The sequence below is a fragment of the Pseudomonas sp. p50(2008) genome, assembly GCF_015351605.1.
Lineage (GTDB): Bacteria > Pseudomonadota > Gammaproteobacteria > Pseudomonadales > Pseudomonadaceae > Aquipseudomonas.
The window spans coordinates 229508-460193 of sequence record NZ_JACMYF010000004.1 but is presented as its reverse complement, the minus strand read 5'-3'; the positions used below and the strand labels follow the sequence as shown (position 1 = coordinate 460193).

Here is a 230686-nt window from a genome sequence, read left to right as displayed (position 1 = left end):
AGGCTGACCAAAAGCGGAAAAGCTAGGCATGTCCCCATCAGTGATGACTGTCTGACGCTCCTGGCTCGGCGGGTCGAGATGACGGCCGACTGCTCATGGGGTTGGCTGTTTCCGTCGTCACGTGGCAATTCGCACATGACAAGGCCAGTTCGACCCTGGAAGCAAGCGTGCCAGGCGGTGGGGCTTCCGCTGTCGTTACGCTTTCATGACCTGCGTCATATATTTGCGTCGGTATGTGTGAAAGAGGGGATCCCGCTCTACACGGTACAAGGGTTGCTAGGCCACTCATCAATCAGGATGACTGAGCGGTACTCCGCGCTCGCCTCCGAGGACTTACTAAGAGCCAGCTGTCGTCTGTCCAGTACCCTTGGCTTCTGGATGGAGGGGGCGTAATGAAACGATTTTACTCAAGCCATATTTTATCACCGGATGTTATCGATGCAGCAGTACGGGCTGGTGCGACGGCAGTCGACGGAGACAGGGACTCCCTGTCGGGTGTCAAGAGTTTACAGTTTGATGAGAAGACGGTGATCTTCTCGATAGCGAACATTCATTCAGAGTACAGCAATATCCGGCAAATTTTGTTGAAGCACTTTCTGGTTTTTCAAACGAGTAAAGAGCTGTTCGTGCCGCTGTCCAAAAACTATATCCAAGACGATAAATTGCAGGTTTTTTTACAGAAGTCCTTGGCCGGTATCAGGTTACATCTAGACGTGGGTGTCGACCAGCAACCAGCGGCGCATGGCCAGTGGTTGATTCCTGCAAATGGAGAGATGCCCAAGTCGCATCCGTTCGATTTTTTGGACGTGATTGCAGCGCGTGAGATAGGCTTGATTGAAGAGATGTATGGATTCAGTACCCTTGGAAACTTTGAGTTTTCACTGGATAAGGTACGCCGCCGCAAGAAAGATAATGTTGAAGAAGTTGCACCGGCTCTCTGGATTGATAAGATCCTGCAGGATCCGCAGACCGGGCACATATCGACCCGCATTAATATTCTGAGCCGTACGGGAATGAAGTGGCGGGTGACATCGCAAGTCATTGCCAATGGCACCATGCAGGACACCAACAAACTCACGGAGTGGGTGGTTTCAATGGTGCCCTGTGTGGTCGATCGTAAAGGCTTAGGGGAGTTGGTAAAAGAGCTGCTCCGACATGCCTTTGATACAATTGACAGCCAGATTTGGATAAGAAGTGAAGGATGGATTCGAAGTATTGATTCCAACATCGAGGGCTGCGTTTGCAGTCAGGAATTGTTACTCGCCCCAGGTGCCGACGCGCAGCAATTTTACGTTGATATCGCCGCACCGAGGCTTGCGCAATCGGGCACGCTTGAGCGCTGGAATCAAGAGGTCCTCGTCCCGGTAAGTAAGAGCCATATTCTTACTGGCGCGCTACAGATTGGCTTAGCGGCAACCATGCTCGATCTGGTACCTGGCGTTTCTTCTTGCACGTTCAACTTCTTCGGAGGTGCGGGCCGTGGCAAAACATTACTGCTATCGACGGTGGCCAGTCTGTTCGGAAACACGACCGCGCCTGGGCATGGCAGTGCCGGTCGCAATGGGCGATCAATCATTGAGACCTTCGCCTCTACCGAACTCGCGCTTCAAGCCAAGGGACAGGCAACCTCGTTAGGCCCCATGCTGATCGATGAAATCGGCAGTAACAATTACGGTGCACTAGACAAGTTCATTTATGTGACCGGTAATGGCAACAGCCGTACTCGACTAAGCAGTAACGGAGATGTCCAAGAGTCGCCGCCGAAGGCCTTGTTCTCTATGACCACAGGCGAAGTTCCGATTGGCTTGCTGTTGAGCCGTAACGCGCAACAGGGCGTGTTGGATCGGGGGGTGGACATCAATATCGGCAGTGGGAGGATAGGCTTTAACGGTCAAGTCGCTGAAGAGCACGCCTTTCTGTCTGAAGGGGTAAAAAAAGCCGTCTCTGCGGCGATCCCGCATCAGTACGGTACTGTGGCTCCAGCCTACATCAAAGCCATTTTGTCTGAGATGGACGGTCAAAACTGGAAAGCGGAACTTGACGAAATAAGGCAACAGCTTGTCGATGCTTGCCCAGGCTACGTGAGCAATGATGGACCGGTCCGAGTTTTAACTCGGTTTGCTTTAGCGGTGTTGGCGGGCAGGATTGCCCTGAGAAACAAGGTGTTTAGCGAGGATTTTGTCGACGAGATTACTTTGTTCAATGGTGTGGCCGCCTGTGCTGAACGCTGGATCAATACACGTTGGCATTACCTGGAACGTTTGTCTGCGGCCTTAATTGAGCAGAAACGGATACCTGAAAGTGCGCCGAGGTTTGGCTTACCGCTCTACCGTCATCATGAAGACAGTGGTGATATGCCCACGCTCATGATCACCAAAGAGTTCCTTCAGAAGGTCTTTGCGGGGGCGGAGGAAGTGGAAGTTATCGGCAAGCGATTTAAAGATGATGGGTTGCTTGTTCGGGCCGACGCGGGTCGCAATACAGTTGGGAAAACCCCTCACTATCACCTGCGGACGGAGTGGGTGAAAGATCATGGCATTGAATGGTCAGAGGATTTGGAGCGCTTCGTAGAGGTGGCGTCGGATGACGACTGAAACGCCAAAAGTGCACAGGTCATGGGAGCTACTCTGACGGTCGAGCTGGACCGTACAGATGGGCCAAAAAAAACCCACCGGTGGCTGGGTTTTTAAGTTGTCGCAACACGTGCTAGCCAATTATTTTACTCTGTTGTCACACTACTTTAATTTTTCATTAGTTGGTTAGTGCGCTTCTTTAAAAAGAGGTATGTCGCTGGCGAAGTGTTGGATGATGCAGTTCAGTCAGTTGGTACAACAAGCGCGCCAACCCGTGCCGACGCCTTTCTCAGGTTATCAGATGCCAAGTGAGCGTATCGTTGGGTCGTCGTATTACTTGCATGCCCTAACAAATGCTGCACCTCATACAGGGTTGCACCGTTATTGATTGCCAACGAGGCAAACGTGTGACGTAAATCATGGATCCGAAGATGAGCAAGGCCAGCCGCTTTTAGTGCTCGCTGGAAGCATTTTCGAGCGTTATTCAGCGGCTTGCCTGGCTTACTCCCAGGGAAGAGATAACTAGCGCCTCCTTTATTTGGTAGTTCGCTTAGTAATGATAGCGCCGTTTCGCTGAGCATGACGAAGCGCTGGCGACCACTTTTAGTCATAGGCAGACTCCAAAGTAGTCTTTCGTGATCAATATCCTCCCAGCGCGCTTGTAACGCTTCTTCGCGACGGACCCCGGTTAGTAGCATTAATTTGATAGCGGTTGCTGCTATTTGGTTTTGCTCAGTGCTCAGCACCTTCCATAGTCGCTTAGCTTCATCAATGCTTAAGAAGCGCTGGGATTGGTTGTTCTCCGTGTGCATACGAATGCCGGTCGCCGGGTTGCTATCCATGTAGCCCCATAAGATGGCGAGGTTGAAACACCGCTTCAGAAGGGCGAGATGTCGGTTAGCAGTTGCAGGAGCCCGCCTGCTGATTAATTCGTCATGGTAGCGCTGGATCTCTTGTCTGGTGATAGAGGCTAAAAGTCGTATGCCAAACATATCAAATAGGTGAGTTTTGAATTTTGAATCATCGCTGTTTGCACTGCGTTTGCTTGCATACGCGTGCGGCAGGTAGTGGTCATCAATGAAGCGGCGAAACGTCATGCCTGACTCGGTTACGATTTCTTGCGGATCAATTCCACTCGAAAGCTGGGCCCGGTGCTTCAGAGCGAGTAAACGGGCTTCGCTAACGTCTAACTCACCATAATTTCCGAGCTTCATGCTTCGCTGACGCCCAGCATGTCGGTAGCGCAGATAGAAGAACTTTCGACCCTGTCGATTGATCAGGAGTTTGAGGCCCGAGACTTCTGTATCTGAATATTCGCACTCTCTCGCTTTGGCAGTTGCGGGTTGCGGTGGCAGTGCATCAATCACACGCTTGGAAAAGCGGATGAGCTTGCTCATAGGGCACCTTTTAGCGACACGAGTTTGGACTATCCCTGAGTCAGCTCAGAAAGCTGAGCCAGGGTAGCCATCAGCGGTCATGGTTGTTGGGTTGATGGATTGGTGAACTTGAGACTGTTGATTACGTCCGTCGCTCCGGTTCATTTCCGGTGCTTTCGGTGTCAATGCCGGAAATGCCAACAGCAGCGGAAGCTGTTGTTGCCTGCGACGGTCATCCGTTGATATACGGATGGGAAATAGCAGCGCTAAATCAAGGTGAAATCCACTGCGCGAGTATCCTGTTCATTTCCGGTTGAAGGGTTAAGCCTTTTGGAATGAGCACGGCCACCGAGAGCAGGTCGGAAAGCAGGATCACGACCTCATAGAAGTGACCGTGATCTTCGACGATCTCAAATGAAATATTTGGATCATAGGGACTTTGTAAAAGGTTTCTGACGCCGAGGAAAAGCCCTTTGTCGTAGGGGTCGTCTCCTTCGCCCCAGACTGCAAACCATCCGAGCTCATCAGGTAGCCACTGAGAGCCATACTCCCGCAGCACCTGATACTGGTCCTCTACCCACTGGCGTATGCCTCTGTCCTGGATTTGAACGGTAGCTTCACTCTGGCGAATCAGCAGCATGGTCTGCCTCCTCGATTTGCCGTTGCTCGTTGCTTGGCTCAGATGCTGGACTACTCACCTGGGTGGTAGACACGATTGGCTTTCCATCGAGCCGAACACGAATAGACTTACCTTTAAGCGTAAGAACACCTTTTCTCCATGTAGCACCATCGTCAGTTACCCGTAGTTTGGTTTCATGCTTCCCATCTCGCCCCAGTAATTTTTCAGCCAGCAAAGCGGCGGCAAGGAACGGGGCGTTATTGCTAGAGCGTCCCACAAAGACGGGCTGTAGTACCTTGCTGGGGAATGCTTCTGCTCGTTGACCCAGACCTTCCAAGATTACGAGAATAGAATCAGTGTTAATCCACTCGCGACTGAAGTAGCCCTGGCTTCCACTATCGACCAAAGCGATGAAGATCTGTTTTTTGTCGTTGGATAGTGCTAGTTGGTAGGTGATTTTTCCTTCGGCATTTGAACTGAGCTTCGGCGCCAAGCCTTCTTTTACGACTAGCAGATCCAGTAGGACCGGCACAACGGATTCGCGTTTACTCATATTAATTCTCCAAGCGAGAAAGGCCACTTCTTAGTGGTCTTTGTTAATCCAGTGAGGTAAATAGGAGGGTTCTAAAATCAGAGACACAAAGGTCTTGGGTGAAGGGGTAGCGCTTTGGGTGAAGTCGTTAGCCAAGACTGCAAGAACTTCTGCAATGGCTACTTTCAATCGCAAAATCTACAAAGTAGGTCGTAAGTGCTCACAGCGGCTTGAACTCGCGCGTCGGGAATTGTTCGGCATACGTCAATAGTGCTGGATATCCAGTTTTTTTTGCAAATGCACATGATTATCTCCTTGTTAGGACCCAATTCGTATTGAGTTCATTAAGATAATATCTGCTTGATTCTTCTGTTAATGCGGTGAAGGCAAGGATCTATAAGGCTTATTAGGTGTGAAGTGCTTATGCCCTGAAACTTTATGGGTGATTCGAATGAATCGAAAAAGCAAAATATATATATAGGGGCTTAATTTCTAGGCCCTGAAATTTTGGAGGTTTCTATGGATGTTGAAGTTCTTTTTTACGAGTTGGTTGATTCCTTGGCACGAGAAGAGGTGAATCTGATATCACAAGAGCGGACTATTACTCAGTGTGTGGCTAACGCTTTCCCAGAGGCTAAGGAAATAGCAGTGTTCGAAAGCTTCTACGGCTTTTCGTTACCGGCGGAGGCTGCCACGGACCGCTCTGCAAGACTGCGACAACTAGGGCGATCGCTGGCCAAGAGGATGCCTGCATTGTGCCGGTTGGCGATGCGCCAATACGAGTCAAGAGACCATGCGTCAAGTAATCAACTGTTTCGACGGGCAAAAGGGAAGAAGCGGCTTGCCTTCTGTTACGAGCAATACACTGAAGTCTGAGTTTTGTTTGCGACAATTAAACCGTGATGCATCGAGCCCATGTCGTTTCGACGGATCATGATGCCTGTCTTCTGCGTTACAGGATTGCGAATGAGGCAGCCGGGCAGAGCACTGCATTGGTGCCTGCCCTCGATCTGATCATTCGCAAGGTTGACGTCGAAGGTGTCGCACATCAGCATGAGAATCGTCGCAAAGAGGCCAGACATGCCAGCGTCCGGTGGCTACGGCATGATGTACGCGCGCCCGCAAGGGCGCGGCTCAAATTGTCTATCGCACTCGGCTATGGTATACATATGCCATCGTTTCATTGAGCGCATATTGAAACAACCGAGAGAGGCTACAGCCATGAAAATTCTGAACTTCTTCTTCGGTGCTCCGGGTGAAGGCATGAGCCAGAAAGACCGAGAGATCTCAGAATCTATCAGAAAGCTCAAAAGTCTGAACGTGGTCGAAGGTCGTGTGTCGATCGACGCCTCAGAAGTGGTGACTGCCGAATTCATCAAGGAGCGCAAAGAAGCGCGCCGCCTACTGAGTGCTTGAATGGGAATTCTTCTTCTTTTGCCGTTCCTGGTGAGCGGTTATTGGATCTGCCTCAACCATCCCCGCATTGCTCTAAGTTTCCACAAGTACGAAGGCCAGTTGTTATATCTGCTGGTTGCTCGTGAGGGCATTCGCTGCTTTCTGATTGCTGCCGCATTCAGTGCCGTTCTGGGGCTGCTCAGTTACGTCTCATTTACCGTGCCCGGCTGCTCAGGGTTTTATCCCATTACCCTGGATTACCTTTCTCTGATTGAGCGGTGGTTGATCAATCATGAAATGGCGACTGTAAAGAATGCTGATATTGGTGCCTTCCTTGTTCAAGCAGCAATCTTGTGCCTCATAGTGCCTAAGCTTTGGACTAACTATGAAGTATGGCGCTTGAAGTACGCATACAACCTCAAGACGCGTGCAGAATTGGATACTCAATTACTTTCAGTTTTTGTAGCCGGCAATCCTTGCCTTGATCTGCTGCTGACATCGATGCTCCATCCGAAAAGAAAGTACCTGTTCACGATGGAGGACAGGAAAGTCTATGTGGGCAGCGTGATCGATATAGGAAAGGCCACAGAGGCTCAAGGTGTAGATCAGCATTTCCTTCTCATCCCTTTTTTGAGCGGGTACCGTGACAAGGACACGATGCAGGTTGAGATGACCACTGATTATGCGAATTCCGGTGAGGGGGCGATAATGCTCTCCCAGGAAAATATTGCATCCGCCATGCTTTGGAAAGAAGAAGTGTGGGAGGCGTTTAAGGCTGTTCAGGAAGCCAAGAAACCTAAATCCAAGCTAAAAGACAGCCTACCAGAGCGCAACCGATAGTCCTGCTCAAAGTATAGCTCTCCAGAGCATTCGGTTTTTCAAAACTGCGGTGTGTTTGGGCAAAAAGTTGGTATTTTCTTGAGCGGCGCATTTGTACAGTATGGGGCTTCACTCATACACAAAGCCGTATTGGCATTGTGACAGCGAGCACCAGGAGATGCTGCTCGAACTGTGGCGGGAGCATGAGGAACCCTTGATAGCTGGAGGTGCGCGAGCTTACGCAGATATCCTGGTCTAAATGGATATAGGCACAAGATTAAAGGGCGTTGTTACCAGCGCCCTTTCCCGAAGGCTATCACCCCCAGCTGTAGACTCCACCCTTGAAGTTGAAGCTTGAAACTTTCTACGACCAAAGGGGCGAATCAGGTTGCTCCCCGTGGGGCCGATGCTGCTCAGCCAAATAAAGAGGCCACGAGCGCTCAGTATGGGAAATGCCCACGATCAATATTTGACGTGGATGACTCGCCGCCGATCAGCACCAAGCCGAGGCCGATCACTACCTTCTACTCGGTGATGTTAGTTACGTCCTTGGCGCGAATGGCCTCCGCACTGCGATCCATCCGCGCGACCCGGGTAAGCATGGCGGTAGCCATAGATGGTTCGGACTCGCTGTGGTGGCTGAAGGCCTCTTTTAACACTGTTTGCATCAGACTTTTGGCGTAGGTCTGGTTCTGGCTGATTTGAGTTTCCAGTTGGTCGCAAAGGTTTAGGAACTTTTCTACTTTTGTGACTATGGCTTGTTGCTCACGATATGGGGGTAGCTGGGTTAACAGTGGATAAACTCTTTTCCCACTAATTACAGGCTGGGCGCCTTTATATGAGGATTTTCCCAGGTCCATTTGCTTTAAATGTAGCAATATATAATTTGTGTCGATGTTTTTTCTACTAAAGTAAACTCTGAAGCAGTTGTCCGTTATCCAGGAGTGCTCTGGGGTTAAGTGGACTGCACCGCAATATGCTCCAACTCTCCCAATAGTAACTGTTGCTTCATTTGTATTATATGTGTCGTGATACCCATTGATGCCATTTCCACCAAATACGGGAATGTCACCACCATTCATTTGTGAAGATATCAAACCATCTCCAGAGCTAATGCTGATTAAATCCCCCAGCCGACACCACGCCCACCCATGGGGCAGCTCAAACGGTTTTTCCTCGCCATCAATCGGGGGCAGCGGTTTCTGTGCGTTGCTTTTCCTCTCTTTGACCCGTTCCGCCTGTTCAGCGCCGATGCGTTGGAGCAGTTCGCTAGCTGGTTCCACATCAGGGTTTTGCGCACGCCAGTCAACCGTGAGCTTTCCTTCAATGGCTTCCTGCAAAATCTGTTGGCGCAGTTTTTTCAACAGGGCTTGTTGATGGGTGAGTTCAGATTTTAGCTCGCCATCTTCAATAACTATCGACTTAAATTTCACAACAATTTCACGCTGCCTTCCGATAGATGGCAGAGGAATTTCAATATCCTGAATTTTTTTTACAGATAACGCCACATTAGCAGCACCACTCATCAGTGGTACCAGAACACGATCTTTCAATTGCGACAAATACAAATGAAGGAACTGAATATCCAACTTGTTTTCATCTTTGCTGGTCAGTGCTACCAAAATGGAGCCCAGTGCGAATTTTCCTTCTTGATAATGCACATTCTTTAGGCTCGCATGACCGTGACCCGTTGAAGATACAAGAGGAATACAGACGGCCTTGGTATCAAACTGATAGGTGTTGCAGGTTTTTCGTTCCGCGCCGGTAGTTACCAGAGAGTAATCGCCTGGTTCCGCCTTGGCCAATCCTGTCGAACCTTTTTCAAACTCGCACAGGGCTTTGAGCTTTACAAACTTCACTACACGAGCTCCCTACGCAGTTGATCCAGCAATTGATCCCCATTGGCAAAGGATTGATGCAGGAGGTCGAGCAATTCAGTGCTGCTGTACTGCTTTTCTTCCTCGGCGCGGTGTGGGTTATTTATGTCGAGGTTGTAGCCGTCTGCCTTGATGGTGTCGATATCGACCTGCCAGGCCTGCTCGTTTGCTTCCCGGTTGATCCACCAGGCTTTCAGAGCGTCGAACTCGGCCAGTTGGATCGGCTTGGTTTTGGAGTAAGCCTTGTAGCCTTCTGGCAGCTTGTGTTCGTAAAACCAAATGCTTTTTGTTGGCTCGCCCTTGGTGAAAAACAGTAGGTTGGTGGCCACAGAGGCGTAGGGCTGAAACACAGAGTTGGGCAGGCGCACGATTGTGTGCAGATTGCAGTCTTCCAGCAGCTTCTGGCGAATGCGCTGCTTCACGCCGTCGCCGGTAAGGGAGCCATCGGGAAGCACAATAGCGGCACGGCCTCCGTTGTTGAGCAGGTGAATCATCAGGATCAAAAACAAATCCGCCGATTCCTTGGTGCGGTAAGTCTGCGGGAAGTTGTTTTCGTTATTGTTGGAAACCACACCACCAAAAGGCGGGTTGGCGATAATCACCTCCACCCGGTCCTTCCGGGTGTACTCGCTCAAAGGCCTTTGCAGGGAGTCGCCAAACTGAATATTGGGCGTAACAATGTCATGCAGAATCAGGTTGGTATTGGCCAGGATATAGGGTAGCGGTTTGTACTCCCAGCCACGCACGTTGTGACCAATGGCTTCGCTCTCAGCTACATTGCTGGCGGTGGTCTTTAGGTGCTCGATCACGGCGGTTAAAAAGCCGCCGGTGCCGCATGCAGGGTCGAGTATGGTTTCGCCGTGCACGGGGTTTACCATCTCGGTCATAAACTGGGTGATGGCTCGGGGGGTGTAGAACTCGCCCAAAGTACCGGCGCTTTGAAGCTCGCTCAAAAAAGTCTCGTAAATTTGGCCGAATAGGTGCAGATCTTTGCTGTTGTTGAAGTCGATTTCGTTTAGCTTGTTGATGACTTGGCGTAGGTGAATGCCGGATTTCATGTAGTTGTAGTTGTTGGCGAAGACTTCATGCACCAGCACCGCGCGGCGCTTGGCGTTGGATAGGTCAATCTCCGACAGGGTAGGGAAGAGTTTGCGGTCGACAAACTGCAACAACTCGTCGCCGGTCATGCCTTCGTCATCCCCTGCCCATTGGTCCCAGTGCAAGTCGGCGGGAATGGGTGATATGTAGTTATCGTCCATCAGCTCAAGCTCTTTGTCTTTATCGCTGAAGATTTTCAGAAACAACATCCAGCCCAGTTGCAGGATACGCAGCTCGTCGCTGCCGGTGCCGGTATCTTGCCGCATGATTTTACGGGCAGATTTTACTATGCCTGATACATTTGCCATTGATTCACTGCTCTCGTGTTAGCGATTCAAGCCGCTTGATAAAGGGCTTGTTCTAGCTGAGTTAATGCCTGTAAGTAATTCTGTTTGCCGCCAAACAGATTGATGATTTCGGTTGGGGTGCCGAACCGGTCGAATGGGTTGACCTTTAGCACCTTGATGTCCTCAATATTTTCTATGCCTTCATCGGCATATTTATCAAGCAGGGCGTCGAGCACCTTGCGCGCCTGCTCGCCGTATTTGCTGAATACATCACGCTTTCTGACCTGCTTGGCGCGTTCGGCACGGGTGAATGGCGGCTGATCAAATGCTGTGTGGCAGATCATGTCGAAGATGTCCATTTCCTTGCCGATGGCATCTTTGAGGTTTTCCAGCACGATTCCCTGCTCGGTGAGCTCGTCGACGATGGCCTGCTTTTTGTCTGCACTGTGCCATTTGCTAAGAAAATCATTCAGTGACTGGTATTGCTCACGAACCTTTTGACGGGTGTAGTCTCTCAGACTGCCGGTAATTAACTTACCGTTGCCATCCATGTACTGAATACGCTCGTTGAGAATGGAGACATTAACGCCGTTAACATAGAGTTTGCGTCGAGGTTCGCTGATGATGTCGCCGCCGTCGATGATTTCTGGTGGTTCGGTTGGCGGTTCAAAGATGATCTCCTTGCCTTCGTCATCGGTGATGGTATCGCCTTCGGCCAATTCGTCTTCCGGGGTTTCAAATTCGTCATCCTCGCCCAGCTCTTTGACGCGCACCGGATCACCGTCGAAGTCCGGGTCGGCAAACAAGTCGGTGACATTACGGAAATCGAGAATGGTAAAAAAGGTTTTGCCGAACTCTTCGTTGATGCGGGTGCCGCGCCCGATGATCTGCTTGAACTCGGTCATGGAGCCGATATTGCTATCGAGCACGATCAACTTGCAGGTTTGCGCATCGACGCCGGTAGTCATCAATTTGGATGTGGTGGCAATCACCGGGTAGCGCTCTTCGGGATTGATGAAGTTATCCAGTTCGCGCTTGCCTTCGTCATTATCACCGGTGATCTGCATTATGTACTTGGGGTTCTGCGCCATCAGGTCGCTGTTGGCATTGGCCAGGGCGGAGCGCATGCGCTGAGCGTGGTCAATATCCACGCAGAACACGATGGCTTTGTCGAAGCGGTTAGTTTTTTTCAGATACTCACTGATCTTGTGGGCCACTGCATCCGTGCGTTCGTCGATCACAAGGTTTTTGTCGAAATCCTTGCGGTTGTATATGCGGTCATCCACCAAATGGCCGCTTTTATCTGTTTTGCCCGCCTCAGGCCGCCAGCCTTCAAGATCTACATTGAGGCCAACGCGTAGTACCTTGTAGGGGGCCAGAAAGCCATCCTGTATGCCTTGCTTGAGTGAATAGGTATAAATTGGATCGCCAAAGTATTCAGTGCTGGAAACGGTTTCGGTTTCCTTGGGCGTTGCTGTCAAGCCAATGTGGGTGGCGGTTTTGAAATAATCGAGGATTTCGCGCCAGGCGCTGTCATCCGAGGCGCTGCCACGGTGGCACTCGTCGATGACGATCAGATCAAAGAAATCGGGGCTGAATTCTCGGAAAGCATCCTTGTCCTCATTGTAATTGGTGAGCCCTTGATATAGCGCCAGATAGATTTCGTAGGATTTATCGATTTTCTTGTTTTTGATGACCGTCATTTTGTCTTTGAAATGCCGGAAGTCGCCACGGCGGGTTTGGTCAATCAAGGCGTTGCGGTCCGCCAGAAACAGGATGCGTTTTTTTGCGCCAGCTTTCCACAGGCGGTGAATGATCTGGAAGGCTGTGTAGGTTTTGCCGGTGCCGGTGGCCATGGTCAGCAAGGCACGCTGCTGGCCATTGGCGACGGCCTCCACTGTGCGGTTGATGGCGATTTGCTGGTAGTAACGCGGGCTCCGGCTTGTGCCGTCAAAGAAGTAATCCTGTGCGCTGATACGCTCAGCCTCTGGTGTGGCGATGCCTTTATAGCGCTTATAGCGCTCCCAGAGTTGTTCCGGGGTGGGAAATTCATTCAACGAAATTTCACGCTCAACGCTGCCGCTGGCGGCGGTGCGGTCATGCTCGTAGAAACCATCGCCGTTACTGCTGTAAACCGTGGGAATATCAAGAATGGTGGCGTAATCCAGCCCCTGCTGAATGCCTGCCATCACCGTTTGCCTGTTGTCTTTGGCCTCGATGATGGCGACCGGAATGTTCGGCTTATAGTAAAGAACGTAATCCGCCCGCTTGCGCTTGCCACGGGTTGTCAGGTTGCCCTTCACATAGATGCGGCCATCGGTAAAGCTCACTTCTTCACGAACCTGCTTCTGCATGTCCCAGCCAGCCTGTTCCAGCGCTGGTGTAATGAACTTGGTGCAGATGTCACGCTCTGATAAGTCCTTTTTGTGGGTCATCGGATGGTCGGGGTCCTTGGGTTTATTCGGGCCGGGGTGGGCGTATAGGCACAATAACCATGTTAAGTGAGCTCTTAAAAAGCCCTGCGTTCACGAAGTCACCCTCCTACAACTTGTATGGTTGCTGGGATGGGTTTCGAGAATTGACTTTTTCAGATGTTCCCCAGTTAGGTGTTGAGCGTCCTTCATCAGCCATCGGTCAGATCATGGTATGCCGGTTGTAATCGCATCTTGGACCAGGCTGTCAATCTTTTCGCGGTGGTGGAACCGATCTTCTCAGCTATGCCTGAAAACAGTTCTTGATTAGCGTCGATTTGTGTCAATCCAGGGGGGGTTGACGGTCAATCGGAAATTGCCAGCATAGCGGCTTTATATAGGAATTCCGGTTGCGTTGGCAGTGTCAATGCAGGAAACGTAAGGTAATACCAAGCCAATTCCGACACCTGATTCACGTTGCCTCCATCACCCACACAACCGGCATCCGCTTTACCTCGCTCTGATAGGGGATCGACTTCGTGTAGGTTTGCTTACGATTTGTCTGTTTGGCCGGAGCTTTTTATCTCGATTGAGGCACTCAACTCAAACCTCGGCAGCGATGAGTGTTCCCAGGGCGCCAGAAAAAACCCAATGATGGCGGCTATCAGTTTTTCATCCATGACGTAGAAACACACATTTGGGGACGACTAGTGAACGGCACGCTGGCGCGTGCCTGTGACGACTAACGTCGGAGTTGACCGGCGCCCAGTAGGCGGGCGAAGCCCGCCAATCGAATGCGGCGTGCTTGTTCATCGACGGACCCCCTTCCTGACGCACTGCAAGTAGTTCACAGGTTCCGGACTGATGTCATACCGGTTAATTCCCCCTGCAATCAGCTTCGAGGCTGCTAATCCAGATAACTTCGTCGGATGGGATTTTCTCGATAAAAGCCATCACTGCACCGTATGCAATTCCATGGGCTATGGCGTGTTCAGCAATCGCTTCCTTGCATAGAGTCTCGATACTCCTGGTTTGTGCGTTAAAGCAGCCATGAAACCCGAGGTATGACCCAGGAACGGCTACATGCTCTCGTCCAGCAATGAAAACAATTGGGGCGCAAGCGGAGATACACCTCCCGCCCGGGGCTACATAGGTATTCACATAGTGGGCATCGATGACTCGGGATAGCTCGAAAGCAGCCTGAACACTCCTCCAGAGCTTTCCAGAGCCAATGTGTAGTATCCGTACGAGTGTTTGGCATTCGGCGTCAGAACAGCTCTGAGGCGAGAGCCATATCTTCGATCGCGTTCATCTCGACGTCTACAGGCGCCTGGTGGTGGCTTTCAAGCACACCTTGCAAGCTTCGAAGCCCAACGATTTCAGAAAGCTCTCCTGTTGAGATCGATCATGACTTTTCCGGTAATACTGGCTTAACATGGATTTCAATACCCGTTTGTAGGCATTATGCCATTCCCTGTCCAGGTCACTAGCCTGGGTGCTATCAACCACGCGCCTTGGCGCAAAGGTCCGTTTTTTGAGTTCAGGGTGCGCCGCCTGAAATGCCTTGGCCTCGCGAAGGTGTGCTTCCAGTGCCTGTTCCATGGCCGCCAGAGTAAGCAGACTGAATTCGCTCTGGCCGGAATTAATGTACTCAATCCTTTGCGGTCTGTTCTTGAGCAAGAACTGGGCTTCTAATGAGTTCAGGAATTTTTCCTGATCACCCTGCAGCAGGTGTTTGTTTACCTCTGCAAACACTCGGAATTTTTCGATCTCGTCGGGGCCTTTGGCTTCGATTTCCGGCGGAATGGTGAAATTCAAATAGTCCGACTTCAGGTAGTCGCAGGAGCTGTCGAAGTGATATTTCAGCGGCCCATTACTTCTGAACAGATGCCTGCCATCATTTCGTTTTGCCTTGGTGCCCGAGATCCTGAATTGTTCAATCCCGGACGCCACCAGCAACTCGGCATACAACGACTTCAACTCTATCGTTGAAAGTATCCAGGCCAGGTCTTCTTTATAGACCGCCTTTCTGACGTGCTCATCCACTTGGTCGATCGATTCGAAATAGAGATGTTTCAATGCACCCATGCTGCTGTTGGTCAGGTAAACCTGTGCTCCTTTGACTTCCACGTCCCCTCCTTGAATCTGCCAATTCATTGCGCTATGCCTATGGCCAGTGGTGTATTTAAAGCGCAGGACGCTTGTTCTGCAGCCCGGTTTGTACAGTGATCACGTTCGCCTTTGCCAACAGATCCAACGCGCACCCAGGTTGGAACATGCAATCCTGCTTGAGTGCCTGTTCAGCGGCATCCATGATCGAATCGGCATACTCGAAGGTGGAGGCCACATAGGCCTGCAGACGCGATGAGAGGACTTCGGCGACAAGCCCAGTGGCACTTTTTCCGGACAGTTCAGCCACTAGATCCAGCATAGCTGAGACTTTTTCGCCGGGGCGTACATTGACCATGGTGTGTTGTTCTGCCCGTGCTTCTATCTGGGCTTCGCCAATAGTCTGGATGACGGTCGAAAGAATACCGATGCTCATTTTTTCACCCCTGCCAGCTTTTTTTTGATTCCAATGAATGTTTCGCTGTTGTAGGCATCTTCAGGCGCGCTGGGATCCGGCATCATTTCATACGGCACGTTGAACGCCAGGATGTTCTTCAACAGGTGCTGGCATTCAGAACCGATGGCATCGAATACCCAAGGTCGGGACAACGCATCGTAAGCAGCGCGCTCATCGGCGGTTTTGGCCAGCAGCGCCCGCGCGTCTCGATCAGGAATGCTCATCAACTCATCGAGCAACACGTCATGCAGGAGCTTATTAATCAGCATTGAGCGTGAGACGCCTTCTTGCTCTGTCAGGGCATCGAGCAGATACAGGTCGTGTTGCTTGATACGCACATTGTATTTGCGCTCGCTTTTTACCCGTTGAAGCGACTCGGGGGTGGCTGTATCGGCAAAGGCGTCGGGGTGTATCTCAAGGCAGTAATCACCATCGAGGATCGACCCTTTGCTTACCGAAAAGCTTCTGGCGTTTTCAGGACTCATGAATGTGTTCTCTTAGTATTGGAGTAGACGGTGATCAGGGTCTCGCCCTCGATGACAAGCGATGCACCACCACGCCGTGCCAGCTGCTCGAGCATTTTCAGTTCTTCACGTTTCTGTTGGAGCAAGGGGGCAATGGCGCGCTCCGGGAGTACAAGTCTGTCTCCCCGGGCATTCCAGTCACCAAGGGTGAGAATCGCCCCGATCATGGCTTCTGAAATGCCACGTTGCCTCATTCGATTTTGCAGATGCGCGGTGTGCATGTCGTCATCACTCGTGTTGTGTTGATGACTGACAATATAGCCATTTAAAAGATGAATTAAAAGCCATATTTTGGCTTTTTTTGAGGGGTGCTGATTTTAACCTTGGAAAGGGGGCGCAGTGCGCTGCTGAAGCTGCTTGTATGGTAGGACTTGAAAGGAGGAGGGCGGAGCGCAGCTGCTTTTGAGTTCGCACAGACCGTTGGAGATTTTTCTCCTCCTCCTTTCACCTAAGCGCAATAAAGGATGTGGAGCCCACACCGGCTCATCGCACGGCCGACGTCGCGAGCACCAAGATCATGATTGACCGGGTCGGGGCGCAGTTCGACATCAAGCTGGAACGCCTTATTGGCGACACCGTTTGCCTCGAGGCATCAACAAAAATGAAGTATTCGAGGCAGGGGGGTTTTGTTGTTTGAGGGGGGCTATAGGCTTGAGCTAAAAAGGAGAGTCAGCGCTATTGGGCTTTTCATTTTAGATGGAGAGCCGCTTGCTAGCCTTGGTTCTCGGTTTTTTACGTGCACTGGAGCCTCCTCCCACCGCGCATACCGCGTGACTTGTAAGTGTTTTGAGTGGCAGGTGGTAAAAAGTGCTCAGAGGCCCTGTGGCGTGCCAGGGGGAGCGGAAGGGCTGCGCTGGGGCGGACTGTATTGCCGACGTCTCAGCTTGTCTGAGTGAGGCTCTCAGCCTGACAATTTAAATCAGATTAAAACTATTCAGTTTTTGGTCCGGTACCGAAAGTCCGTTGGACGCCTTTCAATCACACTGCCGAAGCGCCTTGGTCCAGAAATGGTCCAGAGGCCATTAAATCGCAGGCAATAAAAAACCCCAAGGACACATTGTTCCTTGGGGTTTCTCGGTATTTGGTGCCCAGAGACGGAATCGAACCGCCGACACGGGGATTTTCAATCCCCTGCTCTACCGACTGAGCTATCTGGGCAACGGGGCGCATTAAACTGGTTTTTCAGGGGGTCGTCAAGCAAGTTTTCAAAAAATATTTAATTATTACCGTCGCTTACGTACCGACCCCCGAGAAAACGGGATTATTCAGCCGGCGGAACGTAGCCGTCAGCCTTGGCGTATTCCTCGCCGGAGAAGTACTTGTCCATCTCGCCCTGAAGATATTTGCGGTCTTCGGCGTTCATCATGTTCAGGCGTTTTTCGTTGATCAGCAGGGTCTGGTGTTTCTGCCAGTCCGCCCAGGCCTTCGCCGAGACGTGGTCAAAAATGTCCTGGCCTTTAGCGCCCGGGAACGGAGCGCGCTCCAGGGCGGGCAATTCTTCTTTGTACTTGCGGCACATGATGGTGCGGGTCATGACGACTCTCCTGCGTTCAATACGGCGGCCGCGCGTTCGAGCAAGGTTTTGACCGGGGCGGCAAGGCCCAGGCGCGGCGGGGTGGCGAGGTTATACCAGAGCCAGTCGGCCTCGGCCACGTGATGGCCGGCCTCCTGGACCTGAACTAACCAGGGTTCGATGGACAACTGAAAGTGGCTGAAGGTGTGAACAAGGCTTGGCAAGGCTTGCTGAGTGCCCAGTTCCAGCGAGTGCTGGGCCGCCAGATGTTGCAGGTCGTCGAGGTCGTCGAGTTCCGGCAGGCTCCAGAGTCCGCCCCACAAGCCCGTGGAAGGGCGACGGTAAAGCAGGATCGCGCCTTCGCCGTTGGCGAGCATCGGCATCAGCGTACGCTTCTGGGGCACGGCTTTACGCGGTTTGGGGATCGGGTAGCGGGTTTCCAGGCCAAGCATGTGCGCTTCACAGCTTTTTTCCAGCGGGCACAGAAGGCAGCTCGGTTTGCTGCGAGTGCATAACGTGGCACCCAGATCCATCATCGCCTGGGTGTAGGCGTTGACCCGATCATGCGGTGTGAAGCGCTCAGCGTTCGCCCACAGCTGTTTGGCGACCTTCGGCTCGCCTGGATAACCCTCTTGCGCGGTAAAACGCGCCAGGACCCGTTTGACGTTGCCATCAAGGATCGGCGCCCGCAGGCCCATGCTCAGGCTGGCAATGGCCCCGGCTGTGGATAATCCGATACCTGGCAGCTCCACCAGTTTCTCAACGTCGCGCGGAAACTCGCCGCCGTACTCCGCCACGACGATCTTTGCGGTCTTCTGCAAATTGCGCGCGCGGGTGTAGTAACCAAGGCCTGTCCACAAGTGCAGCACTTCGTCTTCCGGCGCAGAGGCCAAGACTTCGACCGTTGGCAGCGACGCCATGAAGCTATCGAAGTAGTTCAGCACGGTGCTGACCTGGGTCTGCTGCAGCATGATCTCCGAGACCCACACCCGATACGGGGTGATGCCCTGTTGCCAAGGCAAATCGTGGCGGCCGTGGCGGTCGTACCAGTCCAGTACTGCCGATGAAAATTGCTCGGATCTCATCGCTTGAACAAACCCTTCAGTGCGTTTTTCAATTCAGGACTGACCTTGTCACCCAGCTTCTCGTCGATTTTTTCGCTGAGTTTGTCGCCCGCCAGCTTGCTCGCGACCTGGCCCATGCGCTCATTGTCCAGGCGGCAGGCTTTGGCGCCGAGTTCCAGCGGGCCGCGGCAGCGCAGTGGCCACTCGATGCCGACAAACTTCTCGCCGACCTGGCAAGCCGGGTCCGGCATGTCACTCTTGTCGCCTTCGACGATGATGCCGACGCGATAATCCATCCCCAGCACTCGCAGGTCGACGTCGCCGTCACCGTTGATGGTCATGCCCGGGATGCGCACTTTCAGGTCAGGGTTGCTGGCCACGCCGTTACGGAAGGTCAGGTTGCCCTTGAGTTCCTGGAATGGCGTGTCCTTGCCTCGTGGTTCGCCGCTGAGGGTTTTGCGGTTGAGGGTGGCAATGCCCTTGCACAGTTGCTGTTCGAGGTTGGCGTTGAGCAGCACGCCGTTGTTGATCACGAAACTGGCGTTGCCGTTGAGGCTGTCGATCAGCGCTTTCTGGCTATTGCCGCTGCCTGTCAGGTTGCTGTTGAGTGTGACCAGACCTTTGACCGGTGGATTCTTGCCCAGGCTTTCGAGGATTTTCTCAACCGGGACTTTGTTGAGCTGCGTCTGCATGTTCAGCGCCGGCACCTGTTGGCGCACGTCGAGGGTACCTTTGGCCTCGAAGCTGCCGTCGTACAGGTCGCCTCGAAGGTTTTCCAGGGTCAGCAGGCCGCCTTGGCCAGTGGCCTTGAGCGCGGCATTCTGGATGGGCAGTTTGTCGAGTGTCAGCTGGCCGAAGGTCAGGTCGGCGTCGACGTCGAGTTTGCTCAGGCGCTCGACCGGCAGCAGGCGATCGGAGCTCCATGCGGTTTTGGTCGGCGCATCTGGCAGCGGAGTGCTGCCCGCGCCCGCCATGGCATTGGCTTCGGTGCTGGCCACCTCGGCCTGACGCACTTGAGTCGCGCTGTTGGCTTCAGCCGATTTCGGCTTCAGGTATCGGTCGACGTTGAAGGTGTCAGCCTTCAGCACGGCACGCAGCGACTGCTTGGCGAAATCCTCGACCGCGATGCGACCGTTGAAGCTGCTGTCATCGATTTTCAGATTGATGTTGTCGAACGAAACGCTACTCGGCGTACCGGCAAGGCGGGTGACCAGTTCGACTTTGCTCAGACTGCCTTCAGCCATGGCTGGAAGGGTTTGGCCAATGCTGTCGATGAATTTCGCCAGGTCAAACTGGGCGATCGACAGGGCGCCGTTGATTTGCGGCGTCTTGTCGAGGTCGTTGACCTTGAGTTCGCCCAGCGCACGCAGTTGGTTGGCAGAGATCTTGATGCCGGTCCATTCGGCGACGTTCGCAGCTTTATCCAGCAGAAGCTGACCCTGGGCGGCGAAAGTCATCGTCTTGCCTTGCAGCGGATCACCCGCCACTTCGCCGGAGAGTTTCATGTCTTCGAATTTGTAGCGTTGCAGCGCGCGTTCGAAGCGCAGCTCGCCGTTGAGCTCGGTGCGCACACGCAAGACCGGCTGGTTGGTGCCCAGGAACGCCGTCAGTTTGACCGGGATATTGGTCGAGTCGTGCACGGCGCCGGTGCTCAGCTGAATGCTTTCCGCGCTGAATTGCTTGCCGGTTTTTTCGTCGTTGTATTCAACGCGGGCGTTATTGACGGTCAGGCTGTCGATATCCAGGCGGATCGGCTGGGCCGGTTTCTCGACCTGGACTGTGGTGTCTGGCGCCGGTTCGCCCGGGGTGACGGGTGCAGTAGTCGAATTGGCCGCTACCGGCACCTTGCCGATATCTTCCCAGTTGCCGTGGCCGTCCTTGTCGCGGTTCAAGCGCAAATTCAAGCCTTCGACGCGCACGTCGCTCATCTGCACTTCGCGGCGCAGCAGCGGCAACACGCGAACGGACAGGCCGAGCATCTGCAGGTCAGCGAACGGTTCGGTGGGTTTGGCCAGGGTCGCAACACTGGCTTCGTGCAGTTCCAGGCCTAGCCAGGGGAACAGGCTCCAGCCGATATCGCCATTGAGCGTCAGCTCGATATGAGCCTTGTCGCGGGCAATCTGGCGAATCTCTTCTTTATAGTCGTTGGGATCAAAGAGGTGGGTCAGGGCAAAACCCAAGGCCACAATGATCAGCAACAGCCCGAGAAGTACCAGACCCAGGATTTTGCCGAACGCTTTCATGGGCGAGTCCTTGTAGTTAGTCGAATTCGAAATTTAGCCGGGGAGTATAGCGCTCCCAAACGGATGACCGGTCAGCGATCACCTCACCCGTCAGTCCAGCGGTAATTTGAGCTTGGCTGCCAGCGCCTGAGCCCGTTCATTGGCACGAAAACGAACGGCATGGCGGCGCCAATGATTTCGTTACGGTATTGGCCTGTGGCAGCCTTCACGGGGTCGAGATCAGACGGCTTGCCGAAAGGTGATATCAGTATGATTTTTCTGCTACACACAAATGGTAACCTTTGCCCGTTCGCTCGTCCTTCTGCGACTTGATGTCGCATCAAATGGAGCTTCATTCAAAAAACGGTCATGCCTGCGTGCATTAAGGCTGAGAGTGAGGAGTGGCTGGCGAACCATACTAATAATTGGGGGATACACAATGACCACGAGCATCACGGCTGACGGCATTGCCGACCAGCCTGCGTTCCTGTCCAAGGAGCGCATCATCGCCAAGCCGGGTTTCAACCGCTGGCTGGTACCACCGGCCGCGCTGGCCATCCACCTTTGCATTGGCATGGCCTACGGCTTTTCGGTGTTCTGGCTGCCGCTTTCCAAAGCCCTGGGCGTGACCGCTCCGGTGGCTTGCGCGCCGGACATGAGCTTCATTTCGCAAGTCTTCTCGTCCCAATGCGACTGGCCGATCTCGATGCTCGGCTGGATCTACACCCTGTTCTTCATCTTTCTGGGTTGCTCTGCGGCGATCTGGGGCGGCTGGCTGGAACATGCCGGTCCACGCAAGGCTGGCGTTGTCTCGGCGCTGTGCTGGTGCGGTGGTCTGCTGATTTCGGCGTTGGGTATTTATACCCATCAGATCTGGCTGATGTGGGTGGGCTCCGGCGTCATTGGCGGTATCGGCCTCGGCCTGGGCTACATCTCACCGGTTTCGACCCTGATCAAATGGTTTCCGGACAAGCGCGGCATGGCGACCGGCATGGCGATCATGGGTTTCGGCGGTGGCGCGATGGTGGGGGCTCCGCTGGCGGCGGCTCTGATGGGTCATTTCGGTTCGCCAACCGGCGTTGGCGTATGGCAGAGCTTCCTGGTGATGGCTGCGATTTACTTCGTGTTCATGATCGGCGGCGCATTGTCTTATCGCGTTCCGCCAACCGGGTGGAAGCCTGAAGGCTGGACCGCGCCGGCGAAAAAAGCGTCGAACTCGATGATCACGCACCGTCACGTTCACGTGAACGTGGCGTGGAAAACCCCGCAATTTTGCCTGGTGTGGCTGGTGCTGTGCCTGAACGTATCGGCGGGTATCGGCATCCTGGGCATGGCGTCGCCGCTGTTGCAGGAGGTTTTTGGCGGCAAACTGATCGGTGTTGACCTGCCATTTGGTCAACTGGACGCTGGTCAACTGGCCTCCATCGCCGCCATTGCTGCCGGCTTTACCGGTTTGCTGAGCCTGTTCAACATCGGCGGGCGCTTCTTCTGGGCCTCGTTCTCCGACTATCTGGGTCGCAAAAACACGTACTTCGTGTTCTTTGCACTGGGTTTTGCCCTGTACGCGCTTATCCCGAACCTTGGTCACCTGGGTAACGTTGCGCTGTTCGTGGCGGCGTTCTGCATCATTCTGTCGATGTACGGCGGTGGTTTCGCGACGGTGCCGGCTTACCTGGCGGATCTGTTTGGTACGCAAATGGTCGGCGCGATTCACGGTCGGCTGCTGACTGCATGGGCAGCGGCTGGCGTTCTGGGGCCGGTATTGGTGAATTACCTGCGTGAGTATCAGCTGAGCATCGGCGTAGAACGCGCCGCGGCATATGACATCACGCTGTATATCCTTGCGGGCCTGCTGGTGCTGGGTTTCCTCTGCAACCTGCTGGTACGGCCGGTGGCTGACAAATACTTCATGACTGACGCAGAGCTGGCCGCCGAACAGGCGCTGGGCCACGACAAAGGTGCTGACAGCAGCACCGTGCTGGAGTGGAAAGCGGCGCCGGGCAGCAAGCCTCTGGCGATCGCTGCGTGGCTGGCGGTGGGTATTCCGTTGGCGTGGGGTGTCTGGGTGACGCTGCAGAAGACGGCAGTGCTGTTTCATTAAGTAAACGCAGTACCCCTGTAGGAGTGAGCCTGCTCGCGATAGCGGTCTGACAGTCGACAGAAATGTTGAATGTGAGGGTCCCATCGCGAGCAGGCTCACTCCTGCAATTGTTTTGGAGTCTCCAAAATGAGTTGTATGGACATGTCTATCCCCGACAGCACGGGGTTCTATCCGTCAGTGATATCACCTCTCATGTTTCTGTTTCCCGCCCGCGCCCCTATAATGGCTGCCTTTTTCGCCCAATGATTTTGCGGAGCTGGTGATGGCCGAACGTAAGGCGTCAGTCGAGCGCGACACTCTGGAAACCCAGATCAAAGCCTCGATCAACCTGGATGGCACCGGAAAGGCCCGATTTGATATCGGTGTTCCTTTTCTTGAGCACATGCTGGACCAGATCGCCCGTCACGGGCTGATCGACCTGGATATTGTCAGCAAGGGCGACCTGCATATCGACGACCACCACACCGTGGAAGACGTCGGTATCACCCTGGGTCAGGCCTTCGCCAAAGCCATCGGCGACAAGAAAGGCATCCGTCGCTACGGCCACGCCTATGTGCCGCTCGATGAAGCGCTGTCGCGTGTCGTGATCGACTTTTCCGGTCGTCCTGGCTTGCAGATGCATGTTCCCTACACCCGCGCCACCGTCGGCGGCTTCGACGTTGACCTGTTCCAGGAATTCTTCCAGGGCTTCGTCAACCATGCGCTCGTCAGCCTGCACATCGACAACCTGCGTGGCACCAACACCCACCACCAGATCGAAACCGTGTTCAAGGCTTTCGGCCGCGCGCTGCGCATGGCTGTAGAGCTCGATGACCGCATGGCCGGCCAGATGCCGTCGACCAAAGGCGTTCTGTAATGCAGACGGTCGCGGTTATCGATTACGGCATGGGCAACCTGCACTCGGTGGCCAAGGCCCTCGAGCACGTCGGTGCCGGCAAGGTCCTGATCACCAGTGATGCCAACGTCATTCGCGAAGCCGACCGGGTGGTTTTCCCCGGCGTCGGCGCGATTCGCGATTGCATGGCTGAGATCCGTCGCCTGGGCTTTGACTCGCTGGTGCGTGAAGTCAGCCAGGATCGCCCGTTCCTTGGCATCTGCGTCGGCATGCAAGCCTTGCTCGACAGCAGTGAAGAGAACGACGGCGTCGACTGCATCGGTTTGTTTGCGGGCGAAGTAAAGTTCTTCGGCAAAGGCCTGCATGAAGACGGCGAGCACCTGAAAGTCCCGCACATGGGCTGGAACGAAGTGAAGCAGACGGTGACGCACCCGCTGTGGCACAACATTCCGGACCTCGCGCGTTTTTACTTCGTGCACAGCTACTACATCGCTGCCGCCAACGCGCGCCAGGTGGTGGGTGGCGGTCACTACGGTGTCGATTTCGCCGCAGCGCTGGCCGAGGGCTCGCGTTTCGCCGTGCAGTTTCACCCGGAGAAGAGCCATACCCATGGCCTGCAATTGCTGCAGAACTTCGCCGCGTGGGATGGTCGCTGGTAAATGGCTGCCAAAAAGAAGCCGCCGATCCTGACCCTCACTCCCGAACAGGAGAACGAGGCCAATCAGAAGATCAAACGCTTCATGGAGGATCGCTTCGAACTCGACCTGGGTTCGTTCGAAGCGGCCGAAATCCTTGAGCTGTTTACCCGTGAAATTGCTCCGCATTATTACAACAGGGCGATTTTCGATGTGCAGACGCACCTCAAAGAGAGGTTTGAAAGCATCGAAAGCGACTTGTGGGCGCTCGAGAAAAACTGATTTCCGAGCGAAGCTGAATACTCGAATTTGAAGGTTTGCCAGATGCTGATTATTCCCGCTATCGATCTCAAGGACGGTGCCTGTGTTCGTCTGCGCCAGGGCCGCATGGAAGATTCCACAGTGTTCTCCGATGACCCGGTGAGCATGGCTGCCAAGTGGGTGGAGGGCGGTTGCCGTCGTCTGCATCTGGTCGATCTGAACGGCGCTTTCGAAGGCCAGCCGGTCAATGGTGAAGTCGTCACTGCCATCGCCAAGCGTTACCCGAACCTGCCGATCCAGATTGGCGGCGGTATCCGCTCCCTGGAAACCATCGAGCACTACGTGAAAGCCGGCGTGAGCTACGTGATCATCGGCACCAAAGCCGTCAAAGATCCGGCCTTCGTCGCTGAAGCCTGCCGCGCGTTTCCGGGCAAGGTGATCGTCGGTCTGGATGCCAAAGATGGCTTCGTTGCCACCGACGGCTGGGCTGAAATCAGCACCGTTCAAGTGATCGATCTGGCCAAGCAATTTGAAGCCGACGGCGTGTCCGCGATCGTTTATACCGACATCGCCAAAGACGGCATGATGCAGGGTTGCAACGTTCCGTTTACCGCTGCACTGGCCGCTGCCACGAAGATCCCGGTGATCGCCTCCGGCGGCATCCACAACCTGGGTGACATCAAGTCGCTGCTCGACGCCAGAGCGCCAGGCATCATCGGCGCGATCACCGGCCGGGCGATCTACGAAGGCACCCTCGACGTCGCTGAAGCGCAAGCTTTCTGCGATTCGTACAAAGGCTGAGGACTGACCATGGCGCTGGCCAAACGCATCATCCCTTGCCTGGACGTGGACAACGGTCGGGTCGTCAAGGGTGTGAAGTTCGAAAACATCCGCGACGCCGGCGATCCGGTGGAAATCGCTCGTCGCTACGACGAGCAGGGTGCTGACGAGATTACCTTTCTTGACATCACCGCCAGCGTCGATGGCCGCGATACCACGCTGCATACCGTCGAGCGCATGGCCAGCCAGGTGTTCATTCCGCTGACCGTCGGCGGTGGCGTTCGCACCGTGCAGGACATTCGTAACTTGCTCAACGCGGGCGCGGACAAGGTGTCGATCAACACCGCCGCCGTGTTCAATCCGGAATTTGTCGGCGAAGCGGCGCAGCATTTCGGTTCGCAATGCATCGTCGTCGCCATCGACGCCAAGAAGGTTTCCGGGCCGGGTGAAACGCCTCGCTGGGAAATCTTCACCCACGGCGGTCGCAAGCCGACAGGCCTGGACGCGGTGGAGTGGGCGAAGAAGATGGAAAGCCTGGGTGCCGGTGAAATCCTGCTGACCAGCATGGATCAGGACGGCATGAAAAACGGTTTCGATCTGGGCGTCACTCGCGCCATCAGCGATGCCTTGGGTATCCCGGTGATTGCCTCTGGCGGCGTCGGCAACCTGCAGCACTTGGCCGACGGCATCATCGAAGGCCACGCCAGTGCAGTGTTGGCAGCGAGTATTTTCCACTTCGGTGAATACACCGTGCAGGAAGCCAAAGCCTACATGGCCCATCGCGGAATCGTGATGCGCTGAACAATCCGATACAGGCCAGTGGACATCATGGCGGGCTCAGGGCACTCTTGGGAACGCCATGGATTTCGGTAGCCAGACATGCTTAAACGCCTTCTACTTGCCCTTGCCAGCGCTTCTTTATTGCTCATCAATGGAGCACAGGCTGCAGAAAACCCCGCCGCCGATCTGGTGTTGCTGACGGAAAATTTCCCGCCCTACAACATGGCGAGGAACGGCAAGAATTTCGCTCAAGACGAAAACATCAATGGCATTGCCGTGGACATCGTCCGCGAGATGTTCAAACGCGCCAACATCACTTACAGCCTTACGCTGCGTTTCCCTTGGGAGCGGATCTACAAGATCGCCCTCGAGAAACCCGGTTATGGCGTGTTCGTGATGGCGCGGTTGCCTGATCGTGAAAAGCTCTTCAAGTGGGTCGGCCCGATCGGCCCGGACGACTGGATCATGCTGGCCAAGGCCGACAGCAAGATCAACCTGGAAAGTCTGGATGATGCGCGCAAGTACAGGATCGGCGCGTACAAGGGCGATGCGATTGCCGAGACATTAGCCAAGCAAGGGTTGAAGCCGATTGTCGTGCTGCGGGATCAGGACAACGCGAAGAAACTCACAAGCGGTCAGATCGATTTGTGGGCCACAGGTGACCCTGCCGGGCGTTATCTGGCGCGCCAGGATGGCGTGATCGGGCTCAAGACGGTGTTGCGATTCAACAGCGCAGAGTTGTATCTGGCACTGAACAAAGAAGTGCCAGATGAGACCGTCGCCAAGTTGCAAGCCGCGCTCGATCAGTTACGCAAGGAAGGCGTGGTCGACGAGATCATGGCGCGGTATCTCTAGCAGCTATCTTACTGGGCTTGCGGCGGAACCCGCGGCGGCGGGTTCAAATACACGGCGCTCGTGAACACATTGTTCAATGTTGCCACCGTCAGTCTTTGTTGCGCGGAGTCAACACCAATAATGCAAAGTGCGTGCACTCCATTTGATGGACCTATTTCAGTATTGATATGCGCATCTTCAGTACTAATGGCTGCGCTGTAGTTGTGAGGCACCTTGCATTCTTTGGCGTCACGGACTGCTTTAAAGCGATAGAACGGCGCGTCTAACGAGAACCTGAAATCCCATGTTGGCAGTGCAAGCTGCCCGGCTGTGTTACGCGATCTATCAACGTATGTCTTGAGTTTCCATGGCTCAGTAACGGTCAATTCGACAGGCTTCAAGGCACAGGCCGGTCCATTGCTGGTGAATACACCGTCAATAAAGCATGCGGCCAGAAAGTTGGCTGGGTAGCTGTAGTTGAAACGGGCGGCCTTGCAGGATGAGGAGTCCTCGCAACCTTCGGGCTCTGGTATTGCGCGCGAGTCAGCGATCTTACTGACGATGCCGGTGATTTCATTTGTTCGACGGTTGAGCATCGGACTGCCAGAGTTGCCGGCATGAAGGTCGCATCGGTTTCGCATTGCCAGAGGGAATACCCCAGGGTGATCGATGAATGTACCTGCAGTTTGTTCGTCGCAAGCGCTCAATCGAAGCCCGCTTTCGCTAAAGCCCTGTGGCGAGCCAACGTTAAGTGAGTCGTGGCTCTCATTGATTTGGTGGGATGCCAGGTTAAGCGGGTTGATGCCGGCCTGAATTAACGAGGCCAAGGTGGCGTCTACTTCAAGTACGGCAAGATCAGTTCCGGAGAGACTGGTCCATCGGGCGGTCCGAACTGAAAATTGGCTGTGCCGCTCGGGCGTGTCATAAAAGTATTTGAAAGTTACCGTCGCTTCCATCGGCAGATTGATCCGTGCCGAACCGTACTGGAACAGTACGCAATGCCCACTGGTGAGCAGATAGCCAGGTCCGGTGGCCTTACCTTGCCTGTTTCGCGTATTTAGCAGGACGGCACTACAGGATTCTCCCGATTGCAGGGTCAATTGCCCAATGCCACTCCATATTTCGTAAAGGCGTCCGCTGTTTTGCAATGCTCTCGAATCTGAGCCATTAACAGCACCCTCTCCGAGGTCGCGCGCTTGCACGGAAGCAGTGCCTATCAAGCTGATCATGACTGACAGGTAAAGATACTTAAGGTATTTCACGTCCATTCCTTGGTTATGAAATTGAGGTGCCCACTATTCGGGCATCACTGTGATTCTCTGCGGCGCAAATGTTGTCGCCTTGTTCCGGCGGAAACTCGGCCACATACAGGCTATCGAGATCGCAGTAATTGATAGGTGACGCTACTTGAGTGCCGTCTTCACGAAAGAGCCTGTAAACACTTTTCAGACGATAAACCACGATCAGCTTGCGCTTTGGTGCGATAGCGACGACTTCCACCGGTGTCACGCGGCTCCAACCGTCGGATGATTTCTCGGTATGAGTAAAGCTTTTTTCCAGTCTCGCCGAAAACTGGATTGAAGCGGTCCACAAGTGATTTACGGTGCTCACGTGTGCCAAATGAATCAAGGGCCATTCGGTTTCGGTTCTGATACTGGTGATGCCGGTAAACTCAGACAGCATTTCAGCGCTTTGGACCTTGGACGCAGACCACTGGAAGGTTTTGCTGATAGCGCCAGTGTTGTGGCCGTACCCCAGAAACTCATACTGGTCAGATCTTTCCAGGCGGTAAAATGCTGATGTCCGCAATTGCTCCACAGCATTCAGGTCAGGGTCTATAACGGTGAACCATGGAAGGTAGGCAATCTTCGTGACTGTGGTTGCCTCATCGGCGGCAGGGGGCTCATATCCTGTAAGAACAGGCGCAACGATCGAAGAACGGGTCCGCATGGCGATTTTCATGCGTAATGAGTAAGCGACGTCGCCTGTCGGTCTTGTATGGTTGTTGATGCCAACAAAAGTGCCGGGTGAAAAGCAGATTTCTCCAGCAGGCGCACTTGGAGGGGAGGTACTCCAGGCTGAAAAGTTTTTCTTGGCGCCACTCCCGCGGTCGTCCCAGATCATGCGGTTAGCGGGCGAAGCGATCACCAGGTCCGCGCGCACGCAACGGACGGTATTGCGCAACGGCTTGTCGCGGCCGTTGGAGCAAACCATGCCCAGCGCCACATAACCGTCCGGGGGTATCGGGCACCAGATAGTGATGTCAGCTTTGGCTCCGGAACCTGAATCTTTCCAGACTTGTTCGAAGTCGATCGGGACGCCGAGGGCTTTGCCTTTCGAGGTGTCTCCATTCTCCGGAACGCCTTCGCAGACAACTGCCACGATATTGCTTTCGTTTATGTTCTCGAAGCCAGGCGAAACGACGTCCCCCAGCGGGAAATATCCAGGCAACAAATCTGCGGAAGGTGAAGGGCGCCAAAAGCTCCCTTTTTTCGAACCAGAGCCCGCGCTATCCCAGATCCGGTTGAATTGCGTCGTGAAGTTGATCAGCAGATTGTCAACCTGGATCGATGCCAGAGGCCTCGCGGCCGGTGCGGCTGTTTCATTGGTGGGCATGATGGTTCCTGATAGTTTGACAGGCGACTTGGGCGTCGTCGCAACAAGGTTCACGTCACTATCTGGAATTAGGCGAAGCGTTCGGCGGTAATTATTTATGGGTGAGTGCGGCGGGGTATTACCGATAAATACCGTCTTTGCCATGAGCCGCTGTCGCACGGTTTCCACGCACGCTGATCATCAGCTTGATATCAATCCAGTCGATACCCTGTCCTTTGAGTTTCGGCAACTCACGCTCCAGTACCGCCAGCGTTTGCGGATATGGATGCCCGATCATCACTGCCGAACCCTGTTTACGCGCCAGGCTGATGGCCGTCTGTAACTGGGTGAAGATCGCCGCTTCAGTGCGCTCGTCATCCAGAAAAACGTCCCGGGATACGCTTGCCAATCCAATCTTCTGCGCCTCGGCAGCCGCTACTGTCTGCGCGCTGGTACGGCTGTCGACGAAGAATTTGTGCCTGCGCTGCAAGTGCGCCATCAACCAGGCCATTGCAGCCGGTTGCGAGGTCATGCGGCTGCCCATGTGGTTGTTGATGCCTGCGGTGTAGGGGACCATTTTGAATGCCGCGTTCAGGCGTTTTTCCAGCTCGTCGAGAGGTAAGTCAGGGTGCCAGGCGAACGGGCCGGTAGCCGGGTCCATAGGCATGTGCAGGATGACTATCTTGCCGGCGCGATGGGCTTCGCGGGCGAATTCAGTGGCGTGGGGCGTATCAGGCATGATCGCAGCCGTGACCGGGCCGGGCAGGGCGAGCACGCGGCGATCCCGAGGCAGGTTCTGCCCCAGGTCATCGATGATCAGGCTCAGGTAAGCCTTTTACGGAGCCGGCTTGGCGGGCGTTGCGTGCGCAACACCCATCAGACAGCACAGCAGGCCGAGGGCTAACCGCAGGCGCATCTCAGCGGCCGGAGGTGATGCTCAGCCCTTTAAGCAGGCTCAGCGCCTGGGCCAATTGGTAATCGTCGTCCTGCGGCATTACCTTGGGTTTGGCGCCCGAGCCGGTCGGCTTGTCTTCGCCGCCATTGCCATTACCCAGGTGCCCTTGCAGATCGGCTTCCTTGAAGTACTCGCCATCCTGCTCGCTGGTGATCTTGGCCTTGCGCACTTCGATGTCCGGGACGATGCCCTGGGCCTGGATCGAGCGGCCATTCGGCGTGTAATACAGCGCAGTGGTGATCTTCAGTGCGCGGTCGTTGTTCAGCGGCAGTACGGTTTGGACCGAGCCCTTACCGAAGCTTGTGGTGCCCATGACCACTGCGCGTTTCTGATCCTGCAAGGCGCCGGCGACAATTTCCGAGGCTGAGGCGCTGCCGCCGTTGATCAACACGACCATTGGCACCGCTTCACTTTCATCCTTTCCAGTGGCCGAGAAGCGCAATTCGGAGTTGGCGATGCGACCCTTGGTGTAGACGATCAAGCCCTTGGTGATGAAGTGGTCGACCACTTCCACCGCTGCTTGCAGCACGCCGCCCGGATTGTTGCGCAGGTCAAGGATGACACCTTTGAGTTTCTTGCCATTGTCCTTGCGCAGCTTGGCCAGGGCCTTGGAGACCTCTTCGCCGGTCTTGACCTGGAATTGGGTGATGCGGATATAGCCGTAGCCCGACTCGAGCAACTGAGCCTTCACGCTCTTCACCTGGATGATGGCGCGTGCGAGGGTCACGTCAAACGGTGTGCCGCCGTCACGTACCAGGGTCAGGGTGATTTTCTGACCGATCTTGCCGCGCATCTTGTCCACGGCTTCAGTCATGCTCTGGCCGCGAGTCGGTTGGCCGTTGATCTTGACGATGAAGTCGCCCGCCTGAATGCCGGCCTTGGACGCCGGGGTGTCATCGATTGGCGATACCACCTTGATGAAACCGTCTTCGGCGCCCACTTCGATACCCAGGCCACCAAACTCGCCGCTGGTGCTTTCCTGCAACTCCGCGAAATCTTCCGGGCCAAGGTAGGCGGAGTGCGGGTCGAGGTTGCTGAGCATGCCTTTGATGGCATTTTCCAGCAGGGTCTTGTCGTCTACCGGTTCGACATATGCGGCTTTGATCCGGTCCATGACCTCGGCAAATGTGCGCAACTCTTCCAGAGGCAATGGTGCCTTGGTGGTCGCAGCAGTGCCCGCAGGTGCAACCGCTGGCGCAGGTTGAGCGGCGAACGCCAGAGGCGCGCCGATCACCAGAGCGATCGTCAGGGCCAGCGAGGTAAGGCGGGACAGATGCAGCATGTCGAACGAACTCCTGAATTAGGTAAGGCGCTTATCCTTGCGCGCGACACCATTGTGCCGGATCACTCGGGTGACCCTGCTGACGAATTGCGAAATACAGCGCTGGTGTGTCCTGCCCGCCACTGCTACCGACAGTGGAGATGGACTCACCGGCTTTAACCACATCACCCGCAGACTTCAGCAGCGTCTGGTTGTGACCATAAAGACTCAAGAAACCGTTGCCGTGATCGAGAATCACCAGCAGGCCGGCACCACGCAACCAGTCGGCAAATACCACGCGGCCGCCGTGAACGGCATGTACCTGACTGCCGGCGGACGCACTGATCATCACGCCGTCCCATTTGGTACGAGCGTCGTCGCCACGGGATTCGCCAAATCGCGCCAGCAGTCGACCATCAACAGGCCAAGGAAGTTTTCCCCGAGTTGAAGCAAACGCGCCACCGAAGGTCTCGCCTGAACTTGAAACAAGGGCGCCGGGTGTCGATTTGACAGGTTTGCGTGGGGCGTCGGTCGTATCTGCCGCGTCTGCTGCTGCCTGGGCCTCACGTAAACGCTTTTTTTCGGCTTCCTGCTGGGCGATCAGCGCTTTTCGCCGCGCTTCTTCTGCCTCACGGGCCTGGCGGGCCAAGGTTTCTTCAATGGTTTTAAGGACTTTAGACAGGTCTGCCTGATCCTGCTCGCGGGACGCCAGTTTTTGATCGCGAGCCTTTACGTCTTCATTGAGCTTGGCCAAGGCTTGCTGGCGCTCTTTGCGGACCTTGTCGAGTTCGTCGCGCTGACTGTCGAGGCTACTTTTCTGAACGAGTAACTGCGCCTGCTGCATGTCGATGTCTTTTTCGACATTGGCCAGTTGGCGCAGGGTTTCGTTGAAATTTTTCAGCTGTTCCAGGCGGGCCTGGCTCAGGTAGTCGTAATAGGTGAGGGTACGGGCGAATTTTTCCGGATTCTGCTGGTTGAGCAGCAATTTCAGATACTCCTGACGACCGTTCTGATAGGCCGCACGGGCCTGAATGGCGATCAGTCGTTGCTGTTCAGTGCGCGCGCTCTGGAGTTTTTTTTTCTCCGCATCGAGTCGTTGCAGCTCGGATTCGCTTTTCTTCAGCTCTTTTTGCAGGGCATCGACCTGCTTTTCGAGCTTGCCCATCTCGGTTTCGGTGCCCTTCAGGTCTTTTTGCACACCGGACCTTTCTTCCTGAATCTTGCCCAGCAGTTTCTTCAGCTCGGCAATGTCCTGACGCGTGGCGTCCAACTGTTGTTGGGTTTGCGCGCGCTCGTCAGCGAAGGCCGGTTGGAGCAGGCAAGTCAGAGCAAGGGCTATCAGGACGCGAAGCATAGAGGCGGGCGACACCAGGGAAAGGGACGGCCTAGTATGCCCGCCAAGCGCCGCAAAAAAAACGCCCAATTGGGGTTGTGTGATAACCGGGCTGGCAAGTGGGTGTGATTAATCTTTGAAACCACCACAAACCACTGTGGGAGCGGGCTTGCCCGCGATGGCGTCTTAACATTCAACAGTGATGTTGGCTGTCAGATTGCTATCGCTGGCAAGCCAGCTCCCACAGGGTTTGGTGGTGATTTGACCGGCGGGTTACACGAGGATCGAAGTACCCGTCATTTCTTCCGGTTTTTCCATCCCCAGCAGCATCAGCATGGTCGGCGCCACATCCGCCAACACGCCGCCATTGCGCACCTTGAAGTCGCGTTTGCCGACATAAATGAACGGCACAGGCTCGGTGGTGTGGGCGGTGTGAGCCTGGCCGGTGGATTCGTCGGCCATTTGCTCGACGTTGCCATGGTCAGCCGTGATCAGCGCTTCGCCGCCAACCTTGTCCAGCGCGTCGACGATACGGCCGACACACAGGTCCAGGCATTCAACGGCTTTGACCGCCGCATCGAACACGCCGCTGTGGCCGACCATGTCGCCGTTGGCGTAGTTGACCACGATCACGTCGTAACGCTGGTTTTCGATAGCGTCGACGATGCGATCGGTCACTTCCGGGGCGCTCATCTCGGGCTGCAAGTCATAGGTGGCGACTTTTGGCGACGGGATCAGGATACGTTCTTCGCCCGGGAACGGTTCTTCGCGACCGCCGGAGAAGAAGAAGGTGACGTGGGCGTATTTCTCGGTTTCAGCGATGCGCAGCTGGGTTTTACCGTTTTTCGCCAGGTAGTCGCCCAACACGTTTTCCAGGCTGCCGGCGGCAAACGCCGAGGGGGCAGGAATGCTGGCGGCGTATTGGGTCAGCATTACGAAGCCGGCCAGTTTCGGCTGGCGGGCGCGTTCGAATTCCTTGAAATCGTCTTCGACGAACACGCGAGTCAGTTCGCGGGCGCGGTCGGCACGGAAGTTCATGAATACGACGGCATCGCCGTCTTCGACTTTGACCGGCTCGCCGATGGAGGTGGCTTTAACGAATTCATCGCTCTCGCCACGGTCGTAGGCTGCTTGCAGACCTTCTTGGGCAGTGGCAGCGTTGAATTCGCCGTTGCCGTCGACAATCAGGTTGTAAGCCTGCGATACACGGTCCCAACGATTATCGCGGTCCATGGCGAAATAACGGCCAACAATGCTGGCGATCCGGCCTTTACCGAGAGCCTCGAACGTTGCATCGAGCAGTTCGATAGACGACTGAGCGCTTTTTGGCGGGGTGTCGCGACCGTCGAGGAAGGCGTGGAGGTAGATTTTTTCGGCGCCGCGTTTGAAGGCCAGTTCAGCCATGGCAACCAGGTGATCCTGGTGGCTGTGAACGCCGCCATCGGACAGCAGGCCCATGAAGTGCACGGCTTTGCCGGCAGCGACTGCTTTATCCACGGCGGCGCAAATGGTCGGGTTCTCGAAGAATTCGCCATCACGGATCGATTTGGTGACGCGCGTGAAATCCTGATACACCACGCGGCCGGCACCAAGGTTCATGTGACCGACTTCTGAATTGCCCATCTGGCCATCCGGCAGACCGACATCCATGCCGCTGCCCGAGATCAGGCCGTTTGGCACGGTGGCAGTCAAACGGTCCAGTACGGGCTTCTTGGCCGCGAACACGGCGTTGGATTCAGGGCTGTCGCTGTGACCGAAGCCGTCGAGAATAATCAGGACCAAAGGTTTAGGCGTGGTAGTCATGGATTCCACTCGTGGCTGAGTTAAAAGAGGGCGATGGAAAAGGGAGTAGGAGTTTAAAGCTAAGTTCCGGCTGCGTCACCGCCGGACGGGGTTTGGCCCACCATAGGGGCTGTGTATACTGGCCGACATTTTAACGCCCTGGAACCTCCTTCAATGGTTGATCACCTGATTGCATTTGCCACCACCCACTATCTGCTCGTCGGTATCTTCGCCGTTCTGCTGGCTCTGCTGATCGCCCATGAGATGAAAGGCGGCGGCCGTAGCCTGAGCACCGGTGAACTGACCGGGCTGGTCAACAAGGACGAGGGCGTGGTGATCGATATTCGTCCGACCAAGGACTTCGCCGCCGGTCACATTGTTGGCGCGTTGAACATTCCTCACGACAAGCTGACCGCTCGCGTCGGTGAGTTGGAGAAGCACAAGTCCAAGACCATCATCCTGGTTGACGCCATGGGCCAGACCGCTGGCACTCACGCTCGCGAATTGATGAAATCGGGCTTCACTGCGGCCAAGCTGTCCGGCGGGATTTCCAGCTGGAAAGGCGACAACCTGCCGCTGGTGAAGTGATATGAGCAACGTCGTCGTCTATTCCAGCGATTACTGCCCTTACTGCTCGCGAGCCAAGTACCTGCTCGAGAACAAAGGCGTGGCCTTCGAAGAGATCAAGGTCGATGGCAAGCCGCAGGTGCGTGCCGCCATGGCCCAGAAAGCCGGGCGTACGTCCGTGCCGCAGATCTGGATCGGTGAGCGCCACATTGGTGGCTGTGATGATTTGTTTGCCCTGGAGCGCGCCGGCAAGCTCGACGCGATGCTCAAGGCCTAATTCCTTCCCCAAGATCAGAAAGGATCTGAGATGACTGACCAACAGAACACAGCAGCTAGCGAAGAAGACACCTCGCCGCAATTCTCTTTGCAGCGCATCTACGTACGTGACTTGTCTTTCGAAGCCCCGAAAAGCCCAGCGATCTTCCGCCAGCAGTGGGAACCGAGCGTTGGCCTGGATCTGAATACCCGTCAAAAGGCTTTGGAAGCTGACTTCCACGAAGTGGTGCTGACCCTGTCGGTGACCGTGAAGAACGGCGAAAACGGCGAAGTGGCGTTCATCGCTGAAGTGCAACAGGCCGGGATCTTCCTGATCAAGAACCTGGACGACGCTTCGATGAGCCATACCCTGGGCGCGTTCTGCCCGAACATCCTGTTCCCGTACGCTCGCGAAACCCTGGATAGCCTGGTTACCCGTGGTTCGTTCCCTGCTCTGATGCTGGCTCCAGTGAACTTCGACGCGCTGTACGCACAAGAACTGCAACGCATGCAGGCGGCTGGCGAAACTCCGACCGTTCAATAAGCAGCGCTGTTGAAAATCGCGGGCAAGCCCGCTCCCACAGGATCGTGCAAAACCTGTGGGAGCGGGCTTGCCCGCGATTGTTTATGTCAGACGAAAAAGATCTTCGGGTTATTTGAAGCCGTTTTGCCGCCACGCTTCGTAAACGGCCACCGCCACGGTGTTCGACAGGTTCAGGCTGCGGCAGCCTTCGCGCATCGGTAGCCGCAGGCGTTGCTCGCCGGGCAGGGCGTCCAGTACGTCAGCGGGCAGGCCGCGGCTTTCCGGACCGAAGAGGAACGCATCGCCTTCTGCAAAGCTGGCATCGTGGAACGGCCGCGAGCCCTTGGTGGTAAAGGCGAACAGGCGTGGGTGGCCAAGGCTTTCCAGGCAACTGGCAAGGTCGGCGTGGCGTTGCAGGGTGGCGTATTCGTGATAGTCGAGGCCGGCCCTGCGCAGGCGCTTGTCGTCCATCTCGAAACCCAGCGGTTCGATCAAATGCAGGTGGCAGCCACTGTTGGCGCACAGCCTGATAACGTTGCCGGTATTCGGCGGAATTTCTGGTTGGAAAAGGATGACGTGAAACATGCACGGCTCCGAAGGTAAAGATGACCGGCATTCTACGCCGCAAGCGGACAAGCGTTCGAAACTATTCCCACGGGTGATGGGTTCGCTGGCGATTGTCGGGGTTATGGTGGGATTGATGATCGGTCGCCTGACCACGCCGGATCCCAGCACTTTGCAGCAGGTCGACGTGACGAGCGATGGCCTGGTGCTGTGGTTCAACAACGAACCCAAGGTCCATGGCGAGATCGTGGACGGCAGTGTGGCGCTGTTGTTCAGTGCCGAAGGCAAGGCGCAGAACGGTCAGCTCAAGCTCAACGACAAAGGCGTGAACTGGCGTGTACGTTTGAGTGATGGGGGGTTGTTGCTGACGGTGGTGGCGGCCCGACCGCTTCAGGGCGACTGGGCCGGTAGCGAGGTCGACGACCGCTGGCGACTGGAGATCCATCTCCGAGAGCAATAAAAGAGGGAATCCCCGGCCTGCCTGTACCAAGGTCCCCAAAACGGGAGGGATCACGCGTTGCCTCGTGAACCCGGTGTAAAGAAGGAACCCCTGACCTGCCTGTATCAAGGGCCCCAAAACTGCGTGGCTCGTCGCAAGTGCGGTATGAGCCCGGTGTAAAGAGGGGAATCCCCGGCCTGCCTGTACCAAGGTCCCCGAAACTGGGTAGTGAATCGAATCACTGAAGGGACTATTGCAGGGGGCGTGCCAGCTTTTAACAAGTTGAAACAGAAAGTCGTCGTTGAATGCTGAAAGCCCCGTATTGCGGGGCTTTCGTGTTTTTTCGGTGGGTGTTCGATTGCGAAAAAAGGTGGGATTTGAAGGCAGTGTTTGTGCGCGATTGCGGTTCACGGTGCCTTCAGTCGGTGCACCGAACCCCCAAAAGCATCGCGGGCAAGCCCGCTCCCACAGTATTCAGCGGTGTACACAAAATTGTGAAAGCACCAAAGATCACTGTGGGAGCGGGCTTGCCCGCGAATGGATCTAACGATCAGCGAAGATCTACAGGCTGATTAGCCCTCTTCCCCTTCATCATCATCCCCACCATCAACTTTCATCCCCAGTTCCTTGATCTTGCGAGTCAGGGTATTTCGTCCCCAGCCCAACAAAACCGCAGCATCGCGGCGGCGGCCAGCGGTGTGTTTCAGGGCGGTTTCAATCATGATTCGCTCAAAGGCCGGCACGGCGCTGTCAAGCAAGCTCGACTGACCGCGAGCCAGCGCCTGGTCTGCCCACTGGCGCAATGCTTGTTCCCAGTTGGTGACCGGCGCCGAATCCTGCGGCAGGTTCAGCAACTCTGGCGGCAAGTCGCTGATGTGCACTTCGCGGCCGGAAGCCATCACCGTGATCCAGCGGCAGGTGTTCTCCAGCTGGCGCACGTTGCCGCCCCACGGCAGGTTCTTCAGGTATTCCTCGGTTTCACTTTTCAGCAGCTTCGGCTCAACCGCGAGTTCTTGCGCGGCGCGGCTGAGGAAGTGTTTGGCGAGGGTCGGGATGTCTTCGCGACGATCTGACAGGCGCGGGATGTGAATGCGGATCACGTTGAGGCGATGGAACAAGTCCTCACGGAATTTCCCCGCGTGCACCAGGGTTTCGAGGTTCTGGTGCGTCGCGGCGATGATTCGCACATCCACCTTGACCGGCGTATGACCGCCAACGCGGTAGAACTCGCCGTCCGCCAGCACGCGCAGCAAGCGGGTTTGCGTATCCGCCGGCATGTCGCCGATTTCGTCGAGGAACAACGTGCCGCCATCAGCCTGTTCAAAACGCCCGCGACGAAGGTTGGCTGCGCCGGTAAACGCGCCCTTCTCGTGACCGAACAGCTCGGATTCCATCAAGTCTTTCGGAATTGCCGCCATGTTCAGCGCAATAAATGGCGACGCCGCACGAGGGCTGTGGCGGTGCAGGGCATGCGCCACCAGCTCTTTGCCGGTCCCGGATTCACCATTGATCAACACGGTGATGTTGGAGTGGCTCAAGCGCCCGATGGCGCGAAACACTTCCTGCATCGCCGGCGCTTCGCCGATGATTTCCGGGGTGCGGGTCAGGGCGACTGGCACTTCCAGGCCTTGCTGTTCCTGAGCATGCTGGTTGGCACGCTTGACCAGGGACACGGCTTCGTCGACGTCGAACGGCTTGGGCAGGTATTCGAATGCGCCGCCCTGATAGGACGCGACAGCGCTGTCCAGGTCGGAGTGCGCGGTCATGATGATGACCGGCAGCCGTGGGTGTTGCTCGCGAATCCGCGCCAGGAGGTCCAGACCGCTGGCGCCCGGCATGCGGATGTCGGAGATGATCACGTCCGGCTGCTGGCGCGCCAGGCGGCTCATCACGCCATCGGCGCTGTCGAAGCTTTGCGTGGTCATGCCTTCCTGTTGCAAGGCTTTTTCCAGAACCCAACGGATTGATCGGTCGTCATCGACGATCCACACGGTTTCACTACGGCTCATGTCGATGTGGCTCCTTGTTCCAGTGGCAGAAAGATCGAGAAGGTTGTGTGGCCTGGATGGCTGTCACATTCGATCAGGCCCTGGTGCTGGCTGATGATGTTCTGGGTAATGGCCAGGCCCAGCCCGGTACCGTCCGGACGGCCGCTGACCATGGGAAAGAAGATGGTTTCCTGCAGTTCCGCTGGAATACCGGGACCGTTGTCGATGATTTCGATCTTGGTCACCAGTCGATGGCGCACATGGCCGATGGTGAACTGGCGCATGGCGCGCGTACGCAGGCTGATGCGGCCCAGGCGCAGCTCGTTCTGGCTACTGATGGCCTGCATCGCGTTGCGCACGATGTTCAACACCGCCTGAATCATCTGTTCACGGTCGATCAGGACGTCCGGAATGCTTGGGTCGTAATCGCGCACCAAGGTAATGCAACCCTGGCTTTCGGCCTCGACCAGGTGGCAGACGCGCTCCAGCACTTCGTGAATGTTGCACATGGCCAGTGACGGCAGCTTGTTGGAGCCGAGCATGCGATCGACGAGGTTACGCAGGCGATCGGCTTCTTCGATGATCACGTTGGTGTAATCGCGCAGGCTTTCTTCCGGCAGTTCACGGGCGAGCAATTGTGCGGCCCCACGAATCCCGCCGAGCGGATTCTTGATTTCATGAGCGAGGCCGCGCACCAGCATCTTGCTGGTTTCCTGCTTCGACAGCTGTGCCTCTTCCTTGGTGATCCGCAGCAAGCGATCACGGGGATGGACTTCCAGCAGCAGCATGGTGGCGCCGTTGGCGAGGATCGGAGTCACCGCGTAATCGACGGTCAGCGTCTGGCCGGTGAGGGCAGTAAGCATCGCTTCGCGCTTGGTGAACGGATGGGCCTGCTCGACTGCCTGGCGCAGAGAATTCAGTGCTTCGGTGGACTCGGTGAACAACTCGCTGATGAACTGCCCATGGCTACGCTGGCCGCTGATGGCCAGCAGCATTTCAGCCGCCGGGTTCATGTACTCGAGGCGCAGCTCGGCGTCGAGCAGGATGGTGGCGGTGGTGAGGTTGTCGAGTAGCAATCGATGCAGTGCGTCGCTAATGGTCATCAGGACCTCTTTTGGAGCAGGGCGCGCGCATGAATAAAGCGCTGATGCGGGGAAAATGCAAAAACCAAACCAAGGCTCCGAAAAGAAGCGTTTAAGGCCTGAAACGGGCGTTTGACGCTCATTTACGTGGCGTTCTGCCAGCTATCACGGGTACTTTCGAACCAAAATGGGATGGAAGTTGGGAACGATGGCGCGATTCGCACCAATACAGTGCGCAATCGTAAGTGACAATTAAAAGAATCGCAGGAAGGGATTTTTTTCTTCTTCGGGTTTGTCTTTGAGCGGGCATTCGGGTCGCTGACCGTAATCGGTCAGCAAGCAGGGTTTGACCTGGCGTTTTTGCGCGAGGGAAATACGCAGCATGTGGAAGGGCTGGTTGGCAGTGCGCTCGACGGTGCGGCCCTGCTCGTCAATGATTTCCACCGACAGGTTGTGGGAGCCGCGGTCGAGGTTGTTCAGGGCAAACACCGGGCTCCGTCCGGGTTCGGACGTGGGCTGGCCGTCCACCAGCAGGCGATAGCGGTGACCTCGTTGCAGGCCGGGTTCGCTGGTGACGCTGACAATCAGTTCACCGGCGCTGCTGCGGACCGTGGCGTCGGGTTCCGGTATCAGCACTCTCAGCATGTCGTAATGAAACGGCGGTGGTGTTGCCGTTTTCTTCCCGATAATGACGGGTACTGCGCCGGTCGGGTTGGCGGACATCCGATTGCTCGGCGCCATCGGCACACGTTTGGCGTTGCCCGTGCCGGGTTGATCGGTGAAGACCCGATTGCCCTGGGCGTCGGTATAGGTGAAGACCTCGGCTGCCACGGGCAGCGCGATCAGGCAGGGCAGCAGCAGCCACGCCCTCACGGTTTATGGACCCGTTGCACAGTGAAGGTGATGGTCGGGCTTTGCTGAATGATGCTTTCTCCATCGATGACCTGAACGGCGAGGCTGTGTTCACCGCGGTCGATGTTGACCAGTTGCAGGATCGGTACGTTGCTCGGCTGGCCGTAAGGTTGATCATCCAGCAACAGCCTGAACAGATGAGGTCCTTGCAGGCGAGGTTTGATCTGCACATTGACCGTGAACGTGCCGTTGTTGGCGCGCAGGGCTTCGGTGGTGGGCAAGTTGGTCAGCTCAAGCACCTCATAGGCGCTCAGTGGCTGCTGACGGTTACTGGCTTCGGCAGCTGGTGCAGGAGGGGCCTGTCGCTCGACGCTGTTCAGGGGTGGCAAGTCGACAGGTTGCGCCTGCACGCCATCGGGCGGCTGATTGCTGTACGCGGTATTGCCGGCGGCGTCGGTGTACTTATAGATCTGCGCTGCGGCAGGCAGCGCGATCAGCAGCAACATCAATAGAAAACCACGACCCATAAAATCGACCAGAAACGAAAGCGTTGGGGTGCAGCATAGGTCAGGGCTGGCGGTTGACCCAAGTTGTTAACATTCGGGTGCATAAAAGCGAGATCAAAAGATCGCAGCCTTCGGCAGCTCCTACAGGTTGTACGCGTTCCAAAGTAGGAGCTGCCGAAGGCTGCGATCTTTTGACTTTGCCCACAAAAAAGGCCTCCCGAAGGAGGCCTCTTTTTGTCACGCCGCTTGCGCAGGCGCTACCGGATCAGCAGCTGTAGTACAGCTCGTATTCCAGTGGGTGTACGAAGGTACGGACCTTGATTTCTTCTTCGCTTTTCAGAGCGATGTAAGCGTCGATGAAGTCGTCGCTGAAAACGCCGCCTTTGGTCAGGAACGCACGACCTTTGTCCAGCTCTTCCAGGGCTTCTTTCAGGCTGCCGCAAACTTGTGGAATCTCTTTCGCCTCTTCAGGCGGCAGGTCGTACAGGTTTTTGTCGGCTGCATCGCCAGGGTGGATCTTGTTCTGGATACCGTCCAGGCCAGCCATTACCAAAGCAGCGAAGGCCAGGTACGGGTTGGCTGCCGGATCCGGGAAGCGAGCTTCGATACGGCGAGCGCGAGGGCTGGACACGTAAGGAATACGGATCGAAGCGGAACGGTTGCGAGCCGAGTAAGCCAGCATCACTGGCGCTTCGAAACCTGGAACCAGACGCTTGTAGGAGTTGGTCGACGGGTTGGTGAAGCCGTTCAGTGCCTTACCGTGCTTGATGATGCCGCCGATGAAGAACAGGGCGGTGTCGGACAGGCCGGCATAGCCTTCGCCAGCGAAGGTGTTCTTGCCTTCTTTAGCGATGGACAGGTGAACGTGCATACCCGAACCGTTATCGCCGTACAGAGGCTTAGGCATGAAGGTAGCAGTACGGCCGTAAGCAACAGCCACGTTGTGTACGCAATACTTCAGGGTCTGAACTTCGTCAGCCTTGGCGACCAGGGTGTTGAACTTCACACCGATTTCGTTCTGGCCAGCAGTTGCCACTTCGTGGTGGTGAACTTCGATGACCAGGCCCATTTCTTCCATGGCGTTGCACATGGAGGTACGGATTTCGTGGTCGTGGTCAAACGGTGGAACCGGGAAGTAGCCGCCTTTGATGCCTGGACGGTGGCCGTGGTTGCCGCCTTCGACGTCCTGGTCAGACATCCACGAACCTTGTTCGGAGATGATTTTGAACATCGAGCCGGAGATGTCCGACTTGAATTTCACTTGGTCGAAGATGAAGAACTCTGGCTCCGGGCCAACGAAAACGGTATCGCCGATACCGGTCGACTTCAGGTATTCCTCGGCACGCTTGGCGATCGCACGTGGGTCACGGTCGTAGCCCTGCATGGTCGACGGCTCGATGACGTCGCACACGATGATCAGCGTTGGGTCTTCGGTGAACGGATCGAGAACGGCAGTGCTGTCATCCGGCAGCAGGATCATGTCGGAAGCTTCGATGCCTTTCCAGCCAGCGATGGAGGAACCGTCGAACATTTTGCCTTCTTCGAAGAAAGCGTCATCCAGCGCGTCGCGAGCCGGCATGGTCACGTGGTGCTGAGTGCCTTTGGTGTCCGTGAAGCGCAGATCAATCCACTTGACGTCATGATCTTTGATGAGTTGAACCGACTTCGACATAGTGTCCTCCGGGTGGCTTCGGGCTTAAGTAGTGGATGCCCTTAGAATGTGGGTGATGCCGGCGCGAATACTCTGCCAAGGCAACCTGCCTCACAAGGGAGCAAATTGCATGCCAGTGCCCCACCGTGGGTTTTTTGCCCCAAATTCACGCTTATAAAGGCTTGATAATACGTTTACTGAAAAATATCGCCCTGTAATGTGGCGCTGCTTTCAGTAAATGACCTGTTTTGGTGCGCGCAAAACCTTCTGCACATTAACTGGTTAAACCTTGAGCAATTTCCGCTATAATCCGCGCCCCCCTTTTTCGGCTGGCCCAGCGCGCGCTGTTTTCATGAAACTAATCGTAAAAGTCTTCCCCGAGATCACCATCAAGAGCCGCCCGGTACGGATGCGTTTCATCCGCCAGTTGGCCAAAAACATCCGCACCGTGCTCCGCGACCTGGACCCGGCCGTGGTGGTGAACGGTGTGTGGGACAATCTCGAGCTTGAAACCCGCGTAGCCGAGCCCAAAGTACTGAAGGAGATGACCGAGCGCCTGAGCTGCATGCCGGGTATCGCGCATTTCCTGCAGGTCGACGAGTACCCTTTGGGCGACTTCGACGACATCGTTGCCAAGTGCAAACAGCACTTCGGCGACGCGCTGGCAGGGAAGATTTTTTCGGTGCGCTGCAAGCGTGCCGGCAAGCATGAATTCAGCTCGATGGACGTCGAGAAATACGTCGGCAGCCAGCTGCGTCGTCAGTGCGGCGCTGCCGGAATCTCGCTGAAAGAGCCGGAAATCGAAGTTCGCATCGAAATTCGCGACAAACGGTTGTTCGTGATCCACAACCAGCACAACAGCATCGGCGGTTATCCGCTGGGTGCCCTGGAACAGACACTTGTACTGATGTCCGGCGGCTTTGACTCCACCGTGGCCGCGTACCAGATCATGCGCCGCGGGCTGATGAGCCATTTCTGCTTCTTCAACCTGGGCGGAAGGGCCCATGAGCTGGGCGTGATGGAAGTCGCGCACTTCATCTGGAAGAAGTACGGAAGCTCCCAGCGCGTGTTATTTGTCAGTGTGCCGTTCGAGGAAGTACTGGGAGAAATTCTCGGGAAAGTCGATAACAGTCATATGGGTGTGGTTTTGAAGCGTATGATGTTGCGCGCTGCATCCCGAATCGCTGATCGGCTGGAGATCGAGGCGCTGGTTACCGGTGAAGCGATTTCCCAGGTATCGAGCCAGACACTGCCGAACCTGTCCGTGATCGACTGTGTGACCGACAAGCTGGTCTTGCGTCCGCTGATCGCCAGTCACAAGCAGGACATCATTGATCTGGCCAACGAAATCGGTACCGCCGATTTCGCCAAGCACATGCCGGAATACTGCGGGGTCATCTCGGTGAACCCCAAGACCCACGCCAAGCGTCCGCGCGTGGAGCATGAAGAGAAAGAATTCGACATGGCGGTCCTTGAGCGTGCGCTCGAGAACGCCAAACTGGTACCGATCGATCGCGTAATCGACGAATTGGGCCAGGACTTGCAGATCGAAGAAGTCAGCGAAGCACTGGCGGGCCAGATCATCATCGACATCCGTCACCCGGATGCCGCTGAAGACGACCCGATGGCAATTGCTGGCATTGAGGTACAGACGATGCCGTTTTATGCATTGAACGCTCGTTTCAAGGAACTGGACCCTACTCGCCAGTACCTGCTGTATTGCGACAAAGGCGTGATGAGTCGCCTGCATGCCCACCATTTGCTCAGTGAGGGGCATGCCAATGTGCGCGTTTATCGACCGAGCTAAGAGCCCGGGGCTGTATGCCTGTGGCCTGCGTCACCGGCCCCCCGACTCTGCCGTCAAGCTGTAACGGCAAGGCCTGACTCTACTGTAAATCGCTGCCAAGACTTGTCAGCACACCGAATCCTCTGATCGAGATACACAAGTGATCGAAAATCTACGCAACATCGCCATCATTGCTCACGTTGACCATGGTAAGACCACCCTGGTAGACAAACTCTTGCGTCAATCCGGCACCCTGGAGCGCAACGAGCTCAACGACGAGCGCGTGATGGACTCCAACGACCAGGAGAAAGAGCGCGGTATTACCATTCTGGCGAAAAACACCGCCATCAACTGGAACGGCTACCACATCAACATCGTGGACACCCCGGGCCACGCCGACTTCGGCGGCGAAGTTGAACGCGTAATGTCGATGGTTGACTCCGTTCTGCTGCTGGTTGACGCTCAAGACGGCCCTATGCCGCAAACCCGTTTCGTGACCAAGAAGGCTTTCGAAGCCGGCCTGCGTCCAATCGTGGTCATCAACAAGGTTGACCGTCCAGGCGCACGTCCGGACTGGGTTCTGGACCAGATCTTCGACCTGTTCGACAACCTCGGTGCTACCGAAGAACAGCTGGACTTCAAAGTCGTCTACGCCTCGGCCCTGAACGGCATTGCCGGTCTGGAACACACCGACATGGCTGAAGACATGACCCCGCTGTACCAGTCGATCGTCGACAACGTACCAGCACCGAAAGTTGACCGTGACGGTCCGTTCCAGATGCAAATCTCGGCACTGGACTACAACAGCTTCCTGGGCATCATCGGCGTTGGCCGTATCGCTCGTGGTCGCGTCAAGCCGAACACCCAGGTTGTTGCGATCGATGCAGACGGCAAGCGCCGTAACGGTCGTATCCTGAAGCTGATGGGTCACCACGGTCTGCACCGTATCGACGTTGAAGAAGCAGCTGCCGGCGATATCGTCTGCATCAGCGGCTTCGACCAGTTGTTCATCTCCGACACTCTGTGCGACCCACTGAACGTCGAAGCGATGAAGCCGCTGACCGTTGACGAACCAACCGTTTCGATGACCTTCCAGGTTAACGACTCGCCGTTCTGCGGCCGTGAAGGCAAGTTCGTCACCAGCCGTAACATCAAAGAGCGTCTGGACAAAGAACTGCTCTACAACGTTGCCCTGCGCGTTGAAGAAGGCGACACCGCCGACAAGTTCAAAGTCTCCGGCCGTGGTGAGCTGCACCTCTCGGTACTGATCGAAACCATGCGTCGCGAAGGCTTCGAAATGGGTGTTGGTCGTCCGGAAGTGATCATCCGCATGGTTGATGGCGTCAAGCACGAACCGTACGAAAACGTGACCATCGACCTGCCAGAAGAATCGCAAGGTTCGATCATGGAGCAGATCGGTATCCGTAAAGGCGACCTGACCAACATGGTTCCGGATGGCAAGGGCCGTGTGCGCCTTGAGTACAACATCCCGGCTCGTGGCTTGATCGGTTTCCGTAACGAGTTCCTGACCCTGACCTCCGGTGCAGGCATCCTGACCTCGATCTTCGACCGTTACGACGTGATGAAGTCCGGCGACATGTCCGGCCGTCAGAACGGCGTGCTGGTTTCGGTTGCTACCGGTAAGGCTCTGACTTACTCGCTGGAAACCCTGCAAGCTCGCGGCAAATTGTTCCTGGGTCACGGTGAAGACGTGTACGAAGGTCAAATCGTCGGCATCAACAGCCGCGACAACGACCTGGGCGTTAACCCAACCAAAGGCAAGAAGCTCGACAACATGCGTGCCTCGGGTAAAGACGAAACCATCGCTCTGGTTCCGCCTATCCGTTTCACCCTGGAACAAGCTCTGGAATTCGTTCAAGAAGACGAATTGTGCGAAGTGACTCCTAAGTCCATCCGTCTTCGTAAGAAGATCCTGGGCGAAAGCGAGCGTACCCGCGCTGCCAAGAAGTCCGGTAACTAAGTCATTTAGTTAGCTGACAAAAAAAACGCCCCCGACCGCAAGGTCGGGGGCGTTTTTGTTTGTCTGGGGTTTGATGATTGTTCTCACGCTCTGCGCGGGAATACAGCCCGGGACGCTCCGCGTCCCTAAAGCAGACGCGGAGCGTCCGTTGAGGCATTCCCACGCGGAGCGTGGGAATGATCAGGGGGTGTTAAAACTTTTCGAGAGTCCTGCGGCTGTTGCTGGTTTCACGCGCCACTTCTTTGGGCTTGTAAGCGCAATAGCCCGGCCGCGGGCCGATTTTTGGGTGATTGCGGCAAGTATCCGGGCGCTTTTCATAAATAGTGCACAGACGACTCTTACGATCCAGGTACAGGCAATCGTTATTGCTCATGCGCTGGAGGGTGAAGATCTCGGACTTCTGGTTGTAGCGCTCGACGATCCCTTCCTTCTGCAAACGCTTGGCGATGTTCTTCGCCGGTTCGCCGCGCTCGAACTCGTCGACGATGCCGATACGGATCAGATCCTTGATCTTGACCTCGACCGGCAGGGTGCAGCAGCTGGATACGCACGAACCGCACATCGGCGCAGAGTACTTGGCCCAGGTATCGAGGCGATCGATCTCAGCAGCGGCGATCAGATTGGACTTCATCATCGGTTGTTACCAGCGTGTGCATCAGGGCGCGCGATCATACCGGGACTGGTGGATTTTTGAACAACCTTTCGCCAGATTTTTTCGCTTATCGCTTCTCAACCGCCATATTTCGGCACGGGCCCTGCATTATTTCCAGCACATGACTCTTTAATGTCGACCTATCTCGCACTAACGGGAAAAACTGCCGAACCAGAGTTCCAACGACCTGTCAGACCGTCTAGGCTCAACTACTCCACGCTCGCTCGAGGTCCTATCGATGACTCAAGAACCACTTGTTCGCGAAGCAGAGGTGGCCGCATTTCGCGACGCCGTCTTGACCAAACTCACCTACGCGGTGGGCAAAGACCCCGATCACGCCTTCGACCACGACTGGTTCGAAGCCATTGCCCTGGCCGCGCGCGATCACATGGTCGAGCACTGGATGGATCACACGCGGCAGATCTACCGCAAAGGTCAGAAGCGCGTTTATTACCTCTCCCTTGAATTTCTTATCGGCCGTCTGCTCTACGACAGCCTGAGCAACCTCGGCCTGCTCGACGTTGCCCGCGAAGCCATGACCGAACTCGGCGTCGACATTGAACGCATTCGTTTGCTGGAACCCGACGCAGCCCTCGGCAACGGTGGCCTGGGCCGTCTGGCAGCGTGCTTCATGGAAAGCATGTCGACCCTCGGCATTGCCGGACATGGCTATGGTATTCGTTACGAGCACGGCTTGTTCCGCCAGGCCATCGTCGATGGCTGGCAACAAGAGCAAACCGAACACTGGCTCGATTTCGGTAACCCATGGGAGTTCGAACGGCCGGAAGTGGTGTACCCCATCGGCTTCGGTGGCAGCGTTGAGACCGTCACCGACGAGGCCGGCAAGTCCAAGCAGGTGTGGACGCCAGTGGAAACCGTTCGCGCCATTGCGTACGACACACCTGTAGTCGGCTGGCGCGGGGCGAGCGTCAACACGCTGCGCCTGTGGCGTGCCCGTGCCATGGAAGATTTGCACCTGGAACGTTTCAACGCCGGTGACCACTTGGGCGCCGTCGCCGAAGTCGCCCGGGCGGAAAGTATTTCCCGCGTGCTCTACCCCGCAGACAGCACTGAAGCCGGTCAGGAGCTGCGCCTGCGTCAGGAGTATTTCTTCGTCGCCGCGTCCTTGCAGGATCTTCTGCGGCGCCACCGTAACATGCACACCTCGGTGCTGACCCTGGGCGACCATGCGGCGATCCAGCTCAACGATACCCACCCCTCGATTGCGGTGGCCGAGCTGATGCGGCAACTGGTCGACGTCTATGACGTCGCCTGGGATGCTGCGTGGCAGGTCACGGTGGATACGCTCTCGTACACCAACCACACGCTGCTGCCGGAAGCGCTGGAAACCTGGCCGGTCGGCCTGATGGAACGCATGCTGCCACGGCACATGCAGATCATTTACCTGATCAACGCCCAGCACATCGACTCGCTACGGGCCAAAGGCATTCACGACTTCGACGTTTTGCGCGCGGTGTCGCTGATCGAGGAAGACAACGGCCGCCGTGTGCGCATGGGCAACCTCGCATTCCTCGGCTCCCACAGCGTCAACGGCGTGTCGGGCCTGCACACCCAGCTGATGCGCAAAACCGTGTTCTCCGAACTGCACAAGCTCTACCCGGAGCGGATCAACAACAAGACCAACGGCATCACCTTCCGCCGCTGGCTCTACCAGGCCAACTCCGAGCTCACGTCCATGCTGGTCGACGCATTGGGCCCCGACTTGCTGGATAACCCGGAAGAGCGCCTGCTCGACCTGGAACCTTTCTCCGAGAAACCGGCGTTCCTCAAGGCCTTCGCCGAGCAGCGCCTGCACAGCAAAAAAGCCCTGGCGTACATCATTCATGAGCGACTCGGAGTGGCAGTCAACCCGGCCGCCATGTTCGACGTGCAGGTCAAACGGATCCACGAATACAAACGCCAGCTGCTCAACCTGCTGCACACCGTGGCGCTCTATCAGGCGATTCGTGCCGAGCCTGAAATCGACTGGGTGCCGCGTGTGAAGATTTTCGCCGGCAAAGCGGCAGCCAGTTATCACCAGGCCAAGCTGATCATCAAATTGACCAACGACATCGCCCGGGTGGTCAACAACGACCCGACCGTGCGCGGCTTGCTCAAAGTGGTGTTCCTGCCCAACTACAACGTCAGCCTGGCGGAGAGCATTATTCCGGCCGCGGATCTGTCGGAGCAGATCTCCACCGCCGGCTTCGAAGCGTCGGGCACCAGCAACATGAAATTCGGCCTTAACGGCGCGTTGACGATCGGTACTCTGGATGGCGCCAACGTGGAAATGTGCGAGCGCATTGGTGCCGAGCATATGTTCATCTTCGGCCTAAGCGCCCAGCAGGTGGAAGCGCGCAAACAGAACCACGAGTTCAATGCGACACCGGACATCGCGGCGTCTCACCGACTCAACGACGTGCTGCAGGCGATTCGCGGCGGGGTGTTCTCGCCGGATGATCCGTCCCGTTATGCAGGTTTGATTGATTCGTTGATCGACTACGACCGCTTCCTGGTCTGCGCCGATTTCGATTCCTACTGGGACGCGCAGATGCGGGTCGAAGCGCATTGGCACGATTCCAAAGAATGGTGGCGCTCGGCGGTGCTGAACACGTCGCGGATGGGCTGGTTCTCTTCCGACCGGACGATTCGCGAGTACGCCACGGAAATCTGGAAAGCGCTGGAGTAAGTCTTCGCCTGGCTCGATATACTGGCGTGCCGGAAAAGATCGCAGCCTTCGGCAGCTTCTACAGGATCGCGTCTTGCCACGCCTTTGTAGGAGCTGCCGAAGGCTGCGATCTTTTAGTGTCGGGCTGCGCTAATCTTCCCGGATTGGCCAATGCGCTTAGGGATATCGACCATGCAATGGATTTTCATGCTGATAGGGCTGGTGCTCGGCTGGATACTCGACGAGTCGTTCAGCGATGCGCTGCTGGGTGCGTTGCTCGGTCTGGGTATGGGTCAAGCCATCCGTATCAACCGTCTGGATTCGCAAACCGCCGCCCAGCATCTGTTGCTCGAGCAAACGCAGGCCACGTTGACTTCGGTTCAGCAGCGGCTGGCATGGCTGGAGACGTCTGGCGTCAAAGCGCCTGAACGCAGCGAACCGGCGCCTGAATTCATTCTCGATGAAATCCCTGTTGAGTCTCCAGAGCTGATCTGGGAGCTACCTCCCGAACTCGAACCCGTCACCGCCGCGTTCACTGAAGCCAGTCGACCCCTGCCTGTGGACGCCTGGAAGCCAGAACCGGTCTCCCGCGAGCCCCAGGAGCCTGCCGCCCCACGCGGCCCCAACTTCATCGAGCGCGCCATCAACGGTGCTCGAGCCTGGTTGTTCGGCGGCAACACCGTGCTGCGCGTTGGCGTGGTGCTGTTGTTTCTCGGGCTGGCGTTTCTGCTGCGCTATGCCACTGAAGGCATGGTGGTGCCGATCGAACTGCGTTATGCCGGGGTAGCTGGCGCTGCCTTGGGCTTGCTGGGTTTAGGTTGGTGGCTGCGCACGCGCAACAGGCAATACGCGCTCATGTTGCAAGGCACCGGGATCGCGGTGTTGTACCTGACAGTATTTGCCGCGATGCGCTTGCACCCGTTGCTCGACCCTGGTGCCGCATTGGGATTGCTGGTGGCAGTGACGGTGTTCTCGGCGATCCTCGCCATCACTCAGGATGCATTGGGCCTGGCCGCTGTTGCGGCACTCGGCGGTTTCGCCGCGCCGATTCTGACGTCGACTGGCGCAGGTAACCATGTCGCCCTGTTCAGCTACTTCGCGTTACTCAACGCCGGCATTCTCGGCATTGCCTGGTTCAAGGCCTGGCGACTGCTGAACCTGATTGGCTTCGTCAGCACCTTCGGCATCGGTTTCGCCTGGGGATTGCGCTCCTATACGCCGGAACTGCTGTGGAGCACCGAGCCGTTTCTTGTCCTGTTCTTCCTGATGTACCTGGCCATCGGCTTGCTGTTTGCCCGGCGCAAACTGCTGGAGATGAGCGACGCGCCCGAGGATGACAGTCGCGAGGCGCTGTTGCGCTGGTCGGCGCGCAAGGGTGATTACGTTGACGGTACGATGCTGTTTGGTCCGCCATTGGTGGGCTTTGGTTTGCAGTTCGCACTGATCCAGCATCTGGAGTTCGCGGCGGCTTTCAGCGCGCTGGCGCTGGGCATGATCTACATGGGGCTGGCGCGTTTGCTCAGTGGTGGACGGGCGTTGCTGTTAGCGGAAACCTGCCTGGCACTCGGCGTGATTTTTACCAGCCTGGCGATTCCGTTGGGGCTCGACGCTCGCTGGACCTCGGCCGCTTGGGCCGTGGAAGGTGCGGGCATCTTCTGGCTCGGCCTGCGTCAACAACGACCGTTGGCTCGTGCCTTTGCCTTGCTGCTGCAATTGGGCGCGGCAGCGGCATTTCTCAGCGAGCTGCGCGGCGGCGAAAGTAGCCTGCTCGATGGGGCACCGCTCGGTGCATTGATGCTCGGCGTGGCGCTGCTGTTCAGCTTCTACCAATTGCGCAAAGCGACGCCGGAACAGATCTCGGAATGGGAACGCAAAGGGCTGCCTGTGTTGGCGTGCCTGGGTTTGACGTTCCTCTATCTGTTGGCGCCGTTGTTCTTCTTCACACAAGGCACGACGATCAGTTGGGCGCTCGCCGGTCTGGCCACCTTGTTCGTCGGGCTGCGCCTGCAATCACGCACCTTCCTGTTCAGCGCATTTGCCGTGCAGTTGCTGGGAGGCGCGTTGTTCCTGATGCGGCTGCAAGGTTCGAGTGGCGAGACAGGCGCCGTATTCAGCGCCGGTTGGAGCGGCTTGCTCAGCGCGTCGTTGATCGGCCTGGCGCTGATTGCCGGGATGTTGCTGGCGGCAAGGGACGAAATGGTGCGCAGTGATCCGCGGCTGTTGCGCGGTTTGTCGGTGGTGTTGCTGGCGGGTCTGGTGCTGATCAACCTGGCGGTGCTGTTCGTTCTGCCTTGGCAAACAGCGAGCGCCGTGTGGGCGGCCAGCGGGCTGTTCATCATCTGGCTGAGCCTGTATCTGACGCAGCGAGTGAGTTTTATCTTCGGTCTGCTGCTGCAGGTGATCGGCGGCACGGCGTTTTTGCTGTCGGGTCCGCAGCTGTTCGGTGCATTGGCCAGCGAGGGTCTGCGACCCCTGGCACACGGCGGTTTCTGGACGCCACTGGTCTTGGGTCTGGCGGCATTGATCGGCGCTTGGCGCTTGCAACTTGGCACCCATGCCTCGGCGTTCGATTCGCTCAGCTTGCAGCGTTTGTCCCAGGTGTTGCTGGTGTGGGGCGCGGGTTGGTGGGCGTTGGCGTGGGGGCTGGAAATCCTGCGGTTTGCGCCGGTGGACCTGCAGGCGACTTTGCTGCTGGTCGCCACGGCAGTGAGCGTTGCGTTGTGGACGTGGTTGGCGTTGCGCCTTGAATGGTCATCGCTGGGCTTGCTCTGTCTCTCGCTGATACCGGCGGCTGGTCTGGTGCTGCTCGACGCCTTGTACGCCCGTTTCCACCCGGCTGCCAATGTCGGCTGGCTGGCGTGGGCAGCTGTGTTCACCGTCCACTTCATCTCTGTGCGGCGCCTGGCGCCCATGCTGGCGCCCCGTGCGATCAGCGCGGCGCATGTGCTGGGCGGCTGGCTGTTGATCGGCGTGCTGGCCCTGGAGTTGCGTTACGGCTTGCTGCTGTTGTCCGAGCAATACAACGCCTGGCGCTGGCTGGGCTGGGCGATTCTGCCAAGCCTGTACCTGGTGCTGATGGCCGCGCCGCGCAATTGGCCATGGCCGGTGTCCGCCTATCCTCGTGAATACCGTCTCTACGCGGCGGCGCCTCTGGCGTTGCTGATGCTCGGCTGGTTCTGGCTGGCGAATATTGTCAGCGACGGCACCGCCGAGCCCTTGCCCTATGCGCCGCTGATCAACCCGCTGGAGTTGGGGCTGCTGTTCGCGTTGTTCGGCGTGTTCGTCTGGTCCCGATACGCCGTGACGCAACTGGCGATCCGCAAGCCTTTCGTTGATCTCGCCAGCCAACTGGTCGCAGGTATCTCGCTGTTTGCCTTCTTTACCGCGCTGGTGATGCGCACCGCTCATCATTGGGGTGGTGTTCCATTCGAGCTGGATGCGCTGCTGGCATCCATGCTGGTGCAGGCGGGGCTGTCGATCGTGTGGACCTTGATGGCGTTGAGCTTGATGATTGGCGGCCATCTGCGTCATCGCCGCGAAGTCTGGCTGATCGGTGCGGCGCTGATCGGCGTCGTGGTCGCCAAACTGTTCTTTGTCGAATTGAGTAACCGCGGCGGACTGGCGCGGATCGTGTCGTTCATCGGCGTGGGTGTGTTGCTGTTGGTGGTCGGCTATTTCGCCCCGCTGCCACCCAAGCGTGCCGAAGCTGCGCCGGAGGCGGATAAGCCCGCCCCGCAAACCGAAGGAGTGTCGTCTTGAGTCAGAAGCTGAACCTGGGATGGTTGGGTGCCGTTGCGTTGGGTGTGGCGCTCACGGCCAATGCTCAGGAAAAACCGGCGGATTTCACCACGCAGGTGCCCTTGTCGGTGAGCGGGGAAGGGCCGTGGTATCGCCTTGAGCTGCCGTTGAGTGTGCAATTGAATGCACGCCAGACAGATCTTAGCGATGTGCGCGTCTTCAACGCTGCCGGTGAGCCACAGGCCTACGCCTTGGTTCGGGCGTCGGCGCAATCCAGCGAGCAACGTGTGCTGTCCGATGTGAAATGGTTCCCGCTGTACAGCGCCGCCGATTCCACCGAACGCGCGCCGGGTGTGCGGGTGCAATCGACCGCCAACGGCACGCTGGTCGAAGTGCAGCCATCCAGCCAACTCGAGGCCGGCGAAGAAGTGCTGCGTGGCTGGTTGCTGGACGCCAGCGCCATCAAAGCGCCGTTGCAGCAATTGATCCTCGACTGGACCAGCGATCGCGACGGCTTCCAGCGATTCAGCATCGAAGCCAGCGATGATCTGCAGCACTGGCAATCCTGGGGCGACGGGCAAGTCGCGCGCCTGACGTTTGCCGACGAACGGGTCGAGCAACGTGAAGTCAGTTTGCCGGGGCAGACGGCGCGTTACCTGCGCCTGCTCTGGAGCTCACCACAATCGGCACCTGCCTTGACCTCGGCACAAATCGAAAGCGTCAGTGCGCGCAACGTGCCGCAGCCGTTGGTCTGGTCGCAACCGTTGGCGGGCAGCAGCGTGAAGGCGGGTGAATACACCTGGCAATTACCGATGGGATTGAATGTCGAGCGCGTTCAGATCGAGTTGAGTCAGCCCAACAGTCTGGCGCCAGCCATTGTGTCCGGCCGTCGGGAAAGCAGTCTGCCGTGGCAAGCATTAAGCACCGGTTTGCTCTATCGCCTGACCCAGAATGGCCAGGACGTGATGCAAAACGAGCTGCAACTGCCGGGGCAAACCGTGCAGCAGTTGAAGCTTGTGGTGGACGAACGTGGTGGTGGTTTGGGAGCGCAAGCGCCGACGATCCGTTTCGCCGTACGATCGACGCAGTTAGTGTTCCTGGCGCGCGGCACCGGGCCTTACACACTGGTGCTGGGCAGTGCGACGGCGAAGGCGGCGAACCTGCCGTTGTCGACGTTGATCCCGGATTACAAGGCGGCGAAATGGGTGGCGTTGGGCAAGGCGTCGGTTGAAGGCGCAGCCGTGGTGAGTACTACTTCCACGGTGACAGCGGCCGCTACGACGGACATGAACTGGAAGAAGTTCGGGTTGTGGGCGGTGTTGCTGTTGAGCGTGTTGTTTCTGGCGGCAATGGCGTTCAGTTTGCTGCGTAAACCGCCCGTCAAGCCGTGAAGACCGGTGCTGCGCACCATCGCGAGCAGGCTCACTCCCACAATGAGTACGCGTGACACTGTAGGAGCGAGCCTGCTCGCGATAGCGGTTCAATGGTCGGTAAAAATGCCCGTTTCGAACTACGCTAAACCCCGCGCATGAACTCTATTCGGCATCTCACGTCTGATAGGAGGAAATGCGCCCCGACTCGCGTTAAACTGCGCGGGTTTTCAGTCCCCCATTCCACCGGAGCCTTCCATGTCCCGCGTTACCCTGAGTCGCTATCTGATTGAGCAGACCCGTAGCAACAACACGCCTGCCGATCTGCGTTTCCTGATCGAAGTGGTGGCGCGCGCCTGTAAAGAAATCAGCCACGCCGTTTCCAAAGGCGCCCTGGGCGGTGTTCTGGGCAGCATGGGCACCGAAAACGTCCAAGGCGAAGTGCAGAAGAAACTCGACGTCATCTCCAACGAGATCCTGCTCGAAGCCAACGAATGGGGCGGTCACCTGGCCGGCATGGCGTCCGAAGAAATGGACAATGCCTACCAGATCCCGGGCAAATACCCGAAAGGCGCCTACCTGTTGGTATTCGACCCGCTGGACGGTTCGTCGAACATCGACATCAACGCACCGGTCGGTACCATCTTTTCGGTACTGCGTTGCCCGAGCGAATACCTGAGCCAGAACGAAGCGCTGAACGAAAAAGCCTTCCTGCAGCCAGGCACCGAGCAGGTTGCTGCCGGTTATGCCATCTACGGTCCGCAAACCATGCTGGTGCTGACCCTCGGCGACGGCGTGAAAGGCTTTACCCTGGACCGTGAAATGGGCAGCTTCGTACTGACTCACGAAGACATCACGATCCCGGAGTCCACTCAGGAATTCGCGATCAACGCTTCCAACCAGCGTCACTGGGAAGCGCCGGTACAGCGCTACGTCGGCGAACTGCTGGCTGGCGATGAAGGCCCGCTGAAAAAGAACTACAACATGCGCTGGGTCGCCGCGATGGTCGCCGATGTGCACCGTATCCTGACCCGTGGTGGTCTGTTCATGTACCCACGTGACAGCCGCGAGCCGTCGAAGCCGGGCAAGCTGCGCTTGATGTACGAAGCCAACCCGATGTCGTTCCTGGTTGAACAGGCTGGCGGCGCTTCCACCGACGGCCACCAGCGCATCCTCGACATTCAGCCTGAAGGCCTGCACCAGCGCGTAGCGGTGTTCCTCGGCTCGAAAGAAGAAGTTGAACGCGTCACGGCTTACCACAAGGAATAAACATGACCGCGCCCTGGCAGCCGTTGCTTGAATGGTGGTTCGGAGATTGCGAATCATCCACCGAGGTGGCGGCACAGAAGGGCAAGTTGTGGTTCGGCAAGCGTGACAGCCAGGACCTCGAAGCGCGCGAGCGTTTCGGGGACTGGGTCGAGCAGGCACTGGCCGGCGGATTGACCGAGTGGACGCAACGTCCCGAAGGTTGGCTGGCCCTGGTGTTGTTGCTCGATCAAGTTCCGCGAATGATCTTTCGCGACACTCCAAGATCCTTTTCAGGCGATCCAAGGGCTCAGGCACTGGTAGCGCAGGGCATTGCTGCGGATTTCGATCGGCAATTGCGGCCGATCCAGCGGGTGTTCATCTATCTGGTGTTTGAGCACTGCGAGAATCTGGCGGTGCAGAACGAGTGCATCTCGCGCTACATCGATCTGGTGGCGCAACAGCCTGAAGACGACCGGGCGCTGTTTGCCGATTACCTGGATTACGCCGAGAAGCATCAGAAGGTGATCGCGCAGTTCGGGCGGTTTCCGCATCGCAATGCGGTGTTGGGGCGGGAGTCTACAGCTGAGGAGTTGGAGTTTCTTTCGAAGCCTGGTTCCAGGTTTTAGATTTTAATTGCGGCTGATGCCGTCATCGCTGGCAAGTCGAATCGTCGCACCGCAGCTCCCACAGGGGGCTGTGCCGTACACTTGATGCGTGTCCGCCACAGATAATTGTGGGAGCTGGCTTGCCAGCGAAGGGGCCTGTAAATCTGGCTCAGATCCGGAAGCTGCCGACCAGCTGCTTCAACCGCGCCGCCTGCTGCTCAAGGTCTGCACACGCGCGTAAAGTCGACTGCAGGTTCTCCACGCCTTCCTGGTTCAACGTGTTGATCTCGGTAATGTCGACGTTGATCGACTCCACCACGGCCGTCTGTTCTTCCGTTGCCGTGGCCACCGACTGGTTCATCCCGTCGATCTCACCGATACGCTGAGTCACGCTACCGAGCCGTTCACCAGCCTGATTGGCAATGCCAACGCTGCTTTCACTCTGGCGCTGGCTGTCGGTCATGGTGCTGACCGCTTCACGCGCACCGACCTGCAATTCCTCGATCATCTTCTGCACTTGCTGCGCAGAATCCTGAGTGCGATGCGCAAGGTTGCGCACCTCGTCAGCCACCACGGCGAAACCACGACCTGCTTCGCCGGCACGGGCCGCTTCGATGGCGGCGTTCAACGCCAGCAAATTGGTCTGCTGCGAGATGCTGGTGATCACTTCCAGGATCTGCCCGATGTTCACGGTGTTGCTGTTGAGCGTTTCGATGTTGCCGCACGAATCACTGATCTTCGCTGACAGTTGCTGCATCGCGGCGATGGTCTTGTCGACCACCTGCTGACCGTCTTCCGCCAGGGCGCGGGCGTCGCTCGAATGCTGAGAGGCGAGGGCGGCGTTCTGCGCGATTTCCTGCGCGGCGGCACCCAGTTCGTTGATCGCCGCCGCCACGCTGCTGGTGCGTGAGGCTTGCTGGTCGGAATTGAACATCGACGAATTCGAGGCAGCCACCACACGTAGCGCCACTTCGTTGACCTGACCCGTTGCCGAAGCCACTTCGCTGATTGATGTGTGAATACGTTCCACAAAGCGGTTGAACGAAGTCCCCAGGGCGCCGAATTCATCATGGCCGTGGATGGTCAGGCGTTTCGTCAGGTCACCTTCGCCTTCGGCGATGTCGTGCATGGCGCGGCCCATGGTCAGCAGCGGCTGCATCAGGAAGCTGATCAGCATGCCCAGCAGCGCGATGATGATGACCACCGCGATGACCATGGCGATGATCGCCGACGTGCGAAATTCGCTCAGCATCGAGAACGCGGTTTCCTGATCGAGCACCAGCGCCACGTACCAGTCCGCCGACGGCACGCCGTTGACGTGGGTGAAGGAGATGAACTGGCTTGTGCCATCGATCTCGACTTCTTTCATGCCAGGGCTGACGTTTGGCGCACCGTTCGGGTAGGCGTCGGCCAGGCTCTTGAGCACCAGTTTGCTGTCTGGATGAATCAGAATCTTGCCATCAGCACCGACGATGAACGCGTGACCGTGGCCGCCGAAATTCAGGGAGTTGATGATCGCGCTGACGCTGGACAGGTCGATGTCCGCACCTGCAACGCCGATCATCTGGCCCTGGCGCTGAACCGGAGTGGCCACGGTGATTACCAGCTTGCCGGAGGACGCAGCGATGTACGGTTCGGTGACGATGGTCTGTTGCGCGCTGTTGGCCGCCTTATACCAGCCACGGGCGCGAGGATCGTAGTCCGCAGCGCGATTGCCGGCCGGAACCGAGAACATCACGCCGTCGCTGCCGCCGAAGTAGCTCAGCTGGAAATTGCTGGTGTAGGCCGGAAGGTCGATAACCCGCTTGAGGCTGGCCGGGGCGCTGCCGTCCGCGGCGATCTGCTGGGACAGCGATTGCAGCAACTGAATGCGGCTTTCCAGCCAGGTCTGAATGTTGCTGGAGGTCAGGCTGCCGAGTTCCTGCATCGACGCTTCGGTACTGCTGCGCAAGGTCTGGCGCTGGCGGTAGTCGTTGAACAGGATGAAACAGGCAAATGCAACGGCCACCACGAGGGCAGCAGCCAACAGGATCTTGTGGCTGAACTTCATGTTTCTGGTCATTAAATGAGCTACCGCGGAGGGGCTGATCAACAGGGGGGCTTGCGCTGCTTCTATGTCGACCGGTCGGCGCCAAAGATTAGGCGTCTTTGTCGAAAATCGACGAAATGTTCATTGGCGCGAGAAAGTCGCTGATTCTTCGGCAAATGGCAGACGAGCGGCCTGATAAATAGCCGGTCATGCGGGGAACCAGATAGGGGTTTTCTCTTCTAAGCTTCTGCTTGGCAGCCATGCCAACCCCCTTCGCCCCAGGAGCTACACCATGTCGCTGCGCTCTATCGCCCTGCTTTCGTTCTGCGTGTTGTTGGCCGCATGCAGCAAGGTCAATCAGGAAAACTACTCGAAGTTGTCTGCCGGTATGCCCAAGGCCGAGGTTGAAAACCTGCTGGGTAAACCCGCCGATTGTTCGGGCGCGCTGGGCATGTCCAGTTGCACTTGGGGCGACAAGAACAGCTTTATCAGCGTGCAATACGCCGGTGACAAAGTGTTGATGTTTTCTGGCCAAGGCCTGAAGTAAACCGGGGCTACGCGCCCACGGGAGAAAAACAATGAAGCGGTTAATTTTTGTACTTTTAGCGGGCCTGGTATTGGCCGGCTGCGCCACTTCTGGCGAAGATCCGTTGGCGCCGAAAACCGTCAACAGCGTCAACCTCAAGAAGTATCAGGGCACCTGGTATGAGTTGGCGCGCCTGCCGATGTATTTCCAGCGCAACTGCGCGCAATCCGAAGCCCATTACACGCTCAAGCCCGACGGTAATGTATTGGTGCTCAACCGTTGCCTGACGGCGGACTGGCAATGGGAAGAAGCCAAGGGCACGGCTTATCCACAGGTGCCGGGCAAGACCGACAAGTTGTGGGTCGAGTTTGATACCTGGTTTTCGCGATTGCTGCCGGGTGTAGCGAAAGGGCAATACTGGGTGTTGTACGTCAGCGACGACTACAAGACCGCCATCGTCGGCGATCCAAGTCGTCGGTATCTCTGGCTGCTGTCCCGGACGCCTTCGGTCAATGGTGTAGTGCGTGAAGAACTGCTGAGCAAGGCGCGTCAGCAAGGTTACGACACCACGCGGCTGATCTGGCGGGCGTCGGATACGCAGATGGCCAAGACCTCGAATTAGCAGCGCGGCTTAAAAAAAGATCGTCCGAACGCGGCCCGAGCCTGCGGCAGCTCCTACATTGATCCGGTTGATCGCAATAATGCGGATCAACCTGGACCCTGTAGGAGCTGGCGCAGGCTGCGATCTTTTGCTTTTAACCGAGCAACTCTCGCAGGACCCGGGTGAACGCCCGGTTGCTTTCTTCCTCGTGCGCATGACGTCCGTTACGCACGACCCACTGGCCGTTGACCAGTACATCACGCACTTGACGATCGCCACCGGCAAACAGCCAACGGTTCAGAATCCCGTCGCCACTGGCTGTGGCCAGGTACGGATCATTGCCGTCCAGCACCAGCCAGTCAGCGCGCTTGCCCACTTCCAGAGCGCCAATCGGCTGGCCCAGCGCCTGCGCGCCGCCGTCCAGTGCCGCGTCGTATAACGTACGGCCGACCATCGGCTGATCCGCGCCATACAACCGGTTACGCCGCTGATCGCGTAGTCGCTGGCCATATTCCAGCCAGCGCAACTCTTCCACCACGCTCAATGACACATGGCTATCGGAACCGATGCCCATGCGCCCGCCCTGCGCGAGAAAATCCACCGCCGGAAAGATCCCGTCGCCGAGGTTGGCTTCGGTGGTCAGGCACAGCCCGGCGATGGCGCGACTCTTGGCCATCAGCGTGACTTCTTCCGGGTTGGCGTGGGTGGCGTGGACCAGGCACCAGCGCTGATCGACTTCAGTGTTTTCGTACAACCATTGCAGCGGACGGCGACCGCTCCAGCTCACGCAGTCATCGACTTCCTTTTGCTGCTCGGCGATGTGGATGTGCACGGGGCATTGCTTGTCGCTGGCGGCGAGCACTTCGCTGATCTGCTGCGGGGTGACCGCTCGCAACGAGTGGAAGCACAAACCAAGGGATTGCGCCGGTTGTTGCGCCAGGATCGGCTGCAAGCGCGACTGCAGCTTGAGGTAGTTCTCGGTGCTGTTTATAAAACGGCGCTGACCCTCATTTGGTGCCTGGCCGCCGAACCCGGAGTGGCTGTAGAGCACCGGCAACACCGTCAGGCCGATGCCGGCAGAGGCGGCGGCCTGGCTGACGCGCAGAGCCAGCTCGGCAGGGTCTGCGTAAGGCTGGCCGTTGAGGTCGTGATGCACGTAATGAAATTCAGCGACGGACGTGTAGCCCGCCTTGAGCATTTCGATGTACAGCTGACGGGCAATGACGCCGAGTTGGTCCGGACTGATTTTTCCGACGAGGCGGTACATCAAATCGCGCCAGGTCCAGAAACTATCGTTCGGATTGCCCGCCACTTCGGCGAGCCCGGCCATTGCCCGCTGGAACGCATGGGAGTGCAAATTCGGCATGCCCGGAAGTAGCGGGCCACTCAGCCTTTCGGCGCCATCTGCAGTGGAATCAGCCTGGACATGAGTCAATACGCCATCGGCGCTGACCTCAAGACGTACGTTATTGGCCCATCCGTTAGGCAGAAGCGCGCGCTCGGCAAAGAAAGCGGACATGGTTCAGCACCCCATCGTGTGTTATTTGTATATACATATACAGACGTTTGCCTGCTCGGTAAACTCCGGCAAGCTAGCAATCTCATCCAGACGAACAAAGGATTAACCGTGCCGACTCCGCCTGCAGTCTCTCCGTTGGCCGCGAACATGGGCGACAGTCCGGCGCCCCTGTACGCCCGCGTTAAACAGATGATTACCCAGCAAATCGACAGCGGTAATTGGCCGCCTCACTACCGCGTTCCGTCGGAAAGCGAGCTGGTCAGCCAGTTGGGTTTCAGCCGCATGACCATCAACCGCGCGCTACGCGAGATGACCGCCGACGGTCTTTTGGTGCGCATGCAAGGTGTCGGCACGTTCGTCGCCGAGCCGAAAAGTCAGTCCGCTTTGTTTGAAGTGCACAACATCGCCGACGAAATCGCCTCTCGCGGTCATCGTCACACCTGCAAGGTCATCACCCTCGAAGAAGAGGCGGCCGGTTCCGAGCGTGCCCTGGCGCTGGACATGCGCGAAGGCCAGAAAGTCTTCCACTCGCTGATCGTGCATTTTGAAAACGATATCCCGGTGCAAATCGAGGATCGTTTCGTCAACGCACTGGTGGCGCCGGACTACCTCAAACAGGATTTCACCCTGCAAACGCCCTATGCCTATCTGAACCAGGTGGCGCCGCTGACTGAAGGCGAGCACGTGGTCGAGGCGATACTGGCTGAAGCGACCGAATGCAAACTGCTGCAGATTGAAAAGGGCGAGCCCTGCCTGCTGATTCGTCGTCGCACCTGGTCTGGCCGCCAGCCGGTAACAGCCGCTCGCCTGATCCACCCCGGTTCCCGTCATCGTCTGGAAGGTCGGTTCCATAAATGAAAGAAATGAACGTTCTACGCGCCAAGGATTACCCTCGCATGCCGTGGAAAAACGGCGGCGGCAGTACTGAAGAAATCACTCGCGACGCCGGCACCGGTCTTGATGGCTTCGGCTGGCGCCTGTCGATTGCCGACATCGGCGAGTCGGGCGGGTTTTCCACCTTTGCCGGGTATCATCGAGTGATCACCGTGCTGCAGGGCGACGGCATGACCTTGCGGGTTGACGGTCAGGACACGCGAACATTGTTACCGTTGGACCCGTTTTCCTTCAGCGGCGAGAGCCAGGTTTCCTGTGCATTGGTGGGTGGCCCGATTCGCGACTTCAACCTGATCTATGCGCCGCAGCGTTACGACGCACGATTGCAGTGGCTGGATGGCGATCAACGGTTTTTCAGCTCGGCCGGCACAGTACTGGTGTTCAGTGTTGCCGATGGCCTGGAGGTGAAGGTCGATCAAAGCGACGCACAGTTGGGTCGTCATGATTGCCTGCAGCTCAACGGTAACGCCGGCCTGCTGGAAATCTCCAGCAACGGTCCATGCTGCGTGATCGAACTGACTGCACGCTAAACCTGTGGTGAGGGGGTTTATCTGTGTGGCGAGGGGATTTAGCGAAACGTCGCACCGCCCCGTTGGGCTGCGAAGCGGCCCTAAAGATATGGGACTGCTGCGCAGTCCAACGGGGATAAATCCCCTCGCCACAAGAAGATCCCCTCGCCACAAGAAGATCCCTTCACCACCACAAAAGCGGTACTCATACCGTTCCCCTCCGCGCACCACTTTGTTACCGAACGCCCCAGCGTGGCGCAAAACCTCGTCCAAGTAACAGCCATCCCCCTGCGCTCAAAAGCCCTCCGCAAAAATTTCATTTCCCTCCCAGCCCTTGCTCTACCAGTGTTTCAAAGCGTTTCAGCATTTTTCTTGAACAACCATCCAGCAAGTTGGCCGCTTGATTGCATATGCTTGTATGTACAAGTAAAGACGTATGCGTATGAGTCATTCGAGACTCTCCGCAGCGTCCACTGATTCGCTTGTGGCGCAACGATGCGCACAGGCTGGCTTGCCCACTGCCAGGGTTGGTTTGAATTGATCGCTGAGGAGTCTTTTTCGTGACTGACAATAAACCTACGAAGTACCGTGACGTTGAAATCCGTGCCGCCCGCGGTAACACGCTGACCGCCAAAAGCTGGCTGACTGAAGCGCCGCTGCGCATGTTGATGAACAACCTCGACCCGGAAGTCGCCGAGAACCCTAAAGAACTGGTGGTTTACGGTGGTATCGGGCGTGCGGCACGTAACTGGGAGTGCTACGACAAGATCGTCGAGAGCCTGACCAATCTGAACGACGACGAGACCCTGCTGGTGCAATCCGGCAAGCCGGTCGGCGTGTTCAAGACCCACACCAATGCCCCGCGCGTACTGATTGCCAACTCCAACCTGGTGCCGCACTGGGCGAGCTGGGAACACTTCAACGAACTCGACGCCAAAGGCCTGGCCATGTACGGCCAGATGACCGCAGGCAGCTGGATCTACATCGGCAGCCAAGGCATCGTCCAGGGCACCTACGAAACCTTCGTCGAAGCCGGTCGCCAGCATTACAACGATGACCTCAAAGGTCGCTGGGTCCTGACCGCAGGCCTCGGGGGCATGGGCGGTGCTCAGCCACTGGCCGCGACCCTGGCCGGTGCTTGCTCGCTGAACATTGAATGCCAGCAGGTCAGCATCGATTTCCGCCTCAACAGCCGCTACGTCGACGAGCAAGCCAAAGACCTCGACGACGCACTGGCGCGCATCGACAAATACACCAAGGAAGGCAAGGCGATTTCCATCGCGCTGCTGGGTAACGCCGCTGAAATCCTGCCGGAACTGGTCAAGCGTGGCGTGCGTCCGGACATGGTCACCGACCAGACCAGCGCCCACGACCCACTCAACGGCTACCTGCCCGCTGGCTGGACCTGGGACGAATACCGCGCCCGCGCCAAGACAGAGCCGGCTGCCGTGGTGAAAGCCGCCAAGCAATCGATGGCCGTGCACGTTAAAGCGATGCTCGAATTCCAGAAAATGGGCATTCCGACCTTCGACTACGGCAACAACATCCGTCAGATGGCGCAGGAAGAAGGCGTGGAAAACGCGTTCGACTTCCCGGGATTCGTGCCGGCCTACATCCGCCCGTTGTTCTGCCGTGGCATCGGCCCGTTCCGTTGGGCTGCACTGTCGGGCGATCCGCAAGACATCTACAAAACCGACGCCAAGGTCAAAGAACTGATCCCGGACGACGCGCACCTGCACAACTGGCTGGACATGGCCCGCGAGCGCATCAGCTTTCAGGGTCTGCCGGCGCGTATCTGCTGGGTCGGCCTGGGCCTGCGCGCCAAGCTGGGTCTGGCGTTCAACGAAATGGTGCGCAGCGGTGAGTTGTCCGCGCCGATCGTCATCGGCCGTGACCACCTGGACTCCGGTTCCGTGGCCAGCCCGAACCGTGAAACCGAATCGATGCAGGACGGTTCCGACGCCGTGTCCGACTGGCCACTGCTCAACGCCCTGCTGAACACCGCAAGCGGCGCGACCTGGGTGTCGCTGCACCACGGCGGCGGCGTCGGCATGGGCTTTTCCCAGCACTCGGGCATGGTCATCGTCTGCGACGGCACCGACGAAGCGGCCGAACGCATCGCTCGCGTGCTGCACAACGACCCGGCGACCGGGGTCATGCGCCACGCCGATGCGGGTTACCAGATCGCGATCGACTGCGCCAAGGAACAAGGCCTGAACCTGCCGATGATCACCGGTAAATAGACAACCCATGTAGCAGCTGCCGAAGGCTGCGTTAAGGGCCGAAGGACCTTCGCTCCACATTGGAGTGCCGGGGTCGCTTCGCAACCCAACGCAGCCTGCGGCAGCTGCTACAGGGATTGCGTAAACCTACAATAACAATCCACAGAGGTTGAATCATGGCTGTAAACAACGATCGTGCAGGCAACAAACCGTTGATCGAGAAACGTTCGATCGACTACATCCCGGAAGCGGAAAGACACGGTCGTCTATTGAGTCAGTTCACCCTGTGGATGGGGGCCAACCTGCAAATCACTGCGATTGTCACCGGGGCCTTGGCCGTGGTGCTGGGTGGTGATGTGTTCTGGTCGTTGATCGGTCTGTTGATCGGTCAACTGCTGGGGGGCGGGGTGATGGCGTTGCATGCGGCGCAAGGGCCCAAGCTTGGCCTGCCACAGATGATTTCCAGCCGGGTACAGTTCGGTGTTTATGGCGCGGCCATCCCGATCGTACTGGTCTGCTTGATGTACCTCGGTTTCACCGCCACGGGCACCGTACTTTCCGGCCAGGCGCTGGGCCAGTTGTTCGGCGTCAGCGACAGCGTCGGTATCCTCATTTTTGCCAGTGTCATCGTGCTGGTCACGGTGCTCGGCTATCGGGTGATCCATTGGATTGGCCGCGTCGCCAGTGTCATTGGCGTGATTGCTTTCGTTTTCCTGTTCAGCCGTCTCATGAGCCAGACGGACGTTGGCGCACTGCTGGAAATCCGCCACTTCAGCTGGAGCAGCTTCCTGCTGGCTGTATCACTCGCGGCGTCCTGGCAGATCGCCTTCGGCCCTTACGTGGCTGACTATTCGCGCTACCTTCCAAGCAAGACTTCCTCGGTGAAGACCTTTTTCGCCGCTGGCGCGGGTTCGGTCATTGGTGCACAGGTGGCAATGATCCTCGGTGTGTTCGCCGCTGCATCGGCCAACGGCCAGTTCGTCGGTCACGAAGTCGCCTACATCGTGGGTCTGGGCGGCACCGGTGCCACCGCCGCGCTGCTGTACTTCAGCATCGCCTTCGGCAAGGTCACCATCTCCACGCTCAATTCCTACGGCAGCTTCATGTGCATTGCGACCATCATCAGCGGCTTCCGTGGTGAGCTGAAGGTCACGCGCTTGCAGCGTCTGGTCTTCGTGCTGGTCATCGTCGGTGCTGCGACCCTGATGGCATTGCTCGGCCAGCACTCGTTCCTCGGTGCATTCAAGTCCTTCATCCTGTTCCTGCTGGCGTTCTTTACGCCATGGAGCGCGATCAACCTGGTGGACTACTACTGCATCACTCGCGAGCGTTATGACGTGCCAGCGCTGTCCGATCCGAAAGGTCGCTACGGCCGTTGGAACCCATTGGGTATCAGCGTCTATGTTTTCGGTGTACTGGTGCAGCTACCGTTCATCTCCACCAAGTTCTATACCGGTCCGCTGGTAGCGGCCCTGGGTGATGTGGATATCTCCTGGATCATTGGTCTGGTGCTTCCTGCAGCCCTGTATTACGTGTGTGCGAAAAAATGGCACGGCTCAGTGCCCGATCAACTGATTCTGCCGGTCGAGCAGGACAGTGTTGTACAACCAGTAACGAGCGGGGCCAGTCGCGCTGCGGCGCGGGCCTGATTGGACGAGGACAGGGCTGGATGCCTCTTGACTGCCGTAAGCCAACTCATGATTAGGAGCGTCACAACAATGAAATCGAACAAGACCCTGCTGACTACATTGATTTCCATGGGCCTGCTCGCCAGCGCCGGCGCCAGCCAGGCAGCCGGTTGGTGCGAATCCGGTAAACCGGTGAAGTTCGCCGGCCTCAACTGGGAAAGCGGCATGCTCCTGACCGACGTGCTGCAAGTCGTGTTGGAGAAAGGCTACGACTGCAAGACCGACAGCTTGCCAGGCAACTCCATCACCATGGAAAACGCCCTGAGCAGCAACGACATTCAAGTCTTCGCCGAAGAATGGGTGGGGCGTAGTGAAGTCTGGAACAAGGCCGAGAAGGCCGGCAAGGTCGTCGGTGTGGGCGCTCCGATTACGGGCGCTGTCGAAGGCTGGTACGTACCGCGCTACGTGATCGAAGGCGATGCCAATCGCAAGCTGGAAGCCAAGGCGCCGGACCTTAAAAACATTGCTGATCTGGCCAAGTACGCCAGCGTGTTCAAGGATCAGGAAGAACCGTCCAAAGGCCGGTTCTACAATTGCCCGGCCGGCTGGACCTGTGAGCTGGACAACAGCGAGATGCTGAAGAGCTACGGCCTGGAAAGCACCTACACCAACTTCCGCCCAGGCACCGGCCCGGCGCTGGATGCAGCGGTGCTGTCGAGCTACAAGCGTGGCGAGCCGATCCTGTTCTACTACTGGTCGCCGACGCCGCTGATGGGGCAGGTCGATCTGGTCAAGCTTGAAGAGAAACCGGGCGTGGACAAGAGCGTGACCATCAAGGTCGGCCTGTCCAAAACCTTCCACGACGAGGCCCCGGAACTGGTGGCCGTGCTGGAAAAGGTCAACCTGCCGATCGACCTGCTGAACCAGAACCTGGGGCGCATGGCGAAGGAGCGGATTGCTTCGCCGAAGCTGGCGAAAATCTTCCTCAAGGAACATCCTGAAGTCTGGCATGCGTGGGTAAGCGAAGACGCAGCCAAGAAGATCGACGCGGCTTTGTAGGTCCAGCTTCTTCGACTGCCGGCGACGGCAGTCGGGTGCTGCATCGCAACCCCTTGATTGAGAGTCTCTTATGTTTCCCGAAAGCTTTACCTTTTCCATCGCCGACTGGGTCAACGGTTGGGTCGATTCGCTGGTGACCAATTACGGCGATGTGTTCCGACACATCTCAGACACCCTGTTGTGGGCCATCGTCAACCTTGAAGGCCTGCTGCGTGCGGCGCCCTGGTGGCTGATGCTGGCAATCGTTGCAGGTGTGGCCTGGCACGCGACCCGCAAGATCGTGACCACCGCTGTCATTGTCGGCTTGTTGTTCCTGGTAGGGGCGGTTGGCCTCTGGGACAAGCTGATGCAGACGCTCGCTCTGATGATGGTCGCGACGGTGATTTCGGTGCTGATCGGCATTCCGCTGGGCATCCTCTCGGCGCGCAGCAATCGCCTGCGTTCGGTACTGATGCCGTTGCTCGACATCATGCAGACCATGCCAAGTTTCGTGTACCTGATCCCGGTGTTGATGCTGTTCGGCCTGGGCAAGGTGCCGGCGATTTTCGCGACCGTGATTTACGCCGCGCCGCCGCTGATCCGCCTGACCGATCTGGGCATTCGCCAGGTCGACGGAGAAGTGATGGAGGCCATCAACGCCTTCGGTGCCAACCGCTGGCAACAACTGTTCGGCGTGCAACTGCCGCTGGCCCTGCCAAGCATCATGGCCGGGATCAACCAGACCACCATGATGGCCCTGTCGATGGTGGTGATTGCCTCGATGATCGGTGCCCGTGGCCTGGGTGAAGATGTGTTGGTGGGGATTCAGACCCTCAACGTTGGACGAGGCCTGGAAGCCGGTCTGGCGATCGTGATTCTGGCAGTGGTCATCGACCGCATTACTCAGGCGTATGGTCGGCCACGGCATGAGGTGAGCAAATGAGCAACGAAGCCATCAGCAAGATCGAAGTCAAAAACGTCTTCAAGATTTTCGGCAACCGTTCCAAGGATGCGCTGGCCATGGTTGGCCAAGGCAAGACCAAGGATCAGGTGCTGTCCGAAACCGGCTGCGTGGTGGGTGTGAACGACTTGTCGTTGAGCATCGGAACCGGTGAGATCTTCGTGATCATGGGCCTCTCGGGCTCCGGCAAGTCGACGCTGGTTCGCCACTTCAATCGCCTGATCGATCCCACCAGCGGCGCGATCCTGGTGGACGGCGTGGACATCCTGCAATACGACATGGAAGCCTTGCGCGAATTTCGTCGGCACAAGATCAGCATGGTGTTCCAGAGCTTCGGCCTGCTGCCGCACAAGACCGTGGTGGACAACGTCGCCTACGGCCTGAAAGTGCGCGGCGAGAGCAAGCAGATGTGCACCGAGCGTGCCCTGCACTGGATCAACACCGTGGGCCTCAAAGGCTACGAAAACAAATACCCGCACCAGCTCTCGGGCGGCATGCGCCAGCGTGTGGGCCTGGCCCGCGCCTTGGCGGCGGACACTGACATCATCCTGATGGACGAAGCCTTCAGCGCCCTCGATCCGCTGATCCGTGCGGAGATGCAGGACCAGTTGCTGGAGCTGCAAAAGACCTTGCACAAGACCATCGTTTTCATCACCCACGACCTCGACGAGGCCGTGCGCATCGGCAATCGCATTGCGATCCTCAAGGACGGCCGCCTGATCCAGGTCGGCACGCCGCGCGAGATCCTGCATTCGCCAGCGGATGAGTATGTCGACCGGTTCGTGCAGCGTCGGGCTGCGGTGGTTTAGATCATTTGTGTTGGCTGGGCTGGCCCCATCGCGAGCAGGCTCACTCCTACAGTTGAAATGCGTACCCCTGTAGGAGTGAGCCTGCTCGCGATAGCGTCAATGAAGCTGCATCAATATTCCGGATTGAGGTCAATGATGTCCCAGGCTGAAAAAATCGTTATCACCGAAGCGCAAGTCACTTGGCAGAACGTCGTCGCCGTCGCTCGGCATGGCGCACAACTTGAACTGTCGGCGCCGATCTGGGCGCGGATCGAGAATGCTCAGGCGATCGTCCAGCGCATCGTCACCAGTGGCGAACGCGCCTATGGCATCAACACCGGCCTGGGCGCGCTGTGCAACGTCCCGCTGCAGGATGAACAACTCAGCCAGTTGTCGCGCAACACCTTGCTCAGCCACGCCTGTGGCGTTGGCGCGCCGCTGGCCGACGAGCAGACTCGCTCGATCATGTGCGCCGCGGTCATCAACTACAGCCACGGCAAATCCGGCCTGCACCGGCAGGTAGTTGAAGCGCTGCTGGCGTTGCTCAACCGTGGCATCACCCCGCAAGTGCCGTCCCAGGGCTCCGTGGGCTATTTGACCCACATGGCGCACATCGGCATCGCGCTGCTGGGTGTCGGCAATGTCAGCTACCGTGGGCACATCGTCTCCGCGCAGCAGGCCTTGGCGGAAGAAGGGCTGCAGCCGGTCAAACTGGGTGCCAAAGATGGTCTGTGCCTGGTCAACGGCACGCCGTGCATGACTGGCCTGAGCTGCCTGGCCATTGCCGACGCCGAGCATCTGTTGCAGTGGGCCGACGTGATTGGGGCCATGAGCTTCGAAGCCCAGCGCGGGCAGATCGACGCTTTTGACGCCGAAATCATCGCGCTCAAGCCGCATCCGGGTATGCAGCAGGTCGGTATCAACCTGCGCGCCTTGCTCGACGGCAGCGAAGTGATTGCCCAGAGCAAAGGCATTCGGACTCAGGACGCCCTGAGCATTCGTTCCATCCCGCAAGTGCACGGCGCCGCACGCGACCAACTGGTGCACGCGAGCCGTCAGATCGAAACCGAACTCAACAGCGCCACCGACAATCCGCTGGTGCTGGGCACTGCGGACAACTACCGCGTGGTGTCCCAGGCCAACCCGCATGGCCAATCTGTAGCCATGGCGGCAGACCTGCTGGCCATTGCCATGGCGGAGATCGGCTCCATCGCCGAGCGTCGCCTGGATCGCTTGATCAACCCGCACGTCAGCGGCCTGCCGGCTTTCTTGGTGGCCAACCCGGGCGTGAACTCCGGGATGATGATCGTGCAATACGTCGCCGCTTCGCTGTGCGCGGAAAACCGCCAACTGGCGCAACCGGCCGTGCTCGATAACTACGTCACCTCCGGCCTGCAGGAAGATCACCTGAGCCTTGGCACCAATGCGGCGCTGAAGCTGCACCGCGCCCTGGAAAACTGCACGCAGATTCTCGCCATCGAGTACTTGCTGGCGGCCCAGGCATTCGAGTTCTTGAAAGAACAGCGCTTTGGTGCTGGCACCGATGCGGCGTGGCGTCTGCTGCGCGAACGTGTCCCGGCTTACGATCAGGATCGCTGGTTGGCGCCGGACATTGCCGCTGCGGCCAGTGTGCTGAAAGAACCGAATTTGCTGCACAAGGCTTTGCCCAATCTGAACTGATTTTTATCCAAAACCAGCGTGCCAAGGCGCCAGCCCCCTCAAAAAGGGGGAAGCGACGGACAACGGACATTTCCGGAGCGTCTGGTCTGCCTCTCTAAACAGAGAGCATTTACAACTCTCAAAAGGAGCACAAAATGACAGCCCTAAACCTGATTCCCGGCCAGCTGAGCCTCGCCCAACTGCGTGATATCTATCAGCAGCCCGTGCAACTGACACTCGACAGCAGCGCTTCGGCCCAGATCGAAGCCAGTGTCGCGTGCGTGGAACAGATTCTCGCCGAGAACCGTACTGCCTACGGCATCAACACCGGGTTTGGCCTGCTGGCCTCGACCCGCATCGCCAGCGAAGACCTGGAAAACCTGCAGCGCTCGCTGGTGCTGTCCCACGCCGCCGGTGTTGGCGAACCGATCAGCGACGCACTGGTGCGTCTGGTCATGGTGCTCAAGGTCAACAGCCTGAGCCGTGGCTTCTCCGGCATTCGCCGGGTGGTGATCGACGCGTTGATCGCCCTGATCAACGCCGAGGTTTATCCCCACATTCCATTGAAGGGCTCCGTCGGCGCCTCGGGTGATCTGGCGCCGTTGGCGCATATGTCGCTGGTGCTGCTGGGCGAAGGCAAGGCGCGCTACAAAGGCGAATGGCTGGAGGCGACCGAAGCGCTGAAAGTGGCCGGCCTGACCCCGCTGACGTTGGCGGCGAAAGAAGGTCTGGCGCTGCTCAACGGTACTCAGGTGTCCACCGCTTATGCGCTGCGTGGTCTGTTCGAAGGTGAAGACCTGTTCGCTGGTGCTGTTGCGCTGGGTGCGTTGACGGTGGAAGCCGTGCTGGGTTCGCGCTCACCGTTCGACGCCCGTATCCATGCCGCGCGTGGCCAGAAAGGCCAGATCGACGCCGCGGCCGCTTACCGCGATCTGCTCGGCGAGCGCAGCGAAGTGTCCGATTCGCATCAGAACTGCGAGAAGGTTCAGGACCCGTACTCCCTGCGCTGCCAGCCACAAGTCATGGGCGCCTGCCTGACCCAGTTCCGTCAGGCCGCCGAAGTGCTCGCCATCGAAGCCAACGCAGTCTCGGATAATCCGCTGGTGTTCGCGGCTGAAGGCGATGTGATTTCTGGCGGTAACTTCCACGCCGAGCCAGTGGCCATGGCCGCTGACAACATGGCGTTGGCGATCGCGGAAATCGGCTCCCTGAGCGAGCGTCGTATTTCGCTGATGATGGACAAGCACATGTCGCAACTGCCGCCGTTCCTGGTGGCCAATGGCGGCGTGAACTCCGGTTTCATGATCGCCCAGGTGACGGCTGCCGCATTGGCCAGCGAGAACAAGGCATTGTCCCATCCGCATTCCGTGGACAGCTTGCCGACCTCGGCCAACCAGGAAGACCACGTGTCCATGGCGCCCGCTGCAGGCAAGCGTCTGTGGGAGATGGCCGAAAACACCCGCGGTGTTCTTGCGGTGGAATGGCTGGCAGCGTGCCAGGGGCTGGACTTGCGTGAAGGCTTGAAGACTTCGGCGAAGCTGGAACAGGCACGTGGGATTCTGCGTAAAGAAGTGCCGTTCTATGAGAAAGACCGTTTCTTCGCGCCGGACATTAATGCCGCGACTGAGTTGTTGGCGACCCGTTGCTTGAACGAGCTGGTGTCGACCAAGCTGCTGCCGAGCCTGTAATGGCCCCATCGCTGGCAAGCCAGCTCTCACAGGGATCGTGTGAACACTGAAGATCCACTGTGGGAGCTGGCTTGCCAGCGATTCGATTTTGAATTTGATGGAGATTCGGGATGAAAACTCTCTGGCAACACTGCCACGTCGCAACCATGGCGCAAGGCGTCTACTCGATCATCGAGGATGCGGCCATCGTGACGTCCGGTGCGCACATTGAGTGGGTTGGCCCGCGCAGCGAATTGCCGTCCGGCGAGTACCCGGCGGTCAACGATTTGAAAGGGGCCTGGGTCACTCCGGGCCTGATCGACTGCCACACCCACACGGTGTTCGGCGGTAACCGCAGCGGCGAATTCGAACAGCGCCTGCAAGGCGTCAGCTACTCGGAAATCGCCGCCAAAGGGGGGGGTATCGCCAGCACCGTTCGCGCCACCCGCGCCGCAACCGAAGACGAACTGTTCGCCAGCGCCGCCAAGCGTCTGAAAAGCCTGATGCGCGATGGCGTCACCAGCATCGAAATCAAATCCGGCTACGGCCTGAACCTGGACAACGAGCGCAAGATGCTGCGCGTGGCCCGGCGCCTTGGCGCCGAACTGCCGGTCAGCGTGCGCACCACCTGCCTGGCCGCTCACGCCCTGCCGCCGGAATACGTGGATCGCGCCGACGCCTACATCGATCACATCTGTGCCGATATGCTTCCGGCGCTGGCCGCCGAAGGTTTGGTGGATGCGGTGGATGCCTTCTGCGAATACCTGGCGTTTTCTCCGGAGCAGGTCGAGCGGGTATTCATTGCCGCACAGGAACTCGGATTGCCGGTGAAGCTGCATGCCGAACAACTATCGTCGCTGCATGGCTCGAGTCTGGCCGCGCGGTACCACGCCCTGTCTGCCGATCATCTGGAATTCATGACCGAAGACGATGCCATCGCCATGGCGAAGTCCGGCACCGTCGCGGTACTGCTGCCGGGGGCGTTCTACTTCCTGCGTGAAACCCAGTTGCCACCAATGGACGCCTTGCGCAAACACGGTGTGAAAATCGCCATTGCCAGCGATCTGAACCCCGGCACTTCGCCTGGGCTGTCGTTGCGCCTGATGCTGAACATGGCCTGCACCTGTTTCCGCATGACCCCGGAAGAAGCCCTGGCTGGCGCGACGATTCATGCCGCCACCGCTTTGGGTATGGCGGACACCCACGGTTCGCTGGAGGTCGGCAAGGTTGCGGACTTTGTTGCCTGGCAAATCGATCGTCCTGCCGACCTTTCGTACTGGCTGGGCGGTGATCTGGAAAAACGCGTCGTGCGTCACGGCGTCGAAACGAGCGTTTAGGAGAACAGTTGTGGATAAGGTTCTGAACTTCAAACAAGGCCGTGTGCCGCTGCTGATCAGCATGCCTCACGCCGGCTTGCGCCTGACACCTGCGGTCGAAGCCGGGTTAATCCCCGATGCGCGCAGCTTGCCGGACACCGACTGGCATATCCCCACGCTTTATGAATTTGCCGCTGAACTGGGTGCCAGTACCCTGGCTGCCGAGTACTCGCGATTTGTCATCGACCTGAACCGTCCGTCCGATGACAAGCCTTTATATGCGGGTGCCACGACCGGTCTGTATCCCGCGACGCTGTTCGACGGCATTCCGTTGTTCCGTGAAGGCATGGAGCCGTCGGCGGCAGAGCGGGCGACCTACCTGGATCAGATCTGGACGCCGTATCACAGCACCTTGCAGAACGAGCTGGCTCGACTCAAAGCCGAATTCGGCTATGCGTTGCTGTTCGATGCGCATTCGATTCGCTCGATCATCCCGCACCTGTTCGACGGCAAGCTGCCGGACTTCAACCTGGGCACCTTCAATGGTGCCAGTTGCGATGCGCAATTGGCGTCGCAGCTGGAGGCGATCTGTGCGCGCCACGGCGAGTACAGCCATGTGCTGAACGGCCGCTTCAAGGGCGGCCACATCACCCGAAACTACGGCAACCCGGCCGAGAACATTCATGCGGTGCAGCTTGAACTGGGGCAGTGCACGTACATGGAAGAGTTCGAGCCGTTCCGTTACCGGCCTGATCTCGCGGCACCGACTCAGGTGGTGCTGAAGGAATTGCTGCAAGGGTTGCTGGATTGGGGGCAGCAGCGCTACGGCGGCTAACCTGCGGCGGGTTTGATTCCTGTAGGAGCTGCCGAAGGCTTCGATCTTTTGATCTTGGTAAGCAACATCAAAAGATCGCAGCCTTCGTCAGCTCCTACGGGGGCTGGATTTTTCAGGAATAGGCCGCGCTTACGCCGGGACATGCTCATTCACGTAATTCGGGTTTATGATGCCTCACGGCAGAATAATAGTAGTCCCCCCAGGGATGACCTCGACCCCTTACGGAGCGCGCAATGCAGACTTTGTACCCGCAGATCAAACCCCACGCCCGGCACGATCTGGCCGTCGATGAAACCCACACACTCTACGTTGACGAAAGCGGTTCACCGGAAGGTTTGCCGGTGGTGTTCATCCACGGCGGTCCCGGCGCCGGATGTGATGCCCAGAGCCGTCGTTACTTCGATCCGAACCTGTATCGCATTGTCACCTTCGACCAGCGCGGCTGCGGTCGCTCCACGCCCCACGCCAGCCTGGAAAACAACACCACCTGGGATCTGGTCGCCGATCTTGAGCGAATCCGTAAACACCTGGGTATCGAGAAATGGGTACTGTTCGGCGGTTCCTGGGGTTCGACGCTGGCGCTGGCTTACGCGCAGACCCACCCGGAGCGCGTGCACGGTCTGATCCTGCGCGGGATTTTTCTCTGCCGTCCGCAAGAAATCGAGTGGTTCTACCAGGCTGGCGCCAGCCGTCTGTTCCCGGATTACTGGCAGGACTACATCGCGCCGATCCCGATGGACGAGCGCGGCGACTTGCTCACGGCATTCCACAAACGCCTGACCGGCAACGATCAGATCGCCCAGATGCACGCGGCCAAGGCCTGGTCCACATGGGAAGGGCGGACCGCGACCTTGCGTCCGAACCCGCTGGTCGTCGATCGTTTCTCCGAGCCGCAACGCGCCTTGTCGATCGCCCGTATCGAATGTCACTATTTCACCAACAATGCGTTTCTTGAACCGAACCAGCTGATTCGTGACATGGGCAAGATCGCCCACTTGCCTGGCGTGATCGTCCATGGCCGCTACGACGTTATCTGCCCATTGGATAACGCCTGGGAATTGCACCAGAACTGGCCCAACAGCGAACTGCAAGTCATCCGTGACGCCGGCCATGCGGCCTCCGAGCCGGGGATCACCGATGCTCTGGTACGTGCCGCCGACCTGATGGCGCGGCGTATGCTTGACCTGGCGCCGGAAGAAGCATGAAGGGTCTGCTGCAGCGCGTGCGAGGCGCGCGAGTCGAAGTAGAAGGCGAGGTGGTCGGCGCGGTCGACCAGGGTTTGTTGGTTCTGGTGGCGGTCGAACCCGACGATACGCGGGCCAGCGCCGACAAACTTCTCCATAAGCTGCTTAACTATCGGGTGTTCAGTGACGCTGAAGGCAAAATGAATTTGTCCTTGGCCGATGTCGGTGGCGGGCTGCTGCTGGTCTCTCAGTTCACCCTCGCCGCCGACACACGCAGCGGGTTGCGCCCGGGTTTTTCGACCGCCGCCCCTCCGGCCTTGGGTGAAGAGCTTTTCGACTATCTATTAAACAAAGCGAAACAAGTGCATGGCACTGTGGCATCAGGTAGATTCGGCGCGGATATGCAGGTGCACCTGGTCAATGATGGCCCGGTCACCTTCCTGTTACAGACCTGAAAGCGCTTGAAACAACTTTTTAAGCCCTTTTCGACTGAAAGCAGGGGTTTTCCGCGATAAATACTTTGTTACCCCTGATGCGTTGTAACGCGGCCTGCTAGATAATCGCGCGCTACGGGGATCAGCGTTCGTTGGCCCATTTTTGACTTAGGTAGAGACTTGTCCTGGACCTCTTGGGGAATCATTTTGCCCCATAGGAGTCGGAACAATGCTCGCCAACTTGGCAAGAGTCGTTCGCAGGGTCGGGTTTTCGATACCGTACACCGTGCAAGCACTTTAACTGGCCGTTGGTTTTTTGATCTGTTTTCGGCGAGGGTTGCTCGTGATTGTTAGTCCCTGTAATGCTCCAAAATTGTCTGCCAAACGGTTCCGAAGCGCTCTGGTAGCGGGCTCTGCACTGCTCTGCCTGCTCAGCGCCGGTCAGCTTTGGGCTTTCAGTCTGGATGATGTATCGGCCAAGGCAAAAGAGTTGGCCGGGCAGAAATACGAAGCCCCGCGCAGTAATCTGCCGAACGAATTCCGCGAGATGAAATTCGCGGACTATCAAAAAATTCGTTTCCGCACCGAAAAAGCCGAATGGGCCGATCAAAAAACCCCGTTCAAGCTGTCCTTTTATCACCAGGGTATGCATTTCGATACGCCGGTGAAAATCAACGAAATCACGGCTAATACCGTCGAAGAGATCAAATACGACCCAAGTCGTTTCGATTTCGGCGATGTGAAGTTTGATCCTAAGGCCACTGAACAACTGGGTTATGCCGGTTTCCGTGTGCTGTACCCGATCAACAAAGCCGACAAGCAAGACGAAATCATGACCATGCTGGGCGCGAGCTATTTCCGCGTTGTCGGCAAAGGTCACACCTATGGCTTGTCCGCTCGCGGCATGGCCATCGATACCGCTTTGCCGTCCGGCGAAGAGTTTCCGCGTTTCACCGAATTCTGGATTGAACAGCCGAAGCCGGGCGACAAGCACCTGGTGATTTTCGCGCTGCTGGATTCGCCGCGAGCGACCGGTGCCTACCGCCTGACCCTGCGTCCGGGCAGCGACACCGTTGTCGACGTCAAGGCGCAAATGTTCCTGCGTGACAAGGTTACCAAGCTGGGTATCGCTCCGCTGACGAGCATGTTCCTCTTCGGTGCCAACCAGCCCTCCAAAGTGCTGAATTACCGTCGCGAGCTGCACGATTCAAGCGGTCTGGCTATCCACGCCGGCAATGGCGAATGGATCTGGCGTCCGCTGAACAACCCTAAACACCTGGCCGTGAGCAACTTCGCAGTCGAAAACCCGCGTGGTTTTGGCTTGCTGCAACGTGGCCGCGACTTCAGCCACTATGAAGACCTGGATGACCGTTACGACAAACGCCCAAGTGCCTGGATCGAGCCAAAAGGCGATTGGGGCAAGGGTTCTGTAGACCTGGTGGAAATCCCGACGGCCGATGAAACCAACGACAACATCGTTGCGTTCTGGAGCCCGGAAAAGCTGCCTGAGCCTGGCCAACCGCTGGACGTCGCTTATCGCATGCACTGGACCATCGACGAAGCCGCGCTGCACGCACCGGACAGCGCCTGGGTCAGCCAGACCTTGCGCTCCACGGGTGACGTCAAGCAGTCCAACCTGATCCGTCAGCCGGATGGCAGCGTTGCTTACCTGGTGGATTTTGAAGGTCCATCCTTGGCGGCTTTGTCGCCGGATACCGACGTTCGCAGTCAGGTCAGCGTTGGCGATAACGCCGAGCTGGTCGAGAACAGCGTGCGCTACAACCCTGAAACCAAGGGCTGGCGCCTGACGCTGCGCATGAAGATCAAGGATCCGAGCAAGTCCACCGAGATGCGTGCGGCCCTGGTGCAGAACATCGTGCCTGCCGATCTTGCCAAGACGTCGCTCCCGGTCTCCAACTCTTCTGTGGCCAAGGCCGACAAGGTTGCCGCCAAGCAGCAGGAGAAGGCGGACAAGGAAGCTAAAGAAGCCAAGCAGGCAGAGGCCAAACCGGCCGATGCCAAGCCGGCAACGGATACCCAGAACAAGGACAACAAAGACGCCAAGCAGCCTGCAGCTGCCGACGCGGCCCCAGCCACACCGGAATCGGCACCGACTGAACAAGTCCTGACCGAGACCTGGAGCTACCAGTTGCCTGCCGATGAGTAATTCTCAAGTACAGCCGGAGACTCTTGCAGAGTATCTGGCGCATCTGCCGATGACCGACGAGCAGCGCGCGGAACTCGCGGGTTGCCAGTCGTTCAGTGAACTGCATCAACGCCTGTCGTCCTCGACATTCGACGCACCGAGCGAGGCCGCCCAGGCCTCGGTCGGCAAGCGCCTGACCTTGAGCACCGCTGAAGAACTGCAAGACGCGGAAATGCTGGTGCTGGATGCCAGTGGCCGGGTATGCCTCAAGGCAACCCCGCCGATTCGTCGAACCAAAGTCGTGCCAGAGCCATGGCGCACCAATATTCTGGTGCGTGGCTGGCGTCGCCTCACCGGTCGCACCAATCCGCCGGCTCCGCCGAAGGATGAACGTGTGCTGCCGGCTGCACGCTGGCGCACGGTGGGATCGATCCGTCGTTACATATTGCTGGTGCTGATGCTCGGCCAGACGATCGTCGCTGGCTGGTACATGAAAGGCATCATGCCGTACCAGGGCTGGTCGTTTGTCGACCTCAACGAAGTGCTGCATCAACCGCTGTTGCAAACGGCCACGCAAGTACTGCCGTATGCACTGCAAACCAGCATCCTGATTCTGTTCGGGATTCTGTTTTGCTGGGTATCGGCCGGTTTCTGGACAGCACTGATGGGCTTCCTCGAGTTGCTCACCGGTCACGATAAATACCGTATCTCCGGTAAAAGTGCTGGCAATGAGCCGATCGCCAAGGACGCGCGCACCGCGTTGGTGATGCCGATCTGCAACGAAGATGTGCCGCGGGTTTTCGCCGGCCTGCGAGCAACGTTCGAGTCGGTAGCCGCCACGGGTGACCTGGACCGCTTCGACTTCTTCGTACTCAGCGACAGTAACGATGCAGACATCTGCGTCGCCGAACAGCAAGCCTGGCTGGACGTCTGCCGTGAAGCAAAAGGCTTCGGCAAGATTTTCTACCGCCGCCGTCGCCGTCGCGTCAAACGCAAAAGCGGCAACCTCGACGACTTCTGCCGTCGCTGGGGCGGTGACTACAAGTACATGGTCGTGCTCGACGCGGACTCCGTGATGAGCGGTGAATGCCTGACCAGTCTGGTGCGCTTGATGGAAGCCACGCCGGACGCCGGGATTATCCAGACCGCGCCGCGTGCATCGGGCATGGACACGCTGTATGCACGCATGCAGCAGTTCGCCACCCGTGTTTACGGCCCGCTTTTTACCGCCGGTCTGCACTTCTGGCAGTTGGGCGAATCCCACTACTGGGGTCACAACGCGATCATCCGCATGAAGCCGTTCATCGAGCATTGCGCACTGGCGCCATTGCCCGGTAAAGGCGCATTTGCTGGTGCGATCCTGTCCCACGACTTCGTTGAAGCCGCGCTGATGCGCCGTGCCGGCTGGGGCGTGTGGATTGCCTACGATCTGCCGGGTAGCTACGAAGAACTGCCGCCCAACCTGTTGGACGAACTCAAGCGTGACCGTCGTTGGTGCCACGGCAACCTGATGAACTTCCGGTTGTTCCTGGTCAAGGGCATGCACCCGGTTCACCGCGCGGTGTTCCTGACAGGCGTGATGTCTTACCTGTCGGCGCCTCTGTGGTTCTTCTTCCTGGTGCTGTCGACGGCGCTGCTGGCGGTCAACACGCTGATGGAACCGCAGTACTTCATGGAACCGCGGCAGCTCTATCCGCTATGGCCGCAATGGCATCCGGACAAGGCGGTCGCGCTTTTCTCGACCACAGTCGTGCTGTTGTTCCTGCCGAAGCTGTTGAGCATCATCCTGATCTGGGCCAAGGGCGCGAAAGAGTTCGGTGGCAAGTTCAAGGTGACGATGTCGATGCTGCTGGAGATGCTGTTCTCCATGCTGCTGGCGCCGGTGCGGATGATTTTCCACACCCGTTTCGTCCTGGCTGCGTTCCTCGGCTGGGCCGCGACCTGGAACTCGCCACAACGTGACGATGACTCCACGCCGTGGAGCGAAGCGTTAAAACGCCATGGTCCGCAGACCTTGCTGGGCTTCTTCTGGGCGCTGCTGGTGATCTGGCTGAACCCGAGCTTCCTGTGGTGGCTGGTGCCGATCGTCGGTTCGTTGATGTTGTCGATTCCGGTGTCGGTGATTTCCAGTCGTGTCGGCCTGGGCCTCAAGTCCCGTGACGAGAGCCTGTTCCTGATCCCTGAGGAATACAATCCGCCGCAGGCGCTGGTGGCAACGGACCAGTACACCCATGAAAACCGTTATCACGCGCTGAACGACGGCTTCATCCGGTCGGTAGTCGATCCACAGCAGAACGCCTTGGCGTGCTCGCTGGCGACCTCCCGTCACGGTCAGGCCGAGCCGATTGAGTGGCTGCGCGTCGAGCGTGTGCGCCACGCGTTGAAGGTCGGGCCCGCAGGTCTGAACAACAACGAGCGCTTGCAGTTGCTCAGTGACCCTGTGGCATTGGGTCGTCTGCATGAGCAAATCTGGAACGAAGGTCACCCCGAGTGGCTGGAAGCCTGGCGTAAATCGGTGAAAGCCGATCCCCATGCACCGTTGCTCCCGCTCAAACCGCTGAGCGTACAGCCTCAGTTGGCTTAATGAAAAACCCCGCGAAAGCGGGGTTTTTTTGTTGATGATTTGATCATTCCCACTCTCTGCGTGGGAATGCAGCTGTGGACGCTCCGCATCCCAAGAGCAACGAAGCATGTCCGTTGAGGCATTCCCACGCAGAGCGTGGAAACGATCGGCCTCGGTACGAGCCAACAAATCCTGCTTAAACCCTTGTGCAAACGGCCGAGTACGTTAGCATCCGTCCCCGAATTGGTGCGCCCGGACAGCTTTCTGTTCGTATCTGCCGGTTTTCCAGGGAAAACCGCCGATTGCGTGCCTCACACCGCAATGGTTTTGGGGACTTGATGATGAAGAAGTATCTTTCGATGCTGCTGGTCGGCGTCACGGCTTTGGTTGCAATCAACACGGCGCAGGCCGGTGCCATCGATGACGCGGTCAAGCGCGGCACGCTGAAAGTCGGGATGGACCCGACCTACATGCCGTTCGAAATGACCAACAAGCGCGGCGAAATCATCGGTTTCGAAGTCGACATCCTCAAAGCCATGACCAAGGCCATGGGCGTCAAGCTGGAGCTGGTGTCCACCGGCTACGACGGCATCATCCCGGCCCTGATGACCGACAAGTTCGACATGATCGGCAGTGGCATGACCCTCACCCAGGAACGCAACCTGCGCCTGAACTTCAGCGACCCCTTCATCGTGGTCGGCCAGACCCTGCTGATCCGCAAGGAGCTCGAAGGCACCATCAAGTCCTATAAAGACCTGAACACCGCCGACTATCGCATCACCTCCAAGCTAGGCACCACCGGCGAAATGGTCGCCAAAAAGCTGATCTCCAAAGCCAAATACCACGGCTACGACAACGAGCAGGAAGCCGTGCTTGACGTGGTCAACGGCAAGGCCGACGCGTTCATCTACGACGCGCCGTACAACGTTGTAGCGGTGAACAAAGTGGGTGCCGGCAAGCTGGTGTTCCTCGACAAGCCGTTCACCTACGAGCCGCTGGCCTTTGGTTTGAAGAAGGGTGACTACGACAGCATCAACTTCATCAACAACTTCCTGCACCAGATCCACGAAGACGGCACCTACGATCGCATCCATGACAAGTGGTTCAAAGACACCGCTTGGCTCAAGGATATGGAATAAGGCTTCAGCACCAATCGCGAGCAGCCTCGCCCCCTGTAGCAGCTGCCGAGGTACGAGGCTGCGCTGGGCTGCGTAGCGGCCCTTTGGGGCGGTCGTGCGGACACGCAACGCAGCCTCGTACCTCGGCAGCTGCTACAGGACCGCGAACTGGCTCGATGACGCCGTTCCTGGCGACACGAATTCTGGAAACTGCTGACAAATGAAACAAAGAAAATCCCAATGGCCATGGCACGTTCTAACCGTGCTCGTGCTGATCGGCCTGGCCGGCGCGTTGTATTACGCCACCTCGCTGATGTCATACGAATGGCGCTGGAACCGTGTGCCGCAATACTTCGCCTATCACGCCGAAGAGTCCCAGCGCGCTGCCGATATCTCCACCGTCAGCGAACTGGTGCGAAAGGGCGACAAGGCTGAAGTCACCCTGCGCAACGATGCTGGCGATGAACAGCGTCTGATCGTGGACGACAACAGCCTGCAAGTCGCTCAAGGCGATGATGTCGCTGAAGGCGATGTCATTGGTGTCACCCGTCATTGGGCCGCAGGTCCGCTGTTGTGGGGCCTTTGGACGACCTTGTGGCTGTCGGTGGTGTCGGGTGTGCTCGGTTTGTTGATCGGCCTCGCCACCGGCCTGTGCCGTCTGTCGAACAACCCGACATTGCGCGACCTCTCGACGATCTACGTCGAACTGGTGCGCGGCACGCCGCTGCTGGTACAAATTTTCATTTTCTACTTCTTCATCGGCACCGTGATGAACCTGTCCCGGGAATTCGCCGGGATCGCCGCGCTTTCGCTGTTCACTGGCGCTTATGTTGCGGAGATCATTCGGTCCGGTGTGCAGTCGATCGCCCGCGGCCAAAACGAAGCGGCGCGTTCATTGGGCCTGAGCGCGGGCCAATCGATGCGCCATGTCGTGATGCCCCAGGCATTGAAACGCGTCCTGCCACCCTTGGCAGGGCAGTTCATCAGCCTGGTGAAAGACACCTCGCTGGTGTCGGTGATCGCGATCACCGAGCTGCTAAAAAGCGGCCGTGAAGTCATCACCACCTCATTTTCGCCGTTCGAAATCCTGTTCTGCGTGGCCGGTCTTTATCTGTTGATCAACCTGCCGCTGTCGAAAATCGCCAGCCGGCTTGAGCGGAGGCTCGCGCAAAGTGATTGAAGTTCGCGATCTGGTAAAAGTCTTCGACACCCGTGGCCAGGTGGTTCGTGCTGTGGATAACGTCACGACGCACGTGAAGCGGGGCGAGGTGCTGGTGGTGATCGGCCCGTCTGGCTCCGGCAAGTCGACCTTCCTGCGTTGCCTCAATGGCCTGGAAGAATTCGACTCGGGGTCGGTGAGCATCGACGGCCTGCAACTGGCCGACCCGAGAACCGACGTCAACGCTTACCGCCGCGAAGTCGGCATGGTGTTCCAGCATTTCAACCTGTTCCCGCACATGACCGTGCTGGAGAACCTCTGCCTGGCCCAGAAAGTTGTGCGCAAGCGCGGCAAGAAGGAGCGCGAGGCCAAGGCGTTGGCGCTGCTGGAAAAGGTCGGCATCGCGCAGAAGGCCCACGAATTTCCATCACGTCTGTCCGGCGGCCAGCAGCAACGCGTGGCGATTGCCCGCGCGCTGGCGATGGAACCCAAGGTCATGCTGTTCGATGAGCCGACCTCGGCGCTCGACCCGGAAATGGTCGGTGAAGTCCTGGACGTAATGAAAACCCTGGCCGTGGAAGGCATGACCATGGTCTGCGTTACTCATGAAATGGGTTTTGCGCGGGAAGTGGCGGACCGGGTGCTGTTCTTCGATCACGGGAAACTGCTGGAAGATGCCTCGCCAGCAGAGTTCTTCGATGCGCCGAAGGATCCGCGGGCGCAGGCGTTTTTGCGCCAGGTTCTCTAACTGCGGCGGCCTTGAGGGCCGGTCATCGCTAGCAGGCTAGCTCCCACCGGGTTAGGTGTGAACACCACAAATCCACTGTGGGAGCCAGCCTGCTGGCGATGGCATCGCCTCGGTGCCGAGTGCACCGAGATCAGGCCATCACCTCAAACCCTGAACCGCCCCACCAGCATCTGCAAATGCGTCCCCAGCCGCGCCAGCTCAACACTGGACGCCGCCGTCTCTTCACTCGCTGCCGAGGTCTGCTCGGACACATCGCGCACGTTCAGTACGCTGCGGTTGATCTCTTCAGCCACGGCGCTCTGTTGCTCGGCTGCCGCAGCAATCTGCTGGTTCATCGACTGGATCGCCGACACGGTGCGGGTGATGTTGGTCAGCGAACCTCCAGCTCGGCGGGTCAGTTCGACGCTGCTGTCGGTCAGGGTGCGGCTGTTGTCCATGATAGTGGCGACGTGCTGGGTGCCGGTTTGCAGGCCGACGATCAACTCTTCGATTTCTTCGGTGGACTTCTGGGTGCGCTGAGCGAGGCTGCGAACTTCGTCGGCGACCACTGCGAAACCCCGTCCTGCCTCACCGGCGCGGGCAGCTTCGATGGCGGCGTTGAGGGCAAGCAGGTTGGTTTGCTGGGCCACGGACTTGATCACGTCGAGCACGCTGCCGATTTTGTCGCTTTCGCGCTTGAGATGACCCATGGCTTCGGTGGAGTTGCCAACCTCGAGGGCCAGGCGCTCGATCTGGGCGATGGCTTCACCGACCACTTTGTCACCTTCACGGGCTTGCTGGTCGGCGGCAACGGCGGCTTCCGAGGCTTCTTCAGCGTTGCGTGCAACTTCCTGCACGGTGGCGGTCATTTCGTTCATGGCGGTTGCTACCTGGTCGGTTTCAACCTTCTGGCTGTTAACCCCGGCGCTGGTCTGTTCGGTGACTGCGGACAGTTCTTCGGCAGCGCTGGCGATTTGCGTTACACCATCGCTGATGCCGCTGATCAGTTCGCGCAGCCCTTGCGTCATGCTCTGGATGGCGCGCTGCAGTTGCCCAAGTTCGTCCTGGCGCTGGGAGATGAGGCTGTGGGTCAGGTCACCCGCCGCGATGCGCTCGGCGACTTTTAGAGTCTGGTTGAGAGGAATCACGATCTGACGAGTAATGGCCCAGGCCGCTAGCAAGCCAAACGCCAGGGCCAGGAGGGTGGCCAGCAGCAGCATGTTTTTGGCATGCGCGGCATCGGTGTCACGTACGACGGTTTGCGACGCCGTCAGTTTTTTGCTGAGGTCGATCAGGATTTCGCCTTGTGCGGCCATGTGTTTCAGAGCAGTGGCGTTTGCTGTCTGCGAGTCTCGGAACTGGCTGACGGCAGCGCGGTAAGCCGTTAGCGATTCAGTGGCTTGTTGGAGGTTGGTGAGGTGCTGTTCCGGCACTTTGGAGGAGAGTGTTCCCAGGCTTTCCAGGGCCTTGTCAATAGCGTCCAGCGCGGGCTGTTCTGCTTCGGCCTTACCGCTGTAGGTGTAGCCGCGGACCTGATAACGCGCCTGCTGGAGCAGCTTGCTCAGCTCGATCACGTTGCTGTAATCGGCAACGTTTTCGCCTTGCAGCATGGACTTCTCGACCGTGGCGACCTGAGCCACGGCATTGTCGGCGGTCGCCCCGAGTTTGCTGCGGGCATCTTCACGCTTAACGGTGGCTTGGGCCATGTCGGCAAAGGCGCGCTTATACTCGTCGACGGCGGCGATTTGCTGGTCGACCATGGCGGCATCAGCAGGTTGCTCAATCATCGTACGTGCCGTTTTCAGGCGGGTGTCGAGTTCGCCCAGCACTTCGTTGACCGCGCCCGGCCCTTGCTCGCCGCGACGCATGTCGTAGTTCATTCGGGCAATGCGCAGGTCCTGGCTCAGCTCGATCAGGCTGGAAATGAAACCCAGCTTGTCACCGCGACTCAGCACGCCGCTCAGGCCGGTCCAGCCGGTGAGGGTGATCAACATCGTCAGCAGCAAAACGAGGCCGAAACCCACCCCCAGCTTGCGATTGACGCTGACGTTTCCCAGTTTATCGGCTAGCCATTGGTACATGCTGAAACTCCCTCGAACCACTCATAGGTTTTATGGGAGTTTTATCGGCAGGTGTGCCGGATACTGAAGTCGTGAGAAATGACCTGAAGACCTTCGCATTCTCTGTAGCAGCTGGCGGTGTATGGGGGAGTGTCAGAAAAGGCGTGCGAGCAGCGCAGTGACGGCTGTTTCGACCCGAAGAATGCGTTCGCCGAGCTGTACCGGTTGCAGACCGGACTTGCCCAGGAGGTCTATTTCGTAAGGGATCCAGCCACCTTCCGGGCCGATGGCCAGGGTCACCGGTTCTTCGAGACCGCGAGGACAGGCGGGGTAGTTGCCGGGATGGCCCACCAACCCGAGGGTACCTTCGCTGATGGCCGGCAGGCGGTCTTCGACGAACGGCTTGAAGCGTTTCTCGATGACGATCTCCGGCAACACGGTGTCTCGGGCCTGTTCCAGCCCCAGGATCAACTGCTCGCGAATCGCCTCGGGCTCCAGGAACGGCGTTTGCCAGAAGCTCTTCTCGACGCGATAGCTGTTCACCAGGATGATCCGCGGCACACCCATGGCCGCTACGGTCTGAAACACCCTGCGGAGCATTTTCGGGCGTGGCAGGGCCAAAATCAGGGTCAATGGCAGCTTGGTCGGTGGCGGCTGGTCAAGGGTGACCCGCAATTCGGCTTCATCCGCGTCCAGGCGCAGCAGTTCGGCAGAACCCATCAATCCGCCAATGCGGCCGACACGCAAGCTATCACCGACTTCAGAGCGGTGGACTTCCTGCATATGGGTCAACCGGCGATCGCGCAGGATCGCCCGGTCGGCTGCAATGAAATCAGCTTCTTCAAGTAGCAGCAGGTTCACGGCTGGGTCGCTGGCGGCTGGTCGTTGTGATCGTCAACCGGCTGGTCGTCCGGGTGCTCGCCACGTTTGCTGATCAGGCTGCCAAACAGGATGCCAATCTCGAACAACAGCCACATTGGAACGGCCAGCAACGTCTGCGAGAAGATGTCCGGCGGCGTCAGGATCATGCCGACCACGAAGCAGCCGATGATCACGTACGGACGGATTTTCTTCAGGTATTTGACGTCGACCACGCCGATCCACACCAGCAGTACCACGGCGACCGGGATTTCGAACGCTACGCCAAATGCGAAGAACAGCGTCATGACGAAGTCGAGGTAGCTGCTGATGTCCGTCATCATTTCCACGCCAGCCGGGGTGGCGGCGGCGAAGAATTTGAAGATCAGCGGGAATACCAGGTAATAGGCGAACGCCATGCCGGCGTAGAACAACAGAATGCTGGAGACCAGCAAAGGCACCGCGATGCGCTTCTCATGCTTGTAAAGGCCTGGTGCGATGAAGCCCCAGATCTGATGCAGGATCACCGGGATCGCCAGGAACAGCGAGACCATCATGGTGAGCTTCAGCGGTGTCAGGAACGGTGACGAGACGTCGGTGGCGATCATCGTCGCGCCGACTGGCAGGTATTGCCGCAGCGGCGTGGAGACGAAGGTATAGATCTGCTGGGTAAAGGCGAACAAACCGGCAAAGACGATGAAGATCGCCGCTACACAGCGCAGCAGACGGGTACGCAACTCGGTGAGGTGCGAAACCAGCGGCATGTGCTGGTCATTTTCAGGAAGGTCGCTCATGGGGCTCGCGGCGGCAATGGGGTGTCGTGAGGCGCCGTGATTGTCGGCGCGGCGGCAGGAGCAACGGGTTCGGCGGGAGCCATGACCGGTGCCGGTTCAACGGCTTTCACCGCTTCCGTCGGCGCAGTGGCGGGCGCAGCTTCCGTCGTCGGAGCATGGATCGTTGGCGTCGTCACCGGTTCGGCAGGCTGAACCGGTGTGGCCTCCTGCTGGGTCGGCGAGAAGATCTTCCGCGCCTCCTGCTCCAGCGACAGAATGTGCTCGTTGTGCAGTTGCCGACGAATCTCGTCAGCACCGATTTCACGTTCAACTTCCTGTTTGATCGCGTTGAAGCTGCGCTTCAGACGCCCGACCCACAGGCCAGCCGTACGCGCAGCACCCGGCAGGCGCTCGGGGCCCAATACCAGCAGGGCGACGAGGCCGACGAGCAGCAGTTCAGAGAAGCTGATACCGAACATTAGTCTGTGCTCACACGTCTTTGCGGATTGGTTCTTCGACTTTTTGTGCCTGCACATCGATGGTGTGCGGCTGGTTTACCGGTGTGGTCTGAGGCTGAACGGGCGGAACCGGTTGGGCCGGAGTCACGGTTGGATCAGCCGGTTTTTCATCATCGTTCATGGCTTTGCGAAAGCCCTTGATGGACTCGCCGACGTCAGTCCCGAGGTTTTTCAGTTTCTTGGTGCCGAATACCAAAACGACAACAACCAGGATGACGATCCAGTGTTTCCAGTCAAAAATGCCCATGTTGCTGCTCCTCTCTAATAGTTGTTCAGGCGGACGGACGCGAGGCTTTCTCGGCGTGTCCGGACAGACCGAAGCGACGGTCCAGTTCATCGAGTACAGCCTGAGGATGCTGCCCCAGTTGGGCGAGCATAACCATGCTGTGGAACCACAGGTCGGCGGTTTCGTAAATCACATCGCTGCAGTCACCGCTGATGGCGGCATCCTTGGCGGCAATGATCGTTTCGACCGACTCTTCGCCGACTTTTTCCAGAATCTTGTTCAAGCCCTTGTGGTACAGGCTGGCGACATACGAGCTATCGGCGGCGGCGCCTTTGCGCTCTTCCAGCACCTGGGCCAGACGGGTCAGAGTGTCACTCATGTTTGTGTCCTGCGGAATAAATGGCATGCGGGTCTTTCAGGACCGGGTCGACGGTTGTCCAGTCGCCGTTCTCGAAGACACGATAAAAGCAGCTCTGGCGTCCGGTATGACAGGCGATGTCGCCGACTTGCTCGACCATCAGGATGATCACGTCGGCGTCACAGTCCAGGCGCATCTCATGCAGGGTCTGCACGTGACCGGACTCTTCGCCCTTGCGCCATAGCTTGCCCCGGGACCGGGACCAGTAAATGGCGCGGTTCTCGGCGGCGGTCAGCTCCAGCGCTTCACGGTTCATCCAGGCCATCATCAGGACGCGCCCGGTCTTGTGATCCTGGGCAATCGCGGGCACCAGGCCATCGGCGTCCCACTTGATTTCGTCCAGCCAGTTTTTCATCTTCGACTCCGATGCAGGCTCTCACTTCATGAATCGAGGCCCACGTGAAATTCAGCGTTGAAACAGTGTGCCAGCGTGTTGCGCGACTGGCTATCGGCGAACGACCAGATACAAACCGACAGCCACCATGATTCCGGCCGGCCAATGACCCATTTCACCCAGCGGTCCACCGGCAAGCAAAATAGCGCCACCGGCCAGGTGAGCGCAGCCGAGCAGCCGCAGGAACCAGTCGTCCTTGCGTTTGTGCCACGGCGGCGGTGGGTCGTAGGCGTGGGGTTGGGACATGCGTTCGAGCAGGTCGCGAGCCATATTCGCCAGGTGCGGCAATTGCTCAAACTGGCTCTGAACGTTGCCAATCAAGGCTTTCGGGCTGACGCGCTCACGCATCCAGCGTTCGAGGAACGGCTGGGCGGTGTTCCACAGGTCCAGGTCCGGGTACAGCTGACGGCCCAGGCCTTCGATGTTCAACAGGGTTTTCTGCAGCAGCACCAGCTGCGGCTGCACTTCCATGTTGAAGCGCCGAGCGGTCTGGAACAGGCGCATCAGGACCTGTCCGAAGGAAATATCTTTTAACGGTTTTTCGAAAATCGGTTCGCATACGGTGCGAATCGCTGCCTCGAATTCATTCAGTTTGGTCTCTGCCGGTACCCATCCTGAATCGATGTGCAGTTGGGCGACTCGCCGGTAGTCACGCTTGAAAAACGCGAACAGGTTGCGCGCCAGGTAATCCTGATCTTCCGGAGTCAGGCTGCCGACGATGCCGCAGTCGATGGCAATGTATTGCGGGCTCCACGGGTTCACGGTGCTGACGAAAATGTTGCCCGGGTGCATGTCGGCGTGGAAGAAACTGTCGCGGAACACTTGGGTGAAGAAGATCTCCACGCCGCGCTCGGCGAGCATTTTCATGTCGGTGCGCTGGTCAGCGAGGGTGGCCAGATCAGTGACCTGAATGCCGTAGATACGCTCCATCACCAGCACTTTCGGCCGGCACCAATCCCAATAGACCTGGGGGACGTAGAGCAGTGGCGAGCCTTCGAAGTTGCGTTTCAACTGACTGGCATTCGCAGCTTCGCGCAGCAGGTCGAGTTCGTCGTAGATGGTTTTTTCGTAGTCCAGGACCACGTCCACCGGGTGTAGCAGGCGGGCGTCGGCCGATAGCTTTTCTGCAGCTCGGGCGAGGATGAACAGCCAGGCCAGATCCTGCGCAATGATCGGCTTCAGGCCCGGGCGGATAACCTTGACCACGACTTCTTCGCCGGTTTTCAGTTGCGCGGCATGCACCTGCGCCACCGAAGCCGAGGCCAGGGGCTCAACGTCAAAGCGACTGAACACTTCGCTGATCTTTTTGCCGAGCTGTTCTTCGATCAGCTTGACCGACACTTGCGAATCGAACGGAGGCACCCGGTCCTGAAGCTTCATCAGCTCATCGGCAATGTCTTCGGGAAGCAGATCACGACGGGTGGACAGTATCTGTCCGAACTTGATGAAGATCGGCCCCAGGTCCTGTAATGCCAGACGCAAACGTGCGCCTCGGGTCAGGTCCAGGGTTTTGCGCGGGAACCAGCGCCACGGCAAGGCATAGCGCAGCGCCAGCAGAAACCAGGGCAGCGGCAGGGCGAAGAGAAGGTCATCGAGGCGGTAGCGAATCACAACGCGCTGGATGCGCAACAAACGGCGGACGGCAAGCAGCTTCATGCGTTATCGCTTGGGTCGAGGGATCGGGAAAGGCGCTCGAAACGCGCCTCGAGACGTTCCAGATCGAGTTTGATCTGGTCCAGTTCACTGAAACGGGCTTCGGCTTCGCGCTGACCGACGAGGGTTCGCGATTCTTCGGCCAGGTATTCACCCAGGTTCTGCCCCAGGCTTGTGAATCCTTGCTGGTACCAACGTGCGCGGCTGCGCAGATGACCGCCAACCAGTTGTGTGGCCACCGGTCCCAGCCAGCGCGAGAGTTCGTACTCCCAATCCAGTTCGAGGTCCTGAAGGATCGCCGCCAGTTCCAGCAGCACACCGCTGTCACCGTCGAGCTCGACTTCGGGGCCATGCAGCACCGCGGTCTTGTCTTTGCTCATCGCCAGTTTCAGCAGGCTTGAGGCGGGTGCACGCAAAGTGCAGTCGGCGCCGGTTTCCCACTGGGAAGCGAGCATCAGGCCTTCGTCACTGGGCAGGATGTACAGCTGGAAGGCCGGGCTGCGGCAATCGACGGCAATCACCCTGCCACTCAAATGCGCGAGCCGTGGCAGTGCCGTGCTGTCGAGACGCAGCACCCGGTTCAGACCGAGTTCAACGCTGGCGAGCAGACCGGCGAGCAACATCAGGGTTTGATGCCGCGGTGCAAGGCAACGATGCCTGCGGTCATGTTGTGATAGGTCACGCGGTCGAAACCGGCCTCGACCATCATCGATTTCAGGGTTTCCTGATTCGGGTGCATGCGGATCGATTCGGCCAGGTAGCGATAGCTCTCCGAGTCGTTGGTGATCAGCTTGCCCATCAGCGGCATGAAAGCGAAGGAATAAGCGTCGTAGGCCTTGGACATCAGCGCGTTGGTCGGTTTGGAGAATTCCAGCACCAGCAGACGGCCGCCCGGTTTCAATACGCGCAACATCGAACGCAGGGCGTCTTCTTTGTGCGTGACGTTGCGCAGGCCGAAAGCGATGGTCACGCAGTCGAAATGGTTGTCCGGGAACGGCAGCTTTTCAGCGTCTGCCTGGACGAACTCAACGTTGCCGGCAACACCGAGGTCCAGCAGGCGGTCACGACCGACCTTGAGCATGGATTCGTTGATATCGGCCAGCACGACCTGGCCGGTCGGGCCAACGAGGTGCGAGAATTTTTTGGTCAGGTCGCCGGTGCCACCCGCGATGTCCAGCACGCGATTACCGGTGCGCACGCCCGACAGTTCGATTGCGAAGCGCTTCCACAGACGGTGCATGCCGCCCGACAGGAGGTCGTTCATCAGGTCGTACTTGGCGGCTACCGAGTGAAAAACCTCAGCGACTTTTTCCGCTTTTTGGCTTTCCGGAACGTTTTTGAAACCGAAGTGAGTGGTGGGTTCGGCATCGCTGCCTTTGCGCTGATCAGTCATATCGCTGTCACCAGAAGAGAATGCGGGACATTCTAATCCCGGTGGCCTGCTTTGTCTTGGAGTGGGTAAAGGTAAGATAAGGAAACACCGGGACGTTTTGCCGCAGCGGCGGTCAAGATGCTTCAGGAAGTATTCATCAAGCAGGAGTCATTCGATGGCCCGTATTAGTGTTGAACGTGCCCACGGCCTGGGTAAGGAAGCGGCCCGCGAGAAGGCTGAAAAGCTGGCGCAGAAACTGTCCGACCAATATGGCCTGGAGCCGCAATGGTCCGGCGACACCCTGAACCTCAAACGCTCGGGCGTAAAAGGCACGGTGCAGGTCGGCGAGGACTCGATCAAGGTGGATGTGGAGCTGGGCATGCTGATGTCGGCCATGAGCGGCACGATCAAATCGGAAATCGAGAAGGCCCTGGATAAAGCGTTGGTCTGATTCCGGATTGAAATCCCTTCCCCCTGTAGGAGTGAGCCTGCTCGCGATAGCGGTCTGTCAGTCAACATTAGTTTCGACTGATAGGCCGCTATCGCGAGCAGGCTCACTCCTACATTTGTTTTGTGGTGAAGCCAGAGATTTATGTCAGTTGTTAGGGTGCCGTTTCTAATTATTCTCACTACTTTGTGCCTGAGCCCGACTCTTTCGCGGGCAGTTCCTCAAACCTTCTGCGCGTGAGGTGCACCATGGCCAAAGTTATTTTGAAGAAAAAAATCGACGTTACGACCACTGCTCTGGGCGACGTCAAATCCTATGCCCGCAAGATCTGGCTGGCAGGCCTGGGTGCCTACACCAAGGTCGGACAAGAAGGTAGCGAGTACTTTCAAGAGTTGATCAAAGAAGGTCAAACTGTTGAAAAGAAAGGCAAAAAGGTAGTTGCTGAGAAACTTGAAGCAGCCAACACCGAGATCGAAGAAGCGAAGAGCGAAGTCAGCACTTTCAAAGGCAAGGTCGACGTTCAACTCGACAAAGTCGAGAAGGCTTTTGACTCGCGTGTCGCAAGTGCCTTGAATCGTATCGGCATTCCGTCTAAACATGACGTTGAGACGCTGTCTGCTAAGCTCGATGAGTTGACGGCATTGCTCGAACGCGTCGCGCGTAAATCTTAAGGAGAACGGGATGGCTGGTAAAAAGAACACCGAAAAAGAAGGCAGCTCGTGGATCGGGAAAGTCGAAGACTACTCCCGCAAAATCTGGCTGGCTGGTTTAGGCGTGTACTCGAAGATCGACAATGACGGCGGCAAGCTCTTCGATACATTGGTCAAAGACGGCGAGAAAGCCGAGAAGCTCACCAAGAACGCAGTCGGCAAGAAAGTCGACGCTGCCAAGGACTCCGCTACCTCGGCCAAGTCGCGCATTACCGGTGTTAAAGATCGTGCGCTGGGCAAGTGGGACGAGCTGGAAGGTGCTTTTGACAAGCGCCTGAACAGTGCCATTTCGCGCTTGGGCGTTCCAAGCCGCAATGAAGTCAAAGCCCTGCACAGCAAGGTCGATACCCTGACCAAGCAGATCGAAAGACTCACCGGTGCCAAGGTTGCGCCTGTTGCGACGAAAACCGCAGCGGCAAAACCTGCAGCTAAAACGGCAGCGGCTAAACCCGCGGCCAAAACGGCTGCCAAGCCACTGGTCAAGGCAGCTGCTAAAGCAGTGGCCAAACCAGCCGCCAAAGTCGCCGCTAAAACCGCTGCCGCAAAACCGGCAGCCAAAGCGGTAGCCAAGGCCGCGGCCAAACCGGTCGCCGCAAAAGCCGCCGCCAAACCGGCTGCTAAACCTGCGGCCAAGCCCGCAGCGAAAACGGCAGCAGCCAAACCTGCAGCCAAGCCAGCGGCAAAACCTGCCGCAGCCAAAAAGCCAGCAGTGAAAAAACCGGCGGCACCGAAAGCCGCAGCACCAAAACCAGCAGTGGCTGCCGCCAAACCGGCAACCCCGGCACCTGCGGCCAGCACATCGAACTCTGCTGCCGCGCCGACCCCTGCTGCCACCCCGACTGTCGCGCCAGCCCCATCGACGCCAACCAGTCAGTCCTGATTTCAGGGCTCAAAAAAACGCCCGGCCTGCAAAGGTCGGGCGTTTTTGTTTGTGAAAACATTTTAAGAGTCACCGCAGATCCCCTGTAGGAGTGAGCTTGCTCGCGATTGCGGTGTGTCATTCAACATTGATATTGACTGGCCCCACGCCATCGCGAGCAGGCTCACTCCTACAGTGAAATATGTGTATCCAGTGACAGGGTTATTCGTGTTCTTCCAGGTACTGCATCGCCATGTGCTCCGTTGCAACCTTGATCGGCGGCAACAAATGCGGTGCCACCAGCATCATGATCTGATACACCACCAGCTTCACTTCACCCTCGCGATCCAGAATTCGCTGATAGTCCAGTGAGAACAACAGCGTCATGGTGATCTGCTCCACCAGTTGCCCCAACGCCTGGGTATCACTGACCAACTGACCCTGAGCCTTCAAACGCGCCAACAACGAAGCCAGCGTGCGCTTGAGCGCGTTGAGCAGGTTGCGGATGCCTTTGGCGAGTTTCGGCAAGCGTCCGGCAAGGTTCGACAAGTCCTGGAACAGAAACCGGTAATGCGCCAGCCGCTCGACGATCAAGTGCAGGAATAGCCAGTAATCCTCCGGCGCCAGTTCCACATCCGCAGGTGGATCGAGCAACGGTGCCAGCTCGGCTTGAAAGCGCTCGAATAACCCTAGGATGAGCGGTTCCTTGCCGTGAAAATGGTAGTAGAGGTTGCCAGGGCTGATGCCCATTTCGTTGGCCACTTCCATCGTGGAAACGTTCGGTTCGCCCTTCTGATTGAACAACTGCAAAGCACATTCGAGAATCCGGTCGCGGGTTTTCATCCAGTCTTCTTAATGGTTCGTTGAGCGTCAGCGCACGCGCACATAGGTGCCAGGTGCTGCCTCCATCGGTGGATAGTTCTGGTTGCCAAGTGCCATGTGTGTTTCTTTTTGCGCGCCCGAACGTTCCTGAATCCAGCTCAGCCATTGGGTCCACCAGCTGCCGTCGACTTGCTTTGCGTCGTAATACCAGGCGCGTGGGTCGCTGCTCAGCTTGGCGCCTTCGATGTAGTTGGCTTTCGGGTTGCTCGGCGGGTTCAGGATGCTTTGTACATGGCCGCTGTTGGACAGCACGAAACGCCGGTCACCCCCTAACAACAAGGTTGAGCGATACACCGCGTCCCAGGGCGTGATGTGGTCGTTGATACCGGCCACGCTGAAGCTGTCGACCGTGACTTTTTGCAGGTCTATCGGCGTACCGCACACTTCAAGACCGCCTGGGTGACTCAGTGGATTGTGTTTGAAGAAATCCAGCAGATCACCGTGCAACGCTGCCGGCAGCCGTGTGTTGTCGTTGTTCCAATAGAGGATGTCGAACGCTGGCGGCTCTTTGCCCAACAGGTAATTGTTGACGAAGTAGCTCCAGATCAAATCGTTGGGGCGCATCCAGGCGAACACCTTTGCCATGTCACGCCCGTCCAGCACACCTTTCTGATAGGAACGACGCTTGGCGGCTTCCAGCGTCTGCTCATCGGCGAACAGGGTGGCTGGCGAGTCCATCTGACTGTCGAGCAGGCTCACCAGGTACGTCGCGCTGGAGACACGACGCAGTTGTCGTTTGGCCTGCAAATGACCCTGCAGCGCGGCGATGGTCAGCCCGCCAGCGCAGGCGCCCATCAGGTTGACCTCGCGGGCGCCGGTGATGGCCCGGCACACGTTCATGGCTTCTTCCACGGCTTCAACGTAGGACGACAGACCCCATTCGCGATGTCGCACATCAGGATTGCGCCAGCTGATCATGAACGTCTGCAAACCGTTTTTCAGGGCGAACTGGACGAAGCTGTTACTCGGGCTCAGGTCAAAAATGTAGTACTTGTTGATCTGGGGCGGCACCACCAGCAGGGGTTTGGAATACTGTTTTTCGCTCATCGGCTTGTACTGGATCAGCTCCAGCATGTCATTGCGAAACACCACGGAGCCGGTGGTCGTGGCGACGGTTTTGCCGACTTCGAAAGCTTGTTTGGTGACTTGCCTTGGCAGGCCGTCGTTGTGCAGAAAATCGTCGATCAGATGGCTGGCCCCGCGCACGAGGCTGTTGCCGCCGGAGTTGAAAATTTCCTTGATGGCCAGCGGATTGAGCAAGCTGTTGGAGGGCGCCACGGCGTCATTGAGCAAAGCGAACGCGAAGTGCGCGCGAGCGCGATCATCCGGGTTCATGTTGCTCTCGTCGATCCAGCTTTTGACCTGTTTCTGCCAGCTCAGGTAAGCCTGCAGACTGCGGCGGTAAAAAGGGTTGAGGCTCCACGCCGGATCGGCAAACCGATTGTCCTGCGGGTTGGTGGGGTGCAAGGTCTCTCCCAGCAACACGCGGCCCAGTTGACCGCCGAGTCTCAAGGCGTGTCGGGCGCTGTGCACGGGATTGCGCAAGCCATGGGCGGCCACACTGCGCAAGGTCGAAAACAGATCACGGCCACGCAGGCCGGTAATCGCACTCTGTGCGTTGATGAACGCGGCGGGAGTGGGTAAGGAATCCCTCACTGGTTTGTCGCGCATGACTCAACACTCCTTCGTCTTCAGGCCAAAAACAAACGTACCGAACCAGAACACCATAGACGCTGCAACGGGTTGTTGCGCGGTGCGGCATCCTGCCGACCGACGATGGGGAGGCTTAACCGCCCAATGGCGCCGGGTGCGGGTGCATCACCGCGCGCTGCCGTTCTTCCTCGAGGAATTTCATAATGATCGGGGCCACCGCTTCGGCCCGGGTAATGAGGAACAGATGCCCGTCATCGATGACGTGCAATTGAGCGTTGGGAATTCGCCATGCCAGCAAGCGCATGTTGATCAACGGGATCAGCGGATCATCATCACCAGCCAATACCAGCGTCGGCTGATGGATCTTGTGCAGCCAATGAATGCTGGTCCAGCCAAGGCCGGCGAACAGCTGCCAGTAGTAACCGAGCTTGCCAGCCGACCGCACTTTCGCCGCATGGCTGGCCGCCAGTGTGGGGTCGCGACGGAACGAGCCACCATAGATCATCGGCGCAATACGAATGACGTGAGAAGGCTGAATGTAGCGTCGGGGACTGGCCATCATCCACAGCACCTTCGGTTTGCCCGGCACCATGACTGCGCCGGCCGCTGTCGCCGCCAGGACGAGTTTTTTGCAACGCTCGGGATAGTCGTAGGCGAACTGCTGGGCGAGGGCGCCCCCCCAGGACACGCCGATCACGTTGACTTGCCCGTAGTCCAGGTAGTCGAGCATCCGCGCCGTGAGTTTTGCCAGACCCGGAAAGCGATACGGCCGATTGGGTGTCGACGAACCGCCGACCCCGGGAACATCGAAAGCGATGACTTCCAGGTCCGGGTCCAGCGCCGCGACAAACGGAAATACCAGCTCCAGGTTGGCGCCGATGCCGTTGAAAATCAGCAAGGGCGTCAAATGAGGCTTGCCGGGGCGTACCGCGGTCCGGAGGGTCTGGCCATCCAGGTCGACGGTACGAAAAACGAACGGTTGCGGCATGCTTCAGGCCCTGTGGGTGAATTCATCCCCGATCCCCTGTAGGAGCGAGCTTTTGTGGCGAGGGGCTTTATTCCCGTTGGGTGGCGAAGCCGCCCCAGAACCTGTTATCGCGGGTCTGATCAATGACACCGATGCGTTGGTTTTGCGACTGCTTCGCAGTCGAACGGGGATAAATTCCCTCATCACAAAAGCTCGCTCCTACAGGAGTAGGGGCGAGGTGTGTCAGTTACCGCTCATGTACATAAGTGCCCGGTGCAGCTTCGCCCGCGACATAGGTTTTGTTTCCCAGAGCGGTCGGCGATTTCTTCAGCTTGCCCGAGCGCTCCGCCTGCCACGCTTGCCAGTGCAACCACCAGGAGTCGGTGTGCTTTGTGGAGTTTTCTTGCCACTGCTCGGCGTTGGCGGCCATGTCGACACTGGTCATGTAACGTGACTTCGGATTACCCGGCGGGTTCAGAATGCTTTGGATGTGGCCGCTGCTCGACAGTACGAACTCGACCTTGCCGCCAAACAGTTGCGCCGACTTGTAGCAGGACTTCCACGGCGTGATGTGGTCGTTGGTGCCGGCCAGCGAGAAGATGTCGGCAGTGACCTGCTTCAGGTCGATCGGCGTACCGCACACTTCCAGTGCATTGGGGCGGATCAGTGGATTACTTTTGAACATCTCGATCAGGTCGCCGTGGAACGCGGCTGGCAATCGAGTGGTGTCGTTGTTCCAGAACAGGATGTCGAACACCGGCGGCTCGTTGCCCAGCAGGTAGTTGTTCACCCAGTAGTTCCATATCAGATCGTTGGGACGCATCCAGGCGAAGACCTTCGCCATGTCGCGGCCTTCCAGCACCCCGGCTTGGTAAGAGTGACGCTTGGCGGCCTCGAGGGTCTGCTCGTCGACGAACAGGGCCACGTCGCTGTCCAGGGTGGTGTCCAGCACGCTGACCAGCAGCGTCAGTGCATTGACCTTCTTCTCGCCGATCGCCGCGTAGTGGCCCAGCAGCGCGGTGCAGGTAATGCCGCCGGAGCACGCGCCCAGCATGTTCACGTCTTTGCTGCCGGTGATCGCGGTGACCACGTCCACGGCTTCCTTCAGGGCTTCGATGTAGGTCGACAGGCCCCACTCGCGCTGTTCCTTGGTCGGGTTGCGCCAGCTGACGATGAAGGTCTGCACATTGTTGCGCAGGCAGAAACGCGCCAGGCTCTTGTCCGGGCTCAGGTCGAATACGTAGAACTTGTTGATCTGTGGCGGCACCACCAGCAGCGGGCGCTCATGCACTTGCTCGGTGATCGGCCGGTACTGGATCAGCTCCAGCACATCGTTGCGAAACACGACTGCGCCTTCCGTTACGCCCAGGCTCTTGCCCACCTCGAACGCACCCATGTTTACCTGGCTTGGCATGCCGCCGTTGTGCACCATGTCCTTGGCCAGATGCGAGAGGCCGTCGAGCAGGCTCTTGCCGCCGGTTTCGAAGAAGCGTTTGACCGCCGCCGGGTTGGCCGCACTGTTGGTCGGGGCCATGGCTTCGGTCATGAGGTTGATCACGAAATGCCCTCGAGCGACGTCCTTGGGCTCGAGGTTACTGTCGTCAATCCAGTCGTGGAGTTCCTTGCGCCACGCCAGGTAGGTTTGCAGGTAGCGTTTGTAGAGCGGGTTCTGGCTCCAGGCCGGATCGGCGAAACGACGGTCATCACCACCCGGTTGCAACGCGGATTTGCCAAACAAAACGTTCTTGAGCTCAAGCCCGAAATGGGCGACGTGCTTGGCACTGTGAATCGGTTGTTTGATGGCCTGCCTGAGCACCATTCGAGCAGACGCCAACAGATCCTTTCCACGCAGTCCAACGACAGGATTCAGCCCCAAGGTATTTTCCGAGGCCTGAGATTTCAGGTCATCGTTATTCTTGTTACTCATCTACGACGCTCCATTGTCCTGAGACGAGTACCTGTTCCGCTGTTCAGTCGCACAGCACGCGTCAGGTACTACTGCTCGGGTGACCGATAATCTGCACCACTGCTTTTTTATGCAGAGAGCACTGCAGGGAACTTGCCAGCTCCATTGGTTACCCGAGTTTAATTTTTTTCGCAAGCGGGCCAATCGTCGGCCCTGAAGCGGAGCATTCAAACAGATGAAATTAGAAAATGCCCACTAATGAGCAAGAGGCGCGGGCTAGAGCATCAGCTTGACGATGGATTCGTTCGGGTCGCGGGTTTTTCCTGCCGCTTTGAGCTCGGCAAGATAATCGCTCCAGAGATCCGCCTGACGCACACCCAGCTGGTACAGGTATTCCCAGGTGAACAGGCCGCTGTCGTGCCCGTCGTCGAAGGTCAATTTCAGTGCGTACTGACCGGCCGGTTCAACCTTGGTCAGTCCTACGCCGATCTTGCCAAATTGCAGGATAGGTTTGCCATGGCCCTGGACTTCAGCGGAGGGAGAATGCACGCGCAGGAACTCGGCGGGCAGGTGATGTTCTTCGCCGGACGCGTATTTCAGCGACAGGGTTTTCGAGGCTTTGTGGAGTTTGATGTCGGTGGGGATCTGGGTCATGACCTAAGTTCCGTTGTAGGTGCGTGACCTACATGTGGAGCAGGTTTTGTGGCGAGGGGATTTATCCCCGTTGGGTCGCGAAGCGATCCTGAAATCTGCAACTGCGGCGTATCAGATACGCCGCATGCATTCAATTCACGACTGCTTCGCGGTCGAACGGGGATAAATCCCCTCACCACATAAGCCCGCTCTCACAGGTCTACGCTCGCCTGTAAGTATGACCTACAGGATATAACGGGACAGGTCTTCGTTCTGCGCCAATTCGCCCAAGTGGCTGTTGACGTATTCCGCGTCGATCAGGATCACCTTGCCGTCGTGGCTGCTGGCCAGGTCGCCGGCACTGAACGACACCTCTTCAAGCAGGCGCTCAAGCAACGTGTGCAAACGACGGGCACCGATGTTCTCGGTCTTTTCGTTAACCTGCCAGGCAATCTCGGCAATGCGCTTGATGCCGTCCGGCATGAACTCGATGCCCAGCCCTTCGGTTTTCAACAGGGCGCAATATTGCTCGGTCAGCGATGCATGGGGTTCGCTGAGGATGCGCTCGAAGTCTTCAGGCGTCAGCGCCTTCAGTTCGACACGGATCGGCAGACGACCTTGCAGTTCAGGCACCAGATCGCTTGGCTTGCTGAGGTGGAACGCGCCGGATGCAATGAACAGGATGTGGTCGGTCTTGACCATGCCCAGCTTGGTGTTGACGGTGCAGCCTTCGATCAGCGGCAGCAAGTCACGCTGCACGCCTTCACGGGACACGTCGACACCACCGGAATTGCCGCGCTTGGCGACCTTGTCGATTTCGTCGATGAACACGATGCCGTGCTGCTCGACCGCTTCCAGCGCCTTGGCCTTCAACTCTTCTTCGTTGACCAGTCGACCGGCTTCTTCATCGCGGACCAGCTTCAGCGCTTCCTTGACCTTGAGCTTGCGGCTTTTCTTTTTGCCTTTGCCCATGTTGGCAAACAGGCTCTGCAACTGGTTGGTCATTTCTTCCATGCCTGGCGGCGCGGAAATATCGACGCCGGCCACTTCGGCGACTTCGATTTCGATTTCCTTGTCATCCAGCTGACCTTCGCGCAGACGCTTGCGGAACAGCTGGCGGGTGTTGGAGTCGGCCGACGTTACCGTGTCATCGCTGTTGAAACCCGCGCGTGCCGGAGGCAGCAGGGCGTCAAGAATACGGTCTTCGGCAGCGTCTTCGGCGCGATGGCGCACCTTGGTCATTTCCTGTTCGCGCAGCAGCTTGATAGCCGCATCTGCCAGGTCACGGATGATCGATTCAACGTCGCGACCGACATAGCCGACCTCGGTGAATTTGGTCGCTTCGACTTTGATGAACGGCGCGTTGGCGAGTTTGGCCAGACGACGGGCGATTTCGGTTTTGCCGACACCGGTCGGGCCGATCATCAGGATGTTCTTCGGTGTTACTTCAACGCGCAGCTCTTCAGGCAGCTGCATCCGGCGCCAGCGGTTACGCAGCGCGATGGCGACGGCGCGTTTGGCATCGTCCTGGCCGATGATATGGCGATTGAGTTCGTGGACGATTTCACGGGGAGTCATGGACATAGTATTTGGCGGACCTCAAGCAAGAATGAGCCGTGGCACAAAGGCCTAAACAGGCTTACTCGGCGCAGTCCTGCTCCTCAATGGTCAGGGTGTGGTTGGTGAATACACAGATGTCGCCGGCGATACCCAAGGCGGTTTCGACGATTTCCCGAGCCGACAGATCGGTTTTCTTCATCAGCGCGCTGGCGGCGGCCTGGGCGTAACCACCCCCTGAACCCATGGCGATCAAACCTCCTTCGGGTTCGACCACGTCACCATTGCCGGTAATGATCAGGGAAGCGTCTTTGTTGGCGACCGCGAGCATGGCTTCGAGGCGGCTGAGGGAGCGGTCGGTGCGCCATTCTTTGGCGAGTTCAACGGCAGCGCGAACCAGGTGGCCCTGATGTTTTTCAAGCTGGCCTTCAAAACGCTCGAAGAGAGTGAAAGCGTCAGCCGTGGCCCCGGCAAAACCGGCGATAACCTGACCGTGGTACAGGCGGCGAACTTTCTTCGCGTTGCCTTTCATCACGGTATTGCCGAGAGAAACCTGGCCGTCGCCGCCCATGACGACTTTGCCGTGGCGGCGAACTGAAACGATGGTGGTCAAGGGAGAGTCTCCACGCAGCGGGGCGAAAATGCCTTATGCAAACTCATATGGGGGTGGTGACGGGTTTTTCAACTCGAGGCCACTAAGGTGGACGAATGGCTTGTAATGACCGTGGCGAGGGGATTCATCCCCGTTCGACTGCAAAGCAGCCGTTAAACCAATGGCTACGGTGTACCTGATCTACCGCGACCACAGGTTTCGGGGCCGCTTCGCAGCCCAGCGGGGATGAATCCCCTCGCCACAATAAATCCCTTCGCCACAAGAGACCGCGGATTCAGCGGCTCTGGCGTTGTTGTAACAACAGATTGCTAAACCCGCTGCCCGCCAGTTGTTTCTGAGCGGTGGTCAGCTGTTCGCGGTTGCTGAACGGCCCGACCAACACGCGGTACCAGGTCTCGTCCTTCACCGTGCCGGACTCAACCGCTACGGCTTGACCCAGCAGGATGATCTGCGCCCGAACCTTGTCCGCGTCAGCCTCTTTGCGGAACGAACCGGCTTGCAGGAAGAACTTGGTCACTGGCGCCGCCTTGGAGACCGGAGGCGCAGGCGGTGGAGTGATCCCGGCCAGTGCCGCCTGTGCCCGTGCCGTGTCGATCTTCGCGGCTTGCTCAGGCGTCACCGGCGTTGTCGGAATCGCTGGCACTTGCGGCGTCGGCAGGGTTTTCTCCGGGACAGCATCCGGCGGCACGATGACTTCCGATTCCGGCAGCAACGTGTAGAAGTCGTACTTCGGCTTCACCGGTTGGGTCGGGCTCGGCGGGGTCTTGTTGGCCTCGGCGATCTTCGTGGCTTTCTGCTGCTCGATCTTCTCGCGCTTGACGCTCTCGCTGCCCTTGCCAGGCTCCAGCTTCATCAGAAACACGATGAACGCGCCGACCGTCAGGCCGATGGCCATCCACAGCCAACCCGGAATCGGTTGCTTCGCAGGAGCTTGGTAACGGCTGGCGCCACGCTTGGGTGCAGGTTTTTTCTTGGCAGCCAACTTACATACGCTCCAGAGTTTCCAGACCCAAGAGTTCCAGGCCTTGCTTGAGAGTGCGACCGGTCAGCGCGGCGAGGCGCAGGCGGCTTTGCATTTGCGCCGGGGTGTCGGCACTGAGGATCGGGCAGTTCTCGTAGAAGCTGGAGAACAAGCCCGCCACATCGTACAGGTACGTGCACAGAATGTGCGGCGTGCCTTTGTCGGAAACGTTGTTCAGGACTTCACCGAACTGCGCCAGTTTGGCCGCCAGTTCGTGCTCGTGCTCCGCTTCCAGAACGATCTGGCCTTCGACTTCGCTGAAATCCTTGCCGAGTTTGCGGAACACGCCGGCCACACGGGTGTAGGCGTACAACAGATACGGCGCAGTATTGCCTTCGAAATTCAGCATCAGATCGAAGTTGAAGCTGTAATCGCTGGTGCGGTGCTTGGACAGATCAGCGTATTTGACCGCGTCGATGCCTACGACCTTGGCGATGTTGCGCAGCTCGGCTTCGGCCAGCTCGGGGTTCTTGTCCTTGACCAGGGTATAGGCGCGCTCCTGGGCTTCGATCAGCAGATCGATCAGCTTCACGGTGCCGCCGTCACGGGTCTTGAACGGACGGCCGTCAGCGCCGTTCATGGTGCCGAAGCCCATGTGTTCCATTTCCATCGGGTGCGTCACGAAGCCTGCCTTGCGGGCCACGGCGAACACCTGCTGGAAGTGCAGGGCCTGGCGCTGATCGACAAAATACAGTGCGCGATCGGCTTTCAGTACGTTGCTGCGATAGCGCACGGCCGCCAGGTCGGTGGTCGCGTAGAGGTAGCCACCGTCAGCCTTGACGATGATCACCGGCAGCGGGTCGCCATCGGCATTCTTGAACTCGTCGAGGAAAACGCACTGCGCGCCGTTGCTTTCGACCAGCATGCCGGCGGCCTTCAGGTCGTTGACCACGTTGATCAGGTCGTCGTTGTAGGCGCTTTCACCCATCACGTCGGCCATGGTCAGCTTGACGTTCAACAGCTCGTAGATTTTCTGGCAGTGGGACAGCGAGATGTCCTTGAACTTGGTCCACAGCGCCAGGCAGTCCGGGTCGCCGGCTTGCAGCTTGACCACCAGACCACGGGCACGGTCGGCGAACTCTTCGGATTCGTCGAAGCGTTGCTTGGCCGCACGGTAGAAATTTTCCAGGTCCGACAGCTCGTCACTGGTGATCGGGTTTTCCTGGAGATAAGCCATCAGCATGCCGAACTGGGTGCCCCAGTCGCCGACGTGGTTCTGACGGATCACGGTGTCGCCGAGAAACTCCAGTACACGAGCCACGCCGTCGCCGATGATGGTCGAGCGCAAATGGCCGACGTGCATCTCCTTGGCGAGGTTGGGGGCGGACAGGTCGACAACGGTGCGTTGGGCCGGGCCGGCCTTGCGCACGCCGATGTGTTCGTCGGCGAGTGCGGCGTCCAGGCGAGCGGCCAGGGCTTGGGTGTTCTGGAAGAAATTCAGGAAGCCTGGGCCGGCGATTTCAGTCTTGGTGACGTTCTCGTCAGCCGGCAGCGCGGCGATGATTTTTTCGGCCAGGTCGCGCGGTTTCATGCCGGCCGGTTTGGCGAGCATCATCGCGATGTTGCTGGCGAAATCGCCGTTCTTTTTGTCTCGGGAGTTTTCCACCTGGATCGCCGGCGACAGGCCTTCAGGCAACACACCTTCGTTGACGAGTTGGGTGATGGCTTGTTGGATCAGCTGACGAATGGTGTCTTTCATGGGGCTCTCTTTCGACCGCAAGCGCGGCGGCGCCTGGATGCGCGGGTGGAAAAACTGGGCATTATCCGTGGCGGAGACGGGCTTGCCAACTATAGCGGGCAGGTTATGGATATGTGGTGACAAAAAGCGGTGCGTCAGGCCCACAGGTATCAATACAGATCGACGGGATCAACATCCAGAGACCAGCGCACCGCCCGCCCGCTCGGCATCTGCTCCAACACCAGCAACCAACTGCTCAGTAATCGATGCAGCGGCGCCCGCGCTGTCGCCTGCAACAGCAGCTGCGCGCGATAGCGCCCCGCCCGACGTTCCATGGGAGCCGGCACTGGCCCAAGCAGCTCAATTCCGGTCAGATTCTGTTCGGCCAGCAAGCGTTCGGCCTCGCTGCACGCCTCATCGAGAAATCCCTCGGCCTGTCCTGGCTTGTGCGCTTCAGCCCGCAGCAGCGCCAAATGCGCAAATGGAGGCAAACCTGCCGAGCGCCGCTCACTGAGCGCCTGTTCGGCAAAGGCGAAATAACCCTGCTCGGTCAGTTGCACCAGCAGTGGATGATCGGCCAGGTGCGTCTGGATGATCACTCGTCCCGGCTCTTCAGCCCGGCCCGCGCGGCCAGCGACCTGAACAATCAATTGCGCCATGCGCTCACTGGCGCGGAAATCGCCGGAGAACAGCCCGCCATCGGCATCCAGGATCGACACCAGGGTCACCCGTGGGAAATGGTGCCCTTTGGCAAGCATCTGCGTGCCCACCAGAATGCAGGGATGGCCCTTCTGGATGGTTGCGAACAATTGATTCATCGCGTCTTTGCGCGACGTGCTATCGCGATCCACCCGCAGTACCGGCACGTCCGGAAACAGAATCGCCAGCCGCTCTTCGGCACGCTCGGTGCCGGCTCCCACGGGCCGCAAGTCGACTTTGCCGCACTTCGGACAATGCCGGGGCACACGCTCAACGTAGCCGCAATGGTGGCAGCGCAGCTCGCCGGAACGCTGGTGCACGGTCATTCGCGCATCACAGCGCTGGCATTCGGACATCCAGCCGCAATCGTGACACAGCAGTGTCGGGGCAAATCCGCGGCGGTTGAGGAACACCAGCACTTGTTGTCCCGCCGCAAGCGTCTGGCCGATGGCCTGCTGCATGGGCCCGGAAATACCGCTGTCCAGTGGACGGCTTTTCACGTCCAGACGCAGGAAGCGCGGCTGCTTGGCACCGCCGGCTCGCTCGTTCAGGCGCAGGAGCCCGTATCGACCGGTATAGGCGTTGTGCAGGCTTTCCAGGGACGGCGTCGCCGAGCCGAGGACAATCGGGATGTTTTCCTGCCGTGCGCGCACCAGCGCCAGATCGCGGGCGTGGTAGCGCAGGCCTTCCTGCTGTTTGTAGGATCCGTCGTGCTCTTCGTCGATGATGATCAGGCCGGGATTTTTCATCGGCGTGAACAGTGCTGAGCGCGTGCCGATTATGATGTCGGCGTCGCCATCGCGGGCGGCGAGCCAGGCTTCAAGGCGCTCGCGGTCGTTCACGGCTGAGTGAATCAGCGCAATGCGCGCATTGAATCGCTGTTCAAAGCGCGCCAGCGTTTGCGGGCCGAGGTTGATCTCTGGAATCAGTACCAGTGCTTGTTTGCCGGCCTCGAGGGTTTCGCGAATCAGTTGTAAATAGACTTCTGTCTTGCCGCTGCCTGTCACGCCGGCGAGCAGGAAGGCGTGGTAACTGTCGAACCCGGCGCGAATGGCCTCGTATGCCGCACGTTGTTCGGGATTGAGGGGCAATTCTGGCTGAGCGAGCCAGTGCTCATGCCGAGCACCGGGGGCGTGCTTGCGGATCTCCACCTGCACCAGGCCTTTGGCCAGCAGCAAATCCAGACTGTCTTTGCTCAGCATCAGTTTGCTCAGCAATTGATGGGCGACGCCGTGGGGGTGCTGGGCAAGGGTTGCCAGCGCTTCACGCTGGCGCGGGGCGCGGGCGATGCGCGGGTCATCGAGGCTGGCGCCGGGCGCGGCGGACCAGAAGCGCTCCTGGCGCGCTTCCGCCAACTCACCCTGGCGCAGCAGCACCGGCAGCGCCCAGCTCAAGGTGTCGCCGAGGCTGTGCTGGTAATACTGGGAGGTCCACAGGCACAACTTGAACAAGGCTGGAGGCAGCGGCGGCGTGGCGTCGAGCAAAGCGATGGCCGGCTTGAGTTTTTCCGCCGGCACTTCGCTGGTGTCGGTGACCTCTACCAGAATCCCGATCATCTCCCGACGGCCGAACGGTACCCGCAAACGCATGCCTGGTTGCAGCTGGGCGCGCAAGACTCCGGCTGGAGCACGGTAATCGAACAGGCGGCGCAGCGGCGAGGGCAGGGCGAGGCGCAAAATGGCGTCGGGCACGCGGAGGATTCTCGATAAGCAGCTAATAACAGCAGGGTGCAAGACCTGAGAGAGCTGACTGTGGCTCCCGCAGGGACGGTATCAGGAGCGGGAGCCTAGCAGACGGTCGGTAGAAGCGACAGCTTGCGCGATTAGCATTGTCTGGTAGAATCCGCGGCCTAATTATGTGCGGTATTCAACAATAGTGTTGAGTGGCGGCACACTAGCCTGAGGAATACACCATGAAAGCCGATATCCATCCAGCATACGAAACCATCGAAGTAACTTGCAGCTGCGGCAACAAGTTCGAAACTCGTTCGAACCTGTGCAAGCCACTGGGTACTGACGTATGCAACGAGTGCCACCCGTTCTACACCGGTAAGCAGAAGACTCTGGATACTGGCGGCCGTGTACAGCGCTTCGCAGACCGTTTCGGCGCTTTCGGCAAGAAAGCTCCATCTGCTGCAGAGTAAGGTTGAAGAGCCCCTTGGGCTTTTCCTTGCTGTTGAAAAAGGCGTCCCTTGCGGGCGCCTTTTTTGTGTCCGCGATTTGGTTCCCGGCTGCCCAGGCTTATTGCCCGGCGCCAAGCGGCCTGAAGTCCGTCACGGTACAGCGGGTTGTTGATGGCGACACAGTGCGGCTCAGCGATGGTCGCAGCGTACGCATGATCGGTTTGAATACGCCGGAGCTTGGCAAGAAGGGCCGAACAGACGAGCCGTTCGCTGTTGCAGCGCGCAAACGCCTGGAATCCCTGGTGGCCGCCAGCGACGGACAGCTCGGTCTGCTTCCTGGTAAAGAGAACAAAGATCGCTACGGCCGCACCCTGGCCCATCTCTATGGCGCCGATGGTGCCAACCTGGAAGCGCAGATGCTTGCCGAAGGTCTGGGTTTCCAGGTGGCTGTGGCGCCGAATATCGACCTGGCCAAGTGTCAGCAAGCGGCTGAGCGCATTGCACGTCAGGCCAGGCTGGGGATATGGCGCCAATCACCGGTCCTCAAAGTTGAGCAAGTCAACACTTCAGGGTTTGCGGTTGTCAGCGGCCGTGTGACCAAGGTTCAGCGTAATCGTGGCGGAGTCTGGATCGAGTTGCAGGATTCGGTTGTATTGCGTGTTGCACCCAATCTGCTGCAGCAGTTCGATGTGGCGTCTTTGGAAAAACTGAAAGGCAGGCAAATCGAGGCGCGTGGCTGGGTGCTCGACCGTTCGCGGCGTGGAGGGTTGAAAGAAGGGCAGGCGCGTTGGTTGTTGCCATTGACTGACCCCGTAATGCTTCAGGCGACTCCATAAGAAAAAATTGTAGACATTTTTTAAGTGGATTGTGAACAGTCGACCCCTTGTGTTCCGCGGCTCTTGGCCCAAAGTCGTAGGGCCGGGCGCTTGACAGGGGTGACTGGTCAGTCTTGTGGGGACTTTGCGAGGCGCGTATCCTCGCTGACCAGTCTGTCCAACAGTAAAAGCGGAATGCCCCCATGTCTGATTTGAAAACTGCCGCTCTCGAATATCATGCCCATCCTCGTCCAGGTAAGCTGAGCGTCGAGCTCACCAAGGCCACCGCTACCGCCCGCGACCTGTCGCTGGCTTACAGCCCCGGCGTAGCCGAACCAGTACGCGAAATTGCTCGCGATCCTGAGCTGGCCTACAAATACACCGGTAAAGGCAACCTGGTTGCAGTTATTTCCGATGGCACCGCGATTCTTGGTCTGGGTAACCTCGGTCCATTGGCGTCCAAGCCAGTCATGGAAGGCAAAGGCGTGCTGTTCAAGCGCTTCGCCGGCATCGACGTTTTCGACATCGAAGTCGACTCCGAAAGCCCGCAAGCCTTCATCGACACCGTCAAGCGTATCTCCATCACCTTCGGTGGCATCAACCTGGAAGACATCAAGGCACCTGAGTGCTTTGAGATCGAACGCGCTTTGATCGAGCAGTGCGACATTCCGGTATTCCACGATGACCAGCACGGCACCGCTATCGTGACCGCGGCCGGCATGATCAACGCCCTGGAAATCGCTGGCAAAACCCTGCCTGACGCCAAGATCGTCTGCCTGGGTGCCGGTGCAGCTGCCATCTCCTGCATGAAATTGCTGGTGAGCATGGGCGCCAACATCGAAAACATCTTCATGGTTGACCGTACCGGCGTGATCCACTCCGGCCGTGACGACCTGAACCAGTACAAGGCTGTGTTCGCTCACGCGACCGAGAAGCGCACCCTGGCTGACGCACTGACCGGTGCTGACGTGTTCGTCGGCCTGTCCGGCCCGAACCTGCTGAGCGCTGAAGGCCTGCTGGCGATGGCGCCTAACCCGATCGTGTTCGCGTGCTCCAACCCGGATCCGGAAATCTCCCCGGAACTGGCTCACGCCACCCGTAACGACGTGATCATGGCCACCGGCCGTTCGGACTACCCGAACCAGGTCAACAACGTACTGGGCTTCCCGTTCATCTTCCGTGGTGCCCTGGACGTTCGCGCCAAGCGCATCAACGAAGAAATGAAAGTGGCTGCTGCCAACGCCCTGCGTGAACTGGCCAAACTGCCAGTACCTCAGGAAGTGTGCGACGCCTACGGTGGCATCAAGCTGGAATTCGGTCGTGAGTACATCATCCCGAAACCAATGGATGCACGTTTGATCACCGTGATCTCCGATGCCGTGGCGAAAGCCGCCATCGAGACCGGTGTTGCAACCCTGCCGTATCCGAAGAACTACCCGTTGAAAAGCGTGGATGATGTGTTCAACGGCTAAGCTGTTGTAACGCTTCAAGCAAAAAAGCCCCGGCTCGCGAGAGTCGGGGCTTTTTATTTCCCGTAGATGATCGTTCCCACGCTCTGCGTGGGAATGCCTCAATGGACGCTCTGCGCTCGGCTTAGGATGGGGCGCGGAGCGTCCCGGCTGCATTCCCGCGCAGAGCGTGGGAATGATCGGTGCAAAAAAAGCCCCGCTCTTCTTTCGAAGGCGGGGCTTTTCGCATTGCGCTACCTGATCAGAACAAATCGATCGGTGCCGCTTCATCGGCCGGCAGCGGGCTGCCTGGCGCACTGCCGTTGCCCAGCTCGCTGGCCGTAGGAGGCGTATCTTCGGCCTTGAACAGCTCGAAGTAGGCGCCAGGCGTGCCAGGAGGGGCTGCGCGGCCGCTGACCGGGTCTACCCGCAGGCTCAGGATGCCTTCCGGCTCTGGCAGCGTGTGCGGCGGCTTGTCCTTGAGGGCCGCGGCCATGTAGTTCATCCAGATCGGCAGAGCCACGGTGCCACCAAATTCCCTGCGACCCAGGCTCTCAGGCTGGTCGAAGCCGGTCCAGACGGTCGTGACGTAATCAGCGTTGTAGCCGGAGAACCAGGCGTCCTTGGATTCGTTGGTCGTACCTGTCTTGCCCGCGATGTCGGGACGGCCCAACGCCAGTGCGCGACGCCCGGTACCGAGCTTGATCACGTCCTCAAGCATGCTGTTGAGGATGTAAGTGGTGCGGCCATCGACAATGCGCTCGGCCACGGCAGGTGTTTGAGTCGCTGGTGGCGCAGTTGAGGCGTCTTCCGGCGTCGCGTTGACCGTGAATGCGTTAGCCTCCGGAGCGGCGGCAATGCCGTCACTGGCGACATTGCCCTTTGGAACGCTCGGCGGGTTGGCGACAAACAGCGTATCGCCGTTGCGGCTTTCAATCTTGTCGATGATGTACGGCGTGATTTTGTAGCCGCCGTTGGCAAACGTGCTCCAGCCCGTGGCGATTTCCATCGGTGTCAGGGTCGCGGTGCCCAGCGCCAGGGAGAGGTTGCGCGGCAGATCCTGCTTGTTGAAGCCGAATTTGCTGATGTAGTCGATGGTGCGATCGACGCCCAAGGCCTGTACCAGACGGATCGAAACCAGGTTGCGCGATTTGTACAGCCCTTCACGCAGACGGATCGGACCGAGGAACGTATTGGTGTCGTTCTTCGGACGCCAGACCTTGTCCAGGTACTCGTCGACAAACACGATCGGTGCGTCGTTCACCAGGCTGGCGGCGGTGTAGCCATTGTCCAGTGCAGCGCTGTAGACGAACGGTTTAAAGCTCGAGCCTGGCTGACGCTTGGCCTGCAGGGCACGGTTGTAGTTGCTTTGTTCGAAGGCGAAACCGCCGACCAGCGAGCGGATGGCCCCGTTCTGTGGATCCAGGGAGACCAATGCGCCTTGAGCCTGCGGGATTTGGCTGAACTTCAGCGAATTGTCCGGCTGGCGCTGCACGCGTATCAGGTCGCCCACCTGCGCAACATCCGCCGGCTGCTTGGGATTTGGTCCCATGCTGTTGGTGTTCAGGAAGGGGCGCGCCCACTTCATTGTGTCCCAGCTGACGTGTTCGTCACCGGTGCGCGTCATCACCTGCAGGCCGTTCTTGTCGACTTGGGTAACGATGGCGGGCTCGAGGCTGCTGATGGTGCGTTGCTTGGTCAGTTCGGTTGCCCAGGCTTCGCGAGTCTTGCCCGGCAGGCGCGATTCAGGGCCACGGTAGCCGTGACGCTGATCATAGGTCATCAGGCCTTCGTGCAGGGCTGTGTTGGCCATTTCCTGCAGATTGCTTGGGATCGTGGTGGTTACGCGAAAGCCTTCGGTGTAGGCATCACTGCCATAGCGGCCGACCATTTCGGCACGGGCCATTTCAGCGATGTAGGGTGCGTTCACTTCCGGGGTCGGCACGTGGTAGCTGGCGTTCAGCGGCTCGTTGATCGCGGTGGTGTAGTCGGCTTCGGTGATCTTGCCCAGCTTGTACATGCGCCCGAGGATCCAGTCGCGACGTTCTTTGCTGCGAGCCGGGTTGGCCAGCGGGTTGAAGCGCGACGGGGCTTTCGGCAGGCCGGCGATCATCGCCATCTGCGCAAGGCTCACGTCACGAATCGACTTGCCGTAGTAAACCTGAGCGGCGGCTTCGATACCGTAGGCACGGTTGCCGAGGTAGATCTTGTTGACATACAACTCAAGGATTTCGTCCTTGGTCAGCTGCCGTTCGATCTGCAAGGCCAGGAGAATTTCAGTGGTCTTGCGGGAGAAGCTGCGTTCGCTGGTCAGGAAGAAGTTCTTCGCCACCTGCATGGTGATGGTGCTGCCGCCGGACTGGATGTGACCGCTTTTAACCAGCTGGGACGCGGCACGCATCAAGCTGCCAGGGTCGACGCCGTAGTGATTGGCGAAATTGTCGTCTTCAGCACTTAGTAACGCATTAATGAAATTTGGCGGAATGTCGGCGAAACGGATCGGAGTCCGGCGCATTTCACCAAATTCTGCAATCAACTTGTCGTCGCTGCTGTATACCCGTAGAGGAATCTGCAACTGAATACTTCTCAGCGCCTCCACAGACGGCAATCCAGGACTAAGGTAAAGATAAGCGCCACTCAGACCCAGAAGCAGTCCGCAGAAAACGGCGACGATGGACCAACCGAAAAATTTCAGCAGACGAATCAAGGCTTTTGGACATCCAGGGCAAAGAATGAATTAGGCATCAGGGTTGACTGAGCAGGAGCGCACCCGAGCTTGAAGTAAATAGCAGAAAAAAATCGCTGGGCATTATAAGCATTTTTCCGCCAGAGGCGTCATTTGCGCTTGCTGTCAAGACGGGCGGGTTGAACGCAATGGACATTACAGAGTCCGTAACTCACGGATAGTCATAGGGAATTGGTAGTGCTAGGACTCTTCAATAAAAAGGCCAATACGCTTCTGGGGATCGACATCAGCTCCACGTCAGTGAAGCTTCTGGAGTTAAGCCGTCAAGGTGAGCGCTATCGGGTCGAGGCATACGCTGTCGAACCTCTCCCTGCCAATGCTGTAATCGAGAAAAACATCGCTGAGCTCGAGGGTGTCGGGCAGGCATTGTCTCGCGTGTTGGTCAAGGCCAAAACCAGCCTCAGGAATGTTGCGGTCGCGGTCGCCGGTTCAGCGGTGATCACCAAGACGATCGAGATGGATGCCGGGCTCTCCGATGACGAAATGGAGAACCAGCTAAAGATCGAGGCAGATCAATACATCCCCTATCCGTTGGATGAAGTCGCCATCGATTTTGAAGTGCAGGGCGTTTCCGCGCGCAATCCTGAGCGGGTCACTGTCCTGCTGGCCGCTTGCCGCAAAGAAAACGTCGAAGTGCGTGAAGCGGCGCTGGCCCTGGCCGGGCTGACGGCGCGTGTGGTCGATGTCGAAGCCTATGCGCTGGAACGTTCTTTCGGCCTGCTGACAGGCCACCTGGCTGCTTCCCAGGAGCAATTGACCGTGGCCGTGGTCGACATTGGCGCGACGATGACGACCCTCAGCGTGCTGCGCAATGGACGAATTATTTACACCCGTGAGCAATTGTTCGGTGGCCGTCAACTGACCGAAGAAATCCAGCGTCGCTACGGCATGAGCCTGGAGCAGGCAGGGTTGGCGAAGAAGCAGGGCGGTTTGCCGGACGATTACGTCAGCGAGGTATTGCAACCGTTTCGTGATGCGCTGGTGCAGCAGGTTTCGCGTTCACTGCAGTTTTTCTTCGCCTCCGGGCAGTACAACTCGGTCGATCACATCCTGCTTGCCGGCGGGACTGCATCGGTGCCGGGCCTTGATCGATTGATCGAGCAGCGATTGGCCACGCCCACCCAGGTTGCCAACCCGTTTTCCGACATGACCCTGAGCAGCAAGGTCAACGCCGGTGCCCTGGCCGGTGATGCGCCGGCACTAATGATCGCTTGCGGTCTGGCGCTCAGGAGTTTCGACTGATGGCGCGGATCAATCTACTCCCATGGCGTGAAGAGCTGCGAGAACAACGCCGCAAACGCTTCCTGTTGAGCCTTGTCGTTGTGCTGGCGGGCTCTATCGGCGCAGTGCTGTTGGCGGATCAGGTCATCAATCGCGCCATCGACCGGCAACTTGCGCGTAACGACTACATCAGCAAGCAGATCGCTATTGTCGACGAACGCATCAAGCAGATCAGTGACCTCAAGGCTCGGCGCCAGCAATTGGTCGAGCGTATGCGCATCATTCAGGATCTGCAGGGGAACCGGCCGATCAGTGGTCGGGTATTTGATCAACTGGCTCGTACGTTGCCGGACGGGGTGTATTTCACCGAAGTGAAAATGGTCGGCAAGACCTTGTCTATCACCGGTGCGGCAGAATCCAACAATCGCGTGTCGGACTTGATGCGTAATCTCGATGCCTCCGATTGGTTCGATGCGCCCAGCCTCACAGAGGTCAAGGCGAACACTGCAGGTCAGCTGGACCAGGCGAACGTCTTTCAGTTGACGGTTCGTCAGACTCAACCGGCGGTTGTGGAGGGCGACCAATGAGTCCATCCGAATGGTTTGCCGGTTTACGTAACATCGATATCAATGACCTCGACACCAATAACATGGGCTCCTGGCCACCGGCTATCAAAGCGATTGCAGGTGCCCTGCTGATGGTTCTGGTGCTGGCACTGGGTTACAACTTCTACCTCAGTGAGCTGGAAAGTCAGCTCGACTCAAAACGCGAAGAAGAGACGACGCTAAAGGAACAGTTCGCGAGCAAAGCCCGCATGGCGGCGAATCTTGAGCTGTACACCCAGCAGATGAAGGAGATGGAAAACTCCTTTGGCGTGCTGTTGCGGCAATTGCCCAGCGACACTGAAGTCCCCGGCTTGCTGGAGGACATCACGCGCACGGGCCTCGGCAGCGGACTGGAGTTCGAAGAAATCAAACTGTTGCCGGAGGTCACTCAGCCGTTCTACATCGAACTGCCGATCCAGATCACCGTCACCGGCGCCTATCACGACCTGGCCACATTTGTCAGCGGCGTGGCGGGATTGCCACGCATTGTCACGCTGCATGACTTCGACATTGCCCCGGCGAATCCAGAGGGTGGAACGAAGCTGCGCATGAGCATTCTGGCCAAGACATACCGCTACAACGACAAAGGGCCGCAGAAATGAGCCCGATTCGTTGTTTATCAATGTTTGCCGTACTGCTCTGCCTGGCGGGTTGTGGAGGAGGCGATGACGTCAGCGATCTCGATGCCTACATGAACGAAGTTCGTCTGCGACCCCCCGGCAAGATTGAACCCGCGCCCACGTTTCAGTCCTATCCGACGTTTACCTATAGCGCAGCCAATCTTCGCAGCCCGTTTTCCCGCCAGGTCAGAATCGACCTGGCCGGCCAGAAGCACGGATCGCGTAACGTCAAACCCGACCCCGCTCGGGTCAAGCAGTACCTCGAAGGTTTCAACATCGAGCAGTTTGAAATGGTCGGCACGATATCCAATGCAGGTGGCTCCTTCGCGCTGTTGCGCGGGGCGGGCGGTGTGCATCGGTTGAAAGTCGGCGATTATCTGGGACGTAACGATGGGCGAATCGTCGCCATCAGCGGCTCGCAAGTCGATGTGGTCGAAATTGTTCCCGATGGCGAAGGCGCCTGGTTGGAACGGCCCCGGACCATCCCTTTGAAAGAGCACTCATAGTGGGACTCGAACAATGAACAGGATTTTCTCAACCTTCGGTATTTCGCTATGGATAGCGCTGCTTTCGCCGATGGTTCAAGCCGCCAATCTCAAGGCGCTCGATGTGGCTGCTCTACCGGGAGACCGCGTCGAGTTGAAGCTGTCGTTCGACGGCGCGCCCCCTGCACCCCGAGGTTATACGACTGAGTCGCCCGCACGGATTGCGCTGGACTTGCCCGGTGTCGCCAATAAGCTGACCAGCAAGACCCGTGACCTGGGCGGCGGCAATGCCCGTAGTGCGACAGTGGTGGAAACCACTGACCGTACGCGACTCATCATCAATATGACGCAGCTGACGCCTTACACGTCGCGAGTCGAAGGCAATAATCTGTTCGTGGTGGTGGGGCAAGGGGCGACTAAAGCGCCGTCGAAACCGGCAGCCAGCGCACCGCGTGCCGCTACGCCGACCCCGGCTCCCGCGAAAGCCTATGCACCTGTTGGCAAGGCTATCCGTGGCGTGGATTTCCAGCGTGGTACGCAAGGCGAGGGCAATGTCGTCATCGATCTTTCCGACCCGTCCATCGCCCCGGACATTCAGGAGCGTGACGGCAAGATCGTCCTCGGTTTCGCCCGAACCCAGCTTCCCGAGCCGTTGCGGGTACGCCTGGACGTCAAGGATTTCGCTACGCCGGTGCAGTTCGTCAACGCCAGCGCCACGGGCGATCGGGCCACAATCAGTATCGAACCCAGCGGCGCCTTTGATTATTCGACTTATCAGACCGATAACAAACTGACCGTCAGCATCCGGCCGATGACCGTGGACGACCTGCAAAAGCGTAATGCCGAGCGATTCGCCTACACCGGTGAAAAGCTGTCGTTGAATTTCCAGGACATCGATGTGCGCTCGGTGCTGCAACTGATCGCCGATTTCACCAACCTCAATCTGGTGGCCAGTGACACGGTACAGGGCGGTATTACCCTGCGCTTGCAGAATGTACCGTGGGATCAGGCGCTGGACCTGGTGCTGAAAACCAAAGGGCTGGATAAACGCAAGATCGGTAACGTTCTGCTAGTGGCGCCCGCCGATGAAATCGCTGCCCGCGAGCGTCAGGAGCTGGAGTCGCAGAAGCAGATCGCCGAGTTGGCCCCTCTGCGTCGCGAGCTGTTGCAGGTCAATTACGCCAAGGCTGCCGATATCTCCAAGTTGTTCCAGTCGGTGACCAGTGCGGATGCCAAGATTGACGAGCGGGGGTCGATCACGGTTGATGAGCGGACCAACAACATCATTGCCTATCAGACTCAGGAACGACTCGACGAACTGCGCCGTATCGTCGCGCAGCTCGATATTCCAGTGCGTCAGGTAATGATCGAGGCGCGGATCGTCGAAGCCAACGTCGACTACGACAAAAGCCTGGGCGTGCGCTGGGGCGGTTCGGTACAGAACAAGGGCAACTGGAATACGTCTGGCGTGAGCAACAACGGCGCCAATGCGTCGTCGACCATCGGCACACCGGGTAGCACCAGCACCAATTCTCCGTTCGTCGACATGGGCGCCGCCGCTAATACTTCGGGTATCGGCATCGCCTTTATTACCGACAATGTTTTGCTCGATCTTGAACTCACGGCGATGGAGAAAACCGGTAACGGCGAAATCGTTTCGCAACCCAAGGTGGTCACGTCCGACAAGGAAACCGCCAAAATCCTCAAAGGCACCGAAATTCCCTATCAGGAAGCCAGCTCCAGCGGTGCGACGTCGGTGTCGTTCAAGGAAGCCTCGCTGTCACTGGAAGTGACGCCGCAGATCACGCCGGATAACCGGATCATCATGGAGGTCAAGGTCACCAAGGACGAGCCGGACTACCTGAATAAGGTGCAGGACGTACCGCCCATCAAGAAAAATGAAGTCAACGCCAAGGTGCTGGTTAACGACGGCGAGACCATCGTGATCGGTGGTGTTTTCTCAAATACTCAGAGCAAGGTTGTAGATAAGGTGCCATTTCTCGGCGATGTGCCGTATCTTGGCCGCCTTTTCCGGCGTGACGTGGTTTCGGAGAAAAAATCCGAGCTGTTGGTGTTTCTCACTCCGCGTATCATGAATAACCAGGCGATTGCTGTGAGTCGTTGATTCTGTGCGAAATTTGATTCTTGTAGGACCGATGGGCGCTGGAAAAAGCACCATCGGCCGGTTGCTGGCCAAAGAGCTGCGCCTGCCGTTCAAAGATTCCGATAAGGAAATTGAATTGCGCACGGGCGCCAATATCCCATGGATTTTTGATAAGGAAGGCGAGCCGGGCTTTCGTGACCGCGAGCAGGCGATGATTGCCGAGCTGTGCGCGTGCGATGGCGTGGTGCTGGCGACCGGCGGCGGCGCAGTCATGCGCGAAGCCAATCGTCGGGCACTGCACGCCGGTGGTCGGGTGGTCTATCTGCATGCCTCGGTTGAGCAGCAGGTAGGGCGCACGGCTAGGGACCGCAATCGACCCTTGCTGCGCACTGCTGATCCGGCCAAGACCCTGCGGGATCTGCTGGCGATCCGCGACCCGCTTTATCGGGAGATTGCCGACCTCGTGGTGGAAACCGATGAGCGGCCGCCGCGGATGGTGGTGCTCGATATTCTCGAACGCTTGCAGCAGCTACCTCCCCGTTAAAGCGCGGCGCGAAATGCGCTATCCTCGGCGTCCTGTCACGGCCGCACAGGTGTGTGGCGGATGGCTACCGAACGGCGTCACACCAGCAGAGGCCGTGGACATTCGAAAACTCAAGGCAGGACGCCTGATTCCATCTTTACTGTGGGGACACATGCAGACACTCAAGGTCGATCTAGGCGAGCGCAGCTACCCGATTCATATTGGCGAAGGTTTGTTGGATCAGCCTGAGCTGCTGGCCCCGCATATTCGCGGACGGCAAGTAGCGATCATCTCCAACGAGACTGTTGCGCCGCTCTATCTCGAGCGTCTGACCCGCAGCCTTGCGCAGTTCTCGGTGATTTCCGTGGTGTTGCCCGATGGCGAGGCCTTCAAGACCTGGGAAACCCTGCAACTGATCTTCGACGGTCTGCTGACCGCACGGCACGACCGCCGCACCACAGTGATCGCCCTCGGTGGAGGAGTGATTGGTGACATGGCCGGTTTTGCGGCCGCCTGCTATCAGCGCGGTGTCGATTTCATTCAGGTCCCGACCACACTGTTGTCGCAAGTCGACTCCTCGGTGGGCGGCAAGACCGGCATCAACCATCCGTTGGGCAAGAACATGGTCGGCGCTTTCTATCAGCCGAACGTTGTCCTGATCGATACCGCTTCGCTCAACACCCTTCCTGCGCGCGAACTCTCCGCCGGTCTGGCAGAAGTCATCAAATACGGGCTGATCTGCGACGAGCCGTTCCTGACCTGGCTTGAAGAAAACGTCGATCGACTGCGTGCCCTGGATCAGACCGCCCTGACATACGCTATCCAGCGCTCCTGCGAGGCAAAAGCCGAAGTAGTCGGTGCCGACGAGAAGGAAACGGGTGTTCGTGCCACGTTGAATCTCGGTCACACCTTTGGCCACGCCATCGAAACCCATATGGGCTATGGTGTCTGGCTACATGGTGAGGCGGTCGCTGCTGGCACCGTAATGGCGTTGGAAATGTCTGCCCGCCTGGGCTGGATCAGCGAGCAAGAACGCGATCGTGGCATTCGTCTTTTCCAGCGTGCCGGTCTGCCGGTCATCCCGCCTGAAGAGATGACTGAAGCTGATTTTCTCGAACATATGGCAATTGACAAGAAAGTGATCGACGGTCGTTTGCGCCTGGTGCTGCTGCGCCACATGGGCGAAGCGGTGGTGACCGACGATTATCCGAAAGAGGTTTTACAGGCCACGCTGGGAGCGGATTACCGCGCCCTGGCTCAGCTTAAAGGTTAATAAGATCCCGATGACTAGTTTGCACGCCGACGAGGCTTTCCTCGGCCATTACCAGTTGAGTCACGACCCTTTCGCTCCTCGGGTGCCTGGCTTCAAATTCTTCCCGGCCCAGCGCAAACCGGTGCTGGGACAACTGCATCACCTGGCCCGCTACAGCCAGCTGCTGCTGGTGGTCACCGGCCCGCAAGGCAGTGGCAAGACCCTGTTGCGTCAGGCCCTGGTGGCCAGCACCAACAAGCAGTCAGTGCAGAGCGTGGTGGTTTCCGCCCGTGGCGCCGGCGATGCAGCGGGAGTGCTGCGTCAGGTGGCTCAAGCGCTCAACGTCGCTCAGCCTGAAATCAATGCGATTCTGGCCCAGGTGGTTCAGCTGGCACTCACCGGGCAGGAAGTCTACCTGCTGGTGGATGACGCCGAGCAGCTAGACGAATCCGCCCTGGAAGCCTTGCTGGCCCTGGCCGCTGGCGCACCGGAAGGTCGACCGCATGTGTTCCTGTTCGGTGAGTCTTCGCTCATTGCACAGCTCGATGAGTTGAGCCTCGAAGAAGAGCGTTTTCACGTCATTGAGTTGCAGCCTTACACCGAAGAAGAAACCCGTGAATATCTGGACCAGCGGCTTGAAGGCGCGGGTCGGGGTATCGAACTTTTCACCGCGAATCAGATCTCTGATATTCATGAAAGCTCCGACGGTTGGCCTGGCAACATCAACCAGGTTGCCCGCGATGCAATGATCGAAGCCATGATTGCCAGCCGCTCAGCGGTCAAGCGTCCAAGTATGGGGTTCACTATGCCGAAGAAACACGTATTGGCGATTTCCGCCGTAGTCGTGGTCGCGGTAGCGGCCGCCTGGTTGATGCCAGGTCGCAGCAAAGCACCAACCACAGGTGCTCCTGCCAACGAGCAAGCGCAATTGCCGCTCGGCGAGGGCGCGCCACAAACCAACAGCAGCGGTAATCCTTCCGTTGAATTCGCGGGTAACTCGCAACCGATGCCATTGCCGCTGGTCGGCAACTCGCAACCGGTCATGCGCGGTCCACTGGCCGAAGCGGCCGGCGGCATCACCGAAGGCGACGATGGCGTGCCGGTAGAAGGCTCCAGCGCCACACCGCCGACCGTGACCACGACGGCGCCGCCTGCTGGCATTCAGCCAGGCCCTGCGCCGACGCCAGCGGCCAAGCCTGCTCCGACTCAGATCGCAACTGCCAAGCCCGCTCCGGCACCTGTTGCCAAGCCTGCTCCAGCGCCAGCCAAACCTGCCGCCACTGCCGCTGCCAAACCTGCCGAAAAGCCGGTGACAGTAGCCAAGGCCGCGGGTGGCACCTGGTACGCCGGTCAGGCTCCGGGTAATTACGTGGTGCAAATCCTCGGTACCAGCTCCGAAGCGTCCGCGCAAAACTTCGTGAAAGAGCAGGGCGGCGAGTACCGTTATTTCAAGAAAGTGCTCAACGGCAAGCCGCTTTACGTCATCACCTACGGTAACTTCGCCAACCGCGATGCAGCCCTTACCGCCATCAAGGCCTTGCCAGCGAAGGTTCAGGCTGGTAAACCTTGGCCTCGTACTGTCGCCAGCGTCCAACAAGAACTGGCAACAACTCGCTGAAGATTCGGCGGCCTTACCCAGGCCGCCTCTCCAAGCACCTCAAAATTCTACGAGTGCGCGCCGTCTCTACAGACCGCGTGCCTTGTGGTGTCTGCGTCACAGTAGTCTTTGAGTCGTAGCGGTCAACATTAAAAATGTTTTGACTAGCACAGCATATCGCTTTAAACCTTTCACAAATGCGACATAGATTTACGACAGTTCGTCGTCAAATTTGTGAGCCCCTGTGTCGGTGTGTACAATGACCTCCCTTTTGCCCCCGCAAAGCTGGCGTACGTTCGGCGCGGATGGTAAGTGGTTGAATTGAAAAGAAATTTGCCTCGTAAAGAGGCAGCCTGGTGAGAAAGTGTCTATGAAAGCAGGTCTGTACCAACCAGATGAATTCAAGGATAACTGCGGTTTCGGCCTGATAGCCCATATGCAGGGCGAGCCCAGTCATACCCTTTTGCAAACGGCCATCGAGGCCCTGACCTGCATGACCCACCGCGGTGGGATCAATGCCGACGGCAAAACCGGTGACGGTTGCGGTCTGCTGATTCAAAAGCCGGATGTATTCCTGCGAGCCATCGCCCAGGAGACGTTCGGCGTCGAAATGCCCAAGCAATATGCCGTGGGCATGGTGTTCTTCAACCAGGACCCGGTGAAAGCCGAGGCCGCTCGCGAAAACATGAACCGCGAGATCCTGGCCGCTGGCCTGCAGCTGATCGGCTGGCGCAAGGTGCCAATCGACACCAGCGTGCTCGGCCGTCTGGCGCTGGAGCGTTTGCCGCAGATCGAACAAGTGTTCATCGGCGGTGAAGGCCTGAGCGATCAGGACATGGCGATCAAGCTGTTCAGTTCCCGTCGTCGTTCGTCGGTGGCCAATGCCGCTGACAGCGATCACTACATCTGCAGCTTTTCCCACAAGACCATCATTTATAAAGGCCTGATGATGCCGGCGGATCTCACCGCCTTCTATCCGGACCTGAGCGACCAGCGCCTGCAAACCGCGATCTGCGTGTTTCACCAGCGCTTCTCCACCAACACCCTGCCGAAATGGCCGCTGGCTCAACCGTTCCGCTTCCTGGCGCACAACGGCGAGATCAACACCATCACCGGCAACCGCAACTGGGCTGTGGCCCGTCGCACCAAGTTCGCCAACGACCTGATGCCTGACCTCGAAGAGCTCGGCCCGTTGGTCAACCGCGTTGGTTCCGACTCCTCGAGCATGGACAACATGCTTGAGCTGATGGTGACCGGTGGCATCGACCTGTTCCGTGGCGTGCGGATGATCATTCCGCCTGCGTGGCAGAACGTCGAAACCATGGACCCGGATCTGCGTGCGTTCTACGAGTACAACTCGATGCACATGGAACCGTGGGACGGCCCGGCCGGCGTGGTAATGACCGACGGTCGTTACGCGGTGTGCCTGCTCGACCGTAACGGTCTGCGCCCGGCGCGTTGGGTCACCACCAAAAACGGTTTCATCACCCTGGCCTCGGAAATCGGTGTCTGGAACTACCAGCCTGAAGACGTGATCGCCAAGGGTCGCGTGGGCCCGGGTCAGATTTTTGCCGTGGACACCGAAACCGGTCAGATCCTCGACACCGACGCCATCGACAACCGCCTGAAGTCCCGTCATCCGTACAAGCAATGGCTGCGCAAGAACGCCCTGCGCATCCAGGCGACCATGGAAGACAACGACCACGGTTCGGCGTTCTACGACGTTGATCAGCTCAAGCAATACATGAAGATGTACCAGGTCACGTTCGAAGAGCGCGATCAGGTGCTGCGTCCGCTGGGCGAGCAAGGCTACGAAGCCGTGGGCTCCATGGGCGACGATACGCCGATGGCCGTGCTGTCCCAGCGCGTGCGCACGCCGTACGACTATTTCCGCCAGCAGTTCGCGCAGGTCACCAACCCGCCGATCGACCCGCTGCGGGAAGCCATCGTCATGTCGCTGGAGATCTGCCTCGGTGCCGAGCGCAACATCTTCCAGGAGTCGCCGGAACACGCCTCGCGCGTGATCCTCAGCTCGCCGGTCATTTCCCCGGCCAAGTGGCGCTCGCTGATGAACCTCGATCGTCCGGGCTTCGAACGCCAGATCATCGACCTCAACTACGACGAGAGCGTCGGCCTCGAAGCGGCGATCCGCAACGTTGCCGATCAGGCTGAAGAAGCTGTTCGCGCCGGTCGTACCCAGGTTGTGCTGAGTGACCGTCACATCGGTCCAGGTAAATTGCCGATCCACGCTTCGCTCGCCACTGGTGCGGTGCACCACCGCCTGACCGAAAAAGGCCTGCGTTGCGACTCCAACATCCTCGTGGAAACCGCGACTGCACGTGATCCGCATCACTTCGCCGTGTTGATCGGTTTCGGCGCCTCTGCCGTTTACCCATTCCTCGCGTATGAAGTCTTGGGCGACCTGATCCGTACCGGTGAAGTCCTGGGCGACCTCTATGAGGTGTTCAAGAACTACCGCAAAGGCATCACCAAAGGCCTGCTCAAGATCCTGTCGAAGATGGGCATCTCGACCATCACTTCGTACCGTGGTGCGCAGTTGTTCGAAGCCATCGGTCTGTCCGAGGAAGTGTGCGACCTGAGCTTCCGTGGCGTGCCGAGCCGCATCAAAGGTGCACGTTTCGTCGACATCGAAGCCGAGCAGAAAGCCCTGGCCGCCGAAGCCTGGAGCCCGCGCAAGCCTATCCAGCAGGGCGGTTTGCTGAAGTTCGTCCACGGTGGCGAATATCACGCGTACAACCCGGACGTGGTCAACACCCTGCAAGCCGCTGTGCAGCAGGGCGACTACAGCAAGTTCAAGGAATACACGTCGCTGGTGGACAACCGACCAGTGTCGATGATCCGCGACATGTTCAAGGTCAAAACCCTGGACACGCCGCTGGACATCAGCGAGATCGAACCGCTGGAATCAGTGCTCAAGCGCTTTGACTCCGCGGGCATCTCCCTGGGCGCCTTGTCGCCGGAAGCTCACGAAGCCCTGGCCGAAGCCATGAACCGCCTTGGTGCGCGTTCCAACTCCGGCGAAGGCGGCGAAGACCCGGCGCGTTACGGCACCATCAAGAGCTCGAAAATCAAGCAAGTGGCAACCGGCCGTTTCGGTGTGACCCCGGAATACCTGGTCAACGCTGAAGTGCTGCAGATCAAAGTCGCTCAGGGTGCCAAGCCCGGCGAAGGTGGTCAGCTGCCAGGCGGTAAAGTGAACGGTCTGATCGCCAAGCTGCGCTACGCAGTGCCGGGTGTGACGCTGATTTCGCCGCCGCCGCACCACGACATCTATTCGATCGAAGATTTGTCGCAACTGATTTTCGACCTGAAACAAGTCAACCCGAAGGCCCTGGTCTCGGTGAAGCTGGTAGCAGAAGCGGGCGTCGGCACCATCGCCGCCGGTGTGGCCAAGGCCTACGCGGACTTGATCACCATCTCCGGCTACGACGGCGGCACCGGTGCATCGCCGCTGACCTCGATCAAATACGCTGGCGCACCGTGGGAACTCGGCTTGGCCGAAACCCACCAGACCCTGCGTGGCAACGACCTGCGCGGCAAAGTCCGGGTGCAAACTGACGGCGGCCTGAAAACCGGCCTCGACGTGATCAAGGCGGCCATTCTCGGCGCTGAAAGCTTCGGTTTCGGCACCGCGCCAATGATCGCGCTGGGCTGCAAATACCTGCGTATCTGCCACCTGAACAACTGCGCCACCGGCGTCGCGACCCAGAACGAGAAGCTGCGCAAGGATCACTACATCGGCACCGTCGACATGGTGGTGAACTTCTTCACCTATGTCGCCGAAGAAACCCGTGAGTGGCTGGCCAAGCTGGGCGTGCGTTCCCTCGAAGAGTTGATCGGCCGTACCGATCTGCTGGACATCCTCGAAGGCCAGACCGCCAAGCAGCAGCACCTTGATTTGACTCCGTTGCTCGGCAGCGATCACATCCCGGCAGACAAGCCACAGTTCTGCCAGGTCGACCGCAACCCGCCGTTCGACAAAGGTTTGCTGGCCGAGAAAATGGTCGATATGGCCACTTCGGCTATCAACGACATGAGCGGTGCCGATTTCGCACTGGATATCTGCAACTGCGACCGTTCGATCGGCGCGCGGATCTCCGGTGAAATCGCTCGCAAGCACGGCAACCAAGGCATGGCGAACGCGCCGATCACGTTCCGCTTCAAAGGGACGGCTGGTCAGAGCTTCGGTGTGTGGAACGCCGGCGGTCTGAACATGTACCTGGAAGGCGACGCCAACGACTACGTCGGCAAAGGCATGACCGGCGGCAAACTGGTCATCGTTCCGCCCAAGGGCAGCATCTACAAGACTCAGGACAGTGCCATCATCGGCAACACCTGCCTCTACGGTGCCACGGGGGGCAAGCTGTTCGCCGCCGGTACCGCGGGCGAGCGTTTCGCAGTGCGTAACTCCGGTGCTCACACCGTGGTAGAAGGCACGGGCGATCACTGCTGCGAGTACATGACCGGTGGTTTCGTCTGCGTCCTGGGCAAGACCGGTTACAACTTCGGCTCAGGCATGACCGGCGGTTTCGCCTACGTGCTCGACCAGGACAACACTTTCGTTGACCGGGTCAACCACGAACTGGTGGAAATCCAGCGGATCAGCGGCGAAGCGATGGAAGCCTATCGCAGCCACCTGCAGCGCGTGCTGGACGAATACGTCGCGGAAACCGACAGCGAATGGGGTCGTAACCTCGCTGAAAACCTCGATGACTATCTGCGCCGTTTCTGGCTGGTCAAGCCCAAGGCTGCCAACCTGAAATCGTTGCTTTCCAGCACCCGTGCCAACCCGCAGTGATATGCGCCTGAAGAGTTTGATGAGGTTTTAACAATGGCTGAACGTCTGAATAACGACTTCCAGTTCATCGAGGTCGGGCGCAAAGATCCGAAGAAGAAACTGTTGCGTCAACGCAAGAAAGAGTTCGTGGAGATCTACGAGCCCTTCAAACCCCAGCATTCGGCCGATCAGGCCCACCGCTGCCTGGGTTGCGGTAACCCGTATTGCGAATGGAAGTGCCCGGTGCACAACTTCATTCCAAACTGGCTGAAACTGGTGGCCGAGGGCAACATCCTTCAGGCCGCCGAGCTGTCGCACCAGACCAACACCCTGCCGGAAGTGTGCGGCCGGGTGTGCCCGCAGGATCGTCTGTGCGAGGGTGCCTGCACCCTGAACGACGGTTTTGGCGCGGTGACCATCGGTTCGGTCGAGAAGTACATCACCGACACCGCGTTCGCCATGGGCTGGCGCCCGGACATGTCCAAGGTCAAACCGACCGGCAAGCGCGTTGCAATCATCGGCGCGGGCCCGGCCGGTCTGGGCTGTGCCGACGTGCTGGTGCGCGGCGGCGTGACCCCGGTGGTGTTCGACAAGAACCCCGAAATCGGCGGTCTGCTGACCTTCGGCATTCCCGAGTTCAAGCTGGAAAAGACTGTGCTGAGCAATCGTCGCGAAGTCTTCACCGGCATGGGCATCGAGTTTCGCCTGAACACCGAAGTGGGCAAGGATGTGACCGTCGAGCAACTGCTCGAAGAGTACGATGCCGTGTTCATGGGCATGGGCACCTACACCTACATGAAGGGCGGTTTTGCCGGTGAGGACCTTCCGGGTGTGCATGACGCGCTCGATTTCCTGATCGCCAACGTCAATCGAAACCTGGGCTTTGAAAAGTCGCCGGAAGATTTCGTCGACATGAAAGGCAAGAAGGTGGTGGTGCTGGGCGGTGGTGACACGGCGATGGACTGCAACCGTACGTCGATTCGTCAGGGCGCCAAATCGGTGACCTGCGCCTATCGTCGCGACGAAGCCAACATGCCGGGCTCGCGCAAAGAGGTGAAGAACGCCAAGGAAGAAGGCGTGAAATTCCTCTACAACCGCCAGCCAATCGCGATCGTCGGCGAAGACCGCGTCGAAGGCGTGAAAGTGGTCGAGACCCGTCTCGGCGAACCGGATGCCCGTGGCCGTCGCAGCCCCGAGCCGATCCCGGGTTCCGAAGAGATCATCCCGGCCGACGCCGTGGTCATCGCTTTCGGTTTCCGCCCAAGCCCGGCGTCGTGGTTCGAACAGCACAGCATCCAGACCGACAGCCAGGGCCGTGTTGTGGCGCCGGAACAAGGTCAGTACAAGCACCAGACCAGCAACCCGAAAATCTTCGCCGGTGGCGATATGGTTCGCGGGTCTGACCTGGTGGTAACGGCGATCTTCGAAGGCCGCAATGCCGCTGAAGGGATCCTGGATTACCTGGGCGTCTGACTCCGCGACAAAAAACCTTGTAGGAGTGAGCCTGCTCGCGATAGCGGTGAATCAGTCACCAGATGCAATGACTGACACTCCGCCATCGCGAGCAGGCTCACTCCTACAGTTGTTTCGCGGTGTTGCGAAAACCGCATTCCCCCGCGACAAATTGACCCGATAGACAAAAGGCTGACCTGCAACCGTGCCTTTTGCGTCGCGCTCTGAGAAAATGCCCGCACTTTTTTTCCGGATGCCGACATGACTGCCCTGAAGAACGACCGTTTCCTTCGTGCCCTGCTCAAGCAACCCGTAGACGTCACGCCCGTGTGGATGATGCGTCAGGCCGGTCGCTACCTGCCGGAATACCGCGCCAGCCGTGCCAAGGCCGGCGACTTCATGAGCCTGTGCATGAACCCGGAGTTCGCTTGCGAAGTCACCCTGCAACCGCTCGACCGCTATCCGCAACTGGACGCGGCGATTCTCTTCTCCGACATCCTGACCATTCCCGACGCGATGGGCCAAGGCCTGTACTTCGAGACCGGTGAAGGTCCGCGCTTCAAGAAAGTGGTCAGTACCTTGGCCGACATCGAAGCCTTGCCGATTCCTGATCCGCACAAAGACCTCGGCTACGTCATGGATGCTGTCAGCACCATCCGCCGTGAACTGAACGGTCGTGTGCCGTTGATCGGCTTCTCCGGCAGCCCATGGACCCTGGCGACCTACATGGTTGAAGGCGGCTCGTCGAAAGACTACCGCAAGACCAAAACCATGCTCTACGACAACCCGCAAGCCTTGCACCTGTTGCTGGACAAACTCGCGCAGACGGTCACCAGCTACCTCAACGGCCAGATCATGGCCGGTGCGCAAGCCGTGCAGATTTTCGATAGCTGGGGCGGCAGCCTCTCGGCGGCGGCGTACCAGGAATTCTCCCTGGCCTACATGAAAAAGATCGTCAGCGGCCTGATCCGCGAACACGAAGGCCGCAAGGTTCCGGTGATCCTGTTCACCAAGGGCGGCGGTTTGTGGCTGGAAAGTATCGCCGACGCTGGTGCGGATGCGCTGGGGCTGGATTGGACCTGCGACATCGGCAGCGCCCGTGATCGCGTCGGCAGCAAAGTCGCCCTGCAAGGCAACATGGACCCAACCGTGCTCTACGCCAAACCGGAAGTCATTCGTACCGAAGTCGGGCGCATCCTCGCCAGCTACGGCAAGGGCAGCGGTCATGTATTCAACCTCGGCCATGGCATCACGCCGGAAGTCGATCCAGAACACGCCGGCGCGTTCCTGCGCGCAGTGCATGAGTTGTCGGCGCAGTATCACGAGTAACGGCTACTGAAGTATTTGAAGCCTGCCGGGACGCGTTCCCGGCAGGCTTTTTTTATGCCTGTTGAAATGACTGTCGTAAGGCGCGTGCTTGTCCGTAGGAACATTTTTATCGGCTGACAGAGAGATCACTACAAAGACCATTCCTGCTTTTGAAAGCGATTACTCCTACATAGAAATTGCCGCTATCCCCGTAAGGTTCCAGCCCCTCGTCGGGTGCGTTATGCACCCGGTGATATCGCACCCATTGGCGCTTTTCCGAGCGTCTGTATTTCGATAAGCAGTCTGGAATCCATCATGAAAAACAACTTCGAAAAGAGAAGTGCGTTAGCCGCCTGCACTTCTTCAATGATCCTGTTATCGGCAATGTTCGCTTCGCAAACCGTTTCTGCCCACGGCTATCTGGACGTGCCGCCTTCGCGGGCACTGCTGTGCCAAAAAGGCGTGAACACCCACTGCGGGAACGCGCAATACGAACCGCAAAGCGTGGGTGAAACCTTCAAGGGCTTCCCGGCTGGCGTCGGCGGTGCTCCATTGCAAGGACCGGTCGATGGCAAGATCGCCAGTGGCGGCCACTCGTCATTCTCCGCTCTGGACGCTCAGTCCGCGACCCGCTGGCAGCTGACCGAAATCAAAGACCGCAACATCAATTTCGAATGGCAATACACCGCCGTTCACCCTGCGACCAAGCACGAATATTTCATCACCCGCAACGGCTGGAACCCGAATGAGTCGCTCAAACGCGCCACCTTCGAAAGCACGCCGTTCTGCACTATCGATGGCGGCAACCAGAAACCCGTTTCCGGTGCCAAGCACAGCTGCACCCTTCCTGAAGACAAGTCCGGTCAGCATGTCATCCTGGCGATCTGGACAGTCGGCGATACCGATGCGGCCTTTTACAACGTGGCCGATGTGAACATTCTGGCCGAGGCATCGCTGCCCGGTGGCTGGTCCGCCGTGGGTGGCATCGCGCCGTCGACCGCATTGCTGGTCGGTGACAAGGTCAAAGCTCGCGCGTTCTCGGCCAATGGTGAAAGCCCGCAATACAGCGTCGAAATATCCATCGACAACGTCGAGGAAGGTTCGCCGAACAACTGGGCCTTCAAGCTGGCCGAAAAAATCAATGCGACCCACACCCTTGTCCGTGCTGGCGTTCGTGATGAGAACGGCAACGTCGAACCGGTGAAGGGTAACAACCGCCTGTACGCGCAAAAGGAAAGCGGAATCACCCGTTACGAAGTGCAGCTGGACATGAAAGAAGACGCTGCGGCTCGCCTGTCGGTGGCTTCGCAGCAAGCGGAGTACGTACTGGATAAAGGTCGTGCCAAGGTCGACTTCAGCATCATTTCCAATCGCAAAATGAACGTCGAAGCGACCCTGTTCGATCAGAACAACAAGCCGGTCGGCACTACCTCGGGCCAAGTGGATAGCGGACTTGCGTCGCTCTCCATGGATGTTCGCAGCAACCCGGGCGCGCACACGTTGACGCTCGTCGGCACCACACTGGATGGCCGCACGACTCGCCAGGATACGCAGCCAACCAACATGACGGGTGAAGGCGCAGGCGTCGAATATGACTTCGTGTTCCCTGAAGGCGTAAGCGACTACACCGCCGGCACCAAGGTACTGCAGCCCAAAACCGATGAAGTCTTCGAGTGCAAGCCGTTCCCGGAGTCCGGTTACTGCAAGCAGTACAGCCCGACCGCTAACGGCTTCGAGCCGGGTGTCGGTGCTCACTGGCACATGGCGTGGGACAAACTCTAAGCCCCTCAGGTGACGCTTCAGGCGATCGTTGTCCGATCGCCTGAAGACTTGTGCCTCTATTGAATCGAGTTTGAAGATGACGGTTTCGGGTTACTCCAGACAACGAGTTTGGCTGCATTGGTTGTCGGCGGTTGTCATTATCTGGACCCTGGCCTCGGGGTTTTACGTGGCCAGCGTTCAAGTGCCCGCGCAGCTCAAACAGACGGTTGCGTTCTTCAACGTTTCTCTGACCACGGTGTTCATTCCTTTTTTCATTTGGCGTTTCTTCGCTTTCATCTCTCACACCAAACTTAGGGGTGTCATCCATCTATCGAGGGTCGAAGGACGTGTGCTGCTTGCCCACCTCTCGATCTACATCACAGTGAGCGTTGTGTTGGTCACCGGCGTTTTGATGATGGATCGCCCGATCGATGTATTTGGGGTCGTCGAGATTGCTCAGCCACTGACCCAACCAGCATTTATCCAGTTGTTCTTCACGATCCATATTTGGGCATGTGTCCTGCTGTCTTTGCTTGTCGCACTGCATGTCGGTGCAGTGATCGTCCATGAGGTATGCAACCACCGCGTACTCAGACGGATGTCTTTTTGCAGCAAGCGCCGAAATGAGCACCTCGAGTGAAGTTGCCATGAAGCGTTTCCTGAAACAGCTCACCGGGAGCGCCTTGACCAAGGGGCTGTTGTTGCTGATACCCGTCAGCTACGGGACATTTCTCGCTTGGCAAGAGTGGCTCTGGCGCGAAAACCTCGCTTCTGTGGCGCATTCCGTGGTCGCGCCAATCGCCGCGCCTTCCCGTGAGAATCTTGATACGACGGCAGTTGCTACGGTGTTTGGCCTGGTGGATGAAGCGACGCGGTTGCCAAGTGCTGAATCCTTGAGCTTGCAGGCCAGTTTTGTCGTCGCGTCGGGTGTGTCGAGGGCGCTGCTCGCCGACGCTCAAGGCTCGCGCATGTACCAGGTGGGAGAACAATTGCCGGGTGGCAGCGTGCTGCGCCGTGTCGAACCCAACCAGGTCGTATTGTGGAACAAGGGGCGCGAAGAACTGCTGACGTTGCAGCCATCTGCCGAACGTTTTCTGCGCAGGCTTGAATCGCCCTCCGCACCAAATGCAGCGGCCGCTTCTTCGCGTTTTCTACGTCCGTTTCTCGGGCCGTCAGAGTGATCATTTCATGAACAGCTTCTTCCGTGCGCAGGCGTCTCGCGTCCTGCTTCTTCTCGTCCTTTTAGTGTCGGCGAACGAGCCCGGCACGCTTCAAGCCGAAGACGAAAAATGGCAGCTGGCAATGAACAATGCCGAGCTGCGGGACATCGTCGAGGAGATTTCCACCATTCTCGGAACCACCGTAGTGCTTGATCCCAGAGTCACTGGGCGCATTACCGTCATGTCCCGTCAGGCCCTTGATCGCGAGGGTGTCCGTCGCTTGTTCTACTCGGTGCTGGATGCGCATAACTTCACGGTGATCGACGAGGGCGACCGGATACTGATCACGCCGGTGACCGAAGCCAAAACCCGTGCCGGCCAAGGCGTGGCGAAGAACGCTACAGCCTCGCAATTTGTCACCCAGGTCATCGAACTGGATACCAGCAACGCCGCCGACATTGCCGGGCTGGTGCGGCCATTGATTTCGGCCAATGGCTACGTCGGCCCGTCGGTGTCGGCCAACGCCCTGGTGGTGACCGACGCGGCCGCCAATGTGCAGCGTGTTGCCCAGCTCGTCCGGCAGTTGGACGCTGGCCAGAACACACAGCATGCCGTCGTGCAGTTACGTCACGCCCAGGCGGCTGACGTGGCGCCGGTGATGGAAGCGACGCTGGGTAAACGCAATGCCGATACCGCCATTCAGGTCATTGCTGACACGCGGACCAACCGTTTGATCCTCGTCGGTCCGCCGACGGTCCGCCAGCGTCTGGTCGACCTGGCGCGCAGCCTGGATACGCCGGCTACCGCGAACCTCGACAACGCCCGAGTCATTCGCCTGCGCTACAGCGATGCCAAGCAACTGGCCGAAGTCCTTGAGACGATGGGCCAGGGCAGAAAGCCGACCCAGACGATGGGAGGGGCGAAGGAACAAGCCTCTGGCCCCGGGTTCATCATCAAGGCAGATGAAAGCCAGAATGCATTGGTGCTGATTGCCGAGCCGGCGCAGATCCGCACCATCGAAAACATTGTGCGTCAGTTGGATCAGCCCAGAGCACAGGTGCTGATTCATGCTGCGATTGTGGAAATTTCTGGCGACATGGCCGAGGCCGTGGGTGTCCAGTGGGGCATCAACACCGGTGACGCGAAGGGTTTCCTGAACTTCCCCGGTACCGACATCCCGATCGTCGGTGGACTGAGATTCGACGAGATAAAGAGCGCACCGGAAGGCGCCATTCTGCAGTTGGGCAGCGACCGCTTCGGTGCGTTGATTTCAGCGCTGGCAAGCAATACCCGCAGCAACTTGCTGTCCACGCCGAGTCTGCTGACGCTGGACAATCAGCAGGCAGAAATCATCGTCGGCCAGAACGTGCCGTTCAAAACCGGTTCCTATGCCACCAATAGCAGCGGTGCGGATAATCCGTTCACCACGGTCGAGCGCAAGGACGTGGGCATCAGCCTGAAGATCAAGCCCTACATCAACGAAGGCTCGACGTTGCGTCTTGAGGTCGAGCAGGAAGTGTCCGACATCGCGCCCTCAGTATCTGGCGTCGATTCCTCTGATCTGATAACCAACAAACGCGCGCTCAAGAGCACCATCCTGGCCGACGATGGCGAGATCATCGTCATCGGTGGCCTGATCAGGGACAGCGTCCGCACTCAGCAGAGCGGCGTGCCATTGCTGCGTGATATCCCTTACCTCGGCGCGCTGTTTCGCTGGAAAAAAGACACTCAGAGCAAAAGCAATCTGATGGTCTTTTTGCGCCCGACCATTGTGCGCAGCAAGGAGGATCTGTCCGAGGTCAGCCAGCAGCGTTACAACGCGCTGCACGACCTGAGCAAGTCTGGCGCGCAGGGCAATAACTCATTGCTGCTGCCGGCGGATTCGCGTCAGTTGTTCGAGCCGGTGAGCGATACGCCCGTGATTGATTTGCGCAAGCAAACGCCGGTGCGTCCTTGAGCGATAAGCCCGTAAAAGAAGGTTACGAGCAATTGCCCTTCGGCTTCGCGCGGCGTTTTGGTGTGCTACTGGAGCGTGAAGGTCCGAAGCCGAGCCTGGCACTGCGGGCCGACACGCCGCTGACGGCGCTGGCAGAAGCTCGCAGAATGTGCGGTCAGGACCTGTCGTTCCGAATCCTCGATGCGGATGTTTTCGCCTTGCGCCTAGCATCGGCCTACCGCGAAGGTCAGAGCGCTGCGGAGCAGGTCGCCCAAGGGCTGGACGACGAACTGGACCTGCTCAGCCTGGTCGATCAAGTCCCGCAAACCGCCGACCTGCTGGAGCAGCAAGGTGATGCGCCGATCATCCGGCTGATCAATGCACTGCTCAGCGAAGCGGTGCGCGAGCAGGCATCTGATGTGCACCTGGAAACCTTCGAGCAGTACCTGTCGGTGCGCATGCGTGTTGATGGGCAACTGCGCGAAATGCTTCGCCCCCGGCGTGAGCTGGCGACCCTGTTGGTGTCGCGAATCAAGGTCATGGCGCGCCTGGACATCGCCGAAAAACGCGTCCCTCAAGATGGTCGTATCGCGTTGCGCCTGGCGGGGCATGAAGTCGATGTGCGGGTCTCGACATTGCCCTCGGCCCACGGCGAAAGAGTGGTGTTGCGCCTGCTCGACAAACAGGCAGGACGCCTGCAGTTGCAACGCCTGGGAATGCCGGACGATACCCTCGCGAGCCTGCGCCAATTGTTGGCCAGGCCCCACGGCATCCTGCTGGTGACCGGCCCCACCGGCTCGGGCAAGACCACTAGTTTGTATGCCGCGCTCAGCAGTCTGAATGACCAGACCCGCAACATTCTCACGGTCGAAGACCCCATCGAGTATCACCTGCCGGGGGTAGGGCAGATGCCGGTCAACCCGAAGGTGGACATGACCTTCGCCCGAGGCTTGAGGGCGATCCTGCGTCAAGACCCGGACGTGGTGATGGTCGGCGAAATTCGAGACCGCGAGACGGCGGAGATTGCCGTTCAGGCCTCACTGACCGGTCACCTGGTGCTCTCGACATTGCACACCAACAGCGCGGTCGGTGCGGTAACCCGGCTGGTGGACATGGGCGTCGACACCTACCTGTTGGCGTCGTCGCTGGTGGGGGTTTTGGCCCAGCGCCTGGTGCGTACGTTGTGTCCCCATTGCAAGGTGCCGTACCTCGCTGATGCGGCGACCTGTGTGCGTTTGGGGATCGACCCCGAAACCTCGCAGCAACTCTTCAGGGCCGAAGGCTGTGAACAGTGCCAGCGCGGGTATCGCGGTCGGGTCGGCATTTACGAACTGATCAGCATCACACCCGAAGTGTCCGCACTGATCCATCAAGGCAGCAGTGAACAGGCCTTGACCGAGGCAACCCGCAAGCACTCGCGCAGCCTGTTTCAGGACGGTCGCCAGCGGGTACTGGACGGTTTGACCAGTCTCGATGAGTTGTTGCGTGTGACGCAGGAGGATTAGCACATGCCGACGTTCGATTACCGCGCCCACGATGCCCATGGCCGCAGTTGTAAAGGTCGACTGGAAGCCGATGGCGCGCGTCATGCCCGACAATTGTTGCGTGAGCGTGGGTTGTGGCCACTTGAGTTGACCGAGACCCGTTCCGGCAGCGACGGAGGTGTAAAGCCGCGCGGGGGGCGTTTGAGTGCGGCTGAACTGGCGCTGCTGACCTTGCAGTTGTCGACGCTGGTCCAGGCCGGCTTGCCCCTGGAGGAAGCGCTCGAGGCGGTGGCGAAGCAGAGCGCCAAGCGCAAGGTGGCCGGTCTGCTGTCCGCCGTCAGAAGCCGGGTGATGGAAGGGCATGCCTTGGCGGCAGCGTTGGGGATGTTTCCCCGGGCGTTTCCCGAATTGTTCCGGGCCACCGTGGCCGCCGGTGAACGTTCCGGGCACCTCGGCCACGTGCTGGAGCAACTGGCGGCTTACACCCAGACCCGTCAGGCCTCGCGCCAAAAAATCCAGATGGCCCTTGTCTACCCGCTCATTTTGATGCTGGCCAGTGTGGCGATCGTCGGCTTTCTGCTGGGTTTTGTCGTGCCGGACGTCGTGAAAATTTTCGTCGACAGCGGGCAGCCATTGCCCTGGCTGACCCAAGCGTTGATCGGCGTGAGCAACGGGCTGCGCAACCACTTTCTGCTGCTGCTGGCGCTGCTGGCAACACTCATCAGCCTGTGGCGCTGGAGCCTGCGTCAGCACTCATGGCGCCTGCGCTGGCATCGGCTGGCCTTGCACCTGCCGGTCATGGGCGAAGTATGGCGTGCGATGGAAGCCGCGAGGTTTGCCAGCACGTTAGCGATCCTCGGCAAGAGCGCGGTGCCCTTGGTGGACGCGTTGGAAATCGCCGCTGCGGTCATCGGCAACCTGACCATTCGCGCCCGCATGGTCGATGTCGCCCGCTCGGTCCGTGAAGGCGGAACCCTGACTCGCGGACTCGAATTGAGCGGCGATATCCCGCCGATGATGCTGCACATGATTGCCAGCGGTGAACGCGCCGGCGAACTCGATCGCATGCTCGCCCGTGCCGCGGATCAACAGGAAAGCAGCCTGGCGGCGCGAATCGCACTGGTCGTCAGCCTCTTTGAGCCCGCCATGCTGGTGGTGATGGGCGGCGTCGTGCTGCTGATCGTCATGGCCATCCTGCTACCGATTCTCAGCCTCAACCAATTGGTGAATTGAACCATGCAACGCTTACGCAAAAACTCCTCCTCCGCCCAGCGCGGTTTCACCCTGATTGAAATTATGGTGGTGGTCGTCATCATCGGTGTACTGGGGGCGATCGTGGTGCCGCAGTTCATGAGCCGACCCGATCAGGCCAAAGTCACTGCCGCCAAAATCGACATCCAGGCCATCGCCACCGCGCTGGAAATATATCGCCTGGACAACTTTGCCTACCCCTCGACGCAACAAGGTCTGGAAGCCTTGACCAAGCGCCCTTCCGGGCTCCCGGCCGCACGCAACTGGAACCCTCAGGGTTACCTGAAAAGCCTGCCCGTCGATCCGTGGGGCACGCCGTATCAGTACCTCAATCCCGGGGTGCGATCGATCGACGGGGACTACGACATTGTGTCGCTGGGTTCCGACGGCGTGATCGGGGGTGAAGGGCAGGCGAGCGATATCGGCAACTGGAGTCGCTGACCAATGCGCAAGCGGTGTACAGGCTTCACCTTGCTGGAGTTGATGATCGTCATCGTCTTGATCGGTGTGTTGCTGGGCATGGCGAGTTTTGCCACTGGCCTGAATCCGGCGCGCCAGGCAAGGCAGGAGGCGCACGCGCTTGCGCAGGTCATGCAACAGTTGCGAGAGCGCGCCGTGATCGAGGGGCGCGAATATGGCCTGCGACTGAGCATCGAGGGCTATCGCGTGATGCGGTATGACATTCGCGGCTGGGAATCGGCGGGCAGCTTTTATCGGTGGCCCGATAACGTTCGGGTGCGGCTCAAGCAAGACGGGTATTCGCTGATCCTCGGCGCTGACGCGGGACCGCCTCAATTGCTGTTGCTCAGCAGCGATGAAACCAGCGCGTTCACGCTGACGTTCATGTCCGCCGACAGGACCTGGCTGAGCCTTTCCGGGGACGGCATCGGTGAGGTCGTGATCGATGGGTAGCCGTCATTCCATCACGCACATGCGCGGCTTCACGCTGTTGGAAATCATGGTGGCCCTGGCGATTTTTGCGACGCTGGCGGCCGCTGTACTGTCCGCGAGTCAATACGTGGTGAAGCAGACCGCCGGTGTCGAAGCGCGCGTCTTCGCGGCGTGGTTGGCGGATAACCGGCTCAACGAACTGCGTCTGCAACCGCACTTGGCCATCGGTCAACAACACCTGATCGTGCACATGGATCGTCGCGACTGGATGCTGCGCCAGACCATCAGTGCGGCGAGCGATCCGGACCTGCTCAACATCGACATCCAGGTCACGCTGGCGGGTCGCGAGCAGACCTTGTATCGCGCCAACGGCTGGGCACCCAATCGCCATGAATAACCAGCAAGGGTTCACGTTGCTGGAGCTGGTTATCGCGTTGGCGATATTCGCGCTGCTGGGGTTGGCCAGTTGGGGGTTGTTCGATGGTGTGGTGCGCGTGCAGCAAGGTACGACGGCTCATGAACGTGAATTCAGAAGCCTGCAACGCGCCGTGGCCGTGATCGAACGCGACCTGATGCACGTGACCGGGCAGCCTGTCGTGCTGACGCAGGCAGGCCTGCAATTACAGCGCAGCCACTGGCGTAATCCCCTGGACCAGCCCCGCAGTGAACGCCAAACGCTGAGCTATCAGCTGGAGAACGGCGCGCTGTGGCGCGAGAGTCGCGGGGACGGCACGGCGATCGTGCAACGACAGAAATTGCTCGACGAGGTGCGTGATTTGAGCTGGAGACTGTTCGATGACGAGGCCGGCTGGCTGAGCGATTGGCCGGCCGGACAACACAAGAACGCGCCAATGGCGCTGGAAGTTCAGGTCTCGGTCGGACGTTTCGACGCGATCCGTCGGGTGCTGCTGATGCCAGGCTCGCGGCCATGAACGGGCGCCAAAAAGGCATCGCATTGATCAGCGTATTGCTGGTCATGAGCCTGGTGCTGTTGATCACCAGCGGCTTGCTGCGCAGTCATCGCCTGATGCTGCAAAGCAGCGCTCAACAGCTGCAGCAGTTACACCTGCGTCAGTTGGTCGTAGGCGCCGAAGCCTGGGCACGGCTGCAGTTACAGGACGCGGAACAAGGCACACCTAAAACCGTTGATCTGACTCAGGACTGGGCTCGCCTGACGCCTGCATTCGACATTGAAGAGGCGCAAATCAGTGTCGACATCGAGGATCTCGCAGGACGCTTCAACCTCAACGCATTACTGAAGCCGGGACAGATTGATCAGGTCACGCTCAACCGTTGGGCGCGCTTGCAGGCATCGCTCGATCTTGCACCACTGCAACTCGGCCAAGTGGGGGAATTGCGGGAGCTGAGCCAGCTCCGATTACTGCCGGGCGTTGACGGTCAGGTGTTGCGTCAACTTGAACCCTGGGTGGCGCTTCTACCTCCAGAGGCGGCTCTGAACATCAACACTGCACCGGCGCTGATCTTGAGGACCCTCGGTGAGGTGGACGCCGCACTAGGCGATGCATTGGTTCGGCAGGCGTCGACCTCCGCCTGGGGCAGTGTTCAGGCGTTTACCCAGGACCCGATGATTTCCGGTTTGGGCCTGAGCAGCCATGGCCTGGGGATCGCCAGCCGCTGGTTTCGGATCACGGTGCAAGCGACGTCTGGAGAGCGCAGTTTGCGCTTGGTGACCGACGTCGAACGTGACCTCAAGACCCGCCAACTGACGGTCCTGCAAAAACGTTTTCTCCCTTCGATGGCCAACGAGACTTTGCGATGAACACCTGGCTTTACCTGACCGCCGAAGGCCTCGATGCAGGGTCGACTGACTGGCCCTGCTGCGTCTGGCCACCGACCGGCCAACTTCAAACCCTGCCCATGGATCAAGCAGCGCAGGCGTTGAACGGGCAGGCCGTCGACCTGCTGTTGCCAATCGAGTTATGCAGCTGGGTGCGTAGCGATCCCTGGCCTTCGCGACGTGCTCCCGACAAACGAGTCATCGCGTTTGCGGTGGAAGATCAACTCAGCGAGGCGCTCGAGGCGCTGCACCTCTGCATAGGTTCGCGTGACCGTGAAGGACGCTACCCGGTGATGGTCATTGCCCGACAACGATTGACCGCCATCCTGACGTTGTTGGCGGCGTCGGGCATTGAGGTTCGTTCGATCTTCGTTGATGCCGACGTCTTGCCCGACGATCACGCGCTAGGCGTCTGGTGGTGGGGTCGATGGATTCTGGGTGGGGGGCTGCCGGCGCGGATGGCGTTGTCGGAAGACGGGCTGACGCAACTGCGGCCCATGTTGCCCGCGGACATTCAGTGGTGCGACGAGCGTCAGGATGGCCCACCCCTTGATCAATGGCTGAAGACGCGCCCAGCGCATGCAATCAATCTGCTGCAAGGTGCTTTCGCGCCGCGTCGCAGGTCTTTGCCCTGGCGCCTCGGCGGGTTTGCGATGGCGATGCTGTTGTTGATGACCTGGGGCGCCAGTGAAATGCGCATTCGTTTTCTGGACAGTGAAACCCGTCGTCTTGTCACGCAAAACGAGCGGCGGTTCAAGGCGATCTACCCTGATCAAAGCCGCATCGTGGATCTGGCCGCGCAACTCAAGGCACTTCAAAATCGACCGGTAGAGTCGCAGAACACGCGCATTGCCGACCTGGTGAAACTGATTGATCAAGTCATCGGTGCCAGCGCTGTCGAGGTGCGTCGTATCGAGTTTCGGGTGGGGGACGGATGGAAAATCCAGCTGACCGCCAACAGCTTTGCCGAGCTTGAACAGTTGCGTGAGCGGGGGCGGCAGCAAGGCATGTCCGTCAGGCTCGATAGCGCCACCAAAGAGCGCGACAACGTGCACGCCACCCTCACCGTGGAAGACAACGCATGAAGCAGGTATGGCAGCGCATTTCTGTGCGTGAACAACGGTTGCTGCAAGCCCTGGGTGCTTTCTTGCTGATCGTTGTGGCATTCAGTCTGATCTGGCAGCCGACTCGTCAGCGCCTGGAAACCGTCGAGCGTCAACATCGGCATCAGTTGGCACTGGTTGCGCAGCTGCAACACGCGCAACCGCGCAGCAATGCTCCAGCTGATTCCGGTCAGCCCCTGTCGCTGCGCATCAGCGACAACGCTACGGCGGCGGGGCTCGATATCCACCAGATGGAAACAGACGTCGATACAGTGCGCCTGACCCTCAGCGGCAACGCGAACGCCGTGATGCAATGGCTCGACGGCGTCGAGCGTGAGGGGGTTGCGCTGCAATCGTTGACGCTGGAAAAACGGGACGCGCTGCTGGAGGCGCGGGTGGTGTTCAGATAGGGGTGCCGTTGCCGGGCAATAGCGGCAGCTTCGCCAACTTCAATGCCACGAGCAGCGCAATCACCAGCAAGGTGCCAACGAACAGCCCGATCCCGTTCCACCCACCCAGGTGCCAGAACACGCCGCCCGCCGTCCCGGCAATGCTCGACCCGGCGTAATAGCTGAACAGGTACAGCGAGGACGCCTGGCCCTTGGCCGTGGTTGCGCGTCGGCCAATCCAGCTGCTCGCGACCGAATGTGCGCCGAAGAAGCCGAAGGTGAAAATCAGCATGCCGATGATCACCAGGGGCAGTGGCGTGAACAGGGTCAGGGCAAGACCGGCGATCATCAATACGATGGTCGACCAGAGCACTTTGCGGCGGCCCAGTTTGTCGGCCAACGAACCGATTTTTGCTGAACTGTAGATCCCCGACAGGTACACCACCGACAGCAGTCCGACGAAGGCTTGTTCCATGTGGTAAGGCTCGGCCAGCAGGCGATAGCCGATGTAGTTGAACAGGGTGACGAACGCGCCCATCAACACAAAGGCTTCAAGGAACAGCAGCGGCAGGCCGGCATCGCGAAAGTGCATGGTGAAACCGTCGAGCAAGCTGCGCGGGTGCAGCGAGCGTGGGCGGAAGTTGCGCGATTCCGGGAGGATTTTCCAGAACACCGCCGCTGCAATTAGCGCCAGGCCCCCGATGACCAGCATCGCCGTGTGCCAGCTGACGAAGTCGATCAACACGCCGGTGATCAAACGCCCGCTCATCCCGCCGATGGCGTTGCCGCCGATGTACAGGCCCATCGCCAGGCCGATGTGTTGTGGGTGAATCTCCTCGCTCAGGTACGTCATGGCGACCGCCGCCAGACCGCTCAATGACAGGCCGATCAGCGCTCGCATCAGCAACACGCCGTGCCAGCTCGGCATCATCGAACTGGCGATGGTGCACAACGCTGCGGCGAACAATGCAGCAACCATCACCGGTTTACGCCCCACTCGGTCGGAGATCGGGCCGGTGATCAGCAGGCCGATGGCGAGCATGCCGGTGGCGACCGATAGGATCAGGCTGCTCTGTGCCGCATTGATGGCGTATTCGTGGGACAACAGCGGCATCATCGGTTGCACGCAGTACAGCAGGGCGAAGGTCGCGAAGCCGCCGCAGAACAGCGCCAGCACCGTGCGCATGAACATCGGCGTGCCTTTTTCGATGTAGATCTCCTTCATCTCGGCGACGACATCGTCCAGCGCGGCGGGTGGAACTTCATGGGCGAGTGGAGCGACAACAGTTTTCACTTCGGACCTCGGTAGCAGGCAGCCGGTCAGGCAATGAAAAAAGCATATAGCTGCCTAATGATTCAATCCAATATATTGTTCGACCTGTTTGAGAGCTTTTACGACCTAATGGAGTTTTCATGGAATTGCGCCACCTGCGCTACTTCATCGCCGTCGCTGAAGAACTGCACTTTGGCCGCGCCGCACAGGTGCTGGGCATCTCGCAGCCACCGCTGAGCCAGCAGATTCAGGCACTGGAACAGGAAGTCGGGGCGCGCTTGTTCGAGCGTACCAATCGTCGGGTCGAGCTGAGCGAAGCCGGCCGACTGTTTCTGGAAGAGGCGCGACTGGCGCTGGCGCAGGTCGACAAGGCTGCGGACGTCGCACGCCGGGCGCAACTCGGTGAGCTGGGCGAAATGAAAATTGGATTCACCTCGTCGGCGCCCTTCAACTCGACCATTCCCCAAGCGATTTTTTCGTTCCGCCAGCGTTTTCCGGCGGTGCATTTGAACCTGCGGGAAATGAGCAGTACCCAAGTGGCTGAGGCGCTGGTGGATGAGTCGATCGAAGTCGGGATCATGCGACCGCTGGGTCTGCCGGATTCTCTGAGCGTGGTGGAGCTGATGCGTGAGCCGCTGGTGGCGGTGCTCAGCTCCAAGCATCCGCTGGTGAATGGCAGCGAGGGCGGCCTGTTTCTGTCAGCCCTGGCTCTCGAACCGTTCGTCTTTTTCCCACGCAGCTACGGCAGCGGGCTGTACGCGCAACTGCTGAGCCTGGCGCGAGACTCCGGCTTCAGCCCGCACTTCGCCCAAGAAGCCGGCGAGGCAATGACCATCATTGGATTGGTGGCGGCGGGGTTGGGCGTGTCGGTGCTGCCGGCGTCTTATCAGCGGATGCGCATTGATGGGGTGGTGTACCGACCTTTGCTTGATCCGGCAGCGGTGTCGGCGGTGTGGCTGGTGCAGCGCAAGGATCAGAAATCGCCGATGGCGCGGGCGTTTGTGGAGTTGTTGACGAGGAAGGTTGAAGGGGAAAATCAAAGCACCGCACCCCGTACATTTGAAGTTACGGATCGACCTTAGAGATTTGTCTGTTCCTTGCGCATTATCGATTTCTTTTGATGAGTGCCACGGATGCCACTTCTGTATCAACCTAAGGAAGGTAGTGTGCTGATTTGCGATTTCAGAGGTTTTGAAGTCCCCGAAATGATTAAAGTCAGGCCTGTTGTCGTTATACGCAAACACAGGACGAACAGCTTGTTGGTAACGGTTGTCCCTTTAAGCACCACTGCGCCGGATCGTCTGCTGGAACACCATTTGGAACTGCAAAGCCATCTCCAGGGTGCCAATGCAGTTTGCTGGGAAAAGTGCGATATGGTTGCAACAGTCGGCTTGTCGAGACTTGACCGGATCAAAAGCCGAGATCGCCAAGGGAAGCGCGTTTATTTAATTTCACAGCTTGAAGCAGATGAGTTTCACGCAATCAAAGCCGCAGTTCGCAGCGCGCTTGGCTTGTGATGTCATGAGGTGTGGCATACGGGCCAACTGCCAGCTGTTGTCCCTGGTTCAGTTTCAAGCAATACTACCGGAGTTCCCGAAAGGGGCTTGTGAGACTCTGAGGATCCTGGGTAACCAGCCATCGCAGAGCCAGACAGGTACAGAGCGATGACAAGCCGACCTGTTTGTGAAGGGGCGCCGAAAGGCGCCCTTTGTCGTTTCTGGTGTCACATAAGCAACTGCTGCGCAGTCAATCGCGGGCAAGCCCGCTCCCACAGGGTCTGGCGGCGTGAACGCGATTGCCGTCACACTGCAAAAAACTGTGGGAGCGGGCTTGCCCGCGAAAGCGTCTGCTAGCTCACCGGAAAGGGTTCAGTTATCGATGCCGGAACGGATGTTTCGCTGCAAGGTGTAGGACATTTCCATATTGCCTTGAGCAGGCCACAGCGCCTTGCGGCATTGCCTACAACTAATCCAGAATCCGCCGGCTTGTGCGCCTTGGGGGCGGTCGATAACTTGGTTCGGTCACTGATTCCCAGTGATCGGGTTTAGTCGCCCGGGGTTGTTAGTAGGTGCACAGCGTTCTATTCAGTCAGGTATCCCTCATCCCTGTACTTAATGGTGGTTGTGCGCAGGGCGCTTTCGGGCGCGCCGGTATTGCTAACTCCCCGGTCGACTAACCTGCGCACAGCCGCCACCCATTCGTTTAGTCGCGAGGCAGTTGCGGCTCCATTCAAGGAGTTGGCAAATGTTAAAGGTCACACCCAATCCGCCGGACACCGATCCGACGTCGCCGCACGAAACCCCCAATTCTGAAAAGCCGCTCGAAGCCCCCGATCACATGGCCGGTCGCACGCGCCAACCGAGCTCCATCTTCCTCATCGCCCCTGATATCGACAACCAGACCCTGTTGGAATACGCCTGCGAATCCCTGGCCTCAGCGAACGTGATGGCCAGCGACTTTGCGCGGTATCTGGAGGGCTCGCAGTGCAACACACTGCTGGGGATTCAGCAGTCGATCATGCTGGGAGAGCTGGCGGTGAATCGGGTGCTGGATAACCTTGATCCACCGTAAGCAGCTACACCACTGATCATTCCCACGCTCCGTGTGGGAATGCCTCAACGGACGCTCCGCATTCGGCTCTGGATGGGACGCTGAGCGTCCCGGGCTGCATTCCCACGCAGAGCGTGGGAACGATCAATAAACCATCAATGTGGGAGCGGGCTTGCAGATGAAGACCAACGCCGAAAAATCAGCGACGTATTCACCCCGCCAAACGCAAAATTGTTGTTCATCACGTACTGATTACTCATCTGCCGGAACTCGCCGCGCAGGTAATCCAGCTTGCCGCAATGCGGGTCAACTTCATCGAGGTTGAAGGTATGTGCGTACAAATCGCTGTTCATCATTTCGATGCTGAACCACGACTCCAACGCCCCGCAGGCGCCGAGGGTGTGGCCGAGGAAGCTTTTCTGCGAGCTGATCGGCATGTGTTCACCAAACAGCGCGCTGGTCGCGAGGGTTTCGGCAATGTCGCCTTGTTCGGTCGCGGTGCCGTGACCGTTGACGTAGCCGATGTCAGACGGCTGCAAGCCTGCGTCTTCCAGTGCCAGCTCCATGGCCCGGCGCATGGTGAGTTGCTCCGGACGGGTGGTGTGCTGGCCGTCGGCGTTGCTGCCGAAGCCGACGAGTTCGGCATGAATGCGCGCACCGCGAGCCAGGGCGTGTTCGAGTTCTTCGAGCACCAGCATGCCGCCACCTTCACCAATCACCAGGCCGTCGCGGTCCTTGTCATAAGGGCGCGGGGTGGTTTGCGGGGCGTTGTTTTTCAGGCTGGTGGCGTAGAGCGCATCGAAGACCATGGCTTCGGTGGGGCACAGTTCTTCGGCACCGCCAGCGAGCATCAGCGGCAGGCGGCCGAACTTGATCGATTCGTAGGCGTAACCGATGCCCTGGCTGCCGCTGGTGCAGGCGCTGGACGTCGGAATCAACCGGCCGGTGAGGCCGAAGAAGATGCTGATATTGGCGGCGGTAGTGTGGGGCATCATGCGCACGTAGGAATTGGCGTTGAGCCCCTCGGCGACCGAGTTGAGCAGCATGTTGCCGAAGGCCTTGATCTCGTCCGTGCTGCCGGTGGAAGACCCGCAAGCGACGCCCATGCGCCCATCCTTGATCGATTCATCGCCCAGCAACCCGGCATCGGCGAGGGCTCGCTCTGACGCGCCAACGGCAAGGCGCGAAACGCGGCCCATGCTGCGCAGTTGTTTGCGAGTCCAGTGGCTGGGCACCTTGAAGTCATCGATGGGCCCGGCCAGGCGGGTGTTGAGTTCGGTAAACCGGTCCCACTCGTCCATTCGGCGAATGCCGCTGCGGTTGGCCGCGAAGTTGCCGGCGATGGTTTCCCAATCGCTGCCCAGAGAAGTGATGCCGGCCATGCCGGTGACGACGACGCGCTTCATCAGCACAGGCCTCCGTTGACGGCCAAAACCTGCCGGGTGATGTACGACGCTTCCGCCGACATCAGGAAATTCACTGCACCGGCCACCTCTTCCGGGGTGCCCATGCGCTGTGCGGGGATCATTTTCATCAGTTCTTCCACCGGCACGTTTTCATCGAGCATCGCCGTATCGATCAGGCCGGGAGCGACGCAGTTGACGGTGATCTTGCGCTTGCCCAGTTCGATCGCCAAGGCTTTCGCCGCACCGATCAAGCCCGCCTTGGAGGCGCTGTAATTGACCTGGCCACGGTTGCCGATCAACCCGGACACCGACGTGATGCAGACAATCCGCCCGGCGGCGCGACGACGAATCATCGGCATCATCACCGGGTGCAGCACGTTGTAGAAACCGTCGAGGTTGGTGCGCATCACCACATCCCAATCATCCTCGCTCAGCGCCGGAAAAGCACCGTCGCGTGTGAGCCCTGCGTTCAGAACAACCCCGTAATAAGCACCGTGGGCTTCCACGTCTGCCTCAAGAATGGCTTTGCAGCTGGCGCGGTCGGATACGTCGAATTGCAGAATGCGTGCAGAGCGGCCCAGGGCTTCGATTTCTGCCTTCACCGCCTGCGCGTCGGCGAGACCGCTGCGGCAATGCAGCACGATGTCATGCCCGGCCTGGGCCAGACGCAAGGCGATAGCGCGGCCGATGCCACGGCTGGAACCGGTGACCAGTACGGATTCAGTCATGACTGGACTCCTTCGATTCATGAAGATATTGCGCAGGCTGAGGCGGGCGGAACACGTTCAGACGGGCGGTGGCGTGGATGCCGGGGGCGTTGATGTGGCATTCGAACACGCCCATGCCGTTATCGTCTTCGAGCGAGCGCAGCCCGTGGATGGTCAGCTCGGTGCCGGCGGGGAAATGTTCGACGTTGCATTCGAATTTACGGGTGCCCAGCAGGAAGCCCAGCGCCACGGCATCACCACGCTGGCGTGCGTGGCAGCCGGCGTAGGCGGCAACGCTCTGGGCCATCAGTTCGATGCCGACCCAGGCTGGCAGGCTGCCGTCTGGACGGTTGAACAGGCCGTCGGGTTTGACGGTCAGCCGGGTGAGGATCTGCTCGTCATCGAAGGACAAAACCTGCTCGATCAGGATCATGTCGCCAGCGTGAGGCAGCAATTCGGCGAGCGGCCAGTCGATCATGGTGCGTCTCCGATTATCAGGCTGACGTTGTTGCCACCGAAGGCAAAGGAATTGCTCATCAGGTAGCGAGGTGCAATGGACGTCAGCCGATCGGCCGGGGTCACCCACTTCAGTGCGGGCAGCCCAGGGTCTGGCTGGCCATCCCAGACGTGCGGCGGCAAGGCGTGCTGTTGATTGTCAGTGCTCAGGCTCAACCAGCAGAAGGCCGCTTCGAGTGCCCCGGCCGCGCCAAGGGTATGACCGGTCATCGGTTTGGTCGACGAACACGGCACGCCTGCCGGGAACAGCGTGGCCACCGCCAGGCTTTCCATCGCGTCGTTGTGTTGCGTGGCGGTGCCGTGCAGGTTCAGGTAGCCAATCTGTTCGGGTTGCAGGCTCGCGCGGCTCAGGGCTTTGCGCATCGCTTGCAGGGCACCGCGGCCGGTCGGTTCCGGGGCGGAGATGTGATGCGCGTCGGAGCTGGCGCCGCTGCCGAGCAGGGCAATCGATTGATGTTCGCCGGCACGTCTGGTCATCAGAAACAACACCGCTGCTTCGCCGATGTTGATGCCGTTGCGATTGACCGAAAACGGATTGCAGCGTTGCCCGGATACCGCGTCCAGCGCTGAGAACCCGTTCAATGTCAGCTTGCACAGGGTGTCGACCCCGCCGCACAGCACCGCGTCGCACAGGCCGAGATTCAGCAGGCGCTGGGCACTCATCAACGCCCGTGCGCTGGACGTGCAGGCGGTGGAAATCACATAGGCCGGACCACTCAATTGCAGCCATTGCGCAAGGAAATTCGCCGGCGCGCCGAGTTCCTGTTGCTGATAGTCGTATTGGGCGGGAAATTCATCTTCACGAATGTAGTGAGCGAGCCCGCGACTGGCTTCGTCGATGCCCGATGTGCTGGTGCCCAGGACCACGCCGATACGGTCACGACCGTAAGTCTGGATGGCCTGGTCGATGTCTCCGCGGATCTGCAGTGCCGCTTCGAGCAGCAATTGATTATTACGGGTGCCTTGGTCCGCGAGTCCAGCGGGAATGGCGGCGAGCTCACCGCGTACGGCGGCCACCGGTAATGAGCGGTCTGCGACCCAGCCGCTTTCGTTGCGCATGCCGGAGCAGTCACCGGCAAACAGATGGTGTGCTACTTCCTGCTTGTCGCGACCCAGGGCACAGATCACCCCGAGTGCGTTCAGATAGGCCGTCATGGCGTGTCCCCGCTCAGCGGCGTGACCTGATATTTCGGGCCTTTAGGCAGGGTCAGCTCAAAATTCATCGGCTGCGCGTAACGCACATCCCAGTGCTCGGGCAGGCTCCGTTGTGCGCCATGTTGCCAGGCGAGCGGATAGTTACCCTGGAGTTGATCCTTGGGCGTCAGCGCAAACATCAGTGCCGCGAACAGCTCTCTCGCTTCCGGATTCGGCGGCAGCAGACCGTCGGCGTGCCATTCACCGTCGATCAGTTTCTGGCGGGCCTGCGGGATACCCAACAAGTCCATCATCGACCAGCGAATGCCAGGGCCTTCGCGCTGGATCACCAAAACCCAGTCCAGACGCTGATTGTCCTGCAGGCGCTGGACGTGCAGTTGCAGTGGCAACGGCAGGTCCGGGGTCTGCTCGGGCAGCGGCGCGCGGCTGGCACAGGCGCTCAACAGCAAGGCGGCGCCCAGTAGCAAAAACCTCGCTATCCCGGTAGGCGTGAGCCTGCTCGCGATGACGGTATTACATCCAACAGTCAGGTTGCCTGAGCCACCGCAATCGCGCGCAGGCTCACTCCCACAGAATTTGACGACAGTGAACATCACAGTGCTCTCTCAAGCGGTTTGCGGGCCACCACATTGACCAGGGTTTCTTCCCGCTGGCCAAAGGGCTTTGGCTGACGCAAGCCGAAGCGTTCAAGCAAACCGAAATCCCTGGCGCGGCTCCACCACAGGTACGGGTACGAAACGTTCTGCGGACTGAATTCGAAACCCTGTTGGCGGATCATCTGCAGATACCCGGCAGCGCTTTTCTGCACGTGCATCGGATGACGAAACAACCAGCGGATCACCCACGTATCAATGTAAGCCTCGGTGGACTCGGCGAACAGCAGATAACCACCCGGCTTGAGCACCCGGTAGAACTCGGCCAGGGCTTCGTCTTGTTCGACCAGATGGTGGAACGTCTGGTGGCAAAACAGCAGGTCAACGCTGTCATCCGGCACGTTGATGCGGGCGCAGTCGCTGCCGATCAACTCCACGTCCATCCCCTGACGGGCCGCTTCTTCACGGCTAAGGAGCAAGCTGTGTGGGTCGGCGTCCAGACCGATCAATCGCTGAGGCGAAAAGCGCTGGTGCAAGTACTGGAACGACTTGCCCTGACCGCAACCGGCATCCAGCAACACGGGATTGCACGGCAGCGCTTCAGTGAACAGGTTGCGCAAGTCATTGATGGCGACTCGCAACACATGGTGCTGCCAGGTATGGCTGCGCAGGAACCAGAAGCCGAAGCGGGTTTCCTCGACGTAGTTGTCGCTCAGGTAACTCATGTCGCATCCCTTGCACAGAGCTCCGACAGCATGCGCAGTCGGCGTTTGGGTTCGGCAACGAACGGGTTGCGCACGTCCCAGGCATAGCCCGCGAGGATCGCGCTGATCATGCGGCGGATATCGGGGGAGCTGTCCGGGTGGTAAATCACGTCCTGGAAAGTCCCGGCGTACCAGCCTTCGACGTAGCAGCGGAACGTGTCCACGCCACGCTTGAGCGGTTCGGCAAATTCGGTCTGCCAGTCGACGCTTTCGCCTTGCAGTTGGCGGTGCAGAACGGCGGCGGCCATGCTCGCCGAACGCATGGCGATGGTCACGCCGGAGGAGAAGACCGGATCAAGGAATTCCGCCGCATTACCCAACAGCGCAAAGCCCGGGCCGTGCAGGGTTTTGACGTTGGCGGAGTAACCGCCGATGGTGCGCGCCGGCGTATCCCACACGGCATTGTTCAGCACGCCGGACAGGCTAGGGGTTTCAGCGATGAATCCGCGCAGGCAGTCGTCGAGATTATCGGCGCGACCTTCGAAATGTTCCGCCGCCGCGACCACGCCTACCGAGCATCGGCCATTGCTGAAGGGGATGGTCCAGAACCAGATGTCCCGTTGGGTCGGGTGGGTGGTGACGAGGATTTTCGTACGGTCGAAAGACGGGTTGTCGATATGGTCTTCGACGTGGGTGAACACGGCCTGGCGCACCGGAAAATTCGAGGGCGCTTCGAGGTCGAGCAAGCGCGGCAGGACGCGGCCGTAACCACTGGCATCGAGCATGAACCCGGCTTCGATCTGGTACTCGCTGCCGTCTTCTCGCTGCACACCGAGCAGGGGGTTTGGCCGGTCGATATCAACGCTGACAATGGCTTCGCCGTAGCGGACTTCCACGCCTTGCAACGCGGCCTGATCCGCCAGCAGCTTGTCGAAATCGGCGCGCTGTACCTGGAAGGTGGTGGGCTTGCCGTTGCTGAAGGTGTCACCAAAATCAAAGGCGCTGTACTGCTCGCCCCAGGCGAAGGCGGCGCCGGTTTTCAGCTGGAACCCGGCGGCGTTCACTGCCTCGAGCATGCCGGCTTCTTCGACGAAATCCAGGCAGTGGGACAGCAGGCTTTCGCCGATGGAAAATCTCGGGAAATGCTGGCGCTCGATCATCAGCACATCGTGCCCCTTGCGCTTGAGCAGCGCGGCGGCGATTGCGCCCGACGGGCCTGCACCGATGACAACAACCTGGCGACGTTCCATTTCAACTGTTGGCATGGGGATTCCTTGTCGGGGCGGCGATGTTCATGGGGGTTCGGTGCATACCGGCCAGTGCCGGCAGCAGTGTCGCAATCAGGCCCATCAGCATCAGCGCAAAGTACAGCGCCGGGCTGATGAGTTGTTGTTGCAACAGCAGGTTGAGAAAGACGATCTCACTCAAACCGCGAATGTTCAGCAGGATACTTTCGCGCCAGCGGCTGGCGCCTTCGAACGATGCACCAGCCCAGCCCAGGCCGAGCCAGTTGCCCAGCAGTTTACTGGCAATCGGCAACAGCAGCAGTGCACTCAGTTGCAGTCCGCTGAGGCTGTCCATGGCGCTGTGGACGTTGATCTGCACGATACCGAACGTGAGGATCAGCGGGATCGCAATGTACGTCTGCAGGCGACTCATCCACAGGGCCGGCAGCGGCAGAATCAGCGGCACTTTCAATGCCGCCATGCACAACAGATAACCGATGCCGAGAATCAGCGCGTTAAGCCTGTAGTGTTCCGCGACCACCAGCAGGGCGAAGAAGCAGCCACTGTGCAGCAACGGTTGGCGCAGCCTGAGCAGACGCAGCAGCAACGGCAGGCACGCCCCGGCGAGTGGCAGCAACAGGCTGCTCAGGTGCAGGCTGCCCTGGGCGATGGCGAACAGGGTCCAGCACGTGAGGTCGATCAGGATCGCGGTTTGCACCAGTCGCCGAGTGGCGGCAGTCGGGTAGTTGATGTGCCGCAGGTACAGGTACAACACCGGGATCGCGGTAATGGCGAACAGCAAACCGACCGCCAGTGAACTGATCCACGGTTGCGCCGGCAGCAGCCAAGCGGCCGTCGCCAGTCCGCAGGCGAACGGAATGCAGAAACTCGGCAGAGCGATTTTCAGGCTCTGGCGATCAAGGCGCAGGTCGATCACATCACTGAGGATGTGTCCCAGCAGCAGGGCAAAACTCAGGCTGTAGAGATTTTTCAACCAGGTGGGCGAGATCAGTTGAGCGCCGCTCAACTGCCAGCCCGGCTCGATCCAGAAGTACATCAACAGCGGCAAGCCGAGGGTCGCCAGGAGCAATTGGCTGACGATCGGGATCAGGCCGGAGTGGCGCCCGACACGAGTGGCCACGGCGAACAGCGCCAGGGCCATTGCCCAAAACCCGAGGATCATCACGCTGCCCGCTCCGCAACCACAACCGCATGGTTTTGGCGCCCGGCCCACGGCGCCAGCATGAAGCTGAAGGCCAGGCCCAGGCTCACCGAGAGGCCAAAGTTGCTGACGGCAGGGGTGCTCGAAACCGCGAGTAAACCGAACGACAGCCAGGTGGTCAGCGCTGCCAGCAAGGTGCCCAGCAGGCTCACGGCAGCGCCGCCGACCTGCTCGCGCATGAGGATCGCGTAATCGACACTGATCGCCGTCACCAGCAGCAGGCCGAACAGGCTGAACAACGTCAGCGGTTGTCCCAGCCAGCCCAGACTGGCCAGGCTACACAGTGCGGCCAGCAACGGCAGGGCGACGATGCGCAGGGCACCGCCGAGGCCGAACGGCAGGATCAGCACCAGCACGATCAACACGCAGGAGGCGAGTTTCAATTCAGCGGCGCTGATCTGGGTGGCGGCAAACACCGAATTCAGTTCACCGAGGCGATCGACCAGTTCCACTCCCGGCAAGTCCCTCGCCTGAATTTGCAGCAGCGCAGGGTTGTTCAGACCTTGCAGGCTGACCATGGCCGCCACACCGCCGTCATCGGTCGGGCCCAGCCAGAGTGGGCGATAAGGCTCCGCCAAGGGGCCGGCCAGTGCCGCGTCGATGTCCTGAGTGGGCAAAGCCTGCAGCTTCGTCACTTCGGCGTGCAGCGCTTCGGCCGGCACACCGAGGTCGAGCAGTGGCTGCCAGAATTGCGCCAGTTTTTGCAGCGCTTTGCGCACCTGCAACTGCTCGCTTGGCTGACTGACCAATTGATTGAGCGAGAGGTAGCCCTGAAGTTTTTCCAGGTTGACCAGTTGATCCAGGCGGTCGCTCAGCGCGGTTTGCCGTTCGAGTAATTCCTCTTGATTGGTCGCCCGCACCAGGAAGAATTGACTGGTGGGTTGATAGCCGGTGATGCGCGCAATGGCTTGAGCTTCATCGGTCAATTGCTGCGGTGCGCCGACCCATTGGCGAATATCGTTCTTGCTGTCGAGCTTCAACAGACCGCCCACGCAGAAGGCGATCAGCAAGGCCAGCAGCACCGGCGTGCTGGCATGTTTGAGCAATGCCTCGCGCAGCTTCAGCAAGTATTCGGAGACTGTCAGCGGCCATTGCGCCGGTCGCAGATCCACGCCCTTGAACAGCGCAGGTAACAGGCACACCGCAGACAGGTAAGCGCCAAGCAGCCCGGCGGCAGAGAACACGGCGATCTGGGTCAGGGCCGGAAAGGGCGTCCAGGCCAGGGCGAGATAGCCGATGCAGCTGGTGATCAGGCTCAGCGTCAGGCCGGGCAACGTCAGGCGCAAGGCCGGCCAACTGTGCCAGGGTTTCAGGCTCCAGCTCTTGGACAGGTAATGCAGCGGGTAGTCGACGGCAACGCCGATCAGGCTCGAACCCAGCACCAGCGTCATGACATGCATATGACCGAACAACGCGACGCACGCGACTGCGCCGAACAGCATGCCCACCAGTACCGGGACGAACGCGAGCACAACGCGCCAGCGTCGGAAGGCCAGCAACAGCAACAGCAAAATCCCGACCGTCGCGCCGCCGCCCACCCAGGTCATCTCGCGGGTGGCTTGCTGCTGTCCGTTGGCGGCGTACAGCAGGCCACTGGCGGCGAGTAGTTGCACGTCGGCCTGCGCAGCTTTTTCACGACTGGTCTGGAGCAGGTCGGCCACTTGCAACGGCAGCTTCATGTCGAAGGCGTTGCCGGTGGTGCGTGCACGCAGCAACACCCAACTTTTGCCGTCGGCGTCGGCAATCAGCGCGCCGCTGCCGATGTCCAGCTGCACTGCGCCGTGCTGCGGCTGGCTGTTCTGGATGCGTCCGGTCAGGCCGAGCCAGTCATCCTGGCTCGGCACCAGCGTGAAGCCAGTGAAAGGGTCGAACAGCGCTTGTACGCGCTGTTGGATGAACGCGTCGGGGTGCTCGATCAGCTGTTGCCGATCCTCTGCGGAAAGCATTGCCAATCGACCTTGCAACAGTTGCGTGCGCAATGCCGGCAGGTCGGCTTGCAGGTTCCACTGGACCTTTTCGAACAGGCCGCTGGCCTGCCACTGCTCCCCGAGTTTCTGCGCCATCGCGACGGCTTGCTGGCGATCGGTATGGCCGACCAGCACCAGCATTTCCCGGTTGAGCGGTTCTTGCATGCGTTGTTCGGCGCGCAGTTCCAATGCGTCCGGGGCGGTGCCCGGCACCAGCTCCATGAGGTTGGCCGACAGCGGGGGGCCGTCACGCCATTGCCAACCAGCGAGCGCTAGCACCGCCAGCAGCAGGATCAGAAAGAACGTGGGGAGCCTGCGTTCACTCGGCAAAGTCATGCTGCTCCGCTTCGGTTAACGGTTGTGCGCTGGTGCTGTCCTGCATGCGCAGCAGCGTGCTGTCGCCCTGGGTTTCCAGCAGTTCGATGCTGTGCACCAATTCACCCCCGGTGATGTTGATCTGGTTGAACACCTGCTTGAGCAACATCGAGCGGGGGATCAAGGTCAGCTTCCAGTCCTGTGCATCGCCGCTCAGCGACAGCTCGAAATCCCGGGTCAGTCCGCTGCTGTCACCTTGCAAGACGGCGAGGAACAAACGGTTCTGCTCGGCGCCGGCACTTTTGCCCGGTAGCAGTTGCCAACCGTTGGCATCACGTCGTGAGATGCCTTTGTCGTTGATGCGGTAATCCTGTTGCAGCGGCGTTTTCAGTAACCACAGCAGGCCCTGATTTTTTGCGAGAACGAACGTGCCCTTGCTGGTCAACGGTTGAGGCAGGGCGCGCAGGTGTTTTTCCTGAATGAAATGGCCGTGGATCACATCGGGTTTGGCCAGTTGATTGCTGAGTTGTTGCAGATCAAACGCCTGTGCCGCCGACACACCCAACATTAAAACCAAGCCCGCCACCATTCTGTAGCAGCTGCCGAGCCCGCGAGGCTGCGTTCGGCGGCGAAGCCGTCGTGAAACCTGAGCATGCGGTATCTCGCCGGGCGTCTGCTTAGGTCGAGCGCGACCCCGGAGCCGACGCAGGCTTCGCCAGCTGCTACAGAGGATCGTCAGCAGGTTCATGGAAGCATCCTTTCGACTGCGTCGGTGAAGACCTTGGGCGATGCGAGTTGCATCTCACGGCTGTCCATGTCGACAGCGACTTGCACGGACACGGCGCGGGTCAGGCGTTCGCCGGTGTCCAGGTCGCTGATCAGGTAGTTGATCTTCAGGCGGTTCTCCCATTCCACCAGATTGGCCCGAACATTCAGCTTCTGGCCGAACACGGCGCCGCGTACGTAACGCAGTTGCAGGTCGATCACCGGCCAGGCATAGCCAGATTCGACCATGGCGGTGTAGTTGTGGCCGATCTTGTCGAGCAACGCGCAGCGGGCGACTTCAAGGTATTTGACGTAATGGCCATGCCAGACGACGTGCATGGTGTCGACGTCGAAAAATGGCACCTGGATTTCCGTATCGATGTGAAGCACGCCCTTGCTACGCATGAAGCCTCCAGTGTTGTTCGGCGATACGCTTGAGGCACAGACGCAATTCGCCTTCCAGTGCCCGGTCTTCGATGACCGGCGGGAAGTCCTTGCCCAGGGCTTCGTGCATGGCCGCCAGGGCCGGTGGCAAAGGACGCGCGTCCTCGGCTTTGCTGCGCAACCAGACGCCTTGGTTGGCGGCCAGCAGCGTGGCGGCGGCGACCTGTTCGGTCAGCTCCAACACACGGATGGCGTCGCGCGCCGCGATGGTGCCCATGCTCACCTTGTCCTGGTTGTGACACTCGGTGGAGCGCGAAAACACACTGGCGGGCATAGTGTTTTTCAGCGCTTCGGCGGTCCAGGCGCTGGTGCCGATCTGCACCGCCTTGAAGCCGTGGTTGAGCATCGCGCGATCAGCGCTGGCGCCGGACAGATTGCTTGGCAGGCCGTGGTTGTAACGCTCGTCCACCAGGAGTGCCAGTTGGCGATCCAGCAGATCGGCGACGTTGGCGACCAGGTTCTTCAGGCTGTCCATCGCGAAGGCAATGTGACCGCCGTAAAAGTGCCCGCCGTGCAGCACACGCTCGGCTTCGGCGTCGATGATCGGGTTGTCATTGGCGCTGTTGAGCTCGATTTCGATGAAGGAGCGCAGCCAGTTAAGACTGTCGGCCAGCACGCCGAGAACGTGCGGCGCACAACGCAGGGAATAGCGGTCCTGCAGGCGATGCAGCGGTGCAGTCGGCGCGTCGATTGCCAGGTCCTTGCGCAGCCAGGCGGCCACTTGCATCTGCCCGGGATGAGGCTTGGCGGCGAACAGGCGCTCGTCGAAGTGCTCCGGATTGCCTTGCAGCGCAACCACGTTCAGCGCCGTGATGCGCGTGGCGAGTTGCAACAGGTAATCGGCGCGGGCATAGGCCAGGCAAGCGAGACCGGTCATGACGGCGGTGCCGTTCATCAGCGCCAGCGCTTCCTTGGGACGCAGCACCAACGGCTCCCAGCCGAGTTCGTCATGCACATCAGCGGCCTGTCGACGTTCGCCACGGAACATCACCTCGCGTTCTCCCGATAACGTCGCGGCAACATAGGACAACGGCGTCAGATCCCCGCTGGCGCCTACCGAACCTTCCTCGGGAATCAGCGGCAGGATGTCGTGTTCGATGAACGCCTGGAGGCGTTCCAGCAGTTCCACGCGAACCCCGGACACTCCTTGGCACAACGACTGCAAACGCGCCGCGAGTACCGCACGAGTCGCCTGGGCGTCGAGCAGTTTGCCCAGGCCGCAGCCGTGGAACGTGTACAGATGGCGGGGCAGCGCCTCGACGTGATGCAGCGGCACCGCCACCACGCAAGAGTCGCCATAACCGGTGGTGACACCGTAGATCACGCCTTCCTTGTCCAGCAGGGAATCCAGGAACTGCGCGCCCTTGGCGATACGCCGACGGAACTCGGGGTCGCCTTGCAATTGCGTCGACGCCTGACGGTTGGCCAGGACCAGCACGTCTTCGATGGACAAAGGGAGTTCGCCGAAAGTTACCGGCTCAAGCGTTGGCGTCGTCATCGGTCTTCCAGAAAGGGTAAAAGTTGAACCATTGTTGAGGGGCTTCGAGGCAATAGTGACCCAAGCGTTCGGCGTAGCGGGTCGCCCACTGATGAATGACCTGCTCGCGCTCACTTCGTTTCCAGGCCACGGCGTCGGTGAACGGTTCGAGGGTCAGTCGATAATCGCCGGTGGGTTTCTTGAGGCACAGCAACAGATTGACCGGGCACTTGAGCAGGCCCGCCAGCAGCCAAGGCCCTTGGGGGAACGCCGCGGGATGGCCGAGAAAATCCACCGTGACGCTTCGCCCGCCGTGCAGCGGCACGCGGTCGCCGGCAATCGCCAGCCATTCGCCGCGCTCCAGGCGCTCATGCAGTTGCAGCATGATCACCGGGTTCAGCTCGCTGACCTGGATCAGGCGCAGGTTGGTCGCCCCGGCTTCGCCCAGCAAACGGTTGAATTGTTCGGCGTGCTTGGTGTGCACCAGCACGTTCATGGTGACCTTTTCGCCGATCTCGGCAAGCGCGCGGCAGACTTCGAGGTTGCCCAAATGTGCGCCCACCAGCATCTGCCCGCGAGTACCGCGTAGCTGATTGCGCAGCAGCGCCGGGTCGATGATTTCGATCTGCTCGATGCTCAGTTTGCCGTTCCACACGTCGAGCTTGTCGAGCATCGAATCGGCAAACGCCATGAACTGACCGAACACCCGCCAATGGGTCGGGCGCAGTTCGCTGCGGCCACTCCAGTCGGCGAGGCGCTGCTGGTATTGCCAGGCGCTTTTACGAGCGCTGCGGCCGAACAGGAAAAAGTACAGGACGATGCCGTACAGCAGCGGGCTGAGCAACCGCCGGCCCAGCACTTTGGCGCAGACGGCGGTGAATTTCATCAGCCAGAAACTGCCCCGTTCCTCGCGGTCGGCCCAGTGCTCGTTGTCGACGCTCATGCTCGCCACCGCCGCCAGAGAATCACCGGCGCCCGCAGCAACATGCCGAAGAACAGGCGTGTGTGCATGCTCGAAATCAGCACGTTGTCGTGGAAAAGGCGGAAATGCGAAACGCCGTCCAGCGGGTAATGAACCTTGGTGGGCAACCAGTGCATGGGCTGGTTGCGCCAGGCCAGTCGCACGAGAATGTCCGAGTCGAAATCCATGCGTTTGCCAATTTTTGCCGAATTGATCAGCGCCAGGGTCGGTGGCACTGGATAAACGCGGAAGCCGCACATGGAGTCGCGTATCTGCAACGACAGCGTGTTGATCCAGACCATCACATGAGTCAGGTAACGGGCATACAAGCGACCTTTTGGCACGCTGGCGTCGTATTGCGGATAACCGCAGATGACTGCCTCGGGATGCGCGCGCGATTGCTCGATGAAAACACTCACATCCAGCAGGTCGTGTTGACCATCGGCGTCCACCTGCAAGGCGTGGCTGAAACCCAGGCGGGAAGCCTCGCGCAGACCGGTCATGACCGCGCCGCCCTTGCCCTGGTTAGCGGTGAGGCGGATCAGAAAGACGTTTTCGCGCCGGGCCAGGTGGTCGAGCACTTTTGCGCAGACTGGATCGCTGGCATCGTCAACCAGAATGCAGGGCAAACCGCTGCCGAGCACCGCATCGACCACGGCGGTGATGGCGGTTTCGTGGTTGTAGACGGGGATGATGGCGCAGGGCTTATGCATGAAGATTCACACCCCTGTAGCAGCTGGCGAAGCCTGCGTCCGGCCGCGAAGCGGTCGTTGAGGGTTTTTTGGAGTGAATGGGCGGGCCAAGGCGAGAGCTTCGCACTCGGACGCAGCCTTCGGCAGCTGCTGCAGGGGATCGTACATTACCCAACATTGGCCTCCAGCAAAATCCGCCCGCTTGAACAGGTCGCGGTCTCGTTGCGATAGGCGAAATACAACTTGCTGCGTACCGGGTCGAAGCGCAGATGCAGTTGCACTTCATCCCCAGGACGCACCAGTTGCTGAAACTTCAGGACTTCCATGCCGGCAAATTTTTCCGGCAGGTTCATCAGTTGCTGACCAAAGCTTAACGCCCAATCCACCTGCACCACGCCCGGTAACACGGGCGTCTGCGGGAAATGACCACTGAAGAAGGCGAGGTCCGGTGGCACCGCCAGTTGCAGGCTCCACTCACCCTCGACCTCAACCTGTTCGAGCACCTCCGGTGTTTTCGGACGCGGCGCCAACAGCAATGCTTCGACCTGGGCTTGCGGCAGCTTGCCCTGCGCGTTCAGCGGCAGTTGTCGCAAAAGACGCCACCGTCGCGGCAGCGCCAGGGTTTCGCAGTGCTGGCTAAGGTGCTGACGCAGTGCTTCAGTGAGTGTGCGCCGGCCTTGATTGCGCAAGGCATGCAGGCCGGACTCGCTCAGCACCAGCAGCGCGCCCAATGAGGCGCGGTTTTCCTGCACGACGCCAAGGCGCGCTTCAGCCACCCAGCCGTGTGCCATCAGGGCGTGTTCGAGCATCGGAAGCGAGATACGCTTTTCTTCCAGTTTGACGATTCGGTCCAGCCGCCCCAGCAATTCGAATCGGCCGTCGGCAGCGATTCGCGCAGCATCCGCAGTGTGTTCGGTATGACCGGGTGGCAGATAAGGCGAAGCGACAAGCAGCGCGCCGTCGCTGTCCTGGCTCAGCTCGACACCGGTAAAGGGTCGCCACAGGTCATCTGCCTGACGCCAGGCAATACCCCCCGTTTCCGAGCTGCCGAGAATTTCTGTCGGCCACTGTTGCAAGCGCTGATGCAAACGTTGCGCGGCCTCGGCCGGTAAGGCGCCGCCGGATGAGAACACCCGACGCACCGCGCTCAAGGCTGGCCAGTCGAGGTTGTCGCCCATACGCTTGAGCAGCGCCGGGCTGGCGACCCAGGCGAAGGTGCCCTGTTCGCGGCTGGCGCGTTGCAGGTCCTCCGGGAAGGCCAGTTGCGTGCGCACGAACGGGCGTGCGGCGCACAGCGGCCACAGCACCCTGAACAGCAATCCATAAATATGCTGGGTGGCGACGCTCGAGATGATGCAAGCCTCGCCCAGGTCCTCGCCCCAGAGCGCTTCCAGCGCTTGGACTTCATTGGCCAGTTGACGAAGGGTTTTCTCGATCCGCTTGGGTTCACCGCTGGAACCGGAGGTACACACGCTCAACCGACAAAGGTCCAGATCCAGTTCGGCAGGGGGCATTGGCGGATGTTGATAATCGGTCAGGTGCCCATCGTCTGCCAGATCGGTCAGCCACAGGTCGACGTCGCTCGACCAGCGCTGGCGCGTCTGGGGTTGCAGATCGGCAGGCAGCAGCACGCTGACACCGGCGCGCCAGGCACCGAGCAGGGCAATGGCCAGATCCGCTGCGTCTTCAAAATGCACGGCGACGCGCTGCACGCCTTGCTCTTTCAGGCCGGCGGCCAGACTCAATGCCTGTGCGCACAGGTGCGCGTGATTCAGTACCGGGTCGGCCGTCACCACGCGTTCCGGTTGAGCCTTGAGCAGCAGATGCTCAAGTTTTATCCAATTCATGGGTGGCCTCGTACCCGTTGGCGTATCAGCCATTCAATGGCAAACAGCAGCCCCATCAACCCGTAGGAGATCAGGCCGGTGTACAACATCCACCAACTCAGCGGAGCCCAGAGGGTCAGGGCGGCGGCCAGCAAACCGTTACACAGAAAAAATACGCTCCAGGCGATGGTCACCTGGCGGGTATAAACAATGGCCTTGGCCGGCAGATGCGGCTCACGCAGGCGAGCCAGGCGTTCGACCATCGGCGTACCGAATTTCAGGCTCAGACCAAACAGGCCGAGCATGAATGCGCTGATCAGCACCGGGTACCAGCGCAGCAACAGCGGGCTGTCGAACACCGCCAGTAACAGGCAAAACGTTATCGCGGTGATCGCCATCCACACGCTGCCTGGCTTGCGTGACCCCAATAGCGCCCGCGCCAGCCACAAGCTGCCCAGTAGCAAACCAAATTGCCACGGGGCGAAATGCTCCATGCCGAAATACACCGCGAAAGGGTACAGCAGGCCCGCCAGCAGCAGGCCCAGGCCGATCAATCGGCTCATGCGGCGGGTTCAACCAGGCGGTAAATCGCCTCGACCACGTCGCTGACGGTACGCACCGATTTGAATTCCTCGGCGGCGATTTTCTTGCCGGTTTGACGCTTGATGTGATCGATCAGGTCGACGGCATCGATACTGTCGATTTCCAGGTCCTGGTACAGATTGGATTCGAGGCTCACGCGCTCGGGGTCCAGCTCGAAGAGTTCGACCAAGGCATCGCGCAAGGTGTTGAATATGTCGTCACGAGTTTGCATGGTCCGGTCTCAAGCTGCCTGTTTTGCGGTGACGAACGCCGCAAGGCTCGCCACGTTACTGAAGTGATTGCGCGTGTCCTTCGCATCGGCATCGATTTTGATGCCGTACTTTTTCTGGATCGCCAGGCCGAGTTCAAGCGCGTCTACAGAGTCCAGGCCCAGGCCTTCACCGAACAGTGTCTGGTCGTCGCCGATATCTTGTGCGCTGATGTCTTCGAGGCCCAGGGCGTCAATGATCAGTTGTTTGATTTCACGGTGTAGATCGCTCATCTTCGGCGAGCTCCTTAATGTAGTAAGAATGCAAAAAATCGTTGAGCTTCCGTGAGGCCTGGGGCGCCGGGCCACACGCGGCGAAGGCTTGTGGGTCTATATCGGCCCCGACGTGGAAACTGAAGTGCACGCGGCGTTTCGGAATGCGATACCAGGGCTCGGCCTTGGTGAGCGTCGTGGGGCTGACTTTAATGGTCACCGGAGTGAGGATTTTCGCACCGCGCAGCGCGATTGCCGCGGCCCCCCGATGAAAGGCCGGTGGTTTACCGGGCTGGGTGCGAGTGCCTTCGGGAAAGATGATCAGGGTCTGGCCGCTTTTCAGCGCATCGGCGGCGGCATCGAGCATGTCCATGCTGCCGTCGTTACTGATGTAGTCGGTGCTGCGCAGGGGGCCACGGGTGAAGGGATTTTCCCACAGGCTTTTTTTGACCACGCAGTTGGCATGGGGCACAAGGCCGATCAGAAACACTACGTCGATCAGAGACGGGTGATTGGCCACGATCATCTGCCCTGGCCGGCCGAGCTTTTCGGCGCCCTGAATGTTGTAGGTCAGCACGCCGGAGCGGGCCATGAACCGCACAAAAAACCAGAAGCAGCGACTGACGGTTTTCCTTGCCCGCAGCCTGTGGGTCTGGGTATCACCAGGCAGGCAGTTCAGGATCGGGAAAACCACCAGGCGCAGGCACAGCCCGCCCAACCCGAAGAGGGTGAAGCTGGCGGCGGTTGCCAGCAGACGCCAGTAATAGGCGTCGCGGGCTTTCTCGGTTACTGGTTGCGTTGCCAGGTCCATACACGATTTTTCCAGGCATGTTGGCAGGTGGTCTGCTGGCCGAGCAGGGTACGCAAGAGATTCAGTGCGTGAGGCCAGTGGGGTTTGGACAATGCTTGTGGGGTGCTGTTCAGGGACAGCTGCCAATCTTTACCGGGTGTGAGTAGCAGGCCCAGCGCATACGGGAACGGCACATCGTCAATCCAGGTCGAGTAGGCTTCGGGCGGTTGCTCTTCGGTGACCACCACCAGCACCGCGGTCGCGCCTTCTTCAAGCAGCGCCGCCGCCTCTAGCATGCCGTGTTCCAGCCCGTCGCCGGCCGCCGCGAGCGCGGTCATTTCACTGGTTTCACCCCGCATGATCGACCAGAGACCGATTATCGCGTTGTGAACAGAGAGGCTGAACTGGGTCGGTGAAAGAGGCTGATCAGCGGCCAGTTCACTCAAGATGTCGAAGGTGCGTGGGGTTTCGCCGTGTCGGGAAATAAAGACCAGCGGTAAATCCTTCAGACCATCGGCCAACGGCCAGCCAACACTGAAAGCCATCCGCGCCAGACGGCTGAGTCGGCGACGCTGCATCGCGGGTAGAAAAGAGACGTCGGGGGCTGCATCGCTGCTCGGCAGCACGACCGGATCGCGGCTCCAGGCCTGCCAGTCGTCCACACTTTCGAGCCCAGGGGCCCAAGCGCGCCATTGGGCGATGTTGAAATTGATCACAGACATTCATCCCGCCCCTGGGGCTTTTTTGACGCAGTGAGTCACGAACCAGCGACATGCCTTGCGTGGCGCCAGGCGCCGAGTGGCGCGCATTATCCCGGTGCGGCGGGCGCGTAGCAAATGCTGGTTACATTTTGCTCAACAAAATGTACCGGTTGGTCCGGGAAAAGATGTCGTTTGGCCAGCATTCATATTGCGACGGAGGAGGTAGCTAAGCGGCGTGGTAGACCACTACACTCGGTCATTCTTTGATACACGGAGGTTTTGACATGCGTCGCGTGGTGTTTAATCAAAAAGGTGGCGTAGGCAAATCCAGCATTGCCTGCAATCTGGCGGCGGTCAGCGCCAGTGAAGGCTATCGCACCCTATTGGTGGATCTCGATGCCCAGGCAAACTCCACTCAGTACCTGACAGGTCTTACCGGTAATGACATCCCGATGGGCATTGCCGATTTCTTCAAGCAGACCCTGTCTTCCGGGCCGTTCTCGAAGAAAAACAGGGTCGATATCTACGAAACCCCTTTCGATAATCTCCATGTCATCACCGCCACTGCCGAGCTGGCCGACTTGCAGCCCAAACTTGAGGCGAAACACAAGATCAACAAGCTGCGCAAACTGCTCGACGAATTGTCCGAAGATTACGACCGGATCTATCTCGATACGCCGCCAGCACTGAATTTCTATGCGGTTTCGGCATTGATCGCAGCCGATCGCGTGTTGATACCGTTCGATTGCGACAGTTTTTCGCGCCAGGCACTGTACGGTTTGCTGGCTGAGATCGAAGAGCTGAAGGAAGACCATAACGAGGGGCTGGAAGTAGAGGGCATCGTCGTTAACCAGTTTCAGGCCCGGGCCAGCCTGCCGCAGCAAATTCTCGACGAGTTGATTGCGGAAGGATTGCCGGTGCTGCCTGTTTACCTGGGGACGTCGGTGCGCATGCGCGAATCCCATCAGGCCAATACGCCGCTGATTCATCTCGATCCTCGGCACAAGCTGACCCAGCAATTTGTCGAGTTGCATAACCTTCTCGAAAACGCCTGATTTACCGAGAACACAGAACCCATGTGGGAGCGAGCCTGCTCGCGATTGAGGTGTAACAGTCAACAACGATGTTGGATGTTACGGCCCTAGCGCGAGCAGGCTCGCCCCCACATTTGAATGTGCCGTGATTTTAAATCCCCTGGCTACGCAACCAGCTCATTAGCTGTGGCAGCGGAAACGCTCCGCTCTGGCGGGCCACTTCCCGGCCGTTCTTGAACAAAATCAGGCTCGGAATCGAGCGAATCCCCAACTGCACCGACAACGCCTGGTTAGCTTCGCTGTCCAGCTTGGCCAGTCGACATTTGCCCGCCAGTTGCACAGCCGCCTGCTCGAACACCGGCGCAAATGACTTGCACGGCCCGCACCAGTCCGCCCACACGTCCACCAGCAGCGGCAGATCACCCTTGATCTGACTGGCGTAATCGCCTTGCTTCAATTCGAACGGCTTGTTCAACAACACCTCGGCCTTGCAGCGGCCGCATTTAGGGTGGTCGTTGAGGCGTTCGGCGGGGATGCGGTTCAGTCCGTTGCAGTGGGGGCAGGGGATGAGGAGAGGGTCGGTCATAAGAAGGTTCCAGTTGAGAAGCTGATTCTTCTTATTTGGAGACGTTTGCTTATATTTTCAATCGTTCCAATTAGCGCAGCGAATCTACGCTGGGAGGATGCCAACCGGCCATTGGTCTGCTTATCGGTATCGCAACTTGCGATATTTTCTCCCTGTGGTTAACTCATCCATAGCAAAATGCGATAAGGAATTGCATGCGTGTCTTCTCAGAAAAACGGATTCGCGACTCAAAGGAAAAATGGCCAAACTCAGCGAGTGCGCTTGATCACTGGTTTCGACTGATCAGGCGAAACAACCCTTGTGATTTTGCTGCTATGAAATCGCTGTTTCCCGCGACCGACAAGGTTGGGGAGTTACACGTATTCGATATCGGAGGAAACAAGCTGCGCTTGATTGCATATGTTCGATACCAGCACCAGAAGCTCTACATCAAGCATGTGCTGGATCATCGCGAATATGACCGAGGGAAATGGAAAGAGGGCAGAGAGTGAGTGTACTGATCAAACAGGCAGCGGAGCATTGGGAGTTCGTATCGCCATTGCTGCAGAAGCCGAAAAACGAAGACGGCTATGACAGACTGGTGCTTGCGCTCGATGAGTTGCTTGAAATAACCGGCGATGATGAGTCGCACCCACTCATGAGCCTTGTCGACATCATCGGCGACTGGATTGAGGAGTGGGATCACACGCACCACCCCATGGCCGAGGCGAGCGGTGCCGAGGTTCTCGGATACATGATGCGCGAGCATGGCCTGACTCAGAGCGACCTACCGGGTGTAGGTACGCAATCGGTCGTTTCGGAAATACTGAGCGGCAAGCGCCAGCTCAACCTGCGGCAGATCCGCTGGTTGGCCGAGCGCTTTGGGGTGTCGGTGGAAACCTTTATCTGACAAACCTCAGGACGAACAACTGATCTCCAGATGCTTGCCCCACTCCGGCGGCCGTTCGGTGTAACGTTCCATCCCCGGTTGTTCCTCGAACGGCTTGCTCAGCACCGCATGCAAGCGGCGAACCTCTGAGTAATCGCCGCCCTCTGCCGCATCGATGGCTTTCTGCGCCAGATAGTTGCGCAGGATGTAGAGCGGGTTCACAGCGTGCATCCGTTCGCGGCGCTGCGGCTGGTCAATCTCTCCTTCACGAGCCACCCGGGCCACATAGCGCTCGGCCCATGCATCGAAGCCTTTGATGTCGACGAAGTCATCGCGCAGTCGGGCGACGGCCAGTTGCGGTGCTTCGTCGCCCAGGCGACGGAAGAACAGGCTGTAGTCGACGCCGCTGTTCTGCATCAGCTGCAGCAGCTGTTCGAGCAGTTTCTGGTCATCGTCTTCGGCGGTGGTGAGGCCGAGGCGACGGCGCATCAGGTCCAGGTAATGGGCCTGATACAGCGGCAGGTACAAGCCCAGTGTTTCGCGCAGGGCTTCGACGCTGATGAACGGTGTCAGTGCCTGGGCAAGGGCGCTGAGGTTCCACTGGCCGATCGGCACCTGGTTGCTGAAGGAATAGCGGCCCTGATCATCAGAGTGGTTGCAGATGAAGTTGGCGTCGAAGTCATCGAGGAATGCGAACGGACCGAAGTCGAAGGTGATGCCCAGGATCGACATGTTGTCGGTGTTCATCACGCCGTGGCAGAAACCATAGGCTTGCCATTTGGCGATCAGCTCGGCATTGCGCTCGACGATTTCCCGGAACATCGCCAGGTACGGCTCTGGTTGTTCGAGGCATTCCGCGAAGTGCATGGCCAGGACGTGCTGGCCCAGTTCGTTCTGCTGCTCGGGGCGCTTGGTGTAGTAGAAATATTCGAAATGTCCGAAACGGATATGGCTCGGCGCCAGGCGCAAGACCATGGCCGCGCGCTCCTGTTTCTCGCGCCAGACCGGGGTGTCTGAACCGATCACGCACAGCGCCCGGGTGGTCGGAATGTTCAGGGCGTTCAGCGCTTCAGACGCCAGAAACTCGCGGATCGACGAGCGCAATACCGCCCGTCCATCACCCATGCGCGAGAAGGGCGTCTGACCGGCGCCTTTCAGGTGCAAATCCCAGTGTTCCCCGGCTTCGTTGTAGACCTCACCCAGCAGCAACCCGCGACCGTCGCCCAATTGGGGGTTGTAGGAGCCAAACTGGTGACCGGAATAGACCATCGCCCTCGGCACCGCGTCCGCCCAGAGCTTGTGGCCGCTGAACAACTCGGCGAACTCCGGGGTGTCGGCCACGGCCGGTTCGAGATCGAGCAGCGCCATGGCAGCAGGGCTGGCCACCACCAGTCGAGGGTTGTCGATGGGTTCAGGCAGCACATGGGCGCTAAAGGCATCGCCCAGGCGGGCGACGCGGTTATCGAAGGTCAGTTCGTCGAGGGCTTTCACCGGCCATCTCCAGCAGAATGTCCGAGCATTCTGCTAGGGATAAGCGGGTTAGTCGAGCTTGGCGGCAGGAGGTTCTTGCGGCGGTTTGCCATCGACCAGCGGCACGATGGTTTTGGTTTCCGGCTCGATCGGCACCATTTTGTATTCCTGGCCGTGAAGGTTCTTGAGGTAAACCTCCATCTGCCGGAACGAGATGTTGATGTGCTGCTTTTTGAACTCGCGATTGATGAAGCGGTTGACCTCGTCGAGTACCGGGTTACGGTCACCGAGGTCCCGCACGTGCATGCGCAGCTCATGGTCGAGCGTGCTTTCGCCGAAGTTCAGGAAATACACGTGGGGTTCCGGATCTTTCAGGACGCGCGGGTTTTCCCTGGCGGCCTTGAGCAGCAGCTCTTTGACCAGGTCCAGGTCCGAGCCGTAATCGACGCCGAGCTTGAGCGTGACACGGGTGATGGTGTCGGTCAGGGACCAGTTGATCAATTGCCCGGTGATGAACGTCTTGTTCGGGACAATGATGTCCTTGCGGTCGAAGTCGGTGATGGTCGTGGCGCGAATACGTATCTTGCTCACGGTGCCCGACAGGTTGCCGATGGTGATCGTGTCGCCGATCCGCACCGGGCGTTCGAACAGGATCATGATCCCGGAGATGAAGTTCGCAAAGATCTCCTGCATCCCGAAACCAAGCCCCACCGACAGCGCCGCTACCAGCCATTGCAACTTGTCCCAGCTGACGCCGAGGGTCGACAGGGTGGTAACGAAGCCGATGCCGGCGATCACATAGGACAGCAAAGTAGTCGTGGCGTAGGCGCTGCCCTGGGCGAGGTTCAGCTTGGACAGCACCAGAACCTCCAGAAGCCCCGGCAAGTTGCGCGCAAGGGCGAAGGTGATGCCGATGATGATCAGCGCCCCGAGCATGTCGCCGATGCTGATCGGCACCATGCTCATGTTGGCGCCGGTGCCGCTGGTGTATTCGTAGAGGGTAATGTTGTCCAGGTACGAAAACACCGAGATCAGGTCCGACCAGACCCAATACAGCGCGGCCATGAACCCACCGAGCAGCGCCAGGCGGATCAGGCGCAAGGACTGTTCGTTGACCTTTTCGATGTCCAGCGTCGGCTCTTCAATCACCGCTTCGCCATCGCCGGCCTCTTTGGCGGCCTGGCGTTTGGCCAAGGCACGCTGATAGGCCAGGCGTCGGGCTGCAACGCTGAGGCCGCGGACGAAGGTCGCTTCGATCACCAGCCAGAACATCAGCAGGTAAAGGGTGTTGATCAGCCGATCGCTGAGTTTCAGCGCGGTGTAGTAGTAGCCGAAGCACACCGCCACGAACAACGCTATCGGCAACGCCGTGAACATGATCCCCACAGCCTTGCGGAACAGTGAGGCATTCTCGTGAGTCGGGCTGCTGATCAGCAGACGGCTGAGCAGCCAGGCCATCAGCGCATAACAGGTGAGCACCACCGGCATGCCGAGCACGTCATCCGCCAGCGCCGCCGGTTGCAACTCGGCAACCGCCACTACGGCAACCAGCGCCATCACTACCAGCCCGAGTCGGCGGACCCAGCCTTGCAGGAATTCGACCTGGGGCTTTTCCCAACGGAAATGCAGCTCTGCCACGCCACCCGGCGCGAGAATCCGGTAGGCGGTGTAGAACACCAGCCAGGCCTGCGCCATTTGCAACAGTGCCGCGCCCATGTTGGCGTTTTGCCCGCGAGCATCGATCTGCAAGGCCAGGCCACATAAGGCGAGGGCGAGGGAAACCGGCATCGCCAGCAGGATATTGATCAGGATCGCCTGCGGCGTGTGCAACTGACTGTCACGCTTGAAGTGACCGATGTCCTGGTGAACCTTGTTCAGGCGGGCATATAGGCTCTTGCGACGCCACAGCAGCGCGCCGATCAACAACGCCAGCGGCAGGAACAGCAGCGGTCGCTGGGTCAGACCGTCGTACAGCTCGTTTACGCTGGAGGCCCAGGGCAGGGTCGTGACCTGACGCTGCAGGCGCTCCGGCACGCTGTGCATCCACTCGAAATCCAGCGGTTTGTTGCTGGGGATCCAGAACATCTGCTCGTCGAGGGTTGCGCGCAAGCTCTGCGCGGTACTCAGCAGTTGTTTCTGATTAAGTTGCAGCGTGATGGATTCATTGAGCACTGCGCTCAATTCGCGGTTCAAACGCTCCAGCAAATCGGCGCGGGTGTTGGCCAGTTCCATCAGGCTCTTGCGCAGTTGCGGGGTGACTTGCTCCGGAGGTTGAGTCGCCAGCAAGTTGTCAACGTAAGTGGCGGGATTGCTTAACAGCTCGCGTTGCTGGCTGACATCGAACTGATACAGGCGAATGTCGGCGATCTGGTCCGCAAGGTCGCGGTCGAGCTTGAGGCGCGGCAGGGCCTGTTTCTGTTTGTAGAGAATCTTGGAGAGCAGCAAGCTGCCTTTGAGCACATTGATCTGCTCGTCCAGCGCCGAATCGCTCTGGGTGACGCTGTCGAGTTGCTGCTTGGTTTGCAGGTTTTGCTGGGTGACGATGTTGAGGCGATCGGTACTTTTGAGCAGGTAGTCGGACAGCTTCAGGTTGATCGAGCTTTCAGTGGCCAGCAGGCTGCTGCCGCCGGCCTTCTGGGCTTCGATGGACTGCTGCGTGACCGTCTCTTGGGACTGGGCCAGGCGCTTCTGGTTGATCAGGTTCTGCAGTTCCTGGATCTCTTGATCCAGACGATCGGATTTCTCTGTGAGCAAGTCATGCTGGCTGTTCCCCAGGTCCTGCAACTGGCTGTTGCCGGCCAGTTCCTGGCGTCGCAGCGGGATCAGGGCATTGAGGGCGGCAAGCTCGGCATTGAGCTGGTCGCGCTGCTCGCCGCTCAGGGCCTTGCCGTTGTCCTTGCCGGCCTTGAGGGTGTTGTTGATCTGCTGGATGCGCGTCTGGCTGGCGGAGATTTCCGCCTGGGCGCGCTCGGGACGGGTTTGGGCCGTGATGACCAGGCTGTTGGCATCGGCCAATGCCTTTTGCAGATCGCTTTGCTGGGTAGAGCGCTCGGTGAGCATCTGCTCAAGTTGCTGAATCGACAGGTTGGCGAAGCGTTGCTCCACCGGCAGCACCTTGGTGCCCTTCAACCGGGTCAGTTCACGCTGATTCTCGATGTTCTGCTTGGGGGCGGTCGCCAGTTGCTGCTTGAGATCGATCAGCTTCTGCTCGTAATCACGCTTATTGTTTAGCTGGGTCAGCGTGTTTTGCAGGATGCTTTGCAGGGCTTTCTGATCGGCTTCCGGCAGTTTGCGATCGGCGATCTTGTCCAGGCTTGCTTGCACGGCTTCGCTGGAAGGTGGTTCGGCGGCTTGCAACGTACCGACCGTGAGGCTCAAGCCCAGCAGGGCCATGAAGAAATAGGTGCGCAGGGTTGACATAGAGACCGATCGAAAGCTGGCGAAGTAGGGAGTTTAGAGGAAGAGTCCCGGACCCGGGCGACTTCCTTCGGGGAATCTGACGCCCACTTTACCAATCTTGTTCCCGTCCATGACCGCGACTGTCCAGATGGTGCTGTTCCACTCGACTTGGTCGCCCACTACTGGCGCACCGCCCACTTTCTGCGCGATGAAGTGGCCGAGTGACATGTCCGGATCGATGCCTTCGACCTTCAGCCCGTACAGGGCAGCAACCGCGGCCAGCTGGGCATCTCCTTCGAGCACGAAGTCGCCGAAGAAGCGCAAATCCAGACCCCGTTGCGGCGCTTGGCTGAAGAGTTTTCCGAGGGCCGGAAGGTTGTGTTCATGGCCGATAACACACAGTAAATCATCGACTTCAAGCACGGTACTACCCGACGGATGGAGCAGTTGCTGACCACGAAACAGGGCTGCGATACGTGTGCCTTCAGGCATTTTCAAGTCACGAAGGGGCGAACCGATGCACCATTTTTCGGCGCCGAGGCGATAAACGAACAGCTCCCACTCGCTGGTTACGTGGACTTCCAGGGCGGCGCGAGAGATAGGCGCAGGTTCTGGCGGCACGGTGACCTTCAGCAGCTTCGCCACCCACGGCAGGCTTGTGCCCTGAACCAGCAGCGACACCAGCACGATAAAGAACGCGAGGTTGAAATAGAGCTGGGCATTGGGCAGCCCGGCCATCAGCGGAAACACCGCCAGAATGATCGGGACCGCGCCGCGCAGGCCCACCCAGGAAATAAAGGCTTTCTCGCGGCCATGAAACGCTTTGAACGGGAGCAGCCCGACGACCACCGACAGTGGCCGCGCAAACAGAATCATCCACAGCGCCAACCCGAGGGCTGGCAGGGCGATGGGCAGCAAATCGTGGGGTGTTACCAACAGGCCGAGTACGAGGAACATCCCGATCTGTGCCAGCCAGGCCATGCCGTCGAGCATGTGCAAAATCCCGTGGCGACTGCGCACCGGGCGATTGCCGATCACCAGACCGCACAGGTACACCGCAAGGAAACCGCTGCCGTGCAGGGCGTTGGTCAGGGCGAAGATCACCAGGCCTCCGGCTATCACCAGAATCGGGTAGAGACCGTTGGCCAGGTTGATTCGGTTGACCAGTTGCAGCATGACCCAGCCGCCACCAAGGCCGATGACGCCGCCGATCCCGAACTCGCGCAACAGGTGCGTCAGCAAGCTCCAATGCAAACCGGTCTGGCCGCTGGCGAGCATGTCGATCAGGGTCACAGTGAGGAACACCGCCATCGGGTCGTTGCTGCCGGACTCGATCTCGAGACTGGCGGTGACCCGCTCGTTCAGGCCTTTACCGCCCAGTAGCGAGAACACCGCCGCGGCATCGGTGGAGCCGACGATGGCGCCGATCAGCAGCCCCTGAATCATGTTCAGGTTGAACAGCCAGGCGGCTGCCATGCCGGTCAGTCCGGTAGTAATCAATACCCCGACCGTGGCCAGCGAGAGCGCCGGCCATAACGCCACGCGGAAACTGGACACTCGGGTGCGCAACCCACCGTCGAGCAAAATGACCGCCAGTGCGAGGTTGCCGACCAGATAGGCCGTTGGGTAGTTATCGAAAATAATGCCGCCACCATCGACACCGGCGGCCATGCCGACGGCAAGAATGATGACCAGAATCGGGATGCCGAGGCGGGACGAAAGTGAGCTCACCAGAATGCTCGCACCTACCAGCAACGCGCCGATCAAGAACAGGCTGTTGATGGTCGTCGCATTCAAAGGCAGTACTCCAGAAAAGCTGAAAGGCGGGCACAAACTGACCATGCAGTCTGCGTGCCAGCGATTCTAACCTGTTGAAATGTGATGCTGTCAAAAAGGTTTTGCAGAATCCCGATGACACCCGCGACGCGGGGTGAAATCACGGTGGCAAGGCATTGATCTGTGGTGAGGGATTTGCCTGTGGTTATGGGATTTATCGGTGGTGAGGGATTTATCTGTGGTTAGGGGATTATCGGTGGTGAGGGGATTTATCTGTGGTGAGGGGATTTATCCCCGTTGGGCTGCGAAGCGGCCCCTGCGTTTCTTCAGGCATACCGGGTAAACAGGTCTTGCGACGGCTTCGCCGCCGAACGGGGATAAATCCCCTCGCCACAGGTAAATTCGCTCATCCAGAGAAAAGCCCCCTCACCACAGAGATTTCGGTGCGTTCTTAGAGGCTAAACCGCCCAACCATATTGTTAAGATCCAGCGCCAACCGCGACAGTTCGTTGCTCGCCGCGCTCGTCTGGTTCGCGCCCGTTGCCGACTGCACCGACAAATCCCGGATGTTCACCAGATTGCGATCCACTTCTCGTGCAACCTGCGCCTGTTCTTCTGCTGCGCTGGCGATCACCAGGTTGCGCTCGTTGATCTCGACGATGGCAGTGTTGATCGTGTCCAGCGACAGGCCGGCGCCCCGCGCGATGTTCAAGGTCGACTCTGCACGCTCGGTGCTGTTACGCATCGAATTCACCGCATGCTCGGTGCCGCCCTGGATGCTGCCGATCATGCGTTCAATTTCGCTGGTCGACTGCTGGGTGCGATGAGCCAACGCACGCACCTCATCCGCCACCACCGCAAAACCACGACCGGCTTCACCGGCACGAGCGGCTTCAATCGCTGCGTTCAAGGCCAGGAGGTTGGTCTGGTCGGCCAGGCCACGAATAACATCGAGCACCTTGCCGATGTCGCGAGACTCATTGGCCAGGTCGCCGATCAACGTGGCAGTGCTCTGTACGTCGGCACTCATGCGTTCGATGGCGCTGACGGTTTCCTGCACCAGGTCACGGCCATCGCCGGCGGAAGTGGTGGCGTTCTTCGAGGCTTCGGACGTGCTGACAGCGTTGCGGGCAACTTCTTCCACGGCGCTGGTCATTTCGTTGACCGCCGTCGCGGCCTGTTCGATTTCATTGTTTTGCTGGGTCAGGCCTCGGGCGCTTTCGTCGGTGACGCTGTTGAGCTCTTCAGCGGCGGAGGCCAGTTGCGTGGCGGAACCTGAAATCCGCTGCAGCGTGTCGCGCAGCTTGTCCTGCATTTTTGACATGGCCAGCAGCAAGCGGCCCGCTTCATCCTCGCCATCAACGGTGATCGGGCGAGTCAGGTTGCCCTCGGCAATGGCTTCGGCGGCGCTCAAGGCATTGGCGATCGGCTTGGTAATGCTGTTGGTCAGCAACCAGGCGAACAGGCAGGTCAGGCCCGTGGCGAGGACCAGCAGCGCAACGACCAGGTTGAAGGCCGATGAATACTGGTCGGCGGCTTCTTGATTGGTTTCTTCGATTTGCTGAGTGTTGATCTCAAGCAACTTCGCGAGTGCGGCGTTAACGGCTTCGGAGTTGGTGAGCAATTCGGTATTCAGCAACTTGCGCAAGTCTTCGACCTGGTTGTTGCGCGACAGGCTCTTCATCTGGTCTTCAAGTTGGCGGTACTGCGCCAGCAATTGCAGGTATTGATCATAGGCTGCACGTTCGCGCGGACCATCGATCAGCGGCTCGTAGACTTTTTGTGCGTCGCGAATCTGTTGATTGCGCATCTCGAACAGCTCAAAGGTCTTTTGCTGTACGTCGGGTTCGCGGTTGATCAGCAGGCGATAGGACAGCACCCGCAGGCGCAGGGTCAGTTGAGTGAATTCGTCGAGGCTTTTCACACTCGGCACGCTCGCCGAAGCAATGTCTTCACCCGCCGCGCGGATCTTGCTCATCTGATTCAAGGCAAATACCCCCAAAACCAGCATCAAACCGCCAATCAGGGCGAAGCCGAGGAACGCCCGCGGAGCGATATTCATATTACGAAGGGACATGGTATTTACCGGGAAAAGCGCATTCATGCGGCGCTGAGGCTGACGTATGAAGTGCTTATCGGTCCTACGACTAAAGTCTTGAGCGCCTGCGCGTTTTTGTCGCACAACGGGCTCGGCGACGAAGTGCAGGAACCAGATGGGTCAATCACAGTCTTTAAAACTCGCGAGGAAGGCCGCCCGCCAGGAAAATCAAGGCTTTGCGCCTGAATAACCCTGGCATCCGTGGTGACTTTTCTTTATCGTACGCGCCCCTTGAAAATGCTTGGAAAATCAAAATGTTGGAAGCATCCCTTAGCCAATTGGAACAGCTGGTCAGCGAACTGGTACAACAGAACCAGACCCTGCTCGGCACTAATCAGACCCTGAGCGCAGAACTGGCTCAGGCCAAGGATGAAAACGAAAGCCTGCAGTTGAGCCTGATGGAACAGGAAGAAAAACAAGGCGCCACCGCTGCCCGCATCCAGGCCCTGGTTGAGCGCGTCAGCGCCGGCCCAGTCAGCGCATGAATCAGGGCGCCGCAGGGGTAAAAGTCGTCTCGATCCTGGGGGAGGACTATTCGATCAGGGCGCCGGCCGGGGAAGAGCAAACCCTGCTGGACGCGGCGTTAATGTTGAAGGCTGCACTGGCCGACACCAAAAAGAAGTACCCGACGCTGATCGGTGACCGGCTGCTCGTATTGGCCGCGATGAATCTGTGTTCCCAGCAGATCGACATGCAAAAGCAACACAAGCTCGAACTCGACCGTTACCAAGAGCAAGTCAGCGCCACGGTTGAAGTGATCGCCAAGACCATCAATCAGGCCTGATCCGCTTTGCGCACAACCAAAGAATAAATTGTCGTTTGAGTTGTATACAATCGGCACGGCTGTTGCAGTGTTTCAGCCTCTTATTCTTTGGGGGTGTTCCATGCAGTTCTGGCGACGCAGTATTCAATGGCAACTGATCCTGAGCATGGGCACCGCCCTGCTGGTCAGTGTGCTGATCGTGGTTGGCATTTATACCCTCGTGGTCAATCGCCTCGCCCAGAGCTATCTGGTCGAACAGGCGCTGCCGTCGAGCATCGAAGCTATGCGCAATGACATCGAGCGCATCCTCGTTCAACCCCTCACCGCCGCCAAGGATATTGCCAGCAACAGCATGGTGCGAGACTGGCTGGCCGAAGGTGAAAACAGCGCCCAGGCTGAAAAATTCGTCACCTATCTGGAAGGCATCCGCGCCGAACATGACGCTTTCAACGCATTGATAGTCGGCACAGCGTCCAGTCATTACTACAACGAAAAGGGCCTTGATCGGACCCTCAGTCGTTCGAGCCCCAAGGACGCCTGGTTCTACGCGTTCCTCGACAGCCCTCAGTCACGCACCCTCAATATCGACAATGACGCCGCGACCGGTGAGTTGGCGCTGTTTATCGATCTCAAGGTCGAACAGGCCGGCAAAGTCGTGGGCGTTGCCGGGCTTGGCCTGAGCATGAAAGAGCTGTCGGCGTTGATCCACAATTTCAGTTTTGGCCAGCGGGGCAAGGTCTATCTCGTGCGCTCCGACGGGTTGATCCAGGTCCATCCTGACGCGCAATTGAGCGGTAAACGCACGTTAGTGGAGCAAATTGGCGCGGCAGGCGCCCAAGCGGTGATGGGGCAGCGCGCTTCCTCCAACGCGTCCGCCACGCACAGCAGTTTTGTGCGCGACGGTGAAGATTATCTGGCGCTGAGCCTGCCGTTGCGAGATCTGGGCTGGACGTTGGTGGCCGAAGTGCCGCAGTCGCAAATCTATGCCGAAGCCCGTCAGGCCATGTGGATGAGTGCCGGGATCGGTCTCGCTGTGGCGCTGGTGTGCTTGCTGTTGGTCGTGTTGCTGGCCCGTGGGCTGGTGCGGCCGATCCGACAGGTAACAGCGGCGCTGGTAGCCATCGGTAGCGGTGGTGGAGATTTGACTCACCGACTCGATGCCGGTCGCGCCGATGAGCTGGGTGATCTGGCGCGCGGTTTCAATCGGTTCCTGGACAGTCAGCGCGAGTTGATCGGCGAAGTGCTGAGCACCAGCGAGCGTCTGCGCACGGCGGTTAACCAGGTGGCGCGAGTGGTGGACAACACGGCCGAACGCTCCGGGCGGCAGCAGGAAATGACCGACATGGTCGCGACTGCCGTTCATGAAATGGGCCTGACTGTGCAGGACATTGCCCAGAGCGCCGGCAATGCTGCGGTGGCTTCACAACATGCGCGGGATGAGGCGATGCAAGCCCGGGAAGTGGTCGGTGGCTCGATCAGGCACATTGAGAGCATGTCCGACGAAATCGGTCTCGCAGCCAGTGCTGTGGGGGCATTGGCCCATCAGGTCGCGTCCATCGATCAAGTGCTGGCGGTGATCCGCGGGATTTCCGAACAGACCAATCTGCTGGCGCTCAATGCCGCCATCGAGGCCGCTCGAGCGGGTGAAATGGGCCGAGGATTTGCCGTGGTGGCTGATGAAGTACGGACGCTGGCGCGGCGCACGCAGTCGTCCACGGATGAGATTCAGCAGATGATCGGCAGCCTCAAGCAAGGTGCGCAGAATGCTGTTTCATCGATGCATTCCGGGCAAGCGGCGACCGGCACGGGGGTTGAGTCGAGTCAGCGCACCGGGGCATCGTTGACCGCGATTACCGGGCAGGTGGAACGTATCAGCGACATGAACCATCAAGTCGCGACGGCGACGGAAGAGCAGTCGGCGGTAACGGAAGAGATCAACCGAAACGTGCAGGGGATTTCGGATCTGGCTCGAGCGACAGCGGGGGAGGTCAGGGCTTGTCGTGAGGATTGTCAGACATTGCAGCGCCTGGCAGATGATCTGGCGCGGCAAATGGGTGGTTTTCGGTTGAGCTGACAGGTCGTCCATTAGGACGCCATCGCGGGCAAGCCACGCTCCCACAGGGTTATCGAGTGAACACAAAATCTGTGTACGTCGCATAACCTGTGGGAGCGTGGCTTGCCCGTGATTCGGTTTCAGCCGGTACACAAGGCGCTGATTAGAACCACTCATCCTGCATCGTCAGGCAAACATCATCCCGAGCCTCAAGAATGGCCAGTTCATGGTGGCAACCCGGCACTTCCCAGGTCAGGAAGTACCGCGCCGCCTGCAGCTTTCCTTTATAAAAGCTCACATCCGCTGCATTGCCTCTGGCCAGTCCTTCCTCGGCACGAATCGCCTGTTCCAGCCAGCGCCAGCCGATGACCGAGTGGCCGAATACCTTCAGGTACAGCGCCGAGTTCGCCAGGCTGCTGTTGACTTTGCCCTGGCCAAGATCGGTCAGCAGGCCGATGGTCACGGCTTGCAGGCGCGCCACCAGTTTCTCCAGTGGCTCACGCAGGGTGGTCAGCGATTCGTACGCTTGCGCGCGCTCCGCAGTATCGGCGATCAAGCGGATCAGTTGCTTGAGTCCGGCCCCCCCGTTCTGCGCCAGTTTGCGTCCCAGCAGGTCCAGCGACTGAATGCCGTGGGTGCCCTCATGGATCGGGTTCAAGCGGTTGTCGCGGTAATACTGCTCTACCGGATACTCACGGGTGTAACCGTGGCCGCCAAGAATCTGGATCGCCAGTTCGTTGGCTTTCAGGCAAAACTCGGACGGCCATGATTTGACGATCGGCGTCAGCAAATCGAGCAGCTCATGGGCCTGTTTACGTTCGGATTCGGTTTCCAGCGTGGTGGTGTCATCGAACAAACGAGCGGCATATAACCCAAGGTCGAACGAGCCTTCGACGTAGGCTTTTTGGGTCAGTAGCATGCGTTTGACGTCCGCGTGCTGGATGATCGCCACCGGCGCCGTGTTCGGGTCTTTACTGTCCGGCACCCGGCCCTGTGGCCGCTCGCGGGCGTACTCCAGGGAATACAGGTAACCGGCGTAACCCAACATCACTGCGCCCATACCGACGCCGATCCGTGCTTCGTTCATCATCTGGAACATGTAGCTCAAACCGTGGTGCGGCTTGCCGACGAGGTAGCCGACACAGTCACCGTTATCACCAAAGTTCAGCGCGGTGGAGGTGGTGCCGCGCCAGCCCATCTTGTGAAACAGCCCGGCCAGCAGCACGTCGTTGCGCTTGCCCAGGCTGCCATCGTCGTTGACCAGAAATTTCGGCACGATAAACAGCGAAATGCCCTTCACCCCGGCCGGTGCATCCGGCAGTTTTGCCAGCACCATGTGCACGATATTTTCCGACAGCGAGTGATCGCCACCGGAAATGAAGATTTTGTTGCCCTTGAGTCGATAGGTGCCGTCGGACGCCGGTTCTGCGCGTGTACGAATATCCGACAGCGACGAGCCTGCGTGAGGTTCGGTCAGGGCCATGGTGCCGAAGAAGCGACCGTCGATCATGGGTTGCAGGAAGCGCTGCTTTTGCTCGTCGGTGCCGAAGCTTTCGATCAGGTTCGCCGCACCCATGGTCAGGAACGGGTACGAGGTCGATGCCGCGTTGGCCGACTGAAAGTGAGCGAAGCAAGCTTGGGACAACAACGTTGGCAATTGCATGCCGCCCGCGTCGAAACTGCGCGCGGCGTTGAGGAATCCGGCCTCGAGGAAGGCATCCACCGCCGGTTTGACCTCTGGAATCAGAATCGCCTTACCGTCCTCATAGCGCGGCTCGTTCTCGTCGCCCTTGCGGTTGTGCGGCGCGAAGAATTTTTCAGCGATGTTGCGAGCGGTACCCAGGGCGGCGTCGAACGTTTCGCGATTATGCTCGGCGAACCGCTCACGCTGGGTCAGGCCCTCGGCATCGAGGACTTCGTACAGCTCGAAAGCCAGATTGCGGGAACTGAGCAACGTCTCGGACATGGCGGCCTACCTTTTTTTGGGATGGGCCGAGTCTAGGCGTGGGAATTAAGGCTGAACAGGATGATTGATAGCGGTGATGTTGTAGCCGCGTGGCCGCTTAACAAACACTACAAACCACTGTGGGAGCTGGCTTGCCGGCGATGGCGGCAGATGAGTCAACATTAATGGTGACTGATACATCGCTATCGCTGGCAAGCCAGCTCCCACAGGGATTTTCGCTGAATCGGGCACCTATGCAGGAGCCCGGTTCATCGGTATTAACCGATCGTCATCAAGCTCGCATTACCACCCGCCGCAGCGGTGTTAACGCTCAACGCCCGCTCGATCACCAGGCGCTCCAGCGCAATGTTGGTTTCGCCCTGGGACAAGCCATGGACCCCGACAATTGCTCCGGCACGCTTGGCCACTTGCTGGCAGACCGCACGCAGCTGATCGGAATGGCCGTGATGCAGAACGGCGTCAAACACCGCTTCATCCTTGTTCCAGTCGGAAACCAGTTTGATGCGTGCCTGAACGTCCTTCGGCAAACGTGCGAACAACGCCTTGGTCAATTCCGCTTCCGGCCAAACTGCCGAGCCGCCGACTGCCAATACCGCCGTCAGTTGGGTCAGCAGATCGCCCTCGACTTCCGCCAGGCACAACACGTGTTCACGTGGCAGGATCGCGTAGCTGTTGCGCTCGCCGGTCGGGCCGGCCAGCAAACGTGTAATCCCGCTTTGCGATTGCGCGGCGAATTGCACGCACAGAGTGCTCAGGTCGGCGAGCTTGTTGCTGTCGGCCCAGGCTTTCAGCGCGGTCAGCGGTTTGCTCATGGCTTCACGCAGACGCACATCCGGCGCAGCGATCGCGTCACCGCGAGCGAAGGATTGTTCGATAGCGTCAGTAGGACGCGTCGACAGCAGACGGTACAGGTACAAAGGACCACCGGCTTTCGGGCCAGTGCCCGACAGGCCTTCGCCGCCGAAAGGTTGCACACCGACCACGGCGCCCACGATGTTGCGGTTCACGTAGACGTTACCGGCGTTGACGTTGTCGATCACCTTGGCAATGGTCTCGTCGATGCGCGTGTGCACGCCCAGCGTCAGGCCGTAACCGGAAGCATTGATCTGACCGATCAGTTGATCGATGTCTTTGCGCTTGTAGCGAACCACGTGCAGTACCGGACCGAAGATCTCCCGCTGAAGCTCGTCAAAGCTTTCCAGTTCGATCAGGGTCGGCATCACGAAGGTGCCGCGTTTGATTTCTTCGCTGTTGGCAATGGCCACCTGGTACACGTTGCGACCTTTGTCGCGCATGCCCTGGATGTGCTTCTCGATGCCAGCCTTGGCCTCGGCGTCGATCACCGGGCCGATGTCCACGGACAGGCGCTCCGGGTTGCCGAGACGGCATTCAGCCATCGCGCCTTTGAGCATTTCGATGACACGGTCCGCGGAATCTTCCTGCAAGCACAGGACGCGCAGAGCGGAGCAACGCTGACCGGCGCTGTCGAAAGCTGACGACACCACGTCGATCACGACTTGTTCGGTCAGTGCCGAGGAGTCGACGATCATCGCGTTCTGGCCGCCGGTTTCGGCGATCAGCGGAATCGGACGACCCTGTGCATCCAGGCGTCCGGCAATGTTGCGTTGCAGCAAGCGAGCGACTTCGGTGGAACCGGTGAACATCACGCCTTTGACGCGATCGTCGCCGACCAGGCCGGCACCGACGGTTTCGCCACGGCCCGGCAGCAGTTGCAGCACGCCTTCCGGGATACCGGCTTCGAGCAGCAGGCGCACGGCTTGAGCGGCCACCAGCGGGGTTTGTTCCGCAGGTTTGGCCAATACCGGGTTACCGGCAGCCAACGCCGCAGCGACCTGGCCGCTGAAGATTGCCAGCGGGAAGTTCCACGGGCTGATGCAGACCACGGGGCCCAATGGGCGGTGGGCGTCGTTGGTGAAATCGTTGCGAGCCTGCACCGCGTAATAACGCAGGAAGTCCACGGCTTCACGCACTTCAGCGATGGCGTTGGCAAAGGTCTTGCCGGCTTCGCGAGCCAGCAGGCCCATCAGCGGCTGAATCTCGCCTTCCATCAAATCGGCGGCACGTTCCAGAATCGCAGCACGCTCGGCCGGCGGAGTGGCCTGCCAGATTGGTGCCGCGTTCAGGGCGCACTGGATCGCGTTGTCGACGTCTTCGACGGTCGCTTCTTGCACATGGCCTACCACGTCACGCAGGTCGGACGGGTTCAGCACGGGTGCAGGAGTTTCAGTGCTGGAGGCGCAACCGAGCATCGGCGCGGCTTTCCAGTCGTTGTGAGCGGTAGCCAGCAGGGCGCAGGACAGGGAAGCCAGACGATGTTCGTTGGCCATGTCGATGCCGCTGGAGTTGGCGCGCTCGGCACCATAAAGATCACGCGGCAGCGGGATACGTGGGTGCGGCAGGCCGAAGCCGCCTTCCAGCGTCGCCATCTGCTCGATGCTGGCCACTGGATCGGCCACCAACGCCTGAATCGAGATCGACTGATCGGCAATCTGGTTGACGAACGAGGTGTTCGCGCCGTTTTCCAGCAGACGACGTACCAGGTACGCCAACAGCGTTTCGTGGGTGCCAACTGGTGCGTACACGCGGCACGGACGGTTCAGCTTGCCTTCGGAAACTTTGCCTACGACCTGTTCGTACAGTGGTTCACCCATGCCGTGCAGGCACTGGAACTCGTACTGGCCGGGGTAATAGTTCTGACCGGCAATATGGTAAATGGCCGACAGGGTATGGGCGTTGTGCGTGGCGAACTGCGGGTAGATGACTTCCGGTACCGACAGCAGTTTGCGTGCGCAAGCGATGTAGGAAACGTCGGTGTACACCTTGCGGGTGTAGACCGGATAGCCTTCCAGGCCTTCGACCTGGGCGCGCTTGATCTCGCTGTCCCAGTACGCGCCTTTTACCAGGCGGATCATCAGGCGATGACGGCTGCGGCGTGCCAGGTCGATCACGTAGTCGATCACGTACGGGCAACGCTTCTGGTAAGCCTGGATCACGAAGCCGATGCCGTTCCAGCCGGTCAATTGCGGCTCGAAGCACAGGCGTTCCAGCAGGTCCAGCGACAGCTCGAGGCGGTCGGCTTCTTCGGCATCGATGTTCAGACCGATGTCGTATTGCTTGGCCAGCAGGGTCAACGACAGCAGGCGCGGGTACAGCTCGTCCATCACACGCTCGTACTGCGCGCGGCTGTAGCGCGGGTGCAGTGCCGACAGCTTGATGGAGATGCCCGGGCCTTCATAAATCCCACGACCGTGGGACGCTTTGCCGATCGAGTGGATGGCTTGTTCGTACGAGGCCAGGTACTTCTGGGCGTCGTGTTCGGTGAGTGCAGCTTCACCGAGCATGTCGTAGGAATAGCGGAAACCTTTGGATTCGAACTTGCTGGCGTTCGCCAAGGCTTCGGCGATGGTTTCGCCGGTGACGAACTGTTCGCCCATCAGGCGCATGGCCATGTCGACGCCCTTGCGGATCATCGGCTCGCCGCTCTTGCCGATGATGCGGCTCAGGGACGAAGTCAGGCCGGCTTCATTGTGGGTGGCGACCAGTTTGCCGGTCAGCAGCAGACCCCAGGTGGCGGCGTTGACGAACAGCGACGGGCTGTTGCCCAAATGCGGGTGCCAGTTGCCGGTGCTGATTTTGTCGCGAATCAGTGCATCGCGTGTGCCTTTGTCCGGAATGCGCAGCAGCGCCTCGGCCAGACACATCAGTGCGACGCCTTCCTGGGAGGACAGGGAAAATTCCTGCAGCAGGCCCTGAACAATGCCTGCACGGCCGCCAGCGCTTTTCTGATTGCGCAATTTTTCGGCAATCGAGGCGGCGAGCTTGTTGGTGGCTTCTGCCATGGCAACCGGCAGGCGAGCCTGCTCGATCAGCATCGGCACGACTTCCGGTTCCGGGCGACGGTAAGCGGCCGTGATCGAAGCGCGCAGTACCGATTGCGGCAGGATGCTTTCGGCGAATTCGAGGAAGCACTGATGGGCGTGATCCAGCGGCGCGTCGACGGTGTCGTCGGAGTCCTTGGTCAAACCGTTCAGCTCGGTCAGGGTTGCACCACCCTCGAGTTTTTCCAGGTAATTGAAAATCGCCTGTTTGATCAGCCAGTGCGGCGTGCGATCAATCGAGGTCGCGGCAGCCTTGAGGCGCTCGCGGGTAGGGTCGTCAAGTTTGACCCCAAGGGTGGTGGTAGCCATATTTTTATCCTCATGTTTGCCACGACTGCGTGGCATCAGCTGGCGGCAAGATTAGCTGCGCACTGAACGAGGTGCAACCGGGTGCAACCCTTTTTTTGTAGGAAAAATAGGCAGCTCGTCAGGAAATGGATTCTGGAAGCCTTTCCTGCCTTTGCTTGGTGCTTTTACTTATAGCAACATCAAGTTACTGCTCTAAAAAGGAGCAAAAACATACCTTTGCCGCTTATTTCCGACTAGGTGCAACTTATTCTCCAGAAACTGGTTGCACCTTATTTACTTTGTTGAATAGCATTCGCGCCCAAGGTGCAACCGACTACAAAGCTCGGTGCTCCGGCTGATGGCTTTCCTGGGGAAACATCAGTCATAAATGCGCGGGATCCGGAATCGTCTGTCAAACGTCGTCGTTTGCGAGCGGTTAACCAAGACCGCCGCTACATAAAAACAAAGCCAGGGCGTAACTCAATGAGCGTAAGCAATCCAACCCTGATCACGTTCGTGATCTACATCGCAGCAATGGTGCTGATCGGCTTCATGGCCTATCGCTCCACCAATAACCTTTCTGACTACATTCTGGGCGGTCGTAGCCTGGGTAGCGTCGTGACTGCATTGTCCGCCGGTGCTTCCGACATGAGCGGCTGGTTGTTGATGGGCCTGCCGGGCGCCATCTATATGTCTGGGCTTTCCGAAAGCTGGATCGCCATCGGCCTGATCGTGGGTGCCTACCTGAACTGGCTGTTCGTCGCTGGCCGTCTGCGTGTGCAGACTGAGCACAACGGTGATGCGCTGACCCTTCCGGATTACTTCTCCAGCCGTTTCGAAGACAAAAGCGGCCTGCTGCGGATCATTTCTGCGGTCGTGATTCTGGTGTTCTTCACCATCTACTGCGCTTCCGGCATTGTGGCCGGTGCCCGTCTGTTCGAAAGCACCTTCGGCATGTCCTACGAGACCGCGCTGTGGGCCGGTGCTGCGGCAACGATTGCCTACACCTTCGTCGGTGGTTTCCTGGCCGTGAGCTGGACTGACACCGTACAAGCCACGCTGATGATCTTCGCCCTGTTGCTGACACCGATCATCGTGCTGCTGGCCACCGGTGGTGTCGACACCACGTTCCTGGCGATCGAAGCGCAAGATCCAAGCAACTTCGACATGCTGAAAAACACCACCTTCATCGGCGTGATCTCGCTGATGGGCTGGGGCCTGGGCTACTTCGGCCAGCCGCACATCCTGGCGCGTTTCATGGCCGCGGATTCGGTGAAGTCGATTGCCAAGGCGCGTCGCATCTCCATGGCCTGGATGATCCTGTGCCTGGGCGGCACCGTAGCGGTCGGTTTCTTCGGCATCGCCTACTTCTCGGCGCACCCGGATCTGGCCGGTCCTGTGACTGAAAACCCTGAGCGTGTGTTCATCGAGCTGGCAAAAATCCTGTTCAACCCATGGGTTGCCGGTGTGCTGCTGTCGGCCATTCTGGCGGCGGTGATGAGTACGTTGAGCTGCCAGTTGCTGGTCTGCTCGAGCGCCCTGACCGAAGACTTCTACAAGACTTTCCTGCGCAAGAGCGCTTCCCAGGTTGAACTGGTCTGGGTCGGTCGCGCCATGGTCCTGCTGGTTGCCCTGATCGCCATCGCGATGGCGGCTAACCCGGAAAACCGTGTACTGGGTCTGGTCAGCTACGCCTGGGCCGGCTTCGGTGCTGCGTTCGGCCCCGTTGTCCTGATCTCCGTGATCTGGAAAGACATGACCCGTAATGGTGCACTGGCCGGTATCCTGGTCGGCGCGATCACTGTGATTGTCTGGAAACACTTCGAGTTGCTGGGTCTGTACGAAATCATCCCTGGTTTCATCTTCGCCAGCCTGGCGATCTACATCGTCAGCAAACTGGGCGCGCCGACTGCCGGCATGCTGCAGCGTTTCGAAGCTGCTGAAGCTGATTTCCGCCTGAACAAGTAATGGGGACGAGCTGAAGCTCCGACCTGTTGCCGAACACTAAAACGGCCCGCTTCTTTTTGGAGGCGGGCCGTTTTTTTATGCCTGTAGCACTCGCTCTATTCAACAGGGGTGTCTGTAGCCCAAAGCCTGTTTTCGGTCGGCAAAAGCGCCAGGCGCAGTAAGAAAAGTCTGTTTTTCCTGTCCCCCCGTCAGTACCCGTTGTCGCTCATACAGAATCGCCCACCTTCGTTCTGCAGAGACACATCGGATGTTCGCTCCTGCCAATCAGCCGCGTTTCACGTTGACCCTCGATGGCGATTCAAAAAGTGACTTCAAGGTGCTTGAATTCACCGGTAAGGAGGCCATCAGCCAGCCCTACCGTTTTGACTTGGAACTGGTCAGCGACCGCCCGGACATAGACCTCGAAACGCTCCTGCATCGTGAGGCGTTTCTAAGCTTTGATTCGGGCGAGGCCGGCATTCACGGCCAGATCTTTCGGGTAGGCCAGGGACACTCCGATCATCGGCGAACGCACTATCAGATCAGCCTTGTGCCGCGTCTGGCGTACCTCGGCCAGCGCATCAATCAACGTATTTTCCAGCATCAAAGCGTGCAGGCCATCATCACCCTGGTCCTCAAGGAGCACGGCATCCTGGGGGATGCCTTCAACTTTCAGCTCGACCATCAATACCCGGAACGCGAGTACTGCGTGCAATACGCGGAAAGCGATTTGGCGTTCATTCAACGCCTGTGTGCGGAGATCGGCTTTCACTACCATTTTCGACACAGCCCCGACGGGCATTTGCTGGTGTTCGCCGATCACCAGACGGGTTTTACGCTGCTGCCCGAACCGACTGTTTACCGGCCGCGAAACGCAACAGTGGCGGATCAACCCGTCATCAAACGCTTCGACGTACGCTTTGAAACCCGCACGACAAAAGTGTCTCGTCGCGATTACGACTTCCTGAAGCCGCATCTGGACCTTGAAAGCCGCGTCGGCCAGAAACAGTCGGTGCATGAGGATTATCAATTTCCGGGGCAATTCGCCGAGCCGGAGCATGGCAAGCGTCTGGCGCAGCGGGCTCTGGAGCGGCATGGCGCCGATTATCAACAGGCCGAAGGGCTCAGCGATCAGCCTGCGTTAATCAGCGGGACATTCCTGCGGTTAGCCGAGCACCCGCAAGAGAAATGGAACGACCTGTGGCTGATTACCCAAACCGAGCATCGCGGTCGGCAGCCGCAGGTGCTCGAAGAGTCGACGCCTGACGACAGCCCGAATGATTTTAAAGGCTATCAAAACACCTTTCTGGCGACGCCGTGGGACGTGCTGTTTCGCCCGCCATTGGGTCCAGAAAAGCCGCGCATGCTCGGCTACCAGTCCGCCGTGGTGACGGGACCCAAGGACAGCGAAATCCACTGCGACGCGTTTGGCCGGGTCAAGGTACAGCTTGCCTGGGACCGTGAAGGTGAACGCGATGAACATTCCAGCTGCTGGCTGCGCGTGGCCTCGGGTTGGGCGCACGACCGATATGGCAGCGTGATGATCCCGCGGGTAGGCATGGAAGTGCTGGTGGGGTTCATTGATGCCGACGCGGACAAACCGCTGGTAATGGGTTGCGTGCCGAATGCGGCCAATCCGATGCCGTTGAATCTGCCAGCGGACAAGACCCGCAGTATTTTTCGCAGCCAGACCAGTCCGGGTGGCGGTGGCTACAACGAAGTGCGAATCGAGGACCGCAAGGGCTCTGAAGAGATCTATCTGCGAGCTCAGCGGAACTGGAATCAACACGTGCTCAACGATCAGCATGTGCAAGTGGGCAATCAGCGCCACGTCGTGATTGGTGGCGATCAGTCGCAGGGGGCGAGCGACAACCTGCGAGTGCACGGTGATCAATCTGTCCGGGTAAACAATCAGAACCTTGAGGCGAGCGGGCATTTCCATGTGCGTGCGGGCCAGCAGGTTGTTATCGACGGCGGTGCCAGCTTGTCGATCCAGGCGGGCGGGCATTGGATCAACATTGGCCCTGGCGGAATCTTCAGCAGTGTAGAGATAGAGCTTGGTGGTGCGCTGATGCCTGTAATGGGCGCCGCGACCCCTAAAGTGGTACCTGCCGCGTTAAGCCCCGCACAAATCCGCAGCCTCAAAAGCCCCGCGCCGTTCTGCGAAGAATGCGAGCGTTGCAAGGATGGCCTCTGCCTTCCTCCGAACTCGTTACTCGACACTTCCAAAGCCGCCGTGAGCGAAGGCGCTGAACCGGGTTTTCACATCGTCGAGCAACCCATGTGCCGTGCGGCGCTCGAGTCTCTGCTCTTCCCCCAGCCGACCCCGGCCGTTATTGAAAAATTTCGCCGCCTCAATCCGCAAGTGAGTGGCTACGCCAAGCCTGGTCAACTGATCGTCCTGAGCGACCCCGGCAACACCCAATGCACCCGCGAAGAAGCGTTGCTGATGGAAGCGGCGCAGACCGTCGACGCGGCGCTGGAGCCAATGAGTGATGCCGAAGCCGAGTTCATGGCGCGGCATCATGATGAGGTTGAATCGTTCCTGACGCAGGGTTCGACCGGCGTCGGGATAGGTGCTGCGATGTTTGGTACGCACCTGGGGAACGTACAAAAGACACTGGTCGACATTGAAGCGCTGCACAAAAGGACCTTCGAACAGAACAGGAAACTGACGGGCGCCGACTTCTACGCCGAACGCCAACGATTGATGAAACAACTGGATAACGGCCTTGGACCGCTGGTGCGCAAAGGCCTTGGCATTCCTGATCATCTGAAACTGAAGAACGCGTTGGGTATTTCTACCCGAAGTCTGGTGCGGCATTGGAAACAGGCGGGTACGGCAGGTGGGATTCCGGGGTATGCCACGCATATTGAGGGGGTGAGTAGGGCGAGTAAGGTGATTAAGGCGGGGGGGTATGTCGGGATTGGATTGGGTGCTGCTGCTTCTGGGCTGAAGGTCAAGGAGACTTGTCGGGTTGGAACGGAAGAAGCTTGCAGGAAGGTGAAGTTTACGGAGGCGGGGAAGTTTAGCGGGAACGTTGCTCTAGGGGCGATCGGCGGGGTTGCCGGAGCAACCACATGTGTCCTAGTAGGAATAGGTACTGCCGGGATAGGAGGGATAGCTTGCGGACTTGTACTTACTGGAGTTGGCACAGTCTTGGGAGGGGCGGTTGGGGCAGAATTGGGAGAATTGGGTGGGGAGTTGGTTTATGAGGTTTCCAAGTGAAGGAGAATCTCGGTGAGCTATTAATGTTTGGTGGGCTAGCTTTAATAGTTGTTACTTTGCTATGTTTTTGTTTAATTGTTTATCTTGCGTATTTTAGGTTAAAAGAAATACTTGCTAATTTAAAATCATCCTCTTCTGTTAGTGGTTATGATTTTCCGCTTGGGATTGCACCTTTAATGCGTCTTGCATTGCTTGGTTATATAGGAATGATGTTGACCTTACCGCAGTCATGCATAAAAAACGGAACATTAAGCGCTCATGATTACGCGCGATTTCCTAAACGGTTAAAGTTTTTGGTGAAATTTTGCAATTGCTTTGTTTGGTCGCTATTAGTAGTGCTCTTAATTGTATGGGGGAAGCTGCCATAGCACTGCGAGTGGTTCAACGGGCGCCGGGATAAGTGCTGCTATTTTTTGTAAATGTTTTGGCGGCGTAAAAAAGACGTTAGTAGACATTGAAGCGCTGCACAAAAGGACCTTCGATAAGAACGGGAAACTGACGGGCGCCGACTTTTACGCCGAACGCCAACGATTGATGAAAAAACGCGTTGGGTATTTCTACCCGAAGTCTGGTACGGCATTGGAAACAGGCGGGTACGGCAGGCGGGATTCCGGGGTATGCCACGCATATTGAGGGGGTGAGTAGGGCGAGTAAGGTGATTAGGGCGGGGGGGGTATGTCGGGATTGGATTGGGTGCTGCTGCTTCGGGAGTGAGGGTAAGCGAAGCTTGCCGCGCTGGCCGAGAGCAAGAATGCAAAAAAGTGCAAATCGTTGAAAGTTGGAAATTGATGGGGGCTATAGCAGGAAGTAGTGCTGGTCCAGTTGTGGTCGGTAAAACATGTGCTGCCGTTGGTAAGTCTCCCCATGGCCTGCTGGTTTGTGCCGTAGTCGCCGCAGGTGTTGGCGCGATCGGTGGCGGGTTGATAGGAGAGACAATTGGTGAAGGTATTGGCGAATTAGTATACGCGTGGACTGAGTGATGTTAGATGCAAGGGGGATCTATTTTTTAGTTGCGATGATTGTTGTTGTGTCAGGGGTGGGGATGTTTCTATTTCAGTTGTATTTCGCGTACTTCAAGCTTGATTGCTTATTAAAAAATCTGCCAAATTCGTATGGGGTCGATATCCGGAAGTCAATGCTGGGTAGAGATCCGATGAGTAGGGTTTTTGTGTCTGCGAACATTGCAATGATGCTTGTTCAATATAAGAAATCAATAAAAAATGGTGAGCTTGATCAGCGGGATTACGACGCAATTCCAGCGAATTTATTGCTGTGTATGAAATTGATTTATTTTGCTGCGTTGGTAATAGGCTGGATGCTGATTAGCATGTTTGTAGTCGGGAAATTTTTGGGTTGGCTTTAGTTAATAAGCGAGCTTGGCTATTAAGGTGGGGCAGTTGAGGTTCGGCCGAAATGGGGCTGCTCGATGGGTCGAGGTTAAGGAGACTTGTCGGATTGGGACGGAACATGCTTGCAAGAACGTCCCATCGATAGTGCTGGGGGAAAACACTTATGGTTGGGGTGTGATCGGAGCATCTGGCGAGGAGAAATCACGTGAAATCACTTATAAGGTATTTAATGAATGACAAACGATAGCGAGGTATGGTTTTTCTTGGATTTTGGTGGTTTGGCTTTTGGGCTCGGCTTTATTTTTATTATAGGACAAATCTATCTCTGTTTTTTTAAGCTGGAACGAATTTTAAGGTCGCTCAGTAATTCGTTTGGGGTCGTGATACTTCACCCTTTCCTGAGAAGTGGTTTTTTCAGGGCTGGTTTTATGATGAATCAAATAGCTTCATATTTGTTGTATCCAAATAGATCAATTAGAAGTGGCGCTTTAGATGAGCTGGATTATTTGAATTTTCCTCGCGGGTTACTGTATCTCATACGTGGTTTATATATGACGGCAGTTGGGAGTATGGTTTCAATGCTCGTGCACTATTTTTATAAAAATGGATGGCTTGGATAGGTTTGGTTTTTAGTTCTCATGGATAAATTAATGACTAACGAGCATACAGATACCTGGCTCCACAACAACCCGCTCAAGAGTGCGGAACAACTCTTTGCCATTTTCAGCAGTGCGAGCGCTGCTGAACCTTTCAAAGTTTGGCGGGCTTCGAAGGGAGGTAAGGCTCCCAGCCCGGTTTGGGCCGAAACAATTTATGCCGAGTGGGAAGAGGTGATGCCTTATGTAGGAATTGTCGCGGCTGACGGTGAGTTTTTGCAGTGGGTTGCGACAACTGAGTCTCAGGATTGGGGGTGGTTGGCGGTTTCTGCGGCGCCCTTAAAAGTCGTGGTTGAGCACATGCGCAGCCTTACCCAGGTGACATTGCCCAATGGTAATGCGGTGTTTTTCCGGTTTTGGGATGGGCGATATCTGCTGCCGATTTTGCAGTCTGCGCAAGTGAATGCGGCTGAGTTGCTGCCGGTTTTTGACCGGTGTCTGATCAATGGGCAGACGGTTGAAATTGGCGGTAACGCGTTGAAATCGGCGAAGGTTTTTCCATGGTGGGCGGTGCCGGATTCGCTGCTGCAGCAGTTGGGGGATGAGGATGTTTCGACTCAGCTCAACAATTTGATTCAGTGGTTGAGTGAGGAGCATCAGACGCTGTTCGAGGCCTTTTCGGAAAGCGTGTTGCGCAGGAAGGTGGAGGCGTTTCTTGCGCAGCCTGGGGTTCCTTCAGTTCCGAAGGTGAAGTTGCTGGAGCACTTGATGATGGAGCTGGGTTGATTTGATGGAGTAGGTCCGAGGAAATTTCTGGGCAAAGTCTTCGGAGATTTCCTTCGAGTTTTGGCGGTTTGCATGAACTGGTGCGGTGGGTGATGTATCGATAGTCTTTGGCTGCCACTGTGATTCAGTGGTGGGGCGTAGGAACCCGGTAGTGGCATCGGAAAGCATTAGCATCGAAACCAATTTGCGGCCGTTATTGTGCGTCCGTAAGATCAGTTGCGGCGGCTATGCGCGGGCATGCTTCGGCGTGGTCGAGTTCTCCGATGCTCGGTATTCCTACCCCGCGTATAGCTGCCACCCAAGCCCGTAGGAAGGCTGATGGCAGCTCCCATTATCATTGGAGATTTCAAATGCCATCACTTCATCCCGATCCTCCGTATGTAAAGCCAGCTCCTCATCCGGATAACCGCTTCAAGGCGCTCACCAGCAACTGCAGTGACATGCCCACCCTGTTCCTGGATACCCAGGCACCCATCGACGTTTTGACCGACGCGGCCAACTACCGAATCCAGGCTGTTACCCAAGTGCTCGAAAATCTGTCCATGCGCGGATCGGTCGAGTGCGACTCTTTCATTCTCAGTGACTTTGCATTGCTCTGCGCGATTCCGCTGCGGGACGGCTGTGATGTGCTGGAAGTGGTGCGGCGGCGGTTGCGGCCTCGACCTTCAGGATCGTAACGGGCTGTTGTGGTGAGGGCGTAAATTCCCTTGCCACAGGTTCTGCCAGTGCTGGTCACAAGTCTTGCCAATGTCCTGGATTTTTTGTGCCGCCACCCGCTCGGCTGCGAAGCCCTGACGTTCGGCTCGGTACAAGGTAAACTTCCCGGCCTTCGCAGGAGCAATCATGAATTATCGTCACGCCTTCCATGCCGGCAATCACGCCGATGTGTTCAAACACCTGACCTTGACCCGCCTCATCGCCCTGATGTCGCGCAAGGAGCAGCCGTTTGCCTATCTCGACACTCACGCCGGCATTGGTCTGTATGACCTGCAGGGTGATCAGGCCAACCGTACCGGTGAGTACCTGGAAGGGATTGCCCGGTTGTGGGATCAGCCTGATCTGCCGGCGTTGACCGCCGATTACATGAAGGTGCTGCACGACATGAACCCGGATGGCCAATTGCGCTATTACCCGGGCTCGCCGGAGCTGGCGCGTCGTCTGACACGGCCACAGGATCGGTTGATGCTCAACGAGAAGCACCCCGAAGACGGTGTGTTGCTCAAGGACAACATGGCGGGTGATCGCCGGGTCAAGGTGCATCTGGGCGAGGGCTGGCACGTGCCGCGTGCCATGTTGCCGGTGCAGGAGAAGCGGGCGGTGATGTTGATTGATCCACCGTTCGAGCAACTGGATGAGATGCAGCGTTGTGCGGCGTCGCTGAAAGAGGCTATTGGACGGATGCGTCAAACCGTGGCTGCGATCTGGTACCCGGTGAAGGACCAGCGCATGTTGCGCCGTTTCTATCAGGACCTGGCCGGCACGGGCGCGCCGAAGTTGTTGCGGGTGGAGTTGCTGGTGCATCCACTGGACACGCCGAACACCTTGAACGGTTCCGGGCTGGCGATTGCCAATCCGCCGTGGGGACTGGAGGAAGAATTGCGTGAGCTGCTGCCGTGGTTGTCCAAGAAGCTGGGACAGACTCAGGGCGGGTGGCAGATGGATTGGTTGATTGCCGAGAGTTGACCGATCATTCCCACGCAGAGCATGGGAACGATCAGAGCTCACTTCAGATCGGACAAGTCACGCCCGTACCACCAATCCCGCAATACCCTTCCGGGTTTTTCGCCAGGTATTGCTGGTGATAGGCCTCGGCAAAGTAGACCGTCGGGGCTTCATCGATTTCGGTCGTGATAGTGCCTTTGCCAGCCTTGTTCAATTCAGCCTGGAAGATCTTCGCGCTGGCCTTGGCCGCGTCCAGCTGTGTCGGGTTGGTGGCGTAGATGACCGAGCGATACTGCGTGCCGATGTCGTTGCCCTGGCGCATGCCTTGAGTCGGGTTGTGCAGCTCCCAGAACATCTTCAGCAGCTCGTCGTAGCTGACTTTCGCCGGCTCGTAGACTACCAGTACCACCTCAGTGTGGCCGGTCAGGCCCGAGCAGACCTCTTCATAAGTCGGGTTCGGCGTGAAACCGCCGGCGTAGCCAACCACGGTACTGACCACACCCTCACGCTGCCAGAAGCGACGCTCCGCACCCCAGAAGCACCCCAGACCGAAGATGGCGAAATCCACATCCGTGACGAACGGGCCCAGCAGCGGCGAGTCGTGGACGAAGTGTTTTTCCGGCAAGTTCATTGGGGTTTCGCGGCCAGGCAGGGCTTGTTCTTTAGTTGGAAGCACGTTTTTGTTCACCAGAATTTCCGAGCGCAGAACCATCATCAGTCCTCTCAGTCAGGTTGAATGTGAATTGTTAGACACGCAGTTTGCCCAATTATCCCTTTGGGAGCGAGGGTGTGCCGTCAGGCAATCGGTCCGCGCGGATAGCGCTTGAGCTTTTCAATCAGCTCGGTGCCCGGGATCGGGCGGTCGAACAGGTAGCCCTGACCGACATCACAACGGTGGCGCCGCAAGAACGCGAGCTGTTCAGCCGTCTCGATGCCTTCAGCCACTACCTTGAGTTTCAGGTTGTGGGCCATGGCGATCACGGCGGAGGTGATCTCCATGTCGTCCTGGTTATCCGGGATTTCGTGAATGAAGCTTCGATCGATCTTGATGATATCGATCGGGAATTTTTTCAGGTAACTGAGCGACGAATAACCCGTACCGAAATCGTCCATGGCCAGGGTCAGGCCCAGGCGCTTGAGCTGGTCGAGCTGCAAGTGAGTGTCTTCGGTGGCCTCCAGCAGCAGGCCTTCCGTTAACTCAAGTTCGAGCAAATTGGCCGGCAGCGCTTCTTCCTTGAGGATATTGGCGATGGACGCCACCAGGTCCGGGTCGGAGAACTGCTTGGGCGACAGGTTGATCGCCACCTGAAGATTGCCCAGGCCGGCCGCCGTCAGGTCTTTGCTCATGCGGCAGGCCTGTCGGGCGATCCATTTGCCAATGGGAATGATCAGGCCGGTCTCTTCTGCCACGCTGATGAACTGATCCGGGCGGATCATGCCTTTTTCCGGATGGTTCCAGCGCAGCAGCGCTTCCATGCCCAGCAGGCGACCGCTACGCAGGCAAAGCTTGGGCTGGTAGAACACGTCCAGTTCATTCTGGGTCAAGGCGCGGCGCAGGTTGTTTTCGACGAACAGCTTGTAGCTGGCCTCGGCGTTCAGCGCTTCGGTGAACACTTGAACCTGATGTTTGCCGTTGGCCTTGGCCTTGTGCAGCGCGAGGCCGGCGTTACGCATCAGGGTTTGCGGGTCGCGTCCATGCAGGGGTGCGCAGGCCAGGCCGACTGAGCCCGTGACGCTGATCAACTGGTTGTCGACGAACATGGGTTTGTCGAGGGTCGCCAGCAATTGATTGGCGACCTTCTGGCCGCTGCACAGGTCGGTGTTGTCCAGTAACACCGCGAACTCGTTACTGGCAAAACGCGCCAGGCTGCCGCTCGGGCTCAGGCTGTTGCGCAGGCGTCGGGCCAGGCTGATCAGCAGCTTGTCGCCGGTCTGGTGGCCGAGGCTGTCATTGATGCGCTTGAAGTTATCAATGTCCACCAGCAGCAGGCTGATGGGCGTATCGGTGTCGCGCGCGAAGCGTTCGTCAAGGTTGCGGATGAACGCCGGGCGATTACCCAGGTTGGTCAGGTTGTCGGTGTAAGCCAGGCGCTCGATGCGCTGCTGGGCGAGTTTGGTCTGGGTGATGTCTTCGTAAATGCCGATGTAATGCGTCAGCTCGCGGTTGTCGCCGTAAACCTTGGAGATCGACAACTGGCCCCAATAGGGTTCGAGGTTTTTACGGCGGCTTTTGAACTCGCCTTGCCAGCTGTTGCTTTTGACCAGTGCCGAGGGCGCGTCGAACAGCAGCTCGCTCAGGTTCTCCAGTGCCGGCAGTTCCGACAGCCGCTGGCCGTGGACTTCTTCAGTGCTGTATTGAGTGATCGCTGTGAAACTCGGATTGACGTACTCGACCACCCCGTCGCAATTGACCAGCAAAAAGGCATTGGCACTTTGCTCCACGGCGCGTTGGAACAAGTGCAAGGCACTGGTGGCGGCGCGGCGGTTGTGGTTGTTGATCACTTGGGCGAATTGGTCTGCCAGCTCACCGGCGAAGGCAATTTCGTCCGATTGCCAGGCGCGAGTGATACCGATCTGTTCCAGGCAGAGCACGCCCACGACGTTGCCATCAACCCGAATACTGGCATCGAGCATCGCAATGATGTCCCGCGGTCGCAGGCTGTCCACCAGTTCCCGGGTACGCGGGTCGTGCATCACGTTGTGGGCGTCAATGGCGCGGCCGGTGTTCAAGGCTTCCAGGTAATTCGGGAAGCCGCTGACGTCGATCGGTTCCGGCAGCTGATGGTTCCGGGTGGCGCGATGATAGGCCGAGATTGGCACCAGGAATGAATCTTCAAGGTTCCACAGGCTGGCACAGTCGATTTCGTAGATGTCACACGCGCTGCGGGTTATCAGCTCAGCGGCTTCCTGCAGGGAATTGTTGCTGCTGTAACGCTGGCGAGTCAGCAACAGGATCAGGTCCTGCTGTGCGCGAACCCGATCCAGGTGCAGCAGTTGTTCCTGCTGTGCGCGCTGATTGAGTTCCAGTGCGATTTGCAGGCGCGAGTTCTGAGTTTCCAGGTCCAGCGCCGACAGCTGCGGATTGCCCTCGAACAGGTCGTCTACAACCATCAAGTAGCCACGCAGCAACTGCCGATTGTGCTGTTTGAAGGCTTCACCCAGCTCCAGCAGGTTCAAGGCGCCGGAGGGGGTGTGCAAGGTGTAGCGGATCAGGTAATTGGGGCTTTCAGTCAGTTGCTGCTGGATCGCGTCATGCAACTGATGGCGCGCTTGCGGCTCCATCAGGCTGGCGTAGGGCGAACTGATCAGGGAGCAGAGCTCCGTAGCCGCCAGGCCGAACTGTCTTTCGCAGTTCGGATCGAGAAACAACAGCGCCCAGCTCGCCTCATTCAGCCGTTCGAAACGCAGCATGCCGAGCCGCGAGGGCACAGGCAACTGCGTCACTACCTCGGCCACCATACGGCTGGCGGCATCGGGTTGGCTTTTCATGGAGGGAACTCGCTTCGAAAGTGCTGATCGCGCCGGGCTTTCGCCCTCTTTACTCTTGCGTGCGGCAAGGTTGCATCATTGCAACACTGACTGACAAGAGACATGAAGGCCAAGTGCTATAAGAATATGTCGGCAGAGAAGAAGATTTCTTCAGTGATTGCGCCAAAGTAAGTGCCAGACAATACAGACCGTGACCTGCGGCAGCGCCTGCATCAAGTGGGTAGACCCGTAGGTGCTGCCGCAGGCTGCGATCTTTTGACCGTTAGCGCAAAGGGATATCGGTCTGTTGCAGTAATTGGCCCTCCCGATCGTGGTAGCTGACACGAATCTGCCCGGCATCAACCACCAGATGGGCAAAGTTGTCCTGGCTGATCACTGCGCCGGTCAATGCGTGCCGGTACTCGCCCTCGGCCGTGCGGGCCAACGGTTGATCGAGGATAAAGCTGGCGGCATTGGCGTAAGGCAGTAATTTGCTGTTGCTTAGAGGCGACGACACCACGGTGTGCACCTCAAAATCCGGGTCCTCGCTGTGCGTCAGCCGGCTGGTCAGGGAGCCGTGGACATCGCCGGAGACAAAGATGACGTTCTTGATGCGGTGCTGGCGGATCGTCTCCAGCAGGCGCAGTCGCTGTTCGGGAAACGCTTTCCAGGCATCGTCGCCCTGAATTTTCTTATCGGGATAGAACATGACGCTGGTCACGACGAACTTCACTCGGGCCGAACTGTTGATCAACCATTCACATAAGGCGATTTCTTGCGCCTGATCAAGAATGCGCCGGTCAGCGGTGGATAGATTTCGCCGTGTTCGGCTGTCGGTCACAAACCATTCGATATCGCCCTCGGTAAACTGATACCAATACCTGTTGAGTGTCGAACTTACCCGGCCATTATCGAGTAACTCAGGAATGGGGCTGTGGCTGGCCTGGTATATCTCATAAGCAGTCATCGCATTCGTATATAAGTAGTCGTCTTTATTGCTCTTGTTGGCGGGCCAGTTGTCTTCTATTTCATGATCGTCAAGGATCATGTAAGTCGGCACACTGGACATTAACTGACTGATATTGGGCTGAGAAAAGGCGGCGCAGTACTTGCTGAAGATATCGTTTAGTTCACGGTCGGGCGCCACGATGTTCAAATCATCGACATAGACTTGATCGCCGGTCATCAACACCGCGCTGACGGGTGGTTGGGCGTGGCGTACCTGTTGCATGATCGACGCGAAGATTCGGTCACTCCGGTGCGGTAGAACGGGCATGCCGCCGGTCATTCGCAGGTATCGGCATGAGCCGACGATATAGGCGCGTGGTTTGGTCGTCGTTGTGGACGGCGTGCGGAAGCGGTAGAGGTCTTGCGGCCATTGCAGCGGTAGCTGTTGCGCTGTCTCCACCGTGTGCGTCGGGCCTGCGGGGCTGAACCAGCCAGCCTGATACTCGTATTCGGTGTCGGCGCTCAGTTCATTGAGTGCGATGACTTCGCACCCGTCACGGACAGGTTCCAGTTTCGCAAAAATACTGTTCAGCCAGCACACCTCTCCCGCTCGTCGATAACGAATACCGGCGAAAACAGAAATGTTTTTTCGTGGCGTGCCGCGCAGGAAGAGGCGTGTCTGATGAGTTGTCGTGTGGCCAACAATAGGGCCGACAGTAGGTTTGAACATAGTTGAGTCCATTCAGTATTGCGCCAGTCAGAAAATTAACAATGTCGGCGCGTTTATTAAGGCGTCGCATCACCAAGACTAGTGAGTGGACCTTAAAAAATACGGAGCGGAAATGGACTCGAGTTGTGGGCGATATCAGCTACAAATGTAGGAAGGCACACTTTTAAATTAAAAAATCTCAGGCAAAAAAAGCCCCGCCAAATTGGCGGGGTTGAGGTACGAGCGTGGCGCCCGGAAAACATGGAACGCGGCAGGCCCTCCAGTGAAGGAGGGCCGCCAGGTGTTACAACAGAATGGTACGAATGTCCGCCAGCAGGTCGCTCAGACGCTTGGTGAAGCGTGCTGCAGCGGCGCCGTTGATCACGCGGTGATCGTAGGACAGCGACAGCGGCAGCATCAGTTTCGGCTGGAAGGCTTTGCCGTCCCAGACTGGCTGGATGGTTGCCTTGGAAACACCGAGGATCGCCACTTCCGGCGCGTTGACGATCGGCGTGAAGCCGGTGCCGCCAATGTGGCCGAGGCTGGAAATGGTGAAGCAGGCGCCTTGCATGTCGTCAGCGGTGAGCTTTTTGTCGCGGGCTTTGGCGGCCAGCGCGGCAGCTTCAGCGGCGAGTTGCAACAGGCTCTTCTGGTCGACGTTCTTGATGACCGGTACCAGCAGGCCTTCAGGCGTGTCGACGGCGAAGCCGATGTTCACGTATTTCTTGCGGATGATCGCTTTACCGCTTGGTGCCAGCGAACTGTTGAAGTCCGGCAGTTCCTTGAGCAGGTGCGCGCAGGACTTGAGCAGCAGCGGCAGGATGGTCAGCTTGACGCCGGCCTTCTCTGCAACAGCCTTCTGAGCGATACGGAACGCTTCCAGGTCGGTGATATCAGCCGAATCGAACTGAGTCACGTGTGGAATGTTCAACCAGCTGCGGTGCAGGCTCGATGCGCCGATTTGCATCAGGCGAGTCATCGGCACTTCTTCGGTTTCACCGAAACGGCTGAAGTCGACAACCGGAATCGGCGGAATGCCCGCGCCACCGGTTGCGCCAGCAGCAGCGGCCGGTGCTTCCTTGGCCTTCTGCATCATGGCTTTGACGTAAACCTGTACGTCTTCTTTCAGGATGCGACCGTGCGGGCCGCTGGCGCCGACGGCGCTCAGCTCGACACCGAACTCACGGGCCAGTTGACGCACGGCTGGGCCGGCGTGAACTTTGGCGCCTGGCCTGGCGGGTGCAGCAACTGGAGCGGCAGCCGCAGGTGCAGCGGCAGCCGGAGCAGCAGCGGCCGGAGCACTTGGCGCAGCAGCGGCAGCTGGAGCCGGTGCAGCAGCAGGCGCAGCGCCCTTGACCTTCAGCTTGAGGATCAGGTCGCCGGTACCGACTTCGTCATCCAGCTTGATGGAAACGCTTTCCACCACGCCAGCGGCAGGCGATGGAATTTCCATGCTCGCCTTGTCGGATTCCAGGGTGATCAGTGACTGGTCGGCTTCAACGGTGTCGCCGGCCTTGACCAGGACTTCGATGATCTTGGCCTTGCCCGACGAGCCGATGTCCGGAACGTGGATGTCCTGAACGCTATCGGCAACCGGTGCCGCCGGAGCTGCCGCTGCAGCAGGCGCAGCGGCAGGTGCAGGTGCAGCTGCCTGAGCTGGAGCGGCAGCAGCAGGCGCCGCAGCACCTGCCACTTCCAGGTCCAGGATCAGGTCGCCGGTGCCGACTTCGTCGTTGAGCTTGACGCTGATGGCCTTGACCACGCCCGCGGCAGGCGACGGGATTTCCATGCTGGCCTTGTCGGATTCCAGGGTGATCAGCGATTGATCAGCCTCGACGGTGTCGCCGACCTTGACCTGGATCTCGATGATCTGGGCCTTGCCCGACGAGCCGATGTCCGGCACGTGCACTTGTTGAACCGAAGCGGCGGCAGGTGCAGCGGCTGGCGCGGCAGCAGCAGGTGCGGCAGCCGGTTTCTCTTCAGCCTTGGCCGCCGGTGCAGCGGCCGCCGCAGGGGCTGGCGCAGCGTCACCTTCGACTTCCAGCTCCAGCAGTTCGTCGCCTTCTTTCAGGCGATCGCCCAGCTTTACTTTCAGGCTTTTGACGATACCGGCCTTCGGCGCAGGCACTTCCATGCTCGCCTTGTCCGATTCCAGCGTCAGAATGCTCTGCTCGGCTTCGATACGGTCGCCGACCTTCACAAACAGTTCAATTACTTCACCTTCACCGCTGCCGATGTCAGGTACGCGAATGAGTTCGCTCACAGAGTGTCTCCTCAGCAGTCCAGTGGGTTGCGTTTTTCCGGGTTGATACCGAACTTGGCGATGGCTTCAGCCACGACCTTAGGTTCGATGTCACCACGGTCAGCCAATGCTTCCAGGGCTGCCAACACCACGAATTGACGATCGACTTCGAAGAAGTGACGCAGCTTCTTACGGCTGTCACTGCGGCCGAAACCGTCGGTGCCCAGGACTTTGAATTCCTTGGACGGGACCCACTGACGAATTTGCTCAGCGAACAGCTTCATGTAGTCGGTGGAGGCGATGACCGGACCTTTACGGCCGTTCAGGCACTCTTCGACGTAGCTCAGTTTAGGCTTCTGGCCCGGGTGCAGACGGTTGGTACGCTCAACGGCCAGGCCGTCGCGACGCAGTTCGTTGAAGCTGGTAACGCTCCAGACGTCAGCACCGATGTTGAACTCTTCACGCAGAATCTTCGCCGCTTCACGCACTTCACGCAGGATGGTGCCGGAGCCCATCAGTTGTACGTGGTGCGCCGCTTCGCGGGTGTCTTCTTCGAGCAGGTACATGCCCTTGATGATGCCTTCCTCGGCACCGGCCGGCATGGCAGGTTGCTGGTAGGACTCGTTCATCACGGTGATGTAGTAGAAAACGTCCTGCTGCTCTTCGGTCATCTTCTTCATGCCGTCCTGGATGATCACCGCCAGCTCGTAGCCGTAGGTTGGATCAAAGGTGCGGCAGTTCGGGATGGTAGCGGCCAGGATATGGCTGTGACCGTCTTCGTGTTGCAGGCCTTCGCCGTTCAGCGTGGTCCGTCCGGCGGTGCCGCCGATCAGGAAGCCACGGGTGCGGCTGTCGCCAGCGGCCCAGGCCAGGTCGCCAATACGCTGGAAGCCGAACATCGAGTAGAAGATGTAGAACGGCAGCATTGGCTGGTTGTGGCTGGAGTACGAAGTACCGGCGGCGATGAAGGAGCTCATGGCGCCTGCTTCGTTGATGCCTTCTTCGAGAATCTGGCCTTTCTTGTCTTCCTTGTAGAACATCACCTGGTCTTTATCGACTGGCTCGTAGAGCTGGCCGACGGACGAGTAGATGCCCAACTGACGGAACATGCCTTCCATACCGAAGGTACGGGCTTCGTCCGGGATGATCGGAACGATGCGTGGGCCGATTTCCTTATCCTTGACCAGCTGCGCGAGGATCCGCACGAAGGCCATGGTGGTGGAGATTTCACGGTCGCCCGAACCGTCAAGGATGGCCTTGAGGGTATCGAGTGGCGGGGTCGGCACGCTGAAGCTCTGTGCGCGACGTTGCGGCACGAAACCGCCCAATGCAGTGCGGCGCTCGCTCAGGTAGCGGGCTTCTGCGCTGTTTGGCTCCGGCTTGAAGAACGGCAGGTTTTCCAGCTCTTCGTCCTTGACCGGGATGTCGAAACGATCACGGAACAACTTCAGGCTGTCGACATCGACTTTCTTGGTGTTGTGCGCCGTGTTTTTCGCTTCGCCGGCACCGGTGCCATAACCTTTGATGGTCTTGGCCAGGATGACAGTCGGTTGTTCTTTGTGGTTGACCGCTTCGTGGTACGCCGCGTAGACCTTGTACGGGTCGTGGCCGCCACGGTTGAGCTTCCAGATCTCGTCGTCGGACAGATCAGCAACCATCGCCTTGAGTTCTGGCGAGTTGAAGAAGTGTTCACGCACGAACGCGCCGTCTTTGGCTTTGTAGTTCTGGTACTCGCCGTCGATGACTTCGTCCATGCGACGTTGCAGGATGCCGTCGACGTCTTTGGCCAGCAGTGGGTCCCAGAAACGGCCCCAGATGACTTTGGTCACGTTCCACTGAGCACCGCGGAACACGCCTTCGAGCTCCTGGATGATCTTGCCGTTGCCGCGAACCGGGCCGTCGAGGCGCTGCAGGTTGCAGTTGATGACGAAGATCAGGTTGTCGAGCTTCTCGCGGCCAGCCAGCGAGATCGCGCCCAGGGATTCCGGCTCGTCGCACTCGCCGTCGCCCAGGAAGCACCAGACTTTCTGCTTGCCTTCAGGGATGAAGCCACGGGCTTCCAGGTACTTCATGAAGCGTGCCTGGTAGATCGCCTGGATCGGGCCCAGACCCATGGATACGGTCGGGAACTGCCAGAAGTCTGGCATCAGCCAAGGGTGCGGATAGGACGACAAGCCCTGGCCGTCGACTTCCTGACGGAAGTTGTTCATCTGGTCTTCGGTGATGCGGCCTTCCATGAACGCACGGGCGTAGACGCCTGGCGAGGTGTGGCCCTGGAAGTAGATCAGGTCGCCGCCGTGTTCTTCGGTCGGGGCCTGGAAGAAGTAGTTGAAGCCGATGTCATACAGGGTCGCACTGGAGGCGAAGCTGGAGATGTGACCGCCGAGGTCAGAATCTTTCAGGTTCGTACGCATTACCATGGCCATCGCGTTCCAGCGAACCAACGAGCGAATGCGGCGTTCCATGAACAGGTCGCCAGGCATGCGTGCTTCGTGGGTCACAGGAATCGTGTTGCGGTAAGGCGTGGTGATGGCGTATGGCAGCTGCGAGCCACTACGGGTCGCCAGTTCGCCCATACGGGTCATCAGATAGTGAGCGCGGTCTTCGCCTTCTTTGTCGAGAACCGATTCCAGGGCGTCCAGCCATTCCTGGGTTTCGACGGGATCGAGGTCTTGCATGGCTTGCTCCAGGGCGGAAAGGCTTCCAGAATCGGTTGCCTGAGTTTGCGACTGGCCTTGTGGGCAGACGATATAAATTCTTGGATTGCCGAGAGGTTGTTCCGGCGGCGTGTAGTTTTACTACAAATCTTCGGGCATTTCAGCCTTTCGAATGTATAGACGAGTAGTAAAACTACAGATGAGCGGCTTGTGGCCTCCAGCTGCGTTGTGAGAATAATCGTTAAGGTTGGTCTTTTGCCAACCGAAAAAGGTGAAAGCTTGATGATCGCTGCCAACATTAAAAGAATTTCAGCTATTTCTAACCTTTGTTCGACAGTCGATCAGGTAGTGGGTTTTCAGAAATCACTACATGCAGCCCGTTACACGCCGATCAAGGATAGACCATGAGCCTCCCTTCGCTTGCCGAACTGCCCGCCATACTCCTGCCGTTTGTCACCCGTGCCGAGCAGTCGTTCCGTGAAGCCGTCGCTGCACTCGATGGCGACTCGAACCTGTCCGGCTGGACGCCTGAACGTTGGGCCCAATTTGCCCGTATTACCGCCGCCAGCGACTTTGTCACCGAACAGAGTGTGCGTGACCCTTTAATGCTGCTTGAACTGGTGCGGTCCGGCGAACTCGACCGTGGCTTTGCCCCCGGTGAACTGTGTGCGCAGATCGCGGCGGCAGTAGGGCTGGCTGAAACCGAGGACGAATTGGGGCGTGTCTTGCGTCGGCAGCGCACCCGCCATCAGGTGCGGATCATCTGGCGCGATCTGACCCGGCAGGCCGATCTGGTCCAGACCTGCCGCGACCTTTCGGACATGGCCGATGCCAGCATCGATCAGGCCTATCAATGGTTGTACGCGCGCCATTGCCAGCAGTTCGGTGTACCTACGGGACGGCGCAGCGGCGAGCCGCAGCAAATGGTCATCCTGGGCATGGGCAAGCTTGGCGCGGTCGAGCTGAACCTGTCGTCGGACATCGACCTGATCTTCGCCTACCCCGAGGGCGGCGAAACCGTCGGTGTGAAGCGCTCGCTGGATAATCAGGAATTTTTCATACGCCTCGGTCAGCGCCTGATCAAAGCGCTGGACCCCATGACCGTCGACGGCTTCGTGTTCCGCGTTGACATGCGCCTGCGGCCCTACGGTTCGGCAGGTGCCCTGGTGCTGAGCTTCAATGCGCTGGAGCAGTATTACCAGGATCAGGGGCGTGACTGGGAACGCTACGCGATGATCAAGTCGCGGGTGGTGGCCGGCGATCAGGTGGCCGGCGCGCAATTGCAGGAGATGCTGCGTCCTTTCGTTTACCGACGGTATCTGGACTTCTCGGCCATCGAAGCGCTGCGCACCATGAAGCAGCTGATCCAGCAGGAAGTCCGCCGCAAGGGCATGGCTGACAACATCAAGCTCGGCTCTGGCGGCATCCGCGAAGTCGAATTTATCGCTCAGGCTTTCCAGCTGATTCACGGCGGTCGCGACCTGAGCTTGCAACAACGCCCTCTATTAAAAGTACTGAGCACACTGGAAGGCCAGGGGTACCTGCCACCCGCGGTGATCAGCGAGTTGCGCGAAGGCTACGAATTCCTGCGTTACACCGAACATGCGATTCAAGCGATTGCCGACCGCCAGACCCAGATGTTGCCGGACGGCGCGCAGGATCAGGCGCGCATTGCTTTTATGATGGGTTTTGCCGATTGGCCTGCCTTCCACGAGCAATTGATGTACTGGCGCGATCGTGTGGCCTGGCACTTCGGTCAGGTGATCGCCGATCCCGACGAAGAGGAAGGCACCGAGAGCGAAGTGGTGGTCGGGGGTGAGTGGCTGCCGCTGTGGGAAGAGGCTCAGGATGAAGAAGCCGCTTGCCGCCAGTTGGAGGACGGAGGTTTTGCGGACGCTTCAAAAGCCTTGAAAACCTTGGCCAGTCTGCGGGGCAGCCCGCAATTGCGCGCCATGCAGCGCCTCGGTCGCGAACGGCTCGACGCCTTTATTCCGCGGCTGCTGGCTCAGGCCGTGGAGCACGCCAACCCGGACCTGGTGCTGGAGCGGGTATTGCCATTGGTGGAGGCCGTCGCCCGTCGTTCCGCGTACCTGGTGTTGCTGACCGAAAACCCGGGTGCACTTCGCCGCCTGCTAACCCTGTGTGCCGCGAGCCCGTGGATTGCCGAGCAGATCACCCGCTTCCCGTTGTTGCTCGACGAACTGCTTAACGAAGGCCGGTTGTTCAAGCCGCCCCTGGCGCCGGAATTGGCCGCCGAGCTGCGCGAACGCCTGACACGAATTCCTGAAGACGACCTCGAGCAGCAAATGGAGGCGCTGCGCCATTTCAAACTGGCGCACCGCTTGCGTGTTGCCGCCTCGGAAATCGCCGGCAGCCTGCCGCTGATGAAAGTCAGTGATTACCTGACCTGGCTGGCGGAAGCGATCCTGGAGCAAGTGCTGGCACTGGCCTGGCGTCAAACGGTGGCCAAATATGGCACGCCCCTGCGCACTGACGGCACGTTGTGCGATCCCGGCTTCGTCATTGTCGGTTATGGGAAAGTCGGCGGGCTGGAACTCGGGCATGGTTCCGACCTGGACCTGGTGTTTATCCACGACGGTGATCCGCAGGCAGAAACGGACGGGGCAAAACCGATTGATGGGGCCCAGTTCTTCACGCGGCTCGGGCAGCGGATCATTCACTTGCTTACGACCCAAACCAACTCGGGCCAGTTGTATGAAGTGGATATGCGCCTGCGACCATCCGGTGCATCGGGCTTGCTGGTGAGTTCGCTGGGTGCGTTTGCGCGTTATCAGGAAAACGAAGCCTGGACCTGGGAGCACCAGGCATTGGTGCGGGCGCGAGTACTGGTGGGCAGTCAGGATGTGGGGCTGGCGTTCGAGAAAGTCCGTGCGGCGATTTTGGGTAAACCAAGGGGCTTGCCGACCTTGCGCCAGGAGGTCAGCGAGATGCGCGCCAAGATGCGCGATAACCTCGGCAGCAAGAGCACGGCGGCCGGCACCGGGACAAATGCTTTCGAAGCCACCGCGCCGTTCGATCTCAAGCAGGATGCCGGAGGTATCGTCGATATTGAATTTATGGTGCAATACGCGGCCCTGGCGTGGTCCGAAACGCACCCGTCATTGCTGCGCTGGACCGACAATATCCGCATTCTGGAAGGGTTGGAGGAGGAAGGGCTGATGCCCGCCGAAGACGCCGGTTTGTTGCGCGAGGCCTATAAAGCCTATCGTTCCGCCGCGCACCGACAGGCCTTGCAGAAGGATGCTGGTGTAATACCTGGTGATCAGTTCGCGGACGAACGACGGCAGGTGCTGCGAATCTGGCGCGAGTTGGGGCTAAGCTGAAACCGGAGATTGGCAGCACCGTATTACCCTGTGGGAGCGAGCCATGTGGCGAGGGGATTTATCCCCGTTGGACTGCGCAGCAGTCCCATTTTTTAGGGCCGCTTCGCGACCCAACGGGGATAAATCCCCTCGCCACATGGCTTGCTCCCACAGTAGATCTTCATTGTTTTGTAGATTGAGGCAGCTAAGCTGCACCGCACTGGATGTGCACCAATACCCAATGTGGGAGCGAGCTTGCTCGCGATAGCGGAGTGACAGTCGACAGTCATGTTGAAGGTGATGACCCATCGCAAGCCTGCATGCTTCCACAGTGATTCTCGAGGCGGGGAGGCGTAAGCCTCCCCGGTTCGTTTTTGGAAACCACATGAAAATTCTGATCGTTGGGCCCAGTTGGGTCGGTGACATGGTGATGGCGCAGACACTCTTTCAGTGTCTTAAACAGCGCCACCCGCAATGCGAAATCGACGTGTTGGCCCCCGAGTGGAGCCGGCCGATTCTGGAACGCATGCCCGAAGTCCGTCAGGCCTTGAGCTTTCCGCTCGGCCACGGCGCTCTTGAGCTGGCGACCCGCCGGCGCATCGGCAAATCCCTGGCCGGCCAGTACGACCAGGCGATCCTGCTGCCCAATTCCCTCAAGTCGGCGCTGGTGCCGTTCTTCGCCGGCATTCCCAAACGCACAGGCTGGCGCGGCGAGTTTCGCTACGGCCTGCTCAATGACGTGCGCACGCTGGATAAAGAACGCTATCCGCTGATGATCGAGCGCTTCATGGCGCTGGCTTACGAGCCCGGCACCGAACTGCCGAAACCATATCCCCGGCCAACCCTGCAGATCGATCCGGTCACCCGCGAGGCGGCTCTGGCCAAATTCGGCCTGACCCTCGACCGCCCGGTATTGGCGCTGTGCCCAGGCGCCGAGTTCGGTGAGTCCAAGCGCTGGCCGTCCGAGCATTACGCCAAGGTCGCAGAAACGAAGATTCGCGAAGGATGGCAGGTCTGGTTGTTCGGCTCTAAAAACGATCACGCGGTGGGCGAAGACATTCGCGCCCGGTTGATCCCTGGCCTGCGCGAGGAGTCGGTGAACCTCAGCGGCGGAACGTCCCTGGCTGAAGCCATTGATCTGCTGTCCTGCGCCGACTCGGTGGTGTCTAACGACTCGGGCCTTATGCACGTCGCCGCCGCACTGAACCGTCCCCTCGTTGCGGTCTACGGCTCGACGTCGCCAGGCTTCACGCCACCCTTGGCCGAGCACGTCGAAATCGTTCGCCTGGGCATTGAATGCAGCCCTTGCTTCGACCGTACGTGCCGCTTCGGTCATTACAATTGCTTGCGCCAGCTCATGCCGCAAGCGGTGAACGAAGCCTTGCAGCGGTTGCAGGGCACTGTGGTCGAGGTCAATTAGTTTGCGGGTACTGTTGATCAAGACTTCATCGCTGGGTGACGTGATCCATGCGTTGCCGGCGTTGACTGACGCGGCACGGGCAATTCCTGGCATCCAGTTCGATTGGGTCGTGGAAGAAGGTTTCGCCGAAATTCCGACCTGGCATCCCGCCGTCGGCAAGGTGATTCCGGTGGCGATCCGTCGCTGGCGCAAGAACATCTGGCAGACCCTCAAGAGTGGCGAGTGGAAACGCTTCAAGCAAAGCGTTCGCGCCACGAAATACGATCTGGTCATCGATGCCCAGGGCTTGCTGAAAAGTGCGCTGCTGACCCGTTACGTCAAAGCGCCGGTGGCCGGGCTGGACAAAAACTCCGCCCGTGAACCGATCGCTGCGCGCTTCTATTCCCGGCGTCTTGCCGTCGCCCGTGGGCAGCACGCGGTCGAGCGTGTGCGTCAGTTGTTCGCCGTGGCCCTGGGTTATGACTTGCCCAAAGGCCTGGGCGACTATGGCCTGAACGTTGAACGACTGGTGGAGCTGCCACGCAAAAATCCTTACGTGCTGTTCCTGCACGGAACCACCTGGGACACCAAGCACTGGCCGGAGGCGTACTGGCGCGAGCTGGCCGAGCGCGTAGGCTATCTTGGCGTCGGGGTGAAACTGGCGTGGGGCAACCCGGCAGAGAAAGCCAGGGCCGAGCGCATAGCCAAAGACATGCGACACGTCGAAGTGCTACCGAAGCTGAACCTGGCGGGCGTTGGCAAAGTGCTTGCCGGGGCGCAAGCCTGTGTGGCAGTGGACACCGGTCTGGGCCATCTGGCGGCCGCGCTGGACGTGCCGACGCTTTCATTGTTCGGCCCGACCAACCCCGGTCTGACTGGCGCCTACGGCAAGTCGCAGATTCACATGGCAAGCGATTTCCCCTGTGCGCCGTGCCTGCAAAAGAAATGCACTTATCAACCGACGGCTGAAGATGCTCGTCGGTTCGACCTGAAGCGCGAGTGGCCCCTGTGCTTCACGCGTTTGAATCCCGAGCGTGTCGCGACCCGACTGAGCACGTTGTTACTGGCTGAGGAGCTGCGCTGATGCAATTGGCATTCGTCTTGTACAAGTATTTTCCATTCGGGGGCTTGCAGCGTGACTTCATGCGCATCGCGCTGGAGTGTCAGCAGCGTGGTCATCAGATCCGCGTCTATACGCTCATCTGGGAAGGCGACATTCCGCCCGGTTTCGAAGTGCTGGTGGCGCCGGTCAAAGCGTTCTTCAACCATCGCCGCAACGAAAAGCTCAGCGAGTGGATGGCGGCGGACCTGGCCAAGCGCCCGGTCGACCGATTGATCGGTTTCAACAAAATGCCGGGTCTGGACGTCTACTACGCCGCCGACGGGTGCTTCGAGGACAAGGCGCAGAACCTGCGCAATTCCCTTTACCGTCGCTGGGGCCGCTACCGGCATTTTGCCGAGTATGAGCGTGCGGTGTTCGCCAAGGACGCCAAGACCGAAGTCCTGATGATTTCCGAAGTTCAGCAACCGCTGTTCATCAAGCATTACGACACACCGCTGGAGCGTTTCCATTTGCTGCCGCCGGGCATCTCCCAGGACCGTCGTGCGCCGCCGAATGCGGCCGAGATTCGCGCTGAATTTCGTCGCGAATTCAACCTGAAAGACGACGAGCTGCTGTTGGTGCAAATCGGCTCCGGCTTCAAGACCAAGGGCGTCGATCGCAGCCTGAAAGCCCTGGCCGCATTGCCCGCTGATCTGAAGAAACGTACCCGGCTGTTTGTAATTGGCCAGGACGACCCCAAATTATTCCAGATGCAGAGCGCGACGCTGGGGCTTGGCGATAACGTGACGTTCCTCAAGGGACGCAGCGACATTCCGCGTTTTCTGCTGGGCGCCGACCTGTTGATCCACCCGGCGTACAACGAAAATACCGGAACCGTGTTGCTCGAAGCCGTGGTGGCCGGGTTGCCGGTGCTGGTGAGCGCGGTCTGTGGTTATGCCCATTACATCGCCGAGGCCGACGCTGGCCTGGTGCTGGACGAGCCTTTCGATCAGACCCAGCTGAACGGTTACCTGAGCGATATGTTGAAAGACCCTCATGCCCGCGCGGCCTGGAGCCGTAACGGTCTGGCCTTCGCTGAGACGGCCGACCTCTATAGCATGCCGCAACACGCGGCTGATGTGATTCTGGCGGAGCACGCTTAATGAAGTTGATGCTGGCTGAACCGTTCAAGAGCCTGTGGGCTGGACGCGATCCATTTACCGAAGTCGAACGCCTTGAGGGCGAGGTGTATCGCGAACTCGAAGCGCGCCGGACCCTGCGTACCGTCGTCGATGGCAATGGGTTCTTCGTGAAGATTCACCGTGGCATCGGTTGGGGCGAGATCTTCAAGAACCTGCTCACCGCCAAGTTGCCGGTGCTCGGCGCCGGGCAGGAATGGAAGGCCATTGAGCGCCTCAAAGAAGTCGGTGTGCCGACCATGACGGCTGTCGCCTATGGCGAAAAGGGCAGCAACCCCGCAGACCAGCATTCGTTTATCGTCACCGAAGAACTGGCGCCGACCGTCAGCCTCGAAGACTTCAGTATCAACTGGCGCAAGCAGCCGCCGGAACCCGCACTCAAGCGCGCATTGATTGCCGAAGTGGCGCGCATGACCGGCATGATGCACCGCGGCGGGGTCAACCACCGCGACTGCTACATCTGCCACTTTCTGCTGCACATCGACAAGCCTGTGACGGCCGGAGATTTCAAACTCTCGATCATCGATCTGCATCGTGCCCAGACTCGCCCGGCGATCACTCAACGCTGGCGCAACAAAGACCTGGCCGCCTTGTATTTTTCGGCCCTCGATATCGGCCTCACCCAACGCGACAAATTGCGCTTTCTAAAAGGCTACTTTCAGCAGCCGCTGCGCCAGATCCTGGCGGAAGAAGCGGCGTTGCTGGCCTGGCTCGAAGGCAAGGCCAACAAGCTTTACGATCGTAAGCAGCGATACGGGGACGCGCTCTGATGTCGGGTTGGAAACTTGAACCGGCTTACAGCGACCTGGCAGAAGATTTCGGCAGTCTCGAAGCGGTGTTTTCGCTTCAGGGCGAGCGCCTGACCCGCGACCCGTTGTCCGAAGTCATCCGGGTCGAGCGCAATGGCGTCAACTATTACGTCAAGCGCTACGTCGGTGCCGGTAAGGGCTTGCGTCGGTACCTGGGCAAGCCTCGTGTCAAAGCCGAGTGGCAGAACCTCAAACGCTTCGCCAAGTGGGGTATCCCGACAGCCGAAGTCGTGGCCTGGGGGCTGGAACGTCGCGGCGCGGCCTATGATCGCGGGGCGATGATTACCCGCGAATTGCCGCATACCGAAGACTTGTCGGCACTGGCCGAGCGGCACGATCCGAAGCTGCGAGATCGTGCGTGGGTCGATACGGTGAGCCGGCAACTGGCCGGTTACACCCGGATCATGCACGACAATCGGTTCACCCATAACGATCTGAAATGGCGCAACCTGTTGATCGATGATCAGACCCGACTGTTCCTGATCGATTGCCCCAACGGTGATTTCTGGCGTGGCTTCTGGCTCAAGTACCGTATTACCAAGGATCTGGCGTGCCTCGACAAAGTCGCCAAGTATCAACTGTCGGCCACTCAGCGTCTGCGCTTTTACCTGCAGTATCGCCAACGTGATCGTCTGAATGACGCGGACAAAAAGCGCATTCGGCACGTTGTAAGATTTTTCGAGGGACGCGAATGACTGATTTTCTGGCGGCTGAAGACCGTGCGCTGCTGGAGCGTCACGGGCTCGGCAACTTTGATGCGCTCTGGGCCAAGCAACTCGAGGCGGTGGACGAACCCAACACCGCGCGCGGTGGCTGGAGCAGCGTGTTTCGCCTGGATCTTGAAGGTCATGGCTACTACCTCAAGCGCCAGAGCAACTATCAGATGCGCACGCTGCATGCGCCCTTTGGCGAGCCAAGTTTCTCTCGTGAGTTTCGCAATATCAGTCGTTACGAAAACCTTGGAATTCCCGCACTGAAAGCTGCGTTCTACGGTGAACGCAAGGTCGAGGGTGAAGTCCGGGCGATTCTGCTGACCCGTGCGCTGGATGGCTGGGACGATCTGGATTCGCTGTTGCAGCGCTGGTCGGAGCTGAGCGAGGCGCAGCACTCGGCGATCATGAACGCCTGTGGGCAGTTGGCTCGACGCCTGCACGGCGCTCGTCAGGTTCACGGCTGCTTTTACCCCAAACACATTTTTCTTCAGGCGACCGGCGACGGTTATCAAGCCCAGCTCATCGATCTGGAAAAGACCCGGCCATTGCTGTTCGGTCTTCGTGATCGGGTCAAGGATCTGGAACCGTTACTGCGCCGAGCGCCACAGTGGAACGAAGCTCAGTTGCGCGAGTTGCTGGCGGCCTACCTGGTTCAATCGCCGGATAGCTCGCTGATCGACACCTGGCTGGTGCGGCTGACCGCGCGGCGCAGTTACAAGGGAGTGCGTTGATGCGTTTATCCGAACTGAAAAACGCGGGGCGCAGCCCGAGCCTGCCGCTGAGCATCTCACTGGCAGATGCTGCCGGGCCTGCTGACTTGCAGTTGCTGACCTTGTTGCGAGTGTTGCCGGGACAGCGCTATGTCGGTTCCGGTGTGTGGCGTGGTCGGCCGGTGCTGGCCAAGTTGCTGGTCGGTAGCAAAGCATCGCGACACTTTCAGCGTGAGCTCAACGGCGTGCGTTTGCTGGCTGATCAAGGACTGACAACACCCTTGCTGCTCGCCGATGGATTGAAAGAAGGCGAGGGCGGTTGGCTGCTGTTCGATTTTCTCGAAGGTGCCCACAGCCTGGGGGATGCCTGGCAACAGGTCGAATCCCTGCCACTGCTCGCGGACGAGCAATCGGCGGTGTTGGCCGATGCCCTGGGCGCGATTGGCCAACTGCATCGAAAAGGCTTGTGGCAGGAAGACCTGCATCTGGACAACCTGCTGCGTCAGCGCGGTCGGTTGTACTTGATTGATGGTGCCGGTATCTGTGCAGAAACACCGGGACAGCCGCTTTCACGACAGAAAGTGCTGGAAAACCTGGGTGTGTTTTTTGCCCAGTTGCCTAAATCCCTGGAACCGTTCACCGAAGAGCTGCTGGTGTATTACCTGCTGAGCAATGGCGAACATGCGTTACCGATGGAGGCGCTGCAAAAGCAGATCAACAAGGTGCGTAGTTGGCGGCTTAAAGACTTCCTGGACAAGGTGGGACGCGAGTGCACGCTGTTCAGCGTCCAGCGCGGCGCATTTGGATTGCGGGCGATACGGCGAGAAGAAGAGGCGGCGATGTTGCCGGTGCTGGATCAGGCAGACGCCTTGCTTGATCAGGGGCATCTTTATAAAACCGGTGGCGCTGCGAGCGTAGGAAAAGTCCAGATTGATGGTCGCACGCTGGTAATCAAGCGCTACAACATCAAAGGCTTCGCTCACTGGCTCAAACGCTTCTGGCGTCCGAGCCGTGCCTGGCACTCCTGGCGCGAAGGTAACCGCCTGGCGTTCCTTGGCATTGCGACACCCAAGCCACTGGCGGTGCTGGAGAAGCGTTTTTTCTGGCTGCGGAGTCGGGCTTACCTGGTGACTGAATTTTTGCCGGGGCCGGACATTATCGAGCGCTTTGCGCCCTACGTTGAGAGCGGCGATGCGCCTGAAGCTGAGTTGCTGGCGCTGGATCATCTGTTCGCCGAGCTGATTGGCGAGCGGATCAGTCATGGTGATTTCAAAGGGCACAATCTGTTCTGGCAGCAGGACCGTTGGGCGCTGATCGATCTGGATGCGATGCGTCAGCACGCTTCGGTAAGCAGCTTTGCCCCGGCCTATGCGCGGGATCGGGCGCGGTTCATGCGCAACTGGCCTGAGAGCAGTGCGCTGTATCAGGTTATTGATCAGCGTCTGCCCAGAGACGTCTCCAGCGCTGGCTGAATCGTCTTCGCGAGCAATCTCCCGAGATCTGGCGGACAAGTTTTTATGAAATGTCCTACATCATCCTCAGATTCATGAGCTATGCCCTGAATAGTCACGATGCTAGCTTGCCTGACGTTTTCGGAGGGCAGCTTGTGACTATAAAAATGAGTACGGCGATTGGTGCTGTCGCTTTGGCCTTATCCGGCTGCGGAACCGCCGTTACGGTGCTGCAGGATGACGCTGAAACGGCAAAGGATCTGCGGCAGAGGCAGACCTACTGCCAATCCATCCCGCGTGTCTACAGCGGTCTGGCCTACGATTTCTGCATACTCAACTCGCCCCCCAATCAGACGGCAGGTGCAGCGCAGGTGGGCTCTATTCCACTCATCTTTGTCGACCTCGTGGTTTCCGGCGTACTGGACACTGTCATCTTGCCTTACACCATTTATCGCCAGAGCGAGGATGGAAGCCTCTGGATCAAGTGAAGGCATTACGTGCAAAGCGTTCTGTTGCGACAGACCGGTGTAAACAACCGCAGGGTCATTCCCACCCTGTTTACGCTATAATCCCGCCCTTTAGCTGTCTCTCGCCCCTTGCGAGGGGCACATCAATTTTCGAGGCGCCTTGCGCCTGCATGCAGACTAAAGAGGCTAGACCCCTGTGGCATTGACGATTCTTGGCCTGTCCGGCGCCCTTAGCCATGATCCTTCCGCTGCTTTGTACATCGACGGCAAGCTGGTTGCGGCGGCTGAGGAAGAGCGCTTTGTGCGCGATAAACATGCAAAGAACCGCATGCCTTACGAATCGGCGAAGTTCTGTCTCGAACAGGCAGGTATCAAACCGTCCGACGTTGACGTAGTAGCGATCCCGTTCGCGCCTATCAGCCTGTTTGGCAAGGCCCGCTGGCACTACGCCAAGCGTTACTGGTATGCCCCGGACCGCGCTCTTGACGCGATCCTGATGGGCAACCGTCGCTACAAGCGCTATCGCAACAAGATCGTCTGGTGCCTCGAGCAACTGGGCTTCGATCCGAAGAAAATCAAGATCGAGCCGGTCGAGCATCACCTGGCCCACGCCTCCAGCGCTTACCACTGCTCCGGTTTCAAAGAGAAAACCGCGATCCTGGGGATCGACGGCAAGGGTGAGTACGCCACGACGTTTTTCGGTTACGGCGAAAACGGCAAGATTCACAAGATCAAGGAATTCTTCGATCCGGACTCCCTCGGCGGCCTGTACGGCGCGATCACCGAATTCCTCGGTTTCGAGATGCTCGACGGTGAGTTCAAGGTCATGGGCATGGCGCCGTATGGCGATGCCAGCAAGTACGATTTCTCCCGATTGGCCTCTTTCGAGAATGGCGAATTGGTGATCAACACTGAATACGCGAATGTCATCGGTCTGCGTCGTTATAAAGAGAAGGGCAAAGGCTTCTACTTCTCGCCAAAGCTGATCGAGTGGCTGGGTCCAAAGCGCGAAGGCGACATTGCCGACGAGCCTTACATCCATTACGCCGCGAGCATGCAGGCGCTGTTCGAAAAGCTCTCGCTGCAGATGATCGACCACTACCTGGGCGATGTGCTCAAGGAAACCGGCAAGTTGGCCTTCGCCGGTGGCTGTGCGCTGAACGTCAAGCTCAACCAGAAGATCATTGCCCGCGATGACGTCAAGGAGCTGTTCGTACAGCCTGCATCTGGCGACGCCGGTACTGCGGTGGGTGCGGCGGCTTATGTGTCCCACGCCCGTGGCGTGCCGGTCGAGAAGATGGAACACGTCTACCTCGGCCCGTCGTACACCAACGAAGACGTGCTTGCCGCGTGTGCTCGCCACCCAAGCAAGCCTGTTTGGCGCAAGCTCGACAACATGCCGGAAAACATCGCCAGGATCATGGTCGATGGCAACCCTGTGGCCTGGTTCCAGGGCCGGATGGAGTTTGGTCCGCGTGCGTTGGGCGGTCGTTCGATCATTGGTTGCCCAAGTGCCACCGGCGTGGCTGACCGGATCAACCACCAGATCAAGTTCCGCGAGCGCTGGAGGCCTTTCTGCCCGTCGATGCTCGACACCGTCGCGCCGCAGATGATCAAGATCGATCACCCGGCCCCGTTCATGACGTTCACTTTTGAAGTGGCGGAAGAGTGGAAGACCCGCGTACCGGAAGTCGTCCACGAAGACGGTACGTCCCGCGCCCAGGTGCTCAAGCGCGAATACAACCCGCGCTACTACGACATGATGAAGGCACTTGAAGTGCTCACCGGTAACGGCGTGTCGCTGAACACGTCCCTCAACCGCCGCGGCGAACCCATGATCTGCTCGCCGACCGACGCCCTGAACATGTTCTTCGGGTCCGATCTACAGTATCTGATCATGGAAGACATTCTGGTCGTCAAAGAGGGCGCGGACGCATATGACTCGCTCGGCTGAACGCCATGTGCTGCAGTTCTGTCACGGCTATGACGGGCCGTTTCTGGACTGCGCCCGGCAGTATGCCAGTCTGTTCGCGGGTACCGGCTATCGAGTGACCACGGTGTTCCTGACCGGGGGCGCCGATGCCGAAGTGGCTGCGGGCTGTGCCAGCGATGAAGTGTTGTTCATGGAATACAGCTCCAAAGCCATTCGTGGCCTGAAGCTGGGCGCCATCGGCGATCTGCGCAAGATTGCCGCTTCGCGCAATTTCAGTTTCTGCATTGCTCACCGTTTCAAACCCATCTATATCGCCTTGCTCGGTACTTCATTACCGGTCATTGGCGTGCATCACGCGTTTGGTGATTACAAGCGCGGCACACGCAGACTCTTCGCCCATATTTTTCGTAAACGCCTGAGCCTGCTGGGCGTTTCCGATGCTGTGCGCGACGACATGCGCGAGTGCCTCCCGAAATGGCCGGCCGACCGGATTCAGACGCTCTACAACCGAATTGACGTGCAGGCGTTGCTAGACGGCCAGGTATCGATTCAGGAAGCCCGGGAAACCCTCGGCCTTTCGATGGATGCCTGGATCGTGGGTAATGTCGGTCGGCTGCATCCAGACAAGGACCAGACTACGCTGCTGCATGGTTTTGCTGCGGCATTGCCGGGTTTGCCGAGTCACAGTCAGTTGGTCATTCTGGGTACCGGTCGGCTGGAGCAGGACCTCAAAGGCCTGGCGCGTGAACTGGGAATCGGCGATCGCGTGCTGTTTCTCGGTCAGGTGCCTGAGGCTCGACGTTACTTTCGTGCCTTCGATGTCTTTGCCTTGAGCTCCGATCACGAACCCTTCGGCATGGTGCTCCTGGAAGCCATGGTCGCCGGTGTGCCGTTAATCGCTACAGCGGCGGGCGGTGCCAGGGAAGTCGTTGAGGGTGTCGGCATTCTGTTTCCGCTGGGCGATGCCGAGCGTTTGGCTCAAGGACTTCAACATTTGGCAGCGATGGATGAGCAACAGCGTCGCCAGTGTGCCGAGCTGATGCTCGACCGCTTGCATGAACGCTTCAGCGATCAAGCCGTGCGTGACGCTTTCTGGCGTTTGCCGCGTGTTCGCGAACTGGCACCGAGGGCCTGATGCTCAACAGATTTCAAAGCTGGCGTGAACGTGGCTGGTCGGTCATCGATGCCTCGACTTATGCCGACGCCTGGCAGCGTTTTGGCGGTAGCGTCGCCACTCATCCCATGGTGGTCGAACGGCTGGCACAATTGGCCGCAATCCCGGTGCGCTATCTGGCGTGGGAACAAGACGGGGAGATCAAAGCAGCGATTCCGACCTGGGGCCGCGACCTTGCCTTGTCCAAGGATGTGCTTAAGCGCAGCGGTAAAAAGGGTTTGTTCGACCTGGGTAATGCCGAACTCATCCTGCCGGCTGTTGCCGATGCCAAGGCGCCGTTGCGTCATCGCGCGCGTTATCTGTCGGCGCTGAACGAAGGCCGCTTTATCGGCCTCAAGGCGCAGACCGAGCAATTGGCCATGGCCCGCACCCCTGAAGAACTGTCGAAGAAATTTCGCTATAACCAGCGCCGTGAATTGCGTTTGCTGGAAGAGGCGGGCGGAGTGGTGCGGCCGGTCACCGACTTTTCCAGCAGCGAGCTGGCAGCGATCTATTGCGACCTGTTCCAGCGTCGCTGGGGTTTTCCTGCAACGGGGGCCGAGCGCATGGCTGAGGTCATCGAGTTGCTGCGAGAGCTGCTGATCGGCTCGGTGATTTTCCTTAACGATGCGCCGATTGCGATTCAGCTGGTTTACCGCGTTGAAGCACCGCAATGGATCAGCGTCGAGTACATCAACGGTGGCGTCGACCCCGAAACCCGCGAGTTCAGTCCTGGGAGCGTGTTGAGTTTTCTCAATACCCAAAGTGCGTGGGAGCATGCCCGGGCGCTGGACAAACCGTTGCGTTTTTCCTTTGGTCGCGCCGACCGTGAATACAAGGATCGCTGGTGCAATCCTGTGCCGGTATTCACCGTATGAGACAGCCCATGAGCCGCAAACAACAACTGCTCAAGCGCCATCGGCGCAATAAACGTTTTGGTCTCATCATTGCGCTTTTGTTGCTGATCGCCATAGGGGTGTTGGTGGCATGGTGGTTGCCGGTGGTACTTGCGGTGCTGGGCTGGGTTGCCCACGAAGCCTGGTTCGCTGACCATTTGTTTTATTCCCCCGCAGACGATTACCAATACAGTTTTCCGCCCTACACTCAGCAGCCGAAGGTCCATCTGGACGGTGAGCGCTTGAGGCTGGATGACGGTGTCATGCTGGTCGACGACGCCACGTTGATACTGGCGCTGCGAATTAAAAGTAGCTGGCTGGGGCGCTTCATTGACCCGGTTGTCGAGCTGTCGGGCGGCAGCAACCCCGACCGGCAAACCTTTGAACGCGGCGTCGATGGTCTGCGTTACCTCAACCTCAGTGGTCAATCGTCGGCGTTATCCCAAGGCGAATTGCGTCTTCGTGGTCGATTCTGCCGACTACTCGGCGAGCCGGTGCTTTGGGCGTTCGAGTACCCGGACTACCGCAACAAGCGGGTGATGGTCATCGCCCCCCACGCCGACGACGCCGAACTGGCCGCGTTCGGGCTGTACAGCAGCGCCGAGCAAAGCTGGATCGTGACGTTGACTGCCGGTGAAATCGAGGCCGGGCACTATCAGCAGATGGGGCTCGATCGCGTTGAAGCGTCGCGGCTGAAAGGCTCTCTTCGTGCCTGGGACAGTGTCAGCGTGCCGTTATGGGGCGGTGTTCCGCAGGAGCGCTGTATCCAGTTGGGTTACTTCTGTCTTCAGTTGCCCGTCATGCAACGGGCACCTGCTGAGCCGGTGGCATCGAATGATGCGCAACTGGGAGATACCCGATACTTCCGACGATTCAATCCGTTTGCCCTGCACAGCGATGTTGATGGCGTGCCGTCCTGGAACAATCTGCTTGGGGACCTGCACGAGCTGATCGAGCGCATCCAGCCTCAAGTCATTGTGTTGCCGCACCCTCGCTTCGACCCTCACCCAGATCACCTCTGCTCGCAGCAGGCTGTCCTGCAGGCGCTTGCCGCGACAACCTGGCAGCCTGAAACCCTGCTGTACTACGCCAACCATTTGCACGACAACGATCGCTGGCCGATGGGCGACGCTGGCACGGGAGTGGCGCTTCCGCCGCAGATCACGGCGGATGAGCCGTTGCGGCCATGGACGCTGGGCCTGTCGACCGAGAAACAATGGCACAAGGCAATGTCGCTGGGCATGATGCATGACCTTCAGCCGCGACTTCCCCTCAAACGACTTCTTCGGCGTGTGATACAGCGATGTCTGGCTGCCCGACGCTGGCCGGTTTATGGCGAGAATGAGTTTTTCCGTAAAACGGTGCGGCGCCACGAATTGTTCTGGGTCCAAGAGCTGTCTGGAAAGAGAGAAAACAATTGAAAGTTCTGTTTCTGGTGCAGAAGGAGCAGAGGGCGATCCTGGATCGACTCTATGACGGCATCGCCGAGCATTGCGATTGCGACAAACGTGAGCTGACCAGTGAAGAACAGGGCGACTTGCGCGGGTACTTTCGCAAGCACGTCGACGTGACGCTCTACGATCGCATTGTGTTTTTCCTGCGATTCAAAAAAGAAATGAGGCAGGTAAGGTTCATCCAGACCGTGCCCAACCTGGTCTTTCTGGAACACGATGCTTACCAGAATTACATCCCGTGCAAGTACACCGGTAAATTCAGCGCCCATTATCGCAAGCTGCCATGGGTGCGGGTGATCAGCTCGGGGTATGTGGTCACCGAGCGTCTGCGTGGGGAAGGCTTCGATGCGGTGTTCGTTCCCAAGGGATACGACCAGACACTGCTGCAGGACCGGGGTCGTGAGCGGGATATCGAGCTGGCATTTGTCGGCAGTACCAACAGCGTCGCCTACAGCGGTCGTAAAGCCCTGCTTGATGAGTTGGGGCGCGTAGAGTCGCTGGTGGTCACTCGGACCAAGTCTGGCGAAGAGTATTGCGAAACCCTCAACCGTATTCGCTTTTTCGTCAGCGCCGATGTCGGTATGGGCGAGTTCATGATCAAGAACTTTGAAGCGATGGCGTGCGGTTGCGTGTTGCTGGCGTATGACCAAGGCGAGGCAGAAAGCCGCGCGCTGGGGTTACAGGACATGCATAACGTGGTGTTCTACCAGACCATCGCGCAGCTTCAGGAAAAACTGGCGCAGCTGCGGGCAGACCCGGAGCTGGCGCAACGTATCGCTCGCAATGGCCGCGAACTGGTGGTTGGTCAACTCAGTTTTGCGCGTATCGGACAGCGTATTGTCGAAGAACTCGAGCCGCCATTACGTCCTCGCGCACCGTTGAGTTTTTTGGAAAAAGCGCGCTTGAAACTGGGCGTTTGACAAGGGGTAGCCAGCCATCGATATTGCTGGCACTTTGGCTTGATTGGAGGTCTGGTGCAGTTTTCTAAAGGAAGTGACATCACATTAGTGGTTACCAGCTGTGGCCGTCTTGATCTGCTCAAGGCGACCCTTGAAAGCTTTGACCGCTTCAATACGGCTGCCATTCGCGAGGTCTTCATCACCGAAGATGCAGGCGACGATGCCGTTCATTCGGTCATTCCGGCTAGCTGGAAAGGTCATTGCACCGTTTTCGTCAATCGACCCAAGCTGGGTCAGTTAGCGTCCATCGACCTGGCCTATGAACACGTCACTACGCCCTACATTTTCCATTGCGAGGATGATTGGGAGTTCTATCGTCCAGGTTTCGTTGAAGACTCTTTGGCGGTTCTTGAAGTGCGACCGGAAATCCTCCAGGTCTGGATGCGCAGCTATATTTATGATCTGAGTGTTCATAGTCCTTACATCCGTTTGGGCGAGCGGGAATTCATCGCAGGCGTGGCCTGTTATCCGCTGATTTCCGACAAGCCCGAGTGGCAAAGTTTTTCTCTGAACCCAGGTTTGCGCCGCATCAAGGAATATCGGCTGTGTGCTCCATATTCCGCGCACGACGGAGAGAAGGCGTTGTCCAAGCGGTACGCGCAGCTGAATTTGACGGCTGTGACGCTGGAAGGCGATGCTGTCCGCCACACCGGATTTGGGCTCCACGTCCAGACATCGGAAGAGCGTCAACGCAAGGCGCGTCGCAGTCGGCGCGAAAAGATCAAGTTTGCATTGTCTCTACTGTTGGGAGTCTGCATTGGCTGGTTCATCAATTAAGTGCACCAGAGCATCTCTACCCAAGGTCCTGCATGGGCTTGGGGCGCTATGAGCATTCTCAACGTCATGTGGTCAGGCGGTGCGCCATTCGCGTCGATTCACAAGGTTCATCAGCAGATACTGTCGCAGGCCGGTTCTACAACTCCTGTAGAGACCTGGTTACTCCAGGGCGGTGTTTCTGACTGCGGCGTGAATGTTGATGGTGCCAGGGAATGGAAGCTGTCTTCTGCTCGCTTGAAAGGGCGACATTTCTGGCGGCTGGCTAAACCCTGGATGCGGGCTGGCTTCAAGAAGGCGCTGGTGGAGAGCGGTGCGAAACTACTGCTCCTTGATGGCCTTGGGGTTGCGCGCGCACTTTTGCCTCTGCTCAAAAAACTCCCCCATATCCGTGCTGTCGTTATTTTCCATGGCTCAACGCGGATACGTGCCGAGGATCGAGTCCTCTTTCAACACTTCAAGCCGTCTCAGCTGACATTGGTTGCCGTGTCGGACACCTTGGCGACCAAGCTGGGGCAGGATCTTCAACTACCCATCATTACGCTACGCAGTGCCTTCGATCCAGTTGCCTTTCGCTCGCAAGTATTGTCGCGAGACGATGCTCGTGTCCGCCTGGGTTTGCCGGTGGACGGAACGCCGGTACTTGGGGCGGTGGGGCGACTGGAAGACAAGAAAGGCTTCGGATGCCTGCTTGAGGCATTTGCCGGCGCTTTGAGGCAGCGGGCCGATTTGCGCCTGGTCATTATCGGTGAAGGGTCGAACCGGGCGTCCCTGCAGGGTCGTATCGACCACCTCGGGTTGAGTTCCAGTATCTCGTTGCCAGGTCATTTGACTGACGCCGCGCAGCTTTACCGTGCTTTCGACTGGGTCGCGATACCTTCGCTGAGCGAGGGACTCGGGTTGATCATGCAAGAAGCTGTGATGGCGGGTGTGCCGGTGGTGTCCAGCGACTTGCCAGTGTTCCGTGAACAGCTCGCTGACAAGGGGTTGTATGCAGCTGCCGCTGATGTCGATGCCTGGAGCGATGTCATCGTTCGCGCATTCAACAACTCCGCAACGACGGTCGCTGCCGACCAGCGCCAGGAGCTGGCGCCCGAGCAGGCCTGGCTGAACTTCAGTCAGGCTGCCCGCGCATTGCTTTCATGACGACAGGACAGCCTGCTCGAGTGCTTGCATTGGAAAGCTCCCGTTCAGGTTCTCGCGCGCAATATATCGCGCGAAGTGTCGCAGGTTGCGCTTGATCAAATGCTTGGGCAGTGGCGCACGCAAAAAACGCATGTCAGCGACATCGATCAGGCCCATCCGGTTGTCTGGCGTGACCACGATGTTGCCCAGATGCAGTGAGCGAAAGTAGATCCCCGACGAATGAAGACTGCGTATCAACCCGGCCAGTGCGGGCAAGGCCTGTTGCCAGGTGAAGCCTTCCTTGCCGGCGATCTGGCGCAAGGTTTCTCCCGGCAAAGGTTCATACAGCACAGCCGTCATGCCAGGCGCTTGCAGGCGATAGAACTGCAGTACCTGAAGGGTGGGTACGCCAAGCTTTTGCAGTCCCGCGACATTGTCGATGAAACGTTTCGAGTACGGACGGAACATCGCAGAAGAAAATATGCGTTTACGTCTAAACAGTTTGAGGATATTCCCATCCTGCAACAGGTAGACTTTCGGGCCGTAGCTGTCAGCCTCCAGTACTCTGGCGCCTTCAATCATGCGATTTAAAGCGTCTTGCGGAAGTCGGGAACATTGCATCGTATAAAGCCTTGTCGGAATAGCGGGCACTGTGGCGGGCAATGATGCCCAAAAGTTTCAGTTTTAACCATGCCGGGTTGGGCAGGGTGAATATCCAAGGAGCAAATTGATGCAGGAAACACGCTGGGCGCAACTATGGATGTCGACGGGGCTGCTGTGGTTTTTGCTGGCTATTGCCGTTGCGCCGTCCAACAAGGTCTACCAACAGGGCCTTATTGCCCTGATCTGGCTGCCGGCATTGGTGTTTGCCTGGCCAGCGCGAGCTCGCTTCAGGGAACTGTTCCATGAGCAGCGTTGGGTCTACCTGCCTATGCTCGGATTGCTGGTCTGGTCAGTGATCAGCCTGTCCTGGACCAATGTCGAAGAACCGAGTCGCGAAGCGAAGCGCTTGCTGTATATCGTCGTTTTCCTGCTGTTCTTCCCGGCTTTCGCCAATTCCCGGCCCGAGCGCGTGATTCGCATCATGCAATGGGGCGGTATAGGTCTCGCGCTGACGGCGCTGGCCGCCATCGTTAAGTTTTATGGGCTCCATGCCAACAGTTGGGTCGCGCGTCTTGAAGGGTTGGGCGAGCTATCGCATCCAATTCTGGGTGGGTATGTCATTGGGCTCGCAGCGGTGTGGCTTGTTCTTTGGGTGCCGAGCAATCGCTGGTTGCAAGCCGTCTGGGTGGTCGCGCTGAGCCTGCTGGGCTTGTTTGTGGTGCTCAGCCAAAGTCGAGGTGCTGGTCTGGCGTTGTTCTTCACATTGCTCGCCATGCCACTCTGGTGCCGCAATCGACGCAGTTGTGTCGTGGCGATCGGTGCGTTGATCGTGGCGATGGCGGCATTCTGGCTTTTCGAGCCGTTGGTGATGGCTCGCGGCGCTTCTTTCCGCCCGCAAATCCTGATGGCAAGTATGAATATGGTCGCGGAGCACCCATGGCTCGGTCTCGGCCTGGGTGGAAACTACAAAGTCTTTGCCGAAGGCATGTACTTTGAACACGCCCATAATCTGTTCAGTCACGTGGCGATCGAGCTGGGTTTGCCGGGCCTGCTATTGTGGTGCGCGGTGTGGTTCGCGGTCTTGCGTGAAGCCTGGAAAGCCCGGGAAACCCTGTATGGCCAGGGCATCATCGGTATTTGGCTCTTCTCGACACTTGCCATGCAGTTTGACGCGGCCAGCCTGACCGGAACGCCAAGGGCCGAATGGTTCATCAGTTGGTTGCCCATTGGCTTGGCCAGTGTTTTGGTATGGGCACGGGTCAACTCCAGCGGCTGTGATAAAATTTCGCGTTCTTCCTAACAAGTGAGCTCTACGATGAGTGACGCACCGCCCAAAGCGGGACAGGATTCCAGCCTGAAAATCTATCTTCGGCTGTTGGGGTATGTAAAACCCTATGTGGGCCTTTTCCTGCTGAGTATCGTGGGCTTCGTGATCTTTGCCTCTACCCAGCCGATGCTGGCGGGGATTCTCAAATATTTCGTCGATGGCCTGAGCAACCCTGAAGCGGTGCTCTTCCCCAACGTCCCCTACCTGAAAGACTTGCAGCTGCTGATGGCGGTGCCGTTGCTGATCATCCTGATCGCCGCGTGGCAGGGGTTGGGTTCGTTTCTGGGTAACTACTATCTGGCGAAAGTTTCGCTGGGACTGGTACATGACCTGCGCGTCGAGCTGTTCAACAAGCTGTTGGTGCTGCCGAACCGCTATTTCGACACCCACAACTCCGGTCATCTGATTTCCCGCATCACCTTCAACGTCACCATGGTCACTGGTGCCGCCACGGATGCCATCAAAGTGGTCATCCGTGAAGGCCTGACGGTGGTCTTCCTGTTCGCGTATCTGTTGTGGATGAACTGGAAACTGACGATCGTGATGCTGGCAATCCTGCCGGTGATCGCTTTCATGGTCGGTAATACCAGCAAGAAATTTCGCAAGCAGAGCAAGAAGATCCAGGTGGCGATGGGGGACGTGACTCATGTGGCGTCCGAAACCATCCAGGGCTATCGCGTAGTGCGCAGCTTCGGTGGCGAGAGCTACGAGGAGCGTCGCTTCGCCGAAGCCAGTCAGGGCAACACCGACAAGCAATTGCGCATGACCAAGACCGGTGCGGTCTACACGCCGATGTTGCAGTTGGTGATTTATACCGCCATGGCCGTGTTGATGTTCCTGGTCCTGTTCCTGCGGGGCGATGCCACAGCGGGCGACCTGGTGGCCTACATCACCGCGGCGGGACTGTTGCCTAAGCCGATTCGTCAGCTGTCAGAAGTCAGTTCGACCATCCAGAAAGGCGTAGCCGGTGCCGAAAGCATTTTCGAGCAGCTGGATGTCGAGCCCGAGGTTGATCACGGTACAGTCGAGCGCGATCGCGTCGATGGTTACCTGGACGTACGCAACCTGAGCTTCACCTACCCGGATACCGAACGTGAAGTGCTGAAGAACATTAGTTTCACTGCGGCGCCAGGGCAGATGATTGCGCTGGTAGGTCGCTCGGGCAGCGGCAAGTCGACCCTGGCCAGCCTGATTCCGCGTTTCTATCATCACGAAACCGGCGAGATCCTGCTCGATGGCGTAGAGATCGAAGATTACCGCCTGCGCAATCTGCGCCGGCACGTGGCGCAGGTCACGCAGCATGTCACCCTGTTCAATGACACCATCGCCAACAACATTGCCTACGGCGACCTGGCCGGCGCTCCGCGTGCCGACATTGAAAAAGCAGCCACCGACGCCTACGCAATGGACTTCATCTCGCAAATGCCCGAAGGCCTGGATACCCAGGTTGGCGAAAACGGCGTGTTGCTGTCCGGCGGTCAGCGTCAGCGCCTGGCGATTGCCCGGGCACTGTTGAAGAACGCCCCGTTGCTGATTCTCGATGAGGCAACCTCGGCGCTCGATACAGAGTCCGAGCGCCATATTCAGGCGGCACTGGATCAGGTCATGAAAGGTCGGACCACACTGGTGATTGCTCACCGCTTGTCGACCATCGAAAAAGCTGACCTGATCCTGGTCATGGATCACGGTGAAATCGTCGAGCGTGGCACCCACGCGCAACTGTTGGCGCAGAATGGCTACTACTCGCGTCTGCACGCCATGGGGCTCGATGCTCCGGTGGAAAACATAGCCTGACGTGACGAGAGGGTGGGTCCAGGCTCACCCTCTCGGATCACCGGCGTGCAATGCGTCCGGTGTTTAGACAACCTTTATTTCAGCTCAATTTTTGAACAGAAAATCCCCTGTATTCATCCTCTTGCAGCCGTCACGCAAGCCTGTGCCAACCCTGTGTTAATATCGCGACCCTGTTCATTTTGTATGTGGGTTGCACCATGAAGTTGTCCATGCCGCGATTCGATCAAGCCCCTGTCTTGGTGGTCGGCGATGTCATGCTCGACCGTTACTGGCATGGTGGTACCTCACGGATTTCTCCCGAGGCGCCAGTACCGGTAGTCAAGGTCGAGCAAATCGAGGACCGTCCGGGCGGTGCCGCCAACGTTGCGTTGAACATTGCCGCCCTCGGTGCACCAGCCTCATTGGTTGGCGTCACTGGCGACGATGAAGCCGCCGACAGCCTGGTCAATAGCCTCAAGGGCGCGGGCGTCCGGGCATTGTTCCAGCGCATCGCGCACCAGCCGACCATTGTCAAGCTGCGAGTCATGAGCCGTCACCAGCAATTGCTGCGTATCGACTTCGAAGAACCCTTCGCCACCGACGCCCTGGCGTTGGGCGAACAGGTCGACGAGCTGCTCGACGGCATCAAGGTATTGGTGTTGTCCGATTACGGCAAAGGCGCGTTGAAAAACCATCAGGTGTTGATCCAGGCTGCGCGAGCTCGAGGCATTCCGGTGCTGGCCGATCCCAAGGGCAAGGATTTCTCCATCTACCGTGGTGCGAGCCTGATCACCCCGAACCTCAGCGAATTCGAAACCATCGTCGGCAAGTGCGTTGATGAGCACGAGTTGGTGAGCAAGGGCGCGACCTTGATGCACGAGCTCGATCTCGGCGCCTTGCTGGTCACCCGTGGTGAACACGGCATGACCTTGCTTCGTCCGGATCATCCCGCGCTGCACTTGCCGGCGCGAGCGCGTGAAGTGTTCGACGTGACAGGTGCTGGTGACACGGTGATATCTACCCTGGCCGCAGCGATTGCTGCAGGCGAAGAACTGCCCCACGCAGTGGCGCTCGCCAACCTGGCCGCAGGCATCGTGGTAGGCAAGTTGGGTACCGCGGCCATCAGTGCGCCCGAGCTGCGTCGCGCGATTCAGCGTGAAGAGGGCTCCGAGCGCGGCGTGCTGGGACTTGAGCAATTATTGCTGGCGGTCGACGATGCGCGTGCGCACAAAGAGACGATCGTCTTCACCAATGGCTGCTTTGACATTTTGCATGCGGGTCATGTGACCTACCTCGAGCAGGCGCGAGCCCAGGGTGATCGCCTGATCGTTGCGGTCAATGACGATGCTTCTGTGAGCCGCTTGAAGGGACCGGGTCGCCCGATCAATAGCGTCGACCGTCGCATGGCTGTACTTGCCGGTCTGGGCGCTGTGGACTGGGTGATCAGCTTCGCCGAAGGCACTCCGGAAAACCTGCTGCGCGAGGTCAAGCCGGACGTGTTGGTCAAGGGCGGAGACTACGGAATCGAGCAGGTGGTGGGTGCTGACATCGTGACGGCTTACGGCGGAACGGTGAAAGTGCTGGGGCTGGTGGAAAACAGCTCGACCACGGCGATTGTGGAGAAAATCCGCAAGTCCGAGTGAAACAACAAAAGATCGCAGCCTTCGGCAGCTCCTACAAGGTTATGTGTACACCTGTAGGAGTTGCCGAAGGCTGCGATCTTTTGATTTCAAGAACTCACCTTCTTGCGCGGCACGATCTTCTTCAACAACTGCTTCGCCTTCCCGCGCAATCGCGCCAGACCTGAATCTTTCCCCTGCGGGCTCAAGCCCTGCTGGCGTACCCAATCCTTCCACTTGATCCGCTCATCCCGCACCAGCCAGCCATCCTGCAGTGCAAAGCTCTCCGCCAGGTACAACCCTCGCGTACTCGCCGGATACAGCTGATCTTTTTTAAGGGTATAGAGTTCAGCCATCGGCTGGCCGTCCTGCAAGGGCATCAGATACAAATCGGGCCGTTTGCGATCGAGTCGCGCGACCAGTTGATCGCCCTCCAATCGTTCATCGACATGAAACAGGCTCAAGGATTTCGCTTCCTTGGGCACGTCCAGTCGCAAGTCATAGATCAGTTGGAGCGACGCCGTCGGCAAATGCACATAGGCCCGCGGCCGTTCGATCAACTGCATGTTGGCGCAACGCACTGGTCGCGCCGAGCCGGACAATGGCGTCAGGCGAAACGGCAGGGCTTCGCGATAATGCAGGGCGGAGGAGTAGGGTGCCGGTAGCCAGGTGTCATTGAAACGCCCTCCCAGCCAGCCTTCCGGTGTTTCCAGCAGACACTCTTCAGCAATCTCCTGGATGGCCGTGTGCAGCGGCAGGTTCAGCTCATGGGCGGGCACGTAACCTGAGATCAGCTTCAGCACCACATCGCCACGGTCTTGCCGGCGTTGACGGACCAGCACCCAGTAATCCCGATTCTGCCAATGCAGGGTCAGTCGCACCGACACCCCAAGGTTGGCCAGCTCGACCGCAAAGCGCTCGCTGTCAGGCACTGCCACCGGGCGGCGACGTTGCAGGGTCTGGGAAAAATTGAGCGGCATCCCGACGCTCTGATAACTCAAGCCTTCGGGAGTCGCTTCAACGAATAACGGCAGGGTCTTGAAGTTGCTCGGGTTCTTTCTAATGAGCGTACGCGGCATGTCGGCTCCTGCTTAAGGCCGCGTGGGCGGCGTCAGTGACTACGTAGGACCTTGGCAACGGTCGCGACGTTGTGGGCGAGGTGCAGCGGATTGATGGTCCCGACAATAGCACTGGCTACACCCGGATGCTCAAACAACAACTCGAAGCTGGCACGCACCGGATCGACACCCGGACTCAGGCAGACGTGGCCGCTGGCGAGTGCTTTTTTTACCAGAATGGCTTTGCCGTGAGCAGCAGCATAGTCAATGACGGCTTTCTCGCTCAATTCGTTCAGATTGTAAGTGACCATCGCGCAATCACCCTGTTCCAGAGCCTTCAATCCACCTTCGACGGTTTTCCCGGAAAAACCGAATCCACGAATTTTCCCTTCGGCCTTGAGCGCAGCGAGCGTTGCGTAGACCTCGCAGTCGTTGAGGATGGCCAGGTCGTTGCCGTCGGAATGCACCAGCACCAGGTCGATAAAATCCGTTTCCAGACGTTGCAGGCTGCGCTCGACCGACAGGCGGGTATGGGCGGCGCTGAAGTCGTGACTCGATAGACCGTCGGCAAACTCTTCGCCGACCTTGCTGACAATCACCCAGTCCTGACGCTGACCGCGCAACAACGGGCCAAGCCGCTCTTCACTGCGACCGTAGGCCGGTGCGGTGTCGATCAGGTTGATGCCCATGTTCTGCGCCAGTTTGAGCAACATGCGTGCTTCATCGTCGCCCGGGATCTGGAAGCCGTTCGGGTACTTCACACCTTGATCACGTCCCAGTTTGACGGTGCCCAGGCCTAGCGGTGAAACCATCAGGCCTGTGCTGCCCAAGGGGCGATGCAAATCGTGCAGGGTCGGTTGGGTCATGGCAGCAGTTGCTCCCAGGCAGGAACGCCCATCGGTGGTTTGGGTAGCTCGGGCAGTGGCGCGCAGTGGCTGGGTTCAATGCCGTCGCGCTGCA

General features: G+C 58.6%; 194 protein-coding genes, 1 tRNA gene and 6 pseudogenes (2 of these 201 cut by a window edge). 110 read left to right on the top strand and 91 right to left on the bottom strand.

Annotated features, from left to right (window positions below; translation table 11 throughout):
• Both H7698_RS13805 and H7698_RS13800 read left to right on the top strand, forming a co-directional pair.
• Positions 1-393 carry the final stretch of a tyrosine-type recombinase/integrase gene (locus H7698_RS13805; RefSeq protein WP_194691721.1) on the top strand. 711 nt of this gene lie to the left of the window's left edge, so 393 of the gene's 1104 nt are visible here — the last part of the coding sequence; its start codon lies off the left edge, out of view; it ends in the stop codon at positions 391-393.
• Complete coding sequence (locus H7698_RS13800; protein ID WP_194691720.1) at positions 393-2594, top strand: DUF927 domain-containing protein; 2202 nt, start codon at positions 393-395, stop codon at positions 2592-2594. Before H7698_RS13805 ends, H7698_RS13800 begins: the two co-directional genes overlap by 1 nt.
• Before the next feature lie 221 nt (positions 2595-2815).
• Here H7698_RS13800 and H7698_RS13795 read toward each other — a convergent pair whose 3' ends face one another.
• From H7698_RS13795 to H7698_RS13785, 3 genes are all read right to left on the bottom strand, one after another.
• Entirely contained in the window at positions 2816-3970 is a 1155-nt protein-coding gene (locus tag H7698_RS13795) for a tyrosine-type recombinase/integrase (protein ID WP_194691719.1), read from the bottom strand.
• Between the two features lie 250 nt (positions 3971-4220).
• On the bottom strand, positions 4221-4589 hold the full coding sequence (locus H7698_RS13790; protein WP_194691718.1) for a hypothetical protein: 369 nt from the start codon (positions 4587-4589) through the stop codon (positions 4221-4223).
• Positions 4567-5121 (bottom strand): hypothetical protein, encoded by a 555-nt coding sequence (locus H7698_RS13785; protein WP_194691717.1) that lies wholly within the window; start codon positions 5119-5121, stop codon positions 4567-4569. Before H7698_RS13785 ends, H7698_RS13790 begins: the two co-directional genes overlap by 23 nt.
• Positions 5122-5619: 498 nt before the next feature.
• On the opposite strand from H7698_RS13785, the gene H7698_RS13780 reads away from it, so the two are divergent.
• The 3 genes from H7698_RS13780 to H7698_RS13770 all read left to right on the top strand — a co-directional run bounded on the left by H7698_RS13780 (position 5620) and on the right by H7698_RS13770 (position 7335).
• The gene (locus H7698_RS13780) at positions 5620-5976 is read left to right on the top strand and encodes a hypothetical protein (protein ID WP_194691716.1); all 357 of its coding nucleotides are present in this window, start codon (positions 5620-5622) and stop codon (positions 5974-5976) included.
• Positions 5977-6321: 345 nt separating this feature from the next.
• Complete coding sequence (locus H7698_RS13775; RefSeq protein ID WP_194691715.1) at positions 6322-6516, top strand: hypothetical protein; 195 nt, start codon at positions 6322-6324, stop codon at positions 6514-6516.
• Positions 6517-7335, top strand: coding sequence for a hypothetical protein (locus H7698_RS13770; RefSeq protein ID WP_194691714.1), 819 nt, complete (start codon positions 6517-6519; stop codon positions 7333-7335).
• A 503-nt stretch (positions 7336-7838) separates the two neighbouring features.
• Here H7698_RS13770 and H7698_RS31725 read toward each other — a convergent pair.
• The 11 genes from H7698_RS31725 to H7698_RS13715 form a co-directional block, all read right to left on the bottom strand.
• Positions 7839-9173 carry a restriction endonuclease subunit S gene (locus H7698_RS31725; RefSeq protein ID WP_194691713.1) on the bottom strand — a complete coding sequence of 445 codons (1335 nt, stop codon included), beginning with the start codon at positions 9171-9173 and terminating at the stop codon, positions 7839-7841.
• Positions 9173-10597: a class I SAM-dependent DNA methyltransferase gene (locus tag H7698_RS13760; RefSeq protein ID WP_194691712.1), complete on the bottom strand. Its 1425-nt coding sequence runs from the start codon at positions 10595-10597 to the stop codon at positions 9173-9175. Before H7698_RS13760 ends, H7698_RS31725 begins: the two co-directional genes overlap by 1 nt.
• Positions 10598-10623: 26 nt before the next feature.
• A complete protein-coding gene (gene hsdR / locus H7698_RS13755) occupies positions 10624-13011 on the bottom strand; it encodes an EcoAI/FtnUII family type I restriction enzme subunit R (protein WP_194691711.1) in 2388 nt (795 codons plus the stop codon).
• 1296 nt (positions 13012-14307) lie between these two features.
• Positions 14308-15117: a hypothetical protein gene (locus H7698_RS13750; protein ID WP_194691710.1), complete on the bottom strand. Its 810-nt coding sequence runs from the start codon at positions 15115-15117 to the stop codon at positions 14308-14310.
• Positions 15118-15172: 55 nt separating this feature from the next.
• Positions 15173-15532 carry a hypothetical protein gene (locus tag H7698_RS13745; RefSeq protein WP_194691709.1) on the bottom strand — a complete coding sequence of 120 codons (360 nt, stop codon included), beginning with the start codon at positions 15530-15532 and terminating at the stop codon, positions 15173-15175.
• Positions 15529-16038: a hypothetical protein gene (locus tag H7698_RS13740; protein WP_194691708.1), complete on the bottom strand. Its 510-nt coding sequence runs from the start codon at positions 16036-16038 to the stop codon at positions 15529-15531. Before H7698_RS13740 ends, H7698_RS13745 begins: the two co-directional genes overlap by 4 nt.
• The gene (locus tag H7698_RS13735; protein WP_194691707.1) at positions 16035-16298 is read right to left on the bottom strand and encodes a hypothetical protein; all 264 of its coding nucleotides are present in this window, start codon (positions 16296-16298) and stop codon (positions 16035-16037) included. Before H7698_RS13735 ends, H7698_RS13740 begins: the two co-directional genes overlap by 4 nt.
• A gap of 861 nt (positions 16299-17159) precedes the next feature.
• Positions 17160-17235 (bottom strand) — tRNA-Phe (locus H7698_RS13730).
• 103 nt (positions 17236-17338) lie between these two features.
• Complete coding sequence (locus H7698_RS13725; RefSeq protein ID WP_010464608.1) at positions 17339-17611, bottom strand: oxidative damage protection protein; 273 nt, start codon at positions 17609-17611, stop codon at positions 17339-17341.
• Positions 17608-18675: an A/G-specific adenine glycosylase gene (mutY, locus tag H7698_RS13720; protein WP_194691706.1), complete on the bottom strand. Its 1068-nt coding sequence runs from the start codon at positions 18673-18675 to the stop codon at positions 17608-17610. The genes H7698_RS13725 and mutY overlap by 4 nt, the downstream gene beginning before the upstream one ends.
• On the bottom strand, positions 18672-20897 hold the full coding sequence (locus H7698_RS13715) for an AsmA family protein (protein WP_194691705.1): 2226 nt from the start codon (positions 20895-20897) through the stop codon (positions 18672-18674). The genes mutY and H7698_RS13715 overlap by 4 nt, the downstream gene beginning before the upstream one ends.
• 418 nt (positions 20898-21315) lie before the next feature.
• Here H7698_RS13715 and H7698_RS13710 point away from each other — a divergent pair, with 418 nt between their 5' ends.
• From H7698_RS13710 to H7698_RS13680, 7 genes are all read left to right on the top strand, one after another.
• Complete coding sequence (locus tag H7698_RS13710) at positions 21316-22977, top strand: OFA family MFS transporter (RefSeq protein WP_162436977.1); 1662 nt, start codon at positions 21316-21318, stop codon at positions 22975-22977.
• A 262-nt stretch (positions 22978-23239) separates the two neighbouring features.
• Positions 23240-23833, top strand: a complete 594-nt coding sequence (hisB, locus tag H7698_RS13705) for an imidazoleglycerol-phosphate dehydratase HisB (RefSeq protein WP_003218037.1) — start codon at positions 23240-23242, stop codon at positions 23831-23833.
• On the top strand, positions 23833-24471 hold the full coding sequence (gene hisH / locus H7698_RS13700) for an imidazole glycerol phosphate synthase subunit HisH (RefSeq protein ID WP_162436976.1): 639 nt from the start codon (positions 23833-23835) through the stop codon (positions 24469-24471). The genes hisB and hisH overlap by 1 nt, the downstream gene beginning before the upstream one ends.
• Entirely contained in the window at positions 24472-24729 is a 258-nt protein-coding gene (locus tag H7698_RS13695) for a DUF2164 domain-containing protein (protein WP_157711279.1), read from the top strand.
• A gap of 42 nt (positions 24730-24771) precedes the next feature.
• Complete coding sequence (gene hisA / locus H7698_RS13690; RefSeq protein ID WP_162436975.1) at positions 24772-25509, top strand: 1-(5-phosphoribosyl)-5-[(5-phosphoribosylamino)methylideneamino]imidazole-4-carboxamide isomerase; 738 nt, start codon at positions 24772-24774, stop codon at positions 25507-25509.
• A gap of 9 nt (positions 25510-25518) precedes the next feature.
• A complete protein-coding gene (gene hisF / locus H7698_RS13685) occupies positions 25519-26289 on the top strand; it encodes an imidazole glycerol phosphate synthase subunit HisF (RefSeq protein ID WP_108230810.1) in 771 nt (256 codons plus the stop codon).
• A 78-nt stretch (positions 26290-26367) separates the two neighbouring features.
• Positions 26368-27123 carry a substrate-binding periplasmic protein gene (locus H7698_RS13680; RefSeq protein WP_162436974.1) on the top strand — a complete coding sequence of 252 codons (756 nt, stop codon included), beginning with the start codon at positions 26368-26370 and terminating at the stop codon, positions 27121-27123.
• An 8-nt stretch (positions 27124-27131) separates the two neighbouring features.
• Here H7698_RS13680 and H7698_RS13675 read toward each other — a convergent pair whose 3' ends face one another.
• From H7698_RS13675 to gpmI, 6 genes and pseudogenes are all read right to left on the bottom strand, one after another.
• Positions 27132-28364 carry a trypsin-like serine peptidase gene (locus H7698_RS13675; RefSeq protein ID WP_194691704.1) on the bottom strand — a complete coding sequence of 411 codons (1233 nt, stop codon included), beginning with the start codon at positions 28362-28364 and terminating at the stop codon, positions 27132-27134.
• A gap of 13 nt (positions 28365-28377) precedes the next feature.
• Positions 28378-29718 (bottom strand): Vps62-related protein, encoded by a 1341-nt coding sequence (locus tag H7698_RS13670; protein WP_194691703.1) that lies wholly within the window; start codon positions 29716-29718, stop codon positions 28378-28380.
• A 118-nt stretch (positions 29719-29836) separates the two neighbouring features.
• Positions 29837-30613 (bottom strand): annotated as a pseudogene (locus H7698_RS13665) (divergent polysaccharide deacetylase family protein).
• A 1-nt stretch (position 30614) separates the two neighbouring features.
• Complete coding sequence (locus tag H7698_RS13660; protein WP_162436970.1) at positions 30615-31934, bottom strand: S41 family peptidase; 1320 nt, start codon at positions 31932-31934, stop codon at positions 30615-30617.
• 31 nt (positions 31935-31965) lie between these two features.
• Positions 31966-33267, bottom strand: coding sequence for a murein hydrolase activator EnvC family protein (locus tag H7698_RS13655; RefSeq protein ID WP_194691702.1), 1302 nt, complete (start codon positions 33265-33267; stop codon positions 31966-31968).
• Positions 33268-33519: 252 nt separating this feature from the next.
• The gene (gene gpmI, locus H7698_RS13650) at positions 33520-35049 is read right to left on the bottom strand and encodes a 2,3-bisphosphoglycerate-independent phosphoglycerate mutase (protein ID WP_162436968.1); all 1530 of its coding nucleotides are present in this window, start codon (positions 35047-35049) and stop codon (positions 33520-33522) included.
• A 153-nt stretch (positions 35050-35202) separates the two neighbouring features.
• On the opposite strand from gpmI, the gene H7698_RS13645 reads away from it, so the two are divergent.
• The 3 genes from H7698_RS13645 to secB are packed head-to-tail and all read left to right on the top strand — an operon-like array spanning position 35203 to position 36394.
• Complete coding sequence (locus H7698_RS13645) at positions 35203-35616, top strand: rhodanese-like domain-containing protein (RefSeq protein ID WP_162436967.1); 414 nt, start codon at positions 35203-35205, stop codon at positions 35614-35616.
• 1 nt (position 35617) lies between these two features.
• A complete protein-coding gene (gene grxC / locus H7698_RS13640; protein WP_010464569.1) occupies positions 35618-35872 on the top strand; it encodes a glutaredoxin 3 in 255 nt (84 codons plus the stop codon).
• 30 nt (positions 35873-35902) lie between these two features.
• Entirely contained in the window at positions 35903-36394 is a 492-nt protein-coding gene (gene secB / locus H7698_RS13635; protein WP_194691701.1) for a protein-export chaperone SecB, read from the top strand.
• A gap of 108 nt (positions 36395-36502) precedes the next feature.
• On the opposite strand, the gene trmL is transcribed toward secB, so the two are convergent.
• On the bottom strand, positions 36503-36958 hold the full coding sequence (gene trmL, locus H7698_RS13630) for a tRNA (uridine(34)/cytosine(34)/5-carboxymethylaminomethyluridine(34)-2'-O)-methyltransferase TrmL (RefSeq protein WP_162436965.1): 456 nt from the start codon (positions 36956-36958) through the stop codon (positions 36503-36505).
• Between trmL and H7698_RS13625 the strand changes: the two genes are divergently transcribed.
• Positions 36957-37397 (top strand): hypothetical protein, encoded by a 441-nt coding sequence (locus H7698_RS13625; RefSeq protein WP_194691700.1) that lies wholly within the window; start codon positions 36957-36959, stop codon positions 37395-37397. The two genes, trmL and H7698_RS13625, sit on opposite strands and share 2 nt — an antisense overlap.
• Positions 37398-37948: 551 nt before the next feature.
• Here the strand turns inward: H7698_RS13625 and ntrC are convergent.
• From ntrC to glnA, 5 genes are all read right to left on the bottom strand, one after another.
• On the bottom strand, positions 37949-39385 hold the full coding sequence (gene ntrC / locus H7698_RS13620) for a nitrogen regulation protein NR(I) (RefSeq protein ID WP_054055303.1): 1437 nt from the start codon (positions 39383-39385) through the stop codon (positions 37949-37951).
• On the bottom strand, positions 39382-40467 hold the full coding sequence (gene glnL, locus H7698_RS13615; RefSeq protein ID WP_162436963.1) for a nitrogen regulation protein NR(II): 1086 nt from the start codon (positions 40465-40467) through the stop codon (positions 39382-39384). The genes ntrC and glnL overlap by 4 nt, the downstream gene beginning before the upstream one ends.
• Positions 40468-40698: 231 nt before the next feature.
• Positions 40699-41319 (bottom strand): DUF4124 domain-containing protein, encoded by a 621-nt coding sequence (locus tag H7698_RS13610; protein ID WP_328803734.1) that lies wholly within the window; start codon positions 41317-41319, stop codon positions 40699-40701.
• Positions 41316-41825 (bottom strand): DUF4124 domain-containing protein, encoded by a 510-nt coding sequence (locus H7698_RS13605; protein WP_162436961.1) that lies wholly within the window; start codon positions 41823-41825, stop codon positions 41316-41318. Before H7698_RS13605 ends, H7698_RS13610 begins: the two co-directional genes overlap by 4 nt.
• A gap of 244 nt (positions 41826-42069) precedes the next feature.
• Positions 42070-43476, bottom strand: coding sequence for a type I glutamate--ammonia ligase (glnA, locus tag H7698_RS13600; RefSeq protein ID WP_162436960.1), 1407 nt, complete (start codon positions 43474-43476; stop codon positions 42070-42072).
• Positions 43477-43807: 331 nt separating this feature from the next.
• Here glnA and thiI point away from each other — a divergent pair, with 331 nt between their 5' ends.
• Positions 43808-45262 (top strand): tRNA uracil 4-sulfurtransferase ThiI, encoded by a 1455-nt coding sequence (thiI, locus tag H7698_RS13595; protein ID WP_162436959.1) that lies wholly within the window; start codon positions 43808-43810, stop codon positions 45260-45262.
• Positions 45263-45401: 139 nt separating this feature from the next.
• On the top strand, positions 45402-47222 hold the full coding sequence (gene typA / locus H7698_RS13590; protein ID WP_162436958.1) for a translational GTPase TypA: 1821 nt from the start codon (positions 45402-45404) through the stop codon (positions 47220-47222).
• 190 nt (positions 47223-47412) lie between these two features.
• Here the strand turns inward: typA and H7698_RS13585 are convergent, their stop codons facing one another.
• Entirely contained in the window at positions 47413-47853 is a 441-nt protein-coding gene (locus H7698_RS13585) for a YkgJ family cysteine cluster protein (protein WP_150797270.1), read from the bottom strand.
• A gap of 259 nt (positions 47854-48112) precedes the next feature.
• On the opposite strand from H7698_RS13585, the gene H7698_RS13580 reads away from it, so the two are divergent.
• From H7698_RS13580 to H7698_RS13560, 5 genes are all read left to right on the top strand, one after another.
• Positions 48113-50563 carry a glycogen/starch/alpha-glucan phosphorylase gene (locus H7698_RS13580; protein WP_162436956.1) on the top strand — a complete coding sequence of 817 codons (2451 nt, stop codon included), beginning with the start codon at positions 48113-48115 and terminating at the stop codon, positions 50561-50563.
• A gap of 171 nt (positions 50564-50734) precedes the next feature.
• On the top strand, positions 50735-54301 hold the full coding sequence (locus H7698_RS13575) for a DUF2339 domain-containing protein (protein WP_194691699.1): 3567 nt from the start codon (positions 50735-50737) through the stop codon (positions 54299-54301).
• Positions 54298-55671: a DUF3999 domain-containing protein gene (locus H7698_RS13570; RefSeq protein WP_194691698.1), complete on the top strand. Its 1374-nt coding sequence runs from the start codon at positions 54298-54300 to the stop codon at positions 55669-55671. Before H7698_RS13575 ends, H7698_RS13570 begins: the two co-directional genes overlap by 4 nt.
• 237 nt (positions 55672-55908) lie before the next feature.
• Positions 55909-56919: a class 1 fructose-bisphosphatase gene (locus tag H7698_RS13565; RefSeq protein WP_194691697.1), complete on the top strand. Its 1011-nt coding sequence runs from the start codon at positions 55909-55911 to the stop codon at positions 56917-56919.
• A gap of 2 nt (positions 56920-56921) precedes the next feature.
• Positions 56922-57524 carry a DUF924 family protein gene (locus H7698_RS13560; RefSeq protein ID WP_194691696.1) on the top strand — a complete coding sequence of 201 codons (603 nt, stop codon included), beginning with the start codon at positions 56922-56924 and terminating at the stop codon, positions 57522-57524.
• Between the two features lie 148 nt (positions 57525-57672).
• On the opposite strand, the gene H7698_RS31900 is transcribed toward H7698_RS13560, so the two are convergent.
• The 3 genes and pseudogenes from H7698_RS31900 to H7698_RS13550 form a co-directional block, all read right to left on the bottom strand.
• The gene (locus tag H7698_RS31900) at positions 57673-58437 is read right to left on the bottom strand and encodes a methyl-accepting chemotaxis protein (RefSeq protein ID WP_370694726.1); all 765 of its coding nucleotides are present in this window, start codon (positions 58435-58437) and stop codon (positions 57673-57675) included.
• Positions 58438-58530: 93 nt separating this feature from the next.
• Positions 58531-59553 (bottom strand): annotated as a pseudogene (locus H7698_RS31895) (HAMP domain-containing protein); the annotation flags it as partial.
• Positions 59554-59641: 88 nt separating this feature from the next.
• The gene (locus tag H7698_RS13550) at positions 59642-59794 is read right to left on the bottom strand and encodes a hypothetical protein (protein ID WP_194691694.1); all 153 of its coding nucleotides are present in this window, start codon (positions 59792-59794) and stop codon (positions 59642-59644) included.
• A 30-nt stretch (positions 59795-59824) separates the two neighbouring features.
• Between H7698_RS13550 and H7698_RS13545 the strand changes: the two genes are divergently transcribed.
• Both H7698_RS13545 and H7698_RS13540 read left to right on the top strand, forming a co-directional pair.
• Positions 59825-60079, top strand: coding sequence for an outer membrane protein assembly factor BamE (locus tag H7698_RS13545; protein ID WP_162441041.1), 255 nt, complete (start codon positions 59825-59827; stop codon positions 60077-60079).
• Between the two features lie 31 nt (positions 60080-60110).
• The gene (locus H7698_RS13540; RefSeq protein ID WP_194691693.1) at positions 60111-60680 is read left to right on the top strand and encodes a lipocalin family protein; all 570 of its coding nucleotides are present in this window, start codon (positions 60111-60113) and stop codon (positions 60678-60680) included.
• Positions 60681-60813: 133 nt separating this feature from the next.
• On the opposite strand, the gene H7698_RS13535 is transcribed toward H7698_RS13540, so the two are convergent.
• On the bottom strand, positions 60814-62178 hold the full coding sequence (locus H7698_RS13535; protein ID WP_194691692.1) for a formimidoylglutamate deiminase: 1365 nt from the start codon (positions 62176-62178) through the stop codon (positions 60814-60816).
• Between the two features lie 147 nt (positions 62179-62325).
• Here H7698_RS13535 and hutC point away from each other — a divergent pair, with 147 nt between their 5' ends.
• The 18 genes from hutC (at position 62326) to H7698_RS13445 (ending at position 85047) form a co-directional block, all read left to right on the top strand.
• A complete protein-coding gene (hutC, locus tag H7698_RS13530) occupies positions 62326-63036 on the top strand; it encodes a histidine utilization repressor (protein WP_162441046.1) in 711 nt (236 codons plus the stop codon).
• Positions 63033-63602, top strand: a complete 570-nt coding sequence (locus tag H7698_RS13525) for a HutD/Ves family protein (protein WP_194691691.1) — start codon at positions 63033-63035, stop codon at positions 63600-63602. The genes hutC and H7698_RS13525 overlap by 4 nt, the downstream gene beginning before the upstream one ends.
• Before the next feature lie 539 nt (positions 63603-64141).
• Positions 64142-65824, top strand: coding sequence for a urocanate hydratase (gene hutU, locus H7698_RS13520; RefSeq protein WP_194691690.1), 1683 nt, complete (start codon positions 64142-64144; stop codon positions 65822-65824).
• 155 nt (positions 65825-65979) lie between these two features.
• Positions 65980-67452 carry a purine-cytosine permease family protein gene (locus tag H7698_RS13515; RefSeq protein WP_194691689.1) on the top strand — a complete coding sequence of 491 codons (1473 nt, stop codon included), beginning with the start codon at positions 65980-65982 and terminating at the stop codon, positions 67450-67452.
• 69 nt (positions 67453-67521) lie between these two features.
• On the top strand, positions 67522-68490 hold the full coding sequence (locus H7698_RS13510; RefSeq protein WP_162439994.1) for an ABC transporter substrate-binding protein: 969 nt from the start codon (positions 67522-67524) through the stop codon (positions 68488-68490).
• Positions 68491-68560: 70 nt separating this feature from the next.
• Entirely contained in the window at positions 68561-69412 is an 852-nt protein-coding gene (locus H7698_RS13505; protein ID WP_162439995.1) for an ABC transporter permease, read from the top strand.
• Entirely contained in the window at positions 69409-70239 is an 831-nt protein-coding gene (locus H7698_RS13500) for a quaternary amine ABC transporter ATP-binding protein (protein WP_194691688.1), read from the top strand. Before H7698_RS13505 ends, H7698_RS13500 begins: the two co-directional genes overlap by 4 nt.
• Before the next feature lie 135 nt (positions 70240-70374).
• Positions 70375-71898: a histidine ammonia-lyase gene (gene hutH, locus H7698_RS13495; protein WP_194691687.1), complete on the top strand. Its 1524-nt coding sequence runs from the start codon at positions 70375-70377 to the stop codon at positions 71896-71898.
• A gap of 134 nt (positions 71899-72032) precedes the next feature.
• On the top strand, positions 72033-73565 hold the full coding sequence (gene hutH, locus H7698_RS13490) for a histidine ammonia-lyase (protein WP_194691686.1): 1533 nt from the start codon (positions 72033-72035) through the stop codon (positions 73563-73565).
• 110 nt (positions 73566-73675) lie between these two features.
• Complete coding sequence (hutI, locus tag H7698_RS13485; protein WP_194691685.1) at positions 73676-74881, top strand: imidazolonepropionase; 1206 nt, start codon at positions 73676-73678, stop codon at positions 74879-74881.
• A 10-nt stretch (positions 74882-74891) separates the two neighbouring features.
• Positions 74892-75695 (top strand): N-formylglutamate deformylase, encoded by an 804-nt coding sequence (gene hutG / locus H7698_RS13480; protein ID WP_194691684.1) that lies wholly within the window; start codon positions 74892-74894, stop codon positions 75693-75695.
• Between the two features lie 233 nt (positions 75696-75928).
• Positions 75929-76900: a prolyl aminopeptidase gene (pip, locus tag H7698_RS13475; RefSeq protein ID WP_162440001.1), complete on the top strand. Its 972-nt coding sequence runs from the start codon at positions 75929-75931 to the stop codon at positions 76898-76900.
• On the top strand, positions 76897-77334 hold the full coding sequence (dtd, locus tag H7698_RS13470; protein WP_162440002.1) for a D-aminoacyl-tRNA deacylase: 438 nt from the start codon (positions 76897-76899) through the stop codon (positions 77332-77334). The genes pip and dtd overlap by 4 nt, the downstream gene beginning before the upstream one ends.
• 322 nt (positions 77335-77656) lie before the next feature.
• Positions 77657-79480, top strand: coding sequence for a glucan biosynthesis protein G (locus tag H7698_RS13465; RefSeq protein ID WP_162440003.1), 1824 nt, complete (start codon positions 77657-77659; stop codon positions 79478-79480).
• Entirely contained in the window at positions 79473-82043 is a 2571-nt protein-coding gene (mdoH, locus tag H7698_RS13460) for a glucans biosynthesis glucosyltransferase MdoH (protein WP_194691683.1), read from the top strand. Before H7698_RS13465 ends, mdoH begins: the two co-directional genes overlap by 8 nt.
• A 320-nt stretch (positions 82044-82363) precedes the next feature.
• Positions 82364-83161 (top strand): transporter substrate-binding domain-containing protein, encoded by a 798-nt coding sequence (locus H7698_RS13455; RefSeq protein ID WP_162440005.1) that lies wholly within the window; start codon positions 82364-82366, stop codon positions 83159-83161.
• Between the two features lie 199 nt (positions 83162-83360).
• Positions 83361-84320: an amino acid ABC transporter permease gene (locus H7698_RS13450; RefSeq protein WP_194691682.1), complete on the top strand. Its 960-nt coding sequence runs from the start codon at positions 83361-83363 to the stop codon at positions 84318-84320.
• Positions 84313-85047 (top strand): amino acid ABC transporter ATP-binding protein, encoded by a 735-nt coding sequence (locus H7698_RS13445; protein WP_194691681.1) that lies wholly within the window; start codon positions 84313-84315, stop codon positions 85045-85047. The genes H7698_RS13450 and H7698_RS13445 overlap by 8 nt, the downstream gene beginning before the upstream one ends.
• A gap of 143 nt (positions 85048-85190) precedes the next feature.
• Here the strand turns inward: H7698_RS13445 and H7698_RS31890 are convergent, their stop codons facing one another.
• From H7698_RS31890 to ubiE, 11 genes and pseudogenes are all read right to left on the bottom strand, one after another.
• Complete coding sequence (locus tag H7698_RS31890) at positions 85191-85904, bottom strand: methyl-accepting chemotaxis protein (protein ID WP_442966296.1); 714 nt, start codon at positions 85902-85904, stop codon at positions 85191-85193.
• 141 nt (positions 85905-86045) lie between these two features.
• A pseudogene (locus tag H7698_RS31885) lies at positions 86046-87020 on the bottom strand (methyl-accepting chemotaxis protein); the annotation flags it as partial.
• 219 nt (positions 87021-87239) lie between these two features.
• Positions 87240-87947: a 16S rRNA (uracil(1498)-N(3))-methyltransferase gene (locus tag H7698_RS13435; RefSeq protein ID WP_162440008.1), complete on the bottom strand. Its 708-nt coding sequence runs from the start codon at positions 87945-87947 to the stop codon at positions 87240-87242.
• On the bottom strand, positions 87944-88738 hold the full coding sequence (gene tatC, locus H7698_RS13430) for a twin-arginine translocase subunit TatC (RefSeq protein WP_162440009.1): 795 nt from the start codon (positions 88736-88738) through the stop codon (positions 87944-87946). The genes H7698_RS13435 and tatC overlap by 4 nt, the downstream gene beginning before the upstream one ends.
• The gene (gene tatB, locus H7698_RS13425; RefSeq protein ID WP_194691679.1) at positions 88735-89196 is read right to left on the bottom strand and encodes a Sec-independent protein translocase protein TatB; all 462 of its coding nucleotides are present in this window, start codon (positions 89194-89196) and stop codon (positions 88735-88737) included. Before tatB ends, tatC begins: the two co-directional genes overlap by 4 nt.
• A gap of 10 nt (positions 89197-89206) precedes the next feature.
• Positions 89207-89482, bottom strand: coding sequence for a twin-arginine translocase TatA/TatE family subunit (locus H7698_RS13420; RefSeq protein WP_162440011.1), 276 nt, complete (start codon positions 89480-89482; stop codon positions 89207-89209).
• A gap of 25 nt (positions 89483-89507) precedes the next feature.
• Positions 89508-89840, bottom strand: a complete 333-nt coding sequence (locus H7698_RS13415) for a phosphoribosyl-ATP diphosphatase (protein ID WP_007899279.1) — start codon at positions 89838-89840, stop codon at positions 89508-89510.
• Entirely contained in the window at positions 89833-90234 is a 402-nt protein-coding gene (gene hisI / locus H7698_RS13410; RefSeq protein WP_162440012.1) for a phosphoribosyl-AMP cyclohydrolase, read from the bottom strand. Before hisI ends, H7698_RS13415 begins: the two co-directional genes overlap by 8 nt.
• Positions 90235-90324: 90 nt before the next feature.
• Positions 90325-91929 carry a ubiquinone biosynthesis regulatory protein kinase UbiB gene (gene ubiB, locus H7698_RS13405; RefSeq protein WP_162440013.1) on the bottom strand — a complete coding sequence of 535 codons (1605 nt, stop codon included), beginning with the start codon at positions 91927-91929 and terminating at the stop codon, positions 90325-90327.
• Positions 91926-92549: a ubiquinone biosynthesis accessory factor UbiJ gene (locus H7698_RS13400; RefSeq protein WP_194691678.1), complete on the bottom strand. Its 624-nt coding sequence runs from the start codon at positions 92547-92549 to the stop codon at positions 91926-91928. The genes ubiB and H7698_RS13400 overlap by 4 nt, the downstream gene beginning before the upstream one ends.
• Entirely contained in the window at positions 92549-93319 is a 771-nt protein-coding gene (gene ubiE / locus H7698_RS13395; protein WP_007948968.1) for a bifunctional demethylmenaquinone methyltransferase/2-methoxy-6-polyprenyl-1,4-benzoquinol methylase UbiE, read from the bottom strand. The genes H7698_RS13400 and ubiE overlap by 1 nt, the downstream gene beginning before the upstream one ends.
• Before the next feature lie 154 nt (positions 93320-93473).
• Between ubiE and H7698_RS13390 the strand changes: the two genes are divergently transcribed.
• The 3 genes from H7698_RS13390 (at position 93474) to H7698_RS13380 (ending at position 95336) form a co-directional block, all read left to right on the top strand.
• Entirely contained in the window at positions 93474-93749 is a 276-nt protein-coding gene (locus H7698_RS13390; RefSeq protein WP_162440015.1) for a polyhydroxyalkanoic acid system family protein, read from the top strand.
• 245 nt (positions 93750-93994) lie between these two features.
• The gene (locus H7698_RS13385) at positions 93995-94417 is read left to right on the top strand and encodes a phasin family protein (RefSeq protein ID WP_194691677.1); all 423 of its coding nucleotides are present in this window, start codon (positions 93995-93997) and stop codon (positions 94415-94417) included.
• A gap of 10 nt (positions 94418-94427) precedes the next feature.
• On the top strand, positions 94428-95336 hold the full coding sequence (locus tag H7698_RS13380) for a phasin family protein (RefSeq protein ID WP_194691676.1): 909 nt from the start codon (positions 94428-94430) through the stop codon (positions 95334-95336).
• Positions 95337-95537: 201 nt separating this feature from the next.
• Here H7698_RS13380 and H7698_RS13375 read toward each other — a convergent pair whose 3' ends face one another.
• The 10 genes from H7698_RS13375 to H7698_RS13330 all read right to left on the bottom strand — a co-directional run bounded on the left by H7698_RS13375 (position 95538) and on the right by H7698_RS13330 (position 108615).
• Positions 95538-96158: a TetR/AcrR family transcriptional regulator gene (locus H7698_RS13375; RefSeq protein WP_194691675.1), complete on the bottom strand. Its 621-nt coding sequence runs from the start codon at positions 96156-96158 to the stop codon at positions 95538-95540.
• A gap of 27 nt (positions 96159-96185) precedes the next feature.
• A complete protein-coding gene (gene phaC, locus H7698_RS13370; RefSeq protein WP_162440019.1) occupies positions 96186-97868 on the bottom strand; it encodes a class II poly(R)-hydroxyalkanoic acid synthase in 1683 nt (560 codons plus the stop codon).
• 115 nt (positions 97869-97983) lie between these two features.
• On the bottom strand, positions 97984-98838 hold the full coding sequence (gene phaZ / locus H7698_RS13365) for a poly(3-hydroxyalkanoate) depolymerase (RefSeq protein ID WP_162440020.1): 855 nt from the start codon (positions 98836-98838) through the stop codon (positions 97984-97986).
• A 226-nt stretch (positions 98839-99064) separates the two neighbouring features.
• Complete coding sequence (gene phaC / locus H7698_RS13360) at positions 99065-100744, bottom strand: class II poly(R)-hydroxyalkanoic acid synthase (RefSeq protein ID WP_194691674.1); 1680 nt, start codon at positions 100742-100744, stop codon at positions 99065-99067.
• A 255-nt stretch (positions 100745-100999) separates the two neighbouring features.
• Positions 101000-101377 carry a gamma-butyrobetaine hydroxylase-like domain-containing protein gene (locus H7698_RS13355; protein WP_194691673.1) on the bottom strand — a complete coding sequence of 126 codons (378 nt, stop codon included), beginning with the start codon at positions 101375-101377 and terminating at the stop codon, positions 101000-101002.
• Positions 101378-101599: 222 nt separating this feature from the next.
• Positions 101600-102940: an ATP-dependent protease ATPase subunit HslU gene (gene hslU / locus H7698_RS13350; RefSeq protein WP_162440023.1), complete on the bottom strand. Its 1341-nt coding sequence runs from the start codon at positions 102938-102940 to the stop codon at positions 101600-101602.
• Positions 102941-102995: 55 nt separating this feature from the next.
• A complete protein-coding gene (hslV, locus tag H7698_RS13345; protein ID WP_162440024.1) occupies positions 102996-103526 on the bottom strand; it encodes an ATP-dependent protease subunit HslV in 531 nt (176 codons plus the stop codon).
• A gap of 274 nt (positions 103527-103800) precedes the next feature.
• Entirely contained in the window at positions 103801-104508 is a 708-nt protein-coding gene (locus tag H7698_RS13340; RefSeq protein WP_008149545.1) for an SPOR domain-containing protein, read from the bottom strand.
• A gap of 1 nt (position 104509) precedes the next feature.
• Positions 104510-106246, bottom strand: coding sequence for an arginine--tRNA ligase (gene argS / locus H7698_RS13335; protein ID WP_194691672.1), 1737 nt, complete (start codon positions 106244-106246; stop codon positions 104510-104512).
• Positions 106247-106395: 149 nt separating this feature from the next.
• Positions 106396-108615: a primosomal protein N' gene (locus H7698_RS13330; RefSeq protein ID WP_194691671.1), complete on the bottom strand. Its 2220-nt coding sequence runs from the start codon at positions 108613-108615 to the stop codon at positions 106396-106398.
• A gap of 221 nt (positions 108616-108836) precedes the next feature.
• Between H7698_RS13330 and rpmE the strand changes: the two genes are divergently transcribed.
• From rpmE to H7698_RS13315, 3 genes are all read left to right on the top strand, one after another.
• Positions 108837-109067: a 50S ribosomal protein L31 gene (gene rpmE / locus H7698_RS13325; RefSeq protein WP_194691670.1), complete on the top strand. Its 231-nt coding sequence runs from the start codon at positions 108837-108839 to the stop codon at positions 109065-109067.
• 26 nt (positions 109068-109093) lie between these two features.
• Complete coding sequence (locus H7698_RS13320) at positions 109094-109882, top strand: thermonuclease family protein (RefSeq protein WP_162440944.1); 789 nt, start codon at positions 109094-109096, stop codon at positions 109880-109882.
• A gap of 182 nt (positions 109883-110064) precedes the next feature.
• The gene (locus H7698_RS13315) at positions 110065-111333 is read left to right on the top strand and encodes a malic enzyme-like NAD(P)-binding protein (protein WP_194691669.1); all 1269 of its coding nucleotides are present in this window, start codon (positions 110065-110067) and stop codon (positions 111331-111333) included.
• 238 nt (positions 111334-111571) lie between these two features.
• Here the strand turns inward: H7698_RS13315 and H7698_RS13310 are convergent, their stop codons facing one another.
• The gene (locus tag H7698_RS13310; protein WP_442966295.1) at positions 111572-114013 is read right to left on the bottom strand and encodes a penicillin-binding protein 1A; all 2442 of its coding nucleotides are present in this window, start codon (positions 114011-114013) and stop codon (positions 111572-111574) included.
• A gap of 219 nt (positions 114014-114232) precedes the next feature.
• Here H7698_RS13310 and H7698_RS13305 point away from each other — a divergent pair, with 219 nt between their 5' ends.
• The 24 genes from H7698_RS13305 to gspM all read left to right on the top strand — a co-directional run bounded on the left by H7698_RS13305 (position 114233) and on the right by gspM (position 141814).
• On the top strand, positions 114233-115297 hold the full coding sequence (locus tag H7698_RS13305; RefSeq protein ID WP_162440940.1) for a pilus assembly protein PilM: 1065 nt from the start codon (positions 114233-114235) through the stop codon (positions 115295-115297).
• Positions 115297-115863, top strand: coding sequence for a PilN domain-containing protein (locus tag H7698_RS13300; RefSeq protein ID WP_162440939.1), 567 nt, complete (start codon positions 115297-115299; stop codon positions 115861-115863). Before H7698_RS13305 ends, H7698_RS13300 begins: the two co-directional genes overlap by 1 nt.
• Positions 115860-116483, top strand: a complete 624-nt coding sequence (gene pilO / locus H7698_RS13295; protein ID WP_194691667.1) for a type 4a pilus biogenesis protein PilO — start codon at positions 115860-115862, stop codon at positions 116481-116483. The genes H7698_RS13300 and pilO overlap by 4 nt, the downstream gene beginning before the upstream one ends.
• On the top strand, positions 116480-117007 hold the full coding sequence (locus H7698_RS13290) for a pilus assembly protein PilP (protein WP_162440937.1): 528 nt from the start codon (positions 116480-116482) through the stop codon (positions 117005-117007). Before pilO ends, H7698_RS13290 begins: the two co-directional genes overlap by 4 nt.
• Before the next feature lie 13 nt (positions 117008-117020).
• Positions 117021-119111, top strand: a complete 2091-nt coding sequence (pilQ, locus tag H7698_RS13285; RefSeq protein ID WP_194691666.1) for a type IV pilus secretin PilQ — start codon at positions 117021-117023, stop codon at positions 119109-119111.
• A 4-nt stretch (positions 119112-119115) separates the two neighbouring features.
• On the top strand, positions 119116-119634 hold the full coding sequence (gene aroK, locus H7698_RS13280) for a shikimate kinase AroK (RefSeq protein ID WP_032830073.1): 519 nt from the start codon (positions 119116-119118) through the stop codon (positions 119632-119634).
• 151 nt (positions 119635-119785) lie between these two features.
• Complete coding sequence (gene aroB, locus H7698_RS13275; protein ID WP_162440943.1) at positions 119786-120886, top strand: 3-dehydroquinate synthase; 1101 nt, start codon at positions 119786-119788, stop codon at positions 120884-120886.
• A 10-nt stretch (positions 120887-120896) separates the two neighbouring features.
• On the top strand, positions 120897-122483 hold the full coding sequence (locus H7698_RS13270; RefSeq protein WP_194691665.1) for an AAA family ATPase: 1587 nt from the start codon (positions 120897-120899) through the stop codon (positions 122481-122483).
• A 349-nt stretch (positions 122484-122832) separates the two neighbouring features.
• Entirely contained in the window at positions 122833-127281 is a 4449-nt protein-coding gene (gene gltB, locus H7698_RS13265) for a glutamate synthase large subunit (protein WP_162439918.1), read from the top strand.
• A gap of 33 nt (positions 127282-127314) precedes the next feature.
• Positions 127315-128733, top strand: a complete 1419-nt coding sequence (locus H7698_RS13260) for an FAD-dependent oxidoreductase (protein ID WP_045061932.1) — start codon at positions 127315-127317, stop codon at positions 128731-128733.
• Positions 128734-128973: 240 nt separating this feature from the next.
• The gene (gene hemE / locus H7698_RS13255; RefSeq protein ID WP_194691664.1) at positions 128974-130041 is read left to right on the top strand and encodes a uroporphyrinogen decarboxylase; all 1068 of its coding nucleotides are present in this window, start codon (positions 128974-128976) and stop codon (positions 130039-130041) included.
• Between the two features lie 294 nt (positions 130042-130335).
• Positions 130336-131802 carry an N-acetylglucosamine-binding protein GbpA gene (gene gbpA, locus H7698_RS13250; RefSeq protein WP_162439916.1) on the top strand — a complete coding sequence of 489 codons (1467 nt, stop codon included), beginning with the start codon at positions 130336-130338 and terminating at the stop codon, positions 131800-131802.
• Between the two features lie 76 nt (positions 131803-131878).
• Positions 131879-132421, top strand: a complete 543-nt coding sequence (locus H7698_RS13245; protein ID WP_194691663.1) for a cytochrome b — start codon at positions 131879-131881, stop codon at positions 132419-132421.
• Positions 132405-132962, top strand: a complete 558-nt coding sequence (locus tag H7698_RS13240) for a type II secretion system protein N (protein WP_235992828.1) — start codon at positions 132405-132407, stop codon at positions 132960-132962. The genes H7698_RS13245 and H7698_RS13240 overlap by 17 nt, the downstream gene beginning before the upstream one ends.
• Before the next feature lie 7 nt (positions 132963-132969).
• Entirely contained in the window at positions 132970-134898 is a 1929-nt protein-coding gene (gspD, locus tag H7698_RS13235; protein WP_194691662.1) for a type II secretion system secretin GspD, read from the top strand.
• Positions 134895-136382 carry a type II secretion system ATPase GspE gene (gspE, locus tag H7698_RS13230; RefSeq protein ID WP_194691661.1) on the top strand — a complete coding sequence of 496 codons (1488 nt, stop codon included), beginning with the start codon at positions 134895-134897 and terminating at the stop codon, positions 136380-136382. The genes gspD and gspE overlap by 4 nt, the downstream gene beginning before the upstream one ends.
• 3 nt (positions 136383-136385) lie before the next feature.
• Positions 136386-137594: a type II secretion system inner membrane protein GspF gene (gspF, locus tag H7698_RS13225; RefSeq protein ID WP_194691660.1), complete on the top strand. Its 1209-nt coding sequence runs from the start codon at positions 136386-136388 to the stop codon at positions 137592-137594.
• A gap of 3 nt (positions 137595-137597) precedes the next feature.
• On the top strand, positions 137598-138053 hold the full coding sequence (gene gspG, locus H7698_RS13220) for a type II secretion system major pseudopilin GspG (protein WP_194691659.1): 456 nt from the start codon (positions 137598-137600) through the stop codon (positions 138051-138053).
• Positions 138054-138056: 3 nt separating this feature from the next.
• Positions 138057-138524 carry a type II secretion system minor pseudopilin GspH gene (gene gspH / locus H7698_RS13215; protein ID WP_194691658.1) on the top strand — a complete coding sequence of 156 codons (468 nt, stop codon included), beginning with the start codon at positions 138057-138059 and terminating at the stop codon, positions 138522-138524.
• Positions 138517-138900 (top strand): type II secretion system minor pseudopilin GspI, encoded by a 384-nt coding sequence (gspI, locus tag H7698_RS13210; protein WP_194691657.1) that lies wholly within the window; start codon positions 138517-138519, stop codon positions 138898-138900. The genes gspH and gspI overlap by 8 nt, the downstream gene beginning before the upstream one ends.
• The gene (locus H7698_RS13205; RefSeq protein WP_194691656.1) at positions 138893-139435 is read left to right on the top strand and encodes a type II secretion system protein GspJ; all 543 of its coding nucleotides are present in this window, start codon (positions 138893-138895) and stop codon (positions 139433-139435) included. Before gspI ends, H7698_RS13205 begins: the two co-directional genes overlap by 8 nt.
• Positions 139432-140283 carry a type II secretion system protein GspK gene (locus H7698_RS13200; RefSeq protein ID WP_194691655.1) on the top strand — a complete coding sequence of 284 codons (852 nt, stop codon included), beginning with the start codon at positions 139432-139434 and terminating at the stop codon, positions 140281-140283. The genes H7698_RS13205 and H7698_RS13200 overlap by 4 nt, the downstream gene beginning before the upstream one ends.
• Positions 140280-141386, top strand: coding sequence for a type II secretion system protein GspL (gene gspL / locus H7698_RS13195; RefSeq protein WP_194691654.1), 1107 nt, complete (start codon positions 140280-140282; stop codon positions 141384-141386). Before H7698_RS13200 ends, gspL begins: the two co-directional genes overlap by 4 nt.
• On the top strand, positions 141383-141814 hold the full coding sequence (gene gspM / locus H7698_RS13190) for a type II secretion system protein GspM (protein WP_194691653.1): 432 nt from the start codon (positions 141383-141385) through the stop codon (positions 141812-141814). Before gspL ends, gspM begins: the two co-directional genes overlap by 4 nt.
• On the opposite strand, the gene H7698_RS13185 is transcribed toward gspM, so the two are convergent.
• Entirely contained in the window at positions 141807-143039 is a 1233-nt protein-coding gene (locus H7698_RS13185) for an MFS transporter (protein ID WP_442966294.1), read from the bottom strand. The genes gspM and H7698_RS13185 overlap by 8 nt on opposite strands.
• Before the next feature lie 167 nt (positions 143040-143206).
• Here H7698_RS13185 and H7698_RS13180 point away from each other — a divergent pair, with 167 nt between their 5' ends.
• The 3 genes from H7698_RS13180 to H7698_RS13170 all read left to right on the top strand — a co-directional run bounded on the left by H7698_RS13180 (position 143207) and on the right by H7698_RS13170 (position 145637).
• Entirely contained in the window at positions 143207-144148 is a 942-nt protein-coding gene (locus H7698_RS13180) for a LysR family transcriptional regulator (RefSeq protein ID WP_162439904.1), read from the top strand.
• A gap of 51 nt (positions 144149-144199) precedes the next feature.
• A complete protein-coding gene (locus H7698_RS13175; RefSeq protein ID WP_194691651.1) occupies positions 144200-144583 on the top strand; it encodes a type II toxin-antitoxin system PemK/MazF family toxin in 384 nt (127 codons plus the stop codon).
• A 727-nt stretch (positions 144584-145310) separates the two neighbouring features.
• Positions 145311-145637, top strand: coding sequence for a DUF6124 family protein (locus H7698_RS13170; RefSeq protein ID WP_194691650.1), 327 nt, complete (start codon positions 145311-145313; stop codon positions 145635-145637).
• Positions 145638-145771: 134 nt separating this feature from the next.
• Here the strand turns inward: H7698_RS13170 and H7698_RS13165 are convergent, their stop codons facing one another.
• The 20 genes from H7698_RS13165 to H7698_RS13070 all read right to left on the bottom strand — a co-directional run bounded on the left by H7698_RS13165 (position 145772) and on the right by H7698_RS13070 (position 164167).
• Positions 145772-147022 carry a beta-ketoacyl-ACP synthase gene (locus tag H7698_RS13165; RefSeq protein WP_194691649.1) on the bottom strand — a complete coding sequence of 417 codons (1251 nt, stop codon included), beginning with the start codon at positions 147020-147022 and terminating at the stop codon, positions 145772-145774.
• Positions 147022-147750 carry a 3-oxoacyl-ACP reductase FabG gene (gene fabG, locus H7698_RS13160; RefSeq protein ID WP_194691648.1) on the bottom strand — a complete coding sequence of 243 codons (729 nt, stop codon included), beginning with the start codon at positions 147748-147750 and terminating at the stop codon, positions 147022-147024. The genes H7698_RS13165 and fabG overlap by 1 nt, the downstream gene beginning before the upstream one ends.
• The gene (locus tag H7698_RS13155) at positions 147743-148207 is read right to left on the bottom strand and encodes an ApeP family dehydratase (protein ID WP_162439900.1); all 465 of its coding nucleotides are present in this window, start codon (positions 148205-148207) and stop codon (positions 147743-147745) included. Before H7698_RS13155 ends, fabG begins: the two co-directional genes overlap by 8 nt.
• The gene (locus tag H7698_RS13150) at positions 148204-149400 is read right to left on the bottom strand and encodes a beta-ketoacyl-[acyl-carrier-protein] synthase family protein (RefSeq protein WP_194691647.1); all 1197 of its coding nucleotides are present in this window, start codon (positions 149398-149400) and stop codon (positions 148204-148206) included. Before H7698_RS13150 ends, H7698_RS13155 begins: the two co-directional genes overlap by 4 nt.
• Positions 149397-149879: a hypothetical protein gene (locus H7698_RS13145; protein ID WP_194691867.1), complete on the bottom strand. Its 483-nt coding sequence runs from the start codon at positions 149877-149879 to the stop codon at positions 149397-149399. Before H7698_RS13145 ends, H7698_RS13150 begins: the two co-directional genes overlap by 4 nt.
• A 113-nt stretch (positions 149880-149992) precedes the next feature.
• Positions 149993-150718, bottom strand: a complete 726-nt coding sequence (locus H7698_RS13140; RefSeq protein ID WP_194691646.1) for a class I SAM-dependent methyltransferase — start codon at positions 150716-150718, stop codon at positions 149993-149995.
• Complete coding sequence (locus H7698_RS13135; RefSeq protein ID WP_194691645.1) at positions 150715-151962, bottom strand: NAD(P)/FAD-dependent oxidoreductase; 1248 nt, start codon at positions 151960-151962, stop codon at positions 150715-150717. The genes H7698_RS13140 and H7698_RS13135 overlap by 4 nt, the downstream gene beginning before the upstream one ends.
• Positions 151949-153106, bottom strand: a complete 1158-nt coding sequence (locus H7698_RS13130; protein ID WP_194691644.1) for a sodium:proton antiporter — start codon at positions 153104-153106, stop codon at positions 151949-151951. The genes H7698_RS13135 and H7698_RS13130 overlap by 14 nt, the downstream gene beginning before the upstream one ends.
• Positions 153106-155448, bottom strand: coding sequence for an MMPL family transporter (locus tag H7698_RS13125; RefSeq protein ID WP_194691643.1), 2343 nt, complete (start codon positions 155446-155448; stop codon positions 153106-153108). Before H7698_RS13125 ends, H7698_RS13130 begins: the two co-directional genes overlap by 1 nt.
• On the bottom strand, positions 155432-156016 hold the full coding sequence (locus H7698_RS13120) for an outer membrane lipoprotein carrier protein LolA (protein ID WP_235992825.1): 585 nt from the start codon (positions 156014-156016) through the stop codon (positions 155432-155434). The genes H7698_RS13125 and H7698_RS13120 overlap by 17 nt, the downstream gene beginning before the upstream one ends.
• A 155-nt stretch (positions 156017-156171) precedes the next feature.
• Entirely contained in the window at positions 156172-156597 is a 426-nt protein-coding gene (locus H7698_RS13115) for an acyl-CoA thioesterase (protein ID WP_194691642.1), read from the bottom strand.
• Positions 156590-158134: an HAL/PAL/TAL family ammonia-lyase gene (locus H7698_RS13110; RefSeq protein WP_194691641.1), complete on the bottom strand. Its 1545-nt coding sequence runs from the start codon at positions 158132-158134 to the stop codon at positions 156590-156592. The genes H7698_RS13115 and H7698_RS13110 overlap by 8 nt, the downstream gene beginning before the upstream one ends.
• Complete coding sequence (locus H7698_RS13105) at positions 158115-159056, bottom strand: LpxL/LpxP family acyltransferase (protein WP_194691640.1); 942 nt, start codon at positions 159054-159056, stop codon at positions 158115-158117. Before H7698_RS13105 ends, H7698_RS13110 begins: the two co-directional genes overlap by 20 nt.
• On the bottom strand, positions 159053-159787 hold the full coding sequence (locus H7698_RS13100) for a glycosyltransferase family 2 protein (protein ID WP_194691639.1): 735 nt from the start codon (positions 159785-159787) through the stop codon (positions 159053-159055). Before H7698_RS13100 ends, H7698_RS13105 begins: the two co-directional genes overlap by 4 nt.
• A 146-nt stretch (positions 159788-159933) precedes the next feature.
• Complete coding sequence (locus H7698_RS13095) at positions 159934-161613, bottom strand: acyl-CoA synthetase family protein (RefSeq protein ID WP_194691638.1); 1680 nt, start codon at positions 161611-161613, stop codon at positions 159934-159936.
• On the bottom strand, positions 161610-162155 hold the full coding sequence (locus H7698_RS13090; RefSeq protein ID WP_194691637.1) for a hypothetical protein: 546 nt from the start codon (positions 162153-162155) through the stop codon (positions 161610-161612). The genes H7698_RS13095 and H7698_RS13090 overlap by 4 nt, the downstream gene beginning before the upstream one ends.
• Positions 162152-162406 carry an acyl carrier protein gene (locus tag H7698_RS13085; RefSeq protein WP_194691636.1) on the bottom strand — a complete coding sequence of 85 codons (255 nt, stop codon included), beginning with the start codon at positions 162404-162406 and terminating at the stop codon, positions 162152-162154. The genes H7698_RS13090 and H7698_RS13085 overlap by 4 nt, the downstream gene beginning before the upstream one ends.
• Before the next feature lie 9 nt (positions 162407-162415).
• Positions 162416-162676 carry a phosphopantetheine-binding protein gene (locus H7698_RS13080; RefSeq protein ID WP_122841506.1) on the bottom strand — a complete coding sequence of 87 codons (261 nt, stop codon included), beginning with the start codon at positions 162674-162676 and terminating at the stop codon, positions 162416-162418.
• Positions 162657-163466 carry a lysophospholipid acyltransferase family protein gene (locus tag H7698_RS13075; protein ID WP_194691635.1) on the bottom strand — a complete coding sequence of 270 codons (810 nt, stop codon included), beginning with the start codon at positions 163464-163466 and terminating at the stop codon, positions 162657-162659. Before H7698_RS13075 ends, H7698_RS13080 begins: the two co-directional genes overlap by 20 nt.
• Positions 163442-164167, bottom strand: coding sequence for a beta-ketoacyl synthase chain length factor (locus tag H7698_RS13070; RefSeq protein WP_162439886.1), 726 nt, complete (start codon positions 164165-164167; stop codon positions 163442-163444). The genes H7698_RS13075 and H7698_RS13070 overlap by 25 nt, the downstream gene beginning before the upstream one ends.
• 263 nt (positions 164168-164430) lie before the next feature.
• Between H7698_RS13070 and H7698_RS13065 the strand changes: the two genes are divergently transcribed.
• Positions 164431-165201 (top strand): ParA family protein, encoded by a 771-nt coding sequence (locus H7698_RS13065; RefSeq protein WP_194691634.1) that lies wholly within the window; start codon positions 164431-164433, stop codon positions 165199-165201.
• Positions 165202-165331: 130 nt separating this feature from the next.
• Here the strand turns inward: H7698_RS13065 and trxC are convergent, their stop codons facing one another.
• A complete protein-coding gene (gene trxC, locus H7698_RS13060; protein WP_194691633.1) occupies positions 165332-165766 on the bottom strand; it encodes a thioredoxin TrxC in 435 nt (144 codons plus the stop codon).
• Positions 165767-165960: 194 nt separating this feature from the next.
• Here trxC and H7698_RS13055 point away from each other — a divergent pair, with 194 nt between their 5' ends.
• Together H7698_RS13055 and H7698_RS13050 are read left to right on the top strand one after the other, a co-directional pair.
• Positions 165961-166257: a type II toxin-antitoxin system HigB family toxin gene (locus H7698_RS13055; protein ID WP_194691632.1), complete on the top strand. Its 297-nt coding sequence runs from the start codon at positions 165961-165963 to the stop codon at positions 166255-166257.
• Complete coding sequence (locus tag H7698_RS13050) at positions 166254-166655, top strand: helix-turn-helix domain-containing protein (protein WP_194691631.1); 402 nt, start codon at positions 166254-166256, stop codon at positions 166653-166655. Before H7698_RS13055 ends, H7698_RS13050 begins: the two co-directional genes overlap by 4 nt.
• Positions 166656-166661: 6 nt before the next feature.
• On the opposite strand, the gene selO is transcribed toward H7698_RS13050, so the two are convergent.
• The 5 genes and pseudogenes from selO to H7698_RS31875 form a co-directional block, all read right to left on the bottom strand.
• Positions 166662-168125, bottom strand: coding sequence for a protein adenylyltransferase SelO (gene selO, locus H7698_RS13045; RefSeq protein WP_194691630.1), 1464 nt, complete (start codon positions 168123-168125; stop codon positions 166662-166664).
• Between the two features lie 48 nt (positions 168126-168173).
• Positions 168174-171524 carry a mechanosensitive channel MscK gene (gene mscK / locus H7698_RS13040; RefSeq protein WP_194691629.1) on the bottom strand — a complete coding sequence of 1117 codons (3351 nt, stop codon included), beginning with the start codon at positions 171522-171524 and terminating at the stop codon, positions 168174-168176.
• Between the two features lie 33 nt (positions 171525-171557).
• A complete protein-coding gene (locus tag H7698_RS13035) occupies positions 171558-173300 on the bottom strand; it encodes a potassium/proton antiporter (RefSeq protein ID WP_162440183.1) in 1743 nt (580 codons plus the stop codon).
• A gap of 430 nt (positions 173301-173730) precedes the next feature.
• Entirely contained in the window at positions 173731-174594 is an 864-nt protein-coding gene (locus tag H7698_RS31880; protein ID WP_442966293.1) for a methyl-accepting chemotaxis protein, read from the bottom strand.
• Positions 174586-175341: pseudogene (locus H7698_RS31875) on the bottom strand (MCP four helix bundle domain-containing protein); the annotation flags it as partial. The pseudogene H7698_RS31875 and the gene H7698_RS31880, both read right to left, overlap by 9 nt.
• Before the next feature lie 290 nt (positions 175342-175631).
• On the opposite strand from H7698_RS31875, the gene H7698_RS13025 reads away from it, so the two are divergent.
• From H7698_RS13025 to H7698_RS31865, 4 genes and pseudogenes are all read left to right on the top strand, one after another.
• Positions 175632-175862 carry a hypothetical protein gene (locus H7698_RS13025; RefSeq protein WP_162440185.1) on the top strand — a complete coding sequence of 77 codons (231 nt, stop codon included), beginning with the start codon at positions 175632-175634 and terminating at the stop codon, positions 175860-175862.
• Positions 175859-176161, top strand: coding sequence for a cell division protein ZapA (locus H7698_RS13020; protein ID WP_162440186.1), 303 nt, complete (start codon positions 175859-175861; stop codon positions 176159-176161). The genes H7698_RS13025 and H7698_RS13020 overlap by 4 nt, the downstream gene beginning before the upstream one ends.
• 100 nt (positions 176162-176261) lie before the next feature.
• Positions 176262-177350, top strand: a pseudogene (locus tag H7698_RS31870) (HAMP domain-containing protein); the annotation flags it as partial.
• Between the two features lie 123 nt (positions 177351-177473).
• On the top strand, positions 177474-178214 hold the full coding sequence (locus tag H7698_RS31865) for a methyl-accepting chemotaxis protein (protein WP_442966292.1): 741 nt from the start codon (positions 177474-177476) through the stop codon (positions 178212-178214).
• Positions 178215-178356: 142 nt separating this feature from the next.
• Here H7698_RS31865 and H7698_RS13010 read toward each other — a convergent pair whose 3' ends face one another.
• Together H7698_RS13010 and putA are read right to left on the bottom strand one after the other, a co-directional pair.
• Positions 178357-180159, bottom strand: coding sequence for an acyl-CoA dehydrogenase (locus H7698_RS13010; protein ID WP_194691627.1), 1803 nt, complete (start codon positions 180157-180159; stop codon positions 178357-178359).
• A 257-nt stretch (positions 180160-180416) separates the two neighbouring features.
• On the bottom strand, positions 180417-184367 hold the full coding sequence (gene putA / locus H7698_RS13005; RefSeq protein ID WP_194691626.1) for a trifunctional transcriptional regulator/proline dehydrogenase/L-glutamate gamma-semialdehyde dehydrogenase: 3951 nt from the start codon (positions 184365-184367) through the stop codon (positions 180417-180419).
• A gap of 462 nt (positions 184368-184829) precedes the next feature.
• Here putA and putP point away from each other — a divergent pair, with 462 nt between their 5' ends.
• From putP to H7698_RS12965, 8 genes and pseudogenes are all read left to right on the top strand, one after another.
• Positions 184830-186314 (top strand): sodium/proline symporter PutP, encoded by a 1485-nt coding sequence (putP, locus tag H7698_RS13000; protein WP_162440190.1) that lies wholly within the window; start codon positions 184830-184832, stop codon positions 186312-186314.
• A 247-nt stretch (positions 186315-186561) separates the two neighbouring features.
• Positions 186562-188490 (top strand): annotated as a pseudogene (locus tag H7698_RS12995) (type VI secretion system Vgr family protein); the annotation flags it as partial.
• A gap of 1028 nt (positions 188491-189518) precedes the next feature.
• A complete protein-coding gene (locus H7698_RS12990; RefSeq protein ID WP_162440192.1) occupies positions 189519-189890 on the top strand; it encodes a hypothetical protein in 372 nt (123 codons plus the stop codon).
• Positions 189891-190501: 611 nt separating this feature from the next.
• Positions 190502-190885: a hypothetical protein gene (locus tag H7698_RS12985; protein WP_194691624.1), complete on the top strand. Its 384-nt coding sequence runs from the start codon at positions 190502-190504 to the stop codon at positions 190883-190885.
• Between the two features lie 219 nt (positions 190886-191104).
• Entirely contained in the window at positions 191105-191491 is a 387-nt protein-coding gene (locus tag H7698_RS12980) for a hypothetical protein (RefSeq protein ID WP_194691623.1), read from the top strand.
• Between the two features lie 30 nt (positions 191492-191521).
• Positions 191522-192253 carry a DUF4123 domain-containing protein gene (locus H7698_RS12975; protein WP_194691622.1) on the top strand — a complete coding sequence of 244 codons (732 nt, stop codon included), beginning with the start codon at positions 191522-191524 and terminating at the stop codon, positions 192251-192253.
• A 350-nt stretch (positions 192254-192603) separates the two neighbouring features.
• Complete coding sequence (locus H7698_RS12970) at positions 192604-192930, top strand: hypothetical protein (protein WP_194691621.1); 327 nt, start codon at positions 192604-192606, stop codon at positions 192928-192930.
• 166 nt (positions 192931-193096) lie between these two features.
• Entirely contained in the window at positions 193097-193936 is an 840-nt protein-coding gene (locus H7698_RS12965) for a 23S rRNA (adenine(2030)-N(6))-methyltransferase RlmJ (protein ID WP_194691620.1), read from the top strand.
• A 43-nt stretch (positions 193937-193979) separates the two neighbouring features.
• On the opposite strand, the gene msrA is transcribed toward H7698_RS12965, so the two are convergent.
• The 5 genes from msrA to aceE all read right to left on the bottom strand — a co-directional run bounded on the left by msrA (position 193980) and on the right by aceE (position 203960).
• Positions 193980-194627 carry a peptide-methionine (S)-S-oxide reductase MsrA gene (gene msrA / locus H7698_RS12960; protein ID WP_162440199.1) on the bottom strand — a complete coding sequence of 216 codons (648 nt, stop codon included), beginning with the start codon at positions 194625-194627 and terminating at the stop codon, positions 193980-193982.
• An 83-nt stretch (positions 194628-194710) separates the two neighbouring features.
• Positions 194711-197404, bottom strand: a complete 2694-nt coding sequence (locus tag H7698_RS12955) for a sensor domain-containing phosphodiesterase (RefSeq protein WP_194691619.1) — start codon at positions 197402-197404, stop codon at positions 194711-194713.
• Positions 197405-197666: 262 nt separating this feature from the next.
• The gene (locus H7698_RS12950; protein ID WP_194691618.1) at positions 197667-199061 is read right to left on the bottom strand and encodes an alkaline phosphatase D family protein; all 1395 of its coding nucleotides are present in this window, start codon (positions 199059-199061) and stop codon (positions 197667-197669) included.
• A gap of 283 nt (positions 199062-199344) precedes the next feature.
• Positions 199345-201303, bottom strand: coding sequence for a dihydrolipoyllysine-residue acetyltransferase (gene aceF / locus H7698_RS12945; RefSeq protein ID WP_194691617.1), 1959 nt, complete (start codon positions 201301-201303; stop codon positions 199345-199347).
• Between the two features lie 11 nt (positions 201304-201314).
• Entirely contained in the window at positions 201315-203960 is a 2646-nt protein-coding gene (gene aceE, locus H7698_RS12940; RefSeq protein WP_162437169.1) for a pyruvate dehydrogenase (acetyl-transferring), homodimeric type, read from the bottom strand.
• 383 nt (positions 203961-204343) lie between these two features.
• Here aceE and glnE point away from each other — a divergent pair, with 383 nt between their 5' ends.
• The 16 genes from glnE (at position 204344) to H7698_RS12860 (ending at position 223367) form a co-directional block, all read left to right on the top strand.
• A complete protein-coding gene (gene glnE, locus H7698_RS12935; RefSeq protein ID WP_194691616.1) occupies positions 204344-207283 on the top strand; it encodes a bifunctional [glutamate--ammonia ligase]-adenylyl-L-tyrosine phosphorylase/[glutamate--ammonia-ligase] adenylyltransferase in 2940 nt (979 codons plus the stop codon).
• Between the two features lie 364 nt (positions 207284-207647).
• A complete protein-coding gene (gene waaF / locus H7698_RS12930; protein ID WP_194691615.1) occupies positions 207648-208682 on the top strand; it encodes a lipopolysaccharide heptosyltransferase II in 1035 nt (344 codons plus the stop codon).
• 1 nt (position 208683) lies between these two features.
• A complete protein-coding gene (waaC, locus tag H7698_RS12925) occupies positions 208684-209745 on the top strand; it encodes a lipopolysaccharide heptosyltransferase I (protein ID WP_162437166.1) in 1062 nt (353 codons plus the stop codon).
• Positions 209745-210866 (top strand): glycosyltransferase family 4 protein, encoded by a 1122-nt coding sequence (locus H7698_RS12920; RefSeq protein WP_194691614.1) that lies wholly within the window; start codon positions 209745-209747, stop codon positions 210864-210866. The genes waaC and H7698_RS12920 overlap by 1 nt, the downstream gene beginning before the upstream one ends.
• A complete protein-coding gene (gene rfaP / locus H7698_RS12915) occupies positions 210866-211672 on the top strand; it encodes a lipopolysaccharide core heptose(I) kinase RfaP (RefSeq protein WP_162437164.1) in 807 nt (268 codons plus the stop codon). The genes H7698_RS12920 and rfaP overlap by 1 nt, the downstream gene beginning before the upstream one ends.
• Positions 211672-212406, top strand: a complete 735-nt coding sequence (locus tag H7698_RS12910; protein WP_194691613.1) for a lipopolysaccharide kinase InaA family protein — start codon at positions 211672-211674, stop codon at positions 212404-212406. Before rfaP ends, H7698_RS12910 begins: the two co-directional genes overlap by 1 nt.
• Positions 212403-213155, top strand: a complete 753-nt coding sequence (locus H7698_RS12905; protein WP_194691612.1) for a lipopolysaccharide kinase InaA family protein — start codon at positions 212403-212405, stop codon at positions 213153-213155. Before H7698_RS12910 ends, H7698_RS12905 begins: the two co-directional genes overlap by 4 nt.
• Positions 213155-214606, top strand: a complete 1452-nt coding sequence (locus H7698_RS12900) for a lipopolysaccharide kinase InaA family protein (RefSeq protein WP_194691611.1) — start codon at positions 213155-213157, stop codon at positions 214604-214606. Before H7698_RS12905 ends, H7698_RS12900 begins: the two co-directional genes overlap by 1 nt.
• Positions 214607-214740: 134 nt before the next feature.
• A complete protein-coding gene (locus H7698_RS12895) occupies positions 214741-215073 on the top strand; it encodes a YceK/YidQ family lipoprotein (protein WP_194691865.1) in 333 nt (110 codons plus the stop codon).
• A gap of 175 nt (positions 215074-215248) precedes the next feature.
• Positions 215249-217006: a carbamoyltransferase family protein gene (locus H7698_RS12890; RefSeq protein ID WP_162437159.1), complete on the top strand. Its 1758-nt coding sequence runs from the start codon at positions 215249-215251 to the stop codon at positions 217004-217006.
• Entirely contained in the window at positions 216990-218120 is a 1131-nt protein-coding gene (locus H7698_RS12885) for a glycosyltransferase (RefSeq protein ID WP_194691610.1), read from the top strand. Before H7698_RS12890 ends, H7698_RS12885 begins: the two co-directional genes overlap by 17 nt.
• Positions 218120-219016 carry an antimicrobial resistance protein Mig-14 gene (locus H7698_RS12880; protein WP_194691609.1) on the top strand — a complete coding sequence of 299 codons (897 nt, stop codon included), beginning with the start codon at positions 218120-218122 and terminating at the stop codon, positions 219014-219016. The genes H7698_RS12885 and H7698_RS12880 overlap by 1 nt, the downstream gene beginning before the upstream one ends.
• Positions 219017-219024: 8 nt before the next feature.
• The gene (locus H7698_RS12875; protein WP_194691608.1) at positions 219025-220455 is read left to right on the top strand and encodes a PIG-L deacetylase family protein; all 1431 of its coding nucleotides are present in this window, start codon (positions 219025-219027) and stop codon (positions 220453-220455) included.
• Complete coding sequence (locus tag H7698_RS12870) at positions 220452-221408, top strand: glycosyltransferase family protein (protein WP_194691607.1); 957 nt, start codon at positions 220452-220454, stop codon at positions 221406-221408. Before H7698_RS12875 ends, H7698_RS12870 begins: the two co-directional genes overlap by 4 nt.
• Before the next feature lie 54 nt (positions 221409-221462).
• Positions 221463-222224: a glycosyltransferase family 2 protein gene (locus tag H7698_RS12865; RefSeq protein WP_194691606.1), complete on the top strand. Its 762-nt coding sequence runs from the start codon at positions 221463-221465 to the stop codon at positions 222222-222224.
• A gap of 48 nt (positions 222225-222272) precedes the next feature.
• Positions 222273-223367 carry a glycosyltransferase gene (locus H7698_RS12860; protein WP_194691605.1) on the top strand — a complete coding sequence of 365 codons (1095 nt, stop codon included), beginning with the start codon at positions 222273-222275 and terminating at the stop codon, positions 223365-223367.
• Here H7698_RS12860 and H7698_RS12855 read toward each other — a convergent pair.
• Positions 223362-223928, bottom strand: coding sequence for a toluene tolerance protein (locus tag H7698_RS12855; RefSeq protein ID WP_235992822.1), 567 nt, complete (start codon positions 223926-223928; stop codon positions 223362-223364). The two genes, H7698_RS12860 and H7698_RS12855, sit on opposite strands and share 6 nt — an antisense overlap.
• 148 nt (positions 223929-224076) lie before the next feature.
• On the opposite strand from H7698_RS12855, the gene H7698_RS12850 reads away from it, so the two are divergent.
• From H7698_RS12850 to hldE, 3 genes are all read left to right on the top strand, one after another.
• On the top strand, positions 224077-225249 hold the full coding sequence (locus H7698_RS12850) for an O-antigen ligase family protein (RefSeq protein WP_194691604.1): 1173 nt from the start codon (positions 224077-224079) through the stop codon (positions 225247-225249).
• A 15-nt stretch (positions 225250-225264) separates the two neighbouring features.
• Entirely contained in the window at positions 225265-227070 is a 1806-nt protein-coding gene (msbA, locus tag H7698_RS12845) for a lipid A export permease/ATP-binding protein MsbA (protein WP_162437150.1), read from the top strand.
• A gap of 197 nt (positions 227071-227267) precedes the next feature.
• Positions 227268-228692, top strand: a complete 1425-nt coding sequence (gene hldE, locus H7698_RS12840; RefSeq protein WP_162437149.1) for a bifunctional D-glycero-beta-D-manno-heptose-7-phosphate kinase/D-glycero-beta-D-manno-heptose 1-phosphate adenylyltransferase HldE — start codon at positions 227268-227270, stop codon at positions 228690-228692.
• 86 nt (positions 228693-228778) lie between these two features.
• Here hldE and H7698_RS12835 read toward each other — a convergent pair whose 3' ends face one another.
• The 3 genes in view from H7698_RS12835 to H7698_RS12825 are tightly spaced (at most 32 nt apart) and all read right to left on the bottom strand, a layout consistent with a single transcriptional unit that may run on beyond the window.
• Positions 228779-229747 carry a metal ABC transporter ATPase gene (locus tag H7698_RS12835; RefSeq protein WP_162437148.1) on the bottom strand — a complete coding sequence of 323 codons (969 nt, stop codon included), beginning with the start codon at positions 229745-229747 and terminating at the stop codon, positions 228779-228781.
• A 32-nt stretch (positions 229748-229779) separates the two neighbouring features.
• The gene (locus tag H7698_RS12830) at positions 229780-230592 is read right to left on the bottom strand and encodes an aldo/keto reductase (RefSeq protein WP_162437147.1); all 813 of its coding nucleotides are present in this window, start codon (positions 230590-230592) and stop codon (positions 229780-229782) included.
• On the bottom strand, positions 230589-230686 hold the final stretch of the coding sequence (locus H7698_RS12825) for an FAD-dependent oxidoreductase (RefSeq protein ID WP_194691603.1). 1078 nt of this gene lie beyond the right edge of the window; 98 of the gene's 1176 nt are visible here — the last part of the coding sequence; the start codon falls outside the window, past its right edge — the gene reads right to left on this strand; it ends in the stop codon at positions 230589-230591. The genes H7698_RS12830 and H7698_RS12825 overlap by 4 nt, the downstream gene beginning before the upstream one ends.

Bases quoted from the DNA above. Each gene is read 5' to 3' on its own strand.
- H7698_RS13385 (WP_194691677.1), top strand. From the start codon at position 93,995: ATGGCCAAAGTTATTTTGAAGAAAAAAATCGACGTTACGACCACTGCT.
- hisH (WP_162436976.1), top strand. From the start codon at position 23,833: ATGCAGACGGTCGCGGTTATCGATTACGGCATGGGCAACCTGCACTCG.
- H7698_RS13575 (WP_194691699.1), top strand. From the start codon at position 50,735: ATGCAATGGATTTTCATGCTGATAGGGCTGGTGCTCGGCTGGATACTC.
- hutC (WP_162441046.1), top strand. From the start codon at position 62,326: ATGGGCGACAGTCCGGCGCCCCTGTACGCCCGCGTTAAACAGATGATT.
- H7698_RS12910 (WP_194691613.1), top strand. From the start codon at position 211,672: ATGTCGGGTTGGAAACTTGAACCGGCTTACAGCGACCTGGCAGAAGAT.
- hldE (WP_162437149.1), top strand. From the start codon at position 227,268: ATGAAGTTGTCCATGCCGCGATTCGATCAAGCCCCTGTCTTGGTGGTC.
- H7698_RS13715 (WP_194691705.1), bottom strand. From the start codon at position 20,897: ATGAAAGCGTTCGGCAAAATCCTGGGTCTGGTACTTCTCGGGCTGTTG.
- H7698_RS13415 (WP_007899279.1), bottom strand. From the start codon at position 89,840: ATGAGTGACACTCTGACCCGTCTGGCCCAGGTGCTGGAAGAGCGCAAA.
- phaZ (WP_162440020.1), bottom strand. From the start codon at position 98,838: ATGCCGCAACCGTTCGTTTTTCGTACCGTCGACCTGGATGGCCAGACC.
- thiI (WP_162436959.1), top strand. From the start codon at position 43,808: ATGAAACTAATCGTAAAAGTCTTCCCCGAGATCACCATCAAGAGCCGC.
- H7698_RS13775 (WP_194691715.1), top strand. From the start codon at position 6,322: ATGAAAATTCTGAACTTCTTCTTCGGTGCTCCGGGTGAAGGCATGAGC.
- gspI (WP_194691657.1), top strand. From the start codon at position 138,517: ATGGGTAGCCGTCATTCCATCACGCACATGCGCGGCTTCACGCTGTTG.
- H7698_RS13270 (WP_194691665.1), top strand. From the start codon at position 120,897: ATGACTAGTTTGCACGCCGACGAGGCTTTCCTCGGCCATTACCAGTTG.
- H7698_RS31865 (WP_442966292.1), top strand. From the start codon at position 177,474: ATGACCGACATGGTCGCGACTGCCGTTCATGAAATGGGCCTGACTGTG.
- H7698_RS13510 (WP_162439994.1), top strand. From the start codon at position 67,522: ATGAAATCGAACAAGACCCTGCTGACTACATTGATTTCCATGGGCCTG.
- H7698_RS13075 (WP_194691635.1), bottom strand. From the start codon at position 163,466: ATGGACCTGGCAACGCAACCAGTAACCGAGAAAGCCCGCGACGCCTAT.
- glnL (WP_162436963.1), bottom strand. From the start codon at position 40,467: ATGACCATTAGCGACGCACTGCATCGATTGCTACTCGACAACCTCACC.
- H7698_RS13725 (WP_010464608.1), bottom strand. From the start codon at position 17,611: ATGACCCGCACCATCATGTGCCGCAAGTACAAAGAAGAATTGCCCGCC.
- gspM (WP_194691653.1), top strand. From the start codon at position 141,383: ATGAAGCAGGTATGGCAGCGCATTTCTGTGCGTGAACAACGGTTGCTG.
- hutH (WP_194691686.1), top strand. From the start codon at position 72,033: ATGACAGCCCTAAACCTGATTCCCGGCCAGCTGAGCCTCGCCCAACTG.
- hsdR (WP_194691711.1), bottom strand. From the start codon at position 13,011: ATGACCCACAAAAAGGACTTATCAGAGCGTGACATCTGCACCAAGTTC.
- gltB (WP_162439918.1), top strand. From the start codon at position 122,833: ATGAAAGCAGGTCTGTACCAACCAGATGAATTCAAGGATAACTGCGGT.
- H7698_RS13245 (WP_194691663.1), top strand. From the start codon at position 131,879: ATGACGGTTTCGGGTTACTCCAGACAACGAGTTTGGCTGCATTGGTTG.
- H7698_RS13670 (WP_194691703.1), bottom strand. From the start codon at position 29,718: ATGCCCACCAATGAAACAGCCGCACCGGCCGCGAGGCCTCTGGCATCG.
- mutY (WP_194691706.1), bottom strand. From the start codon at position 18,675: ATGAGATCCGAGCAATTTTCATCGGCAGTACTGGACTGGTACGACCGC.
- msrA (WP_162440199.1), bottom strand. From the start codon at position 194,627: ATGGTTCTGCGCTCGGAAATTCTGGTGAACAAAAACGTGCTTCCAACT.
- H7698_RS13380 (WP_194691676.1), top strand. From the start codon at position 94,428: ATGGCTGGTAAAAAGAACACCGAAAAAGAAGGCAGCTCGTGGATCGGG.
- H7698_RS13165 (WP_194691649.1), bottom strand. From the start codon at position 147,022: ATGAAGCGCGTCGTCGTCACCGGCATGGCCGGCATCACTTCTCTGGGC.
- H7698_RS13740 (WP_194691708.1), bottom strand. From the start codon at position 16,038: ATGAGTCCTGAAAACGCCAGAAGCTTTTCGGTAAGCAAAGGGTCGATC.
- H7698_RS13150 (WP_194691647.1), bottom strand. From the start codon at position 149,400: ATGACGGCCTATCTGAACGCACTCGGGGTGATCTGTGCCCTGGGTCGC.
- ubiE (WP_007948968.1), bottom strand. From the start codon at position 93,319: ATGACTGATCAGCGCAAAGGCAGCGATGCCGAACCCACCACTCACTTC.
- aroB (WP_162440943.1), top strand. From the start codon at position 119,786: ATGCAGACACTCAAGGTCGATCTAGGCGAGCGCAGCTACCCGATTCAT.
- H7698_RS13260 (WP_045061932.1), top strand. From the start codon at position 127,315: ATGGCTGAACGTCTGAATAACGACTTCCAGTTCATCGAGGTCGGGCGC.
- H7698_RS13695 (WP_157711279.1), top strand. From the start codon at position 24,472: ATGGCTGCCAAAAAGAAGCCGCCGATCCTGACCCTCACTCCCGAACAG.
- H7698_RS12860 (WP_194691605.1), top strand. From the start codon at position 222,273: ATGAGCATTCTCAACGTCATGTGGTCAGGCGGTGCGCCATTCGCGTCG.
- H7698_RS13055 (WP_194691632.1), top strand. From the start codon at position 165,961: ATGCGTGTCTTCTCAGAAAAACGGATTCGCGACTCAAAGGAAAAATGG.
- H7698_RS13655 (WP_194691702.1), bottom strand. From the start codon at position 33,267: ATGCTTCGCGTCCTGATAGCCCTTGCTCTGACTTGCCTGCTCCAACCG.
- H7698_RS13645 (WP_162436967.1), top strand. From the start codon at position 35,203: ATGGTTGATCACCTGATTGCATTTGCCACCACCCACTATCTGCTCGTC.
- H7698_RS13130 (WP_194691644.1), bottom strand. From the start codon at position 153,106: ATGATCCTCGGGTTTTGGGCAATGGCCCTGGCGCTGTTCGCCGTGGCC.
- gspG (WP_194691659.1), top strand. From the start codon at position 137,598: ATGCAACGCTTACGCAAAAACTCCTCCTCCGCCCAGCGCGGTTTCACC.
- H7698_RS13355 (WP_194691673.1), bottom strand. From the start codon at position 101,377: ATGACCCAGATCCCCACCGACATCAAACTCCACAAAGCCTCGAAAACC.
- argS (WP_194691672.1), bottom strand. From the start codon at position 106,246: ATGAAAGACACCATTCGTCAGCTGATCCAACAAGCCATCACCCAACTC.
- rfaP (WP_162437164.1), top strand. From the start codon at position 210,866: ATGAAGTTGATGCTGGCTGAACCGTTCAAGAGCCTGTGGGCTGGACGC.
- gspF (WP_194691660.1), top strand. From the start codon at position 136,386: ATGCCGACGTTCGATTACCGCGCCCACGATGCCCATGGCCGCAGTTGT.
- pilQ (WP_194691666.1), top strand. From the start codon at position 117,021: ATGAACAGGATTTTCTCAACCTTCGGTATTTCGCTATGGATAGCGCTG.
- H7698_RS13135 (WP_194691645.1), bottom strand. From the start codon at position 151,962: ATGCCAACAGTTGAAATGGAACGTCGCCAGGTTGTTGTCATCGGTGCA.
- H7698_RS13240 (WP_235992828.1), top strand. From the start codon at position 132,405: ATGAGCACCTCGAGTGAAGTTGCCATGAAGCGTTTCCTGAAACAGCTC.
- gspH (WP_194691658.1), top strand. From the start codon at position 138,057: ATGCGCAAGCGGTGTACAGGCTTCACCTTGCTGGAGTTGATGATCGTC.
- H7698_RS13660 (WP_162436970.1), bottom strand. From the start codon at position 31,934: ATGCTGCATCTGTCCCGCCTTACCTCGCTGGCCCTGACGATCGCTCTG.
- H7698_RS13390 (WP_162440015.1), top strand. From the start codon at position 93,474: ATGGCCCGTATTAGTGTTGAACGTGCCCACGGCCTGGGTAAGGAAGCG.
- H7698_RS13100 (WP_194691639.1), bottom strand. From the start codon at position 159,787: ATGCATAAGCCCTGCGCCATCATCCCCGTCTACAACCACGAAACCGCC.
- aceE (WP_162437169.1), bottom strand. From the start codon at position 203,960: ATGCAAGACCTCGATCCCGTCGAAACCCAGGAATGGCTGGACGCCCTG.
- H7698_RS13180 (WP_162439904.1), top strand. From the start codon at position 143,207: ATGGAATTGCGCCACCTGCGCTACTTCATCGCCGTCGCTGAAGAACTG.
- H7698_RS13455 (WP_162440005.1), top strand. From the start codon at position 82,364: ATGAAGAAGTATCTTTCGATGCTGCTGGTCGGCGTCACGGCTTTGGTT.
- trxC (WP_194691633.1), bottom strand. From the start codon at position 165,766: ATGACCGACCCTCTCCTCATCCCCTGCCCCCACTGCAACGGACTGAAC.
- H7698_RS13795 (WP_194691719.1), bottom strand. From the start codon at position 3,970: ATGAGCAAGCTCATCCGCTTTTCCAAGCGTGTGATTGATGCACTGCCA.
- H7698_RS13025 (WP_162440185.1), top strand. From the start codon at position 175,632: ATGTTGGAAGCATCCCTTAGCCAATTGGAACAGCTGGTCAGCGAACTG.
- H7698_RS12855 (WP_235992822.1), bottom strand. From the start codon at position 223,928: ATGATTGAAGGCGCCAGAGTACTGGAGGCTGACAGCTACGGCCCGAAA.
- tatB (WP_194691679.1), bottom strand. From the start codon at position 89,196: ATGTTCGGTATCAGCTTCTCTGAACTGCTGCTCGTCGGCCTCGTCGCC.
- H7698_RS13605 (WP_162436961.1), bottom strand. From the start codon at position 41,825: ATGGGTCGTGGTTTTCTATTGATGTTGCTGCTGATCGCGCTGCCTGCC.
- pip (WP_162440001.1), top strand. From the start codon at position 75,929: ATGCAGACTTTGTACCCGCAGATCAAACCCCACGCCCGGCACGATCTG.
- H7698_RS12985 (WP_194691624.1), top strand. From the start codon at position 190,502: ATGTTAGATGCAAGGGGGATCTATTTTTTAGTTGCGATGATTGTTGTT.
- H7698_RS13580 (WP_162436956.1), top strand. From the start codon at position 48,113: ATGACTCAAGAACCACTTGTTCGCGAAGCAGAGGTGGCCGCATTTCGC.
- H7698_RS13800 (WP_194691720.1), top strand. From the start codon at position 393: ATGAAACGATTTTACTCAAGCCATATTTTATCACCGGATGTTATCGAT.
- H7698_RS13785 (WP_194691717.1), bottom strand. From the start codon at position 5,121: ATGAGTAAACGCGAATCCGTTGTGCCGGTCCTACTGGATCTGCTAGTC.
- H7698_RS13155 (WP_162439900.1), bottom strand. From the start codon at position 148,207: ATGATCGACTGGCCGCTCGCCGAATTGCTGCCTCACGCTGGCGACATG.
- H7698_RS12965 (WP_194691620.1), top strand. From the start codon at position 193,097: ATGAATTATCGTCACGCCTTCCATGCCGGCAATCACGCCGATGTGTTC.
- H7698_RS31890 (WP_442966296.1), bottom strand. From the start codon at position 85,904: ATGAACGAAATGACCGCCACCGTGCAGGAAGTTGCACGCAACGCTGAA.
- H7698_RS13540 (WP_194691693.1), top strand. From the start codon at position 60,111: ATGAAGCGGTTAATTTTTGTACTTTTAGCGGGCCTGGTATTGGCCGGC.
- H7698_RS13010 (WP_194691627.1), bottom strand. From the start codon at position 180,159: ATGTCCGAGACGTTGCTCAGTTCCCGCAATCTGGCTTTCGAGCTGTAC.
- gpmI (WP_162436968.1), bottom strand. From the start codon at position 35,049: ATGACTACCACGCCTAAACCTTTGGTCCTGATTATTCTCGACGGCTTC.
- dtd (WP_162440002.1), top strand. From the start codon at position 76,897: ATGAAGGGTCTGCTGCAGCGCGTGCGAGGCGCGCGAGTCGAAGTAGAA.
- hisF (WP_108230810.1), top strand. From the start codon at position 25,519: ATGGCGCTGGCCAAACGCATCATCCCTTGCCTGGACGTGGACAACGGT.
- H7698_RS13070 (WP_162439886.1), bottom strand. From the start codon at position 164,167: ATGTCTGTGATCAATTTCAACATCGCCCAATGGCGCGCTTGGGCCCCT.
- hisB (WP_003218037.1), top strand. From the start codon at position 23,240: ATGGCCGAACGTAAGGCGTCAGTCGAGCGCGACACTCTGGAAACCCAG.
- grxC (WP_010464569.1), top strand. From the start codon at position 35,618: ATGAGCAACGTCGTCGTCTATTCCAGCGATTACTGCCCTTACTGCTCG.
- H7698_RS13065 (WP_194691634.1), top strand. From the start codon at position 164,431: ATGCGTCGCGTGGTGTTTAATCAAAAAGGTGGCGTAGGCAAATCCAGC.
- H7698_RS12830 (WP_162437147.1), bottom strand. From the start codon at position 230,592: ATGACCCAACCGACCCTGCACGATTTGCATCGCCCCTTGGGCAGCACA.
- H7698_RS13290 (WP_162440937.1), top strand. From the start codon at position 116,480: ATGAGCCCGATTCGTTGTTTATCAATGTTTGCCGTACTGCTCTGCCTG.
- H7698_RS12885 (WP_194691610.1), top strand. From the start codon at position 216,990: ATGACTCGCTCGGCTGAACGCCATGTGCTGCAGTTCTGTCACGGCTAT.
- ubiB (WP_162440013.1), bottom strand. From the start codon at position 91,929: ATGAAGCTGCTTGCCGTCCGCCGTTTGTTGCGCATCCAGCGCGTTGTG.
- H7698_RS13125 (WP_194691643.1), bottom strand. From the start codon at position 155,448: ATGACTTTGCCGAGTGAACGCAGGCTCCCCACGTTCTTTCTGATCCTG.
- H7698_RS12875 (WP_194691608.1), top strand. From the start codon at position 219,025: ATGAGCCGCAAACAACAACTGCTCAAGCGCCATCGGCGCAATAAACGT.
- hutI (WP_194691685.1), top strand. From the start codon at position 73,676: ATGAAAACTCTCTGGCAACACTGCCACGTCGCAACCATGGCGCAAGGC.
- H7698_RS13020 (WP_162440186.1), top strand. From the start codon at position 175,859: ATGAATCAGGGCGCCGCAGGGGTAAAAGTCGTCTCGATCCTGGGGGAG.
- glnA (WP_162436960.1), bottom strand. From the start codon at position 43,476: ATGTCGAAGTCGGTTCAACTCATCAAAGATCATGACGTCAAGTGGATT.
- ntrC (WP_054055303.1), bottom strand. From the start codon at position 39,385: ATGAGCCGTAGTGAAACCGTGTGGATCGTCGATGACGACCGATCAATC.
- H7698_RS12850 (WP_194691604.1), top strand. From the start codon at position 224,077: ATGCAGGAAACACGCTGGGCGCAACTATGGATGTCGACGGGGCTGCTG.
- H7698_RS12835 (WP_162437148.1), bottom strand. From the start codon at position 229,747: ATGCCGCGTACGCTCATTAGAAAGAACCCGAGCAACTTCAAGACCCTG.
- gspD (WP_194691662.1), top strand. From the start codon at position 132,970: ATGAACAGCTTCTTCCGTGCGCAGGCGTCTCGCGTCCTGCTTCTTCTC.
- hutH (WP_194691687.1), top strand. From the start codon at position 70,375: ATGTCCCAGGCTGAAAAAATCGTTATCACCGAAGCGCAAGTCACTTGG.
- H7698_RS13110 (WP_194691641.1), bottom strand. From the start codon at position 158,134: ATGACGACGCCAACGCTTGAGCCGGTAACTTTCGGCGAACTCCCTTTG.
- H7698_RS13535 (WP_194691692.1), bottom strand. From the start codon at position 62,178: ATGTCCGCTTTCTTTGCCGAGCGCGCGCTTCTGCCTAACGGATGGGCC.
- H7698_RS13105 (WP_194691640.1), bottom strand. From the start codon at position 159,056: ATGAGCGTCGACAACGAGCACTGGGCCGACCGCGAGGAACGGGGCAGT.
- phaC (WP_162440019.1), bottom strand. From the start codon at position 97,868: ATGCGCGACAAACCAGTGAGGGATTCCTTACCCACTCCCGCCGCGTTC.
- H7698_RS13760 (WP_194691712.1), bottom strand. From the start codon at position 10,597: ATGGCAAATGTATCAGGCATAGTAAAATCTGCCCGTAAAATCATGCGG.
- H7698_RS13780 (WP_194691716.1), top strand. From the start codon at position 5,620: ATGGATGTTGAAGTTCTTTTTTACGAGTTGGTTGATTCCTTGGCACGA.
- H7698_RS13560 (WP_194691696.1), top strand. From the start codon at position 56,922: ATGACCGCGCCCTGGCAGCCGTTGCTTGAATGGTGGTTCGGAGATTGC.
- H7698_RS13515 (WP_194691689.1), top strand. From the start codon at position 65,980: ATGGCTGTAAACAACGATCGTGCAGGCAACAAACCGTTGATCGAGAAA.
- hslU (WP_162440023.1), bottom strand. From the start codon at position 102,940: ATGTCCATGACTCCCCGTGAAATCGTCCACGAACTCAATCGCCATATC.
- H7698_RS12900 (WP_194691611.1), top strand. From the start codon at position 213,155: ATGCGTTTATCCGAACTGAAAAACGCGGGGCGCAGCCCGAGCCTGCCG.
- gbpA (WP_162439916.1), top strand. From the start codon at position 130,336: ATGAAAAACAACTTCGAAAAGAGAAGTGCGTTAGCCGCCTGCACTTCT.
- trmL (WP_162436965.1), bottom strand. From the start codon at position 36,958: ATGTTTCACGTCATCCTTTTCCAACCAGAAATTCCGCCGAATACCGGC.
- H7698_RS13120 (WP_235992825.1), bottom strand. From the start codon at position 156,016: ATGGTGGCGGGCTTGGTTTTAATGTTGGGTGTGTCGGCGGCACAGGCG.
- H7698_RS13545 (WP_162441041.1), top strand. From the start codon at position 59,825: ATGTCGCTGCGCTCTATCGCCCTGCTTTCGTTCTGCGTGTTGTTGGCC.
- hisI (WP_162440012.1), bottom strand. From the start codon at position 90,234: ATGAAAAACTGGCTGGACGAAATCAAGTGGGACGCCGATGGCCTGGTG.
- H7698_RS13095 (WP_194691638.1), bottom strand. From the start codon at position 161,613: ATGAATTGGATAAAACTTGAGCATCTGCTGCTCAAGGCTCAACCGGAA.
- pilO (WP_194691667.1), top strand. From the start codon at position 115,860: ATGAGTCCATCCGAATGGTTTGCCGGTTTACGTAACATCGATATCAAT.
- H7698_RS12975 (WP_194691622.1), top strand. From the start codon at position 191,522: ATGACTAACGAGCATACAGATACCTGGCTCCACAACAACCCGCTCAAG.
- H7698_RS12880 (WP_194691609.1), top strand. From the start codon at position 218,120: ATGCTCAACAGATTTCAAAGCTGGCGTGAACGTGGCTGGTCGGTCATC.
- H7698_RS12955 (WP_194691619.1), bottom strand. From the start codon at position 197,404: ATGAAAAGCCAACCCGATGCCGCCAGCCGTATGGTGGCCGAGGTAGTG.
- H7698_RS13170 (WP_194691650.1), top strand. From the start codon at position 145,311: ATGTTAAAGGTCACACCCAATCCGCCGGACACCGATCCGACGTCGCCG.
- H7698_RS13140 (WP_194691646.1), bottom strand. From the start codon at position 150,718: ATGAGTTACCTGAGCGACAACTACGTCGAGGAAACCCGCTTCGGCTTC.
- waaF (WP_194691615.1), top strand. From the start codon at position 207,648: ATGAAAATTCTGATCGTTGGGCCCAGTTGGGTCGGTGACATGGTGATG.
- putA (WP_194691626.1), bottom strand. From the start codon at position 184,367: ATGGCTACCACCACCCTTGGGGTCAAACTTGACGACCCTACCCGCGAG.
- H7698_RS12970 (WP_194691621.1), top strand. From the start codon at position 192,604: ATGCCATCACTTCATCCCGATCCTCCGTATGTAAAGCCAGCTCCTCAT.
- H7698_RS13735 (WP_194691707.1), bottom strand. From the start codon at position 16,298: ATGCACACCGCGCATCTGCAAAATCGAATGAGGCAACGTGGCATTTCA.
- H7698_RS13565 (WP_194691697.1), top strand. From the start codon at position 55,909: ATGTCCCGCGTTACCCTGAGTCGCTATCTGATTGAGCAGACCCGTAGC.
- H7698_RS13585 (WP_150797270.1), bottom strand. From the start codon at position 47,853: ATGAAGTCCAATCTGATCGCCGCTGCTGAGATCGATCGCCTCGATACC.
- H7698_RS13080 (WP_122841506.1), bottom strand. From the start codon at position 162,676: ATGAGCGATCTACACCGTGAAATCAAACAACTGATCATTGACGCCCTG.
- H7698_RS12980 (WP_194691623.1), top strand. From the start codon at position 191,105: ATGACAAACGATAGCGAGGTATGGTTTTTCTTGGATTTTGGTGGTTTG.
- H7698_RS13205 (WP_194691656.1), top strand. From the start codon at position 138,893: ATGAATAACCAGCAAGGGTTCACGTTGCTGGAGCTGGTTATCGCGTTG.
- secB (WP_194691701.1), top strand. From the start codon at position 35,903: ATGACTGACCAACAGAACACAGCAGCTAGCGAAGAAGACACCTCGCCG.
- H7698_RS13525 (WP_194691691.1), top strand. From the start codon at position 63,033: ATGAAAGAAATGAACGTTCTACGCGCCAAGGATTACCCTCGCATGCCG.
- gspL (WP_194691654.1), top strand. From the start codon at position 140,280: ATGAACACCTGGCTTTACCTGACCGCCGAAGGCCTCGATGCAGGGTCG.
- hisA (WP_162436975.1), top strand. From the start codon at position 24,772: ATGCTGATTATTCCCGCTATCGATCTCAAGGACGGTGCCTGTGTTCGT.
- H7698_RS31880 (WP_442966293.1), bottom strand. From the start codon at position 174,594: ATGCAGGACAAGCTGCGCGACACGCTGCAGCGGATTTCAGGTTCCGCC.
- H7698_RS13420 (WP_162440011.1), bottom strand. From the start codon at position 89,482: ATGGGCATTTTTGACTGGAAACACTGGATCGTCATCCTGGTTGTTGTC.
- H7698_RS13115 (WP_194691642.1), bottom strand. From the start codon at position 156,597: ATGCGTAGCAAGGGCGTGCTTCACATCGATACGGAAATCCAGGTGCCA.
- fabG (WP_194691648.1), bottom strand. From the start codon at position 147,750: ATGACTGAATCCGTACTGGTCACCGGTTCCAGCCGTGGCATCGGCCGC.
- hemE (WP_194691664.1), top strand. From the start codon at position 128,974: ATGACTGCCCTGAAGAACGACCGTTTCCTTCGTGCCCTGCTCAAGCAA.
- H7698_RS13200 (WP_194691655.1), top strand. From the start codon at position 139,432: ATGAACGGGCGCCAAAAAGGCATCGCATTGATCAGCGTATTGCTGGTC.
- H7698_RS13500 (WP_194691688.1), top strand. From the start codon at position 69,409: ATGAGCAACGAAGCCATCAGCAAGATCGAAGTCAAAAACGTCTTCAAG.
- putP (WP_162440190.1), top strand. From the start codon at position 184,830: ATGAGCGTAAGCAATCCAACCCTGATCACGTTCGTGATCTACATCGCA.
- H7698_RS13085 (WP_194691636.1), bottom strand. From the start codon at position 162,406: ATGCAAACTCGTGACGACATATTCAACACCTTGCGCGATGCCTTGGTC.
- H7698_RS13315 (WP_194691669.1), top strand. From the start codon at position 110,065: ATGTCTGATTTGAAAACTGCCGCTCTCGAATATCATGCCCATCCTCGT.
- H7698_RS13375 (WP_194691675.1), bottom strand. From the start codon at position 96,158: ATGAAAACCCGCGACCGGATTCTCGAATGTGCTTTGCAGTTGTTCAAT.
- H7698_RS12905 (WP_194691612.1), top strand. From the start codon at position 212,403: ATGACTGATTTTCTGGCGGCTGAAGACCGTGCGCTGCTGGAGCGTCAC.
- mscK (WP_194691629.1), bottom strand. From the start codon at position 171,524: ATGTCAACCCTGCGCACCTATTTCTTCATGGCCCTGCTGGGCTTGAGC.
- tatC (WP_162440009.1), bottom strand. From the start codon at position 88,738: ATGAGCGACCTTCCTGAAAATGACCAGCACATGCCGCTGGTTTCGCAC.
- H7698_RS13790 (WP_194691718.1), bottom strand. From the start codon at position 4,589: ATGCTGCTGATTCGCCAGAGTGAAGCTACCGTTCAAATCCAGGACAGA.
- H7698_RS13680 (WP_162436974.1), top strand. From the start codon at position 26,368: ATGCTTAAACGCCTTCTACTTGCCCTTGCCAGCGCTTCTTTATTGCTC.
- H7698_RS13745 (WP_194691709.1), bottom strand. From the start codon at position 15,532: ATGAGCATCGGTATTCTTTCGACCGTCATCCAGACTATTGGCGAAGCC.
- H7698_RS13175 (WP_194691651.1), top strand. From the start codon at position 144,200: ATGCCACTTCTGTATCAACCTAAGGAAGGTAGTGTGCTGATTTGCGAT.
- H7698_RS31900 (WP_370694726.1), bottom strand. From the start codon at position 58,437: ATGTTCAATTCCGACCAGCAAGCCTCACGCACCAGCAGCGTGGCGGCG.
- H7698_RS13710 (WP_162436977.1), top strand. From the start codon at position 21,316: ATGACCACGAGCATCACGGCTGACGGCATTGCCGACCAGCCTGCGTTC.
- rpmE (WP_194691670.1), top strand. From the start codon at position 108,837: ATGAAAGCCGATATCCATCCAGCATACGAAACCATCGAAGTAACTTGC.
- H7698_RS13450 (WP_194691682.1), top strand. From the start codon at position 83,361: ATGAAACAAAGAAAATCCCAATGGCCATGGCACGTTCTAACCGTGCTC.
- mdoH (WP_194691683.1), top strand. From the start codon at position 79,473: ATGAGTAATTCTCAAGTACAGCCGGAGACTCTTGCAGAGTATCTGGCG.
- H7698_RS12920 (WP_194691614.1), top strand. From the start codon at position 209,745: ATGCAATTGGCATTCGTCTTGTACAAGTATTTTCCATTCGGGGGCTTG.
- H7698_RS13505 (WP_162439995.1), top strand. From the start codon at position 68,561: ATGTTTCCCGAAAGCTTTACCTTTTCCATCGCCGACTGGGTCAACGGT.
- H7698_RS13770 (WP_194691714.1), top strand. From the start codon at position 6,517: ATGGGAATTCTTCTTCTTTTGCCGTTCCTGGTGAGCGGTTATTGGATC.
- H7698_RS12950 (WP_194691618.1), bottom strand. From the start codon at position 199,061: ATGTTCAAACCTACTGTCGGCCCTATTGTTGGCCACACGACAACTCAT.
- phaC (WP_194691674.1), bottom strand. From the start codon at position 100,744: ATGAGTAACAAGAATAACGATGACCTGAAATCTCAGGCCTCGGAAAAT.
- msbA (WP_162437150.1), top strand. From the start codon at position 225,265: ATGAGTGACGCACCGCCCAAAGCGGGACAGGATTCCAGCCTGAAAATC.
- H7698_RS13300 (WP_162440939.1), top strand. From the start codon at position 115,297: ATGGCGCGGATCAATCTACTCCCATGGCGTGAAGAGCTGCGAGAACAA.
- H7698_RS13400 (WP_194691678.1), bottom strand. From the start codon at position 92,549: ATGTTGCTCGCCGGTCTGCTCGCCAGCGTTGAACTCGGTCTGAACCGG.
- H7698_RS13625 (WP_194691700.1), top strand. From the start codon at position 36,957: ATGCACGGCTCCGAAGGTAAAGATGACCGGCATTCTACGCCGCAAGCG.
- glnE (WP_194691616.1), top strand. From the start codon at position 204,344: ATGAGCCTCCCTTCGCTTGCCGAACTGCCCGCCATACTCCTGCCGTTT.
- H7698_RS13550 (WP_194691694.1), bottom strand. From the start codon at position 59,794: ATGGCTGCCAAGCAGAAGCTTAGAAGAGAAAACCCCTATCTGGTTCCC.
- H7698_RS13090 (WP_194691637.1), bottom strand. From the start codon at position 162,155: ATGAGCCGATTGATCGGCCTGGGCCTGCTGCTGGCGGGCCTGCTGTAC.